The following is a 223,316-nucleotide window of genomic DNA, read 5'->3' on the forward strand; positions in this document are numbered from 1 at the left end:
ATGAACGAGGGACTTCACTCCTCCAGCCACGACAGCGACGGCGCCAGCGCCGGCCAGGGTCTGTGGCAGGCCTGCGCCGAACAGCTGGCGCAGGACCTCCCGGAACAGCAGTTCAACACCTGGATCAAGCCGCTGGTGGCCCAGGTCGCCCCCGATTTTTCCAAGGTCACCCTGCTGGTGGCCAACCGCTTCAAGCTCGACTGGATCCGCGCACAGTATGCCGGCCGCATCTCGGCCCTGCTGGAAGGTCTGTACGGCCAACCGGTCACACTGGAGTTAGCGCTTGCTCAGCGGGAATCCGTTGTCAGGACTTACGTCCGTCCCACGGCGCCAGACACCCCCGCCACCGGCGATGCACCGTCCGCCCACCCCACGGCCGACGAGGCGCCTGCCGGCGCCTTCCGCACGCGCCTGAACCCGGCGTTGACCTTCGAGACGTTGGTGGAGGGCACGGCCAACCGCATGGCGCGCTCGGCGGCGATGCACGTGGCCGGCTCGCCCGGCCACCTGTACAACCCGCTGTTCATCTATGGCGGCGTGGGCTTGGGCAAGACCCACCTGGTGCATGCCGTGGGCAACAAGCTGCTGCAGGACCGTCCCGACGCCAAGGTTCTCTACATCCATGCGGAGCAGTTCGTCTCGGATGTGGTCAAGTCATACCAGCGCCGTACCTTCGACGACTTCAAGGAGCGCTACCACTCGCTCGATCTGCTGTTGATCGACGACGTGCAATTCTTTGCCAACAAGGACCGCACGCAGGAAGAATTTTTCAACGCCTTCGAGGCGCTGCTGGCCAAGAAGAGCCACATCGTGATGACGTCGGACACCTATCCCAAGGGTCTGGCCAACATCCACGAGCGGCTGGTCTCGCGCTTCGACTCTGGGCTGACGGTGGCGATCGAGCCGCCCGAGCTGGAAATGCGCGTGGCCATCCTGATCAACAAGGCGCGCGCTGAAGGGTCGGAGATGCCCGAAGAGGTGGCCTTCTTCGTGGCCAAGAATGTGCGCTCCAACGTGCGTGAACTCGAAGGCGCGCTGCGCAAGATCCTGGCCTACAGCCGCTTCAACCAGAAGGAAGTTTCCATCCAACTCGCGCGCGAGGCGCTGCGCGACCTGCTGTCGATCCAAAACCGGCAGATCTCGGTGGAAAACATCCAGAAGACCGTGGCCGACTATTACAAGATCAAGGTCGCGGACATGTACAGCAAGAAGCGCCCGGCCAGCATCGCCCGCCCGCGGCAGATCGCCATGTACCTGGCCAAGGAGCTCACGCAAAAGAGCCTGCCCGAGATCGGCGAGCTGTTCGGCGGGCGCGACCACACCACGGTGCTGCACGCGGTGCGAAAGATTGGCGCCGAACGCCAGCAGCTCACCGAACTCAACCAGCAGCTGCACGTGCTCGAGCAGACGCTGAAGGGTTGACGCACCCCATGGAGCGAAAAGGACCGCCCCCCGCAAAAGCACGCCCGTTCGCGGGCAAAATGGCGCGTTGGACGGCCCGGGAGGGGGCACTGCCCATGCCGCCGTCTGCGCACCTATCCCCAAAAACCACCAAAGGTTGACGACATGATTGTCCTGAAGGCCACACAAGACAAGGTTCTCGCCGTTCTGCAATCGGTTGCCGGCATCGTCGAGCGCCGCCACACGCTGCCCATCCTGGCCAACGTGCTGCTGCGCAAGACGGGCAATGCCATCCAGCTCACCACCAGCGACCTGGAGATCCAGATCCGCACCACGGCCGAGCTGGGCGGCGACACGGGCGACTTCACCACCACGGTGGGTGCACGCAAGCTCATCGACATCCTGAAGACCATGCCCTCCGACCAGACGGTGAGCCTGGAGTCCAACCAGTCCAAGCTGATCCTGAAGGGCGGCAAGAGCCGCTTCACACTGCAGACGCTGCCGGCCGAGGACTTCCCGCTGGTGCAGGAGGCCGCCAGCTTCGGCCCCGCCTTCAGCGTGCCGCAGAAGGTCCTGAAGAGCCTGCTGGGGCAGGTGTCGTTCGCCATGGCAGTGCAGGACATCCGCTACTACCTGAACGGCATCCTGTTCGTGGCCGAGGGCACGACGCTCTCGCTGGTCGCCACCGACGGCCACCGCCTGGCGTTCGCCAGCGCGCAGCTGGACGTGGAAGTGCCCAAGCAGGAGGTCATCTTGCCGCGCAAGACCGTGCTGGAGCTGCAGCGTCTGCTGTCGGATGCCGACGGCGCCATCGAGATGCAGTTCGCCAACAACCAGGCCAAGTTCAGCTTCGGCGGCATGGAGTTCGTCACCAAGCTGGTGGAGGGCAAGTTCCCCGACTACAACCGCGTGATTCCCAAGAACCACCACAACAGCGTGACCCTGGGCCGCGCCCCGCTGCTGGCCAGCCTGCAGCGCACGGCTATCATGACCAGCGACAAGTTCAAGGGCGTGCGCCTGAACATTGAACCCGGCCTGCTGCGTGTGGCGTCGAACAACGCCGAGCAGGAAGAGGCGGTGGACGAGTTGGACATCGACTACGGCGGCGACGCCATCGAGATCGGCTTCAACGTCAGCTACCTCATCGACGCCCTGGCCAACATGGGCCAGGACATGGTGAAGGTCGACCTGGCCGACGGCAACAGCTCCGCGTTGATGACCATCCCCGACAACGAGCATTTCAAGTACGTCGTGATGCCCATGCGCATCTGACATACTATTATTTTGATAGCTGTTAGCGCTTGATGGATGGGCGCTAGCGGCACATTTGATTCCTATAAGGCCGCCGGCACGCCGTGCCGGTGCGCCTGGACCGAAGGCAGCCCTTTCATGACCGCAGAGCAATCGCAGCCCGCCCCCGAACAGCCCATTTCCGCCCCGGCCGAGCAGCCCGTCGCATCGGTCGCCGGCAGCGACGGCTACGGCGAGGGCGCCATCCAGATCCTGGAGGGCCTGGAGGCCGTGCGCAAGCGCCCGGGCATGTACATCGGCGATACGTCCGACGGCACCGGACTGCACCACCTGGTCTTCGAGGTGGTGGACAACTCCATCGACGAGGCCCTGGCCGGCCACTGCGACGACATCGTCGTCACCATCCACACCGACAACTCCATCAGCGTGGTGGACAACGGCCGCGGCATTCCCACCGGCGTGAAGATGGACGACAAGCACGAGCCCAAGCGCTCGGCCGCCGAGATCGCGCTGACCGAACTGCACGCCGGTGGCAAGTTCAACCAGAACAGCTACAAGGTCTCGGGCGGCCTGCACGGCGTGGGCGTGTCCTGCGTGAACGCGCTGTCCAAGAAGCTGCGCCTGACCGTGCGCCGCGACGGGCAGACACACCAGCTTGAATTCGCCCAGGGCGTGGTGCAGAACCGCCTCATCGAGGTCGTGGACGGGGTCGAGGTCTCGCCCATGAAGGTCATCGGCCCCACGGAAAAGCGCGGCACCGAGGTGCGCTTTCTGCCCGACACCGAGATCTTCAAGGAAAACAACGACTTCCACTACGAGATCCTCGCCAAGCGCCTGCGCGAGCTCTCGTTCCTGAACAACGGCGTGCGCATCCGCCTCATCGACGAGCGCACCGGCAAGGAAGACGACTTCTCCGGCGCCGGCGGCGTCAAGGGCTTCGTCGAGTTCATCAACGGCACCAAGAAGGTGCTGCATCCCACGGCCTTCCACGCCACGGGCTCGCGCCCGGCCGAGACCTACGGCGGCATCCCCGGCACCGAGATTGGCGTTGAAGTGGCCATGCAGTGGAACGACGGCTACAACGAGCAAGTCCTCTGTTTCACCAACAACATCCCGCAGCGTGATGGCGGCACGCACCTGACCGGCCTGCGCGCGGCGATGACGCGCGTGATCGGCAAGTACATCGAGCAGAACGAGCTGGCCAAGAAGGCCAAGGTCGAGGTCAGCGGCGACGACATGCGCGAAGGCCTGTGCTGCGTCCTGAGCGTGAAGGTGCCCGAACCCAAGTTCAGCAGCCAGACCAAGGACAAGCTGGTCAGCTCCGAAGTGCGCGCGCCGGTCGAGGACATCGTCGCCAAGGCGCTCACCGACTATCTGGAAGAAAAACCGAACGACGCGAAGATCCTCTGCGGCAAGATCGTCGAGGCCGCCCGCGCCCGCGAGGCCGCGCGCAAGGCACGCGAGATGACACGCCGCAAAGGCGTGCTGGACGGCATGGGCCTGCCCGGCAAGCTGGCCGACTGCCAGGAAAAAGACCCGGCGCTGTGCGAGATCTACATCGTCGAGGGCGACTCCGCCGGCGGCTCCGCCAAGCAGGGGCGCGACCGCAAGTTCCAGGCCATCCTGCCGCTGCGCGGCAAGATCCTGAACGTGGAGAAGGCGCGCTACGAGAAGCTGCTGTCCAGCAACGAAATCGTCACCCTCATCACCGCCCTGGGCACCGGCATCGGCAAGGCCGCCGTGGAATCGGGCAAGAGCGGCGCTGACGACTTCGACGTCGCCAAGCTGCGCTACCACCGCATCATCATCATGACCGACGCCGACGTGGACGGCGCCCACATCCGCACGCTGCTGCTGACCTTCTTCTACCGCCAGATGCCCGAGCTGGTGGAGCGCGGCCACATCTACATCGCCCAGCCGCCGCTGTACAAGGTGAAGAACGGCAAGGAAGAGCTGTACCTGAAAGACGCCGCGGCGCTGGACACCTTCCTGCTGCGCGTGGCGCTGAACCACGCCAGCATCACCACCGGCGGCAACCAGCCCCGCACGCTGGCCGGCGACGAACTGGCCCAGCTGGCGCGCACGCACCAGTATGCCGAGCAGGTGATCGCGCGCCTGTCCGCCTTCATGGATGCCGAGGCGCTGCGCGCCGTGGCCGACGGCGTGGTCTTCAACCTGGACACCCTGCAGGACGCCGAGGCCAGCGCCGTGCAGCTGCAGGCCAAGCTGCGCGAGCTCAACACCAACGGCGTGCCCGCCGATGTGGCGGGCGAGATCGACCCGCGCACCGACAAGCCCATCCTGCGCATCAGCCGCCACCACCATGGCAACATCAAGAGCAGCCTGATCACGCAGGACTTCGTGGCCGGCGACGACTACGCCGCCCTGGCCCAGGCCGCCGAGAGCTTCCGCGGGCTGATCCAGGAAGGCGCCAAGGTCACGCGTGGCGAGGGCGAGAAGGCCAAGGAGGAAAAGGTGGGCGACTTCCGCCAGGCCATGGCCTGGCTGATCAGCGAAGCCGAGCGCACCACCAGCCGCCAGCGCTACAAGGGCCTGGGCGAGATGAACCCCGAGCAGCTGTGGGAAACCACCATGGACCCCGAGGTGCGCCGCCTGCTGCGCGTGCAGATCGACGACGCCATCGAGGCCGATCGCGTGTTCACCATGCTCATGGGCGACGAGGTCGAGCCGCGGCGCGACTTCATCGAGACCAATGCGCTGCGCGCGGGCAACATCGACGTCTGATCGTTGCTGTAAAGGGCCCATCCCCCGACGATTGGGGCGCCGTCAGTGAGAAAAAGCCATGGACCAACATCCATGGCTTTTTCATCGCTGGAGACAAAACGTTTTTATCGATCACCCCGCAAGGCAATCCCGGCTGCCGTGCCAGTCGTTGCCGTCACGGAAGGCGCAAGTCCATACCGAGCATCCTGGAAAGGCCGAAGGTGAAGAGCAACACCGCCAGCAGCGCCAGCATGAAAACGGCAACGACCTTGCCGCTCGTGCGCAGCAGCGCGCGCCTGTCCGTTCCTTTGTTCCCCTGGTCGTAATGCCATTTGATGGCAAAGAACATGCACGTGCCGAAGACGAGCACCTTGAACGTGATGAAGACTACAGGGACCCAATCGATCATTTTTTGAGGAATTTCAGCGCTTGAGTTGTTATTGTCTACCGTGAAGAACACCACCGCTGCATAGCAGGTCATGGCTATCAAAAAGCAACCGGCAGCAATGCATCGGTTGCAGCCCTTCACACCATTGCGTTTTTAATGAACTTCTGCTGCACCAAAGCCGTTGGCAGTTATGACCGTCTTGACCATCCGCCCCGCCACCATTGACGACACCGATCTGATCTTGCACTTCGTGCGGGAACTGGCGATCTATGAAAAAGCGGAGCATGAGGCGCTGGCCACGCCCGCGCACGTGCACCGCACGCTGTTCTGCGCCAACCCCAAGGTGCACGGCCTGATCTGCGAGGCCGGCGGCACCGCCGTGGGCTTCGCGGTGTACTTCTTCAACTACTCCACCTGGCAGGGCCGCCACGGCCTGTACCTGGAAGACCTGTACGTCTCGCCAGAGCACCGCGGCAAGGGCGCAGGCATGGCGCTGCTGCGGCAACTGGCCCGCATCGCCGTGGACCACGACTGCGGGCGCTTCGAGTGGAGCGTGCTGGACTGGAACACACCCTCCATCGCGCTGTACGACAGCCTGGGCGCGCGCCCGCAGAGCGAATGGATCCGCTACCGCCTCACGGGCGACGAGCTGCACGCGCTGGCGGCGCAGGCCCGGCCGCTGGCCCCGCAGCCCTGCACGCCCGCGCCATGAGATCCCCCATCGCCATCGTCGACGTCGATCGCGTCGACACTTGGACCCGCTACCGCGCGGGCCTGTGCGAGAGCTGCGCGGCCAACTGCTGCACCATGCCGCTGGAGGTGCACCTGTCCGACCTGGTGCGCCTGGGCCTGGTGGACGCGTTCGAGGCCGAGCATGAAGAGCCCCGCCACATCGCCAAACGGCTGCAGAAGGCGCGGCTGATCGACCACTTCAACCACAAGAACACCCTCTTCACCCTGGCGCGGCGCGCCAATGGCGACTGCCAGTTCCTGGACGCCGCCACGCGCCTGTGCACCGTGTACGAGCAGCGGCCCGAGACCTGCCGCCTGCACCCGCAGAAGAAAAGCCCCAAGCCCGGCTACTGCGCCTACGGCGCGCGCGAGCGGCAGCGCCGCGGCTGACCACCACGCTGTAGGACGCGGCCCACGCCGCAAGCCAGCGGCCGCCCACCTGCGCCGCGCGCGCGGCGTGGTGTGATGGGCGTCTTTGCACACTGTGGAGGTTCCCATGTCCGAGAAGAAGGCCAGCGTTCACTGGGAAGGCGGCGGCAAGGCCGGCCAGGGCCAGATCAGCACCGAGACCGAAGCGCTGCAGAAGTACCCCTATGGCTTTGCCAGCCGCTTTGGCGACGACCGCAAGGGCACCAATCCCGAGGAAATCCTGGGCGCGGCGCATGCGGCCTGCTTCACGATGGCCTTCTCGTTCGCGGCGGACAAGGCCGGCTTCGCCACCGAGCGCGTCGACACCACGGCCAGCGTGCGTCTGACCCAGCAGGGCGAGGGTTTTCTCATCGACCGCATCGCGCTCACGCTGAAGGCCAAGGTGCCGGGTATGGACGAGGCCACCTTCCAGAAGCTGGCCGCCGACGCCAAGGCCAACTGCCCCTTGTCCAAGGCGCTGGCCGCTGTGCCGGAGATCACGCTCAGCGCCACGCTGGTGCAGTGACCGGCGCTGCCGTGGACACCGCCACCGGCCGCCCGCACATCCGCGTCGGCATCGGCGGCTGGACCTTCGCGCCCTGGCGCGGCAGTTTCTACCCGCCGGGCCTGGCGCAGGCCAAGGAACTGCATTACGCCAGCCGCCAGCTCACGGCCATCGAGGTCAACGGCACGTTCTACAGCACCTTCCAGCCCGCCACCTTCGCCAAGTGGCACGACGAAACGCCCGACGGCTTCATGTTCTCGCTCAAGGCCCACCGGCTGGTGACGCACCGGCGGGTGCTGGCCACGGCGGGTGATGCGATCGCACGCTTCGTGGGCAGCGGCATTGCGCAGTTGCAGGGCAAGCTCGGCCCCATCGTCTGGCAGTTCATGCCCAGCAAGCGGTTCGAGGAAGCGGACTTCGAGGCCTTCCTGGCGCTGCTGCCGCGCGAAGTGGATGGGCGCCGCCTGCGCCATGCGCTGGACGTGCGGCACGAGAGCTTTGCCACGCCGGCCTTCATCGCCCTGGCACGCCGCTACGGCTGCGTGCCGGTGTGCACGGACTCCGAGAAATTCCCCGCCATGGCCGACCCCGAGGCCGACTTTGCCTACCTGCGGCTGATGCGCAGCCAAGCCGACATCCCCACCGGCTACACGCCCGAGGCCATCGCGCAATGGGCCTCCGGTGTGCGCACCTGGACCGGCGGCGAGCGGCCGCGCGACGTATTCGTGTATTTCATCAACGGCGCCAAGGAGCGGGCACCGGCCGGCGCGCTGGAATTGCTGCGGCAGCTCGCCTGACGCCCAGCCGGAACGGCCGCTGCCGGCAAGCTCCCGTTTTCATAGCTGCCAGCGCTTGCTGGATAAGCGCTATAGGCCGATTTGGCTTAAACCGTCTCGCGCTGCTCAAACCCTTGGGCGTCGCAGGCGGGCGCCTCTCCCACCTCCACACGCTCCACCCGCGCGGCAGGCGGACCCTCGTGGGCCCAGTCGATCAACGCCTGCACGGCCGGCGCGGCGCCGCTGGCCAGCGCTTCCACGGTGCCGTCCTGGCGGTTGCGCACCCAGCCCTGCACGCCCAGGCGGCGCGCGGCTTCGGTCATGGATTTGCGGTAATACACGCCCTGCACCAGGCCGTGGATGCGCAGGTGGCGGGTGATGGAAACAGCGGATTCAGCCATAAGCCCCGCACTGTAGCGCCCGCCGTGGCATGCTGCGCCGATGACCGCCCCGCGCAAGGCCCTGCCCGCGATCGACCCGCAGCGCTGCACCGGCTGCGGCTGGTGCGTGGGCGTGTGCCCGCCGCATGTGCTGTCGCTGCAGGTGCAGGGACCGGAGCGCTTCGGCCCCAAACGCTCGGTGCTGCATGACGCGCCGGGCTGCACCGGCTGCGCGCTGTGTGCACTGCGCTGCCCGTTCGATGCGATCCGCATGGTGCGCAATTCCACGCAGTAGGGCGGCGCCTTCACGGCGGCACAATCGACCCGGCATTCCTTTCCCTTCCAGATCGGCCTCCATGACTTGGCAACTCCCCTACCCCTCCGGCCGCCAGCCCGTGCTGGCGCGCAACGTGGTCTCCACCTCCCAGCCGCTGGCCGCGCAGGCCGGCGCGGCGGCGTTTGCGCGCGGCGGCAATGCGATCGACGCGGCCCTGGCCGCGGCCATCACGCTCACGGTGGTGGAGCCGGTGATGAACGGGATTGGCGGCGACGCCTTCGCGCTGGTGTGGGACGGCGCCGCGCTGCACGGCCTGAACGCCTCGGGCCGCGCGCCGCGCGCCTGGACGGCCGAGCGCTTTGCCCACCTGCCGCAGATGCCGCGCATCGGCTGGGACACGGTGACCACGCCCGGCGGCGTGGCGGGCTGGGTGGCACTGTCCGAGCGCTTTGGCGCCCTGCCCTTCGAAGACCTGTTCACCGACGCCATCCGCCACGCGCGCGACGGCTTTCCCGTCAGCCCGGTGATCGCGCGCCAGTGGGCGCAAGCGGCCATCGACCTCAAGGGCCAGCCGGGCTTCGAGGCCTTTACGCCCGGCGGGCGCGCGCCGCAGGCGGGCGAGATCTGGCGCTTTGCCGACCAGGCGGACACGCTGGCGGACATCGCACGCACGCGCGGCGCGTCGTTCTACCGCGGCCGGCTGGCGCAGGCCATGGCCGACTACGCGCGCCAGCACGGCGCCGGCCTGGCGCTGGAGGACCTGGCCGCGCACGCCGTGGAATGGGTGCAGCCCATCAGCGTGCCCTTTGGCGACCGCACGGTGCATGAGATCCCGCCCAACGGCCAGGGCATCGCCGCGCTGATGGCGCTGGGCCTGCTGGAGCATCTGCCCTACCGCAGCACCGCAGCGGGCTCGGCCGCGCGCATGCACCTGGAGATCGAGGCCATGCGCGTGGCCTTTGCCGACCTGTACGCCCACGTGGCCGACCCGGACCACATGCGCCTCACACCCGCGCAGCTGCTGGACCCGGCCTACCTGCGCCAGCGCGCCGCGCTCATCGACCCGCAGCGCGCCGGCCAGTACCCCGCCGGCCAGCCCGGCAGCGGCGGCACGGTGTACCTGTGCACGGCCGACAGCGAGGGGCGCATGGTGTCGTTCATCCAGTCCAACTTCAAGGGCTTCGGCTCGGGCGTGGTGGTGCCGGGCACGGGCATCGCGCTGCACAACCGCGGCATGGGCTTCGTCACCACGCCGGGCCACCCCAACCAGGTGGCAGGCGGCAAGCGGCCCATGCACAGCATCATCCCGGCCTTCGTCACGCGCGGCGGACAGCCCCACATGGCCTTTGGCGTGATGGGCGGCAACATGCAGGCCCAGGGCCATGTGCAGATGGTGCTGCGCGAGGCCGTGGAGGGCCTGAACCCCCAGGCCTGCTCCGACGCGCCGCGCTGGCGCATCAACGACGCGGGCGCGCTGACGCTGGAGCACACCGTGCCCGCCGACGTGGTCGACGGCCTGCGCGCCCTGGGCCACGACCCGCAGGTGGCCGCGCCCGGCAGCCTGGAATTCGGCAGCGCGCAGATCATCCGCCGGCTGGAGGCCACGCCCGGCACCGGCTTCGCCTACGCCGCGGGCTCCGACCACCGGCGCGACGGCCAGGCCGTGGGCTGCTGATTCTCATCCCGAGGCATTCAAACCAAAACCGCCTCTAGCGCTTGTCCATCAAGCGCTAGCAGCTATCAAAACAAGAGTAAAGCACGCTGCACCGTCACCTGCGCTACACTGCACGCATGCTGTTCACACTGCTTTGCTCTGACCCACGCACCCCCGCCACCGGCGCGGCGCGGGCCTGCGCATCGGGCGTGAACGCACGAATGATTACCACCATGACCACCGCGGCGACCTAGCGCACGCGCAGGGTGGCCGCACCGGCGGCCCCCTGGTGTCTTCTTCCCCCTCCGAACGAAACCCAGCCCCGGCCGCTGGGTTTTTTTGTGGGCTTTTGCAGCCCGTGTTTGGAGAAAGACATGTTCGTAGAACCCCAGCTCAGCCCCTCGCCCGAGGTGCACGCCAGTGCGCGCCGCGCCCCGGCCCCGCCCCCTGCCCTGCGCGTGGGCATGATCGGCACCGGCACCGTGGGCAGCGGCGTGTGGCGGGTGCTGCGGCGCAACCGGGACCTCATCAACGCACGCGCCGGGCGCGCCATCGAGATCGTCGCGGTCGCCGCGCGCAACACCGCGCGTGCCGCTGCGGCGCTGGACGGCGCGCCCGGCGTGCGCCTGCTGACCGACCCGCTGCAACTGGCCACCGACCCCGGCGTGGACGTGGTGCTGGAGCTGGCCGGCGGCACGGGCGCCGCACGCGACTGGGTGCAGGCCGCGCTGGCGCATGGCAAGCATGTGGTGACCGCCAACAAGGCCCTGCTGGCCACGCATGGCGAGGCGCTGGCGCAGACTGCCGCGCGCCACGGCCGGGTGCTGGCCTATGAAGCGGCCGTGGCCGGCAGCGTGCCCGTGATCAAGGCGCTGCGCGAAGGGCTGGCGGCCAACCGCATCACCGCGCTGGCAGGCGTGCTCAACGGCACCAGCAACTACATCCTCACGCGCATGCAGGCGGCGGGCCTCGGCTTTGCCGCCGCGCTCACCGAAGCCCAGGCACTGGGCTATGCCGAGGCCGATCCGGCCTTCGACGTGGACGGCACCGACGCCGCGCACAAGCTGGCGCTGCTGGCCGCCAACGCGTTCGGCATGCCGGTGCGGCTGGACGCCGTGCATGTCGAGGGCATCCGCGACCTGCAGCGGGGCGACGTGGCCGCCGCCGCGCATCTGGGCTACGCCGTCAAGCTGCTGGCCGTGGCCGAGCAGCAGGAGTGCGAGGGCCGCGTGGCCATCCAGCTGCGCGTGCACCCGGCCCTGGTGCCCGCGCGGCACCCGCTGGCGCTGCTGGACGGCGCGACCAACGGGCTGCTGGTGCATAGCGACGCGGCCGGCAGCGCCTTTTTCAGCGGCGCGGGCGCCGGCGGCGAACCCACGGCGAGCGCCGTGCTGGCGGACCTGATCGACCTGGCGCGCCTGCCGGCTGTTTCTTCCCCGGCACCCACGGGCCCTGGCGTGCCCACACTGGGCACCCACCGCCGCGCGGGCGACGCCCCCGCCGTACTGCCGATGGCCCCAGTGAAGACGCCGCACCTGCTGCGCCTGCTGCCCGGTGCGGCCCTGTGCGAAACGGCAGTGCTACGGGCGCTGGCGCGCGACGGCGTCACGGTGCGGCGCCGCACGTGGGCGGCACCCGTCACCCCGGGCGGAGCGCCCGAGTTGCTGCTGCTCACCGCGCCGACGCCCGATGCGCTGGCCGCACAGGCCACGGCGCATTTGCAGGCGTACACGGGTGCGCAGGTGCGGCGGCTGCGCGTGGAGCTGTGCAGCGCTCCCACGGATGAACAATAAAAACAGGTTCTAGCGCTTTACCATCAAGCGCTGACAGCTACGTTTTTAATAGTTATTCCGAGTCCTTGAGCTTGCGATAGGTGCGGTCGGCGGGCGGCCCACGGTCGGTGTCTTGCAGGCCGCGTTCCACGTCGCGGTGGGCCTGCTCGACCTCGGGATGGCGCTCGCCGCCGGTCATGGTGACGGACTGGTCCCGCTCGTGCGGCAGCTTGGGCGCGGCGGGGGTGCAGGCGGCGTGTTCCTGCTGGGGCGGGGTCTGCAGGTCCACGCCCTGTTCGTGGACATCGGTGTGCTCGCCCGGCGACGGCGGCGCGGCGCCCGGGGCATTGGAAGGGGACGGGGTATCGCGATGGGATGGCATGGGGAACCTCTCGTTTGCCTGCAAGGCAGATCGCCCCATGCTAGGCAGACCCCGTCCGGTTCCGCGTAGGCCGGGGGCGGACGACGGCATCAGCGTTGGGCGCACGGGCGACCAGACATTGCCTGGGTGCCCGGCCAGGGGTGTATAGCCGCCCCTGAGCAGTGCCCAGCCTGCTTCGGCTAACATGCCTGGATGCATTTACAGTGGCACGCACTGCAAAGCCGGTCCCGCGCCTGATCTCCCTTCCATGTCTTCCACAGAGTGGGCCGCCCAGGCCCTGCAATCGTTCGAGGCGGTGGTCCAGTCCACGGCCGGCTTTCGCGTGCGCGAGGGCCAGCGGCGCATGGCCGAGCAGGTGGCCCAGACCTTCAGCCAGGCGCAGCTGGGCAAGCTGGAGGACGACGATGCCCTGCCCCAGCGCGCGATTGCCGTGGTGCAGGCCGGCACGGGCGTGGGCAAGTCGCTGGCCTACAGCGTGCCCGCGATCGCGATGGCGCTGGCGCGCGGCACGCGGGTGCTGATCTCCACCGCCACCGTGGCGCTGCAGGAGCAGCTGGTGCACAAGGACCTGCCGGCCCTGGCCGCACGCATGGAGCAACCCTTCCAGTTCGCGCTGGCCAAGGGGCGCGGGCGCTACGTGTGCAAGCTCAAGCTGGAGCGCCTGGCCGGCGGCGGCGCGGCCGGCCCGGGCGGTGACGGCGACCTGCCCGACGACGACCTGTTCGCCGACGAGGAGGCCGAGCAGCGCGGCAAGCGCCCGCGCCACGAGTCCGAGGCGCGCATGAAGTTCTACGCCAGCATGGCCGACGCGCTGGCGACCAGCGAATGGGACGGCGACCGCGACACGCTCGCTACGCCGCCCGAGCCCGAGGCCTGGAGTCCCGTGGCGGCCGAGGCCAGTTCCTGCACCGGCAAGCACTGCCCGGTGTTCAACCAGTGCACCTACTATGAGCGGCGCAAGCAGCTCGTCGCCGCGCAGGTCATCGTGGCCAACCACGACCTGCTGCTGTCGTCCCTGGGCGCGCGTCTGCTGCCCGAGCTGGACAACTGCCTGCTGGTGATCGACGAGGCCCACCACCTGCCCGCCACCGCGCTCGACCAGTTCGCCTGCGAGGCCGACCTCTCGCGCCTGACCTGGATCGACCGCCTGGCCAGCCGCGCGCTGCGCATCGGCCAGCTGGTGGAGGTCGAGGAAATTGCCGACATTCCCAACCACGCCGCGCGCCTGCGCGCCGCGCTGCAGGATGCCGCGCGCCTGGTGATGGACGTGTATGGCGAGCAACTGCGTGCGCCCGTGCCGGGGCGCCGCCAGTTCGCATCCAGCCTGCCCACGCGCGCCCGCGTGGCCGGCGGTGTGCTGCCCGAAGCGTTGGTGGAGCCCTTCAGCCAGGCCGCGCACCACGCCGAGGGCTTCCTGAACGCCCTGCGCGCCATTTCCAAGGCCCTGCGCAGCGAAATGCGCGACAAGCCCGACGAGGCGCGGCGCCTGTCGCAGCTGTATGCGCAGATCGGCGTGCTGGCGCCGCGGCTGGAGGCCGTGCACGCGGGCGCCCAGTTGCTGCTGCAGGACGCGCCCGAGGGCGCGGTGCCGGCCGCCAAGTGGTTCACGCTGGAGGTCGAGGGCGACTTCATCGTCGTGCGCGCGCATGCCAGCCCCGTGCTGCCGGGCAATACGTTGCGCAACCACCTGTGGTCCGCCGTGCGCGGCGCGGTGCTGACCTCGGCCACGCTCACCAGTTGCGGGCAGTTCGACTTCTTCCTGCGCGAATCGGGCCTGTTCGGCGACGAAGCCGTCACCACGCTGGCCGTGCCCAGCCCGTTCGACTACGCGCTGCAGGGCACGCTGGTGGCCACCGAGACCCGCGCCGAGCCGCGCGATGCGCAGGCCTTCACCGCCGAGATGGTGGACGCGCTGCTGTCCGACCTGGCCCTGGTCGAGGCTGGCGCGCTGGTGCTGTTCACCTCGCGCGAGCAGATGCGCCAGGCCGTGGACATGCTGCCCACCGCCATGCGCAGCGCCGTGCTGGTGCAGAACACCCTGCCCCGCCCACAGCTGATGGCCCGCCACCGCGAGCGCGTGGCCGAAGGCCAGCCCTCCATCATCTTCGGCATGCAATCCTTCGGCGAGGGGCTGGACCTGCCCGGCAGGCTGTGCGAATCGCTCTTCATCACCAAGCTGCCCTTCGCCCCGCCCGACGACCCCGTGGGGGAGGCCCGCGCCGAATGGCTGCGCGGCGCCGGTCGCGACCCGTTCAGCGAACTGGTGGTGCCCGCCACCGCCATCCGCCTGGCGCAGTGGGTGGGCCGCGCCATCCGCACCGAGGAAGACCGCGCCCACGTGTATTGCTACGACAAGCGCCTGGTGCGCACCGGCTACGGCCAGCGGCTGCTGCAGGGCTTGCCGCCGTTCACGCTGGCGCGCCGGGCCGCAGGGTGACCGATTGCTCCTATGGATATAGCTGGTGGCGCTTGCTGGATAAGCGCTGGAGCCCGATTGGACCATTAACCCCTTCCCGCATCGCCTGTCGGGCCGCGTCCCACAGGCGGGCAGGCCCATCGCCGACGCCCGCGCTCTGCCGTGCTGCCTAGAGTGGACTGGACCGATCTCTGAAAGGCCCGCCATGAAGCGCACCAACGACAACTCTGGCGCCACCGACAAGGTGGCCAACGACCACAACCAGCAGGGGCACCAGCCCCCCACGGCCCTGAACCAGGCGCGTCGCACGCCCGACAGCCGCAGCGACCGCACGGACCAGGTGGGCAGCGGCAACCAGGCGCAGTCGCGCCGCGGCAGCAAGAACCAGGGCGGCGCGGGCTGAGCCCGGCCTGCGGGGCCCGCGTGGCCCGGCATCCGCACTTTTGGGGGCGGCGGCGCTTCGTGCGTGGCGGCTACGATTACGCACCGGTGCCGGTGGCCCGTGCCTATTGCACGGGGTGCGCGGGGCCGGTTTCCTGCCGTCCCGCATGCCGTCCGCCCCCATCGCCGTCATCGATTTCGAAACCACCGGCATGATGCCTGCCCAGGGTGCACGCGCCACCGAGGTGGCCATCGTGCTCATGGAAGGCGGCCGCGTGGTGGACCGCTACCAGAGCCTGATGCGCACGGGCGTGCGGATTCCGCCCTTCATCACGCAGCTCACCGGCATCACGAATGCCATGGTGGAAGCCGCCCCCGATGCCGCCGCAGTGATGCGCGAGGCCGCGCGCTTTGTGGGCGACGCGCCCATGGTGGCCCACAACGCCGCATTCGACCGCAAGTTCTGGCAGGCCGAATTGCAGTACGCCGGGCTCGCCGCGCCCCATCCGTTCGCCTGCACCGTGCTGCTGTCGCGCCGCGTGTACCCCGATGCGCCCAGCCACAGTCTGGGCCGCCTCACGGACCACCTCGGCCTGCCGCGTGCCGGGCGCGCCCACCGCGCGCTGGCCGATGCGGAAATGGCCGCCGCGCTGCTGGCCTGCATGCAGCGTGACCTGTGCCAACGCTTCGGCCTGGCCTGGCCGGACCACGCGCTGCTGATGCAGTTGCAGCGCTGCGCACGCCCTGCCATCGGCAAGCTGCTGCAGCGCCACCGCCAGGCCGCTCCAGCCGAACAGCCGCCAACGGCATTGCAAATGGGGTAGTTGCCCCCGCCCTTGTTGCGGGCGCTACAGGGCATTTTTCATCCTTCTCCCATTCATACCGCGCGTCGGATTGCGCGCACATCCAGGCGTGACCGGGGCCGACGCCGCGCACCCCGAGCGCACCCTACAGTGCGTTGCATGCCCGTCCCGGCGCGTGCGTGACGCACCGCGCCGCGGCGTCCACCTACATCCCACGGAGGTTCTCCCATGTCCATGCCCGACGATTCCCCCCACGCCACGCTGTGGAACCGCATCAAGGACATCCGCTTTGCCATGCTTGCCCACCGCGCGGCCGACGGCCGGCTGCATGCCCACCCGCTGACCACGCTGAACAAGGACATCGATGCGCAGTCCCAGCTGTTCTTCTTCATCCCGCGCGGCAGCGAGTTGCACAGCCGCCTGCAGGCCGACAGCCAGGTGCATTTGAGCTACGCCGACCCGGGCGAAGACTGCTACGTGTCGCTGTCGGGCACGGCCGGTTTCATCGAGGACCCCGCGCGCAAGGAAGCACTGTGGACGCCGCTGGCCAAGGCCTGGTTCCCCGACGGTCCCACAGACCCCAATCTGGTGCTGCTGGCCGTCCGCATCGAGCATGCGGAATACTGGGACGTGAAGGACAGCAAACTATCCCAGCTCTACCAACTGGCCACCGCCGCGTTGACCGGCGAGCAGCCCAAGCCGCTGGGCGAGCACCGCGAGCTGTCGCTGGATTGACGGCGCGCCCAGCCCGCTCGGGGGCACTTTGCGCGAGGAGCGTCTGTCTTGCCAGCGCGCGTTGCTGGAGCGGATAGCGGGCGCCGCAAGCCGCGGCGTGCCCCGCCACAGGTAGCCCTTAACCCTTAGCTCGTCGCCCGCAAAGAGGCCAACCACAGACCACGTGGCGGCAGTTCCAAGGACCGCCTCCCTCCGCAAGAAGCGAGATCTCAAGAAGCGGACTTTGACAACATTCCCCCCACGGGCGGCGTGCAGCACGGGAGCGCTGCCGTATTCGCGGCGCGCTCGCGTTCGTTAAAACACCGCCCGCACCGCAGGCCGCAGCGCCCCTGCCAGGTCGCGCGCCAGCCGGCCCATATCGCGCACGCCCACGGCGCCCAGGCTGATGCGCACACCCTGCCCGCTGTGCAGCCGCAGCGGCGCGCCCGCCTGCACCGCCCAGCCCGCGGCCGCCAGCGCCTGCACCGCCGCGGCTTCGTCGGACACGGGAACCCAGGCGTGCAGGCCCTCGCCTTCCAGCCAGGGCGCCGCCACCCCGTGGCTGCGCAACGCGTCCGCCAGCGCCGCGCGGCGGGCCGCGTACTGGGCCGCGGCATGGCGCCATGAGCCCCGCGCACGTCCCTGCGCCGCCTGCCGCCACAGCTGCGCCACCAGCCCCTGCAACCAGTGGCTGACCCAGCGCGGCCCCAGCGCCTGGTGTGCGCACATCCCTTGCACCAGCGCCGGCGTGCCCGCGGCCAGGGCCACGCGGCAGTCTGCGCCCAACGCCTTGCTCACACTCAGCACATGCAGCCACAGCGGCGGCAGGGCCCCGGCCATCGCCAGGGGCGCGTGGCTCAGCAGGCCCCAGTGGTCATCCAGGATCAGCAGCGTGTGCGGATGGGCCCGCAATTGGCGGCGCAGCGCCTTCCAGCGCGCCGCACCCAGGGCCACGCCCGTGGGGTTGTGCGCGCGCGGCGTAACCACCACGGCGCAGCACTGCGCCAACACGCCCGCTGCCGGCACGCACAGCCCCTGCGCGTCCACGGCCAGGGGTACGGGCTGCAGGCGCAGGCTGTGCAGCAGCGCCAGCAGCGGTGGCCAGCCCGGGTCTTCCACCGCCACGCGGTCGCCGGGGCGCGCATGCTGGCGCAGGGCGCGCTCGATCGCATCCAGCGCACCCGAGAAGACCCCCACGGCATCGCCAGGCAGGCCCTGGCTCTCCAGCCAGGGGCGCGCCTGCGACAGCAGCGCCTCCGCAACCGCTTGCGGCGCATGCGGCACCGCTGCCGGCTGCCCCAGCGCAGCGGCCCAGGCCGCGCCGCGGGGACGCGGCAGCAGCGCAGGATCGGGCTGGCCGCTGGCCAGGTCGCGCAGGCCCTCGGGCGGAGCGAACGAAGGGGCAGGGCGGGGCGGCTCGCCCGCTACGCGGGTGCCGCGGCGCCCCGCAGTGACCACGCGGCCCGCGCTGCGCAACCGCGCATAGGCGGCGGCGACGGTGTTGGGATTCACCCCCAGTTCTGCGGCCAGATTGCGCACCGAGGGCAGGGCGGCGCCGCTTGGCAGAGCGCCGCGGCGCATGGAATATTCAAGGCTTGCCGCAATGTCTTTGGCATTGCTTCCTTCTACAGACAACGATGGCATGCACACATTGTATTGTTTGTACTAGTACAAATTTTTGTACTGCGCGGCTCAGTCGCTGCAATCGCGCCCCACACCCTTCGCGCGTGCACCCACGGCGAGGCGCCGCGAGAAAAGTGCAAAAAATGACCCCAAAAAACGTTGCAAAAGTAGGAGAAAGCGCGTTCGGGCGCGGGGTGTTGGCTGCGCGATCGCGCCGCGGCTGCTACGCTTGACCCCCATGCGCGCCTTTGCCCTTCCCGTCCTGACGCTCGCGGCCAGCCTGCTGGTGGTGGGCTGCGGCACCACGCCGCCCACCTCTGCCTCGCGCAACGCCGCCTATTCCCGCCTGTCGCCCGAGCAGTCGAGCGACATCGCCATCCATGCCCTGGGACTGGTGGGCACGCCCTACCGCTACGGCGGCAATACGCCCGACAGCGGCTTTGACTGCAGCGGCCTCATCGGCTACGTGTACACCAGCCGCGCGGGCGTGGCCCCGCCGCGCACGGTGGCCCAGTTGAGCGGCTTCGGCCAGTCCATCGACGCGGACGAGCTGCGCACGGGCGACCTGGTGGTGTTCGGCCGCGGCCGGCCCACGCATGCCGGCATTTACGTGGGGGAGGGGCGCTTCGTACATGCGCCGTCCAGCGGCGGCACGGTGCGCCTGGACCACCTGAAGTCGCGCTACTGGTCGCAACAGTTCGCGAGCTTCCGGCGCCCCTGAACTTCCACGGCGCCGCTTGCGGCGGCCACAGGCGGTGTTACCTTCCTTCACCGCCACCTGCCGCCGGGGCAGGGCGCCGAACTCCCCGGACAGGCGCTCACGCGGGTAGCGCGACAATCGGGGCACCATGACCCTGACCGAACGCCTCGCATCCCCGCTCACCACCCACGACACCACGCGCATCGACGACCTGCGCATCAAAGCCGTGCGCCCGCTCATCACGCCCGCGCTGCTGCAGGAATGGCAGCCCGCGCCCGAGGCGGCGCAGACGCTGGTGGAAAGCAGCCGCGTGGCCATCTCGCGCGTGCTGCACGGGCAGGACGACCGCCTCATCGTCGTGGTGGGGCCGTGCTCCATCCACGACCATGACCAGGCCATGGAGTACGCGCGCCTGTTGAAGGAGCAGGCGGATGCGTTGGCGCAGGACCTGCTCATCGTGATGCGCGTGTACTTCGAGAAGCCCCGCACCACCGTGGGATGGAAGGGCTACATCAACGACCCGCACCTGGACGGCAGTTTCGCCATCAACGAAGGCCTGGAGCGCGCCCGCGCATTGCTGCTGGACGTGCTGGCGCTGGGCCTGCCCGTGGGCACGGAATTCCTGGACCTGCTGTCGCCGCAGTTCATCAGCGACCTGGTGAGCTGGGGCGCCATCGGCGCGCGCACCACCGAAAGCCAGAGCCACCGGCAACTGGCCAGCGGCCTGTCCTGCCCCGTGGGCTTCAAGAACGGCACGGATGGCGGCGTGAAGGTGGCGGCCGACGCCATCCAGGCCGCGCAGGCACCGCATGCCTTCATGGGTATGACCAAGATGGGGCAGGCGGCGATCTTCGAGACGCGCGGCAACCACGACTGCCATGTGATCCTGCGCGGCGGCAAGGCCCCGAACTACGGCGCGGCCGACGTGCAGGCCGCCTGCGCGATGCTGGAGAAGGCCGGCCAGCGCCCGCAGGTGATGATCGACCTGTCGCATGCCAACAGCAGCAAGCAGCACCGCCGCCAGATCGACGTGGCGCAGGACGTGGCCCAGCAGATCGCCGCGGGCGATGCGCGGATCACCGGCGTGATGATCGAGAGCCACCTGCAGGAGGGCCGCCAGGACATCGTGGACGGCCAGCCGCTCACACCCGGCGTGTCGGTCACCGACGCCTGCATCAGCTTCGCTCAGACCGTGCCGGTACTGCAGCAGCTGGCTGCGGCCGTGCGCGAACGCCGCACGCGCGGCTGACACGCTCCGGCGCCGTCGCGGCCGAAAAGAAGGAGGGCGCCCATGTACCATCAGTCACATCCGCCCGCCTTTCGGGCAAGAAGCGCCCGCCATGTTCTTCCGACACCCCGCCGCGCCACCGCCGAGCCCCTTGGCCGGCGCCAGCCTGGGCCGCTCCTGACGCGCGCCATGGCCCGGGCCGCCTCTCGCTCCTTCCCGCAGCGCCATCCCGGCCGCGCGTGGGCATGACACGCAGCGCGCCATGCCTATCAGCGATTCCACTGGAACCCCGTCAGCCCACCCGGCCGAGGCAGGAGGCCCGGCCGCAGCGGTGCAGGCGCACGACGAGGCGGCGGCGCATGCACTCCTGCTGCAGCTCCAGCAACTGATCACAGACCTGCAGCTGCCCCTGGAGCACGTCCTGGCGCAGGCCGCCCAAGCCGCCTGCGCGATCACGGGCGCGGTCGGGGCAATGATCGCGTTGCGCGAAAACGATGCGCTGGCCGTGCGCGCCAGCGTGGGTGCGCCGCCCCTGCCGGCGATCGGCACCCGCGTGCCGCTGGACGCCTGCGCATCCTGGCAGGGCATGGAGCAAGCCGCACGCGCGGGCCTACAGGCAGCCACGGACGCCCCCGCGCAGGATGTGGGAAGTGCGCAGCCCCCCCACTGGCGGGTCAGCATGCCGCTGGGCAGCGGCGCGCTGCTCGCGGGCCTGCTCCAGGTGAGGGTGCCCCGGGGCGCAGCGCTGGAGGCGCAGCATCTGCTGCACCTGCGCATCCTGGCCGAGTCGCTGGGCGCCATGCTGCAGTTGCGGCGCGTGGACGCGCAGCTGCGTGCGTCCGAGCAGCAGTACCGCACGCTCTTTGCCGAACATCCGCAGCCCATGTGGGTCTGCGACCGCGACAGCCTGCGTCTGCTGGCGGTGAACCACGCCATGGTCCGCCACTACGGCCATGCGGAGCAGGAGCTGCTGGGCATGGAGTTGCGCGCGCTCTGGTCCGCGGAGAACCAGGACGCGGCCACCTGCGCACTCGACATGCTGCGCCGCGAGGCCCATGCACCCGGGTCTCCCGCGTCCGCTCCACGGCTGTGGCGCCACGCACGCAAGGACGGCGCCGCCCTGGACGTGGAAGTCGTCGTGGGCGACACGGACTTCGGCGGGCGCCCGGCGTGGCAGATGCTGGCCAGCGACGTGACCGAGCGCTGCCGTATCGAGGACGAGCTGGCGCGCGTCAACCGGGCCAAGCGCATGCGCGGCGCTTGCAGCGAGACACTGGTGCGTGCCACCAGCGAGTCCGATCTGTTGCACGCCGTGTGCAGCGTGGCCGTGGAGATCGGCGGCTACCGCATGGGCTGGGTGGGCATGGCGCGCGACGATGCGCACAGGCGCATCGAGCCCGTGGCGCACGCGGGCGTCGCCCAAGCCCATGACTACACCGAACACCTGCACCTGAGCTGGTCGGCGCAGGAGCCGGGCGGCAACGGCCCGGCAGGCGTGTGCGTGCGCACCGGCCGCACGGTGATCGTGCACGACGTGCACCACAGCCCGGCTTTCAGCCACCTGGCGGACCGCATGGCCCAGTTGGGCTTTCACGCCGTGGTGTGCCTGCCGCTGCGCAACGCCGAGCGCACCTTCGGCCTGCTGTACCTGTATGCGCCCGAGGTGCTGCACCTGGGGGTGCAGGAGACGCAGTTGCTGGAGGCCATGGCTGCCGACCTGGCGTTCGGCATCGAGAACCTGCGTGCCCGCGCGGAGCAGCAGCGCCTGCAGGCCACGTTGGTCAAGGTGGCCACCGCCGTCTCGGCCGGCGTGGGCGCGGCGTTCTTCGACCATCTGGCGCAGCACATGGCCGAGGCGCTGGGCGCCCAGGTGGCCTGCGTGGGCCGCTTCCTGCCGGCCGCCCCCGGGCAGGCGCGGCGGGCGGTGGCGCTGTCGCACGTGGTCGATGGCGTGGCCCAGCCCAATGCCGAATACGTACTGGAAGGCACGCCGAGCGAGCGGCTGCTGACCCAGCGCTCGCTGGTCATCCGCGACCGTGCGCGCGAGCGGTTCCCGCGGGCGCCGGTGCTCGCGCGCACGGGCGCGCGCAGCTACGTGGGCCAGCAGCTCACGGCCAGCGACGGCACGCCCATCGGCATGATCTTCGTGGTGTTCCGCCAGGCGCTGGAGCGCAGCCGCTTCGTCAGCAACACGCTGCAGATCTTCGCCGCGCGCGCGGCCGCGGAACTGCAGCGCCAGACGGACGACCAGCGCATCCGCCAGCAGGCATCGCTGCTGGACAAGGCGCGCGACGCCATCATCGTGCGCGATCTGGAGCACCGCATCACGTTCTGGAACGAGGGCGCAGAGCGCATGTACGGCTGGTCGCGCGAGGAGGTCCTCGGCCGCTCCATCGCCACGCTGCTGTACCAGAACCCGGAGGACTTCCTGCGCGCCACCCAGCACGTGATGCAGCATGGCGTGTGGAGCGGCGAGATCCTGCAGTGCGACCGCGCGGGCCGCACCCTCGAAGCCGAAGGCCGCTGGACGCTGGTGCGCAACGACCGTGGCGAGCCCGAGTCGGTCCTCGCGATCAACGCCGACATCGGCACGCGCAAGCACCAGGAGCGCGAGATCCAGCGCCTGGCCTTCTTCGACCCGCTCACCCACCTGCCCAACCGCGTGCAGCTGCTGGACCGCGTGGACCAGGCCCTGGCCAAGGCGCAGCGCCTGGAGCAGGGCGGGGCGCTGCTGTTCATCGACCTGGACAACTTCAAGACCCTCAACGACACGCTGGGCCATGACCAGGGGGACGAGCTGCTGCAGATCGTGGCGCAGCGGCTGAACACCTGCGTGCGCAGCGCAGACACGGTGGCGCGCCTGGGTGGCGACGAATTCGTGGTGCTGGTGGAGCAGCTCAGCGCGCACAGCGACACGCTGGCGGAGCAGGCGGGCGCCGTGGGCGAGAAGATCCTCGCCGTGCTCAGCGCCCCTTATGCGCTCACCGGGTACCAGTACCGCAGCACGCCCAGCATCGGCATCGCGCTGTTCAACCACGCGCCCACCACGGTGGGCGAACTGCTCAAGCAGGCCGACCTGGCGATGTACCAGGCCAAGACCGCGGGACGCAACACGCTGCGCTTTTTCAACCCGAGCATGCAGCATGCCGTGGCCGAGCGTGCCTCGCTCGAGGCGGACCTGCGCAACGCGCGGGCGCAGAAAGAGTTTCTGCTGCACTACCAGCCGCAGATCAATGCGCGGGGCGCGATCGTGGGCGTGGAGGCGTTGCTGCGCTGGGCGCACCCGCGGCGCGGCATGGTGTCGCCCGGGCAGTTCATTCCGCTGGCCGAGGAGACCGGCCTGGTGCTGCCGCTGGGGCACTGGGTGCTGCACACGGCGTGCTCGGTGCTGGCCGATTGGCAGCGGGTGCCGGCGCTGGCGCCGCTGACCATGGCAGTGAACGTGAGCTCGCGCCAGTTCCGCGATGCGGGTTTCGTGGACGACGTGGCGGGCGTGCTGGCCGCCACCGGCGCGCCGGCCTCCCAGCTCAAGCTGGAACTGACCGAGAGCCTGCTGGTGGAGGACTTGGCCGCCACCATTGCCACCATGGCGGCGCTGCGCGCGCTGGGCGTGGGCTTTTCGCTGGACGACTTCGGCACTGGCTACTCGTCACTGGCCTACCTCAAGCGCATGCCGCTCGGGCAGCTCAAGATCGACCAGAGCTTCGTGCGCGACCTGCTCACGGACCCCAACGACGCGGCCATCGTGCGCACCATCATCGGCCTGGCCGCCAGCCTGGGCCTGGAGGTGATCGCCGAGGGCGTGGAGACCAGCGCGCAGCGCGACTGGCTGGCGCACGCCGGCTGCGCGGTGTACCAGGGTTACTTTTTCAGCCGGCCGCTGCCGCTGGACCTGCTGGAGCAACTGCTGCACGACCACATCGCCGCAGCCCGCACGCCGCCTCTTTAAACCCAATTGGCTTCTAGCGCTTGTCCAGCAAGCGCTGTCAGCTATTTAATCGATAGCTTACGCTTCCTCGCTGCGCACGAACGGCTCCAGCCCCTTGACCATGCGTGCGAACTGCGGGCCGATCTCCTGCTCCAGCAGCGCGCGCGGGAACTTGCTCGCCGAGCCGCCTGCGTTGAAGCTGATCACGCGGCCGTCGGGCTGGCGGATGGCGGCGCCCACACCCGCGATGTCCGTCTGCCAGTCGCGCACCACCACCGTGAAGCCGCGCGCCCGCCAGTGGGCACACCCGGTCTCGATGGCCTGGCGCAACTGCGGCCAGCGCTCGCCCTCGGCCTGGCGGATCTCGGCCAGCAGCCGCTCGCGCTCGCGCGGCTCCATCACGGCCAGCAAGGCGTGGCCCATGGCCGTCTCCGCCACCGGAAGGCGCGCGCCCAGGTCCAGCCCCAGCGACAGCGGCGTGCCCGAGCGGCAGTTCTCCACGTACAGCACCGACAGCCCGTTGCGGATGCCCAGCGACACCGAGATGTCGTAGCGGTCCGCGAAGTCCTGCATGTAGGGCCGTGCAATGCGCCGCAGCCGCAGGTTGGACACCATGGTGATGCCCAGTGCCGCCAGGCTGTCGCCCAGCGCGTACTTGCCGCTGTCGCGCGAATGGCGCAGGTAGCCCAGCACGCACAGCGTGTAGGCCAGGCGCACCACCGTCGGCTTGGGCAGGCCGGTGCGCGCGGCGATCTCGGCATTGGTGAGCCATTTTTCGTCCACCTGGAAGCACGCCAGCACGTCCAGCCCCCGGGCCAGCGCGGTCACGAATCGCCGGCTGTCCGCGCCTTCGTCGAAGTCGATGTTCCGTGTGCGCGCCATTCCCACTCTCCAGGTAAATTTCTCTTAGCGGAATTATTTCATCGCAACTTTTCTGCACAGACTCATGGATTTCCCTAGCGAGAAGGGTTTTTCATCAGGGGGATACTGAAATCACGCCACTTCTCCCGTGCCTCCATGAATTTCGCACAGAGAAACCACGCCACCTGAAGGCCTCCACAGCACACGGCCTGCACAGCAGGTTGATCGCAGCGCCGGAGGCCATAGACCCAAGGACTCCCTCCATGACCCATGCTTTGCTCAACCGCCGCACCCTGTCCCTGCTGCTGGCCGCCGGCTGCGTGGCCGGCCCCGCGCTGGCGCAACCCGAGCGCTTTCCCAGCCGCCCGATCAAGGTGCTGATCGGCTTCACCGCCGGCGGCTCGACCGATGTGCCATTCCGCGTGCTGGCGGAGAACGCCTCCAAGATCCTGGGCCAGCCCGTGATCATCGAGAACAAGCCCGGCGCCGGCGGCGTGCTGCCCGCGCAGATGATGCAGAGCACCCCGGCCGACGGCTACACGCTCGCACAGGTGCCGCTGCCGGTGTTCCGCCTGCCCTACACGCAGAAGATCAACTGGAACCCGGCCACCGACCTGCAATACGTGATCGGCCTGGCGGGCTACGCCTTCGGCCTGGTGGTGCCCGCGGACTCGCCCATCAAGTCCATGCAGGACTACATCGCCTACGCCAAGGACAACCCCGGCAAGCTGAACTACGGCACGCCCGGTGCGCTGACCACGTTGCACCTGACGATGGAGAACATCGCCCTGCAGGCCGGCGTGACGCTGAACCACATTCCCTACAAGGGCAACTCCGAGTCGCTGCAGGCCGTGCTGGGCGGGCATGTGATGTCGATTGCCGACACGCCCGGCTGGGCGCCGTACGTGGAGCAGGGCAAGCTGCGCGTGCTGTCGGTCTGGGGGGACAAGCGCTCGGCCCGCTTCCCCAACGTGCCCACGCTCAAGGAAGTGGGCATCAACCTGGTGCAGACCTCGCCGTTCGGCCTGGTGGTGCCCAAGGGCACGGACCCGAAGATCGCCCAGGTGCTGCACGACGCCTTCAAGAAGGCCATGGAGATGCCCAACTACAAGGAGTCCCTGGCGAAGTTCGACATGGACACCTACTACATGGACAGCGCCACCTACAAGCAGTACGCGCTGGACACCATGAAGACCGAAAAGGTCATCATCGAGAAGCTTGGCTTGGCCAAATAACCCGGCTTGTAGGAAAAATGGCTGCTGGCGCTTGATGGGCAAGCGCTGGCAGCTATCAATAATGAAGCACACCGACCGACGACCTGACCCACGCGGCCATCGCCCCGGTTATTCATGAATGTGTCTATTACTTCATAGTGGTAGTAGTAGAGCCCGCGCCATTTTGTGGACAAGCCGCTTTTTCTGAATGGCGGCGCGTACTTGCGCTACTGCAAAGTCTGTGTCCCGGCACCGGGTCAAGTCCGGCCTGAAATGGGTACAACTGCGCCGGTGGGACGGGTGCTGTGGACAAGGCGCAGATGACCAGCGCCGCATCCCCAGGCTTGTCCACAGGCCGCTCAGAAGTGCAACGCGTAGCGCAGCTGCAGGAAGTTCTCCCCGGGGTTGGGGCTCTTGATGCCGGCGTTGGACACGTGCTGCACGCTCAGCATCAGCTCATGCTGGCGCTGTGCGCCGAAATTGCGCCCCAGGCCCAGGTGCGAGGCAAAGTTGAAGCGGGTGCTGAACTCGTGGTCCTGCACGCGGTAGCGGTGGCTGGCCACTGTGGCACCGATGCCGGCCTCCCAGAACCAGGGGGAACGGCCCTCGTCGGGGCGCAGGCGCAGCGTGGGCGCCACGCCCACCACCACGGCGCTGTTGTGCCCGCCGATGCCGTCAAAGGACCAACGGCTGAGTGAAACATCCCAATGGCCGCGCAACTCGCCGCCCCACAGCGGGCGGCGCCAGGTGCCCCAGGGCAGGGTGGCGCCGATGGTGATGGCATCCGTCTGGCGCCGCGCCCATTCGCCCTGCACGTAGACCGAAGGGGCGTAGGCCCGGTCCTCTGACGGCTGCGCCAGGGCCGGAGGGGCCGTGAGGCACGCGGCGGCGGCCGCGAGAAAAGGTGCCGGGGAGAGAAGGGTGGTGCGCCGGAAAAAGGCGCTGCGGCGGGCGATGGTAGGCATGGTTGCGAGGTGTTGTTGTTACCTGAATATATAACCACTGTAGCCCCCCACTGCCCAGCCGCCCTGTAGGCCGGAGCCGCAGCCCGCGGCCGGGCGCAGCGGATGCGCACCTGGCCCTGGGCCGGCTTACTGCGGCGTCAGCGGCGCGCCGGGAGCAGCGCCTGCGCCCGGGCCAGGGCCTTGGTGGCGCATGCCGCGACCGTCACCGCGGAAGTCGCCCCGCGCACCGTCCTTGCCCCAGCGCTTGCCCATGGGGTGGTCGCCGCCCCAGTGGCGGTACATGCGCTTGCCTTCGGCGTCGAAGGTCTTTTGCTGCGCGGGCGTCAGCGTGCCATAGAAGGCCTTGACGGCGTCGCCGCGGCGGTCCATCTCGGCCGCGCGCTGGGAGCGCAACGCGCGCATGCGGTCGATGCGCTCGGGCGTGGTGAGTTGGTCCATGCCCTGCCAATCCAGCCGCGCCTTGCGTGCGTCGGCGTCGGGCTTCATGGACTGCAGGAAGCTGTTCCATGCGGGCTCCTGCTCGGGCGTGAGCTGCAGCTTGCGCTTGAACGCCTCGGCGCGCTGGGCCATGTACTGCTCGCGCTGCTCGGGCGTCAGGGCGCGCTGGCGCGGATGCTGCTGCGCCTGGGATGCGCCTTGCTCGGTGGCGGCTGGGCCGGGGCCGGGTTGCGCCAGGGTGGGCACAGCCATGCCGGCGAGCACAGCGGCCGCCACGGCAGTGGCGGCCAGGCGCTGGGTGATCTTGAAACGGGCCATGGTGTTTCCTTTCTTGCTTCACACAGGAAGTGATGGGCGCCTGGTGGTCCACCCGAATGGGGGACACTGCACCCTGCGCTTGCAAAGCAGTGTGCGCCGCGTGTGTAACGCGCCCGTGAGCGAATTCTGCGCCTGTGTAAAGTTCTGCTATTCACCCGGCATGCCCCACCATGCCGGCTACAGTCGTTTTATGCAAAAAGTGCCTCCAGCGCTTATCCAATAAGCGCTGGCAGCTATCAAATCAGGACCATTCACCGCCCCGCCCGTCGTGCAGCCCTGGCGCGGGGCCGGCATTTCAAAAGGAATCTCCCCGTGTTCAAGAACATGATCGTGTACCGCATTGCTCCCGAGTGGCAGGTGGAGCTGACCCAGCTGGAGGAAGCGCTGGCCAAGGCGCCCTTCCAGGAGTGCGGCGCCACGCAGGAAAAGTCCAGCGGCTGGGTGCCCCCGCGCGGCGAGGCCCATGGGCTGCTGGCCGAGAGCGTGGGCGGCCACTGGATGCTGCGCTTCCAATGGGAAGCCAAGATGCTCCCGGCCACCGTGCTGGCGCGCAAGGTGAAGGAAAAGGCCGCGCAGATCGAGCAGCAGACCGGCCGCAAGCCCGGCAAGAAGGAAACCAAGGAGCTCAAGGAAGAGGCCAAGCTGGACCTGCTACCCATGGCCTTCACCAAGCAGGGCGGCACCTGGGTGTGGATCGACCCACAGGCGCACTTGCTGGTGCTGGACACGGGCGCCCAAGGCCGTGCCGACGAGGTGGTGAGCCTGCTGGTGGAGCACCTGCCCGGCCTGTCGCTGGCGCTGCTGGACACGCAGACCAGCCCTCAGGCGGCGATGGCGCTGTGGCTCAAGGAGCAGGAGCCGCCGGCGGGCTTTTCCATCGACCGCGAGTGCGAGCTGAAGGCGCCCGACGAGACCAAGGCCGTGGTGCGCTACGCCCGCCACCCGCTGGACATCGAGGAAGTGCAGGGCCACATCGAGGCGGGCAAGCTGCCCACCAAGCTCGCCATGAGCTGGGACGACCGCGTGAGCTTCGTGCTGACCGAGGGGCTGCAGCTCAAGAAGGTGGCGTTCCTGGACACGGTGTTCGAGGGCCAGACGCAGGACGATGGCGGCTTCGATGCCGACGTGGCGATCGCCACGGGCGAGCTGTCGCAGTTGATTCCCGACCTGATCGCGGCGCTGGGCGGCGAGGGGCGCACGAGCCTGGGTGGCGCTGCTGCCGCCCCCGCACCTGCCGCCGGGGCTTTGCATGCCGCGGCCAGCGGCCTCGACGACGACGCGCCGTTCTGAGGGCATGAAAAATGTCCGCTGTCAAGTCTTTGATGTAGACGGACAGTTCCGTAAAAGGTCTTATGGAATAACAGGTTAGTCCATATTTTGGTCGCTACGCATCCTTGCTGATTTGCGAGCTAGGTGCCACATAGGCGCTTTGCAGTGGCAAACGTAAGGATGTCTCAGCGAGCAAAGTCGCATCATCAAAGTTTCGGTCTATCACCATCTTCCTACAGAAGGCAGTTCGAGAAGGGCGTTTATCGTGTTTGCCCCCCCAATCTGCCAATCGATAGCTCGCACCGTCGAAGCCGATGATGCGGGCGATCCATTTCGATGTGGCACTTGCGCCTGCGTCCGGTGATGTTGGCCGCGTGTGTCCTGTGCCAATGGGATCGCGCCCATGGGGCGCTTGCGCAACGCGAAGGCTGAGGCGGGCGGTAGGATGCTCTCGAAGCGTTCGCCCCAACGAGGTCTGCTTCTATGGGGCATGCCAGTGCAAGCGACTGCTGGAGGCGCAGTAATCACATGGGAGCCGTGTCGATGGGTTGTTCAGGCTCGGCACGCGAGCAGTACTGCTCTACCCACTTCACGGACTGAGCGATGCCTCCGAATGGAAAGAAATGCAGGCTCACCTTTCCATGTGCTTCGGTCAGGCGGGTGGTCAGACGATCCACAAAGAGATCCGGGCCTGCTATGCCGAACAGCTTGCTGATCGAGATGCCGTACTTGGACAACATCGACGCGCATGCGCTAACGCCACACAAGGCGGCATAGCGCGCCAGCACCGCCACGCCTGCAGGGCCCGGCACGCCCACGCGTACGGGATGTTCGACGCCACGCCCGCGCAGGGCTTCCAGCCAGGCCAGCACGATGTCGGCATCGAAGGCAAATTGCGTGACGATCAAGGGCGCCATGCCGCGCCCTTCGATGCAGCGACACTTGTGTTCGAGCACTTTCCAACGATCAGATGTGCTCATGACCGGATGGCCCTCGGGATGGCCACCCACGCCGACCATCTGAATGCCCGAGCGCTCGAACACGCCTGATTCGATCAGTGAGGAGCTGTCGGCAAACGGCCCCAGCGGGGTGGACGGATCTCCAGCGATCACGAAGCAACGCTTGACGCCGGCTTCCGCGACCGCGCGCTGGATGAACGACTCCAGTTTTGCGAACGAGGCGATACGGCGTGCAGCGAGGTGAGGCATGGGCTCAAAGCCGAGTCCGCGAACGGCCTGCGCTGCGGCCAGTCGCGCGTCGTTGTCCTGGTTCGCCAGGTAGGGAATGGAAATGGTTGACCCGGGCAATACACGCGGCGCCGCTGCGGTCAGCGCAGAGATATCCTTCGCGTTGACCTCTAACGAATAGGCGTCGGTGATGTTGCCGATGGGCTTGGACTTGTCGGAATGAAGCAAGGGGCTTGCCATATCTGGCGACTGTTGGGAGAGTTCCGACCCGCCAGCGCTGATCGGGTCGGTTGGAAGCCATGGAGCGGCATCGCTCACCCGGCAAGGCGCGTCAATCTTTGGGGGGCTGTTCGTCACCGTAGAACGTCACGCCGAGCTGGATGCGCTCGCGGCCGCTTTCCACGCGGTGGCGGTTCGTGTCGCGCAGCGAGTAGACGCAGCCGCAGTATTCCTGTTGGTAGAAGTTCTCGCGCTTGCTGATCTCGATCATGCGCGCCGAGCCGCCGCCCTTGCGCCAGTTGTATTCCCAGTACATCAGGCCAGAGTACTTGGCCGCCGCACGCACGCCGCAGTCATTGATCTGCTGCATGTTCTTCCAGCGCGAGATGCCCAGGGAACTGGTGATCACCGGAAAGCCGTGCTCATGCGCATACAGCGCCGTGCGCTCGAAACGCATGTCGAAGCACATGGTGCAGCGCACGCCGCGTTCGGGCTCGTGCTCCATGCCCTTGGCGCGCTCGAACCAGTTGTCCCGGTCGTAGTCCGCATCGACGAAGGGCACGCCGAACTGCTCCGCGAAGCGGATGTTCTCGTTCTTGCGCAGCTCGTATTCCTTGAGCGGATGAATGTTGGGGTTGTAGAAAAAGATGGTGTAGTCAATGCCCGAGGCCAGCATGGCCTCCATGACCTCGCCTGAGCACGGCGCGCAGCACGAATGCAGCAGCACCTTGTCGTGGCCTCCGGGCAGCGCAAGCGCTTTGCGTTCGACGGTGGTGTTCATCCCTTGGCTCCTTGGGCAATAGCGGTGGTGGCAGTTGCAGGCTGGCGGGCCAGTTCGACGAAGGCCCGCACGTAGTCAATGGCGGTATCCGCCTCGCGTGCGCCCAGGAAGATCTGCTTGGCAATACCGCGCGCGCCCAGCCGCACAGGCACCACGTCCATCCTGGCCGCATATTCCTCGACCAGCCAGCGCGGCAGCGCGGCGACACCGCGGCCGCTGGCCACCATCTGCACCATGATGTCGGTGGTTTCGATGGCTTTGTGGCGCTTGGGCGTCACGCCGGCCGGCAACAGGAACTGGCTGTAGATGTCCAGGCGTTCGATGTCCACGGGGTAACTGATGAGCACTTCCCGGGTCAGCTGCTGGGGCTTCACGTAGGCCGTAGAAGCCAGGGGGTGGTCTTTGGCCACGACCAGCACCTGCTCGTAGTCGAACACGGGTTCGAACTTCAGCCCCGGCTTGAACAGCGTGTTGATTTCCACCCAGAAGTGACCCACTAGCCCCCGGTGGGTCAGTTCTGCGTGGAAATCAACAGCCTAGATTCATTGAGATGCATCAAAGCAGTCTATCGGCGACAACGCACCTCGTCGTCTGCGTGAACTCTAAGGCAGACCCTAAAGGGGCGAGGGAGACACTTTCGGCGGTGCATCTCAACACTCTGCGCAGTGCGGTTGTATTAGACCTAGGGTTCAGCCGTGCAGTCCAAGAACTCGCAAAGCAGCGTCACCTCTACTACGAGCCGAATGTAATGACCTCAGCTGAAACGTCCTGGGTTGAAACCACTATCAGAGGCCAAGAACGATCAGTGTTGTAGCCTGACCCCTCGAAGTATCTGGTGTTTGCCATGCGCCCATTTGGGCTTACCCCATGAGCTGCGCCGTGCAGAGAACATCATCGCTAAACCACTTCGATGATGACTCAAGTCATTTCCCCTTGGCGAGCAGGATGGCATCACACGGGCAGGTTGCACCCAGCCATAGGACATAGGCTCTGAAGCCGCGCCCATTTCAGCTGGCGTGCAAACCGCCGAGCAACCATACCTATGCTGCCGCGCTGGCCTCGACAGCAACATCACTCAAACTCTCGCCCCTGAGTGAGCGGACTAGGTTCTCAGCAGCCCGCATTTCAATTTCGAACCGTACGCGTCTCACAGCCGAGCCGATGTGGGGAGTGAGTACTGTTCTGGCGTTGTTGGTCAATCCCGGATGAATTTCGCGAGGTCTGTCTGGAAGTAGCCAATCTTCCATCTCATAGACGTCAGCGGCGTACGCGCCAAGTTGCTCATTCGCCAAGGCATCGACAACCGCCCTTTCGTCGACCACAGACCCCCTACCCACGTTTACAAGGATCTGGCCCTTTTTCGATAGTTGAAGCATCCTGGAGTCAACCAGGTGGCGCGTATCGCTAACAAGAGGCACTGCCAGGAACACATAGTCCGATGTGCTGACAGCCTCATCAAGCGTGACCAGTTCGACCTGATCTAGACGCACACTTGGGTCTACACCAAGCAGCCGCGCGCAGCCAAAGCCCGCGAGTCGCGCCAATATGGCCTGCCCAACTTTTCCGAGACCGATCACGCTGGCCACCGACCCATGAAGCCCGGTTCCGTATAGAGCTGGCCTCCACCCAGAGTAGCCTGCTCTTGTAGCGGCGTCACCCTGAAGCACGTTCCTGCCAGCAGCAATAGCCAATCCGATGGCCAGCTCGGCTGTGGGCTCTGTGAGGAGGTCAGGAACAAAGGTGACGCTCACCCCGGCTTGTGCGCAAGCCCTCAGGTCGAAGTTGTCGTACCCCTTGAGTGCACAGGAGATGGTCTTGAGCCTGGGAGCGTTCAGCAGCGACTCTTTGGTCACACTGTCTGTCATGAAGGCCATCATGGCATCAGCATCCACGAGGTACTCCCTGAGCTGGCTGGGGCTCCAGGGGTCAGGCCCTGGATTCATGATGACCTCACCCTCAGCCTGGAGCTTCCTTAGAACCTCTTCATGAACTGGCTGCGTTACGACGATTTTCCGATGATTCATTTTTCGATTTACTTGAGACGCTTTCGCAGCATCGATCCAATGCTGTCAACCACGAGGACACAGGCAAGAATCGACAGAAGGATGGCTGAGACCTCGTCATACTTGACAAGGCGAAGTGCTGCCATCAGCTCGAAGCCGATGCCACCTGCACCGACAATGCCAAGTACTGCGGAGGCCCTGAAGTGGTACTCCCAGCGATAGATGGTTATGTCTGCCAACTGTGGAAGGACTTGGGGGATAACGGCATGCGAGATGACCTGAAAGCGGCTTGCGCCTACCGCAGCAGCTGCTTCAAGTGGCTTCGGATCCACGTGCTCAATGGCTTCCGCGTAAAACTTTGCGACCATTCCCGTGGAATGCAACGCTAGTGCGAGCACCCCAGGTAGAGCACCAAACCCTACGGCTGCCACGAACAGAATGCCAAGAATGATTTCTGGCACGGACCGGAATGCCGCCAGGATGACTCTGGCCACTCTTCCCACCAAAGGATTGGGGGTGGTGTTTGGAGCCGCCAGGAGCGCCAGCGGAAGTGAAAGCACGATAGTCAGTGCTGTGCCGGCAATCGACATCGCCAAGGTGTCCCTCAGCGGGATGACCCAGTGCTCCCAGCGGTCGAAGTTGGGAGGGACCATCTCAGATGAGAGCTGCTTGACAGCCGGGGCGCCTTCGATGAACCGCTGTGCATCGAAGAACCCCGTGACGTACAGGGCTACAAGGCAAACCAGAAGGACGAACGCTGTATTGCGCAGTCCAATGAACTGCTCCCGCTTGTCGCGACTGATGATGTTCTCGAATGCAGCCGAGGTCATTGCATACGGCCCAAATCAAGCTTCAGGATGGTTGCGGTATCCCTAAGGACGTCATATGCAGCGTCATCAGTGGCGGCAAACGCCTGGACACGAAACGCCTTGAGCACCTCAGCATCCTTCATGTCCAGAAAGGCAGAGCGGATGGCAGCTTTGAGCTCAGGCTTGAGGTCCCCCTGCATGACGACCGGATAGTTTGGAATGGGAGCAGAAAGGTCAAGCTGAACAATCTTCGTGGCATCAATGCTTCCTCGAGCGATGAGGTTGTCCAGAATCGGCTTGGACAGAGCCCCGGCTGGAATCTGACCCGACTGCACCGCACGTGCGACCGCGTCATGTGCCCCAAGGTGAACTGGCCGATAGTCCTTCTCACCATCAAGCTTGTACTTCTTGAGCAGGTGTGCACGTGGTGCAAGGTGGCTTGATGTGGACGCCTGGTCGCCAAATCCGAAGGGCTTGCCGCGCACGTCTTCAAGCGTTTTCACCGGCCCTCCGGCCGTTGCGATGAGGACCGACTGGTATGTGGGCGACCCACGTTCAACGCCCACCGCAAAGGGCTCAATCCCGGACGCCTTAGATTTGGCCAAAACGTACGAAAACGGTCCAAAGTACGCTACCTCAATCCGACCGAACCGCATTGCCTCGATCATCGAGGAGTAATCGGTAGTCACCACAATCTCAACATCCTTCTTGAGCTGCTGTTCAAGATAGCGCTTAAGAGGCTGCGCGTTCTGGATGATGCTGGCAGCGTTCTCATCTGGAAGAAGGGCGACACGAAGCTTTGATGGATCCTTTCCCTGCGCATGAGCCCACAGAGGAAGGAGTGCAGCAAAAGAAGCTGCGCTGACAACAAGAGAGAAGTTACGGCGATTCAGCATGGCAAGAGCTCCTTGGTTTGACTGGATTGAAGAGTTCGGGGGCTATCAGTGGACGCACTCGTGTTGGAAGCGTTGGACTGCTTTGCATAGAGGTTCCGCGCAACATCAGGACTCAGCTGCTCTGCCCTACCCTCGAATACAACAGCTCCCTGGCGGAGCCCAATGATTCGGTCTGCAAACGAGCGCGCGAGCTCCACCTGGTGAAGACTCACGATTGCGGTGAGGTGGTCCTTTTTGCAGATCTCATGCAACAAGGTGAGCACGCTATGTGCGGTTGCCGGGTCCAGGCTGGCAACAGGCTCATCGGCCAGCAGGATTCGTGGCTTCTGTATTAGCGCCCTAGCTATGCCTACGCGCTGCTGCTGCCCCCCAGACAAGGCATCAGCCCGGGAGAGCGCCTTTTCGAGCAGCCCGACACGCTCAATCACTGTGAGCGCCTCCAGCTTGTCCTTCTTGCTCCACGGCCATAGCGAAGCGAATGCACCCCTGTCACCGAGCTTTCCCATCAGAACATTCCTGAGGACCGACTGACGTCCAATCAGATGATGCTGCTGGAAAACCATCCCACAGCGCTTGCGGTGCTCTCTCAGCGTCTTTGCGTTGACTACCCCACCTGCCAGGCCAGGTATCGATACCTCGCCTTTTGTGGGCAGCACCAGTCCATTGATGCTTCGTAACAAGGTGGACTTCCCTGCGCCCGAGGCGCCCAGAAGCACCAAAAACTCTCCCTGCTTCACATCCAGACTCGTCGGGTGCAAGGCCACGGTCGAGTCAACGTAGCGGACGGAAACTCCCTTGAGACTCAGAACGTCTCGGTCCTTCTCCAACTTCATGTTGTTACCTTTGCAAGTTTCTGCCTGCGAGCAGCGCGAGAGCGCTTATGACGCACATTTGCCGCAGAAAGAAGTTCGATACGGCTAGGCATGCGTGCAGTTTGTTCGTGGAACGTGTCATCAATATGAAACTTGCACCCCGAAAAATAGGGGTATCTATAGATAACACCTATGTCTGGACTCACGCTACTTGCGGCTTTGAAAGCCTTTGATGCGACGGCAAGGGCCGGAAGCATGACTGCTGCTGCGAAGCTGCTTGATCTACAGCAGCCCACCATCTCAGCGCATATTCAGCGCCTGGAGAATGAGTACGGCGTGGAGCTTTTTCTTCGTCAAGGCCGCCGGCTTGAGCTGACTACCTTTGGCAGGACTCTGCTGGACTACACGCGGCGGGCATTCAGCGGCGAGGAAGATGCGCACGCCCTTTTGGCAGCAGCCAAAAACCGATTCGTCGGGCGTCTTGTGATTCACGCGATCGGCCCGTACAACGTAGTCCCTGTTCTGAAGGCCTTCGGGAGCCGCCATCCCCAGGTCGAGGTCTCTGTCCGTGTAGGCGACTCCCGCTCAATCACGGAAAAGCTCCTCGACTACCAGGGTGATGTCGGCGTGGTCCTCAATCACGCCGAGCACCCCGAACTCCATTGCATGCCATACAGGTCACAGCGCCTGGTGGTCTTTGCGAACCGAGAGCACGCCCTAGCCCGGTGCGGTGAGATAGTGCTCAAGGACCTTCAGAGCCAGCGCTTCGTCATACGTGAGGAAGGTTCAACGACAAGAAGAGTCTTCGAGAGCGAGCTAATTGCCCGCAATATCAACATCCAGGTTGCGCTGGAGATGGGAAGCCGGGAGGCTGTCCGCGAGGCAGTCGCACAAGGAATAGGACTAGGCGTCGTTGCCGAGACAGCCTATGTTCCAGATCCGCGTCTTGTGAAGCTGAAGATTCTGGATACAGCAATGGCCACCCACGTCGACTTCATCTGTCGTCGCGAACGACAGAACGCTCCGCTGATAGCAACGATTTTCGACTTGGCAAAAGAGGTGAGAAGAGGCCTGGCCTAAAGATTCACGAACTTGGCGACAGGGCCCGAGTGGATCATTCATGCCAAGCCTATCGTTAGCAGCCATGCTGTCAGTCAAACAGGCCTAGATGGCTGCGCCTGTGGGAAGTGACTCCGTTGGATCCACTCTTACTCTTCGTCGTTGTCATTTTCAGAAGACGACTGCACCAATTGTCAGGAGTCGATAACACTACATCGGCGAGAGCGAAAACTTCCCGGCTCAGTGCGAGCTAAGTCTGCCTGCGTACCTTCTCCACTGTGCAAATCCCTGCACTCTTCTGGAGAAGCATCATGTACCGCTATACCAAACTTTCCCTTCTGGCCGTCGCCATCGCTGCAACCGGCGCGGTCGCCTACGCCGCCAATGGCGGTATGGAAAACGACGCACTGGCAATCAGCAAGGCCAAGATTCCCCTCACTCAGGCGGTCACCGTCGCCGAGCAGCACGCCAATGGCAAGGCGTCACGCGCCGAGTACGAGAACTCGAAGCAAGGCTGGGTCTACGACGTGGAAGTCGTCAGCGGGGCCAAGGTCTTCGATGTCCGGGTCGATGCCGACAAGGGCACGGTCATCTCGTCTGCCGAGGACAAGGCGGATCACGATGATGACCACGACAAGCGGGACTGACTCCCGACAGTATGGCCGGATCGTTTCCCTCGGAGGCGATCCGGCCCGGAGACCTCATGGAATCACTCAACCATACATTTTTTCTCTGGCTCAACGCACCGGAGCATCCCAGTGCTTTGGCTCTGACGTTGGCCACCTTCTTTGCCGAACAGCTCATCTGGGCGGTTCCACTCCTGATCGGCATCGGCTGGCTTCGCGGCGGCGAGCCTACCCGCAAGACGATGCTCGTTGCTAGCGCATCGGGATTGCTGGGCCTGCTCATCAACCAGATCATCGGCCTGGCTTGGTTGCATCCTCGACCTTTCATGATCGGCCTGGGTCACACCCTCATCCCTCATGTTGCCGATTCGTCTTTCCCAAGCGATCACCTGACGCTGTGGTGGGCGGTTGCCTTCAGCCTCGCGCTGCAACGAGGCCCACGAATTGCAGGCGTGACTTTGGCTTTGCTGGGCGTTCCCATTGCCTGGGCGCGCATCTACCTTGGAGTGCACTTCCCATTCGACATGCTCGGGGCCATCGCCGTTGCTGCAATCTGTGCCTGGCTGACGTTACGTGAAGCACACTGGTATCTATTGCCAAGTTATCAACTTTCCACCGGAATCCATCGGCGGCTTTTCAGCGGGTTGATCGCGCTTGGATGGGTGCGCGAGTGAGCCTATGGGCGGGCTAAGTCAGCATGTTCAAACTGCTGGCAAACCATTTCACCCCCGGCAGGAGAACACCATGAACAAATTGCCCACGAGCAGCACCACTGGCTGGCTCAATAAAGTCCCGGAAGTCGCGCTGTCGTTCTGGATCATAAAGATCATGTCCACCACGGTGGGCGAGACAGGAGCCGATTTTCTGGCGGTCAACGCAGGTTGGGGCCAAGGCGTGACTCGAACGGTCATGGCGGCTCTGTTGGCAGCCGCCTTGTTCATGCAGTTGCGTACCCGCCGCTATACCCCTTGGATTTACTGGCTGACGGTGGTACTGGTCAGCGTGGTCGGCACCCAGATCACCGATCTGCTGACCGATGGCCTTGGCGTCAGCCTGTACATCAGCACCTCGGCGTTCGCCGTGGCGCTCGCCGCGATCTTTTTTGTCTGGTATCGGGTCGAACGCACCTTGTCCATCCATGACATCGTGACGCGCAGCCGGGAGCTGTTCTATTGGGCTGCCATCCTCTGCACGTTTGCGCTGGGCACGGCTGCGGGCGATTTAGCGACCGAGGCATTGGGCGTGGGCTTTACCTGGGGCGCGGTGGCGTTCGGTGTGCTGATTGGCATCACCTCTGCCGCCTGGCGCATGGGCGGCAACGCCGTTCTGACCTTCTGGATCGCCTACATCTTGACCCGCCCCTTCGGGGCCGCACTCGGCGACTTGCTGACGCAGGCCAAGACTTATGGTGGCCTTGGCATGGGTGCCATGTGGACAAGCGCCTTGTTCCTCACGGTGATCGTCATGCTGGTGGCCGTCGCGCAGATCGGCATGAATGGACGCCGCTCGGCCCAGCTCGTCGAATAACCCTCTTCGCTCTACACAAGGAGAAAAACATGTTCATACAGCACTCAATCGCTCGCTCTGTTGCGGCTATTTCGGCCGCCGTGCTCTTGGCCCTCGCGGCTGGTTGTTCCAAATCTGCCGATCAGAACAACGCAAGCACAGCATCAACTACACCGGCCCAGACTGTCTCGGCCTCGCAAGGCAAAACTGCCTCCAAGCTGGGCGACCTGTCGGCCTTCCGCAGCATCGCCACCGATGTCGCCGCCACTGTTGACAAGGGCGATCTGCCTGCTGCCAAGTCACGCATCAAGGACTTGGAAGTCGCATGGGACTCGGCCGAAGCCGGACTCAAACCGCGCGCGGCAGATGACTGGCATCTGCTCGACAAGGCCATCGACAAGTCGCTTGCGGCGCTTCGCGCAGACACGCCAAGCCAGGCTGACTGCAAGGCTGCGATGGATGCCCTGCTGAAAACCTTTAACACGCTCGAAGGAAAGTGAGCGCGCCCCATGAAAACATCCACTGAACACGCTTTGGCCAAGGTGCCCGAAGTTACGCTGGGCTTCTGGCTCATCAAGATTGCCGCCACGACGCTCGGTGAAACTGGCGGTGATGCGGTTTCGATGTCCATGAACCTGGGCTACCTGGTCGGTACAGCCATCTTCGCGGCGATCTTCCTGGCTGCCGTGGTCGCGCAGGTCAAGGCCAAGGACTTCCACCCCTTCCTGTACTGGACGACCATCATCGCGACAACCACGGTCGGCACGACGCTGGCCGATTTCGCGGACCGATCGCTCGGAATCGGGTACGCTGGCGGTTCGAGCTTGCTGCTGGCCTTGCTGCTTGGCTCTCTCTTCGTCTGGCATCGCACCCTTGGCTCCGTGTCGGTAAGCACGGTCAGCTCGCCCAAGGCGGAAGCCTTCTACTGGCTGACGATCATGTTCTCCCAAACGCTGGGCACCGCGTTAGGCGACTGGACAGCCGACACGGCGGGCTTGGGCTACACGGGTGCGGCCGTCGTGTTCGGCGGGCTGCTCGCGCTGGTCGTGGCAGCCTACTACTGGACGAGCGTGTCCCGCACGCTGCTGTTCTGGGCGGCGTTCATCCTGACTCGCCCGCTGGGTGCCGTGGTCGGGGATTTTCTGGACAAGCCACTGAGCGCGGGTGGTCTGGCGTTGAGCCGCTATTCGGCATCGGCCGCACTGTTGGCCTTCATGCTGACTGCGATCCTGCTGTTCAGGCAGAGAGCAGCCAGGACGGCACATTGAACAACGATTGAACGGAGGGGGAATGCGGGTATTGCTTGTCGAAGACGATCCCATGATCGGTGACGCGATCCAGGGCGCATTGAAGGATGCGTCCTACGCCGCCGACTGGGTGAAGGACGGGCAGACGGCGCTCACCACGCTGGGCTGCCAGCATTACGACCTGGTGCTACTCGACCTCGGTCTGCCCGGAAAGGATGGGCTGGAGGTGCTGGCCAGCATCCGAGCCAAGGACAACCCGGTTCCCCTGCTCATCATCACGGCTCGCGATGGTCTGGATGATCGCCTGCGCGGCCTGGATGGCGGGGCCGACGACTATGTGTCCAAGCCCTTTCAGATGGCGGAACTGCTGGCCCGGATGCGCGCCGTCCTGAGGCGCAAAGGTGGCACGGCAGCTCCCGTGCTCAGCAACGGCGTGGTGACGCTCGACCCGGCCACCAAAGAGGCTTGTGCCAATGATGGCCCCCAAGTGCAACTGTCCAACCGCGAGTTCTCGTTACTGCAAGCCTTGCTGGTTCGGCCTGGTGCCATCCTTTCGCGCAGCGAACTGGAGGATCGCATCTATGGCTGGGGGGAAGAAGTCGAAAGCAATGCCGTCGAATATCTGATCCACGCACTGCGGCGCAAGCTCGGTGGCGAGGTCATCAAGAACGTCAGGGGGGTCGGATGGATGGTCTCAAAAGGCGCTTGAACGAATCAGTTCAGCTCAAGCTGTCCTTCACCTTGTCGCTGGCCATCCTCGTGGTGGCCGTTGTGGCGGGCGTATTCTCGTTCCTGTCCGCCTTCGATGAAGCGCACGAACTACAGGACGATGTACTGCGCCAGGTGGCGCAGCTCATGGATCGCCAGCGCTTGTTGCCTGCCGTGCCAACCACCGATATCCGTCTCAAGGATGTCGATGAAGAGTCGCGCGTGATCGTCCAGCGCTTGGGTGAGGTCAGTCCCTCTACGGTAGGCGTGGATGCAGGAGGCGTGCTCCCGCTCCCGGCGACCTTGGCGGATGGATTGCACACGCTGGAAGTTGGTGGCGAGACGTTTCGCGTGCTGGTCAAGACCACGGCGAGCGGCGAACGCATTGCTGTGGCTCAGGAGTCCGGTTTCCGCAATGAAATTGCCCGCGACGGGGCACTGCGCACGGTGATGCCTTTCTTGATTCTCGTGCCGGTGCTGCTGTTGATCGTTGCTGACCTGGTGCGCAAGATGTTCCAGCCCATCGCGGCGCTGTCCAAGGAAATAGACCAGCGGGCAGAGCAGGAACTGCATCCCGTCGAAGACCGCCACCTTCCGGTCGAGGTACGTCCGTTTGCCGTGGCGATCAATCGCCTGCTCGCTCGTGTCAGCCAGTCGATGGAATCTCAGCGCCGCTTTGTGGCGGATGCCGCGCACGAGCTACGTTCGCCGCTGACAGCCATGTCGCTGCAAGCAGAACGGCTCGCGGAAGCGGAAATGTCCAGCGTGGCGCGCGAACGGCTGACGGTTTTGCGCCAAGGGATCGAGCGCAGCCGCAGCCTGCTCGATCAACTCTTGACCTTGGCCAAGGCGCAGTCAGCCACCGACCTGCCGAAGTCGCCTGTATCTGTCCAGAGCATCTACCGCCGCGTGCTGGAAGACCTCATGCCGCTGGCCGAGGCCAAGTACATCGACATTGGTGTCGAAGGCACGCTGGACGCCGAAGTGTGGGCAAGCGAGCTGGACATGATCGCTGTGGTCAAGAACCTGGTCGATAACGCCATCCGCTACACGCCAGAGGGAGGGCGTGTTGATCTTTCTGTGGGTGTTTCGGAAGGGAAGGTCGTACTACGTATTCAGGACAGTGGGCCTGGCATTCCGTTGGCTGAACGGGATCGAGTGTTTGATCCCTTCTACCGCACGCTGGGGAGCGAGCAGATCGGCTCGGGTCTGGGACTATCCATTGTCCAGACGATTGCCAATCGCATCGGTGCTGAAATCCGCCTCGACTTCTCAGATCAAGAGAAGCAAACTGGCTTAAATGTTGCCGTTATCGTTCCCATGCGGTAGCGGTTTGAGAAACGTGGAGGCAGGCTAAATGGTCAATTCGGCGGGGTGGTTTTATTGGGCTTTGCTGTCCGCCATCTTTGCGGCACTGACGGCTATTTTTGCCAAGGTTGGCATTCAGGGAGTTGATTCCGATCTGGCCACCTTGATCCGCACGGCCATCATCATCGTCGTCCTGTCGGCGTTTGTTGCCTACACGGGGAAATGGGCCAACCCCTTGGAGTTATCACCCAAGACATGGCTTTTCCTCGGGCTGTCCGGCTTGGCAACAGGGGCATCGTGGGTCTGCTACTTCCGCGCACTCAAGATTGGCGATGCATCCAAGGTTGCGCCAGTGGATAAACTCAGTCTTGTCCTGGTGGCGGTATTTGCTTTCGCCTTTTTGGGCGAACGCCCGTCACTGAGGGAGTGGTCCGGCATTTCGATGGTCGCCGGAGGCGTTCTGTTATTGGCGTTCAAGTGATAACAGGTAGGACATACTGACTCAACCAGTCGTCACGATTCGTCTACAGTAACCGCTGTCCTGCCATCAAACTTGACTGAGCAGTTTCTCGCCATCAAGGCGCAACTCGCCCTTCGGCGAAATGTGCCGATACAAGGTCTGCCGTGTGATGCCCAGTTCCTGACATAGATCGCCGACCTTGGTTTCGGGCTGCCCCATAGCGGCCATCGCCAGCCGCAACTTGGCGGCAGTCATCTTGAAGGGCCGGCCGCCCTTCCTACCGCGCGCCCTCGCCGAAGCCAATCCTGCAATCGTGCGCTCGGCAATCAGTTCGCGCTCGAACTCGGCCAGCGCGGCGAAGATGCCAAAGACCAACTTGCCGGCGGCCGTCGTGGTGTCAATGGCTGCACCGTGCCCAGTCAACACTTTCAGACCGATGCCACGGCCGGTCAGGTCATGCACGGTGTTGATGAGATGCCGCAGATCGCGCCCGAGCCGGTCAAGTTTCCACACCATCAACGTATCCCCCGGTCGTAGCGCCTTCAGGCAGCTCAACAGGCCGGGACGATCCTCGCGTTTGCCCGACGCTTGATCCTCGTAGAGATGGGCCGGATCGACGCCGGCAGCGATCAGTGCATCACGCTGCAAGTCGGTGGCCTGTGAGCCGTCTGCTTTCGATACCCGCATGTAGCCAATCAGCATCTTGCACCTGTCACATATACGTTCGATTATGTGACAGTGTGCACCGGAAAGTTCTGGTCGTCAAAATTTGTCACTTAACCCGTCATTCTGTCTAAGACATGCAAAGGGTCCATCAGCCTCGTAATGTGACAGAAATTCCGGGGGAATGCCTTCCTTTGCAAAGGTGGCGCGCAACTGTTCCAGGGAAGCGGGATCGCGCCGACCATAGGAAGCCAACGCGAACAGCGAGCGCGCCGTCTCGGGGTCGTGCCGCGCTTCAATGATCGCCTCACTGATAGCTTGGACCGCCCGTTGCCAGTGATTGACGGGTTCGGGCTTCGGCGCTTTCGCCGGCAGACCACTGGTGAACCCGGTTTGGGGCTCGGACCAGAACAGCTTTGCATGCTCGCCTGGCGGGCTTATATCCCTCACCTCGATCAAGCTGATTGCCGTTGCCGCCGCCTCCAGCATCTGCAACCGTACTGCCGGGTTCAGGGTTTCATACGGTCGCCACAGACTTTGCCCAGCACGCAGCGGATGCCCGCAGCCTTGCCAGACTTGGCGGAGATACCCCGCGTAGGTTCCGCACGCCGAAAGCGGGGTGTTCAGCTCATCGAGCAGCGTGCGTAGCAGTCGAAACCACAATCCAGCATGGATGCGTCGGCGCGGCAGTTCCACATAGCCGGTCGTCAGTGCCTGCCAGGTACGCCGGTCCATGACTGCAATCGCGTCGCTGGCGGTGCACGACGCAGTGTCGGCGTTCTCCCAGCCGAGAAACCGTCCAGGCACGCCCCAATAGGATTCCAGGCAGCAGCCATGCAGCGGGCAGCTCAGCATCAGGGGCAGCTTCCATGCAAGCAGTACGGCTTGGTTTGCCGGGTCATTCAGACAGAGCGGACAGGCGCGATGTAGCGGCTGGCTGGGCAGCCAGGCACGCCAGCTCGTGATGGATCGCGTCCTACGGCAGAGTTTCGGCAGCAGCACCGAGAGCTGGAACGCATAGGTTTCCAATGCGTCTGGAATCTGATCATCAAGGCTGTCCAGTAGCCAAGGCACCCAGCCGGCGAAACTCATGCAACGCAGCCGGTCCGGCTCGATGCCGCTCCGCTGGGAGAGCATCGCCAACAGCGCCAGTGGTGGCGCGGTATCCAGGTCATCAACCTGAGCGTGACCAAGATCGTGCTCCAGCAGCTCGGACACCTCCATGTGATAGCAAAGGGCCACGCGGTTGAGCCACGAAGACAAGGCTTCGCCTTCTCTGGGGGCCGGATGCAGTGGCCAGCGTGGCGCTGGCTTCACATCAGTTCCCGCTCGAATTGCCGCCGCCGCTCGCTGGGACCGGTGTAATCGGCCATGCTCAGCGTGCGATGGTTGATCGCTTCCTCGCCGCTCTCCACGGCGACGATGGCCGCCGCCATCAGCAAGTGCGCCAGTTCGCCGATGGTGCCCTCGCTGCGTGTGAGCAGGTAGCGGGCCATGTCCAGCGTGGCAATCGACGAGGGTCGCCGCAGCGGGAGCGAAGCCGCGAAGCTGGCCAGCAGTGAGCAGCAATCGTCGTTGGCCTCCCACACCGGCAGCATCATCGGCTCGAAGCGGTTTTCCAACTGGTCGTCCGAGCGGATCGCCAAGTAGGCATCGCGTGTGCCGACGCCGACCAGCGGGATGCGCAGTTCGTTGCCGAGGAAACGCAACAGATTGAGGAATTCTCGGCGGTTGATGCTGTTGCCGGCCAGGACGTTGTGCAGTTCGTCGATCACCAACATGTGCACACCGACCTTGCGCAGCAAGGCCAGCGCCAATTGCTCCATTTCCGGCAGCCGTGGGCGCGGCCGCAATGGCGCACCCATCGCCGCGAGCAGCGCGACGTAGAAGCGGATCACCGACGGCTCGGACGGCATCTGCACGACCAGCACCGGGATGTGCTCCTGGTCGGCATCGGAACTGGGCGGATGCGTGCGCCGGAACTTCTCGACGATCATCGACTTGCCGTTGTTGGTCGGGCCGACCAGCAGCAGGTTGGGCATGCGCTGCTTGTTCGGCCACGCATACAAAGTTTCCAGCCGGTTCAGCGCCTCGACTGCACGCGGATAGCCGATCCAGCGGTCGGCGCGAAGGCGATGGATGCGTTCGTCCGCCGGAAGACGGGCCAAGCCCTGCGCCGCCGGCAGCAGGTGTGACAAGTCGATGATGGGATATTCGTCCACTGCTACCACTCCTCAATCTGGTCGAACGGTTTGGCCGGTGGCAGCTTGTCTGCCTGCGGATCAGCAACGTCCGTTTTCGGCGGAATCGGCTTGTCCGGCGGAGGAGATGCCTTGAGGTGCTGGCGTCGATCCGCGTCGCGCCGCGCCTTGCGCGTGGCCTTCTGTGCGGTGGTCACGATCTCGCGCATCTGTCCGATCATGCGGAACAGCGCCGACTCATCCACCTGTTCGCGTCCCTGCTGCCGCAATTTCGTCAGCGCCTGCCGTTGTTCCCAGAGGGTGACAGCCGGGTGCGACAAGGTACGGTAGGGGATTTCCAAGTAATGCTGCCCCTCCGGTTCCAGCACCCAGATACGGCTGATGTCGCGCGGATCGCGCCGGATCAGGAACGTAGACAAGCGGTCGCGCCGAGCTATCCACGGCTTGAGCGCATCGGCGTAGTAGTGAATGTGGTCGATGACGAAGCCGGTGCGGGTCAGCGTGCGGCGGATGATTGGCAGAAAATCGACCAGAAAAGCCGTGGCGCGGGTGACGACGGCCGGTACACCGACACGCGCCACGGCCTCAGCCCAACGCGTGGCCGGCGGTTGGAGCAGGCCGTTGTGCACGGAGCCGTGATAGGTGCCGACCGCCAATGTGAGCCAGCGCTCCAGCTCGCGCAATGTCAGAGCTGCCTTGTTTTCAGAATCGTAGTCCCCGCGCTGGCCGGGATTCGAGAAGGTTGTCCCCGGCAGTTCGTCGTGGATCATCTGCATCGCCGTGCCGATGATCCGTTCCACGATGCCGCCGTAGTGCGGCTGCCCAGGCGGACGATAGTCCAACTGGATGCCATGCTGCTCACAGCCACGGCGCAGGGCCTCGCTCTTGAACTCGGCCGCGTTGTCCAGGTAGAGCAGCCTGGGCTTGCCACTCATCGGCCAGTCCATTTCCACATTCAGTCCTTCCAGCCAGGGACGCTTGTCGCAAGCAACATGCGCGAGGCACAGACCAACCGAAACGGATGACGGCGCTTCCAGCGTGACGACCATGCCGAGAACGCAGCGGGTAAACACGTCGATGGCGATGGTCAGATATGGTCGGCCAATCGGTTGCCGGTCGCGCTCGTCCACCACGATCAGGTCGATGACTGTGTGGTCGATCTGCACCTGCTCCAGCGGTGCGGAGACAGGCGGCGGAACACCACCAACACCTTGCAGGGCGCGGGACGCATCCTGACCTTCTCGAAGGCGAGTGGTCTTGAGTGGATCAAGGCTGGCGATCCGCAACGCCACCGTGTTGCGCGTCGGCACCCGCAGCTTTTGCAGCTTGCACTCCCGCGCAATTTCGCGGTGGAACGCCGCCAAGCTACGCTTCGGCTTGGTCAGGAAGCGCTTTTGCATTAGCTCGCGGATGATTCGTTCGACCGACTCCGGCAAGCGGCTTTTACCTTTGCCTCCGCTCGACTGCCCAAGCGCAAAGTCAGTGACCAGTCCCGAACCTTGCCGGGCGCGGCGGATCAGGACGTAGACCTGCCGCCGGGACAGACCCAATGCTTGGGCTGCCACGTCGGCCGCTTCATGCCCGACCGTCTCCGACTGCGCCAACGGCCCAATGATCTCCGCGCGACGACGCGCACGCTCCCATGCCTGTTCTGGCAGGGTAGCCACGCCGTGCTCGGTAATCGGTGCGATATCGGTCCCCATGCTCACCTCGCTTTGGTGCACACGAGTATTGAGCATAGACGAGTTTCGTGCAGAGGAGTTCTGATATCTGGCTGTCAAAAGCCATATGCACAACAAGCTTCATACCCAGTTGAATGGTGCAGTCGTCTTCTGAAAATGACATCAGGTTAGGGCATAGCCTTAACTGACACCACCTCCCAGGGCCTGATATAAAGCAACACTATCGACTAGGCGTTGTGCCTGGGCCGCAACCATATTGATCCGGATTGACTGTGCCTGTTGCTGCGCGATGAGCAGTTGCAGGTAGCTGGCCGCGCCCAGCCGGTATTGCCGCTCGACCGACTGCAAGGAGGCCTGTGCAGCCATATCAGCGGCAGCGAGGGCAGTCAAAGTTTGTGCATCGCTTTCCACCGCGCGCAGGGTGTCGGCGACGTTACGCAAAGACTCCAATACGACGCTCTGGTAATTGGCTGCGGCGGCATCAAAAGCGGCGAGCGCCGCTCTTTTTTCAGCGGGTAGCCCTGGATTAAAAAGAGGCTGGGTGAGCTGCGCAACCAGGCCCCACACTGCCGAGCCACCACCGAACAGGGTACCGGTGGTCAGCGCTTGAGAGCCAAGGTTGGCGCTCAGGTTGATCTGTGGGTAGAGCTTGGCGACAGCCACACCATAGTCTGCATTGGCCGCATGCAACAGCGCCTCTGACGCCTGGATATCCGGTCGGCGGCGCACCAGTTCTGAGGGCACGACGAGCGGCATCTCGACGGGCAGAGTGAAATCGGCCAGAGTGAAGGCCGGGATGCCACCCGTGCCTGGGGCACGACCGGCTAGCACCGCCAGTAGATGTTCGGTTTGTTGCAGTTGTTTACGCAGCGCAGGCAGTTCTGCCCGCGTTTGCTCCGCCTGAGCTTGTAGGCTCAACGCTTCATCAGGTGAGGCCTGACCGATACGCACGCGTTCATGGGCTAGGCGCAGTTGCTCATCCTGCACGCGCAAAATGGCAGTAGTGGCTTCTAGTTGCGCGGCGAGGCGTGCTCGGGTAATGGCAGCGGTTGCCATGTTGCCGGCAAGGGCCAGGCGCGCAGCATTCAGTTCGAAGCGACGGTAGTCGGCGCGAGCAGCCAAGGCTTCGAGTGCGCGCCGGTTGCCGCCAGCCAGATCGAGGTTGTAATGCACGCCAACGCTGGCGTTGTAGAGGCTGAATTGACGTGCGTCTCCGCTCAACCCTTGGCTACTGGGACTCATTTGCTGGCGCTGAGATCCCAGTGCGACATCTACCTGTGGATATTGCGTCGAGCCCGCCTGTGCGGCAAGAAGCTCCTGCGCCTGTCGCAAATTGGCGCTGATGCTCGCCAGCGTCGGGCTGACATGGAAAGCTTCGTTGATCAGTCCGTCGAGTGTGGATGAACCCAAGCTTTGCCACCATTGCGTTTCGATCGGAAGCCCTTCGACTAGACGTTGTGTTTCGCCGAACTGCGTGGGAGCGGACGCGGTTCTATCAGCCACCGGTGTTGCAGTGTAGCGAGCCACATCGGGTGCGGTGGGACGCTGAAAATCAGGGCCGGCGGCGCAACCGGCCAGACCGGCGGTGACCAGACCAGCTACCAGGTAAGTTGCCGCAAGCCGTCTTTCGAGGCTGATGGGGCGCTGGCATGTTTTAGCGTGCTCCATAAAAATGCTCCACGAAAGGTTTACGGAAAGCTTGGTGGCAGCCCAAGCAGCTTTCCTGCACGTGGGCGAATGATTGGATCACCGCCTTGCCGTCGCTGCTCGCAGCAGCCAGCTTCATGGCCAGCGCCGCCTCGTGAGTCTGCGCGTCAAAGTTTCTGAACTTGGTCGCATCAGCGCCGAGGTAAGCAAGGATGCGCTTTTTTTCAGTAAGCGGTGGCTCGGGGTGTGCAGCAACTTTTGGGGCGAGCTGAACGACCTGAACCCATTCCTCCTGCGAAATCGCACCGGTAATAGCCTGCATGTTGCGCCCGAGTTCCTGCATGATCTTGCGTAGCGCCAGTGGCTCAACCTGGGTAGCGTCACCAGCCCAAGCTGGCAACTGAAAACCCCATAAAAGCAGGCAGGCCGTAACGGTCAGGGTGATAGTTCCAAATGCGTGGCTGTGTTTGCGGTGGGTCATGAAATTCTCCTGTAATTCAATCGTTCTCTCATTCGAACTCCCGCCCTTCGCCAGCTTCCTCATGGGTCACACCGTCGCGGATGTGGTAGATGCGCTTGAAAGTGGGGATGATCTTTTCGTCATGGGTGACGACGATGATGGCGGTCTCGAACTTCCGAGCCATGTCATTGAGGATGCGGATTACAGCCATGGCGCGCTCACTGTCTAGTGGAGCTGTGGGCTCATCAGCCAGGATCACCGGAGGGCGATTGACCAAACCTCGCGCAATGGCGACCCGTTGCTGCTCGCCACCGGAGAGTTGCGAGGGCATGGCGCGAGCCCGGTGTTGCACATCGAGCGCGGTGAGCAGTTCCAGTGCCTTCGCGCGCGACTCCCCATTCGCGACGCCTGCGAGCATCGGCAGTAGCGCCACGTTGTCGGTGACATCGAGAAACGGAATCAGGTATGGTGCCTGGAAAACGAAACCGATCTTGTCGCGCCGCAAGGCGCGCAAGTCGCGGACTTTCCAGCCATCGTCGTAGATCACTTCATCGCCCAGCGTCATGCGACCGGCGGTCGGATCAATCACCGCGCCCAGACATTTGAGCAGCGTGCTCTTGCCGGACCCGGAAGGGCCAATCAGGCCCACCACCTCGCCGGGTGCCACCTGCATGTCCACGCCTTTCAAGGCATTGACCGCGGTATCGCCCTCGCCATAACGTTTTCTCAAACCTTCGATGCGAATGCCTTTGCCACTCATCTCAACCTCCAATGGCTTCGGCCGGGTCGACCTTGAGTGCCATGCGAATGGCGACGATGCTGGCTAGAACGCAGATCACGAGCACGGCGAAAAAACCGGCGATGGAGTCGAACGGCATCAGCAGTACGTACTTGGGAAACAGGGGCGCTGAGAAAGTGGCTGTGATCTTGCCGACCACGAAACCAATCACGCCCAGGGCGAGCGCCTGCTGCATGATCATCGCGGCGATGGTTCGGTTGCGTGTGCCGATGAGCTTCAACACCGCGATCTCGCGGATTTTGTCCATCGTCAGCGAATAGATGATGAAGGCAACGATGGCCGCGCTAACGATGGCCAGAATCACCAAGAACATGCCGATCTGCTTGGCCGACGTGGCGATCAACTTGCCGACGAGGATGTCTTCCATCTGTGCCCGTGTGTAGACCGTCAAACGTTTCCAGCGCCGGATGGATTCGGCAACCTCGTCCGGCGCATGACCAGGTTTCAGAGTGACCAGCACTGCATTGACGAACGCGTTGGTGCTCTGTGAAGCAATCACGGCATCCAGCAAACCAGTAACACCGGGTCGATTGAAGGCCGGGTTGGCTTCGGTGCGACGCCGGCTTTGCCAAATGGCGTCGTTGTCCTTGAGGAACTGAGCCTCTTGGGCATCCTTGAGCGGAATGAATACCATCGGGTCGCCGCTGGACGACACCATGCGCCGTGTCAGCCCCACGACGGTGTAATGATTTCGGCGAATGGCAAGACGATCTCCCAGTTTGAAGCCGGTGGCGATGTCGGCCACCGCCTCGTAGTGACCGCGCGTGATCTGGCGTCCAGCGACGAGATAAGGAGGCCATCCGGGTGTAGCCCCCAACGCACCGGGCGCGATGCCGACCACCATGGTGCGTACATCACTCTCGCCCTTGCGTACCTGCATGGTCAGGTAGGTCACGTTCGCTGCCTGTGAGACTCCCGGCATGGCGAGAATGGCGCGATACACGTCATCGTTGAGGCTGGACGACTCCGCATAAGGACCCAGAGTATCCTTTTGCACCACCCAAAGGTCAGCGCCACTGTTGTCGAGCAACGCCTTGCCGTCGTCCACCATGCCTCGGTACACCCCAGCCATGACCAGGGTGACGCCGATCAGCAGACCCAGACCGATGCCGGTGAAGACGAATTTTCCCCAGGCATGGAGAATGTCGCGGCCGGCCAGGCTGATCATCGTGACACTCCTGGGATATGGTCGACCACATGGATGCGGCTGCGCGCCGTCAGTGCCTTTTCGCTATAGGTCACAACCTGGTCCCCATTCTTGAGCCCTTCGCGCACCTGCACGTAACCATTGAGGTCGGAAGTGCCGAGCTTGACCGGGGAGAAATGCAGATCACCATCCACGATTTGCCAGACACCAACTTTGTCGCCCTCACGCTGGACGGCAGCGTTGGGGATCAGTGGAGCGGCCGGGAGCGCCGGCAAGTCAACCGTGACTTCGGCCAGTTCACCCACCGGTGGCAAAGGTTCTGGTTTGTTATCGAATGTCACCTTGGCAAGCGTTTCCTCGGTTACCGCGTCGGCCTTGGGTTCCACCCGCAGCACGCGACCTTTCAAGGTCTGGCCACCACGCGAACGCAGGACGATAAGAGTCGGCAACCCCCCAGCCAGCCCCGATGCGCTGATCTGGTCGAAGCGCGCATTGATCCACAAACTCTTGGGGTCGATCACTTCCACCACGGCCTGGCCCGCGACGATGGTCGTGCCGGGATCGGCATCGCGCACGGCGACTACACCGTCGACCGGCGCGATCAGGCGCAGATTGCTCCGCTGCGCGACGAGTCCTTCGCGGTCGGAGCGTGCCCGGACAATATCTTCCCGAGCGGCAGATAAGGCGGCATCGGCGATCTGCAGTTCCTGCCGCTTGGTGGTGACGATTTCCTCGCTGGTCGAGCGCACCGCAAACAATTGCTCGTAGCGGCGCGCCTGGGTTTGCGCGTAGGCTTGCCGGGCTTCTGCCTCGCGCAAAGCCGCTTCCGCACGCTTGAATGCCGACTCCTGTGAGCGCACCCGATCATCGAGGTCGACCGGCTCCATCTCGCCGAGCACCTGTCCGGCCTTGACCTGGTCGCCTACATGCACCTCCAGGCGTTTGACGCGCCCGGCAAACGTCGGCCCGATCTTGTAGGTGTAGCGCGCCTCCACCGTGCCGATGCCGAACAGCGCCGGTGTGATAGCCCGTGATTCCACGCTTGCCACCGTCACCGCGACCGGGGCGAGCGGCCCTGATCGCAGACCGACATAAATAAAAAGCACCAGCAAAGGAATGATGACGGCAAGCAGCGCCAGGGTGCGGCCTTGCAAGGGTAACTTTTTCATTGCGCACTCCTTATGCCACGCCGATAAATTGCAAAGACGCGCGGCGCATCGCGGTGCATACGTCCCACATCACCCGCCAACAGCGATTGCATGACCAAGCCCTGGATCGTGCCAATGAACAGCGTTGCCGCCGCCTCGTTGTCAAGCGAGGGAGACAACTCGCCGCTGGCCTTGCCTTTCTCGATGAGACGATGCAAACGTTCGCCGTAGCGCTGAATCAAGGTTTGCACCATGCGCTTGGCCGGTGTCGATTCGGCACGCTGAAGCTCACCAAACATCATTCTTGGCACGCCTGGGTGCTCAGCTACGAATTCGATATGACTCATGAACATCGCCTCCATGGCTGCCAAGGGCGACTCGATTCCTTGTGCGGATCGATCGATTCTGGCTAATAGGCGCTCTGCTACCCACTCCATGACCGCCTGCCAAATGGCTTCCTTGTTCGGGAAGTGCCGAAACAGCGCACCCTGGGTCAAGTTCATGTGTTTAGCGATAGCTGCAGTGGTTATCTCGCTTGGGTTTTGTGAACCGGCAAGCGCCACGACGGACTCGACAGTTACGGCACGACGTTCATCGGCCGGCAGATGCCTTGGATGGGTGTCCACGAGCACTCCTTGTAAGATAGTAATTGATTACTATCTTACCACAAGAGGCAACTCAAACAAGAGAAAACCCGACGTACTCGTCAATATCTAGCGTCTGCAATGGGCTTAACGTGCTTTATTTTCCGTTTTCTGAGACGTCCCCACGTACAAAGGTGTCGATCTGACCGGTGCAACCTATGCCACGGACATCCGGCTCTCCGACCCGGATGGCAATGAGCGCACGCTGGCGGACTTCCGAGGCAAGGCCATCCTGGTCTTCTTCGGCTTCACTCAGTGCCCAGATGTCTGCCCGACGGCCCTGGCGCGGGCGGCCGAGGTCAAGCGGCTTCTCGGCCCCGACGGCGAGCGCTTCCAGACACTGTTCGTCACGGTCGATCCCGAGCGCGACACGCCCGAGGTGCTCAAAGCCTACACGGCTGCATTCGACCCCAGCTTTATCGGTCTGTACGGCGACCTGGAACGCACCGCACAGATCGCCAAGGACTTCAAGGTCTACTACAAGAAAATGCCGACGGGATCGTCCTACACCATGGACCACACATCGCTCAGCTACGTCTACGACCCGCTAGGAAAGCTGCGCTTGGCCCTGCGCCATGAGCAACCCGCCCAAGACTATGCGGACGACATCCGCAAGCTCTTGAACCCTGCCTGACCCTCTATCCCCTCAAGGAGAACACCATGAAACTCGTCATCCGCACAGCCATCGTCGCCGCCTCGCTGCTCGCGGCCACCGCCCAGGCGCAAGTCACCGTCAAAGATGCCTGGGTGCGCGCCACCGTACCGCAACAGAAAGCCACCGGCGCCTTCATGCAGTTGAAGGCAACCAAGAATAGCAAGCTGGTCTCGGCCAGCTCGCCGCTTACGCCCGCCGTCGAGGTCCACGAGATGGCCATGCAGGACAACGTGATGAAGATGCGCCAGGTGCCGGCCGTCGAGCTGCCCGCAGGCAAGACCGTGGAACTCAAGCCCGGCGGCTACCACGTGATGCTGATGGACCTGAAGCAGCAGGTGAAGGAAGGCGACACGGTGCCTCTGACCCTCGTCATCGAGGGCCCGGACGGCAAGCGCGAATCGGTCGAAGTGAAGGCTCCCGTGCGTGCGCTCAACGCCAGCGCCCAGCCGGCTGGCCACGATGCCCAGGGCGGCCACAAGCACTGAAGCACTTGGCGGGTGGGTGAATGGCGCACCTGTAGCACACCCCACCGCTTGCAGCCCTCGAAATTCGAAGCCGCGATGCCAACTCCCGCAACCTAGGTCACGCATAGCCAAAAAGCTCACGGCGTACGGCAACCGGAGATGGTTACTCCACCAGCGTTTTGCAATGCGTGTTTACTAGCGCTGTTTCTCTGAAACCCACGGTCTCCTTGCATGAAGGCCTCTAGCATGTGCGGGATCAGCGTCGTGGCATCGACCGCTTCGCCGTACACCTGCGCGTGCAGCGCGGCGTAACGGTCGAGGTCGGCTTTCAGGCTGACCGGGCACGCAAAGGCCAGCTTGACGCTCTCGACCTTGGGCAGCGGCCCAAGCCGCAACTTCCTGGTGGTGTTCATTTCGCAATTCCACGGTTGAAGAACATAGGCTGGTACGGCCGCAGCACAAAATCGCGGTTGACGATGATCCGCACCGGCAGGCCCGGCCGCTCGGTCAGCGTCGGCTGGATGTTCATGTTGCGCCGGGTCATCTCCTGCCCGACCTGGTTGATGCTGTCCTGCGCGCTATCGCGCCCAGCGATCACGATGCGGTTGCCATCCTGCCGGTTTTCCGGTGCGGCCAACTCGGCACCCACGCCCAGCAGGGTCGTCAGCGCCGCACCCGCGAAGACGCGATCCCAATGCCAATCGACGCCATCCTCCAGGCCGGAATAGCCGGCAGGGTCAGTGCCCGCCAGGTTGTCTAGCTTCAGCGAGGACGTGTCCGGCAGGATGACGCGGTTCCACACCACCTGTACGCGGCTCTGCCCGTAGCTCACCTGGCTGTTGTACTTGCCCAGGATGCGCGATCCCTGTGGGATCAGCAGGAACTTGCCAGTGGCCGTGTCATAGACCGGCTCCGTCACCGTGGCTATCACGTCGCCCGGCAGATCGGACTTGATGCCCGTCACCAGCGCGCCCGCGATCACCGTTCCCGCCATGACCTGATACGGCGAGGCCGGCATCTGGAGATTGCCGGAATTGCGGGTTTCCGTAGAACCGCCTTTCAGGAAAGCCTCTTTCTGGTCTTGCCGGTTCTGCACGGCTGTCGGGTCGGATGGCTGGGCCGCCGTCGAGGCCGGGCCAGCGGCCAGCGGGTCGAAGCCCGCCAAGGCGCTGCCGGGCGCAGCCGCAGCGGCTTGCGCCGTGACCGGCGCGGTGGCCTTGCCTTGGTTGCCCGAGCGGAAAAACACCGACGAGTTCGCCGCCGCATCGGCCTCCTTGCGCCACGCATCCGCCGGATCATGTCCCGGCGGTGCGTAGGCCGGCGTCACCGGCTGCTGCGACTTCACGATGGCTGGGCCGAGATCACCCGGCAGCGGCGGCCCCAGCTCGGGCACCTTCGGCGGCAGCTTCGAGTAGTCGGCCGGCAGACCATCCAGCCCCTCGGACTTCGAGACGCGATCGACGTTGTAAAGCTCGGTCTGCTCGCCCGTGCCGCGCCGGTGCGGCTGCAATGACCAGATCGTGGCCCCGAGCACGGCGACCGACAGGACGCCGACGAGGATGGCCAGCGTGCGCCGGTTCAGGCGCGTGACCGGGCGCGGCTGGGCGCGCAGCGCCACCGCCTCGGGCGCGACCTTGCCCGCCTGCGCCGCAAGATCAGGGGAATCGTCCTGGCTCATGGTCAGTTCCTCCGTGTGCCGTCCGTGCGCTCGATCCGCACCACGTCGCCCTTGTCCCCGCCCAGGCGCAGTTCGGCCGCGCCGAACAGGCGATCAACGATGTAGTACGGCGCACGGAATCGGTAGTTCACCAGTTGCCCGTCGCCTTGCGCGCCGATCACGAACAGCGGCGGCAGCTCGCCCTGGGCGATGCCGGGCGGGAACTGGATGTAGACCTTCTCGCCGTCATCGAAAGCACGCAGCGGCTTCCACGGCGGATTGCTGCCGCTGATGGCATAGCGGAAACGGATCTTCTCCAGCGACAGGCCGCTATCGACCGGGGCGGCGGCGCTGGCCGCCTGCGCCTGGCGCTGCAAGGCCAGCATCTTGTCCTTCGGGTACTCCCAGGACACCGACGCCATCCACGTCTTTTCGGTCGAAGTCAGCTCCAGCAGATACGTCCGGCGGCTGGTGGTGATGACCAGATTGGTCTTCAAGCCCGAGCGGATCGGCTTGACCATCACGTTGACGCGCAGAGCCTCACCGCTGCCGCTCGACGTGTCCCCGACGATCCAGCGCACCGTGTCGCCGGCCGCGACCGTCACCAGTTCCTCGCCGGGCTGCAGCGAAACCACCGTCACGCGGCCCACGGCCGCATAGAGCTGGTAAAGCGCGCCATCGGTAAAGGGCCAGACCTGGATCGCGTTGACGTAGCCTTCGCGCGTGGGCGCGACACGGGCCTCGGCATTGGCGCGCGAGACGCGCACTTTCTCATCCGCGGGTTCCGGCGCGGGCTTGGCCTCCTCGGTCTCTGGCAGTGGTTTCAACTGCGACGGCAGCGCGAGCGGCTGCGGCACCGTGACCACCTCCACCGGTTTTGGTGGCTCCGGCAGCGGCTGGGCCTGCACCGGCTCATCGAGCGAAATGGTCGGTGGCGGCTTGCCCTGAGTAGCGCAGCCAGAGAACAGCACGGTCGAAGCCAGAAGCATCACCGGCAAGGCGGATTTACGGAAAAGATCATTCATGGTTTTGCTCCTTCGTTAGCTTCCAGTTCGCGGCTCCACGACAGCCCGTTGACGTAGATGCCCAGGGGGTTCTTGCGCAGACGCTGCTCGGTGCGCGGGGTTTGCAGCACCGTGGAAATCACCGCGTTCCAGCGTTCGGTGCGATCCAGCGCGCCATTGACGAAGCGCGTTTCCGTCCAGCGCACGTTGAAAGACGTGTCGCTGGCGCGGGTCACGCTGGTGATCTGCACCGTCACCGACTCCTTGCCGATGCGCGCGAACGGGTCATTCGTGCGGGCGTACTCGTTGAGCACGACCGCGCCTTTGTCGGTCGTGTAGTCGTAGGCATCGAGCCAGTTCTGCCGCACCACGATGGGGTCGATGGACAGCGAGCGCACCAGGCCGATGAAGCGGCCCAGGTGGTAGGCGATCTGCGCATCGCTGGGCTTGTAGGGCGTGGCGGCCTCGCCGACAGCGCGCACCTGGCCCGCGTTGTCCACCTCGATAACGTAGGGCGTGACGATGGACTGCGCCGAGCGCCAGACTAGGCCGCCCGCCATCAGCACGGCCAGCGTGAGGCAGCCAAAGGCCATGAAGCGCCAGTTTCTGGCCTGCACGCGGGCCGAGCCGATGCGCTCGTCCCAAACCTGGGCGGCGGATTGATACGGAGTAGCAGGCTGTGGCGTATCGGCGTAGCGCACCTGCGGTCGTTTGAATCGCATGGGAGTTCTCCTTGAAGATCAGGAATCGGAATCGCGCAGGCTCGGGCCTTGGCTGGAGCTGCCGCCATCGCCGCCGCGCAGCGTGTGGGCGGCGGTCGTCGCGGCATGGGTGAGCTGCTGCCTGCGATGCAGGCGCTTGGCCCAGGCGGGTTGCGCGGTGGATGGGGTTGGCTCGTTTGCAGCCTGTGCGGCACCGCCCCCTGACGCCGATCCGGCGTCATCGGGCCGGAAGGCGGCGGCGACACGCTCCTTCATCGAGCGCGCGCCCTCAGCCACCTTCTGCCCGGTCGCCTGCGCGCCGGTCTTGGCGACATTGCCGACACCAGCGGCAGCGCCCTTGAGGCCGCCGCCGGCGGATGCAGAACCCGCCTGAAACGCCGACCGCGCGCTGCTGGCGGCCCCAGTGGCGGCACGCGCTCCGCTACCGGCCAGCTTGGCGGCTGCGGGCGCCATGCGCGCCCCGGCGGCGACTGCGCCGCCGACGCCCGTAGCCGCAGCGCCCACGGCAACAGCAGCGCCGGCCGCGCCCAGCGCCGCACCGGCCATCGCACCTGCGCCGAGCTGCGGGCTGCCGGACACCAGCCCGGTTGCAATGCCCGGCCCGAAGATGCCCAAGGCCAGCAGCGTCAGCGAGGCCAGCATCACGACCACGGAGTGGTCGATGGATGGTTCGGCGGGCTGTACCTGAAACTCGGCGAACAGGCCCGAGCCGATGCCCACGATCACCGCCAGCACCAGCACCTTGATGCCGGACGACACCACGTTGCCCAGCACCTTCTCGGCGAGAAATGCGGTCTTGTTCCAGAGCGCGAACGGCACCAGCACGAAGCCGGCAAGCGTGGTCAGCTTGAACTCGATCAGCGTGATGAAAAGCTGGATCGCCAGCACGAAGAAGCACAGCAGGACGATCAGCCAAGCGAGGAACATCACGACGATGGGCGTGATGTTCACGAAGACTTCGGGGAAGCCCGCCATGTCGCCGATCTGTTTCAGGATCGGCGCACCGGCGTCGATGCCGACCTTCGCCAGCCGGCCCGGTTGCAGGAAGTTCTCCATGCTCAGGGTCGAGCCGCTGGCCGTCAGGCCCAGCCCGGCGAAGGAGCGGAACACGATGCCAGCCAACCAGTTGAAGTTGCCGATGATGTAGGCGAAGGCGCCGACGTACAGCACCTTGCGGATCAGCTTGGCGATCACGTCCTCGCCCTGGCCGGTGGCATGGCTCATCGCCCAGAACAGCCCGGCGAGCGTCATGTCGATGACGATCAGCGTGGCGGTCAGAAACGCCACTTCGCCGTGCAACAGGCCAAAGCCCGAGTCGATGTAGCGCGAGAAGGTGTCGAGGAAGCGGTCGATGACCGTCACGTCGTTCATGGCGAGTCCTCCTGCCCAGGCAGAGCGATTGCCGCGCTGCCATCGGCGGGTTCATCGAAGCTGGGCGGGATCGGCGGCAGGTCGGCCAGCGTCTGGTACTCATTCGGCCCGGCCTGGCCGGAGAGAAAGCGCCGCAGGTCGGCCTGTGCCACCTGCGCGCAAAACGCGCCGTCGTGCGCGCCCGCGCGGCACTGCGCGCGCAGCGCGTGCAACCGGGCCGGGTCGGCGGCGAGCGCATTCACCGACACTTGCTGCGGCCGGTCACAGCCGGCCAGCACCAGCGCATGAATGGCGAAAGCAAACACGACGGGCGTGCGTTGCATGGCAGCCTCCGTCAGCGGTTGTAGAAATTGACGGGCTGCGGCGTGTACGGCGTGCCTTCGCCCAGGAAGCGGCGCGTCACTTCGCGCCCGCGCTCCGTGGCCGCCGCCTGCCGCGCCAGTTCCAGCGAGGCCGCGCGGTCTTGCGTGATCTGGAGCCGCTGCGTCTGGATCGACTGCTTGGCCTGCAAGGCCAGCAACTGGTTCATGGCCTGCATCGCTTGCAGCGCGCCCTCGGCCGACTGGCTCTTGCCCACGAGGTCGGCCAGCACGCTTTCGTCGTCGCTCAGGTTCTGCGACGCCTGGGCCTGCATCTGCATGGTCGTTTGCAGGCCGTTGAGCGTGTTCTTCCAACGCTCCTGCGCATCGAGGTACATCTGATTGCCGCTCACCGTGGCGGCGTACTTCTCGGGATACAGGCGCACGAATTCGCGGTCGATGCTTGTCACTTCGTAGGCCAAGCCCTTGGCCTGCGCGATCAGTCGCTGGGTGGTCGCCAGGTTCGCGCGCAACTGGCCGACCACGCTGGACGGCAGGCTGGCCAGGTTGCGCGCCTGGTTAATGAGCATCTGCGCTTCGTGCTGGAGTTGCTGGATCTGGTTATTGATCTGCTCCAGCGTGCGAACGGCGGTGAGCGTGTTCTGCACCAGATTGGTCGGGTCGAGCACGATGTCGCCGACGCCGAACAAGGCGTGGGCGGGTTGCGCGATGCCGAATGCGAGCACGCAGGCGGCGGTCAACGCGGCGAGCTTGGGGGTATGCAATTTCATAGTTGGTTCTCCTGGGGGTGGTCAGCGGTACGGAGGGAACCCGGCGCGTAGCCGGGGAACGAGGGCAGCAGGTCGGCCGCCCAATCGAGGCCGCGATGGCGCAGCCAGGCGCCCGCGAAGCCGGGCACGCCGGCGTCCTGCGGCACGCGGCCAAGAACCTCATCAATGGCGCGCTGGTCTTGCGGCGTGGAAGCACCCGCGAAGGCCAGCGTCGCCGGCCCCAGGTCGAGGTCGAACACGCGGTTGCCGAGGCGGGATTGGTAGTAGTAGTCGCGCTTGGGCTGCGCGGTGGCGACGATCTCGATCTGCCGGCTGTTGAGGCCGAAGCCCTCGTAGATCGCGCGAATCTGCGGTTCGGTCGCTTGCGGGTTCGGCAAGAAAATCCGGCTCGCGCAGCTTTCGATGATGGCCGGCGCGATGGCCGAATCCTTCACGTCCGCGAGCGACTGCGTGGCGAAGATGACACTGACGTTCTTCTTGCGCAGCGTCTTGAGCCACTGGCGGATGCGCGCCGCAAACACCGGGTCATCGAGGAACAGCCAGGCTTCATCGAGGATCAGCAGCGTGGGCGCACCATCCAGCCGCTCCTCGAAGCGCGCGAACAGGTAGCGCAGCACCGCGAGCACAGCAGCCTTGCTGTGCATCAGCTCCTCCATCTCGAACGCCTGCACGTCGGATGTGCCGAGGCGGTCGTGGTCGGCATCCAGCAGCCTGCCGTGCGCGCCGCCCAGGACGTAGGGCGCGAGTGCCTGGCGCAAGGTGTTCGATTGCAGCAAGGCCGTCAGGCCCGTGAGCGTGCGCTGCTCCACCGGCGCGCTGGCCAGGCTCCCCAGCGCAGACCAGATGGCCGCCTTCTCGTCCGGGCCGACGGCCGCGCCTTCGTGCAGCAGGCGGCCTTCCACCCATTCGCTGGCCCAGGTGCGGTAGCCCTCTCGGTCGATGCGCGCCAGCGGCTGGAAGGCGATCTCGTCGTCCGCGCCCAGGTCGTAGTGCTCGCCGCCCATGCCCAGGATGGCCGCGCGGATCGAGCGCCCCATGTCGAAGGCGAAGATGCGCGAGCCGCGATAGCGGCGGAACTGCATCGCCATCGTCGCCAGCAGCACCGACTTGCCCATGCCGATGGGGCCAACCACCAGCGTGTTGCCCACGTCGCCGATGTGCGTCACCAGCCGGAACGGCGTGGCGCCGTCTGTGCGCGTGACGATCAGCGGCGGCCCATCGAGATGCGCATTGCGTTCCTGGCCGGCCCATACCGCCGACACCGGCATCATGTGCGCCAGGTTCAGCGTCGAGACGATGGGCTGGCGGACATTGGCGTATGCGTTGCCCGGAATGGACGACAGCCACGCATCCACGGCGTTGAGCGTTTCGGGGATGGTGACGAAGCCGCGCCCCTGGATGACGCGCTCCACCATGCGCAGCTTCTCGTCGGCAACGGCGGCGTCCGCGTCCATGACGGTGACGGTCGCCGTCAGGTAGCCGAAGGCGACCTGATCGCTGCCCAGCTCCTGCAAGGCAGCATCGGCGTCGGCGGCCTTGTTGTTGGCGTCGGTATCGACCAGCGGGCTTTCCTGCTGGAAGATCGTCTCGCGCAGCAACGCGATGACGTTCTTCCTTTTCGCAAACCACTGGCGGCGCAGTCGGGCGAGTTCTTTTTCCGCCTCGGCTTTGTCGAGGCACAGAAAGCGCGTACTCCAGCGATACGCGAAGCCCAGGCGGTTGAGGTCGTCCAGAATCCCCGGCCAGGTCGAGGTCGGGAAACCGCGCACCGACACCACGCGCAGGTGCTGGTCGCCCAGCATCGGCGCCAGGCCACCGACCAGCGCGGAATCGGTCAGCAGCGCGTCGATGTGGAACGGCACTTCGGGAACGCCGACGCGGTAGCGGCGCGTCGAGACGGTCGAATGCAGGTAGGTCAACGTCTGGCTGTCATCAAGCCAGGCGATCTCCGGCATCACGCCATCGAGCAGGTCGAAGATGCGATCCGTTTCAGCGACGAAGGCGTGCAGCCGCTCGCGCCAATCCACGCCTTCGGTGGGCCGGTTTTCGTACAGCAGGCCCGCGGCCCGAGCACGGGATTCCTCGGACGGCAGGTAGGCCAGCGTCAGGTGATAGCCGCTCTCGAAGTGGTTGCCCGAATCCTCGAAGGCGGCGCGGCGTTCTTCATCGACCAGCCAGGACAGCGGTTCGGGGAAATCGGAGTGCGGGTAGTCGGCGGCAGACCGGCGCTCGGCTTCGATGAACAGCGCCCAGCCCGAACCCAGGCGGCGCAGCGCGTTGTTCAAGCGCGCCGATGTGGCGATCAGCTCGCCTTGCGTCGCGCTGTCGAGGTCGGGGCCACGAAAGCGCGCCGTGCGCTGGAAGCTGCCGTCCTTGTTCAAGACGACGCCCGGTGCCACCAGTCCGGCCCAGGGCAGCCAGTCGGCGAGCAAGGCCGGTCGCTGGCGGTATTCGGCGAGGTTCAGCATCGCGGCGTCCTCCCCTACACGTCCAGCAGCGGGCGGTGCTTGATGTGCCGCGCGAACACGGCCATGAACTGCGGATCGACGCGCGCGCCCCGCATCGCCAGCGAATGGCCGACGATCCAGAGCACGACACCGGGAATCCACAGTTGCAGGCCTAGCCCGACAGCGGCGGCCAAGGTGCCGTTGGCGATCGCCACGGTGCGCGGTGCGCCGCCCAGCAGGATCGGCTCGGTGAGCGAGCGATGCAGCGGCACCTCGAACCCGGCCGCGAAGGTGTCCGGGGCACTCATACGACGGCCCCGCCCGAGAAGCTGAAGAACGACAGGAAGAACGAGGACGCGGCGAAGGCGATGCTCAAGCCGAACACGATCTGGATCAGCTTGCGAAAGCCGCCCGACGTGTCGCCGAACGCGAGCGCGAGGCCCGTGGCGATGATGATGATGACCGCGACGATGCGCGCCACCGGCCCCTGGATGGATTCAAGGATGGATTGCAGCGGGCCTTCCCACGGCATCGAGGAACCGGCGGCCTGTGCAGTGCCCGCAAGCAGCAGCATGAAGGCAGCGAGCATCAAGCCTTGCATGGCCGGGCGGGCCAGGCCATCCAGCCGCGCGGGACTGGAGCGGCGGGAAAGCGGATTTACAGAAATACGGAAAGCATCAACGTGCGTCATGGCAGTTCTCCAGAAAGGTCGAGGGATGGGGAAGTCGCCGCAGCGGGTGCGGCATCGGGAAGTGGCGGCAGCTCGGGAAACGGCGCGTCCATCGCATCCGCCAGTCGGTAACCCACGCCGTCGAAGCCGACGACGCGGGCGATGCTCTCGATGCGGCGCTTGCGTCCGCGCCCGGCGATGTGGATCACCACGTTGACCGCCTCGGCGATCAGCGCGCGGGGCGGGTTCACCGCCACTTCGAGAATCAGTTGCTCCAGGCGCAGCAGCGCGCCGAGGGCGGAGCCGGCGTGGATCGTGGCAATGCCACCCGGATGGCCCGTGCCCCACACCTTGATGAGATCCAGCGCCTCGGCGCCGCGCACCTCGCCCACGACCACGCGGTCAGGCCGCAGGCGCATGGACGAGCGCACAAGCTCGGTCATCGACACCACGCCTGCGCGGGTGCGCAGCGGAACGTGGTCGCGGGCCGCGCATTGCAGTTCCACCGTGTCTTCGAGCACCAGCACGCGGTCGCCCGTGGCGGCGATCTCGGCCAGCAGCGCATTGGCGAGCGTGGTCTTGCCGCTGCTGGTGGCGCCGGCGATCAGGACGTTCTGCCGCTCGCGCACGGCACGAACGAGAAAGCCCGCCTGCGCGCTGGTCATCATCCCGTCGATGACGTACCGCTCCAGCGGAATCACACCGATGGCGCGCTTCCGCAGCGCGAAGGCCGGCCCTGGCGCGGCGGGCGGCAAGATACCCTCGAAGCGTTCGCCGGTTTCGGGCAGTTCGGCGGACAGTAGCGGCTGGCCGCGATGGACTTCTGCGCCAACGTGGGCGGCGACAAGGCGGATGATTCGCTCGCCGTCCGCCTCGGACAGCTCCACGCCCATCGGTGCGCGGCCCGATGAAAGCCGATCCACCCAAAGGGTGCGATCAGGATTGAGCATGACTTCCACCACGTCCGGGTCTTCGAGCGCGGCAGCGATCAGCGGCCCCATCGCCGTGCGCAGCATCTGAATGCGGCGGTCGAGCGAGGTGGCGAAGGACGAAGGTGCGACGCTCATGAGGCGCGCTCTTGCGCTTCGGCAACTGCCGCCGCGTCATCCATCCGCGCCGGGTCGGGGTGCAGTTCCTCCACCACATCGCGCACCAGGCTTCGACCGCGCAGCAGGTGGCGACCCAACTGTTCAACGAACTGCTCGAAGCGCGCTTTGCCCTGTGCGCGTGCCGCGTCTTGGTGCGCCTCGGGAACTGGCGTGCTGACCGTGAGGTAATAGCGGATGAACAGCGCCAGCGTTTCGATGGCGATGTTCTGGTCGCGCTCCATGCGCTCGGCCTGGCGCGAGAGGCGATCAAGCCGCTTGGCAATCGCTGCCTCGCGCTGGTCGGCAGCATCGGGCGACAGCCACGATGCGAGCGCCGCCGCGACGATGCTGGATTTCGATACGCCTTTCTTGGCGGCCAGCTCGTCCAGACGCTTGGCATGCTCCGGCTGGATGAACAGGTTGAGGCGGTAGTGGCTCATAGCTCGATTCCGTCGTTGGGGTCGAGGGAAGCCAGCCGGGCCGTGCGCTGCATGGCCGGGTCAAGCTGGCGAGGAAGGGGAAGCGGCAGGTCGTCATCGTCATCGAGCAACCCGAGGTCGGCTGCGGACGCGGCCAGCTCGGGGTCGTAGGCGACGGCTTCGGAAAGTTCGGGCTGACGGCGCGGTCCGCCGTCGTCGGCCGAACCCAAGTGCTCCAGGCCATCAGTAGGTGCAGTGGCCGGTGCGGCAGGCACGGCGGGAATCGCCAGCCCGCTCCAGTCGTCGGCTCGCGAGGGCGGAACGTCGGCATAGCGTCCGGCCGCAAGCACGGGCGGCGGCAGCACGCGCCGCTTGAAATTGGTGTCCGCGTAATAGCGCAGCTTTTTGGCCTTGATCGGCGCCACGCTGGACACCATCACCACGGCTTCATCCGGCGGTAACTGCATCACTTCGCCCGGCGTCAGCAGTGGGCGCGCGGTCTCCTGGCGCGACACCATCAGGTGGCCCAGCCACGGCGCGAGCCGGTGGCCTGCGTAGTTGCGCTGTGCGCGCAGCTCGGTTGCAGTGCCCAGCGTTTCGGAGATCCGCTTGGCCGTGCGTTCGTCGTTGGTGGCGAACGTCACGCGGACATGGCAGTTGTCCAGAATCGAATGGTTCTGCCCATACGCCTTGTCGATCTGATTGAGCGACTGCGCGATGAGAAAGCTGCGAATGCCATAGCCCGCCATGAAGGCCAGTGCCGTCTCGAAGAAGTCGAGCCGCCCGAGCGCCGGGAACTCGTCAAGCATCAGCAGCAGCTTGTGGCGGCGCTCGATGCCGTCGGAGCCATCGAGCGATTCCGTCAGCCGTCGCCCGATCTGATTGAGGATCAGGCGGATCAGCGGCTTCGTCCGCGAAATATCTGAAGGCGGCACCACAAGGTACAGCGATACCGGATGCTCGGCCGCGATCAGGTCGGCAATGCGCCAATCGCAACGCGACGTGACTTCGGCCACCGTAGGGTCGCGGTACAGGCCGAGGAACGACATGGCCGTGCTCAACACGCCGGAACGCTCGTTGTCCGACTTGTTGAGCACTTCGCGCGCCGCCGATGCGACGACCGGATGCGGGCCATAGCCGAGATGCGGCGTGGTCATCATCCGGTGCAGCGTCAGCTCGAATGGGCAAGCCGGATCGGAGAGGAAGTTGGCGACGCCGCGCAGCGTCTTGTCCTCGCCCGCATAGAGCACGTGCAGGATGGCGCCGACCAGCAGAGCATGGCTGGTCTTCTCCCAATGGTTGCGCCGCTCCAGCGCGCCTTCGGGATCGACCAGGATGTCCGCGATGTTCTGCACGTCGCGCACCTCATGGGCGCCGCGACGCACCTCCAGCAGCGGGTTGTAGGCCGCTGACTTCGCATCGGTCGGGTTGAACAGCAGGCAATGCGAGAAGCGCGAGCGCCAGCCTGCGGTGATCTGCCAGTTCTCGCCTTTGATGTCATGGATGACGGCGGACGCGGGCCAGCTCAACAAGGTGGGCACCACCAGGCCCACGCCTTTGCCCGAGCGGGTTGGTGCGAAGGTCAGGACGTGTTCCGGACCTTCGTGGCGCAGGTACTGGCGTTCGTGCTGGCCGAGGAACACGCCGTCCGGCTGCGTGAGACCGGCCTCGCGAATGTCATCCGCGTTCGCCCAGCGCGCCGAGCCGTAGGTCGTGACCAGGCGCGATTGCCGCGAGCGCCAGATCGACATGCCGATGGCCACCAGCACGGCCACCAGGCCGCTGCCACCCGCAATGGCGCCGCCGATGTCAAAGACGCTGGGCGCGTAGGCATCGAAGAAGAACCACCACTCGAACAGCCGCCACGGGTGATAGACCGGCGTACCGAAGAAGTCGAACCAGGGCGAGCCAAGGCGTAGCTGATAGCCCAGGGCGGCGGCTGTCCATTGTGTGGCTGCCCACACGCCGGCGATCACGATGCCGAATACCACGGCGATCTGACCGAACAGCACGTTCGTCCCTTGCATGATCCCGCCTCCAATCACGGCACAACAACGTGCCGCGTGCATCAGGATCAAGGCGTGTGCATAGGTCGGTCAAAGACCGTTATGGCGGGGATTTAGGCCGAAAAAGCCTGATTTCTTGCAGGAGCGAAGGCAATAAAAACGCCGCAGACGGGAGCGCGTTGCGGCGTAGTGAGGTGTCAGCGAGAACTTTGTCGCTGCGAAGCGACTACAACAGAGCTATTTGGACTTCTGCTCAGGTCGGTCACCGAAGAAACGCCGATTGGCGGCTTCGGCAGCACGGCGGCAAAGTTCATCACCGACTTTTGTGCGATCTTCCTTGCATTGCCGTTGAATCTCCTTGATGCGCTCGGGATGCGCCGCGAGGAAATCCACGGTTTCCGAAGGTTGAGACGAGCCACATGCGGTCAGTGCGACGGTCAGCATCAGTAGCATCACTCTGTTCATGATTCCAGTCCTTTCGTCGGATGGTTCAGGCATCGTCGGCAGCGTCGATACCGTCTGCCGAATCAATGAAGGCCACACGCTCGATGAACCGAGCCAGCATCTCGGACGGCTCCGCATCGCGGCGTAGCAGATAGGTCGTAAGCATGTATGGCTTGCCTGCCAAGCGGCGGGCCACGACACCCGGCTCGCGGCTGGAGGCGATATGCGCCTCGCCCGCTAGGCCCAAAGCCAGGCCAGCGGAAACCAGCGTCATCATCACGTCGAAGGTTACCACGCGCTGCGCAATCAGCGGCTCCTGATCGAGCTTGCGCAGAAAACGATCGATCTGCCGCGCGTGGCCTTCGCAGACCGCCGGGTCGCCCAGTGCCAACGGATAGCGCAGCACTTCTTTCAGCGGAACCTGTTTGAAGGCGAGCACGGGATGGCGGGCTGGCACCGCTACCATCAGTTCATCTTCCCAAGCAGGTGTGACCAAGATACCATCGCCTCCATCCTCTGCCATCGAAAAACCTACGTCATACAGATCTTCATGCAAACCCTTGATCTGCAGCCCGAGCGGCACCTCAAACAGACGCATCTCAACTTCAGGGTCCTCTTCACGGCATCGCGCCAGCAAAGTTGACAATCGTGTGGGTGTTACACCATCAGACAAGGCAATGCGTAACTGGCCTAAAAATCCGTTGGTGGCAGACTTGACGCCATCACGGGCCTGATCCAATGCGGTAAAAATGCGCGGGACATGCTCCAAAAGCTGTCGCCCGGCACGGGTTAGTTGAGTGCTTCGGGTAGTACGAATGAATAAACGAGCACCAAGTTCCTCTTCTAATTCTTTGATAGTGCGTGAAAGTGGAGATTGGTCGATATGTAGTCGTTCAGCGGCGCGAGCGAAATGAAGTTCCTCCGCAACGATGAGAAAGCAGCGAAGATGTCGAAGCTCCATTGTGCTCACTCCACTTTAATTCGTCTAATTTCATTTGCGCGGCTAATTAATCAGCCTTTGCCAGAGTGCTGACAGCCAAACCCCCCCAGTCAGCAAAGTGGCTAACAGCACGGCAGCGCTTCCCATGTCCTTTGCACGCTTTGATAGCTCATGCCATTGAGGGCCAATACGATCAATCGCCGATTCCACAGCAGTATTGAGTAGCTCCACAATCATCAAAATAAGGATACTTCCTGAGAGAAGAGCGACTTCGACCCATCCCTGCCCCAACCTTCCATCCAGCGCGCAATCCCTGAATTGAGTAATGGGACGCATGCCAAATTCTCAATATTCCTCGGCGAGATTTTTGTTTATTTTCGAATGCGGACATGGAATCAGCTGCGATTGTGTGTTTTTTATCTTTCATGAGAACAACTCTTATATATTCTTATCATCACAGCCAAAGAAAAAATCGAAATTCCTATCGTACTCACTTGTTTTAACCTGCATTAGCCCCAAGACAGACGAAAACAATGCGTCGTGATTCGCATAAGAGCGGGCTCGCTCACTCAAACAGCCAATATTCAGCCCTCGACTTTGAGTAAACGTTGAAGAGAACCACATAACCAAAGGAACACGAGTCTGCTCTTGTGGAGCAATCGCATAAGGCATGCCGTGCAGAAAAAGTCCCTTCTCGCCCAGGGATTCGCCGTGATCCGAGACGAATATCATAGCTGTGTCGTAGTCGGAAAGGCCCTGCAATTTTTTAATGACTTGGGTTAGGAAATGATCTGTGTAGAGAATAGCGTTGTCGTAGCTATTCACAATCTGTTCGCGGGTGCATTTCCCCATTTCCGGTGTGTCGCATGTTGGGATGAATTTTCGATACGCTGCTGGGTATCGTTGAAAGTAGCTGGGGCCATGATTTCCAAGCTGGTGCAAAAAAATCACACGATCACCGGGATTTTTGCGAGCCTGAGCTGGTAAGTCTTCAAGCAAAATCTCATCGAAACACCGACCATCAACGCATAAAGAGGAACTTTGTGCATTCCCTAGGCTTTGATATTCGAGACCATCGCACACCCCTTTGCAACCTGACTGGTTATCTCTCCATAAGGTGGTAATACCGGCGCGCTCCAGAACATGCAGTAAGGATTGGTGTGAGCGAATCTTGTCTTCATCGTAGTTTCGGCGACCAAAGGACGAGGACATGCAAGGCACAGAAACCTCGGTATTAGTTCCACAGGAGTGCATGTCGGAGAAATTGATCACACCCATCTGAGTCAATTGAGGCGTTGTTTCGCGTGCATAGCCGTTCAATCCCCAGTTTTGGGCGCGAGCCGTCTCGCCTACGACAAAGACTAATAAACGTGGCCGACTGCCTTCGGGCCTGACTGTTGCAACGGCATCAGCTCCAATGGGTATTTTTTCGGCGGACTGCGTGATAGAGGAACCTGTCAGTGCCTTCGGCAAACCCACCAGATAGTTTCCCGGTGTAATCAAGTATCGCACTTCGCGATGATTTCTCATCAGTGCGGACATGTCCTGAAATGACAGCATGACACCGCCCGAAATCATCAGTGTCGAAAACAGCATCAATCCCATACGCCACACGGTTGCTTTCAGCCAAGTACGCCCGAGCAATCGGATTCGCCAAAGAAAAATAATCGGAACTACTGCCAGTAGGCTTAGTGGAGCAATCAATGCAGGCGTCAGTAGCTCGCGACTTTCCTTGAAGTCTGTGGCTAGAACATTGCGCAACATGCTCGAATCGAGGTAGATATGAAAGCTGCGCATGTAATGTGTTGCGAGGGCAGAGGCAACAAAAAGCACCGCAAGTAAAACCTTGGCATTCCAGCGCCACACAACCAAACTCAACAGCAGACTGTGAATTCCCACCAGAAACAGCAGTACGGATGTACCCATGCGTAAGCTGGACTGGACGCCTAAGGCGCTACTCCAAAATAGACCATTGCAGGCTAGGGGCTGTTGAGAATCACCGAGAGTTGATAACCCCAGCCGCGAGATAGATCATCGCTGCGAAGCTGGTATCCGTCTTGTCGCTACGCATGGCGATGCGCTTGAACTCCTTGAGCTTGCCAAAGAAGTTCTCGATCAAGTGACGCCATTTGTAGATCTCCCGGTCAATCTCCAGTGGCGCTCTCCTTCGCGGCATCTGTGAGATCACCACCTGCGCCCCGCGCTTGTCCAACTCCTGGATCAGCCAGTTCACATCGAAGGCCTTGTCGGCGAGCAAGGCTTCAAAGCGCACATCAGCGATCAGCTCTTTGACCCCTTTGGTGTCATGGCGCTGCCCTGGCATCAAGACGAACTTCACCAGATTGCCCAACGCATCCGTCAGCGCCAGGATCTTCGTGCTCATGCCTGCGCGCGAATGGCCTATGGCTTGGCCCGAAGTCCCCCTTTTGCCCCCTGGCCGTGCCGGTGCACTTTCACAATCGTGGCATCCACCATCGCATATTCCATGTCCGGCTGCTCGCTCACTGCATCGAACAGACGTTGGAACACATCGGCCTTAACCCAGTCTCTAAAGCGTTTGAACACCGTGTTCCACTTGCCGAACTCTGGCGGCAGGTCTCGCCAAGGGCTGCCTGTGCGGGCTATCCACAGCACTGCCTCAACGAAGCGGCGGTTGTCGGTGCCGCTGCGCCCCGGATCACTTGGCTTGCCAAGGCAGTGCGGCTCCATCTTGGCCCATTGCTCGTCTGTCAGTACCCATCGAATGCTCATGCTCCTATTGCATCACATCCATTCACGCCTCTCAGATTGATTCTCAACAGACCCTAGTGCAAAGAAAATACTGGTCATCAAGATCAGCCACTCGACGCTGCATTGTGGTCGCCAATGGCTTAGGTCCTTGAGGTTTGCAGTTCTGAATCGCGGCATCAGACCGAGAGCCTGTTTGAAAGTTCTCATGCTTGGAACCCCGATGAATAGACATCGCCTGAGCCATCAACAAACCAGCGTTGCCAGACCATGAAAAGACCCAAGGCAACGACCCAACAAATCAGGAGCGTCCACAAGTCATGGGAAAGGAAGTGGGCTCCGCGCACCTGCTGGGTCCATCCAAAGATGGCACCTATCATCAAACTTGCAGCCAAGGCCATCCAACGCCAGGCAGGACGAACCATCAAGGTAAAGAAATATAGGCTGACCCATGCATATCCGGCACTTGCATGCCCTGCGGGAAAGCACACACCGCGCGGCATACCGGGCGGGCGTGTTTCAAACAGGCCCACAAACACTCGCGCTCCGCCATAGCGCACCAAGTTCCAGGGGCAATCCATGTTAGTGAACGATTTCAGCGCCGAAACCGTCAGTGCCCCGATCAAGTACGCACAAAAAAGATACAGTAGCGGCCAGCGTAGGTATGCCGAGCATTTGTTGCTACGTTTTTTTCTCCAAGCCCAGATGCACGTTGCTGCAACCGCAATTGCCAGGAAGGTGGAAAGATTCTTCCCACCACGATGCAGCAGGTTGCTGGTTAGCCAGGCATCCCGCAAAGCCCATCGGCTGCCCTGCAAGCGATAGAGATGATCGGCGACCCAGAAGTCCCCACCGCCATCCATCAATAGACTGCTGATGATCAGCGCCGCACCCGCTGGTAGCGCTAAGGAAATCCTGCAAAACCCCGAACGCAGTCTGCTAGAAGCCAGGAAGTCATGGCATCCTCCCCGCCCATGAAGCAAAGCAGCCTTGACCTGAAACTGAGCACCAAAAAGACCCGCAAGCAAGAACTGCTGATCCAGATGGATTTGGTGGTTCCCTGGGCTGCTCTGGTCGAACTCATTGCGCCCTATTACCCCGAAGGCAAGAACGGCCGCCCACCCTTTGCCCTGGAGACCATGCTGCGCATCCACTGCATGCAGCAGTGGTTCACCCTGTCAGATCTGGCGATGGAAGAGGCCTTCTTTGACACCCCGATCTACCGGGAGTTTGCAAGTCTTGATGCCCATGGGAGGGTGCCTGACGAGAGCACCATCCTGAGGTTTCGTCATCGGCTGGAGAAACACAAGCTGGCCGAGCAGATTCTGGCCACTGTCAACGAGCTTCTGGCAGCCCAGGGCTTGCTGCTCAAGGCAGGCACTGCGGTCGATGCCACACTGATCGCAGCGCCTAGCTCTACCAAGAACAAGGACAGAAAGCGCGATCCAGAGATGCATTCGAGCCAAAAGGGCAACGAATGGCACTTTGGCATGAAGGCCCATATCGGCGTGGATGCGGACTCGGGACTCGTGCATACCGTCATAGGCACCTCGGGTAACGTGGCCGACGTTGTAGAGGGCAACAGCTTGCTGCACGGGCAGGAGACAGACGGGTTTGGTGATGCGGGCTACCAAGGTATCGACAAGCGCCCGGATGCCAAGGAGTGTTGGCGCCGACTGAAATTTGACCCACCCGTGAGGGCCCTGCCGATCCAAATTTGACCCAGGTGTTCAACCTACCCTGCCCGAGATATCCACAGCTGGGCGGGGGTGTGAGGAGTGATCACCATGGTCATGATTGGCAAGGTCTTGCGGATGCACCACCGCGAGAAGAAGTCGGTGCGGGAGATCGCCAAGGCGACGAGCCTGGCAAGGAACACGGTGCGCAAGTACCTGAGGCTGGGCAAGGCCGAGCAGCCCCGGTACCGCCGGCCGGCGGTGCCGACCAAGCTGGCGCCGTATGTCGAGCAATTGGAGCAGGCGCTGCGGGCCGATGTGCGGCGGCCCAAGAAGGAGCGACGCAGCGCCAAGGCGCTTCTGGAGCAGTTGAAGGCTGCGGGCTACGACGGTGGGTACAGCCGACTGACCGACTACATCCGCGCCTGGCGCGCGGCCCAGGGCGGCGCGGCCGTGGGCGATGCCTACGTGCCGCTGAGCTTCGAGCTTGGTGAGGCCTTCCAGTTCGACTGGAGCGAGGAGCCGCTGGTCATTGGCGGCGTGTACCAGCGGCTGCAGGTGGCGCACATGAAGCTGTGCGCCAGCCGGGCCTTCTGGCTGGTGGCATACCCCAGCCAGGGCCACGAGATGCTGTTCGACGCCCACACCCGCGGCTTCGCGGCCCTGGGCGGCGTGGCGCGCCGAGGCATCTACGACAACATGAAGACCGCCGTAGATCGTGTTGGCCGCGGCAAGCACCGTGACGTCAATAGCCGCTTCGCGGCGCTGTGCGCGCACTACCTCTTCGACCCGGACTTCTGCAACGTCGCCTCGGGCTGGGAGAAGGGTGTCGTCGAGAAGAACGTGCAGGACAGCCGGCGGCGCATCTGGCTGGCCGCGCGGGAGCAGCGCTTCGGGTCCTTGGAGGAGCTCAACGCCTGGTTGGGCGAGCGTTGCAAGGCGCTGTGGGCTGAACTACGCCACCCCGAGCACAAGGCCTTCAGCGTGGCGGAGATGCTGGAGCTGGAGCGCAGCCACCTGATGCCCAAGCCCGTGGACTTCGACGGCTATGTGCAGGACGTCTCTCGCGTGAGCAGCACCTGTCTGGTCACCGTGGCCCGCAACCGCTACTCGGTGCCCTGCGAACTGGCCCGGCAGACGGTCAGCACCCGGCTGTATCCGCAGCGCGTGGTGATCGTTGCCGACGAGCGCGTGGTGGCCGAACACTTGCGGCTTACCGGCAAGGGGCGCACGGCCTACGACTGGCAGCACTACGTGCCACTGGTCCAGCGCAAGCCTGGGGCGCTGCGCAACGGCGCGCCGTTCGTGGACCTGCCCGAGCCACTGGCCAGGCTGCGCCAGGCCTTGCTTCGCCACGCGGGCGGCGACCGGCTGATGGCGCAAGTGCTGGCGCTGAGCAGCACGGCCGGGCTGGACGAGGTGCTGGTGGCGGCCGAGCTGGCGCTGGAGCGAGCGGGGCCTGGCGGGCGGATCAGCCCGGAGCATGTGGCCAATGTACTGGCACGGCTCATGGCGCCCGAGAGACCGCCCAACGTCGCCACGCCACTGAGCACGACCACACCCGTGCAGGCTGACCCGGGCCGCTACGACCGGCTGCGCCGGCTGGCTGAGCAGGAGGCCGACCATGGCTGACGTCATTGCAGAGCTGAAGGCGCTGCGCCTGCACGGCATGGCCGCCACCTGGGCCGAGCTCGGTGAGCAACGCAGCGCCGAAGTCGAGCGCTCGCGCTGGCTGCTGGAGCACATGCTGCAGGCCGAGGCCAGCGACCGCGCCACACGGTCGGTGCAGCACCAGATGAGCAGTGCCAAGTTCCCGGTACACCGCGACCTGGCCAGCTTCGACTTCGAAGTGTCGCCGGTGGACCGCAAACTCGTCACGCAGTTGGCCACTTGCGAGTTCACGGCCGCGGCGCACAACGTGGTGCTGGTGGGTGGCCCCGGCACGGGCAAGACCCACCTGGCCACGGCCATCGGCGTGGCGGGCATCGGCACGATGGCCAAGCGAGTGCGGTTCTACAGCACGGTGGACTTGGTCAACGCGCTGGAGCGGGAGAAGGCCGAGGGCAAGGCCGGGCGCCTCGCGGCCAGCCTGCTGCGGCTGGACCTCGTGATCCTCGATGAACTGGGCTACCTGCCGTTCAGCCAGGCCGGCGGTGCCTTGCTGTTCCATCTGATGTCCAAGCTCTACGAGCACACCAGCGTCGTCATCACGACCAACCTGGACTTCGCGGAGTGGAGCACCGTCTTCGGCGACGCCAAGATGACCACGGCGCTGCTGGACCGGCTCACGCACCACTGCCACATCGTGGAGACTGGCAACGAGAGCTACCGCGTCACCCAGGCCACAGCGGCCACGCGCAAACGCATCAAGGCCAGGGAGCAGGAGCGGCGCAGCAAGGGCGACGAGGCGGGCTGAACAAGCTCTGCGCTACAGTTGTCCACAGCCGGCATCAGCCGATGCCGGCCCCAAGCCCTGGGTCAAAGTTCAATCGGCAGGGTGGGTCAAATTTAGATCGGATGCCAAGGAGGCAGTGCGGTGGCACATCGCGATGCGCCCAGGCAAACGCAGAGCGCTGGACAAAGAGAACAACCCCGTTGACGCGCTGATAGACCAAGTGGAGAAGATCAAGGCGAGCATCCGTGCCAAGGTGGAGCATCCCTTCAGGGTGATCAAACGACAGTTTGGATACACCAAGGTGCGCTACCGGGGATTGAAGAAGAACACGTTGCAGCTCAAGACGCTGTTTGCGCTGTCCAATCTTTGGATGGTGCGCCATCAATTGCTGGAGGCGCAGGGATGAGTGCCCCTGAAATCAGGCAAATGGCCGCAAAGGCGGTGCAGATGGCCCGCAAGGGCGTGGAAAGTGGTGCGAAGACCCAGGCTAAACGCCATCCATCGCACTATCTGAAACCGGTGACCTTGTAGCACTTACGCATTCGAGTTATTCAGGGCATCCCTAAATGAGTGATTAAGAATCGAGGTGCGAATGGTGCGTTGGATAGTGGGGCGTTGCCCAGTAGTCGGGATTCATTGAGGGGCATCGGCATGTGCCTCCTTCGAATGCCACAGCGCATGCGCATCGATACGCACCAGTGCTGACGCTTGCAGCGCATCGATGCGAGCCTGTGCCTCACCGAGGCGTGTCTGGTGCAGGTTTCGCAACGTCAAGAGGTATTCGGCCAAGGGGGCCTCTCCCAGTTCCCAAGCTCGCCGCGTGCGGTTGCTGGCCGTGGTCTGCGCGGCCAGCGCCTGCGCGAATGACTGCCACTGCGTGCGCTTACTTTCAGCTGCCTGCGCGGCTACCCACGCACTTTGCTCCACCGCGCGCCGCACGCCGAGCGCCTCTGCCTCTGCGGCAGCTGCGTTGGCGCTTTCCGTGGCAGCCATTGCACTGCGATAGTCAGTGCCAAATGGCACCGTCAGGACAACGCCAATGACACGTTCCGTCCCACCGCGTTCAGACATCATCCGTACCCCGACTGTGGGGTCGGGCGTGCGGTTGGCGCGAGCTCGCTCGGCCACCTTGGCAAGGCGAGCCGCCTCTCCATCGGCAATGCCGATTTCGACGCTTTGTCGCACAATTCGCGCCAGCCACTCCTGTACCCCGCCCGGCAAAGGATCGGGATCTGGCAGCGTGGATGGCCGCGCGGGAATCTCAATGCCGGGGAACTCAATCACCAACGTCTGTCGTGCTGCCCGTTCTGCATCGCGCGCAGCGCTAACCTGGGCTGCAAGCATCGCGCGTTCGGCTTGCAGAACGTCGCTGTCCCGCTGCGCTGCATCGCCCAGGGCCACGCGGCGGGCCATTGCTTCCTGCTCACGAATAAGCAACTTTTCCTGCGCTTGCATCTCGTCAGCCACGATGAAACTGCGCAGCCATCCGGCCCAGACTTCCAACAGTCGCCTTGCCATTTGGAGCTCGGCATCTTCAAGGCGCATATCGGCCACCCTACGGGTGCGGCTGCCGATGTCCCGATCTATACGCGCCTTGTTTGGCAAGCGAACAGCACGGCTGAGCTGGATTTCCCATTCGTTGTAGCGACGCGCTTCGTTGGTCACGTTGCGACGTTGTAGGCCACTACTGAGTTCAAATTCGTGGCTACCGGCTTCAAGGGCGCTTTGCGTGGCGGCCGCCGCGTCCAAGCGAGCGGCTGCGGCATTCACGACCGGCTGGATTTTTATCGCCGCTTCGACTTGCGCCTGCGCAGGCAGCCACGAAAGATCATCGGCGCGCGCTTGCGCGGGATGAAATGTCAAAACCGCGATAGCCACCATGACGGCACCAGCCGGTAGTACCAGGCTGCATCCTTTGTTTTTACTCGTCATACCAGTCTTCCACTTGCCAACACCGACTCCACCCACCAGCGGACATCGCTAGACGCGATGCGCTGGCGCAGATGCGCCAGGACCTGTTCCAGTTGTTCGTATTCGATCAACACCCAGATGACGCGCCGATCCACACGGCCGCGAACCTTCTCGCGAATGGACGCGCGCGCGAAGTCGCCGGTATGCCCTTCGGCGTGCAACAGGGTGAACCCTGGCAGCACCGGGTCGGCCATCAGGGCATCGGTGACGGCGTCTTCGAGCGTGGGTGGAAACACCAGATTCAGGCGCACCAGTTGCGCTTCTTTCAATCCGTTCATGCGTGGACTCCTTGTTGTGAGGAGATGGCCTGGCCGAATCGCCGGTACAGCACCGGCAGCAGGACCAGGGTCAGCGCCGTGGAACTGACCAGTCCGCCAATCACCACGATGGCGAGTGGGCGCTGGATCTCAGAGCCAGGGCCACTGGCCAGCAGCAGGGGCACCAGGCCAAAGGCGGTGATGGAAGCCGTCATCAGCACGGGGCGCAGCCGTCGCAGCGAACCTTCGCGCACCACCTGTTCCATGGGCAGGCCTAGCGCGTGCAGGTGGTTGAAGTGCGTCACCAGCACCAATCCGTTGAGCACGGCGATGCCCAGCAGCGCGATGAAGCCGACCGAAGCAGGCACCGACAGGTACTGCCCCGACAGCCACAGCGCCGCCACGCCGCCGACCATGGCAAACGGCACGTTGCCGAGGATGAGCGCGGCCTGCCGCACCGAGCCGAAGGTCATGAACAGCACGAAGAAAATCAGCCCCAGGGCCACCGGCACCACCATGCCTAGGCGGGCCGCTGCACGTTGCTGGTTCTCAAACTGCCCGCCCCATTCGACGCGGTAGCCGGGCGGCAGCGGCACGTCGCGCGCCACGGCGGCGCGCGCTTCATCTACGAAGCCGACCAGATCGCGCCCGCTCACGCTGGACTGGATCAGCGCGAAGCGCGAACCGTTCTCGCGCCGCACCAGCACGGGGCCATCAGTGGTGGCGATGCGCGCCAGCGAGGTCAAGGGGATTTCGCCCTGATCGCCTCGGGCGAGCTGCAAGTCCTTGAACCGCTCGGCCGATCCGCGCAGCCGGGCATCCCCGCGCACCACGATGGGCGTGCGCCTGTCCGGCTCGATCACCAGCCCGGCCGGCACGCCTTCGAGCTGCGCGCGCAGCTCGTCCTGAACCTGCGTCACGGCCAGTCCGGCGCGACCGGCCGCCTGCGCATCCACCTTCACCTGCAGGTATTCCACGCTGTCGCTGGCCTGGGTGAGCACGTCGCGCGCACCGGGCACTTTCTCGATGCGAGCGGCCATGCGCTGCGCCAGATCGCCCAGCGTTTGCAGATCAGGGCCGAACAGCTTGACGGCCACGTCGCCCCGGCTGCCGGTGAGCATTTCCGAGATGCGCATCTCGATGGGCTGGGTAAAGCCGAATTCCAGGCCGGGGAAGGCATCCATCACCTTGCGTATCTCGGCACTCAACGCGTCCTTGTCGGCTGCATGCCAATCCTTGCGCGGTGCGAGCTGCATGAACAGGTCGGTTTCGTTCAGGCCCATCGGGTCGAGCCCCAGCTCGTCGGAGCCCACCCGCCCGATGCTGTGCCGCACCTCGGGCACCGCCGCACCGATGGCCTTCTGCACTGCCAGGTCAATCTCCAGCGAGCGCTGCAACCCAATGGACGGCGGCTTTTGCAGTTGCAGCAGGATATCGCCCTCGTCCATCGTCGGCATGAACGCCTTGCCCGTGCCGAGGTAGGCCACCACACCCAATGCCAGGGCCGCGATGGCGACCGCCGATGCGCGTAGCGGGTGGTGAAGCGCAGCCTCCAGCAGCGGTTGGTACAGGCGCGTGGCCCAGCGCATCACCCACGGCTCGGTGTGCGTGTGTTCCTTGAGCAGCAGCGAGGCCAGCACCGGCACCAGCGTGAGCGACAGCAGCAGCGAGACGCCCAGGGCGAACACGATGGTCAGCGCCACCGGCACAAACAGTTTGCCTTCCAACCCTTGCAGAGTGAGCAGGGGCATGAAGGTCAGACAGATGATGAGGATGCCCGAGGCCACAGGCATGGCGACCTCGCGCGCCGCGGCGAATATGCGGTGCAGGCGCGGCTGGTGCGCACTGGGCGCGTGCGGGTCGAGCCGACTGACGGCGTTTTCCACCACCACCACGGCAGCATCCACCAGCATGCCGATGGCGATTGCGAGCCCACCCAGGCTCATCAGGTTGGCGCTCATGCCGACAAGGCGCATCAGCAAGAAGGTACCCAGCGCCGCCAAAGGCACCATCACCGCCACCACCAGCGCGGCGCGAAGCTCGCCGAGGAACAGAAGCAGCAGGATGACGACCAGTACCGTCGCTTCCAGCAAGGCGCTTTCCACCGTGCCCACGGCGCGCTCAATCAGCGTGCTGCGGTCATAGAACGGCACCACCTTGACGCCGGGCGGCAGGCTGGGAGCCACCTCGTCCAGCCGGGCGCGGATGGCCTTCACGAGCGCCGAAGCATCGGCCCCGCGCAGCGCCACCACGATGCCTTCCACCGCTTCGCCCGCGCCGTCCCGGGTGACGGCGCCATAGCGCGTCACGCCTTCGATGCGCACCTGGGCCACGTCGCCCAGGCGAACTGGGGCCGTGCCATTGGCCCCCGCGCGCAGGATCAGACGGGATAAATCGTCCAAAGTGTGGATCGCGCCTTCAGCGCGCACGATCAGCGTGTCCTCGCCCGCATCCAGGCGGCCTGCGCCGTCGTTGCGGTTGTTACGACTGATCGCCGTGATGACGTCCGAGAAGCCGAGGCCCGCAGCGGAAAGCCGCGCGCGGTCAGGCACCACGGCAAAGCTCTTGGCTTCGCCGCCCAGCACGTTGACATCGGCAACGCCGGGCAGCGTGCGCAGGGCCGGGCGCAGCGTCCAGTCCAGCAGGGCGCGCCGCTCGCTCAGCGTGAGGCTGCCGCCTTCGATGGTGAACATGAACACGTCTGACAGCGGCGTCGAAATCGGTGCCAGCCCGCCGCTGACGCCGTCGGGCAGACTGCCCGAAACACCTGCATAGCGTTCGGCCACCTGTTGGCGTGCCCAGTAGATGTCGCTGCCTTCGGCGAAGTCCAGCGTGATGTCGGCGATGGCGTACTTGGCCGTGGAGCGCAGCATCACGCCCCGCGGCACGCCGAGCAACTCCATCTCCAGCGGCGTGATCACGCGCGACTCCACCTCCTCGGGCGTCATGCCAGGGGCCTTGATAATCAGCTTGACCTGCGTGGGGGAAATATCCGGATAGGCGTCGATCGGCAGTTGCAGGAAGGCCGCCAGGCCCGCACCCGCCAAAGCCAGCACGCCAAGCAGTACCAGCGCACGTTGGCGCAGGGAAAATTCAATCAGACGGGACAACATGCGTGGTCGCCCCTCATTGCAATGGAATCATGGATTTGAGCAGTGCCGTACCGCGCACGACGACCTGCATGCCTGCCGCAAGCGGCGCAGTGTCTGGCGAGACGGCGCGCACGGCGCTTGACGCCTCTGATTCGTCTTGCCCCAGCAGTTGCACCGGAACAGCGCGGACGCGTAGGTCGCCTTGCTTGTCTTGCGATGACGGCTCAGCAACGTAGAGCACGTGGGCGCTGCCCGCTGGCAGCAGCGCGGACGATGGCACGCTCAAGGTGCCCTGCGGTGCTGGCAGCAACAGCGCGACACTGATCTGCTGCCCGGCCGCATAGCGGTCTGCCCCTGCCTGATCTGCATCGACGCGGGCACGTACCCGCAGGCTCTGACTACTGAGGTCAGTGTCGCCACCAACAGCCGTCACGCGAGCGATCGTGCCATCGGGAAGACGCACTTCCAAGCCTGGGTGGAGATCCGAGCGCCAGCGCAGCGGAACCGCGACGCTGACATCCAGCGGGCCAGGCTGAGCCACTATGAAGGCGATGTCGAGCGGCGCGACCGCTTGCCCGAGGCTCAGGTGACGACGCATCACCCGCCCGGACAAAGGCGCCAGCAATTCATACTCGCCGGCCTGCCCGCCGCTAACGGGTCGAAGCCGTGCGAGGGCGCCATTGGCCTCTTGCAACGTACTTTGCGCAGCCGCCGCGCGCGCCTGGGTTTGCTCGTTGCGCGTGGCTGGGATGATGCCCTCGGCCAAGAGCGTGGCATCGCGCCGGGCCTGCGCCGCGGCCACCGCCGCTTCGGTGCGGGCACGCGCCAGATCAGCCTGCGACGCCAGAACGTCCTTGCTCTGGATGCGCGCCAGTGCCTGTCCTTGGCGCACTGCGGCGCCTTCATCGACCAGAACGCGCGTCACCACACCGCCATATGGCGCCACGACCTGCGCGCTGGCCGAGAGTGGTGCCACCGTCTGCGCGGGTAAGCCATCCAGCGGTATCACTGCGGCATCCTTGACGAGTGCGGTTTCCACACCCTGCGCGCGAAGCTGAGCGGCGTTGAGGTGAACGCCGCCAGCGTTCGGTTGGGCGACAGCCTCGCTCGCGTCTCTATCGGCTACGGTTGTCTGCTGGGTTGCCCAAGCCCACCAGCCGTACCCTACGGCAGCCAGAACTGCCACACCGACGGCGGACAGGGCCAAGGTCTTGGTTCGGCTGGCGGTGCCCGCCGCTTTCAAGGTTGGGAAGCTCATGCTTGTGCCGCCCCAAATGACGTAGAGCAGAGTAGAGAGCACACAGCGCGAATTGAAAATCCGTCGCATATGAAGCGGTGCGCGAGGTTAATGAGGCGAAACATGCGGTCGATCTCTTGTAAAGATCAGCTCATGTTCTTCGGTGAAGCTTTGAGAAAGCTTTGGAGAAAGCGAAATTTTCTCTGTACGATCTATTCAGAAAAAAACCGCTTGTCTTGAGCCACAAGCTGCCGGTAAGTTGACTTCTCAGTCACTTGATCCGATAGCCAGGATAGCCAGCGGTTCGCTTTTTTGCCATCTCAAACATCGGGGCCATGCGCCATGGACATCAAGAATTCCGAATACCGTTTCAGTCCCTTGGTCATAGGCTTGCACTGGCTGACCGTGATTCTCATCATTGCGGTCTATGCGAGCATGGAATTGCGCGGACTGGCACCCAAGGGAGCCTTGAGAGACGCCATGAAGTCCTTGCACTACCTGCTGGGCCTCAGCGTTCTGGTGATCGTCGTGATCCGTATCGGGGTGCGCATCCAGGCGGGCGTGAAGCCCGCGATCCAACCACCCATGCCACGCTGGCAGGCCACGCTCGCCGATGGCATGCACTATGCGCTCTACAGCTTCATGCTCGCCATGCCGCTGCTCGGATGGCTCACCTTGAGTGCGGCGGGCAAGCCGATTGTTCTGTTTGGCTTGCCCGTTCCCTCTCTGATCGGCACCGACGTTGCTTTGTCGCGCCAACTCAAGGATGTCCATGAGGCGCTGGCGACATTGGGCTATGTCTTGATCGGATTGCATGCGATGGCGGCGCTGTTGCACCACTACGTCATGCGTGACAACACAGTGGTTCGCATGCTTCCCGGTCGACGCCCCTGACCTACTGGCCTCAGGCTGCTTTACATGAATTCGAATCTCCAATGACCAAATTTCACCACCGCGCCCACCCTGAAAGTCACCGCACTGAACATATCGGATGGCTGCGCGCCGCTGTTCTGGGTGCCAATGACGGCATCATTTCCACGGCCAGCCTAGTTGCAGGCGTGGCTGCTGCCCATGCAAGCCATGCCAGCATCATGACCACGGCCATCGCGGGGTTGGTAGCCGGCGCCATGTCCATGGCTGCAGGCGAGTTCGTGTCGGTCTATTCACAAGCTGATACGGAAAAGGCAGATCTGGCACGGGAACAAGATGAACTGAACCGTAGTCCGCATGCAGAGCATCGGGAACTGGCCGCCATCTACGTCCGGCGTGGCCTGGATCATCGGCTCGCGGATCAAGTCGCCACGCAGTTGATGGCACATGATGCGCTGGGCGCGCACGCGCGCGATGAACTGGGCATTTCTGAAACGCTGAGCGCTCGCCCGCTGCAAGCTGCAATGGCGTCCGCCGGGAGCTTCGCCGTGGGCGCGGCCATGCCGCTGGCTGTGGTTCTGCTGGCGCCAGAGCAGAGCCTGCTCTATTGGATCGTCGCGACGGCGATTGTCTTCCTGGCCCTGCTCGGCGCTGCGGCTGCTGCCGTGGGTGGTACGCCGCTCTTCAAAAGTGCGCTGCGCGTCGCGTTCTGGGGCACATTTGCCATGGCGGTGACAGCGGGCGTGGGAGCCATGTTCGGCACTGCGGTGTAGATCTGCGTCAATCTCAGAGCAGCGGTGGCCAAGGGCCAAGCCGCGCGGACAGCCGACCGTTGTCCAGTGAGAACGCCAGCGGCAGGTCTATGGCATGCGCGAGAGCCAGGGCCAGCGCCAGTCCCAGTCCAGCGTGATGCGCCGTGCCGCCTTCGGAATCCTTGCGCCAGAAGCGAAGGCCGAATTGATCTAGATCGGATGCCTGCAAATTGGGAGCTGTGTTAACGATGGTTAACATCCAGCCGGATGCCTCGAGCTCCAACCTACATTGAATGTCGTCGCCTTCGGGCGCGTATTCAATGGCATTGCGCAAGAGGTTGGAGAGGATGCGTTCGATCACGCCCTGATCACTTTGCACCCATGCTGATTCAGGCAAAGTCACGCGGATGGGTGACTTGGGTGCCATTTTCTGGACGTTGAGTCCCGCCAGTAACTCTTGCAGCAAAGCTGTCAGATCCAGAGGATCCAGCGCCAGTGTGTGTTGGCCGGACTCAAGACGCGCCAACAACAGCAGAGTGTCCACACTGCGCTGCATGCGTGAACTGGCCTGGATCGTTGCATTTAGGGCGCGCTGGATTCGGGCCGGGTCGGCATCGATCAAAGCGCTTTCTGCGCTGATGCGGATTTCCGCCAGGGGCGTGCGCAACTCGTGGGCCACATCGCGGGAGAAGCGACGCTCGCGGACAATGGCCGCATACAGGTGATGCAAGCCCTGATTGAAGGCTTCGGCAAACGGACGCAGTTCGCGGGGAAAGTCCGCTCCGATCCGCGCAATCGGCCGATCCGAACGCAGGTCGGCCAGTTGCACGCCGACGCGCTCCAGCATGACTACGATGCGCCGAACCATGAGAAGCGCTAGGCCTGTGGCCAGGAACGTCGCCAGCACGATGCCGCCCAGGAGCGCGAAGTGGATGCGCCGCTCGGTTTGATCCCAATCCCTGCGTTCTGTCGCCACGACCAGCAGCCGGGACTTTTCGCCAGCCACGGATATGCGCGTCGCCAGCGCGCGGCCCGCGTGGCCATCCGGGAGTGTCACGTCGTAATAGCGCGGGGTGCCTTGCTCCAGTGGCCCAAGTGCAAGCTCGGCCCCAGCACTGCTGGGCGAACGCAGCAAGGTCCGGTGGGTCTGCGAATCAAAGACCGTGAAGAACTCGGTATGCCCGCCAGGCTCGTATTCCGGCATGAGGCTTTCGAGCTTTCTCGCATCCAACTCCTGCAGCACGCGCCCCACCGCCGCTGATCGTTGCATCAGGGTGGTATCCATCCGTCGGTAGATTTCGTGGTCAATCCAGTAGTCGAGGACGGGAAACAGGATCGCGAAGGTTCCTCCAATGCAAATCACCAGGCTGGCAGCCAGCCGCCGCTGCAAGGACCAGGATCCGCCTTGACTCGCATCAGAAAGGGCTTCGGAATCGGGACGTACCATCGTTTAGGGCAGGATGTAGCCGAAGCCACGGCGTGTCACGATCAGTTCATCCAGGCCGCACTGGGCAAGCTTGGTTCGCAAGGTGCTGACGATCACCTCTACCACCTTGTCCGATGCATCGCTGCGGCTGTCGTACAAATGTTCAAAAATCTGCGGGCGCGACAGCGTGGCGCCGCGCCGACGCAGCAGCAAGTCGAGCAGTCCATATTCCTTCGGTGTGAGCCCAAGATCCATGCCCTTGAACCTCGCGGTGCGCGAGCGCGGATCGACCTCCAGATCGCCGTGGCGCAGAACTGGAACGTCCCGTTGCGGCGGACGCCGCACCAGCGCCCGCAGGCGAGCCAGCAGCTCGGCCAGCTCGAAGGGTTTTGTCAGGTAGTCATCGGCACCCGCATCCAAGGCCCGCACCCGGTCATCGAGCAGTTCGCGCGCGGAGAGCACCAACACCGGTGCGGCATGGGCCTCCCGGCTCAATGCGCGCAACACGCCAAAGCCGTCCAGCCGGGGTAGCATCAAGTCCAGAATGATGGCGTCGTACCGGTAGCTGGCAAGAAACTTCAGCGCGGACACGCCATCGGCTGCTGTATCGCAGGCATAGCCTTCCGACTGAAGGCTCTGGCTCAGGGCTTCGGCCAGCGTTTGCGAGTCTTCCACGATCAATATGCGCATATGCTTTCTTCCATTCAGCGCATCTCGAAAAGCTCTTGGTGGAACGCTTCCGGCTCCAACCCCTGGGCCAGCAGATCGGCGCGCAACGCGCGGCCGAAGGCCGTGGGGCCGCAGAACCAGACGCTGGCGTCTTTCCAACCCGGCACCATGGCACGCAGGCGCTCACCCGTCAGGCGACCGTCTTTCTTGTCGATGAACAGGTGTAGCGCAACGCCGGCCGCCTGGCTGTCAGCGCGCAGCTTCTCGATGGCCTGCGGATCAGCGTCGCTCGTCGGATGGAACAAATCGACGGGGCGTGCGTCTCGGCCTTTGTGCTGCGCCAGATACTTCATGCGCGCAATGAATGGGGTGATGCCGATGCCGGCGCCGATCCAGATCTGGCGGGCACGCCCGTCGTCGAAAGTGAAGCAGCCGTAAGGCCCCTCGACCGTCACCCGGTCGCCAACTTGTAGGCGTTCCGGCAGCCGGCGGGTGTGGTCGCCCAGCGCCTTGGTGATGAAGGTGATGCGCCGGTCTTCCGGCACCCAGGCTGAGGCCAGCGTGTAGGGATGCGGGCCTTCTTTCGGGTTGGACATGGCGAAGGCAAACTGCCCGGGCCGGTGGCCGGGCCAGCCCGGGTCCATCCGCAGGGTGGTTTCCAGCACGTTCAGCGCAGGGTAGGTCTGCAGCGATTCGATGACACCGTGCGCGGTGCGCTGCGCACCGACCCGGCCCAGTAGCACCCACACCGCCGATACCGTGCCGCTCGCCAGCAGCATAGCCAAAGCCCAGCCCACGGGCTGCGCCCAGTAGGAGAACTGCACCAACACCAAGGTGTGGAAGGCCAGCACTAGGTAGATCGCTGCCATCCAGTGGTGCGTCTTGGCGAACGGCCGGTAGGGGAAGCGCTTAACCAAAGCCAGCACCAGTAGCACCGCGACGGCGTAGAAGGCCCATTCGCCCAAGTCCTCGGCCAGTCCGCGCCAGCCACGCAGCGCCGATTCAATGGAGCCCATTGAATCAGCCGCTGCGCGGGGCTTGCGCGCCGGGCGCGTCAGCCAGCCCCAGCCTACGGCCCACTTGGTACCCTGCGCCCACAGCCAGTGTACTGTTGCAGCGGCCAGAGTGGCGATGCCGAGCCACTTGTGCAGGCGGTACATCTTGTCCAGTCCGTTCAAGCTGGGCTCCAGCCACGCAGGGCGCGTGGCCAGCACCATCGCCACGGACATCGCGCCGATGGCCAGTACGCCGCTGTATTGAATCCATACCGTTCGCAGGGCGAAGTAGTTGGACTGTGCAGGCCAGAGCGTATCGGTAAAAAGCCATAGAGCGCTCAATGCCAGCGCAAAAAACCAGAACGTCCAAATTATTCTCTTCATCGTGGATTTGCCCCAAATTCTGCGGAAGGCGCATGCGGCACTGGTCGGAAAGCATCAATCCACATACGCGATAGCGTGCCTTTGAATGTGGCCGTGTATCCGAAATTACAGATAATTCTAATTTTGACATCCCAACCTTTGGTAACGCTTTGGATTGATCACCCATCTATGGATAAAATCTAATTTTGCCCACCGGCTTGTGGCTTTACCTTGACTCAAGAAATGGTTGGCCCCCGATGCCGCCCAATCTCCCAGGACGCCCCGCCGCCGCGAACCGTCGCGGAAAGCTGCTGCCCCAATCGCTGTTCGATCACCGGCTTCCACGGCACCAGCGAGAAGCCCATGCCGTCATCAAGCATCGCGTAGCGCCCGCTGGCGAGCATGACGCTGCGCCGGTAGATGCCGGCCACGCGCTGCCCGTCGGCCACGGGCCGATGCTCCAGGCCCGTTTCGCCTGCAATGTCCTTCGCGGCCTGCGCCAGCTCCCGGTTGCGCAGCGTGCCCAGCAGGTTGCGCGCCAGGATCACGCGCTGCCCGCGCCGCTCGGCCAACCCCTGTTCGGCCAGGAAGTCGGTGCGCTGCTGCATGGCCTGTTTGGCCTCGCCGCCAAAGCCCAGGTCGCCCAGGCCCGAGCCGCCGCCGATCAGTTGCTGGTCGAGCCAGGTGGCCCCGATCACGCGGGCCTGCCGCTCGATGGGCAGGTGCGATTTCAGTTCCACGGCCACGCTTCCCAGGCGCTGCGCGTCGTACTGACGGCCACGCTCGGGCAGATCGTCCGGCACCTTCCATAGACCTTCGGCCACACGCTCCACGATGCCGGCGCGGCGCAAGGCTTCCAGTCGGCGGACATGGGCCGCGACGACTTCCTGCGGATCGCGGCCGGGCACGGCCTGCCCCTGGGCGATGGCGAGGTGATGGTCGGTACGGTACAAGCCATCGCTCGCCAGCGCGGCGATGTTCTTGTCCGCCGCGCGCACGTCGGCCGATCCTTTCACCTCCACCACGGCGCCGCTGGGATAGTTCGCCAGCTCGTCGCGGGCATTGAGCGCGACGTAGTGGGCCTTGCCGTCCACGCCGTCGATGACCAGATAGCCCCGGTCGCGCAGTTCGTCGGCCAGCCCCTTCGCGGCTACGCGGCCGAGAATAGTTCGGCCATCGTCGCCCGGCTCGAACACCGCCAGCTCGCGCGGCTGGCCGCTCATGGCCCGCTGGATGGTGCGGATGATGTCTCCACGCTCGCCCAGGGCGCGCAAGGTCTTCTCGGCATCGGCATGGACGGCCCAACTGCCGGGCTGCGTCTCGTCGACCAGGCCCAGGTGCTGCAAGCGTTGCAGGCGGCTGATCAGCAGCAGGCGCTGGCGTTGCAACGTCGGTTCGTTGAAGCGTTCGATCTGTACCCGGCCATCCTCGCCGGCCTCGCGTTTCAACGTGCGATCCAGGCTAGTCCACCGCTCTTGCTCCACCTCGCGCTGCAAGGTCTGCTGGATCTCCAGCTCGGTGCGTGGCCCCAGCCATTCGGTCGCCAGCTCGGCGGCGCGATGACGAAAACCATCAGTGATGTAGTCGCCCGCGATGATGAGGTCTTTGCCGGTGTCGTCGCGCCCGCGCACGATCAGGTGGGTGTGCGGGTTGTCGGTATTCCAGTGATCGACCGCCACCCATTCCAGCCGCGTGCCCAGGTCGGCCTCCATGCGTCCCATCAGGTGCCGCGTGTAGGTGCGCAGGTCTTCCAGCTCGGCCCCTTCCTCGGGCGAAACGATGAAGCGAAAGTGGTGCCGATCATCGGCGCAGCGCTCCTTGAATGCGTTCAGATCAGCTTCGTCGGTCTGCGGCCCATAGGCCCGACCCGGTTCGCCGTCGCGGCCCACGCCGTCGCGCTCGATGTAGCGCAGGTGCTTGGCGAGCGACTGCGGACTGGCCCGCTGCTGGTTGACCAGTAGTGTCTTGATGGTCACGCGCCGCGACATAGGCGTGAGCTTCGCCCCTGCGAAGCGCGCCGCCGTGTGGCCGCGTCCCAGGCGCGATCCGGGCCGCTGGCCGGTGCCCTTGCCACTGCCGCCAGGACGGCGCACCGTGGACTTGCCGCCGCTGGCCTTGCCTGCCTGCTGGAGCACCTTGGATACGAAGCCCTGGCCCCGGTTCTTCGGTGCGCTGGGGCGGATGCGGAAATCATCGTCGCGGCGGTTGGTCATGCCTGCGCTCCCTGCAAACTCTGGCGTGTCCGGGCGTGCGAAGCACGCGGACATGCCTGTATCGGTGCGTGCCTCACGCCCCAAGCGGCACGGCGGCAAAGCCGCTGCGTGCCTCGCCCCCCCACGTGCAGACTGGCTTTGCGGGCCGACAGGTGCCGCCCCCTTTTGTCTTGCCTTCCGCATTTGCCTCCCCCTGTCCCCCAGGTTCTCGATCCCGGCAACTGCGGCCCGGTGGCAAGGCTGCACCAGCAGCCAGCGCACCGGCGAACACGGCAATGGCCGCAGGCCAGCCGTGTTCGAGGCAAGACGCCTGCACGTGGGACGGCTGCGCCGGAGGCAGCGCGAAGTGCAGCGCGGATGCGCTCGCACTGCACGCGCGACGACATGACAACGGCCAGCAGAACGACACGCCCGATAGCACGATGATGCGCAGCGAATCGGTGGCCATCATGGGCGCGACTCCAGCCAGACGGGGCGCGCAACGCCGATCACGGAAGCTGCGCTGACCGGCCCGAAATACCGGCTATCGAACGACGCCGGATTGGTCACACTGAGGAGGAACAGCTCGCCATGCCGCAAGCGGTGGCATTGCTGCCAGGATGGCAGCGGCCGGCCCCAGCGATCGGCAGACAGCACGGCGGCTGAAGGCACGCCGTCGATGTGGACTTTGCCGTCAGCGATGCACACCTCTTGCGGCGCCACCGCGCCCACGCGCTTGAGCAGAGGAATGCGCGTCGGCAGGTAGCCGCGCTGCGCAGCGAGCGCGGCAGCCTCGGCAGGCAGCGGCACCAGCACGATGCTGCCTACCGACAACGGACGTGGTGGCGAGCTGGTGCGATGGTCGAGCGGATCGATGCGATACCAGCCGACCTCCACGCTGTCGGACGGGTTGTAGGTCAGGCGTGGCAGCGGATGCACGAAGGACGCCCAGGCCAGCGCAGCGAGGCCGCAGGCGGACAGGCCCGCCAGCACGAGGCGAGCGCGCACGCGCAAGCGAGGGTGCGGCGCGGTGCCGGAAGTGGAAACTGCGGTCATGGCAGCGCCCTCCCGGCCAGCCAGGCGGCGTGCCGCTCGGCGGTGTATTCGGGCAGCGGCAAGTGCGCTGCGAGCCGGTTGGCGAGCGTGCGCCAGTACGCGGGCGAGACGCCGACAGGCGTGATGCCCAGCGCCTCGATGGCGTCGATGCGCGCCAGCACGGCACGCACCGATTGCTCACCCTCGGCGTGCAGCAAGAGGCGCGCGCCGGGTTGCACGCCGGAGATGCGCTGCGCGCCATCCATCGGCATGCACGCCTGCATCACCATGAGCTGCCAGCGGATCGTGCCGTAGTCGTTGGCCTGCCAGCGGATGCGGCAGAGAACCGCATTCGGCGTGAACACCGCGCAGCGGCGCCAGCGGTCGAACCGGATGATGCGGGCAGGATCACCGAAGCGCAGGTAGAGGTCGAAGCGTTGGTCGATGTATGCGAGCGCAACGCGCGTCAGCGGTACGCCGTCGGCCACGCCGACAGGCGGGATGGACGGCGGTGCCGAAGCCGTCGAGGCGGGTGTGTTCATGAGGACTTCTCCGGGAATTCCCGCTCCAGCAGCGCGCGCAACAGATCGGCCACCGTCACGCCTTGCGTGAAGGCCGATACCTTGATGCGCGCCCGCATGGCGGGCGTGATGTCGAGGGTCAGGCGGGCCGTGTAGAGGTCGCCTTTCTGGAGGTCATCGGCACTGCCCTGGCGAATCCACGCCTCGGCGTGCGGATTCGCGGGCGGGCGAGCGCCGATGCCGATGCGCTTGCCCGTGCGCTTGCTGGCAGGAGTGCTCATGACGGCCACCGCAGCAGTTCATCGACCAGCGCGGTGATTTCGCGCGCGGCGGCGCTGTCTGGCGCCGTCTCGCGTGCAAGCCGGCCGGCGGCCACGCTGTCGGCGAACACGATGCGCTGATGCACTTCCGCGCGCAGCGCAGGCAGCGGCTGCTCGGCCAGCGCGCCGCGTGCCTCGCGTCCGATCACGGTGGTGCTGACGCGCCGGTTGATGACGAAGGCCGCGCGCAGCGCAGGCCGGAAGACTTGCGCCTCGCGGATCAGCGCCACCATCTCGGCGCTGGCCCACAGGTCGTAGGGACTGGGCTGCACCGGGATCAGCACGCGCTCGGCCGCCAGCAGTGCGGAGCGCGCCAGGGCGGCAATGCGCGGCGGCCCGTCGATGACGACGTGATCGGCCCGCCGGGCGAGTTCTGGCGCTTCCTGGTGCAGCGTTTCGCGTGCCAGGCCCACGGCGCTGAACAGCCTAGGCAAACCTTGCTGGCTGCGGCGCTGTGTCCAGTCCAGCGCGGAGCCCTGCGGGTCGGCATCCAGCAGGATGACCGACTGCCCGCGCATCGCCAGCTCGCCGGCGACGTGGGTGGCGAGCGTGGTCTTGCCCACGCCGCCTTTTTGATTGAGCAACGCGACGATCATGGCCTGGCCCTCCGTGTTGGAAAGCCCGGCTGTTGCTGCTGCTTTTCGTGCCGCGTGGTGGTTGTCCACCGTGGCGCGGCGCTTCTACTAAAAGTTAGAGAATTTAAGTTAGGGAAGTTAGGAGAGGCCGAAACCCGCGCCAGCATTGGCTTTGCGGCCGATTTTGTTGCCTGATAGCACGAGGATTCATTGCCTGATAGCACGATACCTCTGTTGCCTGATAGCACGAGTCCGTCCACAGGCTGCGCAGCAGTTATCCCCGTGCCGTGGACGGCACGGGCCGGAACGTCAACAGCGGCGAGGCAATGCCCGAGACGTGCTCTATGCCCAACTGGTAGCCCGGCAAGGCTTGCCGCGCCACCAGCGCCCGCAGGTCGGCGGCGAAGTCGTAGTACCGCGCCACGCTGCCCGATTTGCGGTACAGATGCTGGAAGTCGAATTGCCACCCGCCAGGCTGTCGCCCGCCGTGCTTGCGCACCAGCCGGTACAGCCAGCGCTCGATCCCGCCCGTGAGCCGGAAATACGCCGGGTCGATGGTTAGCACCAGGGCGGCGTCGAGCACGCCCGCATAGAACCAGTCCGGCAGGATCAGTTCGAGGCCCAGCGGTGTGCCGCTGGCATCGGCCATCTCTTTCCATTCGTTGACCCACGAGAAGCGGTGTAAGCGCCTGCCCGTGGTTTCCCGGATGGACGTGGCCACCGTCGTGGACTGCAAGCGATCCAAGGCCGCTTTGAGGCGCTGATAGTCGCGCAGCGACGTGCCGCGCCCGATGAAGCGCAGGATCTCGTAGGGCGTTGCCTGCATCAGTCGCGAGGGGCGCAGTCCTGCATCGCGGGCTTCCACGATCTGGCTGGCGGCCCAGATCAACACGTCCGCATCCCAGATCGTGGCAATGCCATGCTCTTGCGTTCCCTCCACGCGGATCGTGATGCCGCTGGCGCGGAAGTCGATCGGCGCCGTGCGCCGCGACTTCGCCAGCGAGAAGAACGGAAAGGCCATCAGGTCCTGGCTGTCGCGCGGCGCCATGTCGCCCGGCAGGGCGCGGAACAGGTCGAGCTGTTCGCGCTCCGGCAGGGGCCGCTGCCGGGACGGCAGCGCAGGGCTGGACATGGCGAAGGCCACCCGCGCGCCAGCGATCAGCGCGCACGGCTGTCCGCCGCATGGTGCTCGGCGTACTCAGGATCGGACGTGCTCTCGAAGCTGCGATCCGTAGCCCAGGCGTCGAGGTCGGCCACGGCGTACATGACGCGGCGGCCGAACTTGCGGAACTTGGGACCGCCTCCCAGCACGCGCTGCTTTTCCAGCGTGCGCGGCGACAGCCGCAGGTAGTCGGCGGCTTCGTCGTTGGTGAGATAGCGCTGCGGCTGCGCAGCGGAAGCAATGGGAGCGGCAGCAGGCCGCAAGGGAGCAGGACGCATGGTGAGAACCTCCATAGCTTTCAAAGCTCCGGCCACACAGCGCAACCGGATGGAGGCAGTCTCAGAAAACGAAGCCCTCGTGCTCAGGGTCGTTTTGCGCCCTCTTCAAAACGACCCTTCTCAAGCGGAGGCAGTTGTGCTAGGCGGCGATAGCCGCCGCGCATCAACGCATCGCCGCGCCGCACCAGGCGGCGCACCTTGGAGCGCAGGCCGCCGTCGCTGTACCAACCGGCCGCGGCGTCCACGCCGAACAAGCCCTCGGCCACGTCACGCAAGGACGCACCCGCGAGGGTGGCGTCGAGCGCCTGCAGGGTGTGCAGCTCCAGCAACGCGGATGGGGGCGGTCGGGGGCGAGCCATCGGCGCAGGCGTGTCAGGCACGTGGGTGGCCCCACGGCCACGGTAGGCATGGGCCACGGCCATGCCGTCCTCCAGGCCAGGTGCCAGCACGAAGCGCAGGCAATGGCCGGGACTGCGCGCGATCAGCGCCAGGCCCTTGCCGTCGTGGAGCAGTTGCTTGTGGCCAGGGATGCGCCAAAACGCGAACGGCTCGGCATCCGGTGGCGGGTCGGCATCAGGGTAGAGCTGCGCCACGGCCCCATGGCCGGGGAGCCAGGCTGGATGCGCGTCACGCGCATCCAGGGCCGGGTCTTCCAGCAGACGCAAGCCCCAGCGATGCGCAGCATCGGGGCGGCGCGCACGGTGCAGCCAGTCAAGCCGGTAATCGGGATGGCGGCGCAGGTACTCCCAGGCCAGCGCCAGTGTGTCCAGGCACAGCACGTAGAGGTAGGCGGCGGTCGGATACCAGTGCGCAAGGTGGTGCGGTTCGGCCATGACGCAAGCTCCCGTAGAGCAGGACCGCCGTCACCGGTTTCACACGCAAACGTCACCGCATCGAACTAGCATCCAATCGTGAATAAGCTGGTAGATTAGTAACTTGCGTGTCAAGACGAAAAGCATCCGATGGATTGCGTGGATCGTCTGAATGCGACGGTGGCGCGCGAGGAAATGCGCGCCTCCTGCGCTATCCACCGTGCCCGATGGCACGGCTGGCGTCATGGCTGTTTATGCCAAGGTGGCACCCGATTGGTGCAACAGTGCCGACTAAGACCTGACAGGTCTGGAGCAAGACCGAAATAGTCTCAATGCGCCCGGCTTGGCCGGGGCGCGAACGGCTCAATCGAGGACGGAACCGTTCTCCTGGGCCAGCCGCAGGTACTCCGACAACGGGCGCACCGCCCGGAAATACCGATCTCGCATCACGGGCTGTTTGCTCGGCCCGACGATGGATGCGAGGTCGGACAGCTTGATCTCGCCCAGCTCAGGCATGCTGATCCCCAAGTCGATCAGGCCATGGGCCGTATCGCCGTCAGCGGGGTCAAGCGACACCAGCAGCCAAGTGGCGTGTGCGTCCGGCGTGAACAACCGCACCACGGGCAGCGGGTCGATGGCCCGGCCAGCGGCCCGGACCCGGCCGTGTTCCAGCAGTTGCTTGCGCTCGTCCTCGGTCATGAGTTGGTTCATGGGCGTCACCTCATTCGCACAAAACCGCCGAAGCGTGAAAGCGCAAAACCGCATCGGCGGGTTTGTGGAAAGGCACGGATGCGGTTTTGTGCTTCTGTGAGAAGCTGCAGATACGGATTTCCGTAAGGCGCTGTTCGCGTTACGTATTGATTTCGTCCATACTGTTGACCAGCAAGGGAGGCAGTGATGCGACTCGACCACTTCCAGCGCGTTCTAGGCAAGATAGGAAACATGACCCTTGACCAGCTCAAAGAGTTGGCTCAGGCCATTGAACAACGACAAGCGGCCCTGGAGTCCTTCCGTGCGCTGGACGAGGCTCGCGGCCTCGTATGCTGCCGCCACTGCGGCAGTCTCTCGGTCGTCAAAAACGGTCGAGCTCATGGGTTACAGCGGTATCTCTGCCGCGATTGCAACCGCACATCCGGCGTAACAACGAATACGCCCTTGGCTCGCCTGCGTCGCAAGGAACGGCTGGCCGCTAATGCCGCCTGCATGGCGTCTGGAATGACGGTTCGCGATACCGCTGCCGACACCGGTGTGGCGGTCTCCACCGCCTTCCGGTGGCGCCATCGCTTCCTTACTGCCGTCGTTCCGCAGCAGCCCAAGGCTCTGGAGGGCTTATTGGAGGTGGACGAGACCTACTTTTTGCACTCCCGCAAAGGCGAGCGGAATCTACCGCGCGAAGCCCGCAAGCGCGGGGGCAAAGCATCAAAGCGGGGACTCTCCAAGGAGCAGGTTCCCGTCCTCATAGCCCGGGCCCGTGGCCAGCAGCACACAGCTGACCGGGTTATGCCTGCCATGAACGGCAAAGAACTGGTGGCCACGCTCCGACCGCTGGTGCGTCCTGACACCGTAGTGTGTTCCGACGGTAACTCGGCCTATTACGCGCTGCCGCGCGAACTGGGCGTCACGCTGAAGATGTTCAGCGCGTCCAAGCATGGCTCACCACAGAACCCCTCATTCCACGTCCAGACTGTCAACGGCTATCACTCACGCCTCAAGGGCTGGCTGAATTGCGAGTTGCGTGGCGTCGCCACCAAGTACCTGCCCAACTATTTGGCCTGGCAGCGGCTCCTGACATGGTTCAAAGACGGGATTTTGCCTGCGCAGTTCATCGCATCGGCCCTTGGTCGACAGCTCATCAATACTTAACGCGAACAGCGCCTTCCGTAAAAGCACGAAAGCGGCAGGCGGGCATAGTTGAACACTATAGATTGTAGCCCTATAGGGCTCAATCGGATGTCATCTTGGATTTTGCGGAGATCCAGGGTTGGCAGCGAAACATACATTGTCGGAGGCACTAAAGACCATCAGGAAAGCACGTGGTTTGAGCCAGGAAGCGTTCTCGGACGTGTCCAGCCGCACCTACATGAGCACGCTGGAACGCGACCTCAAAAGCCCCACCTTGAACAAGCTGGCCGAGCTGTGCGAGGTCATGGAGGTGCACCCGCTCACGCTGCTGACGCTGGCCTATGCCGGCGACGACCTGCAGCAGGTCGATCAGCTGCTGGCGCAGGTGCGCCAGGAGTTGGAGACTGTGGCGAAGAAGAGTGACACGCCATAGCGTGCGACCGCGCTGGCGTGGCCGATCCGGTGCAGCCGGTTCGGGGACTTCAGGGGCGCCAAGCATCGCGCGGCGGGGAGAGGCCGCAGGGTTTTCCCCCGGAGGCAAGCGAAGCGCGCAGCTGCGATAGGGATTGAAGCCGAATGGCCATGACGGCGAAGTCGGCATGGGGCGCAGCCCGCAAAGCCCGGTCGGCGCAGTGCGCCGAATCGCCCTGCATTCGCCCTGGCAACACGAAGTCATGGTGATGCTGCCCGACCACCACCATCACGAAGCTGGGAGAGCCAAGCCTTCCAGTCTGCTGATCCAAGCAGTACAGCGCCCCGCCGCAGTGGGCGGGGCGCTGGCGGCCGTCAGGCCGCCTGGGGCTTGCTGCGCGACCAGATCAGGTCGTGCGTGCCGTTCTCTCCTTCGATCAGGCGGGCATAGACCGTGGCCGGGAACGAAGGATCGTCGAGGGTCACGGAGATGTACTCCCGCCCGGCCTCGCTGGTCTTCTTCCACGCCGCGCCGATGTCGTGGCTGGCGGCCTGCAGGCGGAAGTCCGGGGCCTTCTCGTTGTCCCCCTTGTCGTTGGGCACCAGCTTGACCTTGACGTTGAGCGTCAGGGTGCGAAGCGTGCCGGTGAAGCCGTCTTTGTCTGCGGTGAAGGTGCCGATGTTGGCCATGATGAAACTCCTTTTGGTGGAACAAGGTTCGCGCCCATCGCGTCCTTGTTGTGATCCGGCCGGCGGAGGACGGGCGGGCTGCACCGCTTGCGGTCGCAACGCAGTGGAGAGCCGGGAGGCGAAAAGAATTTGTCCCGCGAGGAATGCGCCGAACGCAGTGACAAAGCAGGGGAAATTGTTTTCGCCGGACGGTTGCAGCCATGAAGCCCGAGGCGCAGCCGCGCCACCGCTAGGATTCACAACAACACAAGGACGCCTTGGGCCGAACCGCATCGAAAGGAGGCAGGGCCGGCTCGGCATCCCCGCACGAAGGCAGCACCGGCTCGCCCACTGACGCGGGCCAGGTCAACCACCCGACGACAAGCGAGAACGCCCCGGCCGCACCTTGCGGCGCCGGTCTTGAGGCGTGGCGTGGAAGCTCCATAGCGATGCCGGGCGGGATGTCCGTGAACCGTCCTTCGTGACGTGATGGGCGAGAACCGCCAGCGTTGAGGACGGCACGCATTCGCACAACCTGCCGCAGCAAGCACCAGCGTGTTCGCCAGCTCCGTCCATTGCGGCGGGGCGCTGGCCGGGCCGATCCGGCATCGACGGTTCGGCGGCATCGAGGGGCGCCAAGCTCGCGCGGCGGGGATGGGCCTTGCGCCGATCCCCCGGAGGCAAGCGCAGCGCGCAGCGCCGCAGGCGCGAAGGCGTGAGTGGATTGAAGCCGAATGGCCGTGACAGCGAAGCCGGCACGGGGCGCAGCCCGAAAGCCCGGCGGCGCTACGCGCCGACACGCCCAGGCCGTTCTATATTTTGAGCAGGGAACGCAGAACACCATGACCATCCAGCTACGACACGAAACCACGAACGACATTGCCGCTATCGAGGCCGTGACCATTGCCGCCTTCGCCGATGCGCCGCACACCAGCCACACGGAGCAATTCATCGTGCGTGCATTGCGCGACGCTAGCGAACTGACGCTTTCCATCGTGGCCGAAGAACACGGCCAGGTCGTCGGCCATGTGGCTCTGTCGCCGGTGACTATCACCAACGACCACGGCCACAAGGCCAAAGGCTGGTGCGGCCTGGGGCCGATCTCCGTCCTGCCGCAGAGGCAGGGGCACGGCATCGGCTCGCGCCTGATGGAACAGGCGCTGTCTGAACTGCGGGCCATGCAGGCCGAAGGCTGTGTGCTGCTCGGAGAGCCCGCGTACTACGGGCGCTTTGGCTTCCAGGCCCATGCGGGCCTGCAACTGCCGGGCGTGCCGCCCGGCTATTTTCTCGCACTGGCCTTCCATGGGCCAGTGCCCGAAGGCATCGCGCAGTACAGCGATGCCTTCAACGCCGCCGCCTGAGTGCCAGTGAAGGCGGCGGCGTAATGCCCCGGCTATTCGGCTTCAACACCGGGCGCGGCCACCGCCGCGCCCGGATTATGCGTTTCACCGCGCCCAGGGCGGAACGGCCTGGGCGCGGTGCTGACGATGATCATTCCTTCGTTTCGATGATCCACCACACGGCACGCGGCAAGGCGCGGCCCGTGATGGGATGTATGTCGGTGAGGTCAGCGCGGGCCGACCAGCCCGAGGGCGGTCGGTAGCCGCGCACGTCGCCATCGCCGTGCCAGCGGCGGGCGCGCACCGTGCCGGGTGCATAGACCGCCGCCATGCGCGGGCGGTTGGTGGTGGTGCGGGTCATGGGGGCTTCTCCTTGCAGCGAAGCGCCCCGGTCGAAGCCGGGGCGCTTGCCTTCGGCGTGGGTCAAGCGGCCAGCGCCTCGGCGGGTTCATCCGCCATTGCCTCGGCATCCTCCGGGGCGTCCTGCTCCGGGCCTGCCTCCTGCGCGCTTTCCTTCACTGCCTGCTGCGGGCCTTCGACCTTAAAGATGGCAGGCATCCAACCCGCGCCATCGGCCAGCCGCTCGGCTTCGCTGGCAATGTCGGCCTTCTTCAGCTTCGCCAGCCGGGAAACCTGATCGGGCGCGTACTCGCCCACGGCTTGCAGAACTGCCGCCTTCGGAACGTGCTTGAAATACCCCTCGGCGGTCGGCTGCCACCATGCGGCCATGTCGAGGCCCACGGCCTGCGCCAGTTCCTCGCCGGGCTGGTGCGGTGTGGCGCGAGGCGTCACCACGTCCACCGTGGAAGCCACGCACACGGCCAGCAGCTTGACCAGTTCGCCTTGCTCCATCGCCAGCAGCGCGGCAAACAGTTCGGCGCTGTCCTCGGGCAGCTTGCCGCTCCACGCCTGCTGCAATTCACGCAGCGCCACGGCGGCGGGTGACTCGGGCCAGTCCGGGGCCATGCCGTCCAGCCGGTCTTGGACTTTCAGGCTCACGCCCAGCGGCAGGTCGCGCCCGTAGTAGCGGCCCTGCAAGACGGTCTGCACCATGCCATGCACCAGCGCGGCCACCGCCACCTGCGGATGCCGGGCCACCTCGATTTGCAGCGCGGCGGTGCGATGGGCGCTCAGGCGCTGGGCCAGTCGGTCGGAAATCGCTGCTGCCTTGGGCGGCTCGTCGTCCTCGCCTTCGTCATCGTTCGCGGCATCTGGGTCGCTGAACCCTTGGCGCAGCTTCTCCAGTGTGCGCAGTGCCTTGGCCTCGGCCTCGCGCAGCAGTCCGCGATGAATCACCACCTCGCCGTTGCGGCCGATGGTGACGATGGCCCCGGCTGCGGCCTTCACGTTCGCGCCGTACCCCTGCAAGCCGTCTTCCAGCGCCTGCAACTGCTCGCCCAGCCGCTCGCCTTCCTCTTGCAGCGCATCGGCCTTGTCCTCGTCGTCGGCGTCCGTCGCGGCATCAATGGCTTCGGCCACCTCCTGCATCTTGGCTTGCAGCCTCTCGATGCGCTGTGCTTCGCGCTTGTTCGGCTCGCGGCGCTCCCTCGGCGCACGCTGGAAGGCGTGCAGATCGGCATGGGTCACGCCCGGCGTGGCATCAGCCCAAGCCCAGCCCTCGGCCTTCACCTCTGCGGCGATGCCCGCCAGCTTGTCTTGCGCCAGTCGTTCCAGCAGCGCGGCGTCGGTCAGGTACACGCCTGCATCGCCCTCCGCGAACAGGTCGCGGCGGATGCCGCCGCCCGCCTGCTCGTAGGTGTCCAGCCCGACGAAGCGCACCAGCGGATGCCGGTAGGCGTCAATCTCGCGCTCCGTCAGACGTTCGCGCAAGTGCGAGGGTTGGCGCTGCCATTGCGGCGCATCGTAGAACGCGCATTCCTGCGCGGCGTGGTCGTCGGTGATGGAGAGCGCCATCAGCTGATCGAGGCTCACGGCATCGGCCCGGTAGTCCTCCATCAAACGCGGCGAGACATTGGCGAGCTTCAAGCGGCGCTGCACCACCAGCGGCGTAACGGAGAAATCCGCCGCAATGTCCTCAATCGGTCGGCCTTCGGCCACCAGCGCGGCGAAGGCTTCAAACTGGTCTGCTGGGTGCATGGCTTCGCGCTGCACGTTCTCGGTCAGGCTGGCGGTGCGGGCCGTGCCATCGGCCACCTGCAGGCAAGGCACGTCCCAATCCTTGGCGATACGGTGCTTCTTTGCCAGCAGCTTGAGGGCCGCAAAGCGTCGGCCACCTGCCACCACCTCGTAATGCAGGTCATCGGCGGCGGGAATCACGATCAGGTTTTGCAGCAGGCCCACGCGCTGAATGCTCGCGGCCAGCTCGGGGATGGACATGCGCGGGACGGTCTTGCGCACGTTGCGGCCCGTGGGGCGCAGCACCAGCCGCGACAGCGGAACCAGAATCATGTGCTTGCTCGGGTCGGCGGCTTGCAGCACGTTTGCGCGGCTGTCGAGGGCTTGAGCTTCGGTGTAAGTAACGGCGTTCATGGTGAATCTCCAATCAAGTGAAACAAGGGAATGGAGGGGAAACCGCCCCTCCGGCGGGGAACACGTCAGAGGGGGTCAGGCCTTGAGGGCGCGCATGCCATCGGCCAGCAGCCACAGGGCGCGGTTCAGGCGAATGTCCGAATCAATGCCCTGCACGGGGCGGGTCTGCTGTCTGCGGCCATTGGCGGCGCGGCCATGCAATCCGCCCTTGGTCAGGTTCTCCTGCGTGCGGTTGAACACGCTCCACAGGTCGGGGCGGCGGTCGTCGAAGCGGCGCGGCATCAGGATTTGCGATTCCGTGACGGGCGCGGGCTTGGTTGGGTCGTCGTACTTGAGGGCCAGCGCGGCGCGGGCGAACACTTCCGATTCCCCGGCATCCAGCGTGATGGCCTGCATGGATTCGCGCGATTCCTGCGCATGCTCGAAGCCGCTCAGCACCTGATAGGCGCCCTCGATGACATGGCCCGCCACGTCGCCCTTGTGGGGCACGCGCACATCGCCCACGGTGTCGCCGCAGACAAGGCCATTGCTGCAAACGAAGCGGAACATGCCACCCAGTAATTGATAGCTGCTCGTGCCGTCGTGCGAGTTCAGCAGGATGATTTCGTTGGCTTCGCGGGCGTTGATCTGGTTGGCGTGGCGCAGGCGCAGCATGTGTTTCGTGTGCTCGCGCCGGCCCTCGTTGCGAACGCGGGTCTGGCACACCATGAAGGGCTGAAACCCCTCTTTGCGAAGCTCGGTCAGCACGGCGGCGGTGGGGATGTAGCTGTACCGCTCGGAGCGGCTTTCATGGGGGGCATCCGCGAAGATGGACGGGGCCACGCGGCGGATCTGGTCATCGGACAGCGGGGAGTCGCTGCGCAATGCGGGGGAATGGGAAGCGAAGCGGGATGCGAGTTGCATGGTCTTTCTCCTGAACAAAAAGGCTGTTGAAGAAAACCGCACACCGGATTCCAAGATTCGAAGCCCAGCCTTTCGGCTGTTCGGTGCGGTCGGCGCGAGGAACCCGGTTGGCCCTGTTGCCACCGTCTTTCCTGAGTTCATCGCCCGCGACGAAAGGGAGCGCGCGGACGGGGGCCGTCAAGGAAACAAGCGCAGGGTGGGGCGGCCCGCAGGCGCAGCCGAGGACACGGCCCTGCGCGCCTTGACGGCACACGGCCGCGGGCTACAGTCGCGGACAAGGTGATGAAGTCAGGGAAGAGGACTGGACATGGCAACGGCCATCCCACAAGCCGACCGCACGGCAAGCGAAGCGCGCAGGCTCGAAGCTGGAAGCCGGGCCGGAGGCGTCAGCCGAACGGAGTGAGGGAACGATCGAAGCCCGAAGGGGGCGAGACGCCGCAGGCGGCTCGATGCGCTAGCACGAGAGCGCGACCGGCCATCTCCCAGGTGGCCGGGGACGCCCACATGACTTCAATGAAATCCCCGTGGACAGCTACCCACCCAGCCATCGGCAAAATGGCAATGGCATGGACATACGAGCCCTACAAGACGATGAACTGATGGCCCAGGCCCGAGACTGGCGGCAACGGGCACTGCGCGGCGAGAAGGACGCACGCGGCCTCGCGCACGAACTGGAATGCGAAGTGCGCCGGCGCTTCCCCAGGAACAATGCGCCCCATGCACTGCCGCCGATCCAATTGCTCGGCGCCGTGCCGCAAACACCCCAGCGGCGCTGGAAGCCCTGGTAAGCACCGGCTCAAAGGCAGCCCGCCCGCATGACTGCGCCACGGCCGATCGGCGCTGATCCCGAAATCCCCCCGAAATAGCGCGAATTTCGAGTGGCCCGGTCACGGGCCAATGCCTACCGTGGAATCTCCACCTTCTGGAGAACCACCATGAGCGATCCCATGCAACCCGGAACGCCTGCGCCTGGAGCAGAAGGGCCTGGCATCTTTCTGCCGACCCTCATCTGGACCACCGACCGCAAGACGGTAGGCAACGAGATGCAGCGCCTGCTGGGACGGCGCGCACAGCTCAACGTCCTGCTGTCCGCCTCCGAAGAAACGGACGACGGCACCACCTGGTACGCAATGGCCCAGGCCACGCTGAACCAGCTGGACTGCGATATCGAACGTCTCTTCGAGTGGCTGGGCGACTACGAACCCGACACACCCACGCCCGAAGTGCCATCGTAATGTCCGGCATGAAGGGAGCGATCCGGCACCAGCCGGTTCGCTGCGCGAGAGGGGCGCCAAGCCTGCGCGGCGGGGATAGCCCGCAGGGCTTTCCCCTGGAGGCAAGCGCAGCGCGTAGCGCCCCGCCAGGGGCGCGAAGGCATCAGGCCGGGTCGTCGGGGCGCAGGCTGGCTTCCGACACCGGCATCCACGGCGATGACGAGTCCAGCAGGTAGCGCGCACCGCGCGCGTACAGGCCCGAAAGTCCGCTGGGACGATAAAACCCGGTGACGCGGCACCGGAACTGTGCGCCAAACCCGTTGGTATAGATCACCGCGTCGCCGAGCGCAAAGCGCAAGGGCTGGCCGTTCTCCGGTGGGAACGGCTTGAACGCATCATGCTCTGCCGTGATTTCGAGGATGTAGTCGTGGTGGCTGCTCATGGCCTTGACCTCCTGAAATGATTGAGAACGCTCAGGAGCGCCTTGCGGCGCCCCAGAACCAGGTCAGACAACGACACGCCCCGCCAGCCGCGCATCGCGCGCATAGGCGCTCAGCCGCTTCTCGGCACGAAAGTGCAGATCCCGCTCTACCGGCAAGCCCAGCCGCCCGCGCACGGTCGCCAGTTCGGAAAGACTGACCCAGCCGATTTCCGGCATCCCTAGGCCCAGGTCGCAAAGACCGAAGGCGTGATCGTGGTCATCGGGATCAATCTCGGTCAGCAGCCAGGTCGCGCCGGCATCCGGCGTGAACAGCTTGACCACTGGGGCCGGATCGAAGTCCGGGTTCTCCAAGGATTCGCGGCCGTTGGCCAGCAGCACGATGCGCTGCTCGTCCGTGATGAATGCGTGGTTCATGGTGAACTCCTGTAAGGTTACCGGGCGGAATTGCCCAGCCCTTGCAGGGCACGGCGCAGCGCAAGCAGTCAAAGATCGAAGACGGCCGCCAGGCCGCAAGCGCCGAAGGTGCGCAGTCATTGACGGCGAGCACGCCGTGGCACGATGAAGGGAACAGCAAGCCGCCACACCTCACCACGCAGCCACCCCGGTATTGACAAGCGTAGCGCGCAGGTCCGAAGCGTCAGTCCAGATCAGAGCGTCCGGGCTTGAAGCCGGATGACTGCGATTCGGCACGAAGCTCGGGGCGCAGCCCATGAGCCCGACGAAGGAACGTCGGGATGCAGGCCAAGTTGTCAGCAGGCAGTTGAAAAGTGGTGCTGGCCTTCAGGCGCTGTCAATTTTCTTGATCTTCCGGATACGCCGCCTGGGGAATCGGCACCCAGCCATCGCGGGTGATGCCTGCCCCGATGCGTATGTTCTGGCTTTCAGTTGCCGCCCAGTGCCCACCCCGGTGCAATACGGCGCGAATCACCGACTTCCGCGGATGATCCTCATCCGCCTTGGCAGAACTGCATATGGCATTCCAATGGTGCTTGTCCGGCATACTGTTCAACCGTGGGCCGAGCAGTTGATCCAAGACTTCGGTCGAAACGTTGTGTCACCCGCCGTGATGGGGCACTTGGAAATACCGAATACCTGGCAGCGCGAGTCCCACGAAAGGTGCGTAGTCGATCACCTCCTGCAGTGCTTCACGCCCGGCATCGCCAGTAAGCATGACGCGATGACCGTTCAAGACAGCCGACTGCACCACACTCATTTCATTCTCACGACTGGTCGGCTCAGGCGGGAAATATTCCTCGCCCCACAGGGACTTGATGTAGGCGGTCGCGGCCTTCACTGCCCGGAATATGCTGCTCAGCGCGCTATCAAAAGCACTTTCTTCGACAGCTTCCGGTGTCTTCGCGGAGTCCACGATCAGGTCCAAGTAGCGCCCCAGGGTAGGTGCCATGACCGCGAACGGACCGATGCTCTGCCCCTGAAGGGGGGCATGGATTGGAATTCCCTTCTCCACCGCAATATCCTCAAGAATTGCCGTGGCATCGTAGATTGAGCGCAACTTCCGTCGCAGGGCTTCAACCGATTCATAGGTCTCAAAGCGATCGATCAACTGGTCCGCGTATATCCACGGCCGGTTGATCCAAAGATTCCTGACCGTGCATTGCTCCAGGACTTTTCGTAGTCCGTTGGCGTGATCGCGATCTGGGTGCGTGAGGATCACATGGTCGATGACTGTTGTTCCATAGTACGTCTTCAGATGCTCGACTATCTGATCACCCGTATCCAGATACCCACCGTCAACAACGTGCACGCCCTCGGTGCCATTCACCGAGTAGCGCAGCGTGATCGCGTCCCCGCTTTTCGCTGTTTCGACGCCAAGAAAGTCGATCTCGAAGTAGTCAGCCATACATCCCTCTTGTTTTATGCCAACAAAGTGCCGGTGGCTTTGCACCTACCAGCGATCCACCGCACACGTGAGTCCTGTCGGAGTCCATACCAACGACACGGCCGGAAGGCCGCCAGCATCCTCGGCGATGCCGCGCAATGTATTTCGGTCGATACCCGAATGTGCGCCGCCTTTCGGGTGGCTGTGCCACGTTCCTATAAAGGCGAGATACCCCAAAGAGGCCGCGTTTGCGGCGCGCAAATTTTGAACAAGCCCGTTGGTTCCGAGGACGAAGCGGGCGGCCTCTCGAACACTGTCAGGCGGTGCCTCAACAAGGCCTGCAATGGTGATGGTTCGATTTTCAAACGAGATGCGGCCGATCAAGGCGCCGCCTGTTTCCAGAGCACCCCAGCGCAGCGCATCAGCATGGATTGCTTGCGCAACTGGGGACAGGACCCGAATGTTCCAGCCACCATCGTCTGCGACTTCAAGCGCAGTGGTCGGGCCAAGGCTGGCGCGGGTCCATGCCATTCCAAGGCCTTCGGCATCTGAGATTCCGGCGCAAAGCGTCGCTTCCTTCGGAAGCCCATCAACGAGCCATCGTTCCAGTTGCAGGCCGGCCAGTGACGTCGACCGCGAAACAACGGCGTCAGACATAGGCATCGTCAGCGAACGACAGTTGTCACCCACGAAAATCCGAGTCGGCTCAGACGTCTCGCCGGCAATCGACGCACGCAGTTCCGGTGCAAACCGGCAGCACTCGAACAAGAACGCCGTGAGGTCGTCAACTCGGCCGGCACGGCCAGCTCCTTCGAGCAATACCGCCACACAGCGCCCCTGACCATACATCGCGATCCGTGCCAATCGGGCTGGGGATTGATCCAACGCTGCCGATTGTGTTTCTGCAGCCAGCACCTGAAGTGACGCCGTCGCATCCACGATGAGGGCCGCATCCTGCGGAACGGTTGCCGCAAACTGTTCCGGATCGACCAAAAGAGTCACTGCGTCGGTGTCGAACGCTCGCGATTGAAGATGCGACAGCGATTCAAAGGCTGTCTTCATCAGCGCCGACTTCCGAGGCGGAACCAGAACTGATGCCCGCTCAATGAGTGCATGCCGCGCGGCGTTGTGAGGCGACATGGGTTCGTTGTCGACGAAAGTCATCGAACCAAAGCCCGCTCGCCCCAGTTGCATCGCGACTTTCGATCCCACGCTTCCGCAGCCGAGCACGACCAGCGGCTGTGATGTGGCTGCGTATGGAATGCCGGACGTCCTTGCCAGCAGTTCAGGAGACAACGCATGCGCGTGAAAGGCCGGGTGAACCGTGGCGTTACGCTCCAGGAGCGATTGAGCGTTGAGTTCATAGCGCACCACATAGGGCAATACCTCGACACTCCTCCCTGGCGAGCCCACAAGCGACGCTGGCCTTTGCACAGCCAGAATCACAATCGCGTACAAACCATGCACCCAGCCATGCGAGTCCTGTCGCATATCCAGGATTGAGCGTCCGAAATAACCGTCCACTTCCTGGGCCAAAGCGTCGCGATCAATACCAAGCTCCGCTGCTCGATCGAGCAGCGTCGCGAGATCGACAACTGTCTCTGGTTGATAGCGTCCGATCACATGCGGGAGGCCGTCGGTCATCGGAGCGCGCGCGATGAAGGCCGCGGCATGGCCGTTCCCCCATTTGCCCAGCTTGTCGTTGTGAACATCCTGATAAAACACAGGATCGACTTGTGCGGTCAGTTCGGCGTTGATGATGGCGTACAGACCGCCATCGATCGTCACGTAGCCTGCGGGAACCACCAGAATCGTGCCGTCAGCGGGAGCGGCGGCCGCGACCTTCTCGGCACTGAATACAACGGTCGAAGGACAGCTGTCTCGGCGCGTTGGTTCCCACCCCTGCTCCAGGTCCAGGAGTGTTCCGGCCGCGGCCTTGTGCAGCCAGTCGATCAACTGATCGACAACGGCGTCCAGGCCAAACCGATGCAGCAGCTCGTTCAACGACCCTTCGAATAGGCACGGCGAGACTAACTCGCCTTGGCGATGGGGGTTGATGTGCGGCAAGTTGAGCGGGAAGTCCGCACGTAAGAAGGGCTCGGGTGCAGACAGGGGCCAGTCACTACCGAATACCAGCACGCACGTCTCGACGGTGCGCACTCCGGTCTCAGAGATACCATTGCGCCGAGACCTGTTCGGCAGTTGGACCGCAACATCGACTTCAATCTCCGTCGATGCACCAGTTGTCCTTGGCTCGCCAACGCGGATAAGGCCTCGATGCCGCTGAAGTTGATGCAGTGCGTCTGCGATGGTGCCCGTCATGATGCTCCGTGCGGCATGGGGGTGCGCGCAGAGGTCACCACGGCAGCGGCCTTCGATCCGGACTCCTTCTTCGAGGGAGGTTGCACACCCTGAGCGGTTACGGTGAAAACGAGCGGTTCCACGGACTTTTCGCTGGGGTACTCGCCTGTGCAGTAGAACTCGCCTTTTGCTTCGTCCACGATCGTCACGTACTCACGCTTCGCACGGATGCAGGGCGGATCGCTGTCATCATCTGCAATCGGCTTGCAGCTGGCGACGATGACGGCGCCGTCACGGGTCTGCGAAAGCGCCTTGCGAGCATCAGCATCGAGCTTGGCTTTTTCACGGTAGTCGGACCAGCTGTCATAGGACAGCGAATGCCAGGAACAATGATGAGGCGCCTGCATGATGTCGTACTCAAGCACATCTGCTTCAGCCTTGTGGCGTTGCCACTGGCGGTTCCAGATGAACACCTCAGCATCGCCACCAGTAAGGAATTTCGCACCATCCGGCGTCTGCGCGTCAGCCGCCAACGTGATGTTCAGAATAACGCTGGACTGGTTCTTGACCAGGCACTCTTCCTCTTCCTCGTCATCCTGGGCGTCCAGTGGAGCCAAAAGAAACGCAGAAAAGAATGCGGAACTCTTGCCATTGATCGTTGAAAAGCGCGTGTCCACCTTCCGCACAATCGAAGTGAGATCATCGGTTTTTCCGTCGATGTCCTCGCCCATGATCTGAATGCGGTCACCGTTCCCGACGGCGAAATTCTTGTCACGGTTCAGTTGCACGCGCCGACGCGCCTCCGTGTTGAATGCCTTGGCGTCGTCGCTCAAGGTGTGCGTCTTGCTGGCGCGTCGAAACACGATCGGGGACGACCACATCTCGCGGATCACGATTTTCTTGTCCTTGTCGTCCTTCTTGTCGTCCGGGTACTTGTCGAGTGGCCCTAGGTAGAAGTGTCGCTTCAACCCTCGGCAATGGTCTTGATCCGGGTGGCTCAGCAGGAACGCATCGACATACGGCCTGCCGTTCTCATCCTTCTTCAGTCGTTCGCGCAAATCCTTGGCGACATCGCGCGCCTCCCCGTCAGGGTCGTCGGCGTCTTGCCTGATGTTTACGTCGATCAGCAGAGTCGTCGCGTCGAGATCGCCGAACTTGATGAGGGTCATGTCCCCGTTGTCGACGGGAAAAAACGTGATGGTTGTAGGCACTGGGGTCTCCGGGTAGACGACCGAAGGATGATCGCGTATAGTTAATGTACGACGATTTTTTATATCCGTCTACTTTTTAGGCGTGACTGATGCAAAAACCTTCCTTTCCTGCCGCCGAACCTGCTGAGCCTAAGGGGCTAAGTTGGGGGCTGGAGAGCAGACTTCAATTCATCGATTTCCGTCTGCGCTGGGAGCGGCGCATCAACCGGATGGATCTCACCGAGCACTTTGGTATTTCGGTCCCGCAGGCATCGCTGGACATTTCCAAGTACATGGAGTTGGCGCCGAGCAACCTGACTTACGACCGCAGCTCCAAGACCTACACGGCAGCGCAGAGTTTTCACCCGCTTTACCAACGAAGCTCGGCGCAACGCTATCTAGCAGAACTGCTAGCGACAAAGATGGGAATTGTCGAGCCGACGGCCAGCTTCATCGGCTCCGCGCCGGAGACAGATTGGGCCCCGTCCCCTTGGCGCACGATCAATGAGCAGACCGTCGAAGCAGTGGTGCGCGCAATCCGCCAGCAGGAATCCATTCTGGTGAGCTACCAGTCCATGACGTCGTTGGATGAATCGGTTCGCTTGCTGTCTCCCCACGCCCTTGGCAATGACGGTTTTCGCTGGCACATGCGCGCGTTTTGCCACAAGCGCCAGCGCTTCAGCGATTTCGTCCTTGCTCGAATCCTGCGCATCGATGGCTTCGAGGCGACCCAAGTGGACTCCAACCAAGATTCGCATTGGCAAACTGTATTGACGCTGGTACTTGCACCGCATCCCGATTTGCCTGCAGCCAAGAAACGAGTCTTAGAGTTGGACTACGGCATGGAAGATGGAGAGGTCAAACTTCCATGCCGCCAAGCGTTTCTGTACTACACGCTGAGACGTTTGGGTTTGCATACCAAGGAAGCACCAGACCCCCTCGCACAGCAGATCACGCTGAAAAACCGCGATGAAATCCAACCCTATATCGACGCCTTGGCGGCACAGGCCTGACTTCACATGACAACAATTTTTGAACTGGTCAAAGACCCCTACGAGCGCAAGGCACGTGTTATCCCTGGCCTTCTTGTGGCCTTACCCGTGCTGGTGCCGCTGTTGTGCGTCTACGGGGCTCGGCACCCTGTGCTTACAGGTGTGATCGGCCTGCTGGGCGGCTGCGGCGCTATCTATGCACTCGCGAGCGTAGCGCGCGGACGTGGTAAAAAACTTGAAGAGATGCTGGTCTCAAAATGGGGTGGCATGCCCACGACCATCGCACTACGCCACCGCGACAAGTTCCTTGATGGTGTCAGCAAGCAGCGTTATCACACGGCGATCACTGCCAAGTTGGGTATCGCCATGCCAACGGCAGAAGAAGAATCAGCAAACCCAGACAAGGCAGACGACATCTACATCGGTGCCACTAAGCGGCTTCGCGAACTCACGCGTTCCAACAAGCAGCTCTTGCTGAAAGAGAACATCGCCTATGGATTTCATCGCAACATGCTGGCGATGAAGCCTGTCGGTATCCTGTCGTGCCTCATGGGCGTCGTCTACGGATTGTTGATTGCAAAGATTTTGCAGGTAGCACCTCTCCAATTTGACTTGGTGCACCTTGCCGATCCAGGGCTTGCCGCAGGCTTGACATTGCTCATTTCGCTGGCGCTACTTGCCGCATGGCTACTGTATTTCGATCAGGACGCAGTAAGGCGGATGGGATTCGTCTATGCGGAACGTTTGTTTGAATGTTTGCCGTCGTTGCCTTCTTCCTCCTCACGGAAGAAAGCCGTAAAACCGACTACAGACTGAGGTTCTGCCCAATCTCCAAACAGGCGTATAGCTCCGCAGGTGTGTCTACCGCTTCCACGTCTTGGGACGAATCGTTCCGCGAGACTCTAGCAAGAGCCGCGTGCTTTCCAGTTCCTTTTGCAGCACATCGGTATCCGGCAGAACCATCCGGTAGTTCGCCGCCATGACCTTGGTGGGTAAGCCCTCCAGCGCATACCGCGCCAGGGCGAGCCCCTTGTCGGCACAAAGAATCAGCCCCACCGGCGGGTTCTCCTCGGGATAGGCCCAGTGTTCCTTGGCATAGTTGCAGTACATGTGCATCTGGCCTACGTCCGCATGCGTCAGACTCCCCAGCTTCAGGTCGATGATGACCAGGCAGCGTAACTTGCGATGGAACAGCAGCAAGTCCACCCGATACCAGGTCTGGTCGATGCGCAAGCGCCGCTGCCGTCCAATGAAGGTGAACCCTTCACCCAATTCGAGCAGGAAGTCTTCCAGCCGCCGGATCAAGGCGGCCTCCAGATCGGACTCCGAATACTCGTCCTTGAGGTCGAGGAACTCCAGCACATAGGGGTCTTTGATGGCATCGCCGGGCGCGACGGCATCTTCGGGCTTGGCCACCGCGCCCTTGGCCAGCATCGCCGCCTTGTTTTTCGACAGCGCCGTGCGCTCGTAGAACTGGCTGCCGATCTGCCGATCCAACTGGCGCACGCTCCAGCCGCCGCGCAAGGCCTCGGCTTCATAGAACTGGCGCGCATGCTCGTCCTTGACCGACAACAGCCGCACATAGGCCGACCACGGCAGCGTGAAGACCTGCGCCAGCTCGTCCAGCCGCCAAGGCCGCACTGGCTCCGGGGAAGATTCGCCAGACACTGTCTGGCGAATTGGCCGGGTCAGAAAAAACGACCGCATCTGCTGCAGGTTCTGACGGCTGAAGCCACGGCCGAACTGCTGGGTGAGGTCGCTTGCCAGCCGCTCGATCAACTGCTCGCCATAACCCGCGCGCCGCTTGCCCTGTTGCTCGGCCTCCACGATGCGGCGGCCAATCTCCCAGTAGCTGGCCGTCATCAGCGCATTGACGCTGCGCGCTGCCGTCTGGCGCGCGGCATCGAGCAGATCCACGATGCCGCCGTGGATGCCGGCGTAGCCGGCAGGCACGGCGGCGGGTGCGACTCCCGCCATCGCAGGCGCCTTCTTGGTCATGCAGCCACCTCCGCAGGCCGCTGCGCCTCGGTGATCGTCTTGCGCCGGTTCGCCACCAGCTCGGCCGCCTTGCGCACCGGATCGTCCTCGGTGTGGACGTAGCGCATGAACATCGCCACGGTCTTGTGCGCCGTCAGCGCCATGCCGACCTTGACCGGGATGCCCGAGTTGGCAATGTCGGTCGCGGAGCGGTGGCGGATGCCATGCGTGCCGACGTGCGTGGCGCCCGCCGCCTTGAGGGCGCGGCTCCAGCCGCCGTAATACTCGCCCGTGGTCAGGTGCTTGCCGGGATGGCTTGGAGACGGCAGCACATAGGGAGTGCCTTCCTGCCGTGGCGCCGTCGAGAGCAGTCGATAGGCTTCCTCGCTCATGGGCTTGGACATGCCGCCCGTCTTGCTGTCCGGCCAGACCACGCGGCGGTTGTCCAGGTCCACCCAATCCCATCGGAGCGTCACGATTTCGGAGCGGCGGCCGGCGAACTCGAATTGAAGGCGGATCGCCAGCGGGATGACGTAGTTCTCCAGACCCTCGGCTTCGATGTGCTCCAGTCGCCGAAACAGCTTGCCCATGTCCTCGTCGCTGATGAGGTGGGTGGCCTTGCCGTTGGGGTACATCGGGACGTGGCGGCAGGGGTTGGTGCCGTCAGGCCGGTGGCCCCACACCTCGGCCAGGTTGAACATCTTGCGCATCACGCTGAAAGCACGGTTGGCCTCGGCCGGCTTGTGCGCCATCTTCTTCATCGCCGTGGCCACGTCCGGGCGCTTCACGTCCTGGACCTTCAAACGGCCCAGCATCGGAACGATGCAGCGGTCGATGACGGCCTGATACCCGCGCTGGGTGCTGGGCTTGTTGCGCTGCTTGGAGTAATCCTCCATGAACTTGGTACACAGCTCCTTGACCGTGGGGGCTGAACGGGCGGCGGCCTTGGCCGCGCTGGGGTCGCCGCCCCGGCGCACCTCGGCCAGCCATTCCTGGGCCAGCGAGCGGGCCTGCTCGACGGTCAGTTCCCCGTACAGGCCCAGGGCGGGCTTGCGCCGCTCGCCAGCGTTCGTGCGGTACTGGAGCATGAACACCTTGCGGCCCGCTGGTGTAACCTTGCACAGGAAGCCGGGCACCAGCGTGTCCCGGAGTTCGACGGCCTGCGCCTGGGGTTGTGCCGCATCGACTGCGGACTTGGTGAGCTTGAGTTTTGCCACGATGACTCCTCGGAAAGACCCGATTCCCAAGAGCCATGTAGGGGCCATCAGAGGGGAAGCCGGGTCAGGTTTCGGAAAGCACCGGCATATGTTGGACTCGCCTAAGTTATTGATAAACCTGCTGTATCGGGCTTCGGCGTAGTCCAGCAAAGTTCGGTGCTGGAGTCATGGTGAAATGAAAAAAGCCCACGCGCCGTTGCCGGTGCATGGGCTTTGGGGCCTGGCTTGAAGGCCGCTGCCGGATCAGGCCCGGTGGCGGGCCAGCACGACGGGTTCCACCGCCCGTTCGGGCTCTGGCAGGAACTCGGCCTCACCATCCAGCACGCGGTGCAGGCGGTCGGCATCCAGCGCGTTTTCCCAGCGCGACACCACCACTGTGGCCACGGCGTTGCCGATGAAGTTGGTGAGCGAGCGGCACTCGCTCATGAAGCGGTCCACGCCCAGGATCAGCGCCATGCCGGCCACCGGCACCTCGGGCACCACAGCCAGGGTGGCGGCCAGGGTGATGAAGCCCGCGCCGGTCACGCCGGCCGCGCCCTTGGACGACAGCATCGCCACCAGCAGCAGCGCGATCTGGTGGCCCAGCGTGAGGTGCGTGTCGGTGGCCTGCGCGATGAACAGCGCAGCCAGCGTCATGTAGATGTTGGTGCCGTCCAGGTTGAACGAGTAGCCCGTGGGCACCACCAGGCCCACCACGGACTTAGCACAGCCGGCCTTTTCCATCTTTTCCATCAGCGAGGGCAGGGCGGACTCGGACGAGGAGGTGCCCAGCACCAGCAGCAGCTCGGCCTTCAGGTAGCGGATCAGCTTGAGCACCGAGAAGCCGCAGGCCCGTGCCACCGCGCCCAGCACCACCAGCACGAACACGGCCGAGGTGATGTAGAAGGTGAGCACCAGCTCGGCCAGGTTCACCAGCGAGCCCAGGCCAAACTTGCCGATGGTGAACGCCATGGCGCCGAAGGCGCCGATGGGCGCGGCCTTCATGACGATGTTCACCAGCTTGAACACGGGTTTGGTCAGGCCGTCCAGAAAGTCCAGGATGGGCTTGCCGGCGTCGCCCACCATGGCCAGCGACACGCCGAACAGCACGGCCACCAGCAGCACCTGCAGGATGTTGTCGCCCACGAAGGGGCTGATCAGCGTCTTGGGGATGATGTCCAACGCGAAGCCGGTGAGCGTCATCTCGTGCGACTTGCTCACGTAGCCCTTGACGGCGGTCTGGTCCAGCTCGGCCACGTTGATGTGCATGCCCGTGCCGGGCTGCATCACGTTGGCCACCACCAGGCCGACGACCAGTGCCAGCGTGGAGAAGGTGAGGAAGTACGCCATGGCCTTGCCGAACACGCGGCCCACGGCGCTCAGGTGGCTCATGCTGGCGATGCCGGTGACGATGGTCAGGAAGATCACCGGCGCGATGATCATCTTGATGAGCTTGATGAAGGCATCGCCGAACGGCTTCATCGCCGCGCCGTACTCTGGCTGGAAGTGGCCCAGCAGCACGCCGATGATGATGGCGAACACCACCTGGAAATACAGTTGGCGATAGAACGGAAGCCGCACCGACGGGGCGGGGGCGGCAGAGGAAATGGCATGCATGCGGCGTGTCTCCGGAGGTCGAAAAAAAGACGCGCCAGGGCCGTGCAATGCCGCGCATCTTTGGAAGTCCGCGGTTGTACCCCTGCATCGCCGCCGCGCCGATAACCTATTGGTATTAGACGGCGCGCCCGCCCCGCCCACGGACACCAAACCCAGAGACACTCCGCCCATGCCGCTACGCCGCCGCCGCCCGCTGCTCACCGCGCTTGTCGCACTGTTCGTGCTGGCGGGCATGGCCGTGTGCATGCTGCTGGCCAGCCAGTACGCGCAGCGCCGTGCGCTGCACGACGAAAGCCAGGGGGTGCGGCGCCAGCTCACGCTGTACGGCCAGGCGCTGGAGCAGCGCATCGACCGCTTTCGCACCCTGCCCGAGGTGCTGGCGCTGGACGCGCAGCTGAGGGATGCACTGACCCACCCGCTCACGCCCGCCGAGGTGGACGTGCTCAACCGCAAGCTGGAGCAGGCCAACGGTGCCAGCCATTCGTCCACGCTCACACTCATCAACCTGCAAGGCCGCGCCATCGCCGCCAGCAACTGGCGCGACACCCCCAACAACGTGGGAGAGGACTACCACTTCCGCCCCTACGTGCAGCAGGCGCTGGCGCAGGGCCACGGGCGCTTCTACGGCATCGGCCTGACCACGGGGGAGGCGGGCTACTTCCTGTCCACGGCGATCCGCGGTGATGACGGGCAGACGCTGGGCCTGGTGGCCATCAAGATCCTGCTGACCGAGCTGGAGCGCGAATGGCGCCAGAGCCCCGACGTGGTGCTGGCCTCGGACGCGCACGGCGTGGTCTTCCTCGCCAGCCGCGACGCCTGGCGCTACCGGCTGCTGGCACCCCTCACGCCCCAGGCGCGCCAGGAGCTGGAGGCCACGCGCCAGTACACCGGCCAGCCCCTCACGCCGCTGGGCCTGCAGGTGGAGCGGCGGGTGGACGAAGGCACGGTGCTGGCACGCGCGCAGGAGCCCCCCTTGCCGGACCCGCTGCTGTGGCACACGCAGGAGCTGGCAGGCACCGGCTGGCAACTGCACCTGCTGCACCACGCGGACAGCGCCATCGAGGCCCGCCGCTGGGCGGCCGGTGCGGCCGCGGGCCTGTGGCTGGCCCTGGCACTGCTGGTGCTGTTCGTGCGCCAGCGACAGCGCCTGGCCTTGCTGCGCCAGCGCAGCCGCCAGGAGCTGGAGACCGTGCTGCGCCAGCATGCCCAGGAGCTGCGCACCGCGCAGGACGGCATCGTGCAGGCCGCGCGCGAGGCCGACACCGGCCTGTCGCGCAGCCTGCAGCACCTGCCGCAGGGCGTGGTGGTCATCGACCGCGACCTGAACCTGGTGGCGTGGAACTCGCGCTACGTGGAACTGTTTCGCTTTCCGCCCGAGCTGATGCGCGTGGGCACGCCGGTGGAGGCGCTGATCCGCCACAACGCGCGCCGCGGCCTGCTGGGCGCCACGCCCACCGAGGACGCCATCCAGCGGCGCCTGCAGCACCTGCGCAGCGGCAAGCCCCACCTGCATGAGAGCGCCAAGAGCGACGGCACGGTGCTGGAGATCCGCGGCAACCCGCTGCCCGACGGCGGCTTCGTGACCAGCTACGCCGACATCACCAGCTACAAGAACGCCGCGCGCGAGCTGCGCTCGCTGGCCGACGCGCTGGAGCTGCGCATTGCCGAACGCACGCGCGATCTGGACGCCGCCCGGCGCGAGGCCGAGGCCGCCAACCGCTACAAGACCCGCTTTGTGGCCGCCGCGGTGCACGACCTGCTGCAACCGCTGAATGCGGCGCGCATGTTCGCCTCGCTGCTGCGCGGCCACCTGCACGACGCCGCCGGACGCCAGGTGGCCGACAGCATCGACGGCGCGCTGGCCGCGCAGGACGGCATCCTCAACAGCCTGCTGGACATCTCGCGCATGGAATCGGGCCAGTTGGAAGTGCATGTGCGCGACTTCGCGCTCGGCCCGCTGCTGCAGGTGATGCAGCACAACTTCGGCATCATCGCCGCCAGCCGGGGCCTGCGCCTGCGCACCGTAGGCACGCGCTACGCGGTGCGCAGCGACGAGGCGCTGCTGCGGCGCATCCTGCAGAACCTGGTGTCCAACGCCATCCGCTACACGCCCCGCGGGCGCGTGCTGATCGGCTGCCGGCGCCGCGGCAGGTACCTGCGCATCGAGGTGCACGACCAGGGCCCCGGCATCCCCGAGAGCCTGCAGCGCGAGATCTTCGAGGAGTTCCGCCGCCTGGGCGAGGGCCACAGCCAGGACGGCGACCGGGGTGCGGGCCTGGGGCTGGCCATCGTCGAGCGCCTGGGCAAGCTGCTGGGGCACGAGATTGGCCTGCGCTCCGAACTGGGGCGCGGCAGCGTGTTCTGGGTGTGCGTGCCGCTGGCCGATGCCGCCGCCGCACCCCGCCCCGCCGCCGCGGGCGCAGCCGCCCCGCCCGAGGGCGACCAGCCCCTGCAGGGCACCACGGCCTGGTACATCGATGACGACGCGCCCAGTTGCGAGGCCACCGGCGCGCTGCTGCGCCGCTGGGGCTGCGAAGTGCCTTTGGCGGGCAGCCCGCAGTCGGCCCTGGACTTGGCCGCGCCCGGCAACGCGCCACAGCTGGTGCTGCTGGACGTGCGCATGGGGCCCTTCCACGGCCCCGACCTGTACGACCGGCTGTGCACCGTGTGGGGCCAGGCACCGTCGGTGGTGCTGGTGACGGCCGAGCGCAGCAGCACCCTGCGCCGCCAGGCGGCCGAGCGCGGCTGGGGCTACCTGCTCAAGCCCGTGCGCCCGTCCGCACTGCGCGCGCTCATCAGCCAGATGATGCTACGAAAAAAGTAGCTGCTTGCGCTTGTCAGACAAGCGCTAGAGGCCGATTTGGCTTGAAACTTGTGCCGGCAGGGTACTGCGCTCAGGGCGCGGCTTCCGGCTCCGTCTCCAGGCTTTTCACCAGCACCGCGGCCTGGGTGCGGCTGTAGCACTCCAGCTTTTTCAGGATGGCCGTCACATGCACCTTGACGGTGTTCTCGGCCAGGCCCAGCTCATGCGCGATCTGCTTGTTGAGCAGGCCATCGGCCAGGCACAGCAGCACGCGGAACTGCTGCGGCGTGAGCTGCGCGAGCTTGGCGGCCAGCGCGGCGTCGGCCTCGGAGCGCTCGGCCGCCATGGGCGGGAACCAGCTGCCGCCGTCCAGCACGGCCCGGATGGCCGCGCCCATGTCCTCGGCCGGGGCCGACTTGGGGATGAACCCCGCCGCGCCGAACTGCTGCGCACGGCGGATCACGCGCGGGTGGTCGTTGGACGAGATCACCACCACCGGCACCTGCGGGTACTCCCCGCGCACGTGCAGCAGGGCCGAGAAGCCCCGCGCGCCGGGCATGGCCAGGTCCAGCAGCACCAGCTCCACCTCGGGGTGGTCCTGCAGCGCCTGGCCCAGCGTGGCGGCGCTGGCGGCCTCCAGCGTCTGCAGCGGCGCAAAGCGCTCGTGCAGCACCTGGATCAGCGCCGCGCGGAACAGCGGGTGGTCGTCGGCAACGAGCAGGGTGGGGGGCGGCATGGGGTGCAGTCTGCCACGGCGCACGGACGGGGCCAGCCGCTACCATCGAGTTCCATGGCACTCAACTGGGTCTGGACGGGGTTTTTCATCGTGGCGTTCGCCACCGCCGTGGTGCGCTGGCTGCTGGGCGAGGCAGGCATCTTCCAGGCCCTGCTGACGGCGCTGTTCGACGGCGCACGCGCGGGCTTCGAGATCTCGCTGGGCCTGGCCGGCATCATGGCCCTGTGGCTGGGCCTGATGCGCGTGGGCGAGCGCGCGGGCATGGTCGAGCTGCTGGCGCGCCTGGCCGGGCCGCTGCTCACGCGGCTGTTTCCCGCCGTGCCCGCCGGCCACCCCGCCCAGGGCGCGATGACCATGAACATCAGCGCCAACCTGCTGGGGCTGGACAACGCGGCCACGCCGCTGGGCCTCAAGGCCATGCAGGAGTTGCAGACGCTCAACCGCGAACCGGCGGGCACGGCCAGCAACGCGCAGATCATGTTCGTGGTGATGAACACGGCGGGGCTGACGCTGATCCCCACGTCCGTCATCGCCATCCGCCAGAGCGTGGCGCTGAAGCAGGGCCTGGGCGCGGGATTCAACGCGGCCGACATCTTCCTGCCCACGCTGCTGGTCACCTTCGCCTCGCTGCTGGCGGGCGTGCTGGCGGTGGCGCTTTTTCAGCGCCTGCCGATCTGGCGCGCGCGCTTGCTGCTGCCTTTGCTGGCCGTGGGCGGCGTGCTGGCGGCGGCGGTGGCGGGCTTGGCGCAACTGCCCGCAGAGCAAGCCGCCCAGATTGCGGGTGCCACGGGCGCGGGCGTGATCCTGGGGGTGGTGGCGCTGTTCCTGCTGGCCGGGGCCTGGCGCCGCGTGAACGTGTACGACGCCTTCATCGACGGCGCCAAGGAGGGCTTTGGCGTGGCGGTGCAGATCATTCCGTACCTGGTGGCCATCCTGGCGGCCATCGGCGTGTTCCGCGCCGCGGGCTGCATGGATGCGCTGCTGGCGGCCATCGGCGCGGGGGTGGCGGCGCTGGGGTGGAACACCGACTTCCTGCCGGCCCTGCCCGTGGGGTTGATGAAGGTGCTCTCGGGCGCCGGCGCACGGGGTTTGATGATCGACGTGCTGCAGACGCACGGTGTGGATTCCTTCGTGGGGCGCCTGGCTGCCATCGTGCAGGGCTCCACCGAGACCACCTTCTACGTGCTGGCCGTGTACTTCGGCAGCGTGGGCGTGAAGCACACGCGCCACGCACTGGCCTGCGCGCTGGTGGCCGATGCCGTGGGGCTGCTGGCCGCGATCGGTGTGGGCTACGCGCTGCTGCGCTGATCGCAACCTTCCCTCTTTCCCAAAAAAGCGCCTGACAAGGCGCTTTTTTTACGCCGAAGCCTCCTCAATCCGGGGCCGAGAAAGGGGTTTTGTGCGGCGCTGCGGTTTGCCACGGGTTGTTCTTTGTAGTTCTTATAAAGAATAGTCGTAGTAGTAGAGGGCGGCCCGGCCTGTGGGCAAGCCGATTTTTGTTTGACAGATCAAGCACTTGCGCTGCGCCAAAGCATGGGGACGGCTGCAGGCGCCTGCTGTACCGCAAATGGGGACAAGCCGCAGATGCGCCCCGCACCTGTGCATAACTGGCCAGTTGTGCCAGAACGCTCCGCAGACTTATCCACAAGGCGCCCTTCCGGGGAAGACTGCCGAGCAAAAACGGCGCAAGCGAAGGCTGACACAGCGTTAGCAGCTCTTTTTTCAGGAGCGATGGAGACGTGGTACCGCGATGCAGGCCACAGCCGCCCCGGGATTGCGGGACAATGCAGGCCCTTTACTGCTTTCCGAGACCTTTCCCTGTGACCGACTCCGCCCTGCTCCCCCTGCCCGACCGCCTGGCCATCGACCCGCGCAGCCCGCACCATGTGGCGGCCGTGTTCCAGCAGGCGGCGGACATCGGCATCCGCTTCAACGGCAAGGAGCGTGTCGACGTGGAGGAGTACTGCGTGAGCGAGGGCTGGATCAAGGTGCCCGCCGGCAAGACCCTGGACCGCAAGGGCCGCCCGCTGCTCATCACCCTCAAGGGCAGCGTGGAGGTGTTCTACAAGCCGGAAGCCGCGGCATAAAAAAAGCCACCCGGTCCCGCCGGGTGGCTGGTGGGTGGGCACCCGCTGGTTCATCGGCCCGGTAGTGGCCGCGCAAGCCTTCCCCTCATGATGTCCGACGTACTGCCGTGGATGCGCAGCCTGCGCGCGTCGGTTCAGAAAAGCGCGGGAATCGGGTATGCAGCCCTAGGGTCGGATCCACCCAAGAGCTGCAGGCGGCGTTCTGATCGGCCGTGAGGAAGGCGCGGGATCGTTTGGTTGCTACTTAATCAGGAGCTAGCAGCGCTTGATGGACAAGCGCTGAAGGCCAGAACGACTCAAACCCGTTCGAAGATCGCCGCGATACCCTGGCCGCCGCCGATGCACATGGTCACCAGCGCGTAGCGCCCGCCCGTGCGGTGCAGCTCGGCAATCGCCTTGGTGGTGATGATGGCGCCCGTGGCACCCACGGGGTGGCCCAGCGAGATGCCCGAGCCGTTGGGGTTGACCTTGGCAGGGTCCAGGCCCAGCTCCTGCACCACGGCGCAGGCCTGGGCGGCGAAGGCCTCGTTGGCCTCGATGACGTCCATGTCCTGCACCTTCAGGCCGGTGCGCTGCAGCACCTTTTGCGTGGCGGGCACGGGGCCGATGCCCATGTAGGCCGGGTCCACGCCGGCGTGCGCATAGCCCACCAGGCGCGCCAGGGGCTTCACGTTCAGCGCCTGCAGGCGGTCGCCCGCCACCAGCACCACGGCGGAGGCACCGTCGTTGATGCCCGAGGCGTTGCCGGCCGTGACCGTGCCGCCTTCCTTCTTGAACGCGGGCTTCATGCCGGCCAGCACGTCCAGCGTGGTGGCGGCGCGCACATGCTCGTCTTCCTGGAACAGCACGGAGCCCTTGCGCGTGGCGATTTCCACCGGAACGATCTGCTCTTTGAAGTAGCCCGCCGCGATGGCGGCGGCGGCGCGCTGCTGGCTGGCCAGGGCGAGTTGGTCCTGCATCTCGCGCGAAATTTGGTAGCGCTCGGCCACGTTCTCGGCGGTGATGCCCATGTGCATCTTCTGCCAGGGGTCGTGCAGGATGCCGAGCATGTAGTCGATGCTCTTGCTGTCGCCCATGCGCTGGCCCCAGCGCGCGCCCTGGTCGAAGTAGGGGCCGCGGCTCATGGATTCCGAGCCACCGCCCACGGCCACGTCGCAGTCGCCATAGCCAATGGCCTGGGCTGCGCTGATGATGGCCTGCAGGCCCGAGCCGCACAGGCGGTTGACGTTGAACGCGGGCGTCTCGATGGGGCAGCCGGCGTCAATCGCCGCCACGCGGGAGAGGTAGGCGTCTTTGGTGTCGGTGGGGATCACGTTGCCCATGACCACATGGCCCACGGCGTCGGGCGCGATGCCGGCGCGCGCGATGGCGGCCTTCACGGCGGTGGTGGCAAGCTGGGTGTTGGGCACATCTTTCAGGCTGCCGCCGAAGGTGCCGATGGCGGTGCGTGCGGTGCTGACGACGAAGACTTCGCGGTGGGTCATGGGGCAGATACGGTGGTTGGAGGTGGATAGGTGACCGTACCGTCCGGGTGGACCTGCGCGGCCGGGGTGAGTGTCGCACTCTCGGTGCGCGCGCCCAGGATGTGGCGCACCGCGCCGCCGGCGGCCAGCACGTGGTCGGTGATGATGCGGCGGTGGCAGCGCCACCACACGGCCTCGGCGCACATGATGGCGCAGGGCTCGCGTGCCGCGGCCGTGCGCAGCGCGGCCAGCGCGGCGCGAAAGGCGGGCTGCAGCGCGTAGTCGGCGTAGTTGTGGAAGCTGCGGTTGTCCCAGTAGCCGTTGGTGGTGGGCGGCACGCCGCGCTGCAAGGAGCGGCGCCCGCCCAGCGCCGGCATGTGGGTGTAGGCGATGCCCTGCGCGGCCAGCGCGGCGGGCAGCCGGTCCTCGTGGAATTGCGGCTGGCGCAGCGAGCGCGGGATGGCGCGCACGTCGATCACCCGTGTCACGCCTTCGCGCTGCAGCAGCGCGATGAAGTCCTGCACCGCCAGCGTGGAGTGCCCGATGGTGTAGAGCGGCGGCGCGGCCATTGCGTGTGCCGCTCAGCGGGCCAGGCGGTGCAGCGCGCTGCCTTTGTGCAGGGCGACATGGTCGGTCTTGTCGCTCTGGATCTCGTACTGCGGCTCTTCGGCGCTGGCGTGGTGGGTGTAGCCCTTCCACTGCAGCGCGCGGGTGTGGACGGCGGTGATGCGCCCGCTGACGCGGCCGGCCTCGGAGTTCCAGCTGACGTGGTCGCCCACCTTGAAAGGGTGTGCCATGGCATGCCTCCTGCAGGGTGTGTCAAGGCGGCCATTGTGGCCCGGCCGGCGGGTTGGTTTGGGGTGTTTTAGGCCTCCAGCGACCTGTCCACAAGCGCTGGCAGCTATGAATTAAATAGCGACGTCGGCGGCGCCGCTATTCGGGATGCCGGCCATGGCCAGATCGTCCAGGATCGGGCAGTCCGGCCGGTCGTCGCCGTGGCAGCAGTGCACCAGCGCCTGCAGGCTGCGCTGCATGGCCTGCATGGCGGCGATGCGCTCGCTCAGGTTGTCGATGTGCGCCTGGGCGATGCGTTTGACCTGGCTGCTGGCGCGCTGCTTGTCCTGCCACAGGCCGAGCAGGGTGGCGATCTCCTCCATCGAGAAGCCCAGGTCGCGCGCGCGGCGGATGAAGCGCAGGGTGTGCACATCGGCCTCGGTGTACTGGCGGTAGCCGCTGTCGGTGCGCGCCACGCCGGTCAGCAGGCCCAGTGATTCGTAGTGGCGCAGCATGCGCGCCGAGACGCCTGCGCGCTCGGCGGCGGTGCCGATGGCCACGGGCCAGTCCAGCGCGGCCGCGGGCCCCGCGCCGTCGCTGGGCACGCGGTGGGCGGGGCGCCGCGGCGCGGTGCTCATGCGGCGACCTTGTAGCCTTCTTCCTGGATGGCGTTGGCCAGCGCTTCGCGCGACTTGTCGCTCTCCACGATGACCTGGCCGGTGGCCAGGTCCACCTTCACGAGGGCGTCGGTGTCGACCTGGCGCACCGCGTGCACCACGGCGCGTTCGCAGTGGCCGCAGGTCATTCCCTGGACTTGAAATGTGTATTGCATGATGGTCCTCTCGATCAAAGGGCGGTGGATGGGTTGCGGGCCAGCGGGTGGCCGACAGCTGCATCATGAAGCCTGACATGGTGTCAAAGTCAAGCGGGGACCCGCGCGGCCTGCCGCTTGACCTTGCCAGCATGTCAAGGTTTAAGGTGCGCCCTGTATCGATTCCAAGGTGGCTTTCATGACTTCTGCTTCCCTTTCCCCTGCCGCATCGGGCGACGCCCCCGCGGGCACGCTGGACCTGGGCATTGCCGGCATGACCTGCGCGAGCTGCGTGGGCCGGGTGGAACGTGCGCTGCGCAAGGTGCCGGGCGTGCAGGACGCCACGGTGAACCTGGCGACGGAGCGCGCGCACATCGTGTTCGACGCCGCCAGCGGCGGGGGCATAGAGGCGCTGGCACGCCGCGCCGTGCGCAATGCCGGCTACGAGCCGCGCAGCGTGGAGGAGCAGGAAGCGGGTGAGGAGAGCGCGCAGTCGCCCTGGGCAGGCTTCACGCCGGTGGCGGTGGGGTTGCTGCTATCGGCGCCGCTGGTGCTGCCCATGCTGGGCGATCTGTTCGGCTTGCACTGGATGCTGCCGGCGTGGGTGCAGTTCATCCTGGCCACACCGGTGCAGTTCATTCTGGGCGCGCGCTTTTACAAGGCGGGCTGGCATGCCGCCAAGGCGCTCACGGGCAACATGGACCTGCTGGTGGCCATCGGCACCAGCGCGGGCTACGGCCTGTCGCTGTGGCTGTGGGCCACGGCCGAATCCACCCATGGCGCGGGGCATACGCCGCACCTGTACTTCGAGGCATCGGCCGTGGTCATCACGCTGGTGCTGCTGGGCAAGTGGTTGGAAGCGCGTGCCAAGCGCCAGACCACGGCCGCCATCCGCGCGCTGCACGCGCTGCGCCCCGAGGTGGCCCACCTGCTGGGCCGGGACGGCGAGGTGGACGTGCCGATCGCCGAGGTGATGGCGGGTGACCGGCTGGTGGTGCGCCCGGGCGAGCGCATCCCCGTGGACGGCACGGTGGTGGAAGGGCACACGCAGGTGGACGAATCCATGCTGACCGGCGAGCCGCTGCCCGTGGTACGCAGCGCCGATGGCCCGGAGGGCGGGGCGCTCACCGGCGGCTCGATCAATGGCGATGGGCGCATCGTGATGCAGGTGACGGCCGTGGGAAGCGAGACGGTGCTCGCGCGCATCATCCGCCTGGTGGAGGATGCGCAGGCGGCCAAGGCGCCCATCCAGCGGCTGGTGGACAAGGTGTCGGCCGTCTTCGTGCCGGTGGTGCTGGCGATTGCCATCGTCACGCTGCTGGGCTGGCTGTGGACGGGCGCGGGCGTGGAGGCCGCGCTGATCCATGCCGTGGCGGTGCTGGTCATCGCCTGCCCCTGTGCGCTGGGACTGGCCACGCCGGCGGCCATCATGGCGGGCACCGGCGTGGCGGCCAGGCACGGCATCCTCATCAAGGATGCCGAGGCGCTGGAAACCGCCCACCGCGTGCAGACCGTGGCCTTTGACAAGACCGGTACGCTGACCGTGGGCCGCCCGCGCCTGACGGCGTTTCACGTGGAACCGGGGGTGGATGAGGCGGCACTGCTGTCGGCTGTGGCCGCGGTGCAGAGCGGCAGTGAGCACCCGCTCGCACGCGCCGTGGTGAGCGCCGCCCAAGAGCGTGGCCTGCCTGTTCCTGCGCCCGACGGAGTGCGCGCCGTGCCCGGCCGCGGCACCGAGGGCGAGGTGGCAGCGCGCAGCTATCTGGTCGGCAGCCTGCGCTGGATGCAGGAGCTGGGCGTGGACCTGGGCCCGCTGGCCGATCGTGCGGCCACGCTGCAGGCCGAAGGCGCCACCGTGTCCGCGGTGGCCGAGCGGGTCGCGCAGGACCCGAGCGGCGCACGGCCACCCGAAGCCGCGAGCACTCCCCTGGGGGGCAGCGAGGACACGATAGTGCCGAGCGCGGGGGCGCACTATGTCTTGCGCGCGCTGCTGGCCTTTGGCGATGAGCCCAAGCCCGGCGCACGCGAGGCACTGGCGCAACTGCGCGACCAGGGCGTGCGCTGCGTGATGATCTCTGGCGACAACCGCGGCGCGGCCGAGGCCATGGCCCGCCGCCTGGGCCTGCAGCCGGAGGCCGGCGAGGTGATGGCCGAGGTGCTGCCGGGCGACAAGGCGGCGGCGGTGAATGCGCTGAAGGCGCAGGGCCATGTCGTGGCCATGGTGGGCGACGGCGTGAATGACGCGCCCGCGCTGGCCGCGGCCGATGTGGGCATGGCCATGGGCAATGGTACCGACGTGGCCATGCACGCGGCGGGCATCACGCTGATGCGCGGGGACCCGCAGCTGGTGGCGGCGGCGCTGGACATCTCGCGGCGCACGGTGGCCAAGATCCGCCAGAACCTGTTTTGGGCCTTTGCATATAACGTGGCCGGTATTCCGCTGGCGGCGCTGGGCTACCTGAGTCCCGTGGTCGCGGGGGCCGCGATGGCGCTGAGTTCGGTCAGCGTGATGACGAACGCGTTGTTGCTCAAGCGTTGGCGGGGGTGATTGCGGGATAAACGAGACAAAAGGATTCTTATTTCTCTGGCAAACTGCAACGTTTTGTTGCATATTGGCGCGCGGCTTCGTTCGTAAGTCACGCGCAAGCCATCGCCTGACAGGGTGACGGATTGCGTGACGCACATCATGGGAGGGTGGCCCGCCGGGGGCTGCACACGACAAGGAAACGGTGATGAATATTTACGCGCTCATGCGGCTCTTCACGATCCGCCTGCGAATGATCGGCGCCATTGGCGTGGTACTGGGCCTGTTGGGCCTGCTGGGCGGTGCCGGCATGCTGGGCATGTTCCGCATCCACGGGCTGGCCCAGGACTTCATCAGCCAGCCGCATGCCGCGGTGAAGCTGATGGGCCAGTTGCGCAGCGAGATGGGTGAGATCCGCCAGCACGAGAAGGACATGATCATCCACTACGAGCGCCCCGAGTCGGTGCGCGCCGCGCACGACCGGTGGCTGGCGTCGCTGGACCGTGCGGGCAAGGTCACGGCCACGCTGGGCCAGATCTGGCAGGGCGAGGACCTGGCCGAGGCGAAGGACGTCGCCAAGCACCTGGTGGCCTACCGCGAGCAGTTTGCGCACGTGGCACGCCAGCTGGAGGCTGGCGGCTACGACACCGCCACGATCGCCAACCGCATGAGTGGTAAGGCGGTGGAGCAGTTCAACATCGCCACCGACAAGGTGGCCGCGCTGGACAAGCGCCTGGCCGCCGAGGTGGACAGCGCCATTGCGCACCAGGACCGCGTCACCGACCAGACCAAGTGGCTGTTCGCCCTGGCGGTGCTGATCACTGTGGTGGTGGTGGTGCCGCTCACGCTGCTGAACATGGTGTCCATCTGCCGCCCGCTGGAAGTGGCCCGCGCGATGGCACAGGCGATCGCCGGGGGCGACCTGTCTCAGCGCATCCACGTGGAAGGCCGTGACGAGGCGGCCGACCTGCAGCGCGCGCTGCTGGACATGCAAAACGGCCTGGGCGCAATGGTGGCGCAGGTGCGCGACGCGAGCAGCAACATCGCCACGGCCAGCCAGGAGATCGCCACCGGCAACCAGGACCTGTCCGCCCGCACCGAGCAGACCGCCAGCAACGCACAAGAAGCCGTGGCCGCGCTCTCGCAGCTCACCGCCACGGTGCAGCAGACGGCGTCGTCCTCGCAGGTGGCCAACCAGCTCGTCACCTCGGCCTCGGGCATCGCCACGCGCGGTGGCCAGGTGGTGCAGCAGGCGGTGAACAGCATGCACGAGATCTCCTCCTCCAGCCGCAAGATCGGCGACATCATCGGCCTGATCGACTCCATCGCCTTCCAGACCAACATCCTCGCGCTGAACGCGGCCGTGGAAGCCGCGCGCGCGGGCGAGCAGGGCCGGGGCTTTGCCGTGGTGGCGGGCGAGGTGCGCAGCCTGGCGCAGCGCAGCGCGGCCGCAGCCAGCGAGATCAAGGGCCTGATCAGCTCCAGCGTGACGGCCGTGGACGGCGGCGTGCGCCACGTGGAAGATGCCGGCAAGGCCATGCAGGAGATCGTGTCCAGCGTGCAGCGCGTGACCGACATCATTGGCGAGATCAACTCCGCCGCCTCCGAGCAGGCGGGCGGCATCGGCGAGGTCAACGCCTCCGTGGGCGAGATCGACCGCATGACGCAGCAGAACGCCGCGCTGGTGGAAGAGTCCGCCGCGGCGGCCGAGTCGCTGCGCGAGCAGGCCGCCCGCCTGTCGCAGGTGGTGAGCCAGTTCCAGTTGGCCGACGACGGCCACGCGCCAGCGGCCTTCACGCGCACCGGCGCGCCGGCCCCCGCGCTGCGGGGCGGCGACACGCCGCGCCTGAGCGCCGCTTGAGCGCTGCATGACGCACGCGGCGGCCGGGCGCCGCCGCCAGTTTTCAACAAACCCTCCTTGCGCACCTTCGGGTGCGTTTTTTTTGCCCCTTGGTTTTGCGGCCTGTGATGGCGCGCAAGGAAGTTAGCAGATTGCTATTTAATAAGTAGCTGCTAGCGCTTACTGGGCGGGAGTTAGAGCCGATTTTTATGCCGATGCCAGCAGGCGCGGCACGGAAGCCACCAGCAGCGCACCGCCCGACAGCGTGAGCAGGCCCAGCACGATCTGGCGAAAGCGGACCTCGCTGATGCCGATATACAGCCGCGTACCCAGGAGCACCGGCACCAGCACGGCCGTAGCCACGATGCCGAAGGCGGGCAGCATGTCGCGCGTGACCATACCCTTGGCCAGATAGGTGGCCATGGCCACGGCCAGCATCGCCAGGTTGAAGTTCTGCACCACGGCGCGCTGGGTGTCCTTGGGCAGGCCGCGCAGCGTGCACCACAGCGTGGGCAGCACGCCCGTGAAGCCGCCAATGCCGCCCATCACGCCGCCGCACAGGCCCACCACGGTGTCGGCCGTGCGCCCGCCCCAACGCACCCGCGGCAGGCTGCGCGCCATCAGCATGGCGGGGCACCAGCACACCAGCAGCGTGCCCAGCAGGGCTTTGAACCAGTGGGCGTTCAGGTGGGGCAGCAGGCTGGCGCCCACGGGCACGCCCACCAGACCGCCCAGAATGAACGGCCACAGCAGGGCGGCATTGAAGCCGCGGCGCATGGTCACCGCAGCCAGCACCTGGCCGGTGAGCGAGCCGAACACCGCCAGCGCCGCCGCCAGGTGTGGCTCCAGCACCCAGACCCAGAACGACATGGCCACCATGCTGAACGCAAAGCCCGACAGGCCTTGCACGAAGCCCGCCACGACGGCGCCCAGGACGAGGATGGCCGGTGTCTCCATGCATGTCTCCCTGCTGCCCGCGGGTCCATGGGTGTACCCGCTTTTGTTTTGATAGCTGCCAGCGCTTTGCCCATCAGCGCTGGGGCCGGTTTTTATATCCATCCATGAAGCATCACGCCCGGCGCCGGGCGTGATGCTTGGCGGGCCGCCTGCGTCAGGCCGGGGCCTGCTCCAGCGCGGGGTAGTCGATGTAGCCGTGCTCGCCGCCGCCGTAGAACGTGGTTTGGTCCCAGGCGTTGAGCGGGGCGCCCCGCCGCAGGCGCTCCACCAGGTCGGGGTTGGAGATGAACGCGCGGCCAAAGGCCACGATGTCGGCGCGGCCGCTGGCCAGCGCCTCCTGGGCCATGTCGCGGTCGTAGCCATTGTTCACCATCCATGCCCCCCGGCCGCCAGCCTCGCGGTAGGCGGCCTTGAAGGCGGCGTAGTCGAATGGGCGTCCTTCCACCTCGCGCGGACCGCCCGTTGCTCCCTCGATCACGTGCACATAGGCCAGGCCCAGCGGCGCAAGCTGGCGGGCCAGGTACTCGTAGAGCGGCTGCGGGTTGGCGTCCACGATGTCGTTCGCCGGCGTGACGGGCGACAGGCGCAGGCCCACCCGACCCGGGCCTACGGCATCGGCCACGGCGCGTGTTACCTCCAGCATGAGGCGGGCGCGGTTTTCGATGCTGCCGCCGTAGTCGTCCGTGCGCTGGTTGGCGCCGGTCTTGAGGAACTGGTCCAGCAGGTAGCCGTTGGCGCCATGGATCTCCACGCCGTCAAAGCCTGCCGTTTCCACCGCATTGCGCGCCGCCGCGGCGAAGGCGTGCACGATGCCGGGCAGTTCGCTGGCGTCGAGCTCCCGCGGCTCGGAGGTGGGCTCGAACCGGCCGGCGCCGGTCTCGGGGTCGACCAGATAGGTCTTGGATTTGGCCACGATGGGCGAGGGCGCCACGGGGGCTGCGCCGCCCGGCTGCAGCGCGCGGTGCGATACGCGACCTACATGCCAGAGCTGGGTCACGATGCGGCCGCCGCGTGCGTGCACGGCGGCGGTGACGCGCTTCCAGCCATCGAGCTGCTCGGTGGCGTACAGCCCTGGTACATCGGCATAGCCCTGGCCCTGGTGGCTGATGGCCGTGCCCTCGGTGATCAGCAGCCCGGCGCTGGCGCGCTGGGCGTAGTAGGTGGCGGTGATGTCGCGCGGCACGGCCCGGGGCGAGCGGTTGCGCGTCAGCGGCGCCATGGCGATACGGTTGGCCAGGTGCAGGTCACCGGCCTGGATGGGATCGAACAGAGTGGGCATGCGACTTCAGTACCTTCTTGCAAAGCGAACCGCGGGAGGTGCGGAACGCATCAAAGGTTACCTGTATCGCTCAAGGCGTGCAGTACACCCAGGCGCTGCAGAACCACGGGTTCTGTGCTACGTCAAACAGGGAGGGGGTACGGCGGTGGGGCCGGCTGGCGGCCCTGGATGGCGCCGGGCGTGCGGCGCGCGGGGGGATTTTTGCGGTGAGGCGCCGGCACGCACAAGCCGCGCCCCGCAGATGCCGGGCGCGGCCATATGGGCCTTACTTGAGCAGGCCCTCGGCCTTCATGGCGGCCTGCACGGCGGGGCGGGCGGCGATGCGTTCGCGGTAGGCCGCCAGGTTCTTCAGTGCGGAGATGTCCAGGTTCACGGCGGGGGCCCAATTGGTCACCGTGAACAAGTAGGCGTCGGCCACGCTGAAGTGCTCGCCCATGAGGTAGGGCTTGTGGGCCAGTTCGCCGTCCACCCACTTGAGGCGGCTGAGCAGTTGCTCATGCACCAGGGGCTTGTAGTCTGCGGGGGTGGTGGGCTTGAACAGGGGGCTGAAGCCCTTGTGGATCTCGGTGCCGATGAAGGTCAGCCACTCCTGCAGACGGTAGCGCGCCAGCGTACCGTTGGCGGGGGCGAGGTTCTTGTGCGGCGCCTGGTCGGCCAGGTACTGCACGATGGCGGGGCCTTCGCGCAGGCGCGTGCCGTCGTCCAGCTCCAGCACCGGCACGTAGCCCAGGGGGTTGATGGTGTAGTAGTCGGTGCCGTCCTGCAGCTTGTGGCTCTTGGTGCTGGCCAGCACCGAGGTGTGGGCCAGGCCGGCTTCGTGCAGCACGATGTGCGGGGAGAGCGAGCAGGCGCCAGGGGAGTAGTAGAGCTTCATGCGGTCTTGTCCTTTCAAGAGAGTGATGAAGAAAATCTCCGCAGCGCATGCTATGCCGACCTGCGCGGGTCTGCCATGCCAAGGCCTTTGTGGGGGCGTTTCCCCGCGGCGCTGCGCCTGGGGGCAAGGCGGCCTCAGCGGGGCGTGGACGGCTGCGTGGCCTGTTCCATCAACGCCAGCCAGCGCATCGCGTGCGCGCGGCTGTCGCCGCACATGGCGGGGCTGGGCCGCAGCGAGGCGCACACCGTGGGGCGCTCGGGCCGGCCGAAGATGCGGCAGCGTGCGTCGTCGTCCAGTTGCACGCAGCGCATGCCGGCCGGCTTGCCGTGCGGCATGCCGGGAATGGGCGAGGAGATCGACGGCGCCGTGCAGCAGGCGCCGCAGCCGGGGCGGCAATCCATGGCGCTATTTAATTCATAGCTGTCAGCGCTTGCTGGATATACGCTGGTACCGGTTTTTGCTTCTGTCACGCGGTGCCGTGCAGCCGCCCGGCAGCCCACAGGACCTGCTCCACCACGCCGCGCACGTGGGCGGCTTGGCTTGCGTCGACCAGCTGGCCCTGGGCGTCGAAGGCACTGGCCGCGCGCGGCAGCGCGAAATGGCGCGGCGCCAGCCAGCATTCCAGGTTGAGCAGCAGCGGCGCCAGGTGGCTTTGCGACCGCAGGCCGCCCAGTGCGCCGTTGGACGCGCTGAGCATCCCCACCACCTTGCCCGCGAACGGGCGAGTGCCATCACTCCATTCCGCGTGTCCGGCCACGGGGCTGGAGGCCCAGTCGATGGTGTTCTTGAGCAGGCCGGTGTAGCTGCCGTTGTATTCGGGCGAGCAGATCACCCAGGCGGGGTGGGCGTCCAGCACTTCCTTCAGCCGGATCACGTCGGCCGGGGTGCCGACGGTCTCCAGGTCGGCGTTGTAGAGGGGGATGTCGAAGTCGGCCAGCTCCAGCAGCGTGACCTCGGCGCCGGCGTCGCGCGCCATGTGTGCGGCCACGGCGGCCAGGCGGCGGTTGAATGATTGGGTGCGGGTGCTGCCCGCGAATACGAGGAACTTCATGCGCGGGATTGGAGCACAGCCTGGACACACTTTTCCTGCGCGGTTTCACGTGAAACAAACCCCGCCGCGCATCGGGGTGGCAAAGATGGGAAAATCACGGGTTCCCCGCCGGGCCGGCAGCGCAGGCGCGAGGGTGGGGGCGGTACCGGCGCCGTGAAAGCCGGGCTTGTTCACCGTTTGACAGGGCCGCAGCGGGCCCGGAGCACCCCACCATGTTGTACCCCCAGGATTTCGATGTCATCGTCGTTGGCGGAGGCCATGCCGGCACCGAGGCCGCGCTGGCCGCCGCACGCATGGGCAGCCGCACGCTGCTGCTCACGCACAACATCGAGACGCTGGGGCAGATGAGCTGCAACCCCAGCATCGGCGGCATTGGCAAGGGCCACCTGGTGAAGGAGGTGGACGCGCTGGGTGGCGTGATGGCGCTGGCGACCGATGAGGCGGGCATCCAGTTCCGCATCCTCAACAGCAGCAAGGGTCCGGCCGTGCGCGCCACGCGCGCGCAGGCCGACCGCATCCTCTACAAAGCGGCCATCCGCCGCATGCTGGAGAACCAACCCAACCTGTGGCTGTTCCAGCAGGCGGTGGACGACCTGATGGTGGAGGGCGACCGCGTGGTGGGCGCCGTCACGCAGGTGGGCATCCGCTTTCGCAGTCGCACGGTGGTGCTGACGGCGGGCACCTTCTTGGACGGCAAGATCCACGTGGGTCTGAACAACTACGCAGCGGGCCGCGCGGGGGATCCGCCGGCCGTAAGCCTGTCGGCACGCCTGAAGGAGCTGCAGCTGCCCCAGGGGCGCTTGAAGACCGGCACGCCGCCGCGCATCGATGGACGCAGCATCGACTTCAGCCAGTGTGAGGAGCAGCCCGGCGACGGCATGCCCGGTGGCGTGAACGAGGGTGCTGTGCCGGTGTTCAGCTTCATGGGCAACGCGGCCATGCACCCGCGCCAGGTGCCCTGCTGGATCACGCACACCAACGCGCGCACGCACGAGATCATCCGCAGCGGCTTTGACCGCAGTCCCATGTTCACCGGCAAGATCGAAGGCGTGGGCCCGCGCTACTGCCCCAGCGTGGAGGACAAGATCAACCGCTTTGCCGACAAGGAAAGCCATCAGATCTTTCTGGAGCCGGAAGGGCTGACCACGCACGAGTTCTACCCCAACGGCATCAGCACCAGCCTGCCGTTCGACATCCAGTACGACCTGGTGCGCTCGATGCGCGGCCTGGAGAACGCGCACATCCTGCGGCCGGGCTACGCCATCGAGTACGACTACTTCGACCCGCGTTCGCTCAAGAGCAGTTTCGAGACGCGGCAGATCCAGGGCCTGTTCTTCGCAGGCCAGATCAATGGCACCACAGGGTACGAGGAGGCGGCGGCGCAGGGTCTGTTCGCCGGTATCAACGCCGCGCTGCAATGCCGAGGGGAGGGTGCCTGGGTGCCCGCGCGCGACGAGGCCTATCTGGGCGTGTTGGTGGACGATCTGATCACCAAGGGCGTGACCGAGCCCTACCGCATGTTCACCAGCCGCGCCGAGTTCCGCCTGCAGCTGCGCGAGGACAACGCCGACATGCGCCTGACCGATGCGGGGCGTCGCATGGGTTTGGTGGATGATGCGCGCTGGGACGCTTTCAGCCGCAAGCGCGATGCGGTTTCACGTGAAACAGAGCGTTTGAAATCGACATGGGTGAACCCGCGCAACCTGCCCACGGTGGAGGCCGAGCGCGTGCTGGGTAAAGCCATCGAACATGAATACAACCTCTTCGACCTGTTGCGCCGTCCCGACGTGGGGTACGACGCACTGACGACCATGGATGGCGGCAAGTATGCAAGCGAGGCTGTTTCACGTGAAACGCTGGGCGAGCTGAGTGCGCCCGTGATCGAGCAGGTCGAGATTGCCGCCAAGTACGCGGGCTATATCGAGCGCCAACGGGATGAGGTGCAGCGCGCCGCGCACTTCGAAAAGCTGCGCCTACCCGAAGATCTGGACTACATGCAGGTGGCGGCCTTGTCGATCGAGGTGCGGCAAAAACTGCAGAAGCACCGGCCGGAGACGTTGGGCCAGGCGTCGCGCATTTCCGGGGTGACACCGGCGGCGATCTCGCTGCTGATGGTCCACCTGAAGAAGGGCGGTTTTAAAGGGTTTGCCCCGCAGTCGGCGGATGGGATGGAGACGGTCGCATGAGCGTGGTGACGAACACAAGCCTGGAACACACCCTGCGTGAGGGCGCCAACGCCTTGGGGTTGGAGCTGTCGGAAGCGCAAATCACGCAGCTGTTGGACTTCCTGGCGCTGCTGCAAAAGTGGAACAAGGTCTACAACCTCACGGCGGTGCGCGATCCGCAGGAAATGCTCACGCACCACCTGCTGGACAGCCTGGCTGCCGTCCCGCCGCTGCGCCGCCATGTCGCGCAAACGGCGCAGGGCAGTGCGGCCCGCCCGGGCGCACGGCTGCTGGATGTGGGATCAGGCGGGGGACTGCCTGGCGTGGTGTTCGCCATTTGTTGCCCGGAAGTGGATGTGAGTTGCGTGGACACCGTGGCCAAGAAAGCAGCGTTCATCCAGCAGGCGGCGGGCACCCTCGGTCTGTCCAACCTGCATGGCATCCATGCGCGCGTGGAAACGCTGGCCGGTCCGTTCGATGTGGTCAGTTGCCGCGCCTTTGCCGCGCTGGCGGACTTCACCGCCTGGTCGCGCCAGGCACTGGCACCGCACGGCGTGTGGCTGGCCATGAAGGGAAAGCACCCGCACGACGAGATTGCCGCGCTACCGGCGGACGTAAGCGTGTTTCACGTGGAACAACTCACTGTGCCGGGGCTGCAGGCCGAACGCTGCATCCTCTGGCTGCGCCCCGTCGCGTAAACTCAAGCCCCCTCCCGCTTCGCAAGGCGCTCCCATGTTCGGCATTGCAGACTACGGCGCATTCGTCGCCGCCATCGTGTTGTTCCTCGCCATCCCGGGGCCGGGCAATCTGGCGCTCATCACTTCCACCGGCAAGGGCGGTGTGCGCGCCGGCATGGCCGCCTGCATGGGCGTGATCGCCGCCGACCAGGTGCTCATGTGGATGGCGGTGGCGGGCGTGGCGGGCCTGCTGGCCGCGTATCCGGCAGCATTCCATGCCGTGCAATGGCTGGGCGCCGTCTACCTGGGCTGGATGGGCTACAAGATGCTCACCGCCAAGCCGGGGGATGTTCCCGTGCTGAACATTGCGCCGCGCCACTACTTCCGCCAGGGGGCGGTCATCACGCTGCTCAACCCTAAGGCCATCGTGTTCTACATGGCCTTCTTCCCGCTGTTCGTGAACCCGGCCACGCACCGCGGGTTGGTCACCTTCGCCGCCATGGCCGCCACCATCGCCACGCTCACCTTCCTGTACAGCCTGGTTGTGGTGCTGCTCACGCACTTCCTGGCCGAGCGCATGCGCGCCAACCCCACGGTGGCGCGCGTGTTGGAGAAAACGGCGGGCGTGTTCCTCATCGGCTTCGGCGTCAAGCTGGCCATTTCCAAGTAATAGCGAATTGCCCCGCATGGCCAAGATCTTCTGCATTGCCAACCAAAAGGGTGGGGTCGGCAAGACCACCACTTCCGTCAATCTGGCCGCGGGCCTGGCCAAGATCGGCCAGCGCGTGCTGCTCGTGGACCTGGACCCGCAGGGCAATGCCACCATGGGCTCGGGCGTGGACAAGCGCGCGCTGGAGCTGTCGGTGTACGACGTGCTGCTGGAGTCGGCCTCGGTGCCGGAGGCCGCCGTGCTGTCGGAGCAGTGCGGCTACCGCGTGCTGGGCGCCAACCGCGAACTCGCCGGGGCAGAGGTGGAACTGGTGCCGCTGGAGCAGCGCGAACGCCGCCTGAAGGCCGCCCTGGCGGCGGTGGACTCCGACTACGATTTCGTGCTCATCGACTGCCCGCCCTCCCTGTCCATGCTCACGCTGAACGGCCTGTGCAGCGCCCACGGCGTCATCGTGCCGATGCAGTGCGAGTACTTCGCGCTGGAGGGCCTGACCGATCTGGTGAACACCATCAAGCAGGTGCATGCCAACCTGAACCCCGACCTGCAGATCATCGGCCTGCTGCGCGTGATGTTCGACCCGCGCATCACGCTGCAAAGCCAGGTCAGCGAGCAGCTCAAGGAGCACTTCGGCGACAAGGTGTTCGACACCGTGATCCCGCGCAACGTGCGCCTGGCCGAGGCGCCTAGCTACGGTTTGCCCGGCGTGGTGTTCGATCCCGCGGCCAAGGGCAGCCAGGCTTTTCTGGAGTTCGCGCGCGAGATGGTGGAGCGCGTGAAGCGCATGTGATGCCTGGCCAAGGTCTTACGGTCAAAATGGCCTCCAAGGCTTATTGGATAAGCGCTATCAGCTATATAAATCATAGTAACGCCGCATGAACCCCTCGCAGATCCTCCTCCTGCCCGGCTGGCAGAACTCCGGCCCCGGCCACTGGCAAACCGAGTGGGAGCGGCTGCATGGCTACCAGCGCGTGCAGCAGCACGACTGGATGCGTCCGTTGCGCGGCGACTGGTCCGCGCGGCTGGAAGAGGTCGTGGCCGATGCGCCGGGCGAGGTGGTGCTGGCCGCGCACAGCCTGGGGTGCATCCTCACCGCTTGGTGGGCGGCGCACACCCGCCACGCGCACAAGGTGCGCGGCGCGCTGCTGGTGGCGCCGGGTGATGTGGAGCGGCCCGACCTGGCCGTGCAGGTCCCCGGTTGGGCGCCCATCGCGCGCCAGGTGCTGCCCTTTCCGGCCGTGCTGGTGGGCAGCCAGGACGATCCCTACTGCAGCTTTGAGCGTGCGCAGATGCTGGCCGGTGCATGGGGCGCACGCTTCGTGGACTCCGGTCCCCGCGGCCATATCAACGCCGATTCCGACCTGGGCGACTGGCCCGAAGGGCACGCACTGCTGCGCGCATTGATGAACAAGGACTGAAGACACATGGTCACCAAGAAACCCAAGGGCCTGGGACGCGGCCTGGAAGCACTGCTGGGCCCCAAGGTGGCCGACAAGGCGCCTGCCGGCGCCAACGCAGCGGGTGCGGCAGACGGGCCGGTGAGCACGCTGGCCCTGGACCGTCTCGTGCCCGGCATCTACCAGCCGCGCACACGCATGGACGAGGGCGCGCTGTACGAACTGGCCGAATCCATCAAGGCCCAGGGCATCATGCAGCCGATCCTTGTGCGGCGCCTCGACGACGAACAGGCGCAACAGCGCCGCCAGGAGCGTGCATCGCAGGGGGCTTCAGCAGCGATGGGCGCCCTCAGCGCCAGTGGGCCGTTGTACGAAATCATCGCGGGCGAGCGGCGCTTTCGCGCCTCGCGCCTGGCGGGCCTGGCCGAGGTGCCGGTGCTGGTGCGCGACGTGCCCAACGAGGCGGCCGCGGCCATGGCGCTCATCGAGAACATCCAGCGCGAAGACCTCAACCCGCTGGAAGAGGCCCAGGGCCTGCAGCGCCTGATCCGCGAGTTCGGCCTCACCCACGAACAGGCGGCGCAGGCCGTGGGGCGCTCGCGCAGCGCGGCGAGCAACCTGCTGCGCCTTTTGAACCTGGCCGAGCCGGTGCAGACCATGCTCATGGCCGGCGACATCGACATGGGCCACGCGCGCGCGTTGCTGTCGCTGGAGCGCGCGGCGCAGATCACCGCGGGCAACCAGATCGCGGCGAAGAAGCTGTCGGTGCGCGAGGCCGAGAGCCTCGTCAAGAAGCTGGGGGCGGAGTTCGCCCTCACGCCGCAAAAGCCCAAGAAGGACAAGTCGCGCGACCTCAAGCGCGTGGAGGAAGAGTTGTCCGACCTGCTCATGGCCGAGGTCGAGGTGCGCGTCAAGAAGCGCGTCAAGCGCGGCAGCCGGGTTGAGGAGATGGGTGAGCTGGCCATCCAGTTCGGCTCGCTGGAGGCGCTCAACGGCCTCATCGAGCGCCTGCGCGGCGGCTGACGCCGCATCGTTGCGGCCCGTGCCCATGCCGCGCCGGCCCCGCCGACCCCATCGTCTGCACGCGCCGCCGCCGCGGCGCATCGTCCTGCCCTGGCCGCTGCCGGCGGTGCTGGTGTGGGCAGCGGCGTGGCTGCTGTTCGCGGGCCTGCGCGGCAGCGTGGCCCCGCTGGCAGCGCTCGGGCTGGCCTGCGCCGTGGGTGTGGCGGGCAGCCTGCTGGCGCAGGGCTGGTGGCGCCGCGGCCTGATCGCGCTGGGCTTTCCCTTGTCGGCGGCGCTGGGCGGCGCGGTGGCGCTGCCGGCCTGGGGCTGGCTGCTGCCGCTGGCGCTGCTGCTGCTGGTGTATCCGCTCAATGCCTGGCGCGATGCGCCGCTGTTTCCCACCCCGCCGGGTGCGCTGCACGGCCTGCAGGACGCCGCGCCGCTGCCCGCGGGTGCTGCCGTGCTGGACGCCGGCTGTGGCCTGGGCGATGGCCTCAAGGCCCTGCGCGCGGCCTATCCGCAGGCGCGACTGCACGGCCTGGAGTGGAGCGGACCCTTGGCGCTGCTGTGCCGGCTGCGCTGCCCCTGGGCGCGCGTGCGGCGCGGTGACCTCTGGGCCGCAGATTGGGGCGGTTACGACCTTGTGTACGTGTTCCAGCGGCCCGAGAGCATGGCCCGCGTGGCCGCGAAGGCCCGCGCGGAGATGGCGCCGGGCAACTGGCTCGTGAGTCTGGCGTTCGCCGTGCCGGGCGTGTGCCCCAGCGCGCGGCTGGATTCCTTCGCCGGCCATGCGGCGTGGATCTACCAATTGCCTTTGCCGGGGGACGGTGCTGCGCCACACTAAAACGAAACAACTTGCAAACATCGGTTGCAAAAACTGCCGAATCGGTATGATTTTGCATTCACGTCGGCCACGCCGGTCCTGTACCGCGTGCGCAGACCGCAACGCCTCGGTTGAGACGTGTCCACACACCCCGGAATGCAAGAAAAGAGAGAGAGGAAGGAAAGCTATGTCCCGTAAACCACTGACGCTGCTGGCGGCCGCCTGCGCCGCCCTGGCCCTGACCGGCTGCGAAACCACCAACATGCGGATGGGCAGCGCCGAATCCAAGACCGTGGCCACCGGCGCTGCCGCCGGCGGCAGCGCCGCCAACGAGAGCGGCCAGCTGGAGCGCTGCCAGTCGCCCCTGGGCACCGTGTCTCTGGTCGAGAACCAGGACGCCGGCTGGTACACCATCTTGCGCAACGAGTACAAGCTGCCCCCCACGGCCAACCTGCTGCGCCTGCTGATCCAGCAGTCCAACTGCTTCATCGTGGTGGAGCGCGGCGCAGCCGGCATGCGCGCCATGGACCGCGAGCGCCAGCTCATGGGCTCCGGCGAGATGCGCGGTGGCAGCAACTTTGGCCGGGGCCAGATGGTGGCGTCCGACTACGGCATGTCGCCCGAGATCATCTTCTCGAACAACGACGCAGGCGCCATCGGCGGCGTGCTGGGCGGCCTGATCGGCGGCGGCAGCGGCCGTGCGCTGGCGGCCGTCGGCGGCGGGCTGAAGACGCGCGAGGCCAGCGCCATGCTGACCCTGGTGGACAACCGCTCGGGCGTGCAGGTGGCGGCCTCCGAAGGCAGCGCCTCCAAGAGCGACTTTGCCGGCTTCGGCAGCCTGTTCGGCGGCTCGGCCGGCGGTGGCCTGGGGGGCTACCAGAACACCGCGCAAGGCAAGGTGATCACCGCTGCGTTCATGGATGCCTACAACCAGATGGTTGTGGCGCTGCGCAACTACAAGGCGCAGTCGGTGCAGGGCCAGGGCCTGGGCGGCGGCGGCCGCCTGGGCGTGGATGGCGGCGCGGCTCCCTCGCAGACCCGCGCGGGCGCGGCCATGTCGGTGCGCGAGGCGCAGGAACGCCTGAACGCCATGGGCTACAACGTGGGCACGCCCGACGGCTCCGCCGGTCCCAAGACGGCGCGTGCGCTGCGCGAGTTCCAGCAGGCTCAGGGCCTGCCCGTCACCGGCCGCCTGGACTCGGCCACGGCCGGCGCGCTGTCGCGCTGAGCGGGACGCAAGGGGCTTCGCCCCCGGCAAGCAAGCGGCCTTCGGGCCGCTTTTTCGTGGGCGCTTTATGGGGAAAGTGCTTCGTTATTCATAGCTGTCAGCGCTTTTCTCGCAAGAGCCATAGCCCGAAAACGCCATGAACGGCACGGTATCGCACCCGCGGGGTGCGGTATCGCCGGCGGGGCTGGCCTTCAGGCGCGCGGTGGCCTAGCATGCGCGCCGCATTGTTATTGCCGCAGTTCCATGTACCTGTCCCTGCCGCCGTTCTGGTCGTCATGGCTGGCGTGGCCCAAGCCGCCGCCCGCCCCCGACGCTTCTGGCGTTTTTTCCTCCTTTCTTGATGTCTCCCGGCGCCAGGCGCGCCGCCTCGCGCAGCCCGCCGAGCTGCGCATCGACGTGGACCCGCCCGACGCCACGATCGAGCAGGAACTCTCGGCCCTGCACCAGCGGCTGCACTCTCCCGGTGACGCCCTGCATGGCCTGCCCTCCACGCCCCTGCCGGGGCACCCCGGCCTTTTCGTGCGCAGCCGCGTGGCCGATGGCGAGCTGTACGTCTACATCGAAGACCCGCTGCGCCAGTGCCTGGCGGGCACCACGGTCTTCAACCGCCTTGTCGAACTGAACCGCCGCGCCGACCGCCACCTGCGCGCGCCGCATTCGCGCTACGCGCCCGCCTACCAGCGCCGGGGCCTTGCCACGGCCGTGTACCGCTGGGCGCTGGACGGTGGGCAGTGCCTGGTGTCCGGCGCGCGCCAGTCCGCAGGGGCCCATGCGCTGTGGCAGCGCCTGGGGCGTGATTACCCGCAGGGCTATGTCTGCCTGCAGCACAAGACCCCGCGCTACCTGGGCCGCCAGGTGGATGCGCGCGTGCAGGAAGCCCTGGCCACGCGCCGCCTGCTGCTGGGCCGGGGCTGGACGCTGGCCCGCCTGGCCGCCGCCACGGGCATGCTGTCTGTGTAGTGCTCCTGAAAAAAGAGCTGCTTGCGCTTATGGGGTAAGCGCTGGAGCCCTATTTGCCTTGAGATCTATGGCGACCCCAGGAAGCGCCCCGGCGCCAGCCCCACGGCCCGCCGCACCATGGCGCTGAAGGCGCTGGGGCTGTTGTAGCCCAGTTCCGCCGCGATCTGGTTGATGGGCTTGCGCCCCGCGGCCAGCGCCACGGCGCGCGCCAGGATCACCTGCTGGCGCCACTGCGTGAAGGTGCTGCCCAGCTCTTGGCGAAAGAGGCGCGCCACCGTGCGCGGGCTGGCGCCGGTGTCGCGCGCCCAGTCGGCCAGCGTGTCGTGGCGTGTGGGATCGGCCAGCACCGCCTCGCACAGGTGGCGCAGGCGCTTGTCGCGCGGCAGGTCCACGCCCAGGCGCACGCTGCTGGCACGGCGCAACTCGTCCAGGATCAGCGCGCTCAGGTGGCGCTCGCGGTGCAGCAGCTCGGGCGGCGGCGGGGCGCCGTCGTCGGGGTCGGTGGGCATCTCGCGCACCACGGCGCGCAGCAGCTCGGACACCTCCAGCACGCGGCACTGGCGCCAGGGCTCTTCCTGCGCGCGCGCGACGGCGGGGCCGCAGCGCCCGGGCGGCTGGTAGAAGTACAGCGTGCGCAGGTCGGCGTCCTCAACCATGGTCACGGCGTGCTCCACGCCCGGCGGGATCCACAGCGCGCGCGAGGGCGGCACGATGTAGGTGCCGCGCGGCACCGTCAGGCGCAGCACGCCCGTGGTGGAGATGGCCACCTGCGCCCAGGGGTGGCTGTGCGGGCGCACCTGTGTGTCGGCGCGCAGCTCGCGGTGCTTGGCGCGCACGGGGCGCTCCCGGCTGGGCACGAACAGGTGCGGCGTGAGCGACTCCACATACGACAGCACGCGCGCCGGCCGCGCCGCGCGGCCGGCGGTGCTGGCCGCGGCGGGCTCGGCAGGCGGCGGGGCAGGGCGGGGAAGGGACGGGCTTGGCATGATCACAACAGCAATTGGCCGACTATCGTATATCGGCCGCGGCTGCCTTGCCTAAGATCATGCCCATGACGACTGCTGTCCCCACCCTGCGCCAGGATGCGCGCACCATTGGCCTGATCGGCCTTGCGCACGGCTCCTCGCACTTCTTTCACCTGCTGCTGCCGCCGCTGTTTCCGTTCCTGATCGCGGAGTTCGGCTACAGCTATTCCGAACTGGGGCTGCTGGTCTCGGTGTTCTTCGTGGTCTCCGGCGTGGGCCAGGCGCTGTCGGGCTTCCTGGTGGACCGCGTGGGCGCACGCCCGGTGCTGTTCGCCGCGCTGGCCAGCTTTGCGCTGGCGGGCCTGACCGCGGGCAGCGCCAGCGGCTACCTGGGCCTGGTGGTGGCGTCGGTGCTGGCGGGCCTGGGCAATGCGCCGTTCCACCCGGTGGACTTCACCATCCTCAACAAGCGTGTGTCGCCCGCGCGGCTGGGCCACGGCTTCTCGGTGCACGGCATCTCGGGCAACCTGGGCTGGGCCACCGCGCCGCTGTTCATGGCGGGCATCGCCACGGCCACGGGATCGTGGCGCATGGCCTGCCTGAGCGGCGGTGCGCTGGCGCTGGTGGTGCTGGCCGTCATGGTGTGGAACCGCGACGCGCTGGACGATCGCCAGGGCGCCTGGGCGCATGCGCCGGCCAAGGGCGCCACGGGCAGCGCGCACGCGCAGGAACACCCCATGGCCTTCCTCAAGCTGCCGGCCGTGTGGCTGTGCTTCTCGTTCTTCTTCTGGAGCACCTGCTCGCTCAGCGCCATCCAGAGCTTTGCCGCCCCGGCGCTGCAGCGGATGTACGACATGCCGCTGTCGCTGACCTCCATGGTGGTCACGGGATACATGCTGTGCAGCGCCGTGGGCATGGTGATCGGGGGCTTCCTCGTGGGCCGCGTGGTGCGGCTGGAAAAGACCATCAGCATCTGCCTGATGGCCTCCGCCGCGCTGCTGGTGCTGGTGGGGCTGGGCGCACTGCCCGGCACGGTGGCGCTGGCCGTGGCGGCGCTGGCGGGCATGGGCGTGGGCATTGCCGGCCCGTCGCGCGACATGCTCATCAAGCGCGCCGCGCCCCCCGGCGCCACGGGCCGCGTGTACGGCACGGTGTATTCGGGGCTGGACCTGGGCTTTTCCGTCGCGGCGCCATTGTTTGGCGTGCTGCTGGACCGCGGGCAGACCGCCGACATCTTCTACGGCTCGGCCCTGGCGCTGGTGCTGAGTGTGGTCTCGGCGGCCCTGGTGGGCGGTGGCGTGGCGCGACGCCAGGCGCAGGCCGCGTGACAGGTTCCGGGGGCTTCCAGCGCATACGTAGCAAGCGCTAACAGCTATTGAAACAGGAGCGCTGGCGCGCCCTCCAGGGCAAGCCCTGCGCCGCGCATACCGGCTTGGCGGTTCCCCTGCCGCTGGGCGCGGGGCGGCAAGCGTTCGTCGCAGCCTGCATTCGGCCGTTATGCAGGACGGTGTGATGCGCTCTGGCCCATTGATCAAGCGGTAGATGCGAAATACAGTGAACCGCAGTGAAGAGCTGCGCGCCGCCGCGCCGTTCTCCAGCGTACGCGCCCGCTCCTTCCCCCCGGTTCTGCATCGACCCCACCCATGGAACCCCACGCCTTCAGGCACCTGCCCGAACTGCAAGGACGGCTCACGCCGCCCCAGGCCAGCGGGCTGCGCCTGACCGACGAGGTGCTCGCCGCCTGGGATGCGCAGGCGCGCCAGCAGGGCCTGTCCGCCGACTGGCGGCTGCCCGATGACGTGGTCGAGCGCTCACGCCAGGCCGTGCTGGCGCAGAGCGAGAGGTGCGACCTCTGGGTGTTTGCCTACGGCTCGCTGATGTGGAACCCCGCCATCCATTTCGACGAGGTGCGCCGCGCCCGGCTCGCGGACCATGCGCGCCGCTTCGCGCTGGCCACCACGATCGGCCGCGGTACACCCGACAGCCCGGGCCTGGTGCTCACGCTGCAGCGCGGCGTGGGTGACTGCGAGGGGTTGGCATTCCGCATTCCGCAGGCGCTGCTGGAGCGGGAGTCGCGCATGCTGTGGCGGCGCGAAATGATCCACGGCAGCTACTGCCCGGGCTTTCAACCGCTGCACACGCCGCAGGGCGGTGTGCGGGCGCTGGTGCTGTCCGCCAACACCGCGCACCCGCTGCACCGCGGCGGGCTGTCGCTGGACGACACCGCGGCCATCATCGCCAGCGCGCAGGGCAGCGTGGGCAGCAACCGCGACTACCTGGACCAGCTGGCGTGCCAACTCGACCTCTTGGGCATCCGCGATGACTACGTGCGCTGCCTGGCTGCCCGGGTGCGCGCGCACCGCGCGGCGCCGGACCGGGGTGGTTAAGTGAGATCGAACCAGCGCCGGTGGAGCCTGCTGGAGCGGGGTGCCTCTGTGTGCTGGCCCATGAAGGCGGCGGGGTGCTGCGCGCGCTGCCTGCCATGCTGCTTGTGGCTGCACAAGCGTTCTTGAAAAGGGAAAGTCATGTCCAAGGTACTCGTTCTCTACTACTCGACTTACGGCCATCTCGAAACCATGGCGCAGGCCGTCGCCGAAGGCGCGCGCTCTGCCGGTGCCACGGTGGACGTGAAGCGCGTGCCCGAAACGGTGCCGCAGGAGATCGCCCGGTCCGCGCATTTCAAGCTGGACCAGTCCGCACCCGTCGCCACCGTGGCCGAGCTGGAAAACTACGACGCGATCATCGTCGGCGCGCCCACGCGCTTTGGCCGCATGCCCTCGCAGATGGGCAGCTTCCTCGACCAGGCGGGCGGCCTGTGGGCGCGCGGCGCCCTCAACGGCAAGGTGGGCGCGGCGTTCACCTCCACCGCCACGCAGCACGGCGGGCAGGAGACGACGCTGTTTTCCATCATCACCAACCTGCTGCACTTCGGCATGGTGATCGTGGGGCTGCCCTACAGCTTCCAGGGCCAGATGACGCTGGACGAAGTGGTGGGCGGCGCCCCCTACGGTGCGACCACCATCGCCGGCGGCCAGGGCCAGCGCCAGCCCAGCGCGACCGAGCTGGACGGCGCACGCTTCCAGGGCCGTCTGGTGGCCGAGACGGCCAACAAGCTGTTCGGCGCCTGAAGCCACGCCGGTGCCGCGCGGCGTGGTCCGCGTGGTGCCGGGTGGTGGAGCGCCTGCCCCCAGCCCAGCCGCGGACCGGCTGGGCTTTTTATTGCCCGCGCGCTCGGGCCCGTTGTGCGGAAAACAAGGGTAAAAAAGGCCCTAGCGCTTATGCAGCAAGCGCTTGCAGCTATTGAATCAGGAGTGCCCGCGCGGCCGCCGCGGCGCAGGCTACAGCGCGAAGATCTTGCCCGGATTGAGGATGTTCTGCGGGTCCAGCGCGCGCTTGATGGCGCGCATCATCTCCACCGCGCCTTCGCCGGCCTCGTCCACCAGAAAGCCCATCTTGTGCACGCCCACGCCGTGCTCGCCGGTGCAGGTGCCGCCCAGGCGCAGCGCGCGCGCCACGAGCTGGTGGTTGAGCCGCTCGGCTGTCTCGCGCTCGGCGGGGACGGCCGGGTCCAGCAGGTAGCCGAAGTGGAAGTTGCCGTCGCCCACGTGGCCCACCAGGAAGTAGGGGATGCCGCTCGCGTCGGCCTCGGCCACGGAGTCGAGCAGGCAGTCGGCCAGGCGGCTGATGGGCACGCAGGTGTCGGTGCTGATGGCCTTGCAGCCCGGGCGGCTCTGTACGGCGGCAAAGTAGGCGTTGTGCCGCGCGGTCCACAGGCGCGTGCGCTCCTCGGGCGTGGTGGCCCATTCAAACGCGTTGCCGTCCCATTCGCGCGCAATGTCCTGCACCACCTCGGCCTGTTCCTGCACGCCGGCGGGCGAGCCGTGGAATTCCATCAGCAGCAGCGGCTCCTCGCGCAGACGGAGCTTGCTGTGGGCGTTGACCATGCGCACGCTGTTGGCGTCGATGAGCTCCACGCGCGCGATCGGCACACCGAGCTGGATGGTCTGGATCACCGTGCGCACGGCGGCCTCGATGGTGGGAAACGAGCAGATCGCCGCGCTCACCGCCTCGGGCAACGGGTACAGGCGCACGGTGACCTCGGTGAACAGGCCCAGCGTGCCCTCGCTGCCCACCATCAGGCGCGTCAGGTCATAGCCCGCGCTGCTCTTCTTGGCGCGCGTGCCGGTGCGGATCACCTCGCCACGGGCGGTGACCACCTCCAGCGCCAGCACGTTCTCGCGCATGGTGCCGTAGCGCACGGCGTTGGTGCCGCTGGCGCGCGTGGCGGCCATGCCGCCGATGCTGGCGTCGGCGCCGGGGTCGATGGGGAAGAACAGGCCCGTGTCCTTGATCGCCTCATTGAGCTGCTTGCGCGTGATGCCGGGCTGTACGGTCACGGTGAGGTCGTCGGCGTCAACGGACAGCACCCGGTTCATGCGGCCCATGTCGATGCTGATGCCGCCCTGGACGGCCAGCAGGTGCCCTTCGAGCGACGAGCCCGCGCCGTAGGGGATCACTGGCACGCCATACTGCGCGGCCAGGCGCACGGCGTCCTGCACGTCCTGCGTGCTCTCGGCAAAGACCACGGCCGCCGGCGGGGGCGCCTGTAGCGAGCCCTCGTCGCGCCCGTGCTGCTCGCACACCGCCTGCGCCGCCGAGTACTGCGCGCCAAAGCGTGCGGCCAGCGCGTCCAGCATCGCCTGCGGCACGGGGCGCGGCGTGGTCAGGGGTTGCAGATGGGCGGTGGTCGCGGGGGCGTTCATGGCGGGCTTCCTTCAAGGCGCGTGGGTGGCGGCCATTCTAGAAGTCCGGGCTGCGGCCTGCGGGCCGCGTGTTGAGAGTCCACCATGGTCGGCCTGTGGCGAAAGGCCGATCTAGCGTGTATCCATGGAAAAACCCCGCCCGCACCCTGGAGGACAGTGCAGGCGGGGGGTGGTGGCGGCCCGAGAGGGCGGGGTCGCCCAGACGGGCCGCCCAGGACGGGTACGGCGTTGCGCTCGAAGGGTGCGTAATCAATGCTTGACCATGCCCGTCCCTTTAAGCGTCAAGACCGGCTGCCGGCCTCGAATTCGGTGCGGGACAGACTGCCGTTCTTGTCCTTGTCCAGCGCCTGGAAGCGGTTGGCGATGGCGGGTAGCTGGCCCGCCTCGGCGCTGCTCAGCTGGCCGTCGCGGTTGGCATCGGCGCGTTCAAAGGCGCTGGCGCTGGCGCTGCTGCCGCTGGGCGTGGCCGTGCTGCTGCCGCCAAAGGTCGCTTTGGGCTGCGTTGTGGCTGGGCCCGGCCCCGTCTGGTACTGCGGTTGTGCGGAGGGGGCGCTGGGCGTCTGGGCCTGCGCCGCCGCACCGCCCACGGTCAGCGCCGCAAACAGCATCACGCTGCGGGCATCGAAGGAGGGTAGGGTGCGTCGTTGCGGTGTGTGAGGCATCGATTCGGCTCCGGTGGAAGTTGAACAGGCCTTCATTGCACCGCAGCATGGATGCCGCAGCCAGCACTTTTGCCCGCTGTTGCCCGTCTCCACAATGGCCCGGCGGATGTAACGCACAATCGTCGCCCCGGCCCCGAATGAGGAGGAAACGCGCCATGGGAAACAGACTGACACAAATCGCCACGCGCACCGGCGACGACGGGTCCACGGGCCTGGGCGACAACACCCGCGTGTCCAAGGCCAGCGGCCGCCCGCAGGCCATGGGCGACGTGGACGAGCTCAACTCCCACATCGGCCTGCTGCTGTGCGAGCCGCTGCCCGCGGACATGCGCGAGCTGCTGATCGACGTGCAGCACCAGCTGTTCAACCTGGGCGGCGAGCTGTCCATGCCCGGCTACGAGCTGCTCAAGGACGATGCGCTGCTGCAGCTGGACAACGCGCTCGCGCGCTACAACGCCGAGCTGCCGCGGCTGCTGGAATTCATCCTGCCCGCGGGTACGCGCGCCGCCTGCCAGGCCCATGTGTGCCGCACGGTGGCCCGCCGTGCCGAGCGCTCCGTGGTGGCGCTGCAGCAGCATGAGACCATGCGCGCCGCGCCGCGCCAGTACCTGAACCGTCTGTCCGACCTGCTGTTCGTGCTCTCGCGCGCGCTCAACCGCATGGACGGCGGCAGCGAGGTCTACTGGAAGAGCGAGCGCCTGGCACGCCAGAACGATGCTACTGAATAAGTAGCTGCCAGCGCAGACTGGTCAAGCGCTGCGGCACGATTGGACGCATAACACGATGGGGCGCATAAGTCACCGCAACGCGGCAGGTGCGCCGGCGCGCAATCCATCACCCCGCTCCAACCTTCCGAAAGCCGCAGCGCAGGCCGCAGGCGCTGTCTTTGGGCGCGAGTGGGGTGGTGTTGCTATTAAAAAAGTAGCTGCTCGCGCTTATCCATCAGGCGCTACACCCCGATTGGACCCATTGTCCCACTGCGGCCCGGAACGGTGCCGGCGCGCGATCCCTCGTCATGCTGCCCTTCCGAAGTCCGCGGAGCAGGCCACGCCAGCAGACGCCGCGCAGCGCCTCAGGGGGATGCCTTTATTTCGGCGCCAGCATCGCCATGGTGATGCGCGACACGCAGGTCAGCTCGCCCGCGTCGTTCACCATGTCGATCTGCCAGACCTGTGTGGTCTTGCTGATGTGCACCGGCCGGGTCGTGCCCGTGACCCATCCGCTCCTGGCGGCGCGCAGGTGGTTGGCGTTGATGTCCAGGCCCACGGCCAGCCAGCCCTCGGGGCTGGCGTGGTAGGCGCCCACCGAGCCCAGTGTCTCGGCCAGCACCACGCTCACGCCGCCGTGCAGCAGGCCGAAGGGCTGGCGCGTGCGCTCGTCCACGGGCACGCGCGCGCGCAGGAAGTCGTCGCCGACTTCGGTGAACTCGATGCCTAGGTGGCTCACGGCGGTGTTGGCGCTGGAGGCGGTGATCAGCGCGAGGGTGGTGGGTTTTTTCCAGAGGGACATGGTCTGAGGGGTCTCACATCAGGGCTGCGCCCGGCAGCGGCTCCGGGCTTTGGCACGATTGGTGGGCTCGGTGGCGGAAGTTGCAACCTCCACACGCCCAGAATCGACCGGTTTGCTCGTTTGGAGCTTATCCGTTTCCCGTGCGCAGTGCTTTGCGCGGCCCACCAGCGGGCCGGGGCGCCGCGGGGCTGCCTTCCCATCCAACCCACACATTCCTTTGACCATGCAACGCCGCCAGTTTGTCCTCCAAGCCGGCCGAGCCGCCGCCCTCGCGGCCGCGCCGGCCTTCGTGCTCCCGGCCCGTGCGCAGGACGCGCCAGGCGTGTCCGCTAAGGCCCTCTCGATCGGCTGCTCGGCCGCCATGAGCGGCCCATTGCTGGGCTTTGGCACCGACATCCAGCTGGGCGCGGGCGCTGCTTTCGCGCAGGCCAACGCGCGCGGCGGTGTGCATGGGCGCACGCTGCAGCTGCAGATGGTGGACGACGCCTATGACCCCGAGCGCACGCTGGCCAACGTCAAGCAGATCATCGGCCAGGGCAGCGCACTGGCGCTGCTGTCGTGCGTGGGCACGCCCAACAACACGGCCATCGTGCCGCTGGTGGAAGAGGCCGGTATTCCCTACGTGGCGCCGATCACGGGCGCGTCGTCGCTGCGCAAGACCACGCGCAACGTGTTCCATGTGCGCGCCAGCTACACCGACGAGGTGCAGCGCCTCATCCAGCGACTGGCGGGCATGGGCCTGAAGGGCATCGGCGTGGTGTACCTGGACAACGGCTACGGCCGCGAAATGCTGGAGGACGCCACGCGCGCCCTGGCGGCGCTGAACATGAAGCCCGCCGTGCAGGTGGCCGTGGCCACCGACGGCAAGAACCTCCCCCAGGTGCTGCAGGCCGTGGCCGCGGCGCGCCCCTCGGCCGTGCTGCTGGCGACCGCGGGCACGGTGTCCGTGGGCCTGGTGCGCGGCATCAAGAAGGAATCGCCCGGCGTGCTCATGGCCGGCCTGAGCGTGACGCTGCCCAGCGCCAGCCTGGGCCAGCTGGGCGAGGACGGCAGCGGCCTCGCGCTGTCCATGATCGTGCCCGACCCCAACCGCGCCAAGCTGCAGCTGGTGCGCGACTACCAGTCCGCCATGCGCGCGCAGGGCAAGAGCGAGTTCTCGCAAGGCAGCCTGGAGGCCTACGTGAACGCGCGCGTGCTCATCGAAGGCCTGGACCGTGCCGGCAAGGACGTGACCCAGCCCAAGCTGCGCGCGGCGCTGGCGGGCATCCGCAACCTGGACCTGGGCGGCTTCGTGGTGGACTACAGCGGCCAGGCGCCCTACGTGGGCTCGCGCTTCATCGACCTGGGCGTGCTGGGCAGCACGGGCCGCTTCATCGCCTGAAAGCGGCACCGCTGAGGCGCTTTGCGCCTCGGTGCAGCTGCCCAAGGCGGCAGCCCTTCGGGAACGTCCAAGCCTGCGCAGGCAGCTAGTGCGCGCCGCAGTCCCGCTCTCGTATTTGCTGCGCGATGCGGGCAGGGGGCGCGCCCCACGGCGATGGGGCGGCGCGGCCGGTCCAGGCCCTTGCCTGGGGCGCGCCAGTTCTCCGTTCTTTGTGTAGGCCCCGGGGCGCCAGGGACGGCTGGGCCCTCAGGGCAGCATGCTGCCCGTGGCCAGGCAGCGCTCGTGCCAGGACAAGGCCTCGCCCAGGATGTGGGGCGTGTGCTGCGCGCCCTTGCTGCGCGCGCGGTCGAAATAGTCCTGCAGCAGCGGGCGGAAGTCCGGGTGCGCGCACTTGTCGATGATGACCTGCGCGCGCTGGCGTGGCGACAGGCCGCGCAGGTCGGCCAGGCCCTGCTCGGTGACGATGATCTGCGTGTCGTGCTCGGTGTGGTCCACGTGCGAGACCATGGGCACGATGCAGCTCACCTTGCCGCCCTTGGCCACCGAGGGCGTGACGAAGAACGACAGGTAGCCGTTGCGCGCATAGTCGCCCGAGCCGCCGATGCCGTTCATCATGGCCGAGCCCATCACGTGCGTGGAATTGATGTTGCCGTAGATGTCGGCCTCGATCATGGCGTTCATGGCGATCACGCCCAGGCGCCGCACCAGCTCGGGGTGGTTGCTGATCTCCTGCGGGCGCAGCACGATGCGGTCGCGGTAGAAGGCGATGTGTTCGTTGAAGTCCTTCAGCGCCTCGCTGCTCAGCGAGATCGCGGTGGCCGACGCCGCGGTCATCTTGCCGCGCTTGATCAGCTCCAGCATGCCGTCCTGCAGCACCTCGGTGAAGCCCAGCAGTTCGTCGAACGGGCCGTCCAGCAGCCCGGTCAGCACCGCGTTGGCCACGTTGCCCACGCCCGACTGCAGCGGCAGCATGTTCTTGGGCAGTCGGCCCACCTTCACCTCGTGGGCCAGGAAGTCGATGATGTGCGCCGCGATCTGGTTGGAGACTGCGTCGGGCTTGGCGAAGGCCGTGTCGCGGTCGCGCTGGTGCGTCTGGACCACCGCGATCACCTTGGACGGGTCCACGCGCAGGTAGGGCTCGCCGATGCGCTCGGTGGCCTGCGTCAGGTGGATGGGCTGGCGGCGCGGGGGAATGGCCGTGCCGTAGTAGATGTCGTGCATGCCCTCCATCTCGATCGGGGGCAGCGAGTTCACCTCGAGGATCACCTTGTCGGCGATCTCCAGCCAGGTCTTGTTGTTGCCCACGGCGGCCGAGGGGATCAGCCGGCCGTCGGGCAGGATGCCCAGCACCTCCACCACGGCCACCTGCATGGGGCCCAGGAAGCCGAACCAGGCGTGCTGCGCCACGTGCGAGAGGTGGATGTCCAGGTAGTGCACCTCGCCCGCGTTGATCTTGTCGCGGCAAATCGGGTCCGACTGGAAGGGCAGGCGCTGGTGGATGCCGTTCACCTTGGCCAGCGCGCCGTCCAGCTCGGGCGCGGTGGAGGCGCCCGTCCACACGTTGACCTGGAACGGCCGGCCTGCTGCATGCTCGGCCTCGATGCGCGCGGCCAGCGCCAGGGGCACCTGCTTGGGATAGCCCGCGCCGGTGAAGCCGCTCATGCCGATATTGGCGCCGGCCGGGATCAGGGCCGCGGCTTCGGCCGCGCTCATGATTTTCTGGGCCAGACCGGGGTGCTGGATACGGGGGGACGACGAGGTGGACACGCTAACTCCAGACGGACAAGCGCCCCGTGCAGGCCTGGCGGGCAGCTGGCGCGGGGCGCAAAAAAGAGCGTAAATCTTAGCAGCGGCTCCTTGCGCGGCTAGGGATAACCCTGGCCTTACACCGCGCTGACGCAGGCCGCCCGCGCAGGCGCGGCCGCGTCGCGGCACCGGCCGGGCAGGCAGTACGATCGCGTCCACCATGCCGTTCACGCCGCTTTGCCCCTCGTGCCGCCAGCCCACCGAGATCCGGCGCTTTGCCGCCAGCACCGGAGGCACGTTGGAGCTGGACCTGTGCTTTGCCTGCCAGGGCATGTGGTTCGACCCGCAGGAGAACACGCGCCTGGCGCCGGCGGCCGTGCTGGAGCTGTTCGAGCTGCTGCACCAGCACCGAGGCGACGCGCACCACCCGCTGGCCGACCGGCTGCGCTGCCCGCGCTGCAGCCAGGCGCTGGCCAAGGGCTACGACGTGGCGCAGGGCGGGCGCTACGTCACCTACCGCTGCGCGGCGCGCCACGGGCGCTTTTCGACCTTTGGTTCGTTCATGGTCGAGAAGGGCTTCGTGCGGCACCTGTCCACGATGGAGATCGAGGCGCTGGCCGAGCGTGTGGGCACCATCAACTGCACAAGCTGCGGCGGCACGGTGGACATCCGCCACGACCACGCCTGCCCCTACTGCCGCTCGGCCCTGTCGCTGCTGGACCCGCAGGCGGTGGACAAGGCCCTGGCGCGCCACGGCAGCGCCGCCCGCCAGACCGCGCCGGCGGACGCCGCCTCGCCCGACGCCCTGGCCGACGCGCTGGTGGCGCTGGAGCGCAACCGCGCGCGGGAGGAGCGTGCGCGCCAGCGCGAACGGCTGGAGGGCACGCGCAGCGACGAGTTCGACCTGCTCACCGCAGGCATCGAGATGGTGTGGTCACTGCTGCGGCGTTGATCGGTTTGCTGCTAAAAAAAGAGCTGCTGGCGCTTGTCATGATTGATTATCAAGGCGGAAAGTGCCTTGAATCGTTTCAGGATAAGCGCCAGCAGCTATGGATACGGGAGCGCCTGGGCGCTCCCGCCCAGCCTTACTTGCCGCGGTTCAGGGCCGCGTACAGCACGATGGCGCCGAAGGTCGCGGTGCCGATGCCGCCCAGCGCGAAGTCGCCGAACTTCAGCGTGAATTCGCCGGTGCCCAGGATCAGCGTGATTGCCGCCACGATGAGGTTCTTGTTCTGCGAGAAGTCCACCCGGTTGTCCACCCAGATCTTGGCGCCGGCAATCGCAATCAGGCCGAACACCACGATGGACACGCCGCCCATGACCGGCAGCGGGATCGCCTGGATCAGCGCGCCGAACTTGGGCGAGAAGCCCAGCAGCACCGCCAGCAGCGCCGCGACCAGGAACACCGCCGTGGAGTAGATGCGCGTGGCGGCCATCACGCCGATGTTCTCGGCGTACGTCGTCACGCCCGTGCCGCCGACCGCGCCGCTCACCATCGTCGCCACGCCGTCGCCGATGAAGGCGCGGCCCATGTACTGGTCCAGGTTCTTGCCGGTCATGGCCGTCACGGCCTTGATGTGGCCCAGGTTCTCGGCCACCAGGATGATGACCACCGGCACGATCAGCAGCATGGCGGGCGCGCTGAACACGGGCGCGTGGAACTGCGGCAGGCCAAACCAGGCGGCGTTGGCGATGCCCGATACGTCGATCGGCTTGCCCAGGCCCATGCCGTTGGTCAGCAGCGCGTACAGCAGGCTGGCGATGATCAGTCCCACCAGGATCAGCAGGCGCTGCAGCATGCCGCTGGTGAATACCGCCACCAGCGCCACGCACACGAAGGTCAGGGCCTGCATCCAGGCCTCGAAGTTGTTGGCCGCCATGTTCTTGATGGGGATGCCGGCCAGGTTCAGCCCGATCACGGCCACCACCGCGCCGGTGACCACCGGGGGCATGAAGCGCTCGATCCAGCCCGTGCCCACCAGGTGCACCACTACGCCCACCAGCGTGTACACCAGGCCGCAGGCGATGATGCCGCCCAGCGCCACGCCGATGTTGGCGTTGGGGCCCTTGCCTGCATAGGCCGTGGCCGCGATCACCACGCCGATGAAGGCGAACGACGAGCCCAGGTAGCTCGGGACCTTACCACCGGTGATGAGGAAGAAGATCAGCGTGCCGATGCCGCTCATCAGCACCGCCACGTTGGGGTCGAACCCCATCAGGATGGGCGCCAGCACCGTGGCGCCGAACATGGCGATGACGTGCTGGATGCCCATCAGCCCGGTCTGCGCCCAGGGCAGCCGCTCATCCGGTCCGATCACGCCGCCACCCTGCAGCACCTGCGCCGGGCGCTCATTCCATTGCAAAAGGGCCATGGGGCTCTCCTTGTGTGAAAGCGCTGATTTTAGAGGTTAGATGGGCCTCTGGCGCTTGTGTGGCAAGCGCAAACAGCTATCAAATCAGGAGTGTGCCGGAGTGCGCTATCACCCAGGGGTGCCAGACGGGCCCATCGCCGCCGGCCTGCCGAGCGTGGCGGGGCCGTTTTCTGCCGTCACGGGGCCCAGGTTTGCCAGGCCCTCAGCGCCCCGGCTTGCCGGTCTCGAGCGCGTGCAGCTCCTGCACCACGTCAACCACCTTGTGTGCGTCCTCGCGGATGCGCTCGATGGCGTCGCGCGCCTGGCGTGACAGCTGGGCACCCTGCTCCACCGCCGCCACGCCGCCCTGGATGTGGTCGATCATCGCCCGCATCTCCTGCAGCACGGCCTGGATGGTCTGGTGGATGTCGTTGGTGGCGGTGCGGCTGTCGCCGGCGAGCTTGCGCACCTCTTCGGCCACCACGGCAAAGCCGCGCCCGGCCACGCCGGCGCGCGCGGCCTCCACCGCCGCGTTGAGGGCCAGCAGGTTGGTCTGGTCGGCCACGCGGCGTATGCCCTGCACGCTGGCGGCGATGCTCTCGGTCTTGCGCCCGAGTTCGTGCACGCGGGCCGCGGTGTCCTCGAACAGCTGGGCGATCGACTGGATGCGCGCCGTGGCGTCGACGATGGTTTGCGTGCCTTCTTCGGAGAGCTGCTGCGTCTCCTGCGCCACGGCAAACGCCGTGTTCACGCCCTGCTCGCGCGCCTGCGCCTGCTGCACACGCGCGGTGATGTCGGTGGCGAACTTGACGATGTGGCTCACCACGCCGTCAGGGTCGAGCACCGGGTTGTACGTCGCCTCCAGCCACACCGTGCGCCCCCGCGCATCGACGCGCTCGATCTTGCCCTTGGAATACACGCCCGCGCGCAAATCGTCCCAAAAGCGTGGGTAGTCGCTGCTTTGCGCGAATGCGGGCGGGCACAAGATGCGGTGGTGCTGGCCCACCAGGTTCTGGCGGGTGTAGCCCATGGTGTGCAGAAAGTGGTCGTTGGCGCGCAGCACATGGCCTTGCAGGTCGAATTCGATCACTGCCATGGAGCGTTCGATGGCCTCCAGGATGGCATGGGCGCGCTGCGTCTGCTCCTGCGTGGCGGTCACGTCGTAAACCAGCCCCACGATGCGCTCCACCCGGCCGCGGGCATCGCGCACGGGGTAGAACATGCCCTGCACCCAGACCACGGTGCCGTTTTTGCAGCGGCGCTGCGCCGTGCCTTGCACGAATTCGCCGCCGCACAGGCGCCGCCAATTGGCCTGAAAGGCAGGGCTGGCAACGTATTCCGGCGGATAGAAAATCGTTTGGGGCAGGCCGATCAATTCGGCACGCTGGTAGCCCAGCAGGTCACAAAACCGCGCGTTCACTTCGCGCACCGCGCCTTGGACATCCACTTCGACCACGGCCGTCTGCTCTGCAATGGCCTGCCAGCGCCCTTGTGCCGAAAAACGTTGCTGCTGCCACCACATAGGACACCTCGTTGCTCAGAAATACCGGGCATGTAGTGTACGCGCGGTGAGCGCAACGCTTTGCGGGGAAAGCGCGAGAGGCTATTAAAACAATAGCTATCGCGCCGCCAGGGCGCGCGCGATGCGGCCTGGCCGCACCGTGGTCTTGGGCACGTGGAAGGGGAACCACATGCGCACGTCCTGCTCCAGCCCGATGCCGTGCATGTAGTTGTAGGTGGCCTTTTTCAGCCCGGCGCCCAGCGCGTCGTGGTCCACGCCCGTGGGGTCGATGAACGCCACATCGTTCTTGGCAAAACCGCCCGGCGGCAGCGGGGCCAGGGTCACGCCGTATTCCTCGGGGCTCTGCCCCACGGGCGAATGCACGGTGCAGGCAAAGCGGTGGAAGAAGCCGCTCTGGATGCAGCCGTTCTCGAACAGCTGGCGCACGTACTCCAGCGCATCCACCGTGTCCTGCACGGTCTGCGTGGGAAAGCCGTACATCAGGTAGGCATGCACCAGGATGCCGGCGTCGCTGAATGCGCGGGTCACGCGCGCCACCTGGTCCACGCTGACACCCTTCTTCATCAGGCCCAGCAGCCGATCGGAGGCGACCTCCAGCCCGCCCGAGATGGCGATGCAGCCCGCGTCGGCCAGCAGCTCGGCCAGCTCGGGCGTGAAGGTCTTTTCAAAGCGCACGTTGCCCCACCAGGAGATGCCGGTGCCGCGTGCGATCAGCTCCTGCGCGAGCGCCTTGAGGGCCTTGGGTGGCGCGGCTTCATCGACGAAGTGAAAGCCCGTCTGCCCGGTCTCGGCCACGATGGCCGCGATGCGGTCGGCCAGCACCTGGGCGCTGGCGCCCTCGTAGCGGCCGATGTAGTCCAGATTCACGTCGCAGAAGCTGCACTTCTTCCAGTAGCAGCCGTGCGCCACGGTGAGCTTGTTCCAGCGTCCGTCGCTCCACAGCCGGTGCATGGGGTTGAGCATGTCCAGCAGCGACAGATAGCGCTGAAGCGGCAGGCCGTCCCAGGTGGGCGTGCCGATCTCGGCAAAGGCGACGTCGGGCTCCGCCAGGTGGATGTACTGCACGGCACCATCGTCATTGCGCACAAAGGTGCGCACCAGCCGCTGGCGCCCGCGCTGGCCTTGCAGGTGCTCCAGCAGCGCGAGCAGCGGGCGCTCGCCGGCGTCCAGCGTCACGTAGTCGAAGAAATCGAACACCCGTGGGTCGGTCAGCTCGCGCAGCTCGGTGTTGACGAAGCCGCCGCCCAGCACGGTGACGATGTGCGGGTGCTGTGCCTTGAGGGCCTGGGCAATGCGAAACGCGCCGTACACCGAGCCCGGGAAGGGCACCGAGAGCAGCACCACGCCGGGCTGGTGGCGCGCGACGGCCTCATGGGTGAGCTGCTGCAGCACCTCGTCCACGAGGGTCGGCGCCTACGCCAGCGCGTCGGCCAGCGGGTCGGCCAGCGGGTCGAACGTGGGCTGGCTGCCGGCGAGCTGTTCGGCGTATCGCACAAACTCGAAACGCGTGTCCACGGCGCCCTGCAGCACGTCCGCCAGGTCGTTGAGGTACAGCGTGGCCAGATGCTTGGCCTTGTCGGTCAGGCCCAGGGCGCCGAAGGCCCAGCCCAGCGGGTCGCCGCTGCCGTCGTCCTCGTACACGTCCAGCGCCGCGAAGCGCGGCCCCTCCGGCAGGTAGTGGCGGCCCACGATGCGGTGCGCGAGGGTGCTGTCGCGCCCCTGCAAAAAGGCCATGGCTGGGCCGACGGTGGCCAGGTACCGCTCCTGCTGTGCAAGAAAGAACTGCACCGCCGGGCTCTGCGCGTTTGCGGGCAGGGCCCGCGCCCTTTCGGCGACCTGCGCCAGACCGTCGCGCGAGAGCAGCCGCAGCACCAGCGCGATCGCCAGGTCTTCCTGGAAGGCGGCCACGCCGCGCGAGCGCAGGAAGCCCGTGAGGTAGGCGGTGGAGGGGTAGGGCGTGTTGAGCTGCGTCATCGGCGGGATGACGGAGAGCACGCGCGCAGGTGTGGAAGGCATGGGGCGCCGATTATCGGTTTACCCTTGCCCACCATGCCTTCTTCCGTGTCCCATCCCCCGCAGCGCCCGCCCGGCGAGCCGTTCGACACGCGCACCATGCGCTACCTGCTCGCGGTGGCGGACTGGGGCAGCATGACGGCTGCGGCCGAGCACCTGGGAGTGGCGCAGCCTGCGCTGAGCCAGGCGCTGCGGCGGCTGGAGGCCGACCTGGGCGTGCGCCTGTTCGAGCGCTCGCGGCGCGGGGCGGTGCTCACCGGCGCGGGGCGGGCCGTGATCGACGACGTGCGCGCCAGCCTGGCGCTGGCGCAGTCCGCCGAGCAGCGGGCGCGTGCCATCGCTGGCGGCAAGACGGGGCGGCTGCACATCGGCTTCGTCACGCATGCGGTGTACGAGGCGCTGCCTGCCGCGCTGCGGCTGCTGCACTCCGAGTTCGCGGGCACGCAGGTGGTGCTCTCGGAGATGAGCAATGCCGACCTGCTGGAGGCGCTGGGCGAAGGGCGCATCGACCTGGCGATGCTGCACACGCCCGTGGACCTGCAGGGGCGCGTGCGGCAGAAGCTGGTGCGCCGCGACCCGCTGGTGGCCGTGCTGCCGGCGGATTGCCCGGCCGATGCCGACGGCCGCGCCGCGCTGGCCGATGTGGCACGGCTGGGGCTGGTGTGGTTCCCGCAGGCGCAGCTGCCCGCACTGCGCGCGGGCATCGCGCAGGCCTTTTCGCGCGCGGGGCTGGAGATGCGCGTGGTGCAGGAGGCCAACCGCTCGCTCACCGTGCTCTCGTGCGTGGCCGCGGGCATCGGTGCGTCGCTGCTGCCGCAGTCGGCCACGGTGCTGCGCCACCGGGGCGTGCGGTTCGCGCCGCTGCGCGACGGCGAGCGGCTGCCGCATTTCGAGCTCAGCGTGCTGTGGCAGGCGTCGGGCCGGCCGACGATCGCCAGTCAGCTGGCCGATCGCCTGTAGACGGTTTTTCAGGGAGCCGCGCGGAGCCCACGGCCCATAAAACCCGCATGCGCCATGCCAGCGGACGCCGCGCAAGGGCCGCCCCGCCGCGCCGGCGTCGTCCCCCTTCCCATAGCGCGAAGCGCGTAGAGAGAAGGGGGAAGCGGCACAGCCGCTCAGGGGGTTGTTCTCAATCCAGCGAGATGCCGGCCTGCTTGCCGAGCGCCGTCCACTGAGCGATCTCGGCGCGGCGGAACTGGTCCAGCTCCTTGGGCGTGGAGCCGATCACCTCGGCGCCGATCGACATCAGCCGGGCCTTGATCTCGCGGTCCGACAGGGCGGCGGCCACGTCCTTACTGATCTTGTCCACCAGCGCCGCGGACGTGCCCGCAGGGGCGAACAGGGCGTTCCACTCGTACACGTCGACGCCCGGCACGCCGGCCTCGGTGAACGTGGGCGTGTCGGGCAGCACGGGCGAGCGCCGCTGGCCCGCCACGGCCACGGGAACCAGCTTGCCGCCCTGGATGTAGGGCAGAGACGAGGCCAGGCTGGCGAAGAACACGGGCACGGTGCCGGCCATCACGTCCACCATGGCCGGGCCGCCGCCGCGGTAGGCCACGTGGGTCATCCGGGCGCCGGTCTTCATGGCGAACAGCTCGGCCGCCAGGTGTTGCGCGGAGCCGTTGCCCGACGAGGCGTAGTCCACCTTGCCGGGGTTGGCTTTCACGTGGGCGACCAGGTCCTTGGCCGTGCGCCCGGGAAAGCCCGGGTTCACCACCAGCACGTTGGGCACCTTGAGCATCAGCGATACCGGCGCGAACGCCTGGAGCGTGTCGAACGGCATGCGCTTCTTGAGCGCGGGGTTCTGCGCGTGGTTGGAGGCGTCCACCATCAGCGTGTAGCCGTCCGCGGGCGCGGCCATCACGGCCTGCGCTCCGATGATGCCGCCGCCGCCCGCGCGGTTGTCGATCACCACGGGCTGGCCCCAGATCTGCGAGAGCTTGGGGCCCAGGATGCGGGCCACGGCATCCACTGTGCCGCCTGGCGGGTAGGTCACCACCAGCTTCACGGGCTTGTTGGGAAAGCCGGCCGGGGCCTGGGCGTGCACGGCCGGCGCGAGGGTCAGTGCCAGAGCGGCGAGGGCGATGGAACGTCGTTGCATGGTGTCTCCTTGTCAGATGGCGGGGGGAATGCGGAACAGCTCGGCGGCCGTTGCGCCGAGGATGCGGCGGCGCTGCGCGGCGTCGGGCACCCAGTCGGCGAGCGCGCCCAGGCTGCGCGCGTAGTCGGCCTGGTCCTGGTGCTGCGTGTGGGGCCAGTCGCTGCCCCACACGAGGCGCTCGGGCCCGAAGGCGTCCAGCAAGGCGCGGGCGCAGGCGCGCGCGCCCTCGGCATCGGCCTGCGGCACGCCGCGTGCGTTGCGGTAGGCGGCGGAGAGCTTGACCCAGACGCGGCCCGACGCGGCGCGGCGCAGCAGCGCGGCGAAGCCGGGGTCGCCATCCGCCTGCGCGGCATGGGGCCGGCCGAAGTGGTCCACCACGATGCGGCAGCCGGCGGGCAGTGCGGCGTCCAGCAGCGCGGGCAGGTCTGCCGCCTCGCGGTGCAGCTCCAGGTGCCAGTCCAGTGCCTTCAGGCGGGCCAGGAAGGTCTGCCAGCCGGGCGTGCCGAGGTCCGGCAGCGGCTGGCCCATGAGGTTCAGCCGCACGCCGACCACGCCTGCGGCGTCGAGGCTGGCGAGTTCTTTCTCATCCGCCGCGGGGGCCGTCATCACCACGCCGCGCAGGCGCCCGGGATGGGCGCGCAGCGTGTCCAGCAGGAAGCGGTTGTCGTTGCCCAGGAAGCTCGGCTGCACCAGCACGCCGTGCGTGATGCCGTGGGCGTCCAGCAGGCCCAGGTATTGGGCGGGCGTGGCGTCGAATGCCGGCGCATAGCGGCGCGCCGAGGCCAGCGGCAGGCGCTGGAGGAAGACATGCGCATGGCTGTCCACCGCCACGGGCGCGGCGGCGCGGGCCGTAAGCGGGTGCGGATGCGGCGGTGTGCCTGGGTGAGCGGACATGGGGATGGGCGCCTGTGCGGAAGGGTTGGCGCGACTGTAGGCAGCCGGGTGCGCGCGCGTGAGTGGCGCGCGGGTGCCCATCCATAAGCTGCCGTTATGGCTGCCGCGCTGGCGGCGCCGCAGCCCCTCCCCGGAGGGGAATCAGGGCCGCTGTGCGTGGCCTGCCGCCGTAGGCCAGGCCGGGCGCCGCCCCGTGAGCTGGCTGACGATGGCCGCCTTCAGCGGCGGCAGCCGGCTGGCGCCCGCCAGTACGGCCTGGCGCAGCAGGCGGGGCAGCGGCCGGTCGTCGGTGTACAGGCGCACGATGGCATTCGTGCCCTGGTACAGCGGCCAGGCGTGGCGGTGATGGCCGCGCGCGTAACCCTCCAGCACGCTGGCGGCGCCGATGTCCGCGCCGCGCTCGCGTGCCTGGGTGAGAGTGCGCGTGAGGCTGTCCACACCCGCCAGCCCCAGGTTGAACCCGTGCGCCGTCACCGGGTGCATGCCGACGGCCGCGTCACCCAGCAGCGCGCAGCGCGCGGCGGCGAAGCGGTGCGCATACACGGCGACCAGCGGGTAGGCGTGGCGCTCGCCCACCAGCCGCATGGCGCCCAGGCGGTCCTTGAACTGGGCTTGTACGCGTGCGGCGAATGCCTCAGGGGGCAGTGCCAGCAGCTCCTGCGCATGCGCCGCGCCGGTGGTGACCACGGCCGAGCACATCGGCGCGCCATCGACCAGGTCGCCCGGCAGCGGCAGGATCGCCAGCGTCTGCTCGTAGCCGAAGCACTCGTGCGCGACCTCGTGGTGCGGCAGTTCGTGGCGCAGGCGGCAGACGATGACCGTGCGGCCGAAGTCGTGCATGGCTGCGCCAATGCCCAACTGGCGCCGTGTGGCGGAAAAGCGGCTGTCGGCCGCCACCAGCAGCGGGGCCTGCAGACGCTGGGGCGCTGCGTCGAGGTTGCGGGTGGCGGTGTATTCCAGCTCGGCATGTGCGGGCGTGACGGCCACGCGCGTGACGCGCGCCTCGGTGACCAGTCGTACGCCGGGCGTGTGCGCGGCTACCTCGTAGGCCGTGCGGCGCAGCGCGTGGTTGGGCACGATCCAGCCCAGATGCTGGACGCCGCTGCCGCCTGCGTGCAGCTGCATGGCCCCGCGCTGGCCCACGGGGCCGTCGTGCACCTGGGCCTCGCGCAGCAGGCCGATCTCGTGCGCGGCCAGGCGCTGCCAGCTGCCGATGCGCTGCAGCGTCGCCACGCTGGGGTGGGTGAGTGCGATCTCGCGCCCGTCGGCCGGGGGCGCGGCCAGCGTGGAAGCGGGTTGCTGCTCCAGCACCGTCACCTGCATGCCGGCCTGGGCCAGCGAGGCCGCCAGCGACAGCCCGGCAGGCCCCGCACCCACGATGAGCACGTCGCTGCGCTGAGAGGAAACGTCTTGTGTTGTCATGATTCAGAAACAGGCCGCCGGCAGTGGCAACAGCGGGCAATTGTCGGCAGGGCGGAAAGCGGCGATCTTGCCTTGCGTCAAGCACGGCGGCCATGCGGCCGCCTCCTACGCCGGGCGGGCGATGGTCTTACTACAGTGGAGAACCCTGCAACCAGCAAGCAAAGGACCCGACATGCGCGTGGACATCTACCGCCGATCCGAAGCCGAGGGGCGTTATTCCCATCTGGCCGTGCCCGAGGGCAAGCCCATACCGCAGGAGGCCATCAATACCGATTGGAACTGCGAGCACCGCGCCGTGGAACGGGACGAAACCCAGGCGCACTGGAACGACCTTGGTATTCCCGAGCCCGGACGGCAGCTGCGCGACAAGGGCTATGCCATCACCAGCGTGACGGAGCAGCCGCGGCGCTGAGGCCAGGTGCGGCCGGCCAGGTGCCGCCGGCGAGGTGCGGCCGGCAAGGTGCGGCCGGCAAGTTGTCACGTGCGTGGCGCGCACGGAGGCAGCGACCGCGCTAGGCTGTGCGCATGGAGACACACCACAACATCCCCCCAACACACCCGCCTTACGCGCCCCAGATACGCCGCTACCAGGATTGGCTGCAGGCGCAGCACGGCCTGCGCTTTGACGATTACGACGCGCTCTGGCGCTGGTCCACCACCGATCTGGACGCCTTCTGGCAGAGCGTCTGGGACTATTTCGACCTGCAGTCACCCACGCCGCACCGCGCGGTACTCGCAAAGAACGTGATGCCCGGCGCGCAGTGGTTCCCCGGCGCGCAGGTGAACTACGCGCGCCAGGTGCTGCGCCATGTGGGCGCCGCACAGGCCGCGGGCCAGCCGGCCCTCATCGGCCGCAACGAACGCGGCGAGCGCCGCGAGCTGTCCTGGCCCGCGCTGCGCCGGCAGGTGGCGGCGCTGGCGCTGCACATGAGGGCCCAAGGCGTACAGCCCGGCGATCGCGTGGCAGCCTACCTGCCCAACATCCCCGAGACCATCGTCGCCTTCCTGGCCTGCGCCAGCATCGGCGCGGTGTGGAGCCTGTGCGCGCCCGACATGGGCACGCACGCGGTGCTGGACCGCTTCCGCCAGATCGCACCGACGGTGCTGTTGGCCGTGGACGGCGTCACCTATGGGGGGCGCGACCATGACCGTTGCGACGTGCTGGCGGAACTGCGCGCGCAACTGCCCACGCTGCGCCACGTGGTGCTGGTGAACAACCTGGATGCTTCAAAAACAGTAGCTGATACCGCTTGCTACGCAAGCGTCATCGCCCGAAATGATGCAGAGACTGCGGCCTTTGAACCGGCGTGGCTGCCGTTCGACCACCCGCTGTGGATCGTCTATTCCAGCGGCACCACCGGCCTGCCCAAGCCCATCGTGCACGGCCATGGCGGCATGATGCTGGTGATGCTGCAGCTGGCGGTGCTGCACAACGACATCGGCTGCAGCTACGCGCCCAACTCCCTGGGCGAGCGCTACCACTGGTACAGCTCCACCGGCTGGATCATGTGGAACGCCCAGGTCGGCGGCCTGCTGGGCGGCACCACCTGCGTGCTGTACGACGGCAACCCCGGCGGCAGCAAGGAGCGGCCCGACTGGACAGTGCTGTGGCGCATGGCGGCCGAGGAGCGCGTGACCTTCTTCGGCGCTGGCGCCGCGTTCTACGGCCACTGCATGAAGGCCGGGATCACACCTGCGGCCTGCGGCGATCTGTCGGCGATCCGCGTGCTGGGCTCCACGGGGTCGCCGCTGCCTGCCGAAGTGCAGCGGTGGGGATCGCAACTCCTGGCCAGCGCGGGCGTGCCTCAGGTCTGGTGGTGCAACATCTCCGGCGGCACCGACTTCGCGGGCGCCTTCATCGGCGGCAATCGCGAGCTGCCGCAAACGCCCGGGCGCATGCAGTGCCGCATGCTGGGCGCAGCCGTCGAGGCCTGGGACGAGCAGGGCCGCCCGGTGCTGGACGCCGTGGGCGAACTGGTGTGCACCCAGCCCATCCCGTCCATGCCCTTGTTCCTGTGGGGCGACGCCGATGGCGCGCGCTACCGCGCCAGCTACTTCGAGATGTACCCGCCCGGGCATGGCCGCAGGCCCGGCGGCGGGGATCTGGGGCCCGAGGCCGGGGCCGTCTGGCGCCACGGCGACTGGATCGAGATCGGCTCCAGCGCCCACCCCGGCTGCGTGATCTACGGCCGCAGCGACGCCACCATCAATCGCCACGGGTTGCGCATGGGCACGAGCGAGATCTACAGCGCCGTCGAGGCCCTGCCCGAGGTGCTCGACAGCCTGGTCGTGGACCTGGAATACCTGGGCCGCGCCAGCTACATGCCGCTGTTCGTGGTGCTGCGCAGCGGCCTGGTGCTGGACGACGGCCTGCGCGCGCGGATCAACGACGCCATCCGCGCCAGCCTGAGCCCGCGCTTCCTGCCCGACGAAATCGTGCAGGTGGCCGAGGTGCCGCGCACGCTGAGCGGCAAGAAGCAGGAGCTGCCCGTCAAGAAGCTGCTGCTGGGCCAGCCGATGGACAAGGTGGTCAACCCGGACGCCATGGCCAACCCCGGCTGCCTGGCGTGGTACGTGGACTTTGCGCGGCACCGTGCGACGGCGGTTGCTTAAAAGATAGCTGCTCGCGCTTGATGGACGGGCGGTTCAACCCGGTTTGTCCCAGTTCTCGCCTTCCACGCGCGGCACGCTGGCAAAGCGCAGCGCGTGCTCGGTGAAGCGCTCCACCACGCGGCTGGTGCCGCTGGCCAGGCGCGCCAGCGCAATGCCCACGTGAAAGCCCGGCGGGTTGTCGGTGAGCGCCAGGCATTTCACGCCGCGCGGCACCACCTGCCGCGCCACGCTGGCCACCAGGCCCACGCCCAGGCCCGAAGCCACCAGGCTCATGATGGTCTGCACCTGCATCGCCTCCTGCGCCACGCGCGGCGAAAAGCCAGAGAACTGGCAGCGCATCATGGCCAGGGCCGAGAGGCTGGGCACCTTGTGCTGCGGGTACATGATGAAGGGCTCGTGCGCGGCCTCGGCCAGCGCGATGGCGTCGCGCTGCGCCAGCGGGCTGCTCTCGGCCACGGCCAGCACGAAGTCGTCGCGGTCCAGCGGCAGCAGCTCGAAGCCGCTCGGGTCCAGCACCGGGTAGCGCAGCAGGCCGGCATCGAAGCGCCGCGACACCAGCCCCTCCAGGATCTCGGACGACGTGGCTTCGCTCAGCTCCAACTCGATCTGCGGATAGCGCTGGCGCAGCGAGGGGATGAGTTGCGGCAGCAGCGCATAGGTGGCCGAGCCGATGATGCCCAGGCGCAGCAGCCCGCCTTCGCCCTCGCGCGCGTCCTGCACCGCCTGGCGGCACTGCTGGGCGTGGAACAGCGCGCGGCGGGCGTCGCCCAGCATGGCTTCGCCGGCCGGGGTGAGCACCACGCCCGTGGTGGTGCGCTCGAACAGGGGGCTGCCGAGTTCTTCCTCCAGCTTGCGGATGGACACCGACAGGGGCGGTTGCGCCATGTGCAGGCGCTCGGCCGCGCGGTGGAAGTTGCCGGTTTCCGCCAATGCGACGAACTGGCTGAGTTGCCGGAGGTTCATGCGATATGAAAAAAGTATTGAAATCTAAACTTTTAATATTAGACAGCATGCAAGGTGCTGCCTAGAGTGCCAACTCCGACCCCTTTGCGGGGCACCGTAGCGGAGCAGAGACTCCAAGGAGACATTGCACATGGCATTCCACGGCAGAACCACCCTGCGCGTCCTGGCGGGCGCCAGCCTCGTGGCCCTGGGCGCTGCCCTTGCGCCCGCCGTGCAGGCGCAGGCCTTCCCGTCCAAGACCCTCAAGTTCGTCGTGCCCTTCGGGCCCGGCAGCGGCACCGACACCTCGGCGCGCTACTTTGCGCGCAAGCTGCAGGACCTCACGGGCCAGTCCGTGGTGGTGGAGAACAAGCCCGGCGCCAACGGCTTTATCGCGGTCAAGCAGGTGCTCTCGGCCCCGGCCGACGGCTACACCGTCTTCATCGGCAGCAACTCCACCCTGGCGGTGAACGCGGCGCTGTTCAAGGAGCTGCCCTACGACCCGGTGAAGGACTTTGCGCCGCTGACCATGATGATGCGTTCGCCCGCCATGCTGGCCACGGCCCCGCAGGCGCCGTTTGCCGACCTCAAGGGGCTGGTCAGCTATGCCAAGGCCCACCCGGGCAAGGTGAACTTCGGCGCCGGCTCGGCCGGCTACCAGCTCATGGGCGAGCTGCTCAACGACAGCGCCGGCGTGCAGACCGTGCATGTGCCGTTCAAGGGCGCCGGCGAGACCATGACCGCCCTCGCCGCGGGCACCGTGGACTACGCCTTTGCCGAAGTCACGGCCGTGCAGGAGCTGGCCAAGGGCGGGCGCGTCAAGGTGCTGGCCGTGGCGGCGGACAAGCGCGTGGCCACCTCGCCCGACGTGCCCACCGCCAGCGAGGCCGGCCTGCCCGGCTTCGAGGCCTACACCTGGGTGGGCGCGATGGTCAGCAGCAAGACACCCCCGGCCGAGACCGCCAAGCTGGCCGAGCTGTTCACCACCATCTCCAAGATGGATGAGACCCGCGCCTTTTACGAGCGCCTGGGCGCCACGCCCATGACCGGCGGCCCCGCCCAGATGCACGAGTTCCAGAAGAACGAGATCGCGCTGTGGAAGCGCATCGTCACCCAGGCCAAGGTGCCGCTGCAATGACCTCGCCGGCCGCCCTGCAACCCGGCGCGCTGCAGCACGTGAAAGTGCTGGACCTGTCGCGCGTGCTGGCCGGCCCCTGGGCCGCCCAGACGCTGGGTGACCTGGGCGCCGAGGTCATCAAGGTGGAGCGCCCCGGCAGCGGCGACGACACGCGCGCCTGGGGCCCGCCCTACGTGACCGACCCCGCCGGCCAGCCCACGGGCGAGTCGGCCTACTACATGTGCACCAACCGCAACAAGCAGTCGGTGACCATCGACTTCATCCGCCCCGAGGGGCAGGAGCTGGTGCGGCGCCTGGCGCAGCAGTGCGACGTGCTGGTGGAGAACTTCAAGACAGGCGGTCTGGCGCAGTACGGGCTGGACTATGCCTCGCTGAGCGCGCTCAACCCGCGCCTGGTGTACTGCTCCATCACCGGCTTCGGGCAGAGCGGGCCGTATGCGCACCGCGCCGGCTACGACTTCCTGATCCAGGGCATGGGCGGGCTGATGAGCGTCACCGGCCGCCCCGACGGCGAGGACGGCGGCGGCCCGATGAAGGTGGGCGTGGCGCTCACCGACATCCTCACCGGCCTGTACGCCAGCACCGCCATCCTGGCCGCGCTGCAGGCGCGCGAGCACACCGGCCGCGGCCAGCACATCGACCTGGCGCTGCTGGACGTGGGCGTGGCGTGCCTGGCCAACCAGGGCATGAACTACCTGTACGGCGGCAAGGTGCCGCAGCGCATGGGCAACGCCCACCCCAACACCGTGCCCTACCAGGACTTCCCCACGCAGGACGGCCACATGATCCTGGCCGTGGGCAACGACGGCCAGTTCGAGCGCTTCTGCCATGTGGCCGGGCGCCCCGAGTGGGCGAGCGACTCGCGCTTTGCCACCAACGCCGCGCGCATCGCGCACCGCGATGCGCTGATTCCGCTGATCCGCGAGGTGACGGCGACGCGCACGACGCGCGACTGGATCGCGCTGCTGGAGCAGCACGCCGTGCCGTGCGGGCCCATCAACACCGTGCGCGAGGTCTTCGAAGATCCGCAGGTGCGCGCGCGTGGCTTGCAGATCCGCATGGAGCATCCGCGCGCCGGCGCCGTGCCGCTGGTGGCCAGCCCCATGCGCCTGTCGGACACGCCGGTCACCTATCGCCACACCCCGCCGCAGCTCGGCCAGCACACCGACACCGTGCTGCGCGAACACTTGGGCCTGGCGCCCGAGGCCATCGATGCGCTGCGCGCGCAGGGGGTGGTGGCATGAGCGGCTTCCAAGGACCGCTGGCCGGCGTGCGCGTGCTCGACCTCTCCAGCGTGGTGTTCGGCCCGCTGGCGAGCCAGGTGCTGGCCGACTACGGCGCCGAGGTCATCAAGATCGAGCCGCCCGCGGGCGACTCCACGCGCCACACCGGTCCCGCCGTGGAGCCCGGCATGGCGGCCGTGTTCATGGGCTGCAACCGCAGCAAGAAAAGCGTGGTGCTGGACCTGAAGCAGCCTGCCGCGCAGCAGGCCCTGCACGCGCTGCTGGCCACGGCCGACGTGTTCATGCACAGCATGCGCCCGCAAAAGCTCGGCAAGCTGGGGCTGGCGCCCGAGCAGCTGCGCGCGCGCTACCCGCGCCTGGTGTTCGCCGGGCTGCACGGCTTTGCCGAGGACGGCCCCTACGCCGGCCTGCCGGCCTACGACGACGTGATCCAGGGCATGAGCGGCCTGGCCGATCTCATGCAGCGCCAGACGGGCGAATCGCGCTACCTGCCCACCATCGCCGCGGACAAGACCTGCGCGCTGGTGGCGGCACACGCCATCCTGGCGGCGCTGTTCGCGCGCGAGCGCACGGGACAGGGTAGCTTTGTGGAAATTCCCATGTTCGAGACCATGGTGGGCTTCAACCTGGTCGAGCATTTCTACGGCATGCACTTCACGCCGAAGCTCAGCGGCGCAGGCTACCCGCGCGTGATGGCGCCCTGGCGCAAGCCCTACAGGACGCTGGATGGGCATGTCTGCATGATGCCTTACACCGACGCGCACTGGCGCCGCTTTTTCAGCGCCGTGGGGCAGCCGCAGCTGGCCGACGATCCGCGCTTTGCCAACCAGGCCAGCCGCACGCGCCACATCGCCGAGCTGCTGGAGATCCTGAGCGAGCATGTGGCCCGGCACGACACGCAGCACTGGCTGCGCACCTGCGCGCAGCTGGAGATTCCCGCCGCGCCCGTGGCGCGCATGGACGAGCTGCCGCAGGACCCGCACCTGGTGGCCACAGGGTTCTTTGCCACCGTGCGCGACCCGGCCATGGGCGAGGTGCGCTTTCCGCGCTCGTCCGTGCGCTTCGACGGCGCGCAGGTGCCCATCGGCATGCCGCCGCGCCTGGGCCAGCACACCGAGGAGCTGCTGCGCGCCGCCGGCCTGGACGACGCCCAGCTTGCTGCCCTGCAACCTTCCGAACCGAGCACCGCATGAACCAAGACATTCCCCGCATGGGCCAGGGCCTGTACTGGCAAGACCTCAAGGTGGGTCTGCGCTGGCGCACCTTCCGCCGCACCATCACCGAGGCCGACCTGGTGAACTTCATCAGCACCACCGGCATGCTGGAGGCCATCTTCATCGAGGAAGGCTACGAGGGCGGCGCCATCCAGGGCCGCCCGGTGCCGGGCGCGCTGACCTACACCTTCATCGAAGGCTTCATCCTGCAAAGCATGATCCAGGGCACGGGCCTGGCCATGCTGGAGCTGCGCCAGAAGATCCTCGCGCCCGTCGTCGTGGGCGACAGCATTGGCGCCGTGGTCGAAGTGACCGACATCCGCCCCACCTCCAAGAACAACCGCGCCGTGGTCACCTCGCTCATCACGGTGACCAACCAGCGCGGCGAGCCGGTGATGGAGTACACGGCCACGCGCCTGCTCGCCGGCCGTGAAGCTACATGAAACATAGCTGCTTGCGCTTGCTGCGCAAGGGTTAGAGCCGATTTTCACCACAAAGAAGGAGACACCCATGACTGCTCGCATCACCCGCCGCCTGGCCGTACTGGCCGGCGCAGCCCTTCTGGCCGGCGCCGCGCATGCAGCCTGGCCGGACAAGCCCATCACGCTCGTCGTGCCGTTCCCGCCCGGCGGTCCCACCGACATGGTGGCGCGCGTGCTGGCGCAGGCCGTGGGCGAGCAGCTCGGTCAGTCGGTTGTGGTGGACAACAAGCCCGGCGCCAATGGCAACATCGGCAACGCCTTCGTCGCCAAGGCCGCGCCCGACGGCTACACGGTGCTCTACAACACCTCGTCCCTCGCGCTCAGCCCCGCGCTCTACAAGAAGATGAGCTACGACCTGCGCAAGGACCTCGCGCCTGTCGCGCTCACCGCAGTGGTGCCCCTGGGCCTGGTGGTCAACCCGCAGCTGCCTGTGAAGACTGTGGCCGAGCTCGTGGACTATGCCAAGAAGAACCCCGGCAAGCTGTCGTACGGCTCGGCGGGCAACGGCAACGTCACGCACCTCACGGCCTTCCAGGTCACGCAGCACTACGGCATCGAGGCCACGCATGTGCCCTACAAGGGCAGCGCTCCGGCCGACGTCGACCTGGTGGCCGGGCAAATCCATTTCATGACGGACACGATCAACTCCGTCGCCCCCTTCATCAAGGACGGCAAGCTGCGCCTGCTGGCCGTCTCCACGGCCAAGCGCTTGCCCAACTTCCCTGAAGCGCCCACGCTGGCCGAAAGCGGCATGAACGGCTTCGAGGCCGGCGCATGGCAGGGCGTGATGGTGCCGGCCGGCACGCCCGCGCCCATCATCGAGCGCTTGAACCAGGCCTTTCTGCAGGCGCTCAAGAACCCCACGGTGCTGGAAAAGCTGCGCATCCAGGGCACCGAGCCGCTGGGATCCACGCCGGCCGAGTACGGCGCATATATCGAAAAGGAGCTGGCGCGCTGGGCGTCAGTGGTCAAGAGCACCGGCGTATCGCTGGATTAAGCAAGGAAAAAGGGCATAGGCCATGTCGGTTCTGGGTTCACTCGCGCTCACGCGCATTCCGCCGGAAGATGAGGCGCTGCGCGCCGAAGTGCGCGCCTTCCTCGCAGAGGCGGTGCGCGACCTGCCCGCGCATGTGCGGGCACGTTCGTGGGGCGGCTACAGCACACAGCTGAGCCGCCGGCTGGGCGAGCGCGGTTGGATCGGCATCACGCTGCCGCGCGAATACGGCGGCGGCGGGCGCAGCGCGTTCGCGCGCTACGTGCTGGTCGAGGAATACCTGAACTGCGGCGCGCCCGTGGGCTCGCACTGGATCGCCGACCGCCAGAGCGCGCCGCTGATCCTGAAATACGGCACCGAGGCGCAGAAGCAGTTTTACCTTCCGCGCGTGTGCAAGGGCGAGGCGTTCTTCTGCATCGGCATGAGCGAGCCGAATTCCGGTTCCGACCTGGCCAGCGTGAAGACGCGCGCCGTGCCCAACGACCAGGGCTTTGTGCTCAACGGCCAGAAGATCTGGACCACCAACGCCCATCACTGCCAGTACATGATCGCGCTGGTACGCACCTCGGGCACGGCGGAAGACCGCCACAAGGGCCTGTCGCAGGTGATCGTCGACCTGTCGCTGCCCGGCGTGACCGTGCGCCCCATCGAAGACCTCTCGGGCGACCGCCATTTCTGCGAGGTGTTCTTCGACAACGTGCAGTTGGGCCCCGATGCGCTCATCGGCGCCGAGGGCCAGGGCTGGGAGCAGGTCACGGCCGAACTCGCCTTCGAGCGCAGCGGCCCCGAGCGCCTGTTCTCCTCCATCGTGCTGTTCGACCAGTGGCTCGACTACGTGCGCACGCCCCAGGGCCGCAGCGAATCGGCGGTGCGCCTGGCGGGCAAGGTCCTCACGCAGCTGGCACCGCTGCGCGCCATGTCGGTGGCCGTGCAGGAAAAGCTGGTGCAGGGCGCCAGCCCCGTCGTGGAGGCCGCCCTGGTCAAGGAGCTGGGCACCACGCTGGAGCAGATGATTCCCGCCGCCATCGCCGACGACCTGTTTGCGCGCGAGGCGGAAGACGTGCCTGTGGAGCTGCTGATGACGCTCAAGTACGTGACCGAGGCCTCGCCCTCGTTCTCTTTGCGCGGCGGCACGCGCGACATTCTGCGCGGGATGATCGCCCGGGGCCTGGGCCTGCGCTGAAACGGAGCCACGACATGAGCCAAGACAACGACCTGTTTGCCGACGCCGCCCGCCAGGTGCTGGCCGACCAGTGCACCCCCCCGGTGGTGCGCGCCATCGAATCCGGCGGGCGCGCTGCGCCTGCGACGCAGCAGCTGTGGGCGCAGCTGGAGGCCACGGGGCTGGCCGATGCGCTGCTGCCCGAGGACGACGGCGGTGCCGGACTGGGGCTGACACAGGTGTTCGGCGTGCTGGAGCAATGCGGTGCGCATGCGCTGCCGCTGCCGCTGGGCGAGACCATGGTGGCGCGCGCGCTGCTGGCCCAGGCCGGCGTAGCGCGCCCCGCCGGCAGCATCACGCTGGCGCGTGGCGAGCGGCTGCCGGATGACGGCGTGCGCTGCGCCCTGGTGCGCGGCGGCCAGGTGGCCGATCATGTGCTGGTGCAGGCTGGCAGCGCCTGGCACCTGCTGGCCACGGCCGATGCGCAGGCGGCGCCCCAGGCGCTGGCGCTGGATGCCGCCCTGGCCTGGACTGCTGCCCAGGTGGAGGCCGCGCCCGGGGTGCCGGTGGATGCCGCGCAAGACGCACGCACCCTGCAGGCCGCCGTGGTGGCCCCGCAGATGGCCGGCGCGTTGGGCGACGTGTTCCGGCGCACCCTGCAGTACGCCAACGAGCGCCAGCAGTTCGGCCGCCCCATCGGCAAGTTCCAGGCCATCCAGCACCAGCTGGCGGTGATGAGCGAGCACGTGTTCGCCGCGCGCATGGCTGCGCAGCTGGGCTGCAACGGCGCCGGTGTGCTGCCCGACCGGCTGCGTGTGGCCACTGCCAAGGCGCGCTGCAGCGAGGCCGCATTGGCCGTGGCCGAGTTCGCCCACGCCATCCACGGCGCCATCGGCTTCACCGCGGAATACGACCTGCAGCTGTTCACCCGCCGTCTGCACGCCTGGCGCCAGACGGCCGGCAGCGAGTCTTACTGGCACGGCGTGGCCGGCGAGGCGCTGCTGGCGCACGGCGGGCTGACGCTGGACCTCGTGCGCCGCATCACCGACGTGGAAATGACGCTCTGAAAATCATAGCTGTTTGCGCATGCCAACCAAGGCGTTCAATGTGTTTTCATATTGAAATCAAGCGGTGATGTGCGCTGGCAGCTCCTACTTTTGACTACGGAGAGACACCATGGCCTTCCTGACCATTGAACGCGACGGCGGCATCCTGACCGCCACCATGAACCAGCCCGAGACGCGCAATGCGCTCACCGGCAACACGGCCGTGCAGGAGTTCGTGCAGCTGTGCGACACCGTGCGCAAGGACGCCAGCGTGAAGGTGCTGATCCTCACCGGCGCAGGCCCCATCTTCAGCTCGGGCGGCAACGTCAAGGACATGCAGCGCTTCTTCGACGATGCGCTCACGCCCGACCTGATCCGCGAGGAATACCGCCAGGGCATCCAGCAGATCCCCAACGCGCTGTACCAGCTCGACGTGCCGGTGATCTGCGCCGTCAACGGTCCGGCCATCGGCGCGGGGCTGGACCTGACCTGCATGTGCGACATCCGCATCGCGGCCGAGAACGCCACCTTCGCCGAGAGCTTCGTGCGCGTGGGCATCGTGCCCGGTGACGGTGGAGCCTGGCTGCTGCCGCGGGCCGTGGGCATGGCCAAGGCGTCCGAGATGGCTTTCACCGGAGAGGCCATCAGCGCCCAGGAGGCCCTGGCCTGCGGCCTGGTGAGCCGCGTGGTGCCGGCCGACCAGCTGCTGCCCACCGCGCGTGCGCTGGCCGAGAAGATTGCCGCCAACCCCGGTGCCGTGATGCGGATGACCAAGCGGCTGCTGCGCGAGGGCGAGCACGCCTCGCTGGCCTCGCTGCTGGAGATCTCCGCCGGCTACCAGGCCATCGCCCACAAGACGGCCGACCACCGCGAGGCGGTCACCGCCTTCATCGAGAAGCGCGCCCCGCGTTTCCAGTAGACCGAATCAGCCATCGGCGGACAAGGAAAGGCCCGGCGGCCGTTCGATAATGCCGCCATGGCTTCTCCCCACAAACGCTTTTCGATGATCCGCGAGTTCCACCTCGCGGACTGGTTCACGCTGGGCAACGCGGTGTGCGGCGTCGGGGCACTGTTCTCGTCGATGACCTATCTGGAAACGTCGGACGTGCGCCATGTGTACTTCGCCTGTGCGCTGGTGCTGGCGGCTCTGGTGTTCGACGTGCTGGACGGGCGCATCGCGCGCTGGCGGCAGAAAAGCTCGGCCATGGGGCGCGAGCTGGATTCGCTGGCCGACGTGATCTCCTTCGGCGTGGCGCCCGCCATCATCGCCTACGCCTGCGGCATGCAGGGGCTGTACGACCGCGTGGTGCTGGCCTTTTTCGTGGCCTGCGGTGTCTCGCGCCTGGCGCGCTTCAACATCACGGCCGAAACGCTGGCCGAGGGCCCGTCGGGCAAGGTCAAGTACTTCGAGGGCACGCCGATCCCCACCTCCATCGTGCTCGTGGGGCTGATGGCCGTGGCCGCAAGCGTGGGCGCGGTGCGCGGCCAGCTGTGGCTGGGGTCGGTGACGATCGGCGGTTTCACGCTGCACCCGCTGGTGCTGCTGTTCGCACTGTCGGGCTCGCTGATGATCAGCCGCATCCGCATTCCGAAGTTCTGAGCATCCCCCCGCGGCGCTGGCGCACCTTTCCCCTTCTCTCGCCGCGCTTCGCGGCGGGAAGGGGCGCAGCCGGTGGACTGGTGAAGCCAGATCCGCGGCGGCCAGGCCTGGGGTGCGCCCGGGTTTGCCGCACGTCCTGATACGGTGGCAGCGGCGCAGCGCAGGTACACTTTGCGGCTTCGAGGCGGCGCCCGTGCGCGGCGTCTTTTTTCCCATCCGAACCGCTTCATGGCCGTTGATACGGCGGGCCAGGCCCGCACCCACCTAGACCTCAAGAGTGCCCAGCTGCCCGTGGTGGCCATGGTGCTCAAGACCACCAACGTGGCCAGCATCGCCGCCGAGCTGGCCGCCCGCAGGGCCGACGACCCCGAATTTTTCGACAACGACCCGGTGCTGATCGACCTCTCGGCCGTGCAGGACGAGCCGCAGCCCATCGACTTCGCCGCGCTGGTCAAGACGCTGCGCAGCCACCGCACGCAGCCCGTGGCCGTGCGCGGCGGCAGCAGCGCGCAGAGGCAGGACGCGCACGACGCGGGCCTGATTGCCGCCCCCGACGCGCCGCCCCCCCGCATGCAGGCGCCGCGTGAGAACACTCCCCGCGAGGTGGTCCACGAAGTCATCCGCGAGGTGGAGGTCGTGCGCGAGGTCCCCGTGCCCGCGCCGGCGCCGGGGACCGTGGTGGTGGACAAGCCGCTGCGCTCGGGCCAGCAGGTGTATGCCCGCGGCTCGGACCTGGTGGTGATGGCCGTGGTCAGCTTTGGCGCCGAGGTGATCGCCGACGGCAACATCCACGTGTACGCACCGCTGCGCGGGCGCGCCATCGCCGGCGCGCGCGGCGACACCAGCGCCCGGATTTTCAGCACCTGCATGGAGCCGCAACTGGTCTCCGTGGCAGGCATCTACCGCACCACCGAGACCGAGCTGCCCGACAACGTGCGCGGCAAGCCGGCCCAGGTGCGGCTGGACGGTGAGAAGCTGCTCATCGAGCCGCTGTGACTGTCCCCACCCTTTCTTACTCCACAGACCGCAACGCAAGGACCTCTCAGAACATGGCCAAAATCGTCGTCGTGACCTCCGGCAAGGGGGGCGTGGGCAAGACCACCACCAGTGCCGCCTTCGCATCGGGCCTGGCGCTCGCCGGCCACAAGACCGCCGTCATCGATTTTGACGTCGGCCTGCGCAACCTGGACCTCATCATGGGCTGCGAGCGCCGCGTGGTGTATGACCTGATCAACGTGATCCAGGGCGAGGCCAACCTGAACCAGGCCCTCATCAAGGACAAGCAGTGCGAGAACCTGTTCGTGCTGGCCGCCAGCCAGACGCGCGACAAGGATGCGCTCACGCAGGACGGCGTGGGCAAGGTGCTCAAGGACCTCGCCGACATGGGCTTTGACTACATCGTCTGCGACTCGCCCGCCGGCATCGAAAGCGGTGCGCTGATGGCCATGCACTTCGCCGACGAGGCGCTGCTGGTCACCAACCCCGAAGTCTCCAGCGTGCGCGACTCCGACCGCATCCTGGGCATGCTCAGCAGCAAGACCAAGCGCGCCATCGAAGGCGGCGAGCCCGTCAAGGAACACCTGCTGATCACGCGCTACAACCCCCATCGTGTGGAAGACGGACAGATGCTGAGCCTGGAGGACATCCAAGACATCCTGCGCATCAAGCTCATCGGCGTGATCCCCGAGTCCGAGAGCGTGCTGCAGGCCTCCAACCAGGGCCTGCCCGCCATCCACCTGTCGGGCACCGATGTGTCCGAGGCCTACAAGGACGTGGTTGCGCGCTTCCTGGGCGAGGACAAGCCCCTGCGTTTCATCGAGGCGGCCAAGCCCGGCTTCTTCAAGCGCATCTTCGGCGGGAGGTAAGCGAGATGTCCCTGCTGTCCTTCCTGCTAGGCGAGAAGAAAAAGACGGCCTCGGTGGCCAAGGAGCGCCTGCAGATCATCCTGGCGCATGAGCGCAGCGGCCGCAGCGCCGGCCAGCCCGACTATCTGCCCGCGCTGCAGCGCGAGCTGGTGGCGGTGATCTCCAAGTACGTGAAGATCAACGCCGACGACCTGAAGGTCCACTTCGAGCGCCAGGACGACCTGGAAGTGCTGGAAGTGAAGATCGAACTGCCCGAGGCGACAGCCAAGTAACGGGCAGATATCAGGCCCGTTCCGCCCAGCCCAGAAGCGGCCGGGCGTGCCCGCGCTCCGGCGCAAGCCGGGGCGGCTATTTCTCCATCGGGCGGGCTACGGTGGCCGAAAGGCTTCCCAGCGGATGCTCCGTGTAGAACACCCCCCCGTGGTACAGCAGGGGCGAGGCGCCTTCCCGGTGGCTGCAGCGCTCCACCTGGCCGACGAAGATCGTGTGGTCGCCCTCCACGTACTGGCTGCGGTTGAAGCACTCGAACACGGCCGCCGCGCCGTCCAGCACCGGCACGCCGCTCAGTCCCAGGCGGTAGGCCACGCCGGCGAAGCGGTCTATGCCGCGCGTGGCGAACTGCTCGGCCAGGGCGCGCTGTTCCACCGTCAGCACATTGATGGCGTAGTGCGTGGCACGGGAAAAAGCGGGCAGCGACGACGTCTTGTGCCCCAGGCTCCACAGCACCAGCGGCGGCTCCAGCGACACCGAGTTGAACGAGTTTGCCGTCATGCCGATCAGCGCGCCGCCTTCCCCGCGCGCCGTGACGATGGTCACGCCTGTGGCGAACATGCCCAGCGCGTCGCGGAACTCGCGTGGCGTGAAGACGGGAGGTTGGCTGGAGGGCGGGTGGGGCAGGCGGCTGTTCACGAAGGGGGGCGGCGCCTTGGGCGCGCCGCGTAGGGCAATGGGAGGGCTATTATCAGTCTGCACCTGCGCGCCTGCAGCGCGCATGCCCTGCGGCCCTGGACCCTGCGATGTCTCTTCTTCCACGCTTTTCCCTGCTCGGCTCCGGCCCTACCGTGTTGCTGCTGCACGATGCCGATAGCGATCACCTGGGCTTTGCCCCGACGCTGGAAACCCTGGCCGCCGCGGGCTATCGCGCCGTGGCATGGGACATGCCGGGCTATGGCGGCAGTGCGCCGGTGGAGCCCTACAACTTCAAGGGCCTGGCCCAGCGTGCGCTGCTGTTGCTCGATGCCCTGCGGTGCGAGCAGGTGGTGCTGGTCGGCCACGGCCTGGGGGCGATGCTCGCGCTGGAGATCGCCGTTCGGGCACCGCTGCGCGTGCGGCGGCTGGTGCTGTGTGCCGGCGGCCCGGCGCTGGACGAGGCCGCCACCGCCGTGTGGGTGGCGCCGCGCCTTGCGGGCCTGGACGATGGACGGGACATGGCCCGGCTGGCCGACCCTACCGTGGCGCGCGACGCCGGCCCCGGCGCGCTGCCCGAGGGGCTGCAGCTTGCACGGCACGCCATGGGCCGCGTGCCGCCCGCCACCTACCGCCGTGCGTTGGAGGCCCTGACGGCTTTCGCGCGGCGTGCGCCGGAACTTGTGCGCCTGCAGGTGCCCGCGCTGCTCATCGGGGGTGAGCACGACCGCTGCACTCCGCCCGAGGCACTGCTCGCCTTGGCCCATGTGCTGCCCGATGCGCGCGCCGTGCTGCTGCCCGGCGTGGGCCACTGGCCGCAGCTTGAAGACCCCGAGGGTTTCGAGGCGGCGCTGCTGGACTTCCTGGCCGGCCCGGCGCCAGTGCTGCACTGAACGCGTGCGCGGTCCCTCACCGCAAATCGCTTACCCGCCCCTGACCGCGACCGCGCACCGCTGCGCAATAAACCACATCGCGCGCCCGCGCTTTTGGTTAGGCTGGAGTGTTTTTCACAACATTGCGGAGACGCGATGATGGCCATGAGACCCAGACACTGGGCAGGGGCGCTGGCGCTGGCGCTGTGGGCGTTGGCGGGCATGGCGGGCGCCCAGCCCGTGAAGGTGGGGGTCATCGGCCCCTTTTCGGGGCCGTCGTCGGACTTCGGCACGCACATGCTGCAGGGCATCCAGCTCGCGGTGGAGCAGTTCAACGCCGTGGGCGGCTACCTGGGCCGGCCTGTGGAGCTGGTGGTCAAGGACGACCAGGGCTCGCCCGACACCGGCCGTCAACGCTCGCAGGAACTGGCCAGAGAAGGCGTGGTGGCTGCCCTGGGCTTTTGCAACACCGGCGTGGCGATGAAATCGCTGGACGTGTTCCAGCAGGCGAAGCTGCCCTTGATCGTGCCGTGCGCCACGGGCACCCCCGTGACACGCACCTATCCGGCGGCGCAGAGCTTCATCTTCCGCACCTCGGCCCCCGACAACATCCAGGCGCCCTTCGTGGTGGAGGACATCCTGCGCCGCGGCTGGACGCGCGTGGCCCTCTTTGCCGACGACACGGGCTACGGCCAAGCCGGGCGCAAGGATGTGGAAGCGGCGCTCGCCGCGCACCAGCTCACGCCCGTGTACGCGACCAACTTCCCTCTGGGCGTGAAGAGCCTGGCGCCCCAGTTGCAGGCCGCGCGCGATGCGGGCGCACAGGTCATCTTCAGCTACACCGTGGGGCCGGAGAACGCCGTCATTGCCCAAGGCCGCAAGGAGCTGGGCTGGAAGGTGCCGCAGGTCGGCGGCTGGACGCTGTCGTTCCCGTTCTTCATCCAGGGCGGCAAGGACGCCGCCGAGGGGGCGCTGACGGCGCAGACTTTCATCGCCGAACCCAGCAACGAACGCCGCGCCTCGTTCCTGAGCACCTACGCGCGCGCCTTCAAGGGCCGCCCGGCCGTGCCGATGGCGGCGGCGCAAGGGTACGACGCGGCCTACCTGCTGATGTATGCCCTGCTGGGCATCCGCGACGGGCAGGTCAACGGCACGGCCCTCAAGCATTCGCTGGAGAACCTGCAGCGCGTGTATTACGGCGTGGTGGCGACCTACGAGCGGCCCTTCTCGGCCGAGGAGAAAGAAGCCATCACCCCCAACATGCTGGTGATGGGCAAGGTGCAGGCCGGCGCGGTGACCTTCGCCTACCCCGAGGATGCCAAGCGCAACCTGCTGGTGCAGCGCAAACGCTGAGGTGCGAGCCGCTCAGGCCAGGCGCGGCGCCCCGTAGGCGGCAGCGGGCGTGTCGTCGCCCAGAAAGGCGAAGTCCATGGCTGGCCGCTCGCCGCTCAGCAGCTCGGCCATGGCCTTGCCCGAGCCGGCGCCATGCGTCCAGCCCAGCGTGCCGTGGCCGGCGTTCACCCACAGGCCGTGCAGCGGCGTACGGCCGATGAACGGGATGTTGGTGGGCGTGGCGGGTCGCAGGCCGGTCCAGTACTGCGGATCTCCGCCTTCCTCGGGCGTGCGCGTGTCGCACACGCCGGGCAGGATGGTCTCAATGCGGCGCGACAGCATGTGGCAGCGCGCGCGCGCCACAGGGCTGTCCAGCGACAGGTCGTAGCCGCCCAGCTCGATGGTGCCGGCCACGCGCAGCACGTTGCCCAGGCGGCTCATGGCGATCTTCTTGCCGTCGTCGATGGTGGAAACCATGGGCGCGCCCTCCGGTTTGAGTAGCGGGAACGTGGCGCTGTAGCCCTTGCCGGGGTAGATGGGCAGGTGCACGCCCACGCCCCGCAGCAGCGGTGCGCTGTAGCTGCCGCATGCAACGACCACGGCATCGGCTTTCAGTATTTGGTCTTTTTGGCCTGTAGCGCTTTCATGGCGAGCGCGAATAGCTATTGATTCAATAGCGTCGCCGGAGCGGTTCAGGCGCAGCACGTCGTGACCGTAGAGGAACTGCACGCCGCGCTCGGCGCAGCGGCGGGCCAGTGCCTGGGTGAATACGCGCGCGTCGCCGCTCTCGTCGGTGCTGGTGTAGGTGCCGCCGGTGATGCGGTCGCCGTAGGCGCGGAAGGCCGGCTCGATGGCGAGCAGCTCGTCGCGGCTGACCACGCGCCGCTGCACGCCGAAGCGGCGCATCAGTTCCACGGCGTGGGCCGCGTCGTCAAAGGACTTCTGGTCGGTGTAGAAGTGCGCTATGCCGCGTTCCAGCCGGTGGTACTCGATGCCCGTGGCGCGCACTATGTCCTTGAGTGCGGCATGGCTGTACGCGCCCAGCGCCACGATCTGCTGCACGTTGCGTGCGAAGGCCGTGTCGTTGCACTGCGCCAGGAACTTCAGGCACCAGCGCCATTGCTCCCAGTCGAGCTGGGGGCGAAACAGCAGCGGCGCTTCCTTGTCGAACATCCACTTGAGGGCCTTCCATGGCGCCTCGCGGTTGGCCCAGGGCTCACAGTAGCTTACCGAGATCTGCGCCGCGTTGGCAAAACTGGTCTCCAGCGCCGCGTCGGGCTGGCGGTCGACCACAGTGACTTCATGCCCGCGCTCGCGCAGATGCCAGGCGGTGCTAATGCCGATGATGCCGGCGCCCAGGACGATGGTTTTCATGGCGCGCAGTGTGCTGCGGCCCAATGAAAAACAAAAGCGTGATTAAACTTCTTCGGAATTCATCAGAATGACTAATGGATACCGACTGTGAGCACATTTGACCCCGCCGCATTGGAATGCCTGGCCGCCATCGTCGAAGAGGGCGGTTTCGAGCGCGCCGCGCGCCGCCTGAACATCACCCAGTCCGCCGTGTCGCAGCGCCTGCGTGCGCTGGAGGCGCAGGTGGGCTCGGTGCTCATCGTGCGCAGCCGGCCGCTCAAGCCCACCTCGGCCGGGCAGTTGCTGCTCAAGCACACCAAGCAGTTGCGCCTGCTGCGCGCCGACCTGGAGCGCGATCTGCAGGACCTCATGCCCAGCGGGCGCGGCGGCGGCCGCGAGGAAGAGCGCATCGCCATCGCCATCAACGCCGACAGCATCGCCACCTGGGCGGTGGACGCGCTCGGCGATCTGGTGCGCCAGCGCCTGCCGCTGGAGATCATTGCCGACGACCAGGACTTCACGCAGGAGTGGCTGCGCTCGGGCCAGGTCATGGGCTGCGTGACGACGTTGAAGAGCGCGCTGCGCGGCTGTCGCATGGTGCCCCTGGGCGCGATGCAGTACGTCGCCGTGGCCGCGCCAGAGCTGGCGCGCCGACAACTGCCGCAAGGGCTCACGGCGCACAACTTCCGCGACGTGCCTTTCGTCTCGTTCAACCGCAAGGACGATATGCAGGCCGAGTTCGTCACGCGCACCTTTGGCCTGAAACGCGTGTCTCTCAGCCGCGTGTTCGTGCCCAGCTCGGAGGGCCAGGTGCGCGCCGTGGCCGCGGGCTGGGGCGTGAGCGTGGTGCCCGAGCTGCTCGCGCGCCCCTGGCTGCAGCAGGGCCGGCTGGTGGACCTGGCGCCGGGCCATACGCTGCCCATCCAGCTGTACTGGCACTCATGGAACCTGGAGTCGGAAGTGCTGGATGCGCTGGCCGATGCGCTCACCAGCGCGGCGGCGCAGTACCTGTCGGCCTGACGGCACACGCGGATGGGGGTCTTTAGGGTTATCGGCCTGCGCGGGGTGAAGGCTCGCTAACATCGCCCGCATGAACACGTTGCAGCCGCCCCGTCCGTCCTTCAAGGAGCAGATGCTCCGGGCGCGCGAGGATGCCATCGTGGAGGCCGCGAGCCGCCTGCTGGGCGAAAAAGGCTTCGAGACCATGACCGTGGACGAGGTCGCCGCGGCCGTGGGCATTGCCAAGGCCAGCCTGTACAAACACTTTGCCGGCAAGGACGACCTGTGCTCGGCCGCCATGGTGCATGTGGTGGAGCGCCTGCAGCGCTTTCTGGTGGCGCTGCCGGCCGAACTGGGCGCCATGCAGCGCCTGCACGCGCTGCTGTGCTGGACGCTGCAACTGCAACTGGCCGACGAGGTGCCGCTGCTGCCCAGCCGCAACTCCGCGCTGGCCCAGGCGCTGCGCGCCTGCGACGCCTACCAGGCATCGATGCAGGAGGTGCATGCCTGCATCCTCGGCTGGATCGTCGAGGCGCAGGCCCAGGGACAGCTGCGGCGCGAGTTGCCGCCCGATGTGATCTTGTGTGCGCTGCTGGCGCGCAATGCCGATCCCATGCTCGGCATGCTGCGCGACCGCGGCTATGCGGACGAGTGCATCATCGACTGGGCCGCGGACACCTGCCTGAGCGGCCTGGCGAGCGGCCCCGCCATGCGGGTGGCCTGATCAGCGCACCAGCAGTACCGGCACCTGGCAGTTGGCCAGCACCTGCGTGCTGACCGAGCCCATCACCAGCTTGCCCAGCGAGCCGTGGCCGTGCGTGCCCATGACGATCAGGTCGTACTTGCCGGACTCGGCCACCTTGGCGATGGTCTCGCCCGCCGGGCCCACCTTGGTCATGGTCTTGAGCTGCACGCCATGACGCGCCATGAACTTCACGACGGGCGACAGCACCTTTTCGCCTTCCTCAGCGTGGTACTTGTCCACGACTTCCTTGCCGAGCGCGGCGCGCGCGCGGGGAGGCAACTGGGGCTGCACGGTGATGGCCGTGTAGGTGTGTGAGCTGCCCAGCATCTCGTCGTGAGCGGCTAGGTAGGCCAGCATTTTCTTGGTGTAGATGCTGCCGTCGACAGCAAGCAGGATGTTCATTCGAAGTGCTCCGGAAACGAGAAATCAGACTAATCCGCGCTGGCGCCTGTTGTCTTGACTTCAGTCATATTTTTGATGCGGTGCGCGGTGGCGGGCGCAGGGCCCGCACGCATCATACGGTGAGCACGCAGTGCGGCTGAAAGGTTGCCTGCTCCCCCTTGCGGGCATAGCCCAGCGGGTTGGCCACTATGCGGCAGCTCCAGGGCGCGCCGTCCGCGCGGGCCCCGCGCACCAGGTAGTCGCTGGGCGCATGCAGATGGCCGTGCAGCCACAGCTGGGCGTGGGGCAGGCAGTCGTCCAGCGCATTGCAAAACCCCGCCGTGCCCGGCACCAGGCCGTAGCGCGGGTCGGCGCTGAGCAGGCTGGGCGCGAAGTGCGTGACGGCCACCGTCGTGCCCGCAAAGGGCTGTGCGAGCGCGTTGCGTAGCCAGGCCTGGCAAACCAGGGCCTGTTCGCGCACCTCGGCGGCCAGGAAGGGCACACCCTGGCGGGTGCTGCCAGTCTTGGAGAGATAGAAGTTGGCCGCGCGGAACGCCTTCTCGCGCCGCTGCAGTCGCTGGCCCGGGTCGGTGATCCCCGCGTGGTCGGCCAGCGCGTCGAAGTCGCTCCACAGCGTCGTTCCAACGAAGCGGACCCCCTGCAGCACCATGCTCTCACGCTCCAGCCAGATCAGCCCCAGCCGGTCGCAGATGCGGCGCAGGCGCGCATGCGCGGCGTCGAAGTCCTGCATGTCGTATTCATGGTTGCCAGGGACGAAGACCACTGGCGTGGGCCATCCGGCGTACTGCGGCAGAGGGGAGAAGCGCGCCAGGCCGAAGTCGTCGTCCGACAGCAGCGAGCCGGCCTGGTAAGAGCCGATGTCGCCGGCCAACACCAGGACATCGGCGCCAACGGCGGGGCTGGGGGTGAAATGCGGGTGGGCTTCCAGGTGCAGGTCGGACAGCAGTTGCAGCTTCATGGGTGAGTGGGTGGGGTCAATCCTGGCGGTGGATGGGGGCGGGCGTGTTGCGCGCGGCGCGCGCAATCGCCTCGCGCAGCCAGCGGTGGGCGGGGTCGTGGTTGCGCCGGCGGTGCCACAGTGCGTCCACGTGCACGGGCGGCAGCGTCATGGGCAGCGGGCGCCACACCAGTTCGTCGCGCACGCTGGCCACGCCGACGAAGTGGCGCGGCAGCACGGTGAGCAGGTCCGTGGTGGCCACCACCCGTCCCGCGGTGAAGAACTGGTTCACGGTAAGCACGATGCGGCGTTCACGTCCCAACGCGGCCAATGCCCCGTCGATGAAGCCGAAGGGCTTGCCCGAGAAGCTCACCAGCAGGTGGCGCGCGGCGCAGTACAGGTCCAGCGTCATCGGCACGGCGGCCAGCGGGTGGTCCGCGCGCATCACGCACACGTACTGGCTATCGTAGAGGCGGGTGCTTTCGTGCGCCACCACGTTGTCCGACTGCGCCCGCGCCGTGAGGTCGGCCAGCACGGCGGGGAAGTAACCCACGGCCATGTCGGCGCTCTCCTCGTCCAACAGGCGGCGCGGGTCGCGCGTGGTCAGCGGCACCACGCGCAGCGAGACGCCGGGGGCCTCGCGTTCCACGATCTCGATGAGTGGCGGGATCAGCGTGGCACCCGTGGCGTCGGCCATCGCCAGAACGAAGGTCGTCTGAGCGGACGCCGGGTCAAAGCGCCCGGGGGAAAGTGTCTCCTGCAACTGTGCCAATGCGTGCCGTACGGCGGGCCACAGGGCCAGTGCCCGCGGCGTGGGCTCCACGCCGTGGCCGCGCCGCGTGACCAGCTCGTCGCCCAGCACCTCGCGCAACCGGCGCAGTGCGTTGCTCACGGCGGGCTGTGTGATGGCCAGTTTCTCGGCGGCGCGGGTCAGGTTGCGCTCGGCCATGACCTCGTCAAAGACGCGCAGCAGATTGAGATCCAGCGTGCGAAAGTTCAATGGCTGCATGCTGCAATCATCACGCAGATGAATATGGGTGATTCAACATATAAATTAGACACAAACCAGGGTAAACCCTAATATTGCTGCATCGCCCGGCAATTTCGCCAACAGTGGCGTACGAGTCGCATCATGACGAAGTTTGTACACATCGATCTTCCTGTCCAGCACCACGGCATTGCACGCATTGAAGAGGCCGCAAGCCATCTGAAGCAAACCGCTGCCCGCTTTGACGGCACCCGCGGCGCAACGTCGCTGCTGCTGGCGGCGCTGGTCGCCGCGCTGCTTGTCGTGGCCAACCAGGTCATGGACACCTGGAACGATGGCCACATGCTGGCCGGCTGGATGGTGATGTGGGTGATCGCTTTCGCAGGAATGGCGTTGCTGGCGGCACCTGCGCGCAGCGCGGTGCTGGGCCTGCGTGCCGCTGCCAAGGCTTGGTCGGATGCGCACCGGCGTGCGGCAGAGGACGAGCGCACCTGGAATGCCGCACTGCGCGACGCCCGCATCATGGCCGACCTGAGCCGTGCGATGAACGGCATCGCGGTGGACGACCTGCGCCGTTACCGCTGAACGGCCGCGCGGCGACCCCGCGCCAACCGACAACAGGGCACCTTCGGGTGCCCTTTTTGCTATGTGCGCGGCAGCTTCGTCCGGGGCACATTCATGAAAAAACCCCGCGCCACAGATGTGGTCGCGGGGTTGTGTGTGTAGGCCCGGCTGAATTCATGCCGAGCCGAGGCAGGGCGGTCAGGCCGCCAGACGCTTCTCCAGCGCGGCCTTGGTGGCCAGCAGTTCCTGAGGCAGGTGGTAGGCCAGCTTGTCGAAATGCTCGGTGTGCAGCTTCAGTTCTTCGGCCCAGGCAGCCTTGTCGATGCTGGTCACCGTCTTGAACTGCTCGGTGCTGAAGTCCAGGCCGGTCCAGTTGATCTCGGCGTACTGCGGAGCAATGCCGAACATGGTTGGCTCGCCTTGCGCCGTGCCCTCGATGCGGTCCAGCATCCACTTGAGCACGCGCATGTTGTCGCCATAGCCGGGCCAGACGAACTTGCCGTCCTCGCCCTTGCGGAACCAGTTGACGCAGAAGATCTTGGGCAGCTGGTGGCCGGACTCCTCCAGCTTGTGTTCCATGTCGAGCCAGTGCTGGAAGTAGTCGCTCATGTTGTAGCCGCAGAACGGCAGCATGGCGAACGGGTCGCGGCGCACGACGCCCTGCGCACCAAAGGCGGCGGCGGTGGTCTCGGAGCCCATGGTCGCGGCCATGTAAACGCCTTCCATCCAGCTGCGGGCCTCGGTCACCAGCGGCACGGTGGTGGAGCGGCGGCCGCCGAAGATGAAGGCGTCGATGGCCACGCCGGCGGGGTTGTCCCACTCGGGGTCCAGGGCCGGGTTGTTGGTGGCGGCCACCGTGAAGCGCGAATTGGGGTGCGCGGCCTTGGCGCCGGTTTCCTTGGCGATCTGCGGTGTCCAGTCCTTGCCCTGCCAGTCGATGAGGTGGTCCGGGAGCTTGCCGGTGTCCTTCTCCATGCCTTCCCACCACACATCGCCATCGTCGGTGAGGGCGACGTTGGTGAAGATCACGTCCTTGTCCAGCGAACGCATGCAGTTCGGGTTGGTGTGCATGTTGGTGCCGGGGGCCACGCCGAAGTAACCGGCCTCGGGGTTGATGGCGTACATCTTGCCGTCGGCATGGGGCTTGATCCAGGCAATGTCGTCACCGATGGTCGTGACCTTCCAGCCGGCGAAGCCGGCTTCCGGCGGCACCAGCATGGAGAAGTTGGTCTTGCCGCAGGCGCTGGGAAAGGCGGCGGCCACGTGGTACTTCTTGCCCTCGGGGTTGGTCACGCCCAGGATCAGCATGTGCTCGGCCAGCCAGCCCTGGTCGCGGCCCATGGTCGAGGCAATGCGCAGCGCCAGGCACTTCTTGCCCAGCAGTGCGTTGCCGCCGTAGCCCGAGCCGTACGACCAGATCTCGCGGGTCTCGGGGTAGTGGACGATGTACTTGACCTGGGGGTTGCAGGGCCAGGACGTGGTGTCCTTCTGGCCTGCAGCCAGCGGGGCGCCCACGGTGTGCATGCAGGGCACGAACTCGCCATCGGTGCCGAGCACGTCATAGACGGCCTTGCCCATGCGGGTCATCAGCTTCTGGTTCACGGCCACGTAGGCGCTGTCGGTCAGTTCGATGCCAATGTGGGCGATGTGCGAGCCCAGAGGCCCCATGGAGAAGGGCACCACGTACATGGTGCGGCCGGCCATGCAACCGTCAAACAGCGGCTGCAGCGTGGCGCGCATCTCGGCCGGGGCCATCCAGTTGTTGGTCGGGCCGGCGTCTTCCTTTTTCTCCGAGCAGATGTAGGTGCGGTCTTCCACGCGCGCGACGTCCGACGGGTCGGACCACGCCAAGTAGCTGCCCGGGCGCTTGGCGGGGTTCAGCTTCTTGAACGTGCCGGCATCCACCAGTTGCTGACACAACTGCTCGTACTCCTGCTGCGAACCGTCGCACCAGTGGATGCGGGCGGGCTTGCACAGCGCGGCCATTTCGGCCACCCAGGCGATCAGCTTGGCGTTCTTGACGTATGCGGGCGCCTGAATGTCCAGGACGGGCATGGTGGGTGCGTTCATCGGGAAGGCTTCTTTGAAGTTGAAAAACAGTCTTTTCAAAGGAAGCGAACCGGGTCACGACGCACAGGCCCGCGCTGAACCGATCTGCGCGCTGCCTTTGAAAAAACCGCTGGGACTCAGTCGGCTGGCGAAACGGGGGTACCGCGGTGGCACCCCTGCACAGGTCGGCTGGGGTGACGATTTTATGAAGACGCCCCCGATTTGTCTGTCGGACAGGGGGCTAAATCATGCAAAAAACACATGACGTTATGCGCGCCATGGCGTCGGTGCAAAACGCGATCACCAAAAACAAAGCCCCGCAGAGGCGGGGCTGGGTGGCGAGCGGGCGGTGCGTTCAGGCCATGTACACCGCAATGAAGGCCAGCAGGAAGATCATGGCCGCACCCACCGCAGGGATCACGACGGGAATCAGATGCACCACGGACTCGGCGGCATCGGTGGCCGTGGCGGCCTCGACGTCGGCGGCGTTGGGGGCGATGGGGTGGTCATGGGCCATGGGTTCGGTCTCCTGTGGGGTCTGGTGCCTTGATGGGGGACAAGTGTAGCCACAACGCCCCCGCGCGTGCACGGGCCTTACCCGCACGCGCGTGCGGCACGGCGCTCTCAGCGCAGCTCGGCCTCCATCTGCGCGGCGCGCAGCAGGTCCAGCACCTGCTGGATGTGGGCCTTGCCGCGCGTTTGCAGCACCAGTTCGATCTCCACGTTCTGCGCGGCCAGCACGGTGAAGGCGCGCTGGTGGTGCACCTCTTCGATGTTAGCGCCCGCTTCGGCCACGAGGGCGGTGATGCGGGCGAGCACGCCGGGCACGTCGCGTGCGCTGACCATGATGCGCGCCAACCGGCCGGAGCGCACCATGCCGCGCTCGATGATGGCCGCCAGCAGCAGCGGGTCGATGTTGCCGCCGCTGAGCACCAGCCCCACCTTCTTGCCGCGAAAGCGCTCGGGGTGGCGCACCAGCGCGGCCAGCCCGGCGGCCCCCGCGCCTTCCACCAGCGTCTTCTCGATCTCCAGCAGCATCAGCACCGCCTGCTCGATGTCGCCTTCGTCCACCAGCAGCAGGTCATCCACCAGCCGGCCAATGACCTCCTGCGTCATCTTCCCGGGCTGGCCCACGGCGATGCCCTCGGCGATGGTTGACGCGCCCTGCGCGTGGTGCGTGCCCTTGATGGCATTCACCATGGCCGGGAAGCGCGCCGTCTGCACGCCGATGATCTCCAGGTTCGGCTTGATGGCCCGCGCTGCCGTTGCCATGCCGGCCAGCAGCCCGCCGCCGCCCACCGAAACCACCAGCGCATCCAGGTCGGGCTGGGCGGCCAGCATCTCCAGCACCAGCGTGCCCTGGCCGGCGGCCACGGCCTCGTCGTCATAGGGGTGCACGAAGGTCAGGCCCTGCTGCTCCGCCAACTGGTAGGCGTGCTGGCGGGCTTCCTCCAGCGTGTCGCCGTGCAGCACCACCTCGGCACCAAAGCCGCGCGTGCGCTCCACTTTCACACCGGGAGTGAAGCGCGGCATGACGATCACGGCGCGCAGGCCCAGGCGCTGCGCGTGGTAGGCCACGCCCTGGGCATGGTTGCCCGCGCTCATGGCCACCACGCCGCGCTCGCGTTCTTGGGGAGTGAGCTGGCTCAGCTTGTTGCAGGCGCCGCGTTCCTTGAACGAGGCGGTGAACTGCAGGTTCTCGAACTTGAGGAACACCTGTGCGCCCACGATCTGCGAGAGCGTGCGCGATTCGACGCAGGGGGTTTCGAGTACCTGGCCGCGCAGGCGCTCAGCGGCGTGCTGGATGTCTTGGAAGGTCAGCATGGTGCATTGTGGCGCAGCGCGCCAGGTGAAGCAGTTTTGCTATTGTAAAAATAGCTGGTCGCGCTTGGTGGACGAGTGCTAGAAGCCGTTTTTGCTCTGAAGACCCGTCCACTATCCCGGAAATGCGCGCGCCAGAACCGCCGCCACATCCAGACCGCGTGTGTCGATGGCGCCCGCCACGCGGCCGGCCCCGCTGTCCGCCAGCCGCGTGGCGATGAACGCATCGGCCACGGCCGCGGGGGCCTGCTGGCGCAGCAGGCAGGCCTGGGCCAGCAGCACCAGGCGCTGGGCCAGCACCCGGCCCAGGCCTTCCAACTGCTCAGCCGGTGTGGCCAACAGGGCCTGCAGCTCGCGCGCGGCAGCGGCAATGCGCGGCTCGTCCTGCGCCGCGGCGTGCAGCTCGGTCAGCAAAGCGTGTGCGGCCTCGGGCTCGCGCTGCAGGGCGCGCAGCACGTCCAGGCACATCACGTTGCCCGAGCCCTCCCAGATGGAGTTGACGGGCGCCTCGCGGAACAGGCGCGCCATCACGCCGTCCTCCACATAGCCATTACCGCCCAGCACCTCCATGGCCTCGCCGGTCAGCTCCACCGCGCGCTTGCAGACCCAGAACTTGGCGGCGGGCGTCATCACGCGCTTCCATGCGCGCTGGGCGGGCGTGCTGTCGTCCTCGTACGCCTGGGCCAGGCGCATGGCCAGGTGCAGCGCGGCCTCGCTCTCCAGCGCCAGGTCGGCCAGCACGGCGCGCATCAGCGGCTGCGCGGCCAGGGCCCGGCCGAAGGCGTGGCGCCGGCGCGCGTAATGGATGGCCTGCACGGTGGCCTGGCGCAGGATGGCGGCGCTGCCCACCACGCAGTTCAGGCGCGTGTAGCTGGCCATCTCGATGATGGTGGGGATGCCCCGGCCTTCCTCGCCCATGAGCAGGCCCCAGGCGTCCTCGAACTCCACCTCGCTGCTGGCGTTGCTGCGGTTGCCCACCTTGTCCTTCAGGCGCTGCACGCGCACGGCGTTGCGGCTGCCGTCCGGGCGCCAGCGCGGCACGTAGAAGCAGGCGAACGGGCCGCCCTCGCCGGTGCGCGCCACCACCAGGTGCGCATCGCACTGCGGCGCCGAGAAGAACCACTTGTGTCCGCGCAGCCGGTATTCGCCGCCGCGCCCGCCCGTGCCGATGGGTGTCGCCACGGTGGTGTTGGCGCGCACGTCCGACCCGCCCTGCTTCTCGGTCATGCCCATGCCCAGCCAGATGCTGGCCTTGTCCGCCACGGGCAGGTCGCGCGGGTCGTAGGCGGTGCTGTAGAGCCGGGACTGCAGCGACTGCCACAGCGCGGGCTCCTTGCGCAGCAGCGGGATGGCGGCCTGCGTCATCGTGGCGGGGCACAGCGTGCCCTGTTCCACCTGGCCGTGCAGGTAAAAGCCCGCCGCCCATGCGGCCCAGCGGCCCGGTCGCTCGTCCTGGAAGGGCCGGGAGATCAGCCCCTCGCCGCGGTACAGCGCCATGAGCTGGTGCCACGCGGGGTGGAACTCCAGCGCGTCGATGCGTCGCCCGCGCGTGTCAAAGCGCTGCAACTGCGGCGTGTGGCGGTTGGCCTGCTCGGCCAGGGCGTAGGTCTCGGCCATGCCCAGCCGTGCGGCATAGGCGTCGAGCGCCAGGCGCGCCCAGCCGGCGCCCGCACGCTCCAGCGCCTCGCACAGCGCTGCGTCGGTGGCCAGCGGGTGGTAGTCGTTCAGCTCGGGGTATTGGTTGAAGACCTGGTGGGTGGTCCAGTCCATGGTGCGTGGCCTCCGTGTTGTCGTGGGACCAGTCTAGGAGCCTTGCGCCGTCCGGGTAAGAGGGTGAGCGCGGAAGAGGGCGACGTTCAAAGCCAAATAGGCCCATAGCGCCCAACTGGCAAGCGCGAACAGCTATGAAAACAGGAGTTCTCTCAGCGCAGCACGCGGCAGTTGCCGAACTCGCAGCGGATCGCCAGCGCGTCGCCGTTGCTGCACGGCACGCTGTAGGTCTCAAAGCCCGGCCCCTTGGCGGCGAGCGCGGCCACGGGCTGGGCATGGCAGGCTTGCTCGCGTGCCAGGCGCTCGGCGCTGTAGGCATCGGCGCCCGAGGGGCGCGGCGGCGCCGCCGGTGCCACGGGCACGGACGGCGCGGCGCCCGGCTGCGGCCCGGCCACTGCCAGCGGGCTGATGCGGTGGCCCCGCACGGCCATGCAGTGCGCGACCAGCTGGCGCCGCCGCTCCAGCGCCTGCAGTCCCTGCGAGCCGCCCGCGAGTGCGCCGCCCGTGAGAGCCCAGTCGCGCACGCCGGTGTCGCTGCGCCCGAGTCCCCAGGCGAGAAACGCCGCCACCAGCGCGCCCTGGACCACGGCGTCCAGCGTCTCGCTGAGCACGCCCACCTGCTGCGCGCGGTCGCGGCAGTCCTGCAGGTCGGCGTCGTAACGGGCGCGCGCATCGAGGGCGGGGTCGGGCGCCACCGGGGGCGGGGGTGGCGTGGCGCAGCCGGTGACGGCAAGGCACGCGGCCACGCACAGGGCCAGCGTGGCGGTGGCCCGGCGGGGAGTTGCCGGGAAAGAAGTGCGGGGGCTAGGTTGCATGTCGCCGGGTCCTCTCAGTCGGTGGCTGGGCGCATGCGGCGGGCGCTCTAGGCGGCTTCGGTCTGGAACAGCCGGCGCGTACCCACCGGCGCCACGGCGCGCGCAATGGCGCCGATGTGGTCCGGTGTGGTGCCGCAGCAGCCGCCCACGATGTTGACCAGGCCCTCGGCGGCGAATTCGTGCACCAGGCGGCTGGTGACCTCGGGCGTCTCGTCGAAGCCCGTGTCGCTCATCGGGTTGGGCAGGCCGGCGTTGGGGTAGCAACTGATGAAGGTGTCGGGCGCGGCGCGGTTGAGCTCCTGGATGTAGGGGCGCATCAGCGCCGCGCCCAGCGCGCAGTTCAGGCCGATGGACAGCGGCCGCGCGTGGCGCACGCTGTGCCAGAAAGCCGTCACCGTCTGGCCCGAGAGGATGCGGCCGGACGCATCCGTCACCGTGCCGCTGATCATGATGGGCAGGCACTCGCCGGTTTCCTCGAACACCTCGTCGATGGCGAACAGCGCGGCCTTGGCGTTCAGCGTGTCGAAGATGGTCTCGACCAGCAGCACGTCGGCGCCGCCCTCGATCAGGCCGCGCGCCTGCTCGTGGTAGGCCGCGCGCAGTTGCTCGAAGGTGACGTTGCGCGCGCCGGGGTCGTTCACGTCGGGACTGATGCTGGCGGTCTTGGGCGTGGGGCCGAGGGCGCCGGCGACGAAGCGCGGCTTGTCGGGCGTGCTGAATTTGTCGCAGGCCGCGCGCGCGAGCTTGGCGCTCTCCAGGTTCATCTCGTAGGCCAGCTCGGCTAGCCCATAGTCGTCCTGCGCGATCGAGGTCGCGCCGAAGGTGTTGGTCTCGATCAGGTCGGCGCCGGCCGCGAGATACCCTTCATGGATGTCGCGGATCACGTCGGGGCGCGTGAGGCTCAGCAGCTCGTTATTGCCCTTCACGTCGCGCGCAAAGTCCTTGAAGCGCTCGCCCCGGTACTGCGCCTCGGTCAGCTTGAAGCGCTGGATCATCGTGCCCATGGCGCCGTCGAGGATGGCGATGCGTTGTTCCAGGATGGCGGGCAGCGCTTGCGCGCGGGTGTAGTGGGGCAGGGTCATGGGGCCGATTGTAGGAAGCCGGCGCCGCCCGCGGTGGCGGGCGCACAATAACGGGCTTTGCGCCATGGTGGGGCCCTCCGCATGGCCGCGTTTTATAGGCCAAAAGTGCCTTTGGCGCTTATCCAATAAGCGCTGACAGCTATCAAAAAGAGAGTCCACCGGTTTGTCCCCCGCGCATTTCGTCCTGCACGACGTCTTTGGCTACGAGCAGTTCCGTGGCCCGCAGCAGGCCATCATTGACCATGTGATCGCCGGCGGCGACGCGCTGGTGCTGATGCCCACGGGGGGCGGCAAGAGCCTGTGCTACCAGGTGCCGGCCATCGTGCGGCGCGATGCGGGGCTGGGCGTGACGGTGGTGGTCTCGCCGCTGATCGCGCTGATGCACGACCAGGTGGGTGCGCTGCACGAGGCGGGGGTGGAGGCGGCCTTCCTCAACTCCACGCTGGACTGGCAGCAGACGCAGGACGTGGAGAGGCGCCTGGCGCGCGGCGAGATCACGCTGCTGTACGCCGCGCCCGAGCGCGTGACCACCGACCGCTTTCTCACGCTGCTGGACGGTCTGCATGCGCGCGGGCAGCTGGGGCTGTTCGCCATCGACGAGGCGCATTGCGTGAGCCAGTGGGGCCACGACTTCCGGCCTGAATACCGCCAGCTCGCGGTGCTGCACGAGCGCTATGCGGGCGTGCCGCGCATTGCCCTCACGGCCACGGCGGACGCGCTCACGCGCGAGGACATCGTGCAGGGCCTGCGGCTGCAGCAGGCGCGGCAGTTCGTCAGCAGCTTCGACCGGCCCAACATCCGCTACCGCATCGAGGAAAAGAAGGAGCCGCTCACGCAGCTCATGCGCTTCATCGACCGCGAGCACCTGGGCGAGGCCGGCGTGGTCTATTGCCAGTCCCGCAAGCGCGTGGAGGAACTGGCCCAGGCGCTGTGCGATGCGGGCCTGACGGCGCTGCCCTACCACGCGGGCCTGCCCGCCGAGGTGCGCCAGCAGAACCAGGACCGCTTCCTGCGCGAGGACGGCATCGTGATGGTGGCCACCATCGCGTTCGGCATGGGCATCGACAAGCCCGACGTGCGCTTTGTGGCCCATGTGGACATGCCCAAGAACATTGAGGGCTACTACCAGGAGACGGGCCGCGCGGGCCGCGACGGTCTGCCCGCCGACGCGTGGATGGCCTACGGCCTGCAGGACGTGGTGAACCAGCGCCGCATGATCGACGAGAGCCCCGCGGGCGAAGAGTTCAAGGCCGTGATGCGCGGCAAGCTGGATGCGTTGCTGGCCCTGGCCGAGGCCACGGACTGCCGGCGCGTGCGGCTGCTGGGCTACTTCGGCGAGGCGTCCGAACCCTGCGGCAATTGCGACAACTGCCTGAATCCGCCGGCCGTGTGGGACGGCACGGATGCCGCGCGCAAGCTCCTGTCCACCATCTACCGCGTGCACGAGGCCAGCGGCCTGACCTTCGGCACGGGCCACATCATGGACATCCTGCGCGGCAAGGCCACGGACAAGGTCCAGCAGTTCGGCCATGAAAAACTCTCCACCTTCGGCCTGGGCGCACAGTATTCCGAGGCGCAGCTGCGCGGCGTGCTGCGCCAGTTGCTGGCCGCCGGCGCCGTGGGGCTGCACAAGGTCACGACCGAGGGCGGCCACAGCTTTGACACGCTGGCGCTGACCGAGGGTTCGCGTCCCGTGCTGCGCGGCGAACAGAGCGTGCTGCTGCGCGAGGCCACGGCCGCAGCCGGGCCGAAGAAGCCGCGCCGCGCCAGCGCCCCGCCGGTGGCAGCGGCCAACCTGGGACAGGACGCCCAGGTGCGCTTCATCAACCTCAAGGCCTGGCGCGCCGAGGTGGCGCGCGAGCACAACCTGCCGGCCTACGTGATCTTCCACGACGCTACGCTGGCCGCCATTGCCGAGCGCAACCCGGCCACGCTGGAGGATCTGCAGGGCATCAGCGGCATGGGTGCGAAAAAGCTGGAGGCGTACGGCGCCGAAGTGCTGCGGGTGTGCGGCGCCGGGGCCGCGGCCGGCTGATCAGGCGCACCGCAGGCTGGTGGGCAGCGGCCACTGCGTGGGCGGCGCCGTCCGGGCCCAGGGCACGCTGGCGGGCGTGCTGCATTCCTGCAGCACCCATTGGCGCACGCCTTGTGCGGCCAGGTCTTCGGCCAGCGCCTGCAGGGCCGCCGTGTCGAACAGTCCCGCGTGCCAGGTGGTGCGGCACTCGTAATCCACGCCGCTGGCCTGCACGCAGCGCAGCGACTCCCAGGCGCGGTCGCCACTGCCCGGCGTGCGGGTGATGGCGTCGTAATGTGCCAGCGGCCCCTTGATGTCCAGGCCCACCCAGTCCAGCAGCGGCAACAGGGCCTGCAGCCGCTCGGGGTACATGCCCGCCGTGTGCAGGCCGGTGGCAAAGCCCAGGGCGCGTACGCGCGCGAGGGCGTCGGGCAGGGCGGCCTGCAGCGTGGGCTCGCCGCCCGAGAACGCCACGCCGTCCAGCAGGCCGCGGCGCGTGTGCAGCAGTTGCTCCACTTCGCTCCAGCGGTGCGGCGCGGGTGCGGCCGCGTCCAGCAGCCCGGCGTTGTGGCAATAGTCGCAGCGCCAGGGGCAGCCCTGGCAGAACACCACGGCGGCCAGCCTGCCGGGAAAGTCGATGGTGGTCAGCGGCGTGATGCCGCCGATGCGCAGCGCCTCGGCGGCGGTGTGGCTGGTCCTAGCAGGCACGGCCCGGCTCGGCGAAGAACTGGCGTTCGTTGTGTTCGCCCTGCTTGCCGGTGTTGAAGCTGGCCACGGGGCGGTGGTAGCCCATGACGCGCGTCCAGACCTCGCAGGGCTGGCGCTCGGCGTCGGTCAGCTGCACGGCGGTTGCCAGGGCGGTGTTCTCGGTGGCGGGAAAGTGGGTCATGACAAACTCCTGGGTTGGTGGTGGAAGAACTTCAAAAACAATAGCTGTTGGCGCTTGTTGCATAAGCGCTAGAGGCTGATTTCATTCAAATCACGCCGCCAGCCGCGCGCGCTTGGCGGCCAGGCGCTCCTCGTCGCAGCGCGGGCAGAACTTGTGCTCGCCGGCCAGGTAGCCGTGCGTGGGGCAGATGGAGAAGGTGGGCGTGACGGTGATGTAGGGCAGGCGGAAGTGGGTGAGCGCCCGTTTCACCAGCTCGCGGCAGGCCGCGCCGCTGGAGATGCGCTCGCCCATGTACAGGTGCAGCACCGTGCCGCCGGTGTACTTGCCCTGCAGCGCCTCTTGCCGCTGCAGCGCCTCGAACGGGTCGTCGGTGAAGCCCACGGGCAACTGCGAGCTGTTGGTGTAGTAGGGCTGCTCGGCCGTACCGGCCTGCAGGATGGCGGGCCAGCGCTTCTTGTCTTCCTTGGCAAAGCGGTAGGTGGTGCCTTCGGCGGGCGTGGCCTCCAGGTTGTAGAGGTGGCCGGTCTCTTCCTGGAACTGCACGATGCGCGCGCGCACATGGTCCAGCAGGCGCAGGGCGAACTGGTGACCCCAGTCGCTGGTGATGTCGTGCGCGCCGCCGGTGAAGTTGCGCACCATCTCGTTGATGCCGTTCACGCCCAGCGTGCTGAAGTGGTTGCGCAGTGTGCCCAGGTAGCGCTTGGTGTACGGGAACAGGCCCTGGTCCATCAGGCGCTGGATGAGCTTGCGCTTGACCTCCAGGCTCTGCTTGCCCAGTTCCAGCAGGCGGTCCAGCGCCGCCAGCAGGGCTGCCTCGTCGCCCGCGTGCAGATAGCCCAGGCGCGCGCAGTTGACGGTGACCACGCCCAGGCTGCCGGTCTGCTCGGCGCTGCCGAACAGGCCGTTGCCGCGCTTGAGCAGCTCGCGCAGGTCGAGCTGCAGGCGGCAGCACATGGAGCGCACCATGTTGGGCGACAGCTCGGAGTTGATGAAGTTCTGGAAGTACGGCAGGCCGTACTTGGCCGTCATGTCGAACAGGGCGACGGCGTTCTCGCTCTCCCACGGAAAATCGGGCGTGATGTTGTAGGTGGGGATGGGGAAGGTGAACACGCGGCCCTTGGCATCGCCCGTGGTCATCACGTCGATGTAGGCGCGGTTGATGACGTCCATCTCGGCCTGCAGCTCGCCGTAGCAAAACGGCATCTCCACGCCGCCGATCACCGGCACCTGCTCGCGCAGATCCTCGGGGCAGGTCCAGTCGAAGGTGAGGTTGGTGAACGGCGTCTGCGTGCCCCAGCGCGAGGGCACGTTGAGGTTGTAGACCAGCTCCTGGATGCACTGGCGCACGGCGGCGTAGTCCATGCCGTCCTTGCGCACGAAGGGCGCCATGTAGGTGTCGAAGGACGAAAACGCCTGCGCACCCGCCCACTCGTTCTGCAGCGTGCCGAGGAAGTTGACGATCTGCCCCACGGCGGAGCTCATGTGCTTCGGGGGCCCCGCCTCCACCTTGCCCGGCACGCCGTTGAGCCCCTCGTGCAGCAGCGTACGCAGCGACCAGCCCGCGCAGTAGCCGCTGAGCATGTCGAGGTCGTGGATGTGGATGTCGCCATTGCGGTGCGCCTCGCCGATCTCGGGTGCGTAGACGTGCGAGAGCCAGTAGTTGGCCGTCACCTTGCCTGCCACGTTCAGGATCAGCCCGCCCAGCGAGTAGCCCTGGTTGGCGTTGGCGTTCACGCGCCAATCGGCGCGCGTGAGGTACTCGTTGATGGAGCTTTCCACATGCACCAGCGTCTGCCGGTCGGCGCGCAGGGTGGCGTGGCGCTGGCGGTAGGCCATGTAGGCGCGCGCGGTCTGCAGATGGTTGGCGGCGATCAGCGTCTGCTCCACCACGTCCTGGATCTGCTCGATGGCCGGCGCCTCGCCATGGAAGCGGTGGATCAGCACCTTGGTGGCCTGCGCCGTGAGCAGACGGGCCTCGTCCTCGCCGAACTCGCCCGTGGCCTGGCCGGCCCGTGCGATGGCCGACTGGATGCGCACAGCATCGAAAGGCGTGCGCTCGCCGTTGCGTTGGATGACGTCGCGCGGCAGGCTGGCGACGATCGGAGATGGTGGTGTCATGGCAACCCTTAAAACACTACATATAGTGTTCACCATACCTATCAAACACTATAGGTAGTTTGATCAGGCACAAACCGCAGGGCAGAAAAGGACCTGTGCAGTGGGGGGGTGCGGTGCGGGGCTTGTGGCCCGCGTGCCACTGGGTGGGGCCGCAGCAGGCCCGCACCCAAGAGGCTGGGCGGGGGATCGGGGCGCCGTGGAGGGTTTGACGCCGTTTGGCCTTCTGGCGCTGGAGGGGTAAGCGCTGGAAGCTATTAAAACAGTAGCAACCGGGTTGCGTGCGGCGCGACGCGTGTCAGGCCAACTCGACGCCGGCCTGCGCATTGCGCACAAAGGCCTCGAACGCGGCGGGCTCCAGCGGCCGGCTGTACCAGTAGCCTTGCATTTCGTCGCAGCCGCAGGCCTGCAGCAACGCGGCCTGCTCGGCCGTCTCCACGCCTTCGGCAATGGTGGCCATGCGCAGGCTGTGGGCCATCTTGATGATGGCCGTCACGATGGCCTGGTCGCTGGCCTGGTGGGCGAGTTCGCGCACGAAGGACTGGTCGATCTTGAGCTTGTCGATGGCGTAGCGCTTGAGGTAGCTCATGGAGGAATAGCCTGTGCCGAAGTCGTCCAGCGCCACGCGAAAGCCCACCTCATGCAGGCGGCGGATGGTGGTCTCGGCCTGTTCCGGGTTTTTCAGCGCGACGGCCTCGGTCAACTCCACCTCGATGCGCTGGGGCGAAACGTCCATGCGCTGCAGGATGCGCACCAGCTCCTCGACGAAGTGCGGCCGCGCGAACTGCGCAGCCGATACGTTCACCGCCACCACCAGCGGCGGCAGGCCCGCGGCATCCCAGGCGCGCAACTGCTGCGCCACCTGCTCCACCACCCAGAAATCGATGGCCACGATGGAGCCGCTTTGCTCGGCGATCGGGATGAACTCGGCCGGAGACACCAGCCCCCAGCGCGGATGGCGCCAGCGCAGCAGCGCCTCGGCGCCCGCCAGCGCGCCGCTGCCCAGCGTGCGCTGGGGCTGGAACACCAGGAACAGCTCGCCGCGGTGCGCCGCGTCCTTGAGGCCGGCGGCCAGCTCCAGCGAACGCTGCGTGTGCGCCTGCATCTCAGGTGCGAAGAAGCGCAGCCCGTTGCGCCCGTCCTGCTTGACGCGGTACATCGCCACTTCCGCGGCGGACGCCAAGGTGCTGGCGGTGCGCGCGTCGTCGGGGTAGACGGCGATGCCGGCCGACGCGCTGACGGATACGGCATGGCCTTGGATCTGCAGTGTGGTCTGCAGCTGCGCCAGCGCATCCTGCGCCAGCAGCGCCACCGCCGCCTGGTCCGCCAGGGGCACGATGGCCGTGAAAGCGTCGCCCGAATAGCGCGCCACGGGAATGTGCGGCGCCAGGCAGGCGCGCAGCCGGTTGCCCATCTCCAACAGCAGTTCGTCACCGGCCGCGTGGCCCAGGGTTTCGTTCACCAGCTTGAAGTTGTCCAGGTCGAACCACAGCACCGACACCCGTTCGTGGCTTGCGTCGGCGCGGTCGATGGCTTGCGTCAACTGTTCGTCGAAGGCTTTCTTGTTGAGCAGGCCGGTCAGCGTGTCGTAGTTGGAGAGGGCGCGGATGCGCTCCTCCGCCTCGCGCCGCTGCGTGATGTCCTCCATGTGCGCGACGTAATGCGTCACTTCGCCGAACACGTCGCGAACGGGGTAAAGCGAGGCGTTTTCCGTATAGACCTGTCCGTTCTTGCGGCGGTTGATGAGTTCGCCCTGCCAGGGCAGGCCGCGCGGCAGCTTGGTCCACATATCGGCATAGGTGGTCCGGGGCGTCAGTCCCGACTGCAGCACGCGCGGGTTGCGGCCCAGCACCTCTTGTGCGCCGTAGCCGCTGACTTCGCTGAAGGCCTTGTTGACGTAGACGATGCTGGCGTCGATGTCGGTGATGACCACCGGACTGGGGCTCTGGTCCAGCGCCTCCGACAGGCGGTGGATGACGGCCTCCTGGCGGCGCTGGGCCGTGTGCTTCCAGAGGGCGTCGGCCACGGTCTGCAGCGCCTGTGCGTCGCGTGGGTGATAGTCCCGCGCCTTGCCGGCCACGCCCAGCAGCAGGCGCGGCCTGCCGCCTTCCACCACGGGCACGCAAGCCCAGCGGGCCGTCGCGCCGCCCGGTGCGCGCCCAGCCGCCGCATCGTGCGGCGCGTTCGTCACCACGGCGCGGCGTTCGCGCAGGGCGGTTTCCCACGGCGGCATGTCGGGCGGGGCGTTTTCGTGCAAGCAGGCGGCCAGTGAGGTGCCGCGAGCGTCGTCGTGCACGAAGTACAGCACGGCCAGCGCGCTGCCGGTCAGGGTCTGGGCATGCGCCAGGCCGCGCCGCAGCAGGTCTGCCTCGGGCTGGTGGATGTCGTGCTGCTGCAGGTCCAGCAGGGCGGCGTTCAGGCCGGCCTCGGAGCGAATGCGCTCCTCGTTCTCCACGGTGGGCGTGATGTCGCGCGACAGCATCAGGAAGGTGTCGGGCTGGCCCGCGACCGCGGATTTGCGGGAGACGGACAGCTCGAAATGCCGCTCGCCCAGGGGCAGCGGCAACGTGATGCGCTGGCCGCGGCTCATGCCCGTGCGTTCAGCCTCCGCCAGTGCCTCGAAACACTGCGCGGCCGCCGCCGGCGGCAGCGCCTCGTCCAGCGTTTTTCCCAGCAACTGGGGCAGCGGGGTCATGAGCTTGCTGGTCTCGTTGGCGTGCACCGCGAGGTACGCCCCCTTGCGGTCCACCTCGAACAGCAGGTCGGGCAGCGTGTTCAGCGTGGCCCGCTGCCGGGCCTCGGCGGCGCGCAGGTCCAGGTACGGGATCTGCACCGTTTCCACGAACAGGCCGCGGTACAGGAAGCCATAGGCGAGGATCTTGTAGAAGTGGCCGGCGACGTTGTACACATCGGTCACGTTGGCGTAGAGCGTGAAGAAGATCTCGCTCATGGCCATGGTGAACGATGCCAGCGCCAGGTGCGACAGACCGAACTCGCGCGCATGGCGCAGGTGCATGAGAAAGCCCACGCCCGCCAGCACGTACGCGGTTGCCAGCGCGTATTCGAAACGGACCTTGAAGGGCGTGAGCCCTGCCTCGGGCGTGAAGGTGCGGGGCAGCCACTGCGGATGCCCCAGCAGCACGTAGTGCACCGCGCCCACCAGCAGCGCCACCCACAACAGCCCCGCGTAGCGCGAGCGGCGGCCCAGCCATTCATTCCAGCGGTGGGGCCATAACGCGGCCCACAGCAGGGCCAGCGCCGCCAGCGCGCGCGCGGCCAGCCAAAAGTTGATGCCCTTTTCCGGGTCGCTGGGGGTCACGAAGTCCGGCATGCCGGCGTAGGACAGGCTGTGGGTCAGGTCCAGCACCGCCACGCCCAGCAGCCCCAGGCCGAGGACCAGCACCCGCCCGTTGGGCCGGTACTTTTGCGTGGCCCAACTGATGCTGAACACCATTGCCGCCACGCCGATGGACACGACCTCCATCGCGGTGTGCAGCGGCAAGTAGCCCGCCATGCCGCGCGCGGCATCCGGCGCGGGCAGGGTCTTCAACAGCCACAGGCTGACCAGCAGCACGGCGAACCAGATGAGGGACTGGCGGAACTCCTGGCGGTGGGCGGGGTGCATCATGTGCGGCGTGGTGGTGGGTCGATGCCAGGGGCGCGTGGACGCGGTACCCCGTGCAAATGTAGGCAGACGTTACATCACGGCAGTGATTGTGCGGGCGATCGCCCCACAAAAACGACAAGCCCGCCGGCAGCCGCGGAGGGGCCCGCGCGGCGCGAAAAAAAAGCCGGCACAAGGCCGGCTGAAAAGCAAGGTGCCCCTAAGGCCTTGCCGATGGAAACGTTTTCGAGCTGCGGCGCTCTACAGGTAAGCGCTTATAGCTATGAAAAATAGAGTGGGCCTTAATGCGCCAGGGCCTCCTCGGCCTCGATGCGCGGGTAGAAGTCGCGGTTTTCGCGCTGCATGCGTTCGTACACATGGCGCAGCACGGTGTTGGCATCTGCACGGAAACCCTCGGCGTCGGTGCGCACGCGCTCCGGCGTGTTCCAGCGCCGTGCGAAGTCCATGTACGCCGCGGCAATTGCCCCCATCTCGCGCTGGAACTGTTCGCCCAGGCGTGCCAGTTCCGCGTCGGCGCCTTGGCGCAGCGCGGGGTACAGCAGGCGGTCCTCGACGGCCAGGTGCAGCTTGATGGTGGAACTCATGGCCACGATGCCCTGTGCAATCGCCGTCGCGTTGTGCTCCCCGTCGCTGTGTGCCAGCTGGCGCAGGGTGGCGATCTGGCCCAGGATGTCCCGGTGCTCGTGCTTGAAGCGGTCGATGTTCATGGCGGTTCTTCAAAAGGTCCGAGGGCGGGACCGGGCGCGCCGCGCGGGGCGGCGCACCCGGTATCCGCGGTGCGTCAGCGGTTGGCGCCTGCCAGGGCTCCGGTGCTCGGGGCGGCCGGGGCGCGGGGGGCGAACAGCACGCCGCTCACCACCTGCCAGGTCACGCACAGGGCGCCGGTGATGAACACCAGGTCACCGAAGGTACGCACCCAGCGCAGGGTCTCCAGGAACGGCTGCTGCAGGAACTCCTCGCTGCGGGCGTACCACGTGCCGTGGGCCACGCTGGCGTGGAACTGGAACAGGCCGATCGGCAGCAGGCTGGTCGCGATCATCAGCACCAGGCCGGCGTTGAGCCACCAGAAGCCGGTCTTCATCAGGCGCTCGTTGAACACCATCTGGGGACGCACGTAGCGCAGCACCAGCAGCGTGAAGCCCAGGGCCAGGAAGCCATACACCCCGAACAGTGCGGCGTGGGCGTGCACCGGCGTGGTGTTCAGACCCTGGATGTAGTACAGCGAGATCGGCGGGTTGATCATGAAGCCGAACACACCGGCGCCCAGCATGTTCCAGAAGGCCACGGCGACGAAGCACATCAGCGGCCACTTCAGGTTCTTCATCCAGGTGGCCTTGTGCTGCAGGCTCCAGTGTTCCCAGGCTTCATGGCCCAGCACCACCAGCGGCACCACTTCCAGCGCGCTGAAGGAGGCACCCACGGCCATCACCGGAGTGGTGGTGCCCGAGAAGTACAGGTGGTGGAAGGTACCGGGCACGCCGCCCAGCATGAACAGCGAGGCAGATGCCAGGCTGGCAGCCGTGGCCATGCGGTAGGACACCAGGCCCAGGGTCGAGAAGATGAAGGCCAGTGCCGTGGTGGCGAACACTTCGAAGAAGCCTTCCACCCACAGGTGCACCACCCACCAGCGCCAGTACTCCATCACCGAGATGTGGGTGCGCTCGCCGTAGAACAGGCCGGTACCGTAGAACAGGCCGATACACACCACCGAGGAGGTCAGCAGTGCCAGCAGGTTCTTGTCCTGGCCGTTGGGGGCCAGCAGGGCGGGGAAGATGGCGCGGGCCATCAGCACCAGCCAGAAGGCGATGCCGGCGAACTTGCCGATCTGCCACAGGCGGCCCAGGTCCACGTACTCATAGCCCTGGTGGCCCAGCCAGAAGTTCCACTCGGGCGGCATGATCTGCGCGATGGCGAAGTAGTTGCCGATGAACGAGCCCACGCAGACCACGACCAGTGCCCAGAACAGCACGTCCACGCCGAGCTTCTGGTACTTGGGATCCTTGCCGCCGTTGATAACGGGCGCAAGGAACAGGCCTGCGGCGAGGAAGCCGGTGGCGATCCAGAACAGTGCGGCCTGCAAGTGCCACGTACGCACCAGCGAGTAGGGCAGGTACTGGGAGATTTCCACGCCGTAGAACGTCTGGCCTTCCACCGTGTAGTGCGCGGTGAAGCCACCCAGCAGCACCTGTGCGGTGAACAACGCCACCACCAGGAACAGGTACTTGCCCAGGGCGCGCTGCGAAGGCGTCAGGGCCACGCGGGAAAGCGGGTCGTGCTGGGGAGGGGTGGGGTCCTGCTCGTCGTGCTTGCGCAGGAAGGCCCAGCCCCACACGAGGAAGCCCACGCCGGCCATCATGACCACCACGCTCATCACCGACCAGACCAGGTTCTCGCCGGTGGGCTGGTTGCCGACCAGGGGCTCGTGCGGCCAGTTGTTGGTGTAGGTGGCGCCGGTGCCGCCGTCGTCGGCGGGACGCTCGGTGGAGGCGGCCCAGGAGGTCCAGAAGAAGAAGCCGGCCATCTGCGCGCGGCGCTCGGCGCTGGGCAGGGTGTTCTCCTTCATGGCGTAGCTCTCGCGCGTCTTCTGCAACGAGGGGTCGTTGCTGAACAGCTTGTCGTAGTACTGGGCGGTCATGGCGATGGCCTCGGCGCGCAGCGGCGAGATCACCATCGTGTCCTTGGCCTTGTCGTAGGTGTTGGTGCGGTACTCGGTCTTGAGCCGGTCACGCAGCACTGCCTGTTGGCCCACGTCCAGATCGGCAAACGCCTTGCCATGGTCTTTCTGCGCGGCCAGTTCGAGCCAGGTTGTCAGCTCGCGGTGCAGCCAGTCGGCCGTCCAGTCGGGCGCCTGGTAGGCACCGTGGCCCAGGATGGAGCCGAGCTGCATGCCGCCCACCGACTGCCAAGCGGTCTGGCCGTCGAGGATGCCGTCCTTGGTGTAGAGCGGCTTGTCGCTGCCCTGCACCAGCACCTGCCCCGGGATCGGCGGCGCGGTGCGGTAGACCTCTGCGCCGTAGAAGCCCAGCAGGCTGAAGGTGACAATCAACACGCCTATCAGCGTGTACCAATACTTGGCGTACTTACCCATGTTGGGCCTCCGTCATTGTGTTTATCAAGCGGTGCAGCGGGGCGAAGGGTGGGGGGACTTTCCTTGCGCCCTCGCAAGGGTGCGCGGGCCGGGCCCTGCACACCGTGGGGGAGGGGGAGTAACGATGCATGGTCGAACAGTCGCGGTAAGAGATGCCTCTCCTCTTGCAATCCCTGGGCCAGCGGCGCTGCCATGGAAAATCAAGGGTTTACACCATCGTGGGTAAAATAGACCCATATCAATTTGGGTAAAAAACACCTTTAAAGGGTTTTTATGACCATTGTTGAGGCATCGCATGCGGCCGCCACCTCTGCCCTGCTGCTGTGCGCCGACCTGGGGGCCGAGCTGCCCCAGGCCGTGCGCCTGCAGCGCTTGGTGGACCTGCTGCGCACGCAGTTCGGCTGCGGGGCCGTGGCCCTGCTGCGACTGGAGGAGGAGCGTCTGCGCCCCGTGGCCGTCACCGGGCTGGTGAGCGACGCCCTGGGCCGGCGTTTTGCCGTAGGCCAGCACCCACGGCTGGCGGCCATCCTCACGCGGCGCGAGGTGACCTGCTTCGAGCACGACAGCCAGTTGCCCGACCCCTACGACGGCCTGCTCGACACCCTGGTGGGCGAGCCGCTGCCCGTGCACGACTGCATGGGCGTGGCCCTGCACGTGGAGGGGCGGCCCTGGGGCGTGCTCACGCTGGATGCCCTGGCCACCGGCACTTTCGGACCCGCCGCGCGCCAGCGGCTGGGCCAGTGGGTGCCGCTGGTGGAGGCCGTGGTGCGCGTGGCGCGGCTGGAGCAGGAACTGCGCACCCTGCGCATGGCCGCGACCGGCCCGGCCGAAGGCGACCTGGCCCTGGCGACGCCCGAGCGCGGCGGCGCCGGCGAGCTGGAGATCGTGGGCGAGAGCCCGGCGCTCAAGCGGCTGCTGCATGAGCTGAGCGTGGTGGCCGCGTCCGAGCTGCCCGTGCTGCTGCTGGGCGAGACCGGCGTGGGCAAGGAGCTGTTCGCGCGGCTGCTGCACCACCAGTCGCCGCGGCGCGCGCGACCGCTGGTGCATGTGAACTGCGCGGCGTTGCCCGAGTCGCTGGCCGAGAGCGAGCTGTTCGGCCACGTGCGCGGCGCGTTCTCGGGCGCGGTGAGTGACCGCGCGGGCCGCTTCGAGGCCGCCGAGGGCGGCACGCTGTTTCTGGACGAGGTGGGGGAGCTGCCCCTGTCCGTGCAGGCCAAGCTGTTGCGCACGCTGCAAAACGGCGAGATCCAGCGCCTGGGCGCCGACCGCCCGCGCAGCGTGCACGTGCGCGTGATTGCGGCGACCAACCGCAACCTGCGCGAGCAGGTGGCCAGCGGGGCCTTCCGCGCCGACCTGTACCACCGCCTCTCGGTCTACCCCGTGCCCATTCCCCCGCTGCGCGAGCGGGGCAACGACGTGCTGGTGCTGGCCGGCCGCTTTTTGGAGCTCAACCGCGCCCGCCTGGGGCTGCGCAGCCTGCGCCTGTCGCCTGACGCGCAGGCCGCGCTGCGCCGCTACCGCTGGCCGGGCAACGTGCGCGAGTTGGAACACGTGATCAGCCGCGCCGCGCTCAAGGCCCTGAGCCGCGGCGTGGACCGCAACGAGATCGTCACGCTGGAGGCCGGCCTGCTGGACCTGGACGCGCTGGACGAACCCGTGCCCACGCCCCGCAGCGATGCCCCCATGGCACCCGTGGCAGGCGGCGCCTTGTCGTTGGCCGCGCCCACGGGCACGCTGCGTGACGCGGTGGATGCCTGCCAGCGCCAGGTCCTGAATGCCGCTCTGGTGGCGCATGGCGGCAACTGGGCGCAGGCCGCGCGTACGCTGGACGTGGACCCCAGCAACCTGCACAAGCTCGCGCGGCGGCTGGGCCTCAAGGGATGAGGCTCCGCGCAGGGTTTTGAAACAAAATCGCCTCTAGCGCTTATCCAGCAAGCGGTAGAAGCTATTAATTGAGTAGCAAAAAGCCTCCCCTCGGGAGGCCGCCACCGTTGGCGCGGGGCTCGCGCTCTGCGACACTGGGGCGCCATGGCCTCCTCCATCGACCCGCCCCGTCCGCCGCTGGCACCCGCCGTGCGCGTGCTGGCCGAGGCTGCGCTGCAGCGGCAGAACTGGCTGCTGGCCGCGCCGGCAGCGCCCACCCCGGCGGGCGCCGCGCCAGCAGGCTCCGCGCCGACCGACGCTCCCCCTGTGCCGTTCTCACCAAACCTGCTGCCGACGGCGCGGCCCCCCATGCCTGCCGTGCCGGCAGGCCGTGAGCGGGTAAGCCTTTCCGATCTGGCACGCCAGGGCCTGCAGGCGATGGCTGGCGGCGCGGTTGCACCGTCCAGGGCAGCGGCCGCATCCCACGGGCCGGCGGCTCTTTCCGCCGATGCCGTGGCGGACGAGGGCGCTTCTGCGCGCGCCGCGGCCATCCCTGCGCCGTGGCCTGCCCAGGGTGTGGGGGCGCCGCTGCTGCGGCTGTTGAATACGCTGGTGCAGCAACTCGGCCCGGCAGGCGGCGCGGCGCCGCGTGTGCTGGCGGCCCAGCCGTGGCCCGCCGGCACCGACCCGGCGGCTGGCGGCACCGGACTGCCGGCTTTGCAGATTGCGCGCGTGGCGCAAGGCATGGTGTACACGCCCGACGGTGCGCGCGGCTTCACGCTCACGCTGCGCCTGCCTGCTGCCGCAATGCCTGCGCTGCCGTCTGCGCCCACCGCGCCAGCGGCCCTGTCGGTGGGCTTTGCCGGACCGCCACAGGCGCTGGCGCCCGGCCTGTTCGCGCTGGTGCTGCAAGGCCCGGGCGCCGCGGGCCAGCGCACCAGCGGGTGGCTGTCGCTGGACCTGGCGCCGGCACCCGGTGCGGCCGCCGTGGTGTACGGGCGCGACCCGCTGCAGGCGCGCACCGACCCCTGGCTGGCCCTGGCCGCGCTGCAGGCCAGCGGCCAGTCGCGTGTGCAAGAACACGACCGTGCGGCCGAGCCCCCCTGCAGCGCGCCCGGCTGCCCCTACGAAGGCCGCGCACCCTGCGTGCAGCCCTTCTGCCTGGCGCTGCGCGTGCAGCCGGCGCCGCTTGCGGCACCGACGGGGCCTGGCTAGGGCGAAACACCCGATTCCCTTGCCATCGCGACCGCGCCAGCATGGCGCACGACCGTAACCCTTGCCCTCTGGAGTCTTGCCCATGGCCGTCAGCGTTTTCGACTTGTTCAAGATCGGCATCGGGCCGTCCAGTTCGCACACCGTGGGGCCCATGCGCGCTGCGCGGCTGTTCGCGCAGCGGCTGGCGCGCGAGGGGGTGCTGGCGCAGGTGGCGCGCGTGCGCAGCACGCTCTACGGCTCGCTGGGCGCCACGGGGCGCGGGCACGCGAGCGACCGCGCTGTGCTGCTGGGCCTGGCCGGCCATGCGCCGGACACCGTGGAGGTGGACGCCATCGAGCCGCTCATCGCCCGCATCCGCAGCCGGCGCCGCCTGCCGCTGGCCGACGGCCCCGAAGTGGCATTCGACGAGGCGGCCGACCTGCTGCTGGTACCCGACGTCACGCTGCCACTGCACGCCAACGGCATGCGTTTCGAGGCTTTCGATGCGGCGGGCGGCACGCTGGCCGCGCAGGTGTACTACTCGGTGGGCGGCGGCTTCATCGTGAGCGAGGAGGCGGCCGCTGACGCACAGCGCCAGGCCGCCATCGCGCCCGACACCGAGGTGCTGCCGCTGCCCTTTCACAGTGGCGAACAGCTGCTGGCGCAGGCCGCGGCGCAGGGCGGATCGATCGCGCAGGTGATGCGCGTGAACGAACGCCACTGGCGCACCGACGCCGAGATCGACGCCGGCCTGCTCACCATCTGGCGCGCCATGCAGGACTGCGTGGCGCGCGGCTGCAGCGTGGGCGGCGTGCTGCCCGGCGGCTTCCAGGTGCGCCGGCGTGCGCCCGCGCTGCACCAGGCGCTGCAGAACGCGCCCGACACCCAGCAGGACCCGCTGCAGGTGATCGACTGGGTGAACCTGTTCGCCCTGGCAGTGAACGAGGAGAACGCCGCCGGCGGGCGCGTGGTCACGGCCCCCACCAATGGCGCGGCGGGCATCGTGCCAGCAGTGCTGCATTACTACTGGCGCTTCATTCCCGGCGCTACCGAGGCTGGCGTGGTCGACTTCCTGCTCACGGCTGGCGCCATCGGCATCCTGTACAAGGAGAACGCCTCCATCTCGGGCGCCGAGGTCGGTTGCCAGGGCGAGGTGGGGGTGGCCTGCTCCATGGCCGCGGCGGGCCTGTGCGCCGTGCTGGGCGGCACGCCCGCGCAGGTGGAGAACGCCGCCGAGATCGGCATGGAGCACCACCTGGGCCTGACCTGCGACCCGGTGGGCGGGCTGGTGCAGATCCCGTGCATCGAGCGCAACGCCCTGGCTTCGGTGAAGGCCATCAACGCCGCGCGCATGGCGCTGCATGGCGACGGGACGCACCATGTGAGCCTGGACCAGGTCATCAAGACCATGCGCGAGACCGGCGCGGACATGATGACCAAGTACAAGGAGACTTCGCGCGGCGGCCTCGCGGTGAACATCGTGGAGTGCTGACGCGCTACGACCCGTAGCGCCCTGTTTCCCATACCTTTTCGCTTTCCATCTGGCCCGCATGCACAACCCCGCTTCGCCCACCGATACCCTCCTGCCCGCCCTGGCGCGGCCCGCCATCCAGAGCCTGGGCGAATCGCTGATCCGCGAAGTCGCCAACACCGGCATGGGGCGCGCGGACGTGCTGCCCTTCTGGTTCGGCGAGTCCGACCAGCCCACGCCGCAGTTCATCCGGGATGCGGCGGCGCAGTCGCTCGGTTCGGGCGAGACCTTCTATTCGCAGAATCTGGGCCGGCCCTACCTGCGCGAGGCCATCGCGCAATATCTGTCGGACCTGCACGGACGCGAGGTGTCCGCCCAGCGCATCGGCGCTGTGGCTTCGGGCGATACCGGGCTGATGCTTACCTGCCAGATGCTGCTGTCGCCGGGCGACCGCGTGGTGGCCGTCACGCCGCTGTGGCCCAACCTGCTGGAGATGCCGCGCATCCTGGGCGCGCAGGTTGAACGCGTGCCACTGGCGGTGCGGGGCGGGCGCTGGACGCTTGCGCTGGATCGGCTGCTGGATGCGCTCACGCCGGGCACGCGCATGCTCATCCTCAATTCACCCAACAACCCCACAGGCTGGACCATCGATGAGGAAAGCCTGGTGGCGATCCTCGCGCACTGCCGCCGCCATGGCATCTGGATCCTGAGCGACGACGTGTACGAGCGTCTGGTATACGACCCGCAGCTGGCCAGCGCACCTTCTTTCCTGCGCCACTACGCACCGGGCGACCGCATCATCTCGGTCAACAGTTGTTCCAAGGCGTGGTGCATGACGGGTTGGCGCGCGGGTTGGATGGTGGTGCCCGAGGCGCTGGAGGCCGACCTGGGCAAGGTCATCGAATACAACTTCTCGTGCATCTTCGAGCCCGTGCAGCGCGCCGCAACGGTGGCTTTACAGCAGGGCGAGGCGCATGTGGCGCAGCTGCGCGCGGGCCTCGTGGAAAGCCGCCGGCTGCTGGTGCAAGCGCTGCGTGCCGTGCCGGGTGTGGAAGTGCCCGATGCCGGCGGGGCGATGTACGTGTTCTTCCGCCTGGCGGGCTTTGACGACTCCCTGGCGCTTGCCAAACATCTGGTGAGCGAGGCCGGCTTGGGCCTGGCGCCGGGCGCGGCCTTCGGCCCCGAGGGTGAAGGCTGGCTGCGCTGGTGCCACGCGGTGTCCGACGGGGCCAGACTGCGTGAGGGCGTGGAGCGTCTTGCGCGATTCGTGCAGCGTGCCACGGCTTGACAGGCGTGTGCGGCCGGCGGCCGCAGTCACCACGTGTACACGCGTCCCCGCCGTCCTTTCAACCTGCCTAAGCATGGGTTGCTGAATCACGAAGCGTGTCTCCCATGAAACCCTGAGCCGTCGCCGTCAGCCTGCCCTTATCGTGTGGTGAACCCCATTGCACACGACAAGGACACGACATGCCCCTGCGCCGCCATCTGCTTGCCCTCTGCCTGACCGCCCTTCCGCTGGCCACCTGGGCTGCCTGGCCCGAGCGTCCCATCACCATCGTCGTGCCAGCCGCTGCGGGCGGCACCACCGACATCGCGGCGCGCGTGCTGGCCGAGAAGATGGCCAAGGACCTGGGCACTTCCATCGTCGTGGAGAACAAGGGTGGCGGCGGCGGCAGCATCGGCACCGCGCAGGTGGCGCGCGCGAAGCCCGACGGCTACACGCTGCTCATGGGCAACATCGGCCCGGTGGCGATCAACTTCAGCCTCTACAAGCAGCTCAGCTACAAGGAAAGCGACCTGCGCGGCATCACCAACGTGATCTCCGTGCCCAACATCCTCGTAGTCCATGCCGACTCCCCCGTGCGCAGTGCGCAGGAGCTGGTCAGCCTGGCGAAGACGCGCCGCCTCAATGTGTCCACCTCGGGCGTGGGGCAGTCCCCCCACATGTCCTCGGAGATGTTCCGTCAGAAGTCCGGTATCGAAGTGACCCTGGTGCCTTATCCCGGCGCGGCGCCTGCCGTCACGGCGCTGCTGGGGCAGCAGGTGGATTTCATGATCGACAACCTGCCCAGCTCCATGCCGCACATCAAGGCCGGCAAGTTCCGCGCGCTGGCCATCACCAGCGCCGAGCGCTCGGCGCAACTGCCTGATGTGCCGACCATGGCCGAGGCCGGCGTGCCCATGCAGGTCACGGCCTGGTTCGGCCTGCTGGCGCCGACCGGCACGCCCGATGCGGTGGTCGAGCGCCTGCAGCAATCGGCGCGCAAGGCCATGCAAACGCCCGAGGTGCGCCAGCGCTTTGCCGAACTGGGCGGCGTGCCCGGTGGCGAGACGCCGGCCGAGTACGACGCCTTCATCGCCCAGGAACGCAAGAGCTGGGCACAGATCGTCAAGGCGGCGGGCCTGTCCCTCGAATAACCAGGGCGGGGCACGCGCCCCGTCTTTTCACTGCTCTCCCATTCCATGCATCCAGACATCGAACACCTGCTGGCCCAGCCCTTCGGCTCGCTGCCCGAACTGATTGAACGCCAGGCCGCGCACCGCCCTGGCCACGCCGCCCTGGTCCTAGAGGGCCAGCGGCTGGACTACGCCGCGCTGCACGCCGGCATGGACCGCGTGGCGCGCAGCCTGCAGCGTGACGGCATGCAACCCGGCGATGTGGTGGCCATCTGCGCAGGCACCTCGGTCGAATATGTGCTGGCCTACCTGGGCGCTCTGCGCGCCGGCGTGGCCGTGGCGCCGCTGGCGCCTTCGGCCACGGCCGAGCACCTGAGCGCCATGCTGGACAACTGCGGCGCGCGCCTGGTGCTGCGCGACCGCGAGGTGGCCGCGCAATGGCCGCTGCATGCGGGCGCTGCGCTGCGTTGCGTGGCCCTGGACGATGCGCCCGAAGCGGGCGATCCCTGGTCGCAATGGCTGGTCCAGGGCGACGGCGCACCGGCACCGATCACGCCCGCGCCCGACTGGCCGTTCAACGTGATCTATTCCTCGGGCACCACGGGTGTGCCCAAGGGCATCGTGCAGTCCTGGGCCATGCGCTGGGCGCATGTGCGGCGCGCAGTCACCAACGGCTACGGGCCCGATGCCGTCTCGCTGTGCGCCACGCCGCTGTATTCCAACACCACGCTGGTGGCGGCGCTGCCCACGCTGGCGCTGGGCGGCACGCTGGTGCTGATGCGCAAGTTCGATGCCACGCGCTATCTGGCGCTGGCCCAGCAGCACGGCGCTACCCACACCATGCTGGTGCCCGTGCAGTACCAGCGCCTGATGGCCTGCCCGGATTTCGACCGCACGGACTTGAGCCGGCTGCAACACAAGTTCTGCACCAGCGCGCCCTTCAGTGCCGCGCTCAAGGCCGAGGTGCTGCGGCGCTGGCCGGGCCGGCTCATCGAGTACTACGGCATGACCGAAGGCGGCGTGCGCTGCGAACTGCACTGCCATGACTTTCCGCACAAGCTGCACACCGTGGGCCGCCCGGGTGAGGGCGCCGCCATCCGGTTTATCGACGAGCAGGGGCGCGAACTGCCTGCGGGCGAGCAGGGCGAGATCGTCGGCCGCTCGGCTGGGATGATGAGCGGCTACTACCGCCTGCCGGACAAGACGCGCGAGGCCGAGTGGTTCGATGCGGAAGGCCGGCGCTACATCCGCAGCGGCGACGTGGGCCGGCTGGACGCGGACGGCTTCATCGTGCTGGGCGACCGCAAGAAGGACATGATCATCACGGGCGGCTTCAACGTCTACCCGAGCGACATCGAGGCTGTGCTGTGCCAGCACCCGCAGGTGGCCGAGTGCGCCGTGGTCGGCGTGCCCTCCGAGCAGTGGGGCGAAACACCCGTGGCCTATGTGGTGGGGCGCTCGGGCTCACAGCACACCGCAGAAGAATTGCGCGAATGGCTCAACACCCGCGTGGGCAAGACCCAGCGCGTGGCCGACCTGCGGCTGGTCGAGCGCCTGCCGCGCAGCGAGATCGGCAAGGTGCTCAAGCGCACGCTGCGCGAGCAGTACCTGCAAGCGGCGCCCATCGCCGGCTGACTTTCCTCTCACCACCCGGAGACTGCCATGTCACTGCCTCGTCCCTCGCGGCTGCGCCGCGCCTTGCTCGCCAGCATGGCCCTGACCGCCAGCGCCCTGCTGGCGCCCGTTGCCTACGCCGCGGACGCCTGGCCCGCCAAGCCGATCCAGCTCGTGATTCCCTACCCGCCTGGTGGCAGCGCCGACCTGCTGGGGCGCCCCTTGGCGATGCAGTTGCAGCAGCAGCTGGGCCAGCCCGTGGTGCTGGAGTACAAACCCGGGGCGGGCGGCACACTGGCCTCGCAGTATGTGGCGCGGGCCAAGCCCGATGGCTACACCGTGTTCATGGTGCTGGCCGCGCATGCCATCAACGACAGCCTCTACCCCAAGCTGCCCTACGACACGCGCAAGGACTTCGCCCCCGTGTCGCTGGTGGCCAACCTGCCCATGGTGGTGGCGGCCAGCGGCAAGCTGCCTGCAAAAAACATCCATGAACTGATCCAGGCCGCCAAGGCTGCGCCGGGCAAGCTCACCTTTGGCTCGGCCGGCAACGGCAACACCGGGCACCTCGCGGCGGAATACTTCAGCAGCATCGCCGGGGTCAAGATGACGCACGTGCCCTACAAAGGCAGCGCCGGCGTGGTCAACGCCATGCTGGCGGGTGACATCGACCTCACGTTCGACAGCATCTCCACCTCCATGCCGCACATCCGCAGCGGGCGCATGCATGCGCTGGCCGTCACCAGCCCACAGCGCTCGGCCCTGGCGCCCGAGGTCCCGACGGTGCAGGAGCAGGGCATTGCCGGCTTTGACGTGACCGGCTGGTATGCGCTGATCGCGCCAGCCGGCACGCCACCCGAGAACACCCAGCGCCTGAGCCGCGAGATCGCCGCCGCGCTGCGCCAGCCCCAGCTGCAATCCCAACTGGCCGCCGGCGGCTACGAGCCCGTGGGCTCCACCCCCGAGGCGCTGCAGGCGCACATCGAGCGCGAGATCACGCGCTGGGCCGCCGTGGTCAAGTCCACGGGGGCAAGAGTGGATTGACACCCCCTGAGCCGCTGCGCCGCTTCCCCCGCTCGCGGTTGCGCCGGCGCGGCGCGGCCGGCATAGGCCGCTTGCGCGGCCGCCCGTGCCTGGGCCCTGCCGTGCGGGTGCACCATGAACCACTGACAATCCCCTTCATGCAACAACCGTCTTCCATCACCGCCGACATTCCCCTGAGCCCCTTCGCCGGCGAAGCCCCCGACATGTTCTTTGGCCTGCCCATGGCCATGGCCCGCGCCATGGCGCTGCGCGGTGAGCGCATCGGCCACGACATGGCCCAGGTGCGCATGCGTTTCCAGGCGGACCAGGCCAACAGCCGCGGCGAGGTCCACGGCGGATCGATCGCTACGCTGCTGGACTGCACGCTGGCTGCGGCCGCGCGCGCGCACGACCCGGCTGCCTATGGCGTGGCCACCATCGACCTGACGCTGCATTACGTCGCCGCGGGCACGGGCGATCTGATTGCCACCGCGCGCTGCGAGCGGCGCGGCCGCTCCATCAGCTTCGTGCGCGGCGAAGTGCGCGCCGAGGACGGCACGCTGGTGGCCATGGCGACGGGCAGCTTCAAGCTGATCGCCCGCTCCACTGCATCCGCCAGCGCCTAGGCGCCAGCGGGGCTGCTCAGCTGGGTTGGACGCCTGCAGCTTGCAGCAGGCGGCCCCAGACAGGGGCTTCCTGGGCCCACAGGCGGGCGAACTTCTCGGGCGTGTCGTCGTCCACCGGTACGAAGCCGGCGGCGATGATGCGCGCCAGGCCCTCGCGGCTGGCCACGGCGTGGTTGGCGGCCTGGGCCCATTGCCGCGCCACGTCGGCCGGCATGGCTTTGGGGCCGGCAATCGCCAACCAACCCACAATCGACAGCGCATCCTGTGGGTAGCCGGCCTCGGTGAAGGTGGGCACCTCGGGTAGCAGCGGCACGCGACGCGGGCCGGTCACGGCCAGCGCGCGCAGCTTGCCCGCGTCGACGTGCGCCTTGAGCGACAGCAGGCTGCCCATGCCGATCTTGATCTGTCCGCCCAGCAGGTCCTGCACCATCGGCGCCTCACCTTTGTAGGCCACATGCGTCATGTCGGCGCCGGCCACCTCGCTGAGCGTGGTGCAGGCCAGTTGGCCGTGCGATCCGATGCCGTAGGAGCCATAGGTCAGCTTGCCCTTCTGGGAGCGGATCCAGGCCATGAAGTCCTGCAGGTTCTGCGCCGGCGTGTCGGCGGTGACCACCAGGGCGATCGGCGCCAGGCACACGCGCACCAGCGGGGTCAGCTCGGTCAGCGGGTCGTAGGGCGTTTTCTTGTACAGGTACTTGTTGGTCAGCATCGACGAGGTGGTGCCCAGCAGCGCCGTCATGCCGTCGGGCGGCGCCTTGGCGACCGTCTCGCCGGCAATCAGGCCGGCCGCGCCGGGCTTGTTGTCCACCACCACCGACTGGCCAAAGCGCTGCGCCATGCGCTCGCCCAGTATGCGGGCGATCACGTCGGTGGCGCCGCCAGCGGCAAAGGGCACCACCACCCGCACGGGGCGGGTGGCGAAGCCGGCGGGCGCGGCCTGCGCCCGTGCGCCCAACGGGCCTGCCGCCGCGGTTGCGGCGGCCAGGGCCAGCAGGTGGCGCCGGTTCCATCCAAGGGGGTGGGCTTCGTGTTTCATCGCGCGTCTCCTTTGCCTGTATGGCATCTCAGTTATCCATAGCGCTACGCACCGCCCGCAGCCCACGCAACCGGTGCACCCCAAGCCAGGGCCGCCACCAAGCAAGGGCCTATGCCGGCCTATGCCTGCGCCGCGCCGAGCCGCCCCGCAGCGAGGGCTGCGTCCCCTGCCCGCATGGCAGCAATGCGAGAGCGGGGGGCAGGCGCGAAGCGACTCGGGGGGCGTCGTTTCATCTCAGTCCATCGAGATCTTGGCGGCCTCGGCCACGGCCTTCCAGTGGGCAGCGTCCTTGTCGATCTGGGCCTTGAAGTCGTCGGGCAGGGACCCCACGGGGATCAGGCCCATCTCGGTCAGACGCTTGTTCAGCTCGGGCGACTTGACGATGGAACTCACCTCGCTGCCCAGCTTGTCCACGATGGCCTTGGGCGTGGTGGCGGGCACGAACATGCCGAACCAGCCGTTGGCTTCCAGGCCGGGGTAGCCGGCTTCGGTCATGGTGGGCACCTGGGGCAGGGCCGGGTGGCGCTGTGCGCCGGTGATGGCCAGGATGTTGATCTTGTCCGACTTGATGTGCGGGTAGGCGGCCGTGGCGTCCACGAAGGCCAGCGACAGTTGCCCGCCCAGCATGGCCGCCATCTCGGGGCCCGAGCCCTGGTAGGGAATGTGCGTGATGTCGATGCCGGCCTTTTGCTTGAAGCGCTCGCCGTTCATGTGCGACGAGGTGGCGTTGCCGTAGCTGCCGAAGTTGAGCGTGCCGGGGGCTGCCTTGGCCTTGTCCACGAACTGCTGCAGCGTGGTCACGCCCGAACTGCGCGGCACCATCAGCAGGTCGGCCGACTTGGCCACCTGCGACACCGGGGCCAGGTCGCTGAGCTTGTAGGGCACCTTCTTGTACAGCGCCGGGATCTGCACAACGGTGGTGATGCCCATGAGCACCGTGTAGCCGTCGCCGGGCGCCTTGGCCACGGTGTCGTTGCCCAGGATGCCGCTGGCCCCGGGCTTGTTTTCCACCACCACGGCCTGGCCCAGGCGCTGGGACAGCTGCGTGCCGATCAGTCGGGCAATGATGTCTGTGCCGCCGCCGGCCGGATAGGGCACGATGACGCGGATGGGTTTGCTCGGGTAATGGTCCTGCGCCTGTGCGGCGCCCACGCCGCACGTGGCGGCCAGGGCGATCAGGGGTAGCCATTGGCCCAGGGTCTTGCGCCGGGTGAATGCCATGGTGTTGTCTCCTTGGGTTTTATGTGGAAAGGGAATGGCTCGTGCTACAGCGTGCGGGCGATGATTTCCTTCATGATCTCGTCGCTGCCGCCGTAGATGCGGCCGATGCGGGCATCGGTCCAGGCGCGGCCCACCTGGTATTCGGTCATGTAGCCGTAGCCGCCGTGCAGTTGCAGGAACTCGTCGAGCAGCTTGTTCTGCAGCGCCGTCGCGTTGAGCTTGACCATGGCGGCGCGCTCGGGCGTCAGCTTGCGCTGCATGTGCAGCTTCATGCATTCGTCGACGAAGGTGCGCAGCATGGTGGCCTGCGCCTTGGCCTCGGCCAGCTTGAAGCGCGTGTTCTGAAACTCGAACACGGTCTGGCCGAAGGCCTTGCGCTCGCGCGTGTAGTCGATGGTCTTTTGCAGGAAGGACTCGATGCAGCGGGCCGCGCGCACCGCCACCACCAGGCGCTCCTGGGCCAGCTCCTGCATCAGGTACTTGAAGCCCATGTTCTCCTCGCCCAGCAGGTTGCCCACGGGCACCTTCACGTTGTCAAAGAACAGCTCGGAGGTGTCCTGCCCCATCAGGCCGATCTTTTCCAGCTTGCGGCCCTTGCTGAAACCCGGCGTGCCGTCTTCCACCACGATCAGCGACACGCCCTTGGCACCCAGGTCGGGCGCGGTCTTGCAGACCACGATCACGATCTCGGAGTTGATGCCGTTGGTGATGAAGGTCTTGGCACCGTTGATGACGTAGTGGTCGCCTTCGCTGCTCTTGACCAGTTTGGCGGTGGTGCGCACCGACTTCAGGTCGCTGCCCGCGCCGGGCTCGGTCATGGCAATGGCGCCGATCAATTCGCCGGCGGCCATCTTGGGCAGCCAGCGGTCGTGCTGCTCCTGGTTGCCGTAGGCGTAGATGTAGGGCGCCACGATGTCCGAGTGCAGCGGAAAGCCCAGCGCCGTGGCGTTGGTGCGGCCCACTTCCTCGATCAACACGGCCGCATGGCCGAAGTCACCGCCGCTGCCGTAGGGCTCGGGCAGCATGGTGTTGAGCAGCCCTTCGCGACCGGCCTTGCGCCACACTTCCTTGGGCACGATGCCGTTGCGCTCCCAGTCGGCCAGGTGCGGCACGATTTCCTTGTCGAAGAAGTGGCGCACGGCGTCACGGAACTGTTCATGGTCTTCACGGAAAACGGTGCGCTGGATCAGGTCTTGCATGGTCGGTGTCTCAGGGTCTAAATGTCTAAATGGGCTTTAGCGCTTATCTGGTAAGCGCTAGTAGCTATGGTTTCAGGAGTCCCGCAGGGCAAAACCCGCCTGCGGCTCGTCACGAAAGCGCTCCTTCAGCTTGCGGCGCAGCAGCTTGCCGGTCTCCAGGCGCGGCAGCGCATCGACGAACACCACGCGCTGGGGCAGCTTCATGCGCGCCAACACCTCGGCCGCCTGGGCGGCAATGGCGCGTGCCGTGTCCAGCGAGGCCTGCGCGCCGTGGCGCAGCACCACGGCCGCCAGGGGCTGCTCGCCGAAGTCGGGGTGGGGCACGCCCACCACCGCCACCTCGTACACGTCGGGGTGGCGCAGCAGGGCGTTCTCGATCTCCTGTGGGTACAGGTTGACGCCCCCCGAGAGGATCAGGTCCGCGCGCCGGTCGCTTAAGTAAAGGTAGCCCTCGGCATCCACATGGCCGATGTCGCCATAGGTGATCCAGCCACGCTCGTTGATGGCCTGGCGCGTCTTCTCCTCGTCGTTGAGGTAGCTGAACTGTCCGCCGCCCGAGAAGTACACCTGTCCGATCTCGCCCGCGGGCAACTCCTGCCCGTCGTCGCCCACGATGTGCAGCCGGCCCGTGGTGGGGCGGCCCACCGAGCCGGGGCGCTGGCGCCACTCGGCCGAGTTGATCATCGTCGTGCCGCAGCCCTCGGAGCCCGCGTAGTACTCCATGAGGATGTCGCCCCACCAGTCGAGCATGGCGTGCTTCACATCCACGGGGCAGGGCGCGGCGGCGTGGATGGCCACGCGGTGGCTGGACAGGTCGTAGCGCCGACGCACGGCCCCGGGCAGCTTGAGCATGCGGCCGAACATGGTGGGCACCCACTGGCTGTGGGTGACGCGGTAGCGCTCGATGAGGGCCAGGGCGGTCTCGGCGTCAAAGCGCTCCATGATCACGGCCTGCCCGCCCAGCTCCAGCACGCGCAGCGTGTAGCGCAGCGGCGCAGCGTGGTACAGCGGCGCGGGCGAGAGGTACACGGTCTCTTCGCCCATGCCCATGATGCGCGCCGTGCCCAGCGCCTCGGGGTCGGTCTGGCCGCGCAGGTGGGCGGGCCACAGGGGCTTGAGCACGCCCTTGGGCCGGCCCGTGGTGCCCGAGGAATACAGCAGATCGCGCCCCAGCGGTCGGTCGGCGAAGTCCGCAGGCGGCCCCTGCAGGGCGTCGAGCGCGGCCTGTAGCGATGGGGCCTGCACCGACGTGACTTGCGCAGGGGCCTCGTCCACCGTCCAGCAGGGCAGGGGATGGTGGGCCTGCAACTCGGCCAGCTGGGGCAGGGTCTTGGCGGACGCCACCACCAGCCGCGCGCCACAGTCCTGCACGATGTAGGCCACCTCGGCCGGTGTCAGGTGCGTGCTGAGCACGGCGGCATATAGGCCGGCCTGCCGGGCTGCCAGCGCCAGCGCCAGGATCTCGACGCGGTTTTCCAGCACCACCGCGAAGCGCTCGCCCGCCTGCAGGCCCTGGGTGTGGAGCCACTGCGCCATCGCCATGGCGCGTTGCGCCACTTCGCCGGCGGTGAAGCGCGCGCCTGTCTCGGCCATGACCAGTACCACCCGGTCGGGAGCTGCCGCCGCGCGGCCAAAGAAATCCTGCATACCTGTCACCCGTTGCTCCTCGGTGCGCCGCCATGGGGACTGGAGTCACCCAAAAATGCGAAATGCATGTCTCACAAAAATGTTGTGTGAGACGATTTTTTCAGGCGTACCGACCAAAACACATCGGGTAAACACGGTCTTCAACACATTCAAACCGGCTGGAAATCATTTTTAATGGATCATTTGTCTCATAAACACCTGGAGTCAGTATGAATATTCCCGTCATCGTCGATGCCATCCGCAGCCCCATGGCCCGGGCCAAGCCCGATGGCGCACTGGCCGAGGTGCATCCCGTGGACCTGCTCTCGCAGGTGCTGGAGCAACTGGTCGCCCGTAACCAGTTGGATCCCGGCACGGTGGACGACGTGATCTGCGGCTGCGTGAGCCAAGCCGGCGAGCAGGCGGGCACGCCCGGGCGCCTGGCCTGGCTGGCCGCGGGCCTGCCTGCGCACGTGCCCTCCACCACCATCGACCGCAAGTGCGGCTCCAGCCAGCAGGCCGTGCACTTCGCGGCGCAGGCCATCATGGCGGGCACGCAGGACATCGTGATCGCCTGCGGCGTCGAGTCCATGAGCCGCGTGCCCATGGGCAGCTCGCGCATGGGCAAGAACACCACCGGCCCGCGCTTTGACGCCCGCTACGCCCCCGGCCTCGTGGGGCAGGGTGTCTCGGCCGACCTGGTGGCCGCCCAATGGGGCCTGGACCGCACCGCGCTGGACACCTATGCCGCGCGCTCGCACCAGCGTGCCCACGCGGCGCAGTCCAGCGGAGGCTTTGCGCGCGAGATCGTGGGCATCGACACCCCTGCCGGCCGCGTGACGGCAGACGAGACCATCCGCGCCGGCACCACGGTGGACAAGCTCGCCGGCCTGAAGGCCGTGTTCGAGAACGAGGAGCTGTCCGCGCGGTTCCCGCAGATCCAGTGGGCCACCACGGCCGGCAACGCCTCCCAGATGACCGACGGCGCCAGCGCCATGCTCATCATGAGCGAGCAGCGTGCCCAGCAGCTGGGCCTGCGTCCCCGTGCGCGCTTCGTGGCCTTCGACGTGGTGGGCGACGACCCGCTGTACATGCTCACCGCGCCCATCCCGGCCACGCAGCGCGTGCTGGCCAAGGCCGGGATGAAGCTCGACGACATCCACCACTACGAGATCAACGAGGCCTTCGCCTCCGTGCCCCTGGCCTGGCAGAAGGAGCTGAAGGCCGACGGCGAGCGCCTGAACCCGCGCGGCGGTGCCATCGCCCTGGGCCACCCGCTGGGCGCCTCGGGCATACGCCTCATGACCACCATGCTGCACGCCCTGGAAGACAGTGGCCAGCGCTACGGCCTGCAGTCCATGTGCGAGGCCGGGGGCATGGCCAACGCCACCATCATCGAACGTCTGTAACTATTGATTTGATAGCTGCTAGCGCTTGATGGACGAGCGCTAGAGACCAAAAAGGGGAAGAATCCATGAAGCTGCAACAAGGAATGACCGCCCTCGTCACGGGCGGGGTCTCGGGCCTGGGCGAGGCCTCGGCCATCGCGCTGCTGGAGCGTGGCCTGAACGTGGTGGCCGTGGACCTGAACGACGAGCGCGGCCAGGCCATGGAGCAGCAGTACGCCGGCCGCCTGCGCTATGTGAAGGCCGATGTGTCCGACGAAGGCCAGATGCAGCAGGCCATCGCCGCGGCCGAGGCGTTCGGCAACTTCCGCGCGCTGGTGCACTGCGCGGGCATCGGCGGCCCGGTGCGCCTGATCGAAAAGGACGGCAGCCCCGGCTCGCTGGAGAAGTACATCAACATCATCCGCGTGAACCAGATCGGCACCTTCAACACGCTGCGCCTGGCGGCCGTTGCCATGGCCAAGAACGAGCCGATCGACGGCGAGCGCGGCGCTTGCGTGCTCACCGCGTCGGTGGCGGGTTACGAGGGGCAGATCGGCCAGATTCCCTATGCGTCGTCCAAGGCCGGCGTGATCGGCATGACCATCGTGGCGGCGCGCGACCTGGCCTCCAAGTTCATCCGCGTGTGCACCATCGCCCCGGGCCTGTTCGACACGCCCATCCTGGCCAAGCTGCCCGAGAACGTGCGCCAGTCCCTGGGCGCATCGGTGCCCAACCCCGCGCGCTTGGGCCACCCCAGCGAGTACGCGATGACGGCGCTGCACATCCTGGAGAACCCCATGCTCAACGGCGAAACCATCCGCCTCGATGGGGCCATCCGCATGCAGCCTAGGTGATCAGGACACCCCCCTGAGCGGCTGCGCCGCTTCCCCCCGCTCTCGCTTCGCTGCGCTACGCGGGCAGGGGGACGCAGCCCTCGCTGCGGGGCGGCCCTTGCTCGGCTGCCCGGGCCTCAGGTCGCGCCGGTTGCATGCAGTGTGGGCCATGCAGCGCGATCAAGAACTGAAAGGAATTTGTGATGGCATCCACGGTATGGGTCGAAGTGCGCGGCAACGTGCTGGTCATGACGCTGAGCAACCCTGAGGCGCGCAACGCCGCCACGCTGGAGATGGCCGAGGCCATGGCGGCGGCGCTGGACGAGTTGGACCGCAACCCCGCGCTGCAGGTGGGCGTCATCACCGGCGCGGGCGGCACGTTCTGCGCCGGCATGGACCTGAAGGGCTTTCTGCAGGGCAAGCGCCCCAGCCTGCCGGGGCGGGGCTTCCTGGGCCTCACGCAGCAGCCCCCGCGCAAGCCGCTGATTGCGGCGGTGGAGGGCTATGCCCTGGCCGGCGGCTTTGAAACCGTGCTGGCCTGCGACCTGATCGTCGCCGCCAAGACGGCCCAATTCGGCCTTCCCGAGGTCAAGCGCGGCTTGGCCGCTGCCGCCGGCGGGCTGCTGCGCCTGCCCAGGCGCCTGCCCTACCACGTGGCCATGGAAGCCATCCTCACGGGCGACATGTTCAGCGCCGAGCGCGCGCAGGCCTATGGCCTGATCAACCGCCTGGTCGAGCCCGGCCAGGCGTTGGAAGCGGCCCTGGAGCTGGCCCAGGCCGTGGCCGCCAACGGGCCGCTGGCCCTGATCGCCAGCAAGCGCGTGGCGCAGGAGTCGGCCGACTGGTCGCAGGCCGAGATGTTCGAGCGCCAGGCTGCCATCACCGCGCCGGTATTCGCCTCGCAGGACGCGCGCGAGGGCGCTGCGGCCTTTGCCGAGAAGCGCGCACCCGTGTGGAAAGGCGTTTGAGGAAAAAGAGGCGCTAACGCCCGTCCATCAAGCGCAAACAGCTATTTAATTCATAGCAAAAGAGCGGCCGTGGCGCCGCAAGAACCCCAGGAGTCAAACCATGCCTTTTTCTCACCGCCGCCACGCGCTGCGCCTGGCGGGCGCCAGCGCCCTGCTGGGCCTGGCCGCCCTGACGGCGTCGCAGCCCGCGCGGGCCGACGCCGCGTGGCCCACACGCCCCATCACCTTCGTCGTGCCCGGCGCGGCCGGCGGCACCACCGACACGCCTGTGCGCTTCATGGCGCAAAAGCTCAGCGAGCGGCTGGGCCAGCCCATCGTGGTGGACAACAAGCCCGGCGCGGGCGGCTCGCTGGGCAGCAGCCTCGTGGCGCGCGCGCCGGCCGACGGTTACACCGTGCTGGTGGGCAACACTGGCTCCAACGCCATCAACTACACCGCCTATCAGAAGCTCCCCTACAAGGCGGAGGACTTCGTGGCGCTGACCGACATGATCTCGTT

209 protein-coding genes and 5 pseudogenes (1 of these 214 running past the window's edge) are annotated in these 223,316 nt (G+C 66.7%); 97 read left to right on the plus strand and 117 right to left on the minus strand.

Features of this window, described 5'->3' with window-relative positions; translation table 11 throughout:
• The 3 genes from dnaA to gyrB all read left to right on the plus strand — a co-directional run bounded on the left by dnaA (position 1) and on the right by gyrB (position 5,397).
• Positions 1–1,422, plus strand: a complete 1,422-nt coding sequence (dnaA, locus tag PCQ86_RS00005) for a chromosomal replication initiator protein DnaA (protein ID WP_011807219.1) — start codon at positions 1–3, stop codon at positions 1,420–1,422.
• Between the two features lie 144 nt (positions 1,423–1,566).
• Positions 1,567–2,673, plus strand: coding sequence for a DNA polymerase III subunit beta (gene dnaN, locus PCQ86_RS00010; protein ID WP_011807220.1), 1,107 nt, complete (start codon positions 1,567–1,569; stop codon positions 2,671–2,673).
• 117 nt (positions 2,674–2,790) lie between these two features.
• Positions 2,791–5,397, plus strand: a complete 2,607-nt coding sequence (gene gyrB / locus PCQ86_RS00015; RefSeq protein ID WP_270174574.1) for a DNA topoisomerase (ATP-hydrolyzing) subunit B — start codon at positions 2,791–2,793, stop codon at positions 5,395–5,397.
• A 154-nt stretch (positions 5,398–5,551) separates the two neighbouring features.
• Here gyrB and PCQ86_RS00020 read toward each other — a convergent pair whose 3' ends face one another.
• Positions 5,552–5,785 (minus strand): hypothetical protein, encoded by a 234-nt coding sequence (locus PCQ86_RS00020; RefSeq protein ID WP_047349214.1) that lies wholly within the window; start codon positions 5,783–5,785, stop codon positions 5,552–5,554.
• Positions 5,786–5,954: 169 nt separating this feature from the next.
• Between PCQ86_RS00020 and PCQ86_RS00025 the strand changes: the two genes are divergently transcribed.
• From PCQ86_RS00025 to PCQ86_RS00040, 4 genes are all read left to right on the plus strand, one after another.
• Entirely contained in the window at positions 5,955–6,476 is a 522-nt protein-coding gene (locus PCQ86_RS00025; RefSeq protein ID WP_011807223.1) for a GNAT family N-acetyltransferase, read from the plus strand.
• Positions 6,473–6,886: a YkgJ family cysteine cluster protein gene (locus PCQ86_RS00030; protein ID WP_011807224.1), complete on the plus strand. Its 414-nt coding sequence runs from the start codon at positions 6,473–6,475 to the stop codon at positions 6,884–6,886. Before PCQ86_RS00025 ends, PCQ86_RS00030 begins: the two co-directional genes overlap by 4 nt.
• Before the next feature lie 106 nt (positions 6,887–6,992).
• Positions 6,993–7,430: an OsmC family protein gene (locus tag PCQ86_RS00035; protein ID WP_011807225.1), complete on the plus strand. Its 438-nt coding sequence runs from the start codon at positions 6,993–6,995 to the stop codon at positions 7,428–7,430.
• Between the two features lie 11 nt (positions 7,431–7,441).
• The gene (locus tag PCQ86_RS00040; RefSeq protein WP_270174575.1) at positions 7,442–8,206 is read left to right on the plus strand and encodes a DUF72 domain-containing protein; all 765 of its coding nucleotides are present in this window, start codon (positions 7,442–7,444) and stop codon (positions 8,204–8,206) included.
• A gap of 86 nt (positions 8,207–8,292) precedes the next feature.
• On the opposite strand, the gene PCQ86_RS00045 is transcribed toward PCQ86_RS00040, so the two are convergent.
• Positions 8,293–8,586, minus strand: coding sequence for an acylphosphatase (locus tag PCQ86_RS00045; protein WP_270174576.1), 294 nt, complete (start codon positions 8,584–8,586; stop codon positions 8,293–8,295).
• Positions 8,587–8,626: 40 nt separating this feature from the next.
• Here PCQ86_RS00045 and PCQ86_RS00050 point away from each other — a divergent pair, with 40 nt between their 5' ends.
• The 3 genes from PCQ86_RS00050 (at position 8,627) to PCQ86_RS00060 (ending at position 12,289) form a co-directional block, all read left to right on the plus strand.
• Positions 8,627–8,860, plus strand: a complete 234-nt coding sequence (locus PCQ86_RS00050) for an ATP-binding protein (RefSeq protein WP_011807228.1) — start codon at positions 8,627–8,629, stop codon at positions 8,858–8,860.
• Positions 8,861–8,921: 61 nt separating this feature from the next.
• Positions 8,922–10,517: a gamma-glutamyltransferase family protein gene (locus PCQ86_RS00055; protein ID WP_270174577.1), complete on the plus strand. Its 1,596-nt coding sequence runs from the start codon at positions 8,922–8,924 to the stop codon at positions 10,515–10,517.
• Positions 10,518–10,870: 353 nt separating this feature from the next.
• The gene (locus PCQ86_RS00060) at positions 10,871–12,289 is read left to right on the plus strand and encodes a homoserine dehydrogenase (protein ID WP_270174578.1); all 1,419 of its coding nucleotides are present in this window, start codon (positions 10,871–10,873) and stop codon (positions 12,287–12,289) included.
• Positions 12,290–12,341: 52 nt separating this feature from the next.
• On the opposite strand, the gene PCQ86_RS00065 is transcribed toward PCQ86_RS00060, so the two are convergent.
• Complete coding sequence (locus tag PCQ86_RS00065) at positions 12,342–12,650, minus strand: hypothetical protein (protein WP_270174579.1); 309 nt, start codon at positions 12,648–12,650, stop codon at positions 12,342–12,344.
• 247 nt (positions 12,651–12,897) lie between these two features.
• Here PCQ86_RS00065 and dinG point away from each other — a divergent pair, with 247 nt between their 5' ends.
• From dinG to PCQ86_RS00085, 4 genes are all read left to right on the plus strand, one after another.
• Entirely contained in the window at positions 12,898–15,087 is a 2,190-nt protein-coding gene (dinG, locus tag PCQ86_RS00070; RefSeq protein WP_270174580.1) for an ATP-dependent DNA helicase DinG, read from the plus strand.
• Positions 15,088–15,271: 184 nt separating this feature from the next.
• Complete coding sequence (locus PCQ86_RS00075) at positions 15,272–15,469, plus strand: hypothetical protein (protein WP_011807233.1); 198 nt, start codon at positions 15,272–15,274, stop codon at positions 15,467–15,469.
• Between the two features lie 145 nt (positions 15,470–15,614).
• Positions 15,615–16,271, plus strand: a complete 657-nt coding sequence (locus PCQ86_RS00080; RefSeq protein WP_088888002.1) for a 3'-5' exonuclease — start codon at positions 15,615–15,617, stop codon at positions 16,269–16,271.
• Between the two features lie 207 nt (positions 16,272–16,478).
• A complete protein-coding gene (locus tag PCQ86_RS00085; RefSeq protein ID WP_011807235.1) occupies positions 16,479–16,985 on the plus strand; it encodes a pyridoxamine 5'-phosphate oxidase family protein in 507 nt (168 codons plus the stop codon).
• Between the two features lie 294 nt (positions 16,986–17,279).
• Here the strand turns inward: PCQ86_RS00085 and PCQ86_RS00090 are convergent, their stop codons facing one another.
• Positions 17,280–18,608 (minus strand): aminotransferase class I/II-fold pyridoxal phosphate-dependent enzyme, encoded by a 1,329-nt coding sequence (locus tag PCQ86_RS00090; protein WP_270174581.1) that lies wholly within the window; start codon positions 18,606–18,608, stop codon positions 17,280–17,282.
• A gap of 217 nt (positions 18,609–18,825) precedes the next feature.
• Between PCQ86_RS00090 and PCQ86_RS00095 the strand changes: the two genes are divergently transcribed.
• The 3 genes from PCQ86_RS00095 to PCQ86_RS00105 all read left to right on the plus strand — a co-directional run bounded on the left by PCQ86_RS00095 (position 18,826) and on the right by PCQ86_RS00105 (position 24,464).
• Entirely contained in the window at positions 18,826–19,308 is a 483-nt protein-coding gene (locus PCQ86_RS00095) for a C40 family peptidase (protein ID WP_012655137.1), read from the plus strand.
• A gap of 127 nt (positions 19,309–19,435) precedes the next feature.
• Positions 19,436–20,536, plus strand: a complete 1,101-nt coding sequence (locus PCQ86_RS00100; protein ID WP_196994706.1) for a 3-deoxy-7-phosphoheptulonate synthase — start codon at positions 19,436–19,438, stop codon at positions 20,534–20,536.
• Between the two features lie 241 nt (positions 20,537–20,777).
• Positions 20,778–24,464, plus strand: a complete 3,687-nt coding sequence (locus tag PCQ86_RS00105; protein WP_270174582.1) for a bifunctional diguanylate cyclase/phosphodiesterase — start codon at positions 20,778–20,780, stop codon at positions 24,462–24,464.
• Between the two features lie 57 nt (positions 24,465–24,521).
• Here PCQ86_RS00105 and PCQ86_RS00110 read toward each other — a convergent pair whose 3' ends face one another.
• Positions 24,522–25,325 (minus strand): IclR family transcriptional regulator, encoded by an 804-nt coding sequence (locus PCQ86_RS00110; protein WP_012655140.1) that lies wholly within the window; start codon positions 25,323–25,325, stop codon positions 24,522–24,524.
• Positions 25,326–25,567: 242 nt separating this feature from the next.
• On the opposite strand from PCQ86_RS00110, the gene PCQ86_RS00115 reads away from it, so the two are divergent.
• Positions 25,568–26,539: a tripartite tricarboxylate transporter substrate-binding protein gene (locus tag PCQ86_RS00115; protein WP_012655141.1), complete on the plus strand. Its 972-nt coding sequence runs from the start codon at positions 25,568–25,570 to the stop codon at positions 26,537–26,539.
• Between the two features lie 338 nt (positions 26,540–26,877).
• Here the strand turns inward: PCQ86_RS00115 and PCQ86_RS00120 are convergent, their stop codons facing one another.
• Together PCQ86_RS00120 and PCQ86_RS00125 are read right to left on the minus strand one after the other, a co-directional pair.
• On the minus strand, positions 26,878–27,483 hold the full coding sequence (locus PCQ86_RS00120; protein WP_270174583.1) for an acyloxyacyl hydrolase: 606 nt from the start codon (positions 27,481–27,483) through the stop codon (positions 26,878–26,880).
• Positions 27,484–27,609: 126 nt separating this feature from the next.
• Positions 27,610–28,239: a Spy/CpxP family protein refolding chaperone gene (locus PCQ86_RS00125; RefSeq protein ID WP_270174584.1), complete on the minus strand. Its 630-nt coding sequence runs from the start codon at positions 28,237–28,239 to the stop codon at positions 27,610–27,612.
• Between the two features lie 312 nt (positions 28,240–28,551).
• On the opposite strand from PCQ86_RS00125, the gene PCQ86_RS00130 reads away from it, so the two are divergent.
• Entirely contained in the window at positions 28,552–29,529 is a 978-nt protein-coding gene (locus PCQ86_RS00130; protein WP_270174585.1) for a recombination-associated protein RdgC, read from the plus strand.
• Between the two features lie 503 nt (positions 29,530–30,032).
• Here PCQ86_RS00130 and PCQ86_RS00135 read toward each other — a convergent pair.
• The 7 genes and pseudogenes from PCQ86_RS00135 to phnC form a co-directional block, all read right to left on the minus strand.
• Positions 30,033–30,923 carry a methylenetetrahydrofolate reductase gene (locus PCQ86_RS00135; protein ID WP_227472608.1) on the minus strand — a complete coding sequence of 297 codons (891 nt, stop codon included), beginning with the start codon at positions 30,921–30,923 and terminating at the stop codon, positions 30,033–30,035.
• A 103-nt stretch (positions 30,924–31,026) separates the two neighbouring features.
• Positions 31,027–31,695, minus strand: a complete 669-nt coding sequence (locus PCQ86_RS00140; RefSeq protein ID WP_003056085.1) for an epoxyqueuosine reductase QueH — start codon at positions 31,693–31,695, stop codon at positions 31,027–31,029.
• A pseudogene (locus PCQ86_RS00145) lies at positions 31,692–32,165 on the minus strand (LysR substrate-binding domain-containing protein); the annotation flags it as partial. The gene PCQ86_RS00140 and the pseudogene PCQ86_RS00145, both read right to left, overlap by 4 nt.
• A 570-nt stretch (positions 32,166–32,735) precedes the next feature.
• A complete protein-coding gene (locus PCQ86_RS00150; RefSeq protein WP_011517523.1) occupies positions 32,736–33,719 on the minus strand; it encodes an NAD(P)-dependent oxidoreductase in 984 nt (327 codons plus the stop codon).
• Positions 33,720–33,727: 8 nt separating this feature from the next.
• A complete protein-coding gene (phnE, locus tag PCQ86_RS00155; RefSeq protein WP_003056093.1) occupies positions 33,728–34,528 on the minus strand; it encodes a phosphonate ABC transporter, permease protein PhnE in 801 nt (266 codons plus the stop codon).
• Positions 34,525–35,403, minus strand: coding sequence for a phosphate/phosphite/phosphonate ABC transporter substrate-binding protein (gene phnD, locus PCQ86_RS00160; RefSeq protein ID WP_003056094.1), 879 nt, complete (start codon positions 35,401–35,403; stop codon positions 34,525–34,527). Before phnD ends, phnE begins: the two co-directional genes overlap by 4 nt.
• Positions 35,397–36,236, minus strand: a complete 840-nt coding sequence (gene phnC / locus PCQ86_RS00165) for a phosphonate ABC transporter ATP-binding protein (protein ID WP_003056095.1) — start codon at positions 36,234–36,236, stop codon at positions 35,397–35,399. The genes phnD and phnC overlap by 7 nt, the downstream gene beginning before the upstream one ends.
• Positions 36,237–36,407: 171 nt before the next feature.
• On the opposite strand from phnC, the gene PCQ86_RS00170 reads away from it, so the two are divergent.
• The 9 genes from PCQ86_RS00170 to PCQ86_RS00210 all read left to right on the plus strand — a co-directional run bounded on the left by PCQ86_RS00170 (position 36,408) and on the right by PCQ86_RS00210 (position 43,150).
• Complete coding sequence (locus tag PCQ86_RS00170) at positions 36,408–37,295, plus strand: LysR substrate-binding domain-containing protein (protein ID WP_027011074.1); 888 nt, start codon at positions 36,408–36,410, stop codon at positions 37,293–37,295.
• Between the two features lie 290 nt (positions 37,296–37,585).
• Entirely contained in the window at positions 37,586–37,921 is a 336-nt protein-coding gene (locus PCQ86_RS00175) for a PepSY domain-containing protein (protein WP_005797945.1), read from the plus strand.
• Positions 37,922–37,977: 56 nt separating this feature from the next.
• Entirely contained in the window at positions 37,978–38,574 is a 597-nt protein-coding gene (locus PCQ86_RS00180) for an undecaprenyl-diphosphatase (protein WP_011517526.1), read from the plus strand.
• A gap of 70 nt (positions 38,575–38,644) precedes the next feature.
• Positions 38,645–39,427 (plus strand): COG4705 family protein, encoded by a 783-nt coding sequence (locus PCQ86_RS00185; RefSeq protein ID WP_270174586.1) that lies wholly within the window; start codon positions 38,645–38,647, stop codon positions 39,425–39,427.
• Positions 39,428–39,456: 29 nt separating this feature from the next.
• Positions 39,457–39,906, plus strand: a complete 450-nt coding sequence (locus PCQ86_RS00190) for a hypothetical protein (protein ID WP_270174587.1) — start codon at positions 39,457–39,459, stop codon at positions 39,904–39,906.
• Between the two features lie 9 nt (positions 39,907–39,915).
• Positions 39,916–40,674: a COG4705 family protein gene (locus PCQ86_RS00195; protein WP_270174588.1), complete on the plus strand. Its 759-nt coding sequence runs from the start codon at positions 39,916–39,918 to the stop codon at positions 40,672–40,674.
• Positions 40,675–40,696: 22 nt separating this feature from the next.
• Positions 40,697–41,362, plus strand: a complete 666-nt coding sequence (locus PCQ86_RS00200; protein ID WP_005797956.1) for a response regulator transcription factor — start codon at positions 40,697–40,699, stop codon at positions 41,360–41,362.
• On the plus strand, positions 41,338–42,690 hold the full coding sequence (locus PCQ86_RS00205; protein ID WP_270174589.1) for an ATP-binding protein: 1,353 nt from the start codon (positions 41,338–41,340) through the stop codon (positions 42,688–42,690). The genes PCQ86_RS00200 and PCQ86_RS00205 overlap by 25 nt, the downstream gene beginning before the upstream one ends.
• A 28-nt stretch (positions 42,691–42,718) precedes the next feature.
• Positions 42,719–43,150 (plus strand): EamA family transporter, encoded by a 432-nt coding sequence (locus tag PCQ86_RS00210; protein WP_126221088.1) that lies wholly within the window; start codon positions 42,719–42,721, stop codon positions 43,148–43,150.
• A 66-nt stretch (positions 43,151–43,216) separates the two neighbouring features.
• On the opposite strand, the gene PCQ86_RS00215 is transcribed toward PCQ86_RS00210, so the two are convergent.
• From PCQ86_RS00215 to PCQ86_RS00260, 10 genes are all read right to left on the minus strand, one after another.
• Complete coding sequence (locus tag PCQ86_RS00215) at positions 43,217–43,831, minus strand: recombinase family protein (protein WP_226184221.1); 615 nt, start codon at positions 43,829–43,831, stop codon at positions 43,217–43,219.
• Between the two features lie 60 nt (positions 43,832–43,891).
• Positions 43,892–45,109, minus strand: a complete 1,218-nt coding sequence (locus PCQ86_RS00220) for a TniQ family protein (protein WP_270174590.1) — start codon at positions 45,107–45,109, stop codon at positions 43,892–43,894.
• A complete protein-coding gene (locus PCQ86_RS00225) occupies positions 45,106–46,014 on the minus strand; it encodes a TniB family NTP-binding protein (protein WP_126221090.1) in 909 nt (302 codons plus the stop codon). The genes PCQ86_RS00220 and PCQ86_RS00225 overlap by 4 nt, the downstream gene beginning before the upstream one ends.
• Positions 46,015–46,016: 2 nt before the next feature.
• Positions 46,017–47,732, minus strand: a complete 1,716-nt coding sequence (locus PCQ86_RS00230) for a Mu transposase C-terminal domain-containing protein (RefSeq protein WP_442874465.1) — start codon at positions 47,730–47,732, stop codon at positions 46,017–46,019.
• A gap of 123 nt (positions 47,733–47,855) precedes the next feature.
• The gene (locus tag PCQ86_RS00235) at positions 47,856–49,343 is read right to left on the minus strand and encodes an efflux transporter outer membrane subunit (RefSeq protein WP_003056103.1); all 1,488 of its coding nucleotides are present in this window, start codon (positions 49,341–49,343) and stop codon (positions 47,856–47,858) included.
• Positions 49,330–49,803 (minus strand): cytochrome c, encoded by a 474-nt coding sequence (locus tag PCQ86_RS00240; protein WP_270174591.1) that lies wholly within the window; start codon positions 49,801–49,803, stop codon positions 49,330–49,332. The genes PCQ86_RS00235 and PCQ86_RS00240 overlap by 14 nt, the downstream gene beginning before the upstream one ends.
• Before the next feature lie 28 nt (positions 49,804–49,831).
• Positions 49,832–50,542 (minus strand): ABC transporter ATP-binding protein, encoded by a 711-nt coding sequence (locus PCQ86_RS00245; protein WP_003056107.1) that lies wholly within the window; start codon positions 50,540–50,542, stop codon positions 49,832–49,834.
• A 1-nt stretch (position 50,543) separates the two neighbouring features.
• Positions 50,544–51,749, minus strand: a complete 1,206-nt coding sequence (locus PCQ86_RS00250; RefSeq protein ID WP_003056108.1) for an ABC transporter permease — start codon at positions 51,747–51,749, stop codon at positions 50,544–50,546.
• A complete protein-coding gene (locus PCQ86_RS00255; RefSeq protein ID WP_003056109.1) occupies positions 51,746–52,897 on the minus strand; it encodes an efflux RND transporter periplasmic adaptor subunit in 1,152 nt (383 codons plus the stop codon). Before PCQ86_RS00255 ends, PCQ86_RS00250 begins: the two co-directional genes overlap by 4 nt.
• Entirely contained in the window at positions 52,894–53,502 is a 609-nt protein-coding gene (locus PCQ86_RS00260) for a TetR/AcrR family transcriptional regulator (RefSeq protein WP_003056110.1), read from the minus strand. Before PCQ86_RS00260 ends, PCQ86_RS00255 begins: the two co-directional genes overlap by 4 nt.
• A 160-nt stretch (positions 53,503–53,662) precedes the next feature.
• On the opposite strand from PCQ86_RS00260, the gene PCQ86_RS00265 reads away from it, so the two are divergent.
• Both PCQ86_RS00265 and PCQ86_RS00270 read left to right on the plus strand, forming a co-directional pair.
• Complete coding sequence (locus tag PCQ86_RS00265; RefSeq protein ID WP_076841736.1) at positions 53,663–54,154, plus strand: SCO family protein; 492 nt, start codon at positions 53,663–53,665, stop codon at positions 54,152–54,154.
• A gap of 26 nt (positions 54,155–54,180) precedes the next feature.
• Entirely contained in the window at positions 54,181–54,660 is a 480-nt protein-coding gene (locus tag PCQ86_RS00270; RefSeq protein ID WP_003056114.1) for a copper chaperone PCu(A)C, read from the plus strand.
• Positions 54,661–54,776: 116 nt separating this feature from the next.
• On the opposite strand, the gene PCQ86_RS00275 is transcribed toward PCQ86_RS00270, so the two are convergent.
• The 19 genes and pseudogenes from PCQ86_RS00275 to PCQ86_RS00365 all read right to left on the minus strand — a co-directional run bounded on the left by PCQ86_RS00275 (position 54,777) and on the right by PCQ86_RS00365 (position 72,087).
• Complete coding sequence (locus PCQ86_RS00275; RefSeq protein ID WP_003056116.1) at positions 54,777–55,052, minus strand: DUF2274 domain-containing protein; 276 nt, start codon at positions 55,050–55,052, stop codon at positions 54,777–54,779.
• A complete protein-coding gene (locus PCQ86_RS00280) occupies positions 55,049–56,317 on the minus strand; it encodes a TrbI/VirB10 family protein (RefSeq protein WP_003056119.1) in 1,269 nt (422 codons plus the stop codon). Before PCQ86_RS00280 ends, PCQ86_RS00275 begins: the two co-directional genes overlap by 4 nt.
• A 2-nt stretch (positions 56,318–56,319) precedes the next feature.
• The gene (trbG, locus tag PCQ86_RS00285) at positions 56,320–57,321 is read right to left on the minus strand and encodes a P-type conjugative transfer protein TrbG (RefSeq protein WP_003056120.1); all 1,002 of its coding nucleotides are present in this window, start codon (positions 57,319–57,321) and stop codon (positions 56,320–56,322) included.
• Positions 57,318–58,022 carry a conjugal transfer protein TrbF gene (gene trbF, locus PCQ86_RS00290; protein ID WP_003056121.1) on the minus strand — a complete coding sequence of 235 codons (705 nt, stop codon included), beginning with the start codon at positions 58,020–58,022 and terminating at the stop codon, positions 57,318–57,320. The genes trbG and trbF overlap by 4 nt, the downstream gene beginning before the upstream one ends.
• Positions 58,023–58,040: 18 nt before the next feature.
• A complete protein-coding gene (gene trbL / locus PCQ86_RS00295; protein ID WP_270174187.1) occupies positions 58,041–59,393 on the minus strand; it encodes a P-type conjugative transfer protein TrbL in 1,353 nt (450 codons plus the stop codon).
• Positions 59,390–59,716: a hypothetical protein gene (locus tag PCQ86_RS00300; protein WP_003056123.1), complete on the minus strand. Its 327-nt coding sequence runs from the start codon at positions 59,714–59,716 to the stop codon at positions 59,390–59,392. Before PCQ86_RS00300 ends, trbL begins: the two co-directional genes overlap by 4 nt.
• An 11-nt stretch (positions 59,717–59,727) precedes the next feature.
• On the minus strand, positions 59,728–60,483 hold the full coding sequence (gene trbJ, locus PCQ86_RS00305) for a P-type conjugative transfer protein TrbJ (RefSeq protein ID WP_003056124.1): 756 nt from the start codon (positions 60,481–60,483) through the stop codon (positions 59,728–59,730).
• A complete protein-coding gene (gene trbE, locus PCQ86_RS00310) occupies positions 60,480–62,951 on the minus strand; it encodes a conjugal transfer protein TrbE (RefSeq protein ID WP_003056125.1) in 2,472 nt (823 codons plus the stop codon). Before trbE ends, trbJ begins: the two co-directional genes overlap by 4 nt.
• Before the next feature lie 14 nt (positions 62,952–62,965).
• Complete coding sequence (locus PCQ86_RS00315) at positions 62,966–63,238, minus strand: VirB3 family type IV secretion system protein (protein WP_003056130.1); 273 nt, start codon at positions 63,236–63,238, stop codon at positions 62,966–62,968.
• The gene (locus PCQ86_RS00320; RefSeq protein ID WP_003056137.1) at positions 63,235–63,621 is read right to left on the minus strand and encodes a TrbC/VirB2 family protein; all 387 of its coding nucleotides are present in this window, start codon (positions 63,619–63,621) and stop codon (positions 63,235–63,237) included. Before PCQ86_RS00320 ends, PCQ86_RS00315 begins: the two co-directional genes overlap by 4 nt.
• Positions 63,618–64,667, minus strand: coding sequence for a P-type conjugative transfer ATPase TrbB (gene trbB, locus PCQ86_RS00325; protein ID WP_003056138.1), 1,050 nt, complete (start codon positions 64,665–64,667; stop codon positions 63,618–63,620). The genes PCQ86_RS00320 and trbB overlap by 4 nt, the downstream gene beginning before the upstream one ends.
• Positions 64,664–65,128 carry a ribbon-helix-helix protein, CopG family gene (locus PCQ86_RS00330; RefSeq protein ID WP_003056139.1) on the minus strand — a complete coding sequence of 155 codons (465 nt, stop codon included), beginning with the start codon at positions 65,126–65,128 and terminating at the stop codon, positions 64,664–64,666. Before PCQ86_RS00330 ends, trbB begins: the two co-directional genes overlap by 4 nt.
• Complete coding sequence (locus tag PCQ86_RS00335) at positions 65,125–67,134, minus strand: conjugal transfer protein TraG (protein WP_003056140.1); 2,010 nt, start codon at positions 67,132–67,134, stop codon at positions 65,125–65,127. The genes PCQ86_RS00330 and PCQ86_RS00335 overlap by 4 nt, the downstream gene beginning before the upstream one ends.
• A gap of 216 nt (positions 67,135–67,350) precedes the next feature.
• Entirely contained in the window at positions 67,351–67,578 is a 228-nt protein-coding gene (locus PCQ86_RS00340; protein ID WP_003056142.1) for an EexN family lipoprotein, read from the minus strand.
• 25 nt (positions 67,579–67,603) lie between these two features.
• Positions 67,604–68,518: a LysR family transcriptional regulator gene (locus tag PCQ86_RS00345; protein ID WP_270174592.1), complete on the minus strand. Its 915-nt coding sequence runs from the start codon at positions 68,516–68,518 to the stop codon at positions 67,604–67,606.
• Positions 68,519–68,560: 42 nt separating this feature from the next.
• Positions 68,561–68,888: pseudogene (locus PCQ86_RS00350) on the minus strand (diacylglycerol kinase).
• Positions 68,889–68,935: 47 nt separating this feature from the next.
• Positions 68,936–70,423 (minus strand): phosphoethanolamine transferase, encoded by a 1,488-nt coding sequence (locus PCQ86_RS00355; protein WP_270174593.1) that lies wholly within the window; start codon positions 70,421–70,423, stop codon positions 68,936–68,938.
• A 70-nt stretch (positions 70,424–70,493) separates the two neighbouring features.
• A protein-coding gene (locus PCQ86_RS00360; protein WP_270174594.1) for an IS5 family transposase occupies positions 70,494–71,248 on the minus strand; the annotation gives its coding sequence in 2 pieces (ribosomal slippage) (positions 70,494–70,915 and positions 70,915–71,248; 756 coding nt in all).
• A 182-nt stretch (positions 71,249–71,430) separates the two neighbouring features.
• The gene (locus tag PCQ86_RS00365) at positions 71,431–72,087 is read right to left on the minus strand and encodes a phosphatase PAP2 family protein (protein WP_270174595.1); all 657 of its coding nucleotides are present in this window, start codon (positions 72,085–72,087) and stop codon (positions 71,431–71,433) included.
• 111 nt (positions 72,088–72,198) lie between these two features.
• Here PCQ86_RS00365 and PCQ86_RS00370 point away from each other — a divergent pair.
• The 5 genes and pseudogenes from PCQ86_RS00370 to PCQ86_RS00390 form a co-directional block, all read left to right on the plus strand.
• Positions 72,199–72,885: pseudogene (locus tag PCQ86_RS00370) on the plus strand (IS5 family transposase); the annotation flags it as partial.
• 126 nt (positions 72,886–73,011) lie between these two features.
• Positions 73,012–74,532: an IS21 family transposase gene (gene istA, locus PCQ86_RS00375; protein ID WP_270174596.1), complete on the plus strand. Its 1,521-nt coding sequence runs from the start codon at positions 73,012–73,014 to the stop codon at positions 74,530–74,532.
• Entirely contained in the window at positions 74,525–75,316 is a 792-nt protein-coding gene (istB, locus tag PCQ86_RS00380; RefSeq protein WP_270174597.1) for an IS21-like element helper ATPase IstB, read from the plus strand. Before istA ends, istB begins: the two co-directional genes overlap by 8 nt.
• Before the next feature lie 106 nt (positions 75,317–75,422).
• A pseudogene (locus tag PCQ86_RS00385) lies at positions 75,423–75,701 on the plus strand (transposase); the annotation flags it as partial.
• Positions 75,698–75,826, plus strand: a complete 129-nt coding sequence (locus tag PCQ86_RS00390) for a hypothetical protein (protein WP_255352815.1) — start codon at positions 75,698–75,700, stop codon at positions 75,824–75,826. The pseudogene PCQ86_RS00385 and the gene PCQ86_RS00390, both read left to right, overlap by 4 nt.
• A 102-nt stretch (positions 75,827–75,928) precedes the next feature.
• Here PCQ86_RS00390 and PCQ86_RS00395 read toward each other — a convergent pair whose 3' ends face one another.
• From PCQ86_RS00395 to PCQ86_RS00410, 4 genes are read right to left on the minus strand one after another with little or no spacing between them, the layout of a single operon-like run.
• A complete protein-coding gene (locus tag PCQ86_RS00395; protein WP_270174598.1) occupies positions 75,929–77,227 on the minus strand; it encodes a TolC family protein in 1,299 nt (432 codons plus the stop codon).
• Positions 77,224–77,544 carry a DUF3240 family protein gene (locus tag PCQ86_RS00400; RefSeq protein WP_003056157.1) on the minus strand — a complete coding sequence of 107 codons (321 nt, stop codon included), beginning with the start codon at positions 77,542–77,544 and terminating at the stop codon, positions 77,224–77,226. The genes PCQ86_RS00395 and PCQ86_RS00400 overlap by 4 nt, the downstream gene beginning before the upstream one ends.
• Positions 77,541–80,636, minus strand: a complete 3,096-nt coding sequence (locus PCQ86_RS00405) for an efflux RND transporter permease subunit (RefSeq protein WP_270174599.1) — start codon at positions 80,634–80,636, stop codon at positions 77,541–77,543. Before PCQ86_RS00405 ends, PCQ86_RS00400 begins: the two co-directional genes overlap by 4 nt.
• A 13-nt stretch (positions 80,637–80,649) precedes the next feature.
• Complete coding sequence (locus PCQ86_RS00410) at positions 80,650–81,942, minus strand: efflux RND transporter periplasmic adaptor subunit (RefSeq protein WP_270174600.1); 1,293 nt, start codon at positions 81,940–81,942, stop codon at positions 80,650–80,652.
• A 252-nt stretch (positions 81,943–82,194) separates the two neighbouring features.
• Here PCQ86_RS00410 and PCQ86_RS00415 point away from each other — a divergent pair, with 252 nt between their 5' ends.
• Both PCQ86_RS00415 and PCQ86_RS00420 read left to right on the plus strand, forming a co-directional pair.
• On the plus strand, positions 82,195–82,746 hold the full coding sequence (locus PCQ86_RS00415) for a cytochrome b (RefSeq protein ID WP_011517532.1): 552 nt from the start codon (positions 82,195–82,197) through the stop codon (positions 82,744–82,746).
• A gap of 41 nt (positions 82,747–82,787) precedes the next feature.
• Entirely contained in the window at positions 82,788–83,495 is a 708-nt protein-coding gene (locus PCQ86_RS00420; protein ID WP_035884269.1) for a VIT1/CCC1 transporter family protein, read from the plus strand.
• A gap of 13 nt (positions 83,496–83,508) precedes the next feature.
• On the opposite strand, the gene PCQ86_RS00425 is transcribed toward PCQ86_RS00420, so the two are convergent.
• From PCQ86_RS00425 to PCQ86_RS00485, 13 genes are all read right to left on the minus strand, one after another.
• Positions 83,509–84,921 (minus strand): sensor histidine kinase, encoded by a 1,413-nt coding sequence (locus PCQ86_RS00425; protein WP_270174601.1) that lies wholly within the window; start codon positions 84,919–84,921, stop codon positions 83,509–83,511.
• A 3-nt stretch (positions 84,922–84,924) separates the two neighbouring features.
• On the minus strand, positions 84,925–85,590 hold the full coding sequence (locus tag PCQ86_RS00430) for a response regulator transcription factor (protein WP_270174602.1): 666 nt from the start codon (positions 85,588–85,590) through the stop codon (positions 84,925–84,927).
• A gap of 14 nt (positions 85,591–85,604) precedes the next feature.
• Entirely contained in the window at positions 85,605–86,948 is a 1,344-nt protein-coding gene (locus PCQ86_RS00435) for a ferredoxin reductase family protein (protein WP_270174603.1), read from the minus strand.
• Positions 86,949–87,163: 215 nt separating this feature from the next.
• Complete coding sequence (locus PCQ86_RS00440) at positions 87,164–89,140, minus strand: relaxase/mobilization nuclease domain-containing protein (RefSeq protein ID WP_011517536.1); 1,977 nt, start codon at positions 89,138–89,140, stop codon at positions 87,164–87,166.
• Between the two features lie 73 nt (positions 89,141–89,213).
• Positions 89,214–89,591 carry a hypothetical protein gene (locus tag PCQ86_RS00445; protein ID WP_077176498.1) on the minus strand — a complete coding sequence of 126 codons (378 nt, stop codon included), beginning with the start codon at positions 89,589–89,591 and terminating at the stop codon, positions 89,214–89,216.
• Positions 89,588–90,175: a S26 family signal peptidase gene (locus PCQ86_RS00450; protein ID WP_003056174.1), complete on the minus strand. Its 588-nt coding sequence runs from the start codon at positions 90,173–90,175 to the stop codon at positions 89,588–89,590. The genes PCQ86_RS00445 and PCQ86_RS00450 overlap by 4 nt, the downstream gene beginning before the upstream one ends.
• A complete protein-coding gene (locus PCQ86_RS00455) occupies positions 90,172–90,696 on the minus strand; it encodes a DUF2840 domain-containing protein (RefSeq protein WP_003056183.1) in 525 nt (174 codons plus the stop codon). Before PCQ86_RS00455 ends, PCQ86_RS00450 begins: the two co-directional genes overlap by 4 nt.
• Positions 90,693–90,956: a hypothetical protein gene (locus PCQ86_RS00460; RefSeq protein ID WP_003056186.1), complete on the minus strand. Its 264-nt coding sequence runs from the start codon at positions 90,954–90,956 to the stop codon at positions 90,693–90,695. The genes PCQ86_RS00455 and PCQ86_RS00460 overlap by 4 nt, the downstream gene beginning before the upstream one ends.
• The gene (gene parA, locus PCQ86_RS00465; RefSeq protein ID WP_270174604.1) at positions 90,953–91,591 is read right to left on the minus strand and encodes a ParA family partition ATPase; all 639 of its coding nucleotides are present in this window, start codon (positions 91,589–91,591) and stop codon (positions 90,953–90,955) included. Before parA ends, PCQ86_RS00460 begins: the two co-directional genes overlap by 4 nt.
• 253 nt (positions 91,592–91,844) lie before the next feature.
• Positions 91,845–92,702, minus strand: coding sequence for a replication initiator protein A (locus tag PCQ86_RS00470; protein ID WP_270174605.1), 858 nt, complete (start codon positions 92,700–92,702; stop codon positions 91,845–91,847).
• A gap of 26 nt (positions 92,703–92,728) precedes the next feature.
• Positions 92,729–93,010: a helix-turn-helix transcriptional regulator gene (locus PCQ86_RS00475; RefSeq protein WP_003056193.1), complete on the minus strand. Its 282-nt coding sequence runs from the start codon at positions 93,008–93,010 to the stop codon at positions 92,729–92,731.
• A gap of 83 nt (positions 93,011–93,093) precedes the next feature.
• Positions 93,094–93,843 carry a DUF2285 domain-containing protein gene (locus tag PCQ86_RS00480; RefSeq protein ID WP_003056196.1) on the minus strand — a complete coding sequence of 250 codons (750 nt, stop codon included), beginning with the start codon at positions 93,841–93,843 and terminating at the stop codon, positions 93,094–93,096.
• Positions 93,844–94,185: 342 nt separating this feature from the next.
• Positions 94,186–94,533, minus strand: coding sequence for a DUF2958 domain-containing protein (locus tag PCQ86_RS00485; protein WP_003056199.1), 348 nt, complete (start codon positions 94,531–94,533; stop codon positions 94,186–94,188).
• Positions 94,534–94,719: 186 nt separating this feature from the next.
• Here PCQ86_RS00485 and PCQ86_RS00490 point away from each other — a divergent pair, with 186 nt between their 5' ends.
• Together PCQ86_RS00490 and PCQ86_RS00495 are read left to right on the plus strand one after the other, a co-directional pair.
• Positions 94,720–95,685 (plus strand): IS1595 family transposase, encoded by a 966-nt coding sequence (locus PCQ86_RS00490; RefSeq protein ID WP_235575184.1) that lies wholly within the window; start codon positions 94,720–94,722, stop codon positions 95,683–95,685.
• 118 nt (positions 95,686–95,803) lie between these two features.
• The gene (locus PCQ86_RS00495) at positions 95,804–96,097 is read left to right on the plus strand and encodes a helix-turn-helix domain-containing protein (protein ID WP_003056202.1); all 294 of its coding nucleotides are present in this window, start codon (positions 95,804–95,806) and stop codon (positions 96,095–96,097) included.
• Between the two features lie 353 nt (positions 96,098–96,450).
• Here the strand turns inward: PCQ86_RS00495 and PCQ86_RS00500 are convergent, their stop codons facing one another.
• Positions 96,451–96,765 carry a DUF736 domain-containing protein gene (locus PCQ86_RS00500; protein ID WP_003056203.1) on the minus strand — a complete coding sequence of 105 codons (315 nt, stop codon included), beginning with the start codon at positions 96,763–96,765 and terminating at the stop codon, positions 96,451–96,453.
• Between the two features lie 821 nt (positions 96,766–97,586).
• Here PCQ86_RS00500 and PCQ86_RS00505 point away from each other — a divergent pair.
• On the plus strand, positions 97,587–98,105 hold the full coding sequence (locus tag PCQ86_RS00505; RefSeq protein WP_011517543.1) for a GNAT family N-acetyltransferase: 519 nt from the start codon (positions 97,587–97,589) through the stop codon (positions 98,103–98,105).
• 130 nt (positions 98,106–98,235) lie between these two features.
• Here PCQ86_RS00505 and PCQ86_RS00510 read toward each other — a convergent pair whose 3' ends face one another.
• From PCQ86_RS00510 to PCQ86_RS00520, 3 genes are all read right to left on the minus strand, one after another.
• Entirely contained in the window at positions 98,236–98,445 is a 210-nt protein-coding gene (locus PCQ86_RS00510) for a hypothetical protein (RefSeq protein WP_003056207.1), read from the minus strand.
• Between the two features lie 62 nt (positions 98,446–98,507).
• The gene (locus tag PCQ86_RS00515; RefSeq protein ID WP_003056209.1) at positions 98,508–100,574 is read right to left on the minus strand and encodes a ParB/RepB/Spo0J family partition protein; all 2,067 of its coding nucleotides are present in this window, start codon (positions 100,572–100,574) and stop codon (positions 98,508–98,510) included.
• A gap of 75 nt (positions 100,575–100,649) precedes the next feature.
• Positions 100,650–101,477, minus strand: coding sequence for a DUF932 domain-containing protein (locus PCQ86_RS00520; RefSeq protein WP_003056211.1), 828 nt, complete (start codon positions 101,475–101,477; stop codon positions 100,650–100,652).
• Positions 101,478–102,043: 566 nt separating this feature from the next.
• Here PCQ86_RS00520 and PCQ86_RS00525 point away from each other — a divergent pair.
• Positions 102,044–102,265: a hypothetical protein gene (locus PCQ86_RS00525; protein ID WP_049799789.1), complete on the plus strand. Its 222-nt coding sequence runs from the start codon at positions 102,044–102,046 to the stop codon at positions 102,263–102,265.
• A gap of 147 nt (positions 102,266–102,412) precedes the next feature.
• The gene (locus PCQ86_RS00530; protein WP_003056213.1) at positions 102,413–102,712 is read left to right on the plus strand and encodes a hypothetical protein; all 300 of its coding nucleotides are present in this window, start codon (positions 102,413–102,415) and stop codon (positions 102,710–102,712) included.
• Between the two features lie 142 nt (positions 102,713–102,854).
• Here the strand turns inward: PCQ86_RS00530 and PCQ86_RS00535 are convergent, their stop codons facing one another.
• The 6 genes from PCQ86_RS00535 to PCQ86_RS00560 all read right to left on the minus strand — a co-directional run bounded on the left by PCQ86_RS00535 (position 102,855) and on the right by PCQ86_RS00560 (position 108,485).
• Positions 102,855–103,133 carry a hypothetical protein gene (locus PCQ86_RS00535; protein ID WP_021027902.1) on the minus strand — a complete coding sequence of 93 codons (279 nt, stop codon included), beginning with the start codon at positions 103,131–103,133 and terminating at the stop codon, positions 102,855–102,857.
• Between the two features lie 63 nt (positions 103,134–103,196).
• On the minus strand, positions 103,197–103,547 hold the full coding sequence (locus PCQ86_RS00540; protein ID WP_003056217.1) for a DUF2958 domain-containing protein: 351 nt from the start codon (positions 103,545–103,547) through the stop codon (positions 103,197–103,199).
• Positions 103,548–103,923: 376 nt separating this feature from the next.
• Positions 103,924–104,166: a hypothetical protein gene (locus PCQ86_RS19810; RefSeq protein ID WP_231138465.1), complete on the minus strand. Its 243-nt coding sequence runs from the start codon at positions 104,164–104,166 to the stop codon at positions 103,924–103,926.
• 21 nt (positions 104,167–104,187) lie between these two features.
• Positions 104,188–104,994: a competence protein ComEC gene (locus tag PCQ86_RS00550; protein ID WP_231138464.1), complete on the minus strand. Its 807-nt coding sequence runs from the start codon at positions 104,992–104,994 to the stop codon at positions 104,188–104,190.
• A gap of 45 nt (positions 104,995–105,039) precedes the next feature.
• Positions 105,040–107,295: a Mov34/MPN/PAD-1 family protein gene (locus tag PCQ86_RS00555; RefSeq protein ID WP_003056220.1), complete on the minus strand. Its 2,256-nt coding sequence runs from the start codon at positions 107,293–107,295 to the stop codon at positions 105,040–105,042.
• Positions 107,292–108,485: a hypothetical protein gene (locus PCQ86_RS00560; protein ID WP_003056221.1), complete on the minus strand. Its 1,194-nt coding sequence runs from the start codon at positions 108,483–108,485 to the stop codon at positions 107,292–107,294. Before PCQ86_RS00560 ends, PCQ86_RS00555 begins: the two co-directional genes overlap by 4 nt.
• An 89-nt stretch (positions 108,486–108,574) precedes the next feature.
• Between PCQ86_RS00560 and PCQ86_RS00565 the strand changes: the two genes are divergently transcribed.
• On the plus strand, positions 108,575–109,477 hold the full coding sequence (locus tag PCQ86_RS00565) for a WYL domain-containing protein (protein ID WP_012204593.1): 903 nt from the start codon (positions 108,575–108,577) through the stop codon (positions 109,475–109,477).
• A gap of 6 nt (positions 109,478–109,483) precedes the next feature.
• On the plus strand, positions 109,484–110,272 hold the full coding sequence (locus tag PCQ86_RS00570; protein ID WP_003056223.1) for a hypothetical protein: 789 nt from the start codon (positions 109,484–109,486) through the stop codon (positions 110,270–110,272).
• 45 nt (positions 110,273–110,317) lie between these two features.
• Here PCQ86_RS00570 and PCQ86_RS00575 read toward each other — a convergent pair whose 3' ends face one another.
• The 3 genes from PCQ86_RS00575 to PCQ86_RS00585 all read right to left on the minus strand — a co-directional run bounded on the left by PCQ86_RS00575 (position 110,318) and on the right by PCQ86_RS00585 (position 114,246).
• On the minus strand, positions 110,318–111,454 hold the full coding sequence (locus tag PCQ86_RS00575) for a PDDEXK nuclease domain-containing protein (RefSeq protein ID WP_003056224.1): 1,137 nt from the start codon (positions 111,452–111,454) through the stop codon (positions 110,318–110,320).
• Complete coding sequence (locus tag PCQ86_RS00580; RefSeq protein WP_003056225.1) at positions 111,451–112,650, minus strand: tyrosine-type recombinase/integrase; 1,200 nt, start codon at positions 112,648–112,650, stop codon at positions 111,451–111,453. Before PCQ86_RS00580 ends, PCQ86_RS00575 begins: the two co-directional genes overlap by 4 nt.
• A gap of 243 nt (positions 112,651–112,893) precedes the next feature.
• Positions 112,894–114,246, minus strand: a complete 1,353-nt coding sequence (locus PCQ86_RS00585) for a dicarboxylate/amino acid:cation symporter (protein WP_011803481.1) — start codon at positions 114,244–114,246, stop codon at positions 112,894–112,896.
• 169 nt (positions 114,247–114,415) lie between these two features.
• Between PCQ86_RS00585 and PCQ86_RS00590 the strand changes: the two genes are divergently transcribed.
• A complete protein-coding gene (locus PCQ86_RS00590) occupies positions 114,416–117,070 on the plus strand; it encodes a hybrid sensor histidine kinase/response regulator (protein ID WP_270174606.1) in 2,655 nt (884 codons plus the stop codon).
• Between the two features lie 70 nt (positions 117,071–117,140).
• Here PCQ86_RS00590 and PCQ86_RS00595 read toward each other — a convergent pair whose 3' ends face one another.
• On the minus strand, positions 117,141–117,785 hold the full coding sequence (locus tag PCQ86_RS00595; RefSeq protein WP_011803483.1) for a LuxR C-terminal-related transcriptional regulator: 645 nt from the start codon (positions 117,783–117,785) through the stop codon (positions 117,141–117,143).
• A 54-nt stretch (positions 117,786–117,839) separates the two neighbouring features.
• Here PCQ86_RS00595 and PCQ86_RS00600 point away from each other — a divergent pair, with 54 nt between their 5' ends.
• Both PCQ86_RS00600 and PCQ86_RS00605 read left to right on the plus strand, forming a co-directional pair.
• Complete coding sequence (locus tag PCQ86_RS00600; RefSeq protein ID WP_252101557.1) at positions 117,840–119,093, plus strand: nucleoside recognition domain-containing protein; 1,254 nt, start codon at positions 117,840–117,842, stop codon at positions 119,091–119,093.
• Positions 119,094–119,569: 476 nt separating this feature from the next.
• Complete coding sequence (locus PCQ86_RS00605; RefSeq protein WP_012655148.1) at positions 119,570–119,872, plus strand: DUF3297 family protein; 303 nt, start codon at positions 119,570–119,572, stop codon at positions 119,870–119,872.
• A gap of 296 nt (positions 119,873–120,168) precedes the next feature.
• Here the strand turns inward: PCQ86_RS00605 and PCQ86_RS00610 are convergent, their stop codons facing one another.
• The 5 genes from PCQ86_RS00610 to PCQ86_RS00630 form a co-directional block, all read right to left on the minus strand.
• Positions 120,169–121,356: an acetyl-CoA C-acyltransferase family protein gene (locus tag PCQ86_RS00610; protein ID WP_270174607.1), complete on the minus strand. Its 1,188-nt coding sequence runs from the start codon at positions 121,354–121,356 to the stop codon at positions 120,169–120,171.
• Complete coding sequence (locus tag PCQ86_RS00615) at positions 121,353–121,904, minus strand: DUF488 domain-containing protein (RefSeq protein WP_270174608.1); 552 nt, start codon at positions 121,902–121,904, stop codon at positions 121,353–121,355. Before PCQ86_RS00615 ends, PCQ86_RS00610 begins: the two co-directional genes overlap by 4 nt.
• Before the next feature lie 12 nt (positions 121,905–121,916).
• Positions 121,917–122,132, minus strand: coding sequence for a DUF2945 domain-containing protein (locus tag PCQ86_RS00620; protein ID WP_011803488.1), 216 nt, complete (start codon positions 122,130–122,132; stop codon positions 121,917–121,919).
• A 111-nt stretch (positions 122,133–122,243) separates the two neighbouring features.
• Positions 122,244–122,747, minus strand: a complete 504-nt coding sequence (gene cueR / locus PCQ86_RS00625; protein WP_011803489.1) for a Cu(I)-responsive transcriptional regulator — start codon at positions 122,745–122,747, stop codon at positions 122,244–122,246.
• Positions 122,744–122,941: a heavy-metal-associated domain-containing protein gene (locus tag PCQ86_RS00630; protein WP_012655153.1), complete on the minus strand. Its 198-nt coding sequence runs from the start codon at positions 122,939–122,941 to the stop codon at positions 122,744–122,746. The genes cueR and PCQ86_RS00630 overlap by 4 nt, the downstream gene beginning before the upstream one ends.
• 178 nt (positions 122,942–123,119) lie before the next feature.
• On the opposite strand from PCQ86_RS00630, the gene PCQ86_RS00635 reads away from it, so the two are divergent.
• Positions 123,120–125,468: a heavy metal translocating P-type ATPase gene (locus tag PCQ86_RS00635; protein WP_270174609.1), complete on the plus strand. Its 2,349-nt coding sequence runs from the start codon at positions 123,120–123,122 to the stop codon at positions 125,466–125,468.
• 184 nt (positions 125,469–125,652) lie between these two features.
• Entirely contained in the window at positions 125,653–127,305 is a 1,653-nt protein-coding gene (locus PCQ86_RS00640; protein ID WP_220638237.1) for a methyl-accepting chemotaxis protein, read from the plus strand.
• 186 nt (positions 127,306–127,491) lie between these two features.
• On the opposite strand, the gene PCQ86_RS00645 is transcribed toward PCQ86_RS00640, so the two are convergent.
• The 5 genes from PCQ86_RS00645 to PCQ86_RS00665 all read right to left on the minus strand — a co-directional run bounded on the left by PCQ86_RS00645 (position 127,492) and on the right by PCQ86_RS00665 (position 131,445).
• Positions 127,492–128,241 (minus strand): sulfite exporter TauE/SafE family protein, encoded by a 750-nt coding sequence (locus PCQ86_RS00645; protein ID WP_270174610.1) that lies wholly within the window; start codon positions 128,239–128,241, stop codon positions 127,492–127,494.
• A 154-nt stretch (positions 128,242–128,395) separates the two neighbouring features.
• On the minus strand, positions 128,396–129,520 hold the full coding sequence (locus PCQ86_RS00650) for an alkene reductase (protein WP_135148373.1): 1,125 nt from the start codon (positions 129,518–129,520) through the stop codon (positions 128,396–128,398).
• Positions 129,521–129,785: 265 nt separating this feature from the next.
• Complete coding sequence (gene gstA / locus PCQ86_RS00655) at positions 129,786–130,394, minus strand: glutathione transferase GstA (RefSeq protein ID WP_135148374.1); 609 nt, start codon at positions 130,392–130,394, stop codon at positions 129,786–129,788.
• A 134-nt stretch (positions 130,395–130,528) separates the two neighbouring features.
• The gene (locus PCQ86_RS00660) at positions 130,529–130,795 is read right to left on the minus strand and encodes a YkgJ family cysteine cluster protein (protein WP_270174611.1); all 267 of its coding nucleotides are present in this window, start codon (positions 130,793–130,795) and stop codon (positions 130,529–130,531) included.
• A 65-nt stretch (positions 130,796–130,860) separates the two neighbouring features.
• Positions 130,861–131,445, minus strand: coding sequence for an NADPH-dependent FMN reductase (locus PCQ86_RS00665; RefSeq protein ID WP_011803497.1), 585 nt, complete (start codon positions 131,443–131,445; stop codon positions 130,861–130,863).
• A 212-nt stretch (positions 131,446–131,657) separates the two neighbouring features.
• On the opposite strand from PCQ86_RS00665, the gene mnmG reads away from it, so the two are divergent.
• The 9 genes from mnmG to PCQ86_RS00710 all read left to right on the plus strand — a co-directional run bounded on the left by mnmG (position 131,658) and on the right by PCQ86_RS00710 (position 140,364).
• Positions 131,658–133,631: a tRNA uridine-5-carboxymethylaminomethyl(34) synthesis enzyme MnmG gene (gene mnmG, locus PCQ86_RS00670; RefSeq protein WP_270174612.1), complete on the plus strand. Its 1,974-nt coding sequence runs from the start codon at positions 131,658–131,660 to the stop codon at positions 133,629–133,631.
• On the plus strand, positions 133,628–134,308 hold the full coding sequence (gene rsmG / locus PCQ86_RS00675; RefSeq protein WP_270174613.1) for a 16S rRNA (guanine(527)-N(7))-methyltransferase RsmG: 681 nt from the start codon (positions 133,628–133,630) through the stop codon (positions 134,306–134,308). The genes mnmG and rsmG overlap by 4 nt, the downstream gene beginning before the upstream one ends.
• 34 nt (positions 134,309–134,342) lie before the next feature.
• Positions 134,343–134,957, plus strand: a complete 615-nt coding sequence (locus PCQ86_RS00680; protein WP_270174614.1) for a LysE family translocator — start codon at positions 134,343–134,345, stop codon at positions 134,955–134,957.
• A gap of 16 nt (positions 134,958–134,973) precedes the next feature.
• Positions 134,974–135,744, plus strand: a complete 771-nt coding sequence (locus PCQ86_RS00685) for a ParA family protein (protein ID WP_270174615.1) — start codon at positions 134,974–134,976, stop codon at positions 135,742–135,744.
• Positions 135,745–135,829: 85 nt separating this feature from the next.
• Positions 135,830–136,372 carry an RBBP9/YdeN family alpha/beta hydrolase gene (locus tag PCQ86_RS00690; protein WP_270174616.1) on the plus strand — a complete coding sequence of 181 codons (543 nt, stop codon included), beginning with the start codon at positions 135,830–135,832 and terminating at the stop codon, positions 136,370–136,372.
• A gap of 6 nt (positions 136,373–136,378) precedes the next feature.
• Positions 136,379–137,374 carry a ParB/RepB/Spo0J family partition protein gene (locus PCQ86_RS00695; RefSeq protein ID WP_011803503.1) on the plus strand — a complete coding sequence of 332 codons (996 nt, stop codon included), beginning with the start codon at positions 136,379–136,381 and terminating at the stop codon, positions 137,372–137,374.
• Between the two features lie 25 nt (positions 137,375–137,399).
• On the plus strand, positions 137,400–138,197 hold the full coding sequence (locus PCQ86_RS00700) for a class I SAM-dependent methyltransferase (RefSeq protein ID WP_270174617.1): 798 nt from the start codon (positions 137,400–137,402) through the stop codon (positions 138,195–138,197).
• Positions 138,198–138,363: 166 nt separating this feature from the next.
• A complete protein-coding gene (locus PCQ86_RS00705) occupies positions 138,364–139,404 on the plus strand; it encodes a peptidoglycan-binding domain-containing protein (protein ID WP_270174618.1) in 1,041 nt (346 codons plus the stop codon).
• 243 nt (positions 139,405–139,647) lie between these two features.
• Positions 139,648–140,364 (plus strand): N-acetyltransferase, encoded by a 717-nt coding sequence (locus tag PCQ86_RS00710; protein ID WP_270174619.1) that lies wholly within the window; start codon positions 139,648–139,650, stop codon positions 140,362–140,364.
• A 65-nt stretch (positions 140,365–140,429) separates the two neighbouring features.
• Here PCQ86_RS00710 and PCQ86_RS00715 read toward each other — a convergent pair whose 3' ends face one another.
• The gene (locus PCQ86_RS00715; RefSeq protein WP_012655170.1) at positions 140,430–141,350 is read right to left on the minus strand and encodes an AraC family transcriptional regulator; all 921 of its coding nucleotides are present in this window, start codon (positions 141,348–141,350) and stop codon (positions 140,430–140,432) included.
• Between the two features lie 59 nt (positions 141,351–141,409).
• Here PCQ86_RS00715 and PCQ86_RS00720 point away from each other — a divergent pair, with 59 nt between their 5' ends.
• The 3 genes from PCQ86_RS00720 (at position 141,410) to wrbA (ending at position 144,457) form a co-directional block, all read left to right on the plus strand.
• A complete protein-coding gene (locus PCQ86_RS00720) occupies positions 141,410–142,657 on the plus strand; it encodes an MFS transporter (RefSeq protein ID WP_019373989.1) in 1,248 nt (415 codons plus the stop codon).
• Positions 142,658–142,972: 315 nt separating this feature from the next.
• On the plus strand, positions 142,973–143,716 hold the full coding sequence (locus tag PCQ86_RS00725; protein ID WP_270174620.1) for a gamma-glutamylcyclotransferase: 744 nt from the start codon (positions 142,973–142,975) through the stop codon (positions 143,714–143,716).
• 138 nt (positions 143,717–143,854) lie between these two features.
• Positions 143,855–144,457, plus strand: a complete 603-nt coding sequence (gene wrbA / locus PCQ86_RS00730) for an NAD(P)H:quinone oxidoreductase (RefSeq protein WP_019373987.1) — start codon at positions 143,855–143,857, stop codon at positions 144,455–144,457.
• A 210-nt stretch (positions 144,458–144,667) separates the two neighbouring features.
• Here wrbA and PCQ86_RS00735 read toward each other — a convergent pair whose 3' ends face one another.
• Positions 144,668–146,092: an FAD-binding oxidoreductase gene (locus PCQ86_RS00735; RefSeq protein WP_123675402.1), complete on the minus strand. Its 1,425-nt coding sequence runs from the start codon at positions 146,090–146,092 to the stop codon at positions 144,668–144,670.
• A 281-nt stretch (positions 146,093–146,373) separates the two neighbouring features.
• Entirely contained in the window at positions 146,374–146,754 is a 381-nt protein-coding gene (locus PCQ86_RS00740; protein WP_012655178.1) for a calcium-binding protein, read from the minus strand.
• Between the two features lie 155 nt (positions 146,755–146,909).
• On the opposite strand from PCQ86_RS00740, the gene PCQ86_RS00745 reads away from it, so the two are divergent.
• The gene (locus PCQ86_RS00745; protein ID WP_047350915.1) at positions 146,910–147,482 is read left to right on the plus strand and encodes a cob(I)yrinic acid a,c-diamide adenosyltransferase; all 573 of its coding nucleotides are present in this window, start codon (positions 146,910–146,912) and stop codon (positions 147,480–147,482) included.
• Between the two features lie 358 nt (positions 147,483–147,840).
• On the opposite strand, the gene PCQ86_RS00750 is transcribed toward PCQ86_RS00745, so the two are convergent.
• On the minus strand, positions 147,841–148,263 hold the full coding sequence (locus tag PCQ86_RS00750; RefSeq protein ID WP_270174621.1) for a hotdog fold thioesterase: 423 nt from the start codon (positions 148,261–148,263) through the stop codon (positions 147,841–147,843).
• A gap of 223 nt (positions 148,264–148,486) precedes the next feature.
• On the opposite strand from PCQ86_RS00750, the gene PCQ86_RS00755 reads away from it, so the two are divergent.
• Complete coding sequence (locus PCQ86_RS00755) at positions 148,487–149,644, plus strand: ABC transporter substrate-binding protein (RefSeq protein WP_270174622.1); 1,158 nt, start codon at positions 148,487–148,489, stop codon at positions 149,642–149,644.
• Positions 149,645–149,890: 246 nt separating this feature from the next.
• Here PCQ86_RS00755 and PCQ86_RS00760 read toward each other — a convergent pair whose 3' ends face one another.
• Positions 149,891–151,411, minus strand: a complete 1,521-nt coding sequence (locus tag PCQ86_RS00760; protein ID WP_270174623.1) for an acetyl-CoA hydrolase/transferase family protein — start codon at positions 151,409–151,411, stop codon at positions 149,891–149,893.
• A gap of 199 nt (positions 151,412–151,610) precedes the next feature.
• Between PCQ86_RS00760 and PCQ86_RS00765 the strand changes: the two genes are divergently transcribed.
• A complete protein-coding gene (locus PCQ86_RS00765; protein WP_012655183.1) occupies positions 151,611–152,342 on the plus strand; it encodes a TFIIB-type zinc ribbon-containing protein in 732 nt (243 codons plus the stop codon).
• A 133-nt stretch (positions 152,343–152,475) separates the two neighbouring features.
• On the opposite strand, the gene PCQ86_RS00770 is transcribed toward PCQ86_RS00765, so the two are convergent.
• The 3 genes and pseudogenes from PCQ86_RS00770 to PCQ86_RS00780 form a co-directional block, all read right to left on the minus strand.
• On the minus strand, positions 152,476–153,762 hold the full coding sequence (locus PCQ86_RS00770) for a solute carrier family 23 protein (RefSeq protein WP_011803519.1): 1,287 nt from the start codon (positions 153,760–153,762) through the stop codon (positions 152,476–152,478).
• 202 nt (positions 153,763–153,964) lie between these two features.
• Positions 153,965–155,263: a methyl-accepting chemotaxis protein gene (locus PCQ86_RS00775; RefSeq protein ID WP_270174624.1), complete on the minus strand. Its 1,299-nt coding sequence runs from the start codon at positions 155,261–155,263 to the stop codon at positions 153,965–153,967.
• 96 nt (positions 155,264–155,359) lie between these two features.
• A pseudogene (locus tag PCQ86_RS00780) lies at positions 155,360–157,279 on the minus strand (B12-binding domain-containing radical SAM protein).
• Positions 157,280–157,312: 33 nt separating this feature from the next.
• On the opposite strand from PCQ86_RS00780, the gene PCQ86_RS00785 reads away from it, so the two are divergent.
• On the plus strand, positions 157,313–158,236 hold the full coding sequence (locus PCQ86_RS00785) for a LysR family transcriptional regulator (protein ID WP_270174625.1): 924 nt from the start codon (positions 157,313–157,315) through the stop codon (positions 158,234–158,236).
• A gap of 169 nt (positions 158,237–158,405) precedes the next feature.
• Here PCQ86_RS00785 and PCQ86_RS00790 read toward each other — a convergent pair whose 3' ends face one another.
• The 3 genes from PCQ86_RS00790 to ubiM all read right to left on the minus strand — a co-directional run bounded on the left by PCQ86_RS00790 (position 158,406) and on the right by ubiM (position 161,693).
• Complete coding sequence (locus tag PCQ86_RS00790; RefSeq protein WP_270174626.1) at positions 158,406–159,377, minus strand: tripartite tricarboxylate transporter substrate binding protein; 972 nt, start codon at positions 159,375–159,377, stop codon at positions 158,406–158,408.
• 12 nt (positions 159,378–159,389) lie between these two features.
• A complete protein-coding gene (locus PCQ86_RS00795) occupies positions 159,390–160,271 on the minus strand; it encodes an amidohydrolase family protein (RefSeq protein ID WP_270174627.1) in 882 nt (293 codons plus the stop codon).
• Between the two features lie 141 nt (positions 160,272–160,412).
• Positions 160,413–161,693 carry a 5-demethoxyubiquinol-8 5-hydroxylase UbiM gene (gene ubiM / locus PCQ86_RS00800; protein WP_270174628.1) on the minus strand — a complete coding sequence of 427 codons (1,281 nt, stop codon included), beginning with the start codon at positions 161,691–161,693 and terminating at the stop codon, positions 160,413–160,415.
• A 172-nt stretch (positions 161,694–161,865) separates the two neighbouring features.
• Here ubiM and PCQ86_RS00805 point away from each other — a divergent pair, with 172 nt between their 5' ends.
• Together PCQ86_RS00805 and PCQ86_RS00810 are read left to right on the plus strand one after the other, a co-directional pair.
• Positions 161,866–162,105 carry a DUF6139 family protein gene (locus tag PCQ86_RS00805; protein ID WP_012655189.1) on the plus strand — a complete coding sequence of 80 codons (240 nt, stop codon included), beginning with the start codon at positions 161,866–161,868 and terminating at the stop codon, positions 162,103–162,105.
• A gap of 113 nt (positions 162,106–162,218) precedes the next feature.
• Positions 162,219–164,306: an acetoacetate--CoA ligase gene (locus PCQ86_RS00810; protein ID WP_270174629.1), complete on the plus strand. Its 2,088-nt coding sequence runs from the start codon at positions 162,219–162,221 to the stop codon at positions 164,304–164,306.
• Between the two features lie 33 nt (positions 164,307–164,339).
• On the opposite strand, the gene PCQ86_RS00815 is transcribed toward PCQ86_RS00810, so the two are convergent.
• A complete protein-coding gene (locus PCQ86_RS00815; RefSeq protein WP_011803525.1) occupies positions 164,340–165,269 on the minus strand; it encodes a LysR family transcriptional regulator in 930 nt (309 codons plus the stop codon).
• Positions 165,270–165,399: 130 nt separating this feature from the next.
• Between PCQ86_RS00815 and PCQ86_RS00820 the strand changes: the two genes are divergently transcribed.
• The 12 genes from PCQ86_RS00820 to minE all read left to right on the plus strand — a co-directional run bounded on the left by PCQ86_RS00820 (position 165,400) and on the right by minE (position 176,265).
• Entirely contained in the window at positions 165,400–166,386 is a 987-nt protein-coding gene (locus PCQ86_RS00820; RefSeq protein ID WP_270174630.1) for a Bug family tripartite tricarboxylate transporter substrate binding protein, read from the plus strand.
• The gene (locus PCQ86_RS00825) at positions 166,383–167,630 is read left to right on the plus strand and encodes a CaiB/BaiF CoA transferase family protein (protein WP_270174631.1); all 1,248 of its coding nucleotides are present in this window, start codon (positions 166,383–166,385) and stop codon (positions 167,628–167,630) included. The genes PCQ86_RS00820 and PCQ86_RS00825 overlap by 4 nt, the downstream gene beginning before the upstream one ends.
• A complete protein-coding gene (locus PCQ86_RS00830; protein ID WP_011803528.1) occupies positions 167,627–168,823 on the plus strand; it encodes a CaiB/BaiF CoA transferase family protein in 1,197 nt (398 codons plus the stop codon). The genes PCQ86_RS00825 and PCQ86_RS00830 overlap by 4 nt, the downstream gene beginning before the upstream one ends.
• Entirely contained in the window at positions 168,820–169,287 is a 468-nt protein-coding gene (locus PCQ86_RS00835; protein WP_011803529.1) for a MaoC family dehydratase, read from the plus strand. The genes PCQ86_RS00830 and PCQ86_RS00835 overlap by 4 nt, the downstream gene beginning before the upstream one ends.
• A gap of 67 nt (positions 169,288–169,354) precedes the next feature.
• Complete coding sequence (locus tag PCQ86_RS00840) at positions 169,355–170,323, plus strand: Bug family tripartite tricarboxylate transporter substrate binding protein (RefSeq protein ID WP_270174632.1); 969 nt, start codon at positions 169,355–169,357, stop codon at positions 170,321–170,323.
• Between the two features lie 22 nt (positions 170,324–170,345).
• Positions 170,346–171,503 carry an acyl-CoA dehydrogenase family protein gene (locus PCQ86_RS00845; protein WP_270174633.1) on the plus strand — a complete coding sequence of 386 codons (1,158 nt, stop codon included), beginning with the start codon at positions 170,346–170,348 and terminating at the stop codon, positions 171,501–171,503.
• Positions 171,504–171,517: 14 nt separating this feature from the next.
• A complete protein-coding gene (locus PCQ86_RS00850) occupies positions 171,518–172,549 on the plus strand; it encodes an acyl-CoA dehydrogenase family protein (RefSeq protein WP_270174634.1) in 1,032 nt (343 codons plus the stop codon).
• 109 nt (positions 172,550–172,658) lie between these two features.
• A complete protein-coding gene (locus tag PCQ86_RS00855; protein ID WP_252101585.1) occupies positions 172,659–173,447 on the plus strand; it encodes a crotonase/enoyl-CoA hydratase family protein in 789 nt (262 codons plus the stop codon).
• Positions 173,448–173,504: 57 nt separating this feature from the next.
• Positions 173,505–174,128 (plus strand): CDP-diacylglycerol--serine O-phosphatidyltransferase, encoded by a 624-nt coding sequence (pssA, locus tag PCQ86_RS00860; RefSeq protein ID WP_011803534.1) that lies wholly within the window; start codon positions 173,505–173,507, stop codon positions 174,126–174,128.
• A 228-nt stretch (positions 174,129–174,356) separates the two neighbouring features.
• Positions 174,357–175,124: a septum site-determining protein MinC gene (gene minC / locus PCQ86_RS00865; RefSeq protein ID WP_270174635.1), complete on the plus strand. Its 768-nt coding sequence runs from the start codon at positions 174,357–174,359 to the stop codon at positions 175,122–175,124.
• Positions 175,125–175,177: 53 nt separating this feature from the next.
• The gene (gene minD / locus PCQ86_RS00870; RefSeq protein WP_011803536.1) at positions 175,178–175,993 is read left to right on the plus strand and encodes a septum site-determining protein MinD; all 816 of its coding nucleotides are present in this window, start codon (positions 175,178–175,180) and stop codon (positions 175,991–175,993) included.
• A gap of 5 nt (positions 175,994–175,998) precedes the next feature.
• Complete coding sequence (gene minE / locus PCQ86_RS00875) at positions 175,999–176,265, plus strand: cell division topological specificity factor MinE (protein WP_011803537.1); 267 nt, start codon at positions 175,999–176,001, stop codon at positions 176,263–176,265.
• A gap of 76 nt (positions 176,266–176,341) precedes the next feature.
• Here minE and PCQ86_RS00880 read toward each other — a convergent pair whose 3' ends face one another.
• Positions 176,342–176,902 (minus strand): flavin reductase family protein, encoded by a 561-nt coding sequence (locus PCQ86_RS00880; RefSeq protein ID WP_172205065.1) that lies wholly within the window; start codon positions 176,900–176,902, stop codon positions 176,342–176,344.
• 107 nt (positions 176,903–177,009) lie between these two features.
• On the opposite strand from PCQ86_RS00880, the gene PCQ86_RS00885 reads away from it, so the two are divergent.
• On the plus strand, positions 177,010–177,792 hold the full coding sequence (locus PCQ86_RS00885; RefSeq protein WP_220638260.1) for an alpha/beta fold hydrolase: 783 nt from the start codon (positions 177,010–177,012) through the stop codon (positions 177,790–177,792).
• Positions 177,793–177,927: 135 nt separating this feature from the next.
• A complete protein-coding gene (locus PCQ86_RS00890; RefSeq protein ID WP_270174636.1) occupies positions 177,928–179,124 on the plus strand; it encodes an ABC transporter substrate-binding protein in 1,197 nt (398 codons plus the stop codon).
• A 12-nt stretch (positions 179,125–179,136) separates the two neighbouring features.
• Here the strand turns inward: PCQ86_RS00890 and PCQ86_RS00895 are convergent, their stop codons facing one another.
• Positions 179,137–180,477: a D-amino acid dehydrogenase gene (locus PCQ86_RS00895; protein WP_252101588.1), complete on the minus strand. Its 1,341-nt coding sequence runs from the start codon at positions 180,475–180,477 to the stop codon at positions 179,137–179,139.
• 87 nt (positions 180,478–180,564) lie between these two features.
• Here PCQ86_RS00895 and PCQ86_RS00900 point away from each other — a divergent pair, with 87 nt between their 5' ends.
• On the plus strand, positions 180,565–181,476 hold the full coding sequence (locus PCQ86_RS00900; protein ID WP_011803542.1) for a LysR family transcriptional regulator ArgP: 912 nt from the start codon (positions 180,565–180,567) through the stop codon (positions 181,474–181,476).
• 70 nt (positions 181,477–181,546) lie between these two features.
• Positions 181,547–182,179, plus strand: a complete 633-nt coding sequence (locus PCQ86_RS00905; RefSeq protein ID WP_270174637.1) for a TetR/AcrR family transcriptional regulator — start codon at positions 181,547–181,549, stop codon at positions 182,177–182,179.
• On the opposite strand, the gene PCQ86_RS00910 is transcribed toward PCQ86_RS00905, so the two are convergent.
• The 3 genes from PCQ86_RS00910 to PCQ86_RS00920 form a co-directional block, all read right to left on the minus strand.
• Positions 182,180–182,602, minus strand: a complete 423-nt coding sequence (locus PCQ86_RS00910; RefSeq protein ID WP_047350123.1) for a universal stress protein — start codon at positions 182,600–182,602, stop codon at positions 182,180–182,182.
• Positions 182,603–182,714: 112 nt separating this feature from the next.
• Positions 182,715–183,560, minus strand: coding sequence for a metallophosphoesterase (locus PCQ86_RS00915; RefSeq protein WP_012655203.1), 846 nt, complete (start codon positions 183,558–183,560; stop codon positions 182,715–182,717).
• A gap of 16 nt (positions 183,561–183,576) precedes the next feature.
• The gene (locus tag PCQ86_RS00920; protein WP_011803546.1) at positions 183,577–184,548 is read right to left on the minus strand and encodes a LysR family transcriptional regulator; all 972 of its coding nucleotides are present in this window, start codon (positions 184,546–184,548) and stop codon (positions 183,577–183,579) included.
• A 123-nt stretch (positions 184,549–184,671) separates the two neighbouring features.
• On the opposite strand from PCQ86_RS00920, the gene PCQ86_RS00925 reads away from it, so the two are divergent.
• On the plus strand, positions 184,672–185,112 hold the full coding sequence (locus tag PCQ86_RS00925; protein WP_011803547.1) for a hypothetical protein: 441 nt from the start codon (positions 184,672–184,674) through the stop codon (positions 185,110–185,112).
• 177 nt (positions 185,113–185,289) lie between these two features.
• Here the strand turns inward: PCQ86_RS00925 and PCQ86_RS00930 are convergent, their stop codons facing one another.
• From PCQ86_RS00930 to PCQ86_RS00955, 6 genes are all read right to left on the minus strand, one after another.
• Positions 185,290–187,161, minus strand: coding sequence for a phosphoenolpyruvate carboxykinase (GTP) (locus PCQ86_RS00930; protein ID WP_011803548.1), 1,872 nt, complete (start codon positions 187,159–187,161; stop codon positions 185,290–185,292).
• Positions 187,162–187,495: 334 nt separating this feature from the next.
• Positions 187,496–187,657, minus strand: coding sequence for a hypothetical protein (locus PCQ86_RS00935; RefSeq protein ID WP_012655207.1), 162 nt, complete (start codon positions 187,655–187,657; stop codon positions 187,496–187,498).
• Between the two features lie 107 nt (positions 187,658–187,764).
• A complete protein-coding gene (locus tag PCQ86_RS00940) occupies positions 187,765–188,964 on the minus strand; it encodes a threonine ammonia-lyase (RefSeq protein WP_011803550.1) in 1,200 nt (399 codons plus the stop codon).
• A 111-nt stretch (positions 188,965–189,075) separates the two neighbouring features.
• Positions 189,076–190,731, minus strand: coding sequence for an isovaleryl-CoA dehydrogenase (locus PCQ86_RS00945; protein WP_270174638.1), 1,656 nt, complete (start codon positions 190,729–190,731; stop codon positions 189,076–189,078).
• Positions 190,732–190,883: 152 nt separating this feature from the next.
• On the minus strand, positions 190,884–191,546 hold the full coding sequence (locus PCQ86_RS00950) for a hypothetical protein (protein WP_012655209.1): 663 nt from the start codon (positions 191,544–191,546) through the stop codon (positions 190,884–190,886).
• Between the two features lie 47 nt (positions 191,547–191,593).
• Positions 191,594–192,628, minus strand: a complete 1,035-nt coding sequence (locus PCQ86_RS00955; RefSeq protein ID WP_220638269.1) for a homocysteine S-methyltransferase family protein — start codon at positions 192,626–192,628, stop codon at positions 191,594–191,596.
• A gap of 163 nt (positions 192,629–192,791) precedes the next feature.
• Here PCQ86_RS00955 and recQ point away from each other — a divergent pair, with 163 nt between their 5' ends.
• Entirely contained in the window at positions 192,792–194,663 is a 1,872-nt protein-coding gene (recQ, locus tag PCQ86_RS00960; protein WP_012655211.1) for a DNA helicase RecQ, read from the plus strand.
• Here the strand turns inward: recQ and PCQ86_RS00965 are convergent, their stop codons facing one another.
• From PCQ86_RS00965 to PCQ86_RS00990, 6 genes are all read right to left on the minus strand, one after another.
• A complete protein-coding gene (locus PCQ86_RS00965) occupies positions 194,664–195,350 on the minus strand; it encodes an anaerobic ribonucleoside-triphosphate reductase activating protein (RefSeq protein ID WP_270174639.1) in 687 nt (228 codons plus the stop codon).
• The gene (gene nrdD, locus PCQ86_RS00970; protein WP_270174640.1) at positions 195,340–195,531 is read right to left on the minus strand and encodes an anaerobic ribonucleoside-triphosphate reductase; all 192 of its coding nucleotides are present in this window, start codon (positions 195,529–195,531) and stop codon (positions 195,340–195,342) included. The genes PCQ86_RS00965 and nrdD overlap by 11 nt, the downstream gene beginning before the upstream one ends.
• Positions 195,532–195,621: 90 nt before the next feature.
• Positions 195,622–197,649 carry a ribonucleoside triphosphate reductase gene (locus PCQ86_RS00975; RefSeq protein ID WP_220638273.1) on the minus strand — a complete coding sequence of 676 codons (2,028 nt, stop codon included), beginning with the start codon at positions 197,647–197,649 and terminating at the stop codon, positions 195,622–195,624.
• 295 nt (positions 197,650–197,944) lie between these two features.
• Positions 197,945–201,274: a bifunctional diguanylate cyclase/phosphodiesterase gene (locus PCQ86_RS00980; RefSeq protein ID WP_270174641.1), complete on the minus strand. Its 3,330-nt coding sequence runs from the start codon at positions 201,272–201,274 to the stop codon at positions 197,945–197,947.
• A gap of 278 nt (positions 201,275–201,552) precedes the next feature.
• A complete protein-coding gene (locus PCQ86_RS00985; protein WP_270174642.1) occupies positions 201,553–201,978 on the minus strand; it encodes a hemerythrin domain-containing protein in 426 nt (141 codons plus the stop codon).
• Between the two features lie 74 nt (positions 201,979–202,052).
• The gene (locus tag PCQ86_RS00990) at positions 202,053–204,359 is read right to left on the minus strand and encodes a nitric-oxide reductase large subunit (protein ID WP_270174643.1); all 2,307 of its coding nucleotides are present in this window, start codon (positions 204,357–204,359) and stop codon (positions 202,053–202,055) included.
• Between the two features lie 273 nt (positions 204,360–204,632).
• Between PCQ86_RS00990 and norR the strand changes: the two genes are divergently transcribed.
• The 8 genes from norR (at position 204,633) to PCQ86_RS01030 (ending at position 214,547) form a co-directional block, all read left to right on the plus strand.
• Positions 204,633–206,243, plus strand: coding sequence for a nitric oxide reductase transcriptional regulator NorR (gene norR / locus PCQ86_RS00995; protein ID WP_270174644.1), 1,611 nt, complete (start codon positions 204,633–204,635; stop codon positions 206,241–206,243).
• Between the two features lie 144 nt (positions 206,244–206,387).
• A complete protein-coding gene (locus PCQ86_RS01000; RefSeq protein ID WP_270174645.1) occupies positions 206,388–207,437 on the plus strand; it encodes a hypothetical protein in 1,050 nt (349 codons plus the stop codon).
• A gap of 82 nt (positions 207,438–207,519) precedes the next feature.
• Positions 207,520–208,908: an L-serine ammonia-lyase gene (locus PCQ86_RS01005; protein WP_103736913.1), complete on the plus strand. Its 1,389-nt coding sequence runs from the start codon at positions 207,520–207,522 to the stop codon at positions 208,906–208,908.
• A gap of 58 nt (positions 208,909–208,966) precedes the next feature.
• The gene (locus PCQ86_RS01010) at positions 208,967–210,175 is read left to right on the plus strand and encodes a pyridoxal phosphate-dependent aminotransferase (RefSeq protein WP_270174646.1); all 1,209 of its coding nucleotides are present in this window, start codon (positions 208,967–208,969) and stop codon (positions 210,173–210,175) included.
• Positions 210,176–210,354: 179 nt separating this feature from the next.
• Complete coding sequence (locus PCQ86_RS01015) at positions 210,355–211,305, plus strand: Bug family tripartite tricarboxylate transporter substrate binding protein (RefSeq protein ID WP_012655220.1); 951 nt, start codon at positions 210,355–210,357, stop codon at positions 211,303–211,305.
• A gap of 45 nt (positions 211,306–211,350) precedes the next feature.
• Positions 211,351–212,919: a class I adenylate-forming enzyme family protein gene (locus PCQ86_RS01020; protein WP_270174647.1), complete on the plus strand. Its 1,569-nt coding sequence runs from the start codon at positions 211,351–211,353 to the stop codon at positions 212,917–212,919.
• Positions 212,920–212,946: 27 nt separating this feature from the next.
• Complete coding sequence (locus PCQ86_RS01025) at positions 212,947–213,942, plus strand: Bug family tripartite tricarboxylate transporter substrate binding protein (protein WP_270174648.1); 996 nt, start codon at positions 212,947–212,949, stop codon at positions 213,940–213,942.
• Between the two features lie 137 nt (positions 213,943–214,079).
• A complete protein-coding gene (locus PCQ86_RS01030) occupies positions 214,080–214,547 on the plus strand; it encodes a PaaI family thioesterase (RefSeq protein ID WP_012655223.1) in 468 nt (155 codons plus the stop codon).
• A gap of 16 nt (positions 214,548–214,563) precedes the next feature.
• On the opposite strand, the gene PCQ86_RS01035 is transcribed toward PCQ86_RS01030, so the two are convergent.
• The 4 genes from PCQ86_RS01035 to PCQ86_RS01050 form a co-directional block, all read right to left on the minus strand.
• On the minus strand, positions 214,564–215,583 hold the full coding sequence (locus tag PCQ86_RS01035) for a Bug family tripartite tricarboxylate transporter substrate binding protein (RefSeq protein WP_270174649.1): 1,020 nt from the start codon (positions 215,581–215,583) through the stop codon (positions 214,564–214,566).
• Positions 215,584–215,817: 234 nt separating this feature from the next.
• The gene (locus PCQ86_RS01040; RefSeq protein ID WP_012655225.1) at positions 215,818–216,804 is read right to left on the minus strand and encodes a Bug family tripartite tricarboxylate transporter substrate binding protein; all 987 of its coding nucleotides are present in this window, start codon (positions 216,802–216,804) and stop codon (positions 215,818–215,820) included.
• 44 nt (positions 216,805–216,848) lie between these two features.
• Positions 216,849–218,003: an acyl-CoA dehydrogenase family protein gene (locus PCQ86_RS01045; protein ID WP_270174650.1), complete on the minus strand. Its 1,155-nt coding sequence runs from the start codon at positions 218,001–218,003 to the stop codon at positions 216,849–216,851.
• Between the two features lie 72 nt (positions 218,004–218,075).
• Entirely contained in the window at positions 218,076–219,650 is a 1,575-nt protein-coding gene (locus PCQ86_RS01050; protein ID WP_270175470.1) for an AMP-binding protein, read from the minus strand.
• A 209-nt stretch (positions 219,651–219,859) separates the two neighbouring features.
• On the opposite strand from PCQ86_RS01050, the gene PCQ86_RS01055 reads away from it, so the two are divergent.
• From PCQ86_RS01055 to PCQ86_RS01070, 4 genes are all read left to right on the plus strand, one after another.
• Positions 219,860–221,038 carry a thiolase family protein gene (locus tag PCQ86_RS01055; RefSeq protein ID WP_270174651.1) on the plus strand — a complete coding sequence of 393 codons (1,179 nt, stop codon included), beginning with the start codon at positions 219,860–219,862 and terminating at the stop codon, positions 221,036–221,038.
• Positions 221,039–221,103: 65 nt separating this feature from the next.
• Positions 221,104–221,871, plus strand: coding sequence for an SDR family NAD(P)-dependent oxidoreductase (locus tag PCQ86_RS01060; protein ID WP_270174652.1), 768 nt, complete (start codon positions 221,104–221,106; stop codon positions 221,869–221,871).
• Positions 221,872–222,053: 182 nt separating this feature from the next.
• Complete coding sequence (locus tag PCQ86_RS01065; protein WP_270174653.1) at positions 222,054–222,818, plus strand: crotonase/enoyl-CoA hydratase family protein; 765 nt, start codon at positions 222,054–222,056, stop codon at positions 222,816–222,818.
• 100 nt (positions 222,819–222,918) lie between these two features.
• Positions 222,919–223,316 carry the 5' end (the start) of a Bug family tripartite tricarboxylate transporter substrate binding protein gene (locus tag PCQ86_RS01070; RefSeq protein ID WP_270174654.1) on the plus strand. Its footprint extends 601 nt past the window's final position, so 398 of the gene's 999 nt are visible here — the first part of the coding sequence; its start codon is at positions 222,919–222,921; its stop codon lies beyond the right edge, outside the window.

Source organism: Diaphorobacter sp. ED-3 (genome assembly GCF_027625375.1).
Taxonomy (GTDB): domain Bacteria; phylum Pseudomonadota; class Gammaproteobacteria; order Burkholderiales; family Burkholderiaceae_C; genus Diaphorobacter; species Diaphorobacter nitroreducens.

Coding starts and splice junctions, on each gene's coding strand:
- dnaA (WP_011807219.1), top strand. CDS start 1: ATGAACGAGGGACTTCACTCCTCCAGCCACGACAGCGACGGCGCCAGC.
- dnaN (WP_011807220.1), top strand. CDS start 1,567: ATGATTGTCCTGAAGGCCACACAAGACAAGGTTCTCGCCGTTCTGCAA.
- gyrB (WP_270174574.1), top strand. CDS start 2,791: ATGACCGCAGAGCAATCGCAGCCCGCCCCCGAACAGCCCATTTCCGCC.
- PCQ86_RS00020 (WP_047349214.1), bottom strand. CDS start 5,785: ATGATCGATTGGGTCCCTGTAGTCTTCATCACGTTCAAGGTGCTCGTC.
- PCQ86_RS00025 (WP_011807223.1), top strand. CDS start 5,955: ATGACCGTCTTGACCATCCGCCCCGCCACCATTGACGACACCGATCTG.
- PCQ86_RS00030 (WP_011807224.1), top strand. CDS start 6,473: ATGAGATCCCCCATCGCCATCGTCGACGTCGATCGCGTCGACACTTGG.
- PCQ86_RS00035 (WP_011807225.1), top strand. CDS start 6,993: ATGTCCGAGAAGAAGGCCAGCGTTCACTGGGAAGGCGGCGGCAAGGCC.
- PCQ86_RS00045 (WP_270174576.1), bottom strand. CDS start 8,586: ATGGCTGAATCCGCTGTTTCCATCACCCGCCACCTGCGCATCCACGGC.
- PCQ86_RS00050 (WP_011807228.1), top strand. CDS start 8,627: ATGACCGCCCCGCGCAAGGCCCTGCCCGCGATCGACCCGCAGCGCTGC.
- PCQ86_RS00055 (WP_270174577.1), top strand. CDS start 8,922: ATGACTTGGCAACTCCCCTACCCCTCCGGCCGCCAGCCCGTGCTGGCG.
- PCQ86_RS00060 (WP_270174578.1), top strand. CDS start 10,871: ATGTTCGTAGAACCCCAGCTCAGCCCCTCGCCCGAGGTGCACGCCAGT.
- PCQ86_RS00065 (WP_270174579.1), bottom strand. CDS start 12,650: ATGCCATCCCATCGCGATACCCCGTCCCCTTCCAATGCCCCGGGCGCC.
- dinG (WP_270174580.1), top strand. CDS start 12,898: ATGTCTTCCACAGAGTGGGCCGCCCAGGCCCTGCAATCGTTCGAGGCG.
- PCQ86_RS00075 (WP_011807233.1), top strand. CDS start 15,272: ATGAAGCGCACCAACGACAACTCTGGCGCCACCGACAAGGTGGCCAAC.
- PCQ86_RS00080 (WP_088888002.1), top strand. CDS start 15,615: ATGCCGTCCGCCCCCATCGCCGTCATCGATTTCGAAACCACCGGCATG.
- PCQ86_RS00085 (WP_011807235.1), top strand. CDS start 16,479: ATGTCCATGCCCGACGATTCCCCCCACGCCACGCTGTGGAACCGCATC.
- PCQ86_RS00090 (WP_270174581.1), bottom strand. CDS start 18,608: ATGCCATCGTTGTCTGTAGAAGGAAGCAATGCCAAAGACATTGCGGCA.
- PCQ86_RS00095 (WP_012655137.1), top strand. CDS start 18,826: ATGCGCGCCTTTGCCCTTCCCGTCCTGACGCTCGCGGCCAGCCTGCTG.
- PCQ86_RS00100 (WP_196994706.1), top strand. CDS start 19,436: ATGACCCTGACCGAACGCCTCGCATCCCCGCTCACCACCCACGACACC.
- PCQ86_RS00105 (WP_270174582.1), top strand. CDS start 20,778: ATGCCTATCAGCGATTCCACTGGAACCCCGTCAGCCCACCCGGCCGAG.
- PCQ86_RS00110 (WP_012655140.1), bottom strand. CDS start 25,325: ATGGCGCGCACACGGAACATCGACTTCGACGAAGGCGCGGACAGCCGG.
- PCQ86_RS00115 (WP_012655141.1), top strand. CDS start 25,568: ATGACCCATGCTTTGCTCAACCGCCGCACCCTGTCCCTGCTGCTGGCC.
- PCQ86_RS00120 (WP_270174583.1), bottom strand. CDS start 27,483: ATGCCTACCATCGCCCGCCGCAGCGCCTTTTTCCGGCGCACCACCCTT.
- PCQ86_RS00125 (WP_270174584.1), bottom strand. CDS start 28,239: ATGGCCCGTTTCAAGATCACCCAGCGCCTGGCCGCCACTGCCGTGGCG.
- PCQ86_RS00140 (WP_003056085.1), bottom strand. CDS start 31,695: ATGAACACCACCGTCGAACGCAAAGCGCTTGCGCTGCCCGGAGGCCAC.
- PCQ86_RS00150 (WP_011517523.1), bottom strand. CDS start 33,719: ATGAATCATCGGAAAATCGTCGTAACGCAGCCAGTTCATGAAGAGGTT.
- phnE (WP_003056093.1), bottom strand. CDS start 34,528: ATGACCTCGGCTGCATTCGAGAACATCATCAGTCGCGACAAGCGGGAG.
- phnD (WP_003056094.1), bottom strand. CDS start 35,403: ATGCTGAATCGCCGTAACTTCTCTCTTGTTGTCAGCGCAGCTTCTTTT.
- phnC (WP_003056095.1), bottom strand. CDS start 36,236: ATGAAGTTGGAGAAGGACCGAGACGTTCTGAGTCTCAAGGGAGTTTCC.
- PCQ86_RS00170 (WP_027011074.1), top strand. CDS start 36,408: ATGTCTGGACTCACGCTACTTGCGGCTTTGAAAGCCTTTGATGCGACG.
- PCQ86_RS00175 (WP_005797945.1), top strand. CDS start 37,586: ATGTACCGCTATACCAAACTTTCCCTTCTGGCCGTCGCCATCGCTGCA.
- PCQ86_RS00180 (WP_011517526.1), top strand. CDS start 37,978: ATGGAATCACTCAACCATACATTTTTTCTCTGGCTCAACGCACCGGAG.
- PCQ86_RS00185 (WP_270174586.1), top strand. CDS start 38,645: ATGAACAAATTGCCCACGAGCAGCACCACTGGCTGGCTCAATAAAGTC.
- PCQ86_RS00190 (WP_270174587.1), top strand. CDS start 39,457: ATGTTCATACAGCACTCAATCGCTCGCTCTGTTGCGGCTATTTCGGCC.
- PCQ86_RS00195 (WP_270174588.1), top strand. CDS start 39,916: ATGAAAACATCCACTGAACACGCTTTGGCCAAGGTGCCCGAAGTTACG.
- PCQ86_RS00200 (WP_005797956.1), top strand. CDS start 40,697: ATGCGGGTATTGCTTGTCGAAGACGATCCCATGATCGGTGACGCGATC.
- PCQ86_RS00205 (WP_270174589.1), top strand. CDS start 41,338: ATGGATGGTCTCAAAAGGCGCTTGAACGAATCAGTTCAGCTCAAGCTG.
- PCQ86_RS00210 (WP_126221088.1), top strand. CDS start 42,719: ATGGTCAATTCGGCGGGGTGGTTTTATTGGGCTTTGCTGTCCGCCATC.
- PCQ86_RS00215 (WP_226184221.1), bottom strand. CDS start 43,831: ATGCTGATTGGCTACATGCGGGTATCGAAAGCAGACGGCTCACAGGCC.
- PCQ86_RS00230 (WP_442874465.1), bottom strand. CDS start 47,732: ATGCTCAATACTCGTGTGCACCAAAGCGAGGTGAGCATGGGGACCGAT.
- PCQ86_RS00235 (WP_003056103.1), bottom strand. CDS start 49,343: ATGGAGCACGCTAAAACATGCCAGCGCCCCATCAGCCTCGAAAGACGG.
- PCQ86_RS00240 (WP_270174591.1), bottom strand. CDS start 49,803: ATGACCCACCGCAAACACAGCCACGCATTTGGAACTATCACCCTGACC.
- PCQ86_RS00245 (WP_003056107.1), bottom strand. CDS start 50,542: ATGAGTGGCAAAGGCATTCGCATCGAAGGTTTGAGAAAACGTTATGGC.
- PCQ86_RS00250 (WP_003056108.1), bottom strand. CDS start 51,749: ATGATCAGCCTGGCCGGCCGCGACATTCTCCATGCCTGGGGAAAATTC.
- PCQ86_RS00255 (WP_003056109.1), bottom strand. CDS start 52,897: ATGAAAAAGTTACCCTTGCAAGGCCGCACCCTGGCGCTGCTTGCCGTC.
- PCQ86_RS00270 (WP_003056114.1), top strand. CDS start 54,181: ATGAAACTCGTCATCCGCACAGCCATCGTCGCCGCCTCGCTGCTCGCG.
- PCQ86_RS00275 (WP_003056116.1), bottom strand. CDS start 55,052: ATGAACACCACCAGGAAGTTGCGGCTTGGGCCGCTGCCCAAGGTCGAG.
- PCQ86_RS00280 (WP_003056119.1), bottom strand. CDS start 56,317: ATGAGCCAGGACGATTCCCCTGATCTTGCGGCGCAGGCGGGCAAGGTC.
- trbG (WP_003056120.1), bottom strand. CDS start 57,321: ATGAATGATCTTTTCCGTAAATCCGCCTTGCCGGTGATGCTTCTGGCT.
- trbF (WP_003056121.1), bottom strand. CDS start 58,022: ATGCGATTCAAACGACCGCAGGTGCGCTACGCCGATACGCCACAGCCT.
- trbL (WP_270174187.1), bottom strand. CDS start 59,393: ATGAACGACGTGACGGTCATCGACCGCTTCCTCGACACCTTCTCGCGC.
- PCQ86_RS00300 (WP_003056123.1), bottom strand. CDS start 59,716: ATGCAACGCACGCCCGTCGTGTTTGCTTTCGCCATTCATGCGCTGGTG.
- trbJ (WP_003056124.1), bottom strand. CDS start 60,483: ATGAAATTGCATACCCCCAAGCTCGCCGCGTTGACCGCCGCCTGCGTG.
- trbE (WP_003056125.1), bottom strand. CDS start 62,951: ATGCTGAACCTCGCCGAATACCGCCAGCGACCGGCCTTGCTCGCCGAC.
- PCQ86_RS00315 (WP_003056130.1), bottom strand. CDS start 63,238: ATGAGTGCCCCGGACACCTTCGCGGCCGGGTTCGAGGTGCCGCTGCAT.
- PCQ86_RS00320 (WP_003056137.1), bottom strand. CDS start 63,621: ATGACGCACGTTGATGCTTTCCGTATTTCTGTAAATCCGCTTTCCCGC.
- trbB (WP_003056138.1), bottom strand. CDS start 64,667: ATGAGCGTCGCACCTTCGTCCTTCGCCACCTCGCTCGACCGCCGCATT.
- PCQ86_RS00330 (WP_003056139.1), bottom strand. CDS start 65,128: ATGAGCCACTACCGCCTCAACCTGTTCATCCAGCCGGAGCATGCCAAG.
- PCQ86_RS00335 (WP_003056140.1), bottom strand. CDS start 67,134: ATGCAAGGGACGAACGTGCTGTTCGGTCAGATCGCCGTGGTATTCGGC.
- PCQ86_RS00340 (WP_003056142.1), bottom strand. CDS start 67,578: ATGAACAGAGTGATGCTACTGATGCTGACCGTCGCACTGACCGCATGT.
- PCQ86_RS00345 (WP_270174592.1), bottom strand. CDS start 68,518: ATGGAGCTTCGACATCTTCGCTGCTTTCTCATCGTTGCGGAGGAACTT.
- PCQ86_RS00355 (WP_270174593.1), bottom strand. CDS start 70,423: ATGGGTACATCCGTACTGCTGTTTCTGGTGGGAATTCACAGTCTGCTG.
- PCQ86_RS00365 (WP_270174595.1), bottom strand. CDS start 72,087: ATGGATGGCGGTGGGGACTTCTGGGTCGCCGATCATCTCTATCGCTTG.
- istA (WP_270174596.1), top strand. CDS start 73,012: ATGGTCATGATTGGCAAGGTCTTGCGGATGCACCACCGCGAGAAGAAG.
- istB (WP_270174597.1), top strand. CDS start 74,525: ATGGCTGACGTCATTGCAGAGCTGAAGGCGCTGCGCCTGCACGGCATG.
- PCQ86_RS00390 (WP_255352815.1), top strand. CDS start 75,698: ATGAGTGCCCCTGAAATCAGGCAAATGGCCGCAAAGGCGGTGCAGATG.
- PCQ86_RS00395 (WP_270174598.1), bottom strand. CDS start 77,227: ATGACGAGTAAAAACAAAGGATGCAGCCTGGTACTACCGGCTGGTGCC.
- PCQ86_RS00400 (WP_003056157.1), bottom strand. CDS start 77,544: ATGAACGGATTGAAAGAAGCGCAACTGGTGCGCCTGAATCTGGTGTTT.
- PCQ86_RS00405 (WP_270174599.1), bottom strand. CDS start 80,636: ATGTTGTCCCGTCTGATTGAATTTTCCCTGCGCCAACGTGCGCTGGTA.
- PCQ86_RS00410 (WP_270174600.1), bottom strand. CDS start 81,942: ATGCGACGGATTTTCAATTCGCGCTGTGTGCTCTCTACTCTGCTCTAC.
- PCQ86_RS00415 (WP_011517532.1), top strand. CDS start 82,195: ATGGACATCAAGAATTCCGAATACCGTTTCAGTCCCTTGGTCATAGGC.
- PCQ86_RS00420 (WP_035884269.1), top strand. CDS start 82,788: ATGACCAAATTTCACCACCGCGCCCACCCTGAAAGTCACCGCACTGAA.
- PCQ86_RS00425 (WP_270174601.1), bottom strand. CDS start 84,921: ATGGTACGTCCCGATTCCGAAGCCCTTTCTGATGCGAGTCAAGGCGGA.
- PCQ86_RS00430 (WP_270174602.1), bottom strand. CDS start 85,590: ATGCGCATATTGATCGTGGAAGACTCGCAAACGCTGGCCGAAGCCCTG.
- PCQ86_RS00435 (WP_270174603.1), bottom strand. CDS start 86,948: ATGAAGAGAATAATTTGGACGTTCTGGTTTTTTGCGCTGGCATTGAGC.
- PCQ86_RS00440 (WP_011517536.1), bottom strand. CDS start 89,140: ATGACCAACCGCCGCGACGATGATTTCCGCATCCGCCCCAGCGCACCG.
- PCQ86_RS00445 (WP_077176498.1), bottom strand. CDS start 89,591: ATGATGGCCACCGATTCGCTGCGCATCATCGTGCTATCGGGCGTGTCG.
- PCQ86_RS00450 (WP_003056174.1), bottom strand. CDS start 90,175: ATGACCGCAGTTTCCACTTCCGGCACCGCGCCGCACCCTCGCTTGCGC.
- PCQ86_RS00455 (WP_003056183.1), bottom strand. CDS start 90,696: ATGAACACACCCGCCTCGACGGCTTCGGCACCGCCGTCCATCCCGCCT.
- PCQ86_RS00460 (WP_003056186.1), bottom strand. CDS start 90,956: ATGAGCACTCCTGCCAGCAAGCGCACGGGCAAGCGCATCGGCATCGGC.
- parA (WP_270174604.1), bottom strand. CDS start 91,591: ATGATCGTCGCGTTGCTCAATCAAAAAGGCGGCGTGGGCAAGACCACG.
- PCQ86_RS00470 (WP_270174605.1), bottom strand. CDS start 92,702: ATGTCCAGCCCTGCGCTGCCGTCCCGGCAGCGGCCCCTGCCGGAGCGC.
- PCQ86_RS00475 (WP_003056193.1), bottom strand. CDS start 93,010: ATGCGTCCTGCTCCCTTGCGGCCTGCTGCCGCTCCCATTGCTTCCGCT.
- PCQ86_RS00480 (WP_003056196.1), bottom strand. CDS start 93,843: ATGGCCGAACCGCACCACCTTGCGCACTGGTATCCGACCGCCGCCTAC.
- PCQ86_RS00485 (WP_003056199.1), bottom strand. CDS start 94,533: ATGAACCAACTCATGACCGAGGACGAGCGCAAGCAACTGCTGGAACAC.
- PCQ86_RS00490 (WP_235575184.1), top strand. CDS start 94,720: ATGCGACTCGACCACTTCCAGCGCGTTCTAGGCAAGATAGGAAACATG.
- PCQ86_RS00500 (WP_003056203.1), bottom strand. CDS start 96,765: ATGGCCAACATCGGCACCTTCACCGCAGACAAAGACGGCTTCACCGGC.
- PCQ86_RS00505 (WP_011517543.1), top strand. CDS start 97,587: ATGACCATCCAGCTACGACACGAAACCACGAACGACATTGCCGCTATC.
- PCQ86_RS00510 (WP_003056207.1), bottom strand. CDS start 98,445: ATGACCCGCACCACCACCAACCGCCCGCGCATGGCGGCGGTCTATGCA.
- PCQ86_RS00515 (WP_003056209.1), bottom strand. CDS start 100,574: ATGAACGCCGTTACTTACACCGAAGCTCAAGCCCTCGACAGCCGCGCA.
- PCQ86_RS00520 (WP_003056211.1), bottom strand. CDS start 101,477: ATGCAACTCGCATCCCGCTTCGCTTCCCATTCCCCCGCATTGCGCAGC.
- PCQ86_RS00525 (WP_049799789.1), top strand. CDS start 102,044: ATGGACATACGAGCCCTACAAGACGATGAACTGATGGCCCAGGCCCGA.
- PCQ86_RS00530 (WP_003056213.1), top strand. CDS start 102,413: ATGAGCGATCCCATGCAACCCGGAACGCCTGCGCCTGGAGCAGAAGGG.
- PCQ86_RS00535 (WP_021027902.1), bottom strand. CDS start 103,133: ATGAGCAGCCACCACGACTACATCCTCGAAATCACGGCAGAGCATGAT.
- PCQ86_RS00540 (WP_003056217.1), bottom strand. CDS start 103,547: ATGAACCACGCATTCATCACGGACGAGCAGCGCATCGTGCTGCTGGCC.
- PCQ86_RS00550 (WP_231138464.1), bottom strand. CDS start 104,994: ATGGCTGACTACTTCGAGATCGACTTTCTTGGCGTCGAAACAGCGAAA.
- PCQ86_RS00555 (WP_003056220.1), bottom strand. CDS start 107,295: ATGACGGGCACCATCGCAGACGCACTGCATCAACTTCAGCGGCATCGA.
- PCQ86_RS00565 (WP_012204593.1), top strand. CDS start 108,575: ATGCAAAAACCTTCCTTTCCTGCCGCCGAACCTGCTGAGCCTAAGGGG.
- PCQ86_RS00570 (WP_003056223.1), top strand. CDS start 109,484: ATGACAACAATTTTTGAACTGGTCAAAGACCCCTACGAGCGCAAGGCA.
- PCQ86_RS00575 (WP_003056224.1), bottom strand. CDS start 111,454: ATGACCAAGAAGGCGCCTGCGATGGCGGGAGTCGCACCCGCCGCCGTG.
- PCQ86_RS00585 (WP_011803481.1), bottom strand. CDS start 114,246: ATGCATGCCATTTCCTCTGCCGCCCCCGCCCCGTCGGTGCGGCTTCCG.
- PCQ86_RS00590 (WP_270174606.1), top strand. CDS start 114,416: ATGCCGCTACGCCGCCGCCGCCCGCTGCTCACCGCGCTTGTCGCACTG.
- PCQ86_RS00595 (WP_011803483.1), bottom strand. CDS start 117,785: ATGCCGCCCCCCACCCTGCTCGTTGCCGACGACCACCCGCTGTTCCGC.
- PCQ86_RS00600 (WP_252101557.1), top strand. CDS start 117,840: ATGGCACTCAACTGGGTCTGGACGGGGTTTTTCATCGTGGCGTTCGCC.
- PCQ86_RS00605 (WP_012655148.1), top strand. CDS start 119,570: ATGCAGGCCCTTTACTGCTTTCCGAGACCTTTCCCTGTGACCGACTCC.
- PCQ86_RS00610 (WP_270174607.1), bottom strand. CDS start 121,356: ATGACCCACCGCGAAGTCTTCGTCGTCAGCACCGCACGCACCGCCATC.
- PCQ86_RS00615 (WP_270174608.1), bottom strand. CDS start 121,904: ATGGCCGCGCCGCCGCTCTACACCATCGGGCACTCCACGCTGGCGGTG.
- PCQ86_RS00620 (WP_011803488.1), bottom strand. CDS start 122,132: ATGGCACACCCTTTCAAGGTGGGCGACCACGTCAGCTGGAACTCCGAG.
- cueR (WP_011803489.1), bottom strand. CDS start 122,747: ATGAGCACCGCGCCGCGGCGCCCCGCCCACCGCGTGCCCAGCGACGGC.
- PCQ86_RS00630 (WP_012655153.1), bottom strand. CDS start 122,941: ATGCAATACACATTTCAAGTCCAGGGAATGACCTGCGGCCACTGCGAA.
- PCQ86_RS00635 (WP_270174609.1), top strand. CDS start 123,120: ATGACTTCTGCTTCCCTTTCCCCTGCCGCATCGGGCGACGCCCCCGCG.
- PCQ86_RS00640 (WP_220638237.1), top strand. CDS start 125,653: ATGAATATTTACGCGCTCATGCGGCTCTTCACGATCCGCCTGCGAATG.
- PCQ86_RS00645 (WP_270174610.1), bottom strand. CDS start 128,241: ATGGAGACACCGGCCATCCTCGTCCTGGGCGCCGTCGTGGCGGGCTTC.
- PCQ86_RS00650 (WP_135148373.1), bottom strand. CDS start 129,520: ATGCCCACTCTGTTCGATCCCATCCAGGCCGGTGACCTGCACCTGGCC.
- gstA (WP_135148374.1), bottom strand. CDS start 130,394: ATGAAGCTCTACTACTCCCCTGGCGCCTGCTCGCTCTCCCCGCACATC.
- PCQ86_RS00660 (WP_270174611.1), bottom strand. CDS start 130,795: ATGGATTGCCGCCCCGGCTGCGGCGCCTGCTGCACGGCGCCGTCGATC.
- PCQ86_RS00665 (WP_011803497.1), bottom strand. CDS start 131,445: ATGAAGTTCCTCGTATTCGCGGGCAGCACCCGCACCCAATCATTCAAC.
- mnmG (WP_270174612.1), top strand. CDS start 131,658: ATGTTGTACCCCCAGGATTTCGATGTCATCGTCGTTGGCGGAGGCCAT.
- rsmG (WP_270174613.1), top strand. CDS start 133,628: ATGAGCGTGGTGACGAACACAAGCCTGGAACACACCCTGCGTGAGGGC.
- PCQ86_RS00680 (WP_270174614.1), top strand. CDS start 134,343: ATGTTCGGCATTGCAGACTACGGCGCATTCGTCGCCGCCATCGTGTTG.
- PCQ86_RS00685 (WP_270174615.1), top strand. CDS start 134,974: ATGGCCAAGATCTTCTGCATTGCCAACCAAAAGGGTGGGGTCGGCAAG.
- PCQ86_RS00690 (WP_270174616.1), top strand. CDS start 135,830: ATGAACCCCTCGCAGATCCTCCTCCTGCCCGGCTGGCAGAACTCCGGC.
- PCQ86_RS00695 (WP_011803503.1), top strand. CDS start 136,379: ATGGTCACCAAGAAACCCAAGGGCCTGGGACGCGGCCTGGAAGCACTG.
- PCQ86_RS00700 (WP_270174617.1), top strand. CDS start 137,400: ATGCCGCGCCGGCCCCGCCGACCCCATCGTCTGCACGCGCCGCCGCCG.
- PCQ86_RS00705 (WP_270174618.1), top strand. CDS start 138,364: ATGTCCCGTAAACCACTGACGCTGCTGGCGGCCGCCTGCGCCGCCCTG.
- PCQ86_RS00710 (WP_270174619.1), top strand. CDS start 139,648: ATGTACCTGTCCCTGCCGCCGTTCTGGTCGTCATGGCTGGCGTGGCCC.
- PCQ86_RS00715 (WP_012655170.1), bottom strand. CDS start 141,350: ATGCCAAGCCCGTCCCTTCCCCGCCCTGCCCCGCCGCCTGCCGAGCCC.
- PCQ86_RS00720 (WP_019373989.1), top strand. CDS start 141,410: ATGCCCATGACGACTGCTGTCCCCACCCTGCGCCAGGATGCGCGCACC.
- PCQ86_RS00725 (WP_270174620.1), top strand. CDS start 142,973: ATGGAACCCCACGCCTTCAGGCACCTGCCCGAACTGCAAGGACGGCTC.
- wrbA (WP_019373987.1), top strand. CDS start 143,855: ATGTCCAAGGTACTCGTTCTCTACTACTCGACTTACGGCCATCTCGAA.
- PCQ86_RS00735 (WP_123675402.1), bottom strand. CDS start 146,092: ATGAACGCCCCCGCGACCACCGCCCATCTGCAACCCCTGACCACGCCG.
- PCQ86_RS00740 (WP_012655178.1), bottom strand. CDS start 146,754: ATGCCTCACACACCGCAACGACGCACCCTACCCTCCTTCGATGCCCGC.
- PCQ86_RS00745 (WP_047350915.1), top strand. CDS start 146,910: ATGGGAAACAGACTGACACAAATCGCCACGCGCACCGGCGACGACGGG.
- PCQ86_RS00750 (WP_270174621.1), bottom strand. CDS start 148,263: ATGTCCCTCTGGAAAAAACCCACCACCCTCGCGCTGATCACCGCCTCC.
- PCQ86_RS00755 (WP_270174622.1), top strand. CDS start 148,487: ATGCAACGCCGCCAGTTTGTCCTCCAAGCCGGCCGAGCCGCCGCCCTC.
- PCQ86_RS00765 (WP_012655183.1), top strand. CDS start 151,611: ATGCCGTTCACGCCGCTTTGCCCCTCGTGCCGCCAGCCCACCGAGATC.
- PCQ86_RS00770 (WP_011803519.1), bottom strand. CDS start 153,762: ATGGCCCTTTTGCAATGGAATGAGCGCCCGGCGCAGGTGCTGCAGGGT.
- PCQ86_RS00775 (WP_270174624.1), bottom strand. CDS start 155,263: ATGTGGTGGCAGCAGCAACGTTTTTCGGCACAAGGGCGCTGGCAGGCC.
- PCQ86_RS00785 (WP_270174625.1), top strand. CDS start 157,313: ATGCCTTCTTCCGTGTCCCATCCCCCGCAGCGCCCGCCCGGCGAGCCG.
- PCQ86_RS00790 (WP_270174626.1), bottom strand. CDS start 159,377: ATGCAACGACGTTCCATCGCCCTCGCCGCTCTGGCACTGACCCTCGCG.
- PCQ86_RS00795 (WP_270174627.1), bottom strand. CDS start 160,271: ATGTCCGCTCACCCAGGCACACCGCCGCATCCGCACCCGCTTACGGCC.
- ubiM (WP_270174628.1), bottom strand. CDS start 161,693: ATGACAACACAAGACGTTTCCTCTCAGCGCAGCGACGTGCTCATCGTG.
- PCQ86_RS00805 (WP_012655189.1), top strand. CDS start 161,866: ATGCGCGTGGACATCTACCGCCGATCCGAAGCCGAGGGGCGTTATTCC.
- PCQ86_RS00810 (WP_270174629.1), top strand. CDS start 162,219: ATGGAGACACACCACAACATCCCCCCAACACACCCGCCTTACGCGCCC.
- PCQ86_RS00815 (WP_011803525.1), bottom strand. CDS start 165,269: ATGAACCTCCGGCAACTCAGCCAGTTCGTCGCATTGGCGGAAACCGGC.
- PCQ86_RS00820 (WP_270174630.1), top strand. CDS start 165,400: ATGGCATTCCACGGCAGAACCACCCTGCGCGTCCTGGCGGGCGCCAGC.
- PCQ86_RS00825 (WP_270174631.1), top strand. CDS start 166,383: ATGACCTCGCCGGCCGCCCTGCAACCCGGCGCGCTGCAGCACGTGAAA.
- PCQ86_RS00830 (WP_011803528.1), top strand. CDS start 167,627: ATGAGCGGCTTCCAAGGACCGCTGGCCGGCGTGCGCGTGCTCGACCTC.
- PCQ86_RS00835 (WP_011803529.1), top strand. CDS start 168,820: ATGAACCAAGACATTCCCCGCATGGGCCAGGGCCTGTACTGGCAAGAC.
- PCQ86_RS00840 (WP_270174632.1), top strand. CDS start 169,355: ATGACTGCTCGCATCACCCGCCGCCTGGCCGTACTGGCCGGCGCAGCC.
- PCQ86_RS00845 (WP_270174633.1), top strand. CDS start 170,346: ATGTCGGTTCTGGGTTCACTCGCGCTCACGCGCATTCCGCCGGAAGAT.
- PCQ86_RS00850 (WP_270174634.1), top strand. CDS start 171,518: ATGAGCCAAGACAACGACCTGTTTGCCGACGCCGCCCGCCAGGTGCTG.
- PCQ86_RS00855 (WP_252101585.1), top strand. CDS start 172,659: ATGGCCTTCCTGACCATTGAACGCGACGGCGGCATCCTGACCGCCACC.
- pssA (WP_011803534.1), top strand. CDS start 173,505: ATGGCTTCTCCCCACAAACGCTTTTCGATGATCCGCGAGTTCCACCTC.
- minC (WP_270174635.1), top strand. CDS start 174,357: ATGGCCGTTGATACGGCGGGCCAGGCCCGCACCCACCTAGACCTCAAG.
- minD (WP_011803536.1), top strand. CDS start 175,178: ATGGCCAAAATCGTCGTCGTGACCTCCGGCAAGGGGGGCGTGGGCAAG.
- minE (WP_011803537.1), top strand. CDS start 175,999: ATGTCCCTGCTGTCCTTCCTGCTAGGCGAGAAGAAAAAGACGGCCTCG.
- PCQ86_RS00885 (WP_220638260.1), top strand. CDS start 177,010: ATGTCTCTTCTTCCACGCTTTTCCCTGCTCGGCTCCGGCCCTACCGTG.
- PCQ86_RS00890 (WP_270174636.1), top strand. CDS start 177,928: ATGATGGCCATGAGACCCAGACACTGGGCAGGGGCGCTGGCGCTGGCG.
- PCQ86_RS00895 (WP_252101588.1), bottom strand. CDS start 180,477: ATGAAAACCATCGTCCTGGGCGCCGGCATCATCGGCATTAGCACCGCC.
- PCQ86_RS00905 (WP_270174637.1), top strand. CDS start 181,547: ATGAACACGTTGCAGCCGCCCCGTCCGTCCTTCAAGGAGCAGATGCTC.
- PCQ86_RS00910 (WP_047350123.1), bottom strand. CDS start 182,602: ATGAACATCCTGCTTGCTGTCGACGGCAGCATCTACACCAAGAAAATG.
- PCQ86_RS00915 (WP_012655203.1), bottom strand. CDS start 183,560: ATGAAGCTGCAACTGCTGTCCGACCTGCACCTGGAAGCCCACCCGCAT.
- PCQ86_RS00920 (WP_011803546.1), bottom strand. CDS start 184,548: ATGCAGCCATTGAACTTTCGCACGCTGGATCTCAATCTGCTGCGCGTC.
- PCQ86_RS00925 (WP_011803547.1), top strand. CDS start 184,672: ATGACGAAGTTTGTACACATCGATCTTCCTGTCCAGCACCACGGCATT.
- PCQ86_RS00930 (WP_011803548.1), bottom strand. CDS start 187,161: ATGAACGCACCCACCATGCCCGTCCTGGACATTCAGGCGCCCGCATAC.
- PCQ86_RS00935 (WP_012655207.1), bottom strand. CDS start 187,657: ATGGCCCATGACCACCCCATCGCCCCCAACGCCGCCGACGTCGAGGCC.
- PCQ86_RS00940 (WP_011803550.1), bottom strand. CDS start 188,964: ATGCTGACCTTCCAAGACATCCAGCACGCCGCTGAGCGCCTGCGCGGC.
- PCQ86_RS00945 (WP_270174638.1), bottom strand. CDS start 190,731: ATGGACTGGACCACCCACCAGGTCTTCAACCAATACCCCGAGCTGAAC.
- PCQ86_RS00950 (WP_012655209.1), bottom strand. CDS start 191,546: ATGCAACCTAGCCCCCGCACTTCTTTCCCGGCAACTCCCCGCCGGGCC.
- PCQ86_RS00955 (WP_220638269.1), bottom strand. CDS start 192,628: ATGACCCTGCCCCACTACACCCGCGCGCAAGCGCTGCCCGCCATCCTG.
- nrdD (WP_270174640.1), bottom strand. CDS start 195,531: ATGACCCACTTTCCCGCCACCGAGAACACCGCCCTGGCAACCGCCGTG.
- PCQ86_RS00975 (WP_220638273.1), bottom strand. CDS start 197,649: ATGACACCACCATCTCCGATCGTCGCCAGCCTGCCGCGCGACGTCATC.
- PCQ86_RS00980 (WP_270174641.1), bottom strand. CDS start 201,274: ATGATGCACCCCGCCCACCGCCAGGAGTTCCGCCAGTCCCTCATCTGG.
- PCQ86_RS00985 (WP_270174642.1), bottom strand. CDS start 201,978: ATGAACATCGACCGCTTCAAGCACGAGCACCGGGACATCCTGGGCCAG.
- PCQ86_RS00990 (WP_270174643.1), bottom strand. CDS start 204,359: ATGGGTAAGTACGCCAAGTATTGGTACACGCTGATAGGCGTGTTGATT.
- norR (WP_270174644.1), top strand. CDS start 204,633: ATGACCATTGTTGAGGCATCGCATGCGGCCGCCACCTCTGCCCTGCTG.
- PCQ86_RS01000 (WP_270174645.1), top strand. CDS start 206,388: ATGGCCTCCTCCATCGACCCGCCCCGTCCGCCGCTGGCACCCGCCGTG.
- PCQ86_RS01005 (WP_103736913.1), top strand. CDS start 207,520: ATGGCCGTCAGCGTTTTCGACTTGTTCAAGATCGGCATCGGGCCGTCC.
- PCQ86_RS01010 (WP_270174646.1), top strand. CDS start 208,967: ATGCACAACCCCGCTTCGCCCACCGATACCCTCCTGCCCGCCCTGGCG.
- PCQ86_RS01015 (WP_012655220.1), top strand. CDS start 210,355: ATGCCCCTGCGCCGCCATCTGCTTGCCCTCTGCCTGACCGCCCTTCCG.
- PCQ86_RS01020 (WP_270174647.1), top strand. CDS start 211,351: ATGCATCCAGACATCGAACACCTGCTGGCCCAGCCCTTCGGCTCGCTG.
- PCQ86_RS01025 (WP_270174648.1), top strand. CDS start 212,947: ATGTCACTGCCTCGTCCCTCGCGGCTGCGCCGCGCCTTGCTCGCCAGC.
- PCQ86_RS01030 (WP_012655223.1), top strand. CDS start 214,080: ATGCAACAACCGTCTTCCATCACCGCCGACATTCCCCTGAGCCCCTTC.
- PCQ86_RS01035 (WP_270174649.1), bottom strand. CDS start 215,583: ATGAAACACGAAGCCCACCCCCTTGGATGGAACCGGCGCCACCTGCTG.
- PCQ86_RS01040 (WP_012655225.1), bottom strand. CDS start 216,804: ATGGCATTCACCCGGCGCAAGACCCTGGGCCAATGGCTACCCCTGATC.
- PCQ86_RS01045 (WP_270174650.1), bottom strand. CDS start 218,003: ATGCAAGACCTGATCCAGCGCACCGTTTTCCGTGAAGACCATGAACAG.
- PCQ86_RS01050 (WP_270175470.1), bottom strand. CDS start 219,650: ATGCAGGATTTCTTTGGCCGCGCGGCGGCAGCTCCCGACCGGGTGGTA.
- PCQ86_RS01055 (WP_270174651.1), top strand. CDS start 219,860: ATGAATATTCCCGTCATCGTCGATGCCATCCGCAGCCCCATGGCCCGG.
- PCQ86_RS01060 (WP_270174652.1), top strand. CDS start 221,104: ATGAAGCTGCAACAAGGAATGACCGCCCTCGTCACGGGCGGGGTCTCG.
- PCQ86_RS01065 (WP_270174653.1), top strand. CDS start 222,054: ATGGCATCCACGGTATGGGTCGAAGTGCGCGGCAACGTGCTGGTCATG.